The sequence below is a fragment of the Campylobacter sp. RM16192 genome (assembly GCF_004803855.2).
Classification (GTDB): domain Bacteria; phylum Campylobacterota; class Campylobacteria; order Campylobacterales; family Campylobacteraceae; genus Campylobacter_A.
The window spans coordinates 1,201,300-1,431,985 of the sequence record NZ_CP012552.1 but is presented as its reverse complement, the minus strand read 5'-3'; the positions used below and the strand labels follow the sequence as shown (position 1 = coordinate 1,431,985).

General features: G+C 36.1%; 244 protein-coding genes and 3 tRNA genes (2 of these 247 running past the window's edge). 163 read left to right on the top strand and 84 right to left on the bottom strand.

Features of this window, described 5'->3' with window-relative positions; all coding sequences use genetic code 11:
• The 5 genes from rpoC to CDOMC_RS07565 form a co-directional block, all read left to right on the top strand.
• Window positions 1-409: the final stretch of a DNA-directed RNA polymerase subunit beta' gene (gene rpoC, locus CDOMC_RS07585; protein ID WP_172129082.1), read on the top strand. The gene continues 4,100 nt to the left of window position 1, outside the view; the window shows 409 of its 4,509 coding nt (coding positions 4,101-4,509); its start codon lies off the left edge, out of view; the stop codon is at window positions 407-409.
• Between the two features lie 197 nt (window positions 410-606).
• The gene (rpsL, locus tag CDOMC_RS07580; RefSeq protein ID WP_169974390.1) at window positions 607-1,014 is read left to right on the top strand and encodes a 30S ribosomal protein S12; all 408 of its coding nucleotides are present in this window, start codon (window positions 607-609) and stop codon (window positions 1,012-1,014) included.
• Between the two features lie 75 nt (window positions 1,015-1,089).
• The gene (rpsG, locus tag CDOMC_RS07575) at window positions 1,090-1,560 is read left to right on the top strand and encodes a 30S ribosomal protein S7 (RefSeq protein ID WP_172129080.1); all 471 of its coding nucleotides are present in this window, start codon (window positions 1,090-1,092) and stop codon (window positions 1,558-1,560) included.
• A gap of 12 nt (window positions 1,561-1,572) precedes the next feature.
• On the top strand, window positions 1,573-3,651 hold the full coding sequence (gene fusA / locus CDOMC_RS07570) for an elongation factor G (RefSeq protein ID WP_172129078.1): 2,079 nt from the start codon (window positions 1,573-1,575) through the stop codon (window positions 3,649-3,651).
• A gap of 118 nt (window positions 3,652-3,769) precedes the next feature.
• Window positions 3,770-3,846: transfer RNA gene (locus tag CDOMC_RS07565), tRNA-Arg, on the top strand.
• Between the two features lie 6 nt (window positions 3,847-3,852).
• Here the strand turns inward: CDOMC_RS07565 and CDOMC_RS07560 are convergent.
• From CDOMC_RS07560 to CDOMC_RS07545, 4 genes are read right to left on the bottom strand one after another with little or no spacing between them, the layout of a single operon-like run.
• A complete protein-coding gene (locus tag CDOMC_RS07560; RefSeq protein WP_172129076.1) occupies window positions 3,853-4,209 on the bottom strand; it encodes a lipoprotein in 357 nt (118 codons plus the stop codon).
• 52 nt (window positions 4,210-4,261) lie between these two features.
• Window positions 4,262-5,179 (bottom strand): ABC transporter ATP-binding protein, encoded by a 918-nt coding sequence (locus CDOMC_RS07555; protein WP_336244380.1) that lies wholly within the window; start codon window positions 5,177-5,179, stop codon window positions 4,262-4,264.
• A gap of 5 nt (window positions 5,180-5,184) precedes the next feature.
• Window positions 5,185-6,732, bottom strand: a complete 1,548-nt coding sequence (locus tag CDOMC_RS07550; protein ID WP_172129072.1) for an ABC transporter permease — start codon at window positions 6,730-6,732, stop codon at window positions 5,185-5,187.
• On the bottom strand, window positions 6,733-7,734 hold the full coding sequence (locus CDOMC_RS07545) for a Fe(3+) ABC transporter substrate-binding protein (RefSeq protein ID WP_172129070.1): 1,002 nt from the start codon (window positions 7,732-7,734) through the stop codon (window positions 6,733-6,735).
• A gap of 177 nt (window positions 7,735-7,911) precedes the next feature.
• Between CDOMC_RS07545 and CDOMC_RS07540 the strand changes: the two genes are divergently transcribed.
• Window positions 7,912-8,289, top strand: a complete 378-nt coding sequence (locus tag CDOMC_RS07540) for a rhodanese-like domain-containing protein (protein WP_172129068.1) — start codon at window positions 7,912-7,914, stop codon at window positions 8,287-8,289.
• Between the two features lie 3 nt (window positions 8,290-8,292).
• On the opposite strand, the gene CDOMC_RS07535 is transcribed toward CDOMC_RS07540, so the two are convergent.
• Complete coding sequence (locus CDOMC_RS07535) at window positions 8,293-9,390, bottom strand: CinA family protein (RefSeq protein ID WP_172129066.1); 1,098 nt, start codon at window positions 9,388-9,390, stop codon at window positions 8,293-8,295.
• A gap of 130 nt (window positions 9,391-9,520) precedes the next feature.
• On the opposite strand from CDOMC_RS07535, the gene ileS reads away from it, so the two are divergent.
• The 12 genes from ileS (at window position 9,521) to dapE (ending at window position 25,004) form a co-directional block, all read left to right on the top strand.
• A complete protein-coding gene (gene ileS / locus CDOMC_RS07530; protein ID WP_172129064.1) occupies window positions 9,521-12,280 on the top strand; it encodes an isoleucine--tRNA ligase in 2,760 nt (919 codons plus the stop codon).
• Between the two features lie 96 nt (window positions 12,281-12,376).
• On the top strand, window positions 12,377-13,735 hold the full coding sequence (gene gatA / locus CDOMC_RS07525) for an Asp-tRNA(Asn)/Glu-tRNA(Gln) amidotransferase subunit GatA (protein ID WP_172129062.1): 1,359 nt from the start codon (window positions 12,377-12,379) through the stop codon (window positions 13,733-13,735).
• Between the two features lie 2 nt (window positions 13,736-13,737).
• Entirely contained in the window at window positions 13,738-15,186 is a 1,449-nt protein-coding gene (gene guaB, locus CDOMC_RS07520; protein ID WP_172129059.1) for an IMP dehydrogenase, read from the top strand.
• Window positions 15,186-16,289 (top strand): homoserine O-acetyltransferase MetX, encoded by a 1,104-nt coding sequence (gene metX / locus CDOMC_RS07515; protein ID WP_172129057.1) that lies wholly within the window; start codon window positions 15,186-15,188, stop codon window positions 16,287-16,289. Before guaB ends, metX begins: the two co-directional genes overlap by 1 nt.
• Window positions 16,286-16,492 (top strand): exodeoxyribonuclease VII small subunit, encoded by a 207-nt coding sequence (gene xseB, locus CDOMC_RS07510; protein ID WP_172129055.1) that lies wholly within the window; start codon window positions 16,286-16,288, stop codon window positions 16,490-16,492. The genes metX and xseB overlap by 4 nt, the downstream gene beginning before the upstream one ends.
• Window positions 16,485-17,285, top strand: coding sequence for a carbon-nitrogen hydrolase family protein (locus CDOMC_RS07505; RefSeq protein WP_170018609.1), 801 nt, complete (start codon window positions 16,485-16,487; stop codon window positions 17,283-17,285). Before xseB ends, CDOMC_RS07505 begins: the two co-directional genes overlap by 8 nt.
• A gap of 87 nt (window positions 17,286-17,372) precedes the next feature.
• Complete coding sequence (gene murC / locus CDOMC_RS07500) at window positions 17,373-18,680, top strand: UDP-N-acetylmuramate--L-alanine ligase (RefSeq protein ID WP_172129053.1); 1,308 nt, start codon at window positions 17,373-17,375, stop codon at window positions 18,678-18,680.
• Window positions 18,677-19,018, top strand: a complete 342-nt coding sequence (locus CDOMC_RS07495; RefSeq protein ID WP_172129052.1) for a hypothetical protein — start codon at window positions 18,677-18,679, stop codon at window positions 19,016-19,018. Before murC ends, CDOMC_RS07495 begins: the two co-directional genes overlap by 4 nt.
• A complete protein-coding gene (locus CDOMC_RS07490) occupies window positions 19,019-21,220 on the top strand; it encodes an endonuclease MutS2 (RefSeq protein WP_172129050.1) in 2,202 nt (733 codons plus the stop codon).
• 65 nt (window positions 21,221-21,285) lie between these two features.
• Window positions 21,286-21,876, top strand: a complete 591-nt coding sequence (locus tag CDOMC_RS07485; protein WP_172129048.1) for a LysE family translocator — start codon at window positions 21,286-21,288, stop codon at window positions 21,874-21,876.
• Window positions 21,877-22,123: 247 nt separating this feature from the next.
• Window positions 22,124-23,878, top strand: coding sequence for an EAL domain-containing protein (locus CDOMC_RS07480; RefSeq protein ID WP_236861302.1), 1,755 nt, complete (start codon window positions 22,124-22,126; stop codon window positions 23,876-23,878).
• 22 nt (window positions 23,879-23,900) lie between these two features.
• Window positions 23,901-25,004, top strand: a complete 1,104-nt coding sequence (gene dapE, locus CDOMC_RS07475; protein ID WP_172129044.1) for a succinyl-diaminopimelate desuccinylase — start codon at window positions 23,901-23,903, stop codon at window positions 25,002-25,004.
• Window positions 25,005-25,008: 4 nt separating this feature from the next.
• On the opposite strand, the gene hisG is transcribed toward dapE, so the two are convergent.
• From hisG to CDOMC_RS07450, 5 genes are read right to left on the bottom strand one after another with little or no spacing between them, the layout of a single operon-like run.
• On the bottom strand, window positions 25,009-25,623 hold the full coding sequence (gene hisG / locus CDOMC_RS07470) for an ATP phosphoribosyltransferase (RefSeq protein WP_172129042.1): 615 nt from the start codon (window positions 25,621-25,623) through the stop codon (window positions 25,009-25,011).
• On the bottom strand, window positions 25,620-26,243 hold the full coding sequence (locus CDOMC_RS07465) for a type III pantothenate kinase (RefSeq protein ID WP_172129040.1): 624 nt from the start codon (window positions 26,241-26,243) through the stop codon (window positions 25,620-25,622). The genes hisG and CDOMC_RS07465 overlap by 4 nt, the downstream gene beginning before the upstream one ends.
• Window positions 26,230-26,559 carry a hypothetical protein gene (locus CDOMC_RS07460; protein WP_172129038.1) on the bottom strand — a complete coding sequence of 110 codons (330 nt, stop codon included), beginning with the start codon at window positions 26,557-26,559 and terminating at the stop codon, window positions 26,230-26,232. The genes CDOMC_RS07465 and CDOMC_RS07460 overlap by 14 nt, the downstream gene beginning before the upstream one ends.
• 1 nt (window position 26,560) lies before the next feature.
• The gene (locus CDOMC_RS07455) at window positions 26,561-27,571 is read right to left on the bottom strand and encodes an LptM family lipoprotein (protein WP_172129036.1); all 1,011 of its coding nucleotides are present in this window, start codon (window positions 27,569-27,571) and stop codon (window positions 26,561-26,563) included.
• On the bottom strand, window positions 27,568-28,134 hold the full coding sequence (locus CDOMC_RS07450; RefSeq protein ID WP_172129034.1) for a hypothetical protein: 567 nt from the start codon (window positions 28,132-28,134) through the stop codon (window positions 27,568-27,570). Before CDOMC_RS07450 ends, CDOMC_RS07455 begins: the two co-directional genes overlap by 4 nt.
• A 122-nt stretch (window positions 28,135-28,256) precedes the next feature.
• Between CDOMC_RS07450 and gatC the strand changes: the two genes are divergently transcribed.
• From gatC to CDOMC_RS07405, 9 genes are read left to right on the top strand one after another with little or no spacing between them, the layout of a single operon-like run.
• Window positions 28,257-28,544, top strand: a complete 288-nt coding sequence (gatC, locus tag CDOMC_RS07445) for an Asp-tRNA(Asn)/Glu-tRNA(Gln) amidotransferase subunit GatC (protein ID WP_172129032.1) — start codon at window positions 28,257-28,259, stop codon at window positions 28,542-28,544.
• Between the two features lie 5 nt (window positions 28,545-28,549).
• Window positions 28,550-29,632, top strand: a complete 1,083-nt coding sequence (locus CDOMC_RS07440; RefSeq protein ID WP_172129030.1) for a type IV pilus twitching motility protein PilT — start codon at window positions 28,550-28,552, stop codon at window positions 29,630-29,632.
• 1 nt (window position 29,633) lies between these two features.
• Complete coding sequence (locus CDOMC_RS07435) at window positions 29,634-30,299, top strand: CvpA family protein (RefSeq protein WP_172129028.1); 666 nt, start codon at window positions 29,634-29,636, stop codon at window positions 30,297-30,299.
• A 5-nt stretch (window positions 30,300-30,304) separates the two neighbouring features.
• Entirely contained in the window at window positions 30,305-30,760 is a 456-nt protein-coding gene (locus CDOMC_RS07430) for a Fur family transcriptional regulator (protein WP_172129026.1), read from the top strand.
• A 20-nt stretch (window positions 30,761-30,780) separates the two neighbouring features.
• Window positions 30,781-32,283 carry a lysine--tRNA ligase gene (gene lysS / locus CDOMC_RS07425; protein ID WP_236861378.1) on the top strand — a complete coding sequence of 501 codons (1,503 nt, stop codon included), beginning with the start codon at window positions 30,781-30,783 and terminating at the stop codon, window positions 32,281-32,283.
• Between the two features lie 2 nt (window positions 32,284-32,285).
• Entirely contained in the window at window positions 32,286-33,530 is a 1,245-nt protein-coding gene (locus tag CDOMC_RS07420) for a serine hydroxymethyltransferase (RefSeq protein ID WP_172129022.1), read from the top strand.
• The gene (locus CDOMC_RS07415) at window positions 33,530-34,072 is read left to right on the top strand and encodes a DUF1882 domain-containing protein (protein ID WP_172129020.1); all 543 of its coding nucleotides are present in this window, start codon (window positions 33,530-33,532) and stop codon (window positions 34,070-34,072) included. The genes CDOMC_RS07420 and CDOMC_RS07415 overlap by 1 nt, the downstream gene beginning before the upstream one ends.
• Before the next feature lie 9 nt (window positions 34,073-34,081).
• Entirely contained in the window at window positions 34,082-34,969 is an 888-nt protein-coding gene (locus tag CDOMC_RS07410) for an SPOR domain-containing protein (protein ID WP_172129018.1), read from the top strand.
• On the top strand, window positions 34,969-35,754 hold the full coding sequence (locus CDOMC_RS07405; protein ID WP_172129016.1) for a shikimate dehydrogenase: 786 nt from the start codon (window positions 34,969-34,971) through the stop codon (window positions 35,752-35,754). The genes CDOMC_RS07410 and CDOMC_RS07405 overlap by 1 nt, the downstream gene beginning before the upstream one ends.
• 45 nt (window positions 35,755-35,799) lie before the next feature.
• Here the strand turns inward: CDOMC_RS07405 and pyk are convergent, their stop codons facing one another.
• Complete coding sequence (gene pyk / locus CDOMC_RS07400) at window positions 35,800-37,257, bottom strand: pyruvate kinase (RefSeq protein ID WP_169974325.1); 1,458 nt, start codon at window positions 37,255-37,257, stop codon at window positions 35,800-35,802.
• Between the two features lie 181 nt (window positions 37,258-37,438).
• Here pyk and CDOMC_RS07395 point away from each other — a divergent pair, with 181 nt between their 5' ends.
• Window positions 37,439-38,497, top strand: coding sequence for a TRAP transporter substrate-binding protein (locus tag CDOMC_RS07395; RefSeq protein ID WP_172129014.1), 1,059 nt, complete (start codon window positions 37,439-37,441; stop codon window positions 38,495-38,497).
• Window positions 38,498-38,523: 26 nt separating this feature from the next.
• Here the strand turns inward: CDOMC_RS07395 and recR are convergent, their stop codons facing one another.
• From recR to CDOMC_RS07380, 3 genes are read right to left on the bottom strand one after another with little or no spacing between them, the layout of a single operon-like run.
• Window positions 38,524-39,096 carry a recombination mediator RecR gene (recR, locus tag CDOMC_RS07390; protein WP_172129012.1) on the bottom strand — a complete coding sequence of 191 codons (573 nt, stop codon included), beginning with the start codon at window positions 39,094-39,096 and terminating at the stop codon, window positions 38,524-38,526.
• The gene (locus CDOMC_RS07385) at window positions 39,093-40,334 is read right to left on the bottom strand and encodes an ArsS family sensor histidine kinase (protein ID WP_172129680.1); all 1,242 of its coding nucleotides are present in this window, start codon (window positions 40,332-40,334) and stop codon (window positions 39,093-39,095) included. Before CDOMC_RS07385 ends, recR begins: the two co-directional genes overlap by 4 nt.
• Window positions 40,334-41,005, bottom strand: a complete 672-nt coding sequence (locus tag CDOMC_RS07380) for a response regulator transcription factor (protein ID WP_169974319.1) — start codon at window positions 41,003-41,005, stop codon at window positions 40,334-40,336. Before CDOMC_RS07380 ends, CDOMC_RS07385 begins: the two co-directional genes overlap by 1 nt.
• A gap of 165 nt (window positions 41,006-41,170) precedes the next feature.
• Between CDOMC_RS07380 and dnaJ the strand changes: the two genes are divergently transcribed.
• Window positions 41,171-42,316, top strand: a complete 1,146-nt coding sequence (dnaJ, locus tag CDOMC_RS07375; RefSeq protein WP_172129010.1) for a molecular chaperone DnaJ — start codon at window positions 41,171-41,173, stop codon at window positions 42,314-42,316.
• Between the two features lie 63 nt (window positions 42,317-42,379).
• On the opposite strand, the gene uvrC is transcribed toward dnaJ, so the two are convergent.
• Window positions 42,380-44,185 (bottom strand): excinuclease ABC subunit UvrC, encoded by a 1,806-nt coding sequence (gene uvrC / locus CDOMC_RS07370; RefSeq protein ID WP_172129007.1) that lies wholly within the window; start codon window positions 44,183-44,185, stop codon window positions 42,380-42,382.
• On the bottom strand, window positions 44,172-44,633 hold the full coding sequence (locus CDOMC_RS07365; RefSeq protein WP_172129005.1) for a hypothetical protein: 462 nt from the start codon (window positions 44,631-44,633) through the stop codon (window positions 44,172-44,174). Before CDOMC_RS07365 ends, uvrC begins: the two co-directional genes overlap by 14 nt.
• Window positions 44,634-44,854: 221 nt before the next feature.
• Here CDOMC_RS07365 and guaA point away from each other — a divergent pair, with 221 nt between their 5' ends.
• The 13 genes from guaA to CDOMC_RS07300 all read left to right on the top strand — a co-directional run bounded on the left by guaA (window position 44,855) and on the right by CDOMC_RS07300 (window position 59,109).
• Window positions 44,855-46,390: a glutamine-hydrolyzing GMP synthase gene (gene guaA / locus CDOMC_RS07360; protein ID WP_172129003.1), complete on the top strand. Its 1,536-nt coding sequence runs from the start codon at window positions 44,855-44,857 to the stop codon at window positions 46,388-46,390.
• A 131-nt stretch (window positions 46,391-46,521) separates the two neighbouring features.
• Entirely contained in the window at window positions 46,522-46,665 is a 144-nt protein-coding gene (locus CDOMC_RS07355) for a hypothetical protein (protein WP_172129001.1), read from the top strand.
• A 63-nt stretch (window positions 46,666-46,728) separates the two neighbouring features.
• The gene (locus tag CDOMC_RS07350) at window positions 46,729-48,216 is read left to right on the top strand and encodes an AIPR family protein (protein ID WP_218975670.1); all 1,488 of its coding nucleotides are present in this window, start codon (window positions 46,729-46,731) and stop codon (window positions 48,214-48,216) included.
• A gap of 746 nt (window positions 48,217-48,962) precedes the next feature.
• Entirely contained in the window at window positions 48,963-49,601 is a 639-nt protein-coding gene (locus CDOMC_RS07345) for a cupin domain-containing protein (RefSeq protein ID WP_172128998.1), read from the top strand.
• A gap of 56 nt (window positions 49,602-49,657) precedes the next feature.
• Window positions 49,658-50,035 (top strand): MmcQ/YjbR family DNA-binding protein, encoded by a 378-nt coding sequence (locus CDOMC_RS07340; protein WP_172128997.1) that lies wholly within the window; start codon window positions 49,658-49,660, stop codon window positions 50,033-50,035.
• Window positions 50,032-50,538: a DNA-deoxyinosine glycosylase gene (locus tag CDOMC_RS07335; RefSeq protein WP_172128996.1), complete on the top strand. Its 507-nt coding sequence runs from the start codon at window positions 50,032-50,034 to the stop codon at window positions 50,536-50,538. Before CDOMC_RS07340 ends, CDOMC_RS07335 begins: the two co-directional genes overlap by 4 nt.
• A 24-nt stretch (window positions 50,539-50,562) precedes the next feature.
• Window positions 50,563-51,207 (top strand): uroporphyrinogen-III synthase, encoded by a 645-nt coding sequence (locus tag CDOMC_RS07330; protein ID WP_172128995.1) that lies wholly within the window; start codon window positions 50,563-50,565, stop codon window positions 51,205-51,207.
• A gap of 234 nt (window positions 51,208-51,441) precedes the next feature.
• On the top strand, window positions 51,442-52,701 hold the full coding sequence (gene purD, locus CDOMC_RS07325; RefSeq protein WP_172128994.1) for a phosphoribosylamine--glycine ligase: 1,260 nt from the start codon (window positions 51,442-51,444) through the stop codon (window positions 52,699-52,701).
• Window positions 52,698-53,150, top strand: coding sequence for an RDD family protein (locus CDOMC_RS07320; protein WP_172128993.1), 453 nt, complete (start codon window positions 52,698-52,700; stop codon window positions 53,148-53,150). The genes purD and CDOMC_RS07320 overlap by 4 nt, the downstream gene beginning before the upstream one ends.
• Entirely contained in the window at window positions 53,140-55,323 is a 2,184-nt protein-coding gene (locus CDOMC_RS07315; RefSeq protein WP_172128992.1) for an LPS-assembly protein LptD, read from the top strand. Before CDOMC_RS07320 ends, CDOMC_RS07315 begins: the two co-directional genes overlap by 11 nt.
• 26 nt (window positions 55,324-55,349) lie before the next feature.
• Window positions 55,350-56,009, top strand: a complete 660-nt coding sequence (locus CDOMC_RS07310) for a phosphoribosyltransferase family protein (protein WP_172129679.1) — start codon at window positions 55,350-55,352, stop codon at window positions 56,007-56,009.
• A gap of 15 nt (window positions 56,010-56,024) precedes the next feature.
• Window positions 56,025-58,238 carry a polyribonucleotide nucleotidyltransferase gene (locus CDOMC_RS07305; protein WP_172128991.1) on the top strand — a complete coding sequence of 738 codons (2,214 nt, stop codon included), beginning with the start codon at window positions 56,025-56,027 and terminating at the stop codon, window positions 58,236-58,238.
• Window positions 58,239-58,257: 19 nt separating this feature from the next.
• A complete protein-coding gene (locus tag CDOMC_RS07300) occupies window positions 58,258-59,109 on the top strand; it encodes a universal stress protein (RefSeq protein ID WP_172128990.1) in 852 nt (283 codons plus the stop codon).
• A 75-nt stretch (window positions 59,110-59,184) separates the two neighbouring features.
• Here the strand turns inward: CDOMC_RS07300 and CDOMC_RS07295 are convergent.
• Both CDOMC_RS07295 and CDOMC_RS07290 read right to left on the bottom strand, forming a co-directional pair.
• Window positions 59,185-59,269, bottom strand: a tRNA-Leu gene (locus CDOMC_RS07295).
• A 48-nt stretch (window positions 59,270-59,317) separates the two neighbouring features.
• Window positions 59,318-59,620, bottom strand: a complete 303-nt coding sequence (locus tag CDOMC_RS07290) for a F0F1 ATP synthase subunit C (RefSeq protein WP_169974289.1) — start codon at window positions 59,618-59,620, stop codon at window positions 59,318-59,320.
• Window positions 59,621-59,875: 255 nt separating this feature from the next.
• Here CDOMC_RS07290 and CDOMC_RS07285 point away from each other — a divergent pair, with 255 nt between their 5' ends.
• From CDOMC_RS07285 to argH, 9 genes are all read left to right on the top strand, one after another.
• Entirely contained in the window at window positions 59,876-61,210 is a 1,335-nt protein-coding gene (locus tag CDOMC_RS07285; RefSeq protein WP_172128989.1) for a sodium-dependent transporter, read from the top strand.
• A gap of 1 nt (window position 61,211) precedes the next feature.
• Complete coding sequence (locus CDOMC_RS07280) at window positions 61,212-62,546, top strand: sodium-dependent transporter (protein WP_172128988.1); 1,335 nt, start codon at window positions 61,212-61,214, stop codon at window positions 62,544-62,546.
• A 31-nt stretch (window positions 62,547-62,577) separates the two neighbouring features.
• Window positions 62,578-63,072 carry a TRAP transporter small permease subunit gene (locus CDOMC_RS07275; RefSeq protein WP_172129678.1) on the top strand — a complete coding sequence of 165 codons (495 nt, stop codon included), beginning with the start codon at window positions 62,578-62,580 and terminating at the stop codon, window positions 63,070-63,072.
• A 1-nt stretch (window position 63,073) separates the two neighbouring features.
• On the top strand, window positions 63,074-64,396 hold the full coding sequence (locus CDOMC_RS07270; protein ID WP_172128987.1) for a TRAP transporter large permease: 1,323 nt from the start codon (window positions 63,074-63,076) through the stop codon (window positions 64,394-64,396).
• 93 nt (window positions 64,397-64,489) lie between these two features.
• Complete coding sequence (locus tag CDOMC_RS07265) at window positions 64,490-65,911, top strand: DUF4139 domain-containing protein (protein WP_172128986.1); 1,422 nt, start codon at window positions 64,490-64,492, stop codon at window positions 65,909-65,911.
• A 133-nt stretch (window positions 65,912-66,044) separates the two neighbouring features.
• Window positions 66,045-67,880: a biotin/lipoyl-containing protein gene (locus CDOMC_RS07260; RefSeq protein ID WP_172128985.1), complete on the top strand. Its 1,836-nt coding sequence runs from the start codon at window positions 66,045-66,047 to the stop codon at window positions 67,878-67,880.
• Between the two features lie 69 nt (window positions 67,881-67,949).
• Window positions 67,950-69,527: a phosphoenolpyruvate carboxykinase (ATP) gene (gene pckA / locus CDOMC_RS07255; protein ID WP_172128984.1), complete on the top strand. Its 1,578-nt coding sequence runs from the start codon at window positions 67,950-67,952 to the stop codon at window positions 69,525-69,527.
• Window positions 69,496-70,869 (top strand): CAP domain-containing protein, encoded by a 1,374-nt coding sequence (locus CDOMC_RS07250; RefSeq protein WP_172128983.1) that lies wholly within the window; start codon window positions 69,496-69,498, stop codon window positions 70,867-70,869. The genes pckA and CDOMC_RS07250 overlap by 32 nt, the downstream gene beginning before the upstream one ends.
• Before the next feature lie 3 nt (window positions 70,870-70,872).
• Window positions 70,873-72,261 carry an argininosuccinate lyase gene (argH, locus tag CDOMC_RS07245; protein WP_172128982.1) on the top strand — a complete coding sequence of 463 codons (1,389 nt, stop codon included), beginning with the start codon at window positions 70,873-70,875 and terminating at the stop codon, window positions 72,259-72,261.
• Between the two features lie 52 nt (window positions 72,262-72,313).
• On the opposite strand, the gene CDOMC_RS07240 is transcribed toward argH, so the two are convergent.
• Complete coding sequence (locus CDOMC_RS07240; protein ID WP_172128981.1) at window positions 72,314-72,667, bottom strand: histidine triad nucleotide-binding protein; 354 nt, start codon at window positions 72,665-72,667, stop codon at window positions 72,314-72,316.
• A gap of 132 nt (window positions 72,668-72,799) precedes the next feature.
• Between CDOMC_RS07240 and pheS the strand changes: the two genes are divergently transcribed.
• From pheS to efp, 9 genes are all read left to right on the top strand, one after another.
• Window positions 72,800-73,792 carry a phenylalanine--tRNA ligase subunit alpha gene (pheS, locus tag CDOMC_RS07235; protein ID WP_172128980.1) on the top strand — a complete coding sequence of 331 codons (993 nt, stop codon included), beginning with the start codon at window positions 72,800-72,802 and terminating at the stop codon, window positions 73,790-73,792.
• A complete protein-coding gene (gene pheT, locus CDOMC_RS07230) occupies window positions 73,789-76,122 on the top strand; it encodes a phenylalanine--tRNA ligase subunit beta (protein WP_172128979.1) in 2,334 nt (777 codons plus the stop codon). The genes pheS and pheT overlap by 4 nt, the downstream gene beginning before the upstream one ends.
• Complete coding sequence (gene aroA, locus CDOMC_RS07225) at window positions 76,119-77,393, top strand: 3-phosphoshikimate 1-carboxyvinyltransferase (protein WP_172128978.1); 1,275 nt, start codon at window positions 76,119-76,121, stop codon at window positions 77,391-77,393. The genes pheT and aroA overlap by 4 nt, the downstream gene beginning before the upstream one ends.
• Window positions 77,383-78,213 carry a 4-hydroxy-3-methylbut-2-enyl diphosphate reductase gene (locus CDOMC_RS07220; protein ID WP_172128977.1) on the top strand — a complete coding sequence of 277 codons (831 nt, stop codon included), beginning with the start codon at window positions 77,383-77,385 and terminating at the stop codon, window positions 78,211-78,213. The genes aroA and CDOMC_RS07220 overlap by 11 nt, the downstream gene beginning before the upstream one ends.
• A 182-nt stretch (window positions 78,214-78,395) precedes the next feature.
• Window positions 78,396-80,069, top strand: a complete 1,674-nt coding sequence (locus CDOMC_RS07215; protein WP_172128976.1) for a 30S ribosomal protein S1 — start codon at window positions 78,396-78,398, stop codon at window positions 80,067-80,069.
• Between the two features lie 14 nt (window positions 80,070-80,083).
• Window positions 80,084-80,569: a hypothetical protein gene (locus CDOMC_RS07210; RefSeq protein WP_172128975.1), complete on the top strand. Its 486-nt coding sequence runs from the start codon at window positions 80,084-80,086 to the stop codon at window positions 80,567-80,569.
• Entirely contained in the window at window positions 80,566-82,143 is a 1,578-nt protein-coding gene (gene serA, locus CDOMC_RS07205; protein ID WP_172128974.1) for a phosphoglycerate dehydrogenase, read from the top strand. Before CDOMC_RS07210 ends, serA begins: the two co-directional genes overlap by 4 nt.
• An 89-nt stretch (window positions 82,144-82,232) precedes the next feature.
• The gene (locus CDOMC_RS07200; protein ID WP_236861300.1) at window positions 82,233-82,433 is read left to right on the top strand and encodes a hypothetical protein; all 201 of its coding nucleotides are present in this window, start codon (window positions 82,233-82,235) and stop codon (window positions 82,431-82,433) included.
• A gap of 96 nt (window positions 82,434-82,529) precedes the next feature.
• Window positions 82,530-83,096 carry an elongation factor P gene (gene efp / locus CDOMC_RS07195; RefSeq protein ID WP_172128972.1) on the top strand — a complete coding sequence of 189 codons (567 nt, stop codon included), beginning with the start codon at window positions 82,530-82,532 and terminating at the stop codon, window positions 83,094-83,096.
• Between the two features lie 92 nt (window positions 83,097-83,188).
• Here efp and CDOMC_RS10265 read toward each other — a convergent pair whose 3' ends face one another.
• On the bottom strand, window positions 83,189-83,437 hold the full coding sequence (locus tag CDOMC_RS10265) for a SelT/SelW/SelH family (seleno)protein (protein WP_257793000.1): 249 nt from the start codon (window positions 83,435-83,437) through the stop codon (window positions 83,189-83,191).
• A gap of 90 nt (window positions 83,438-83,527) precedes the next feature.
• On the opposite strand from CDOMC_RS10265, the gene CDOMC_RS07185 reads away from it, so the two are divergent.
• The 5 genes from CDOMC_RS07185 to CDOMC_RS07165 all read left to right on the top strand — a co-directional run bounded on the left by CDOMC_RS07185 (window position 83,528) and on the right by CDOMC_RS07165 (window position 89,715).
• Window positions 83,528-84,076 carry a DJ-1 family glyoxalase III gene (locus CDOMC_RS07185; RefSeq protein ID WP_172128971.1) on the top strand — a complete coding sequence of 183 codons (549 nt, stop codon included), beginning with the start codon at window positions 83,528-83,530 and terminating at the stop codon, window positions 84,074-84,076.
• Between the two features lie 112 nt (window positions 84,077-84,188).
• Window positions 84,189-84,431, top strand: a complete 243-nt coding sequence (locus CDOMC_RS07180) for an RNA recognition motif domain-containing protein (RefSeq protein WP_170018558.1) — start codon at window positions 84,189-84,191, stop codon at window positions 84,429-84,431.
• Window positions 84,432-84,502: 71 nt separating this feature from the next.
• On the top strand, window positions 84,503-85,414 hold the full coding sequence (locus tag CDOMC_RS07175; RefSeq protein ID WP_172128970.1) for a glutamate--tRNA ligase family protein: 912 nt from the start codon (window positions 84,503-84,505) through the stop codon (window positions 85,412-85,414).
• A 42-nt stretch (window positions 85,415-85,456) separates the two neighbouring features.
• The gene (gene dnaE / locus CDOMC_RS07170; RefSeq protein WP_172128969.1) at window positions 85,457-89,074 is read left to right on the top strand and encodes a DNA polymerase III subunit alpha; all 3,618 of its coding nucleotides are present in this window, start codon (window positions 85,457-85,459) and stop codon (window positions 89,072-89,074) included.
• Between the two features lie 8 nt (window positions 89,075-89,082).
• The gene (locus CDOMC_RS07165; RefSeq protein WP_172128968.1) at window positions 89,083-89,715 is read left to right on the top strand and encodes an NAD(P)H-binding protein; all 633 of its coding nucleotides are present in this window, start codon (window positions 89,083-89,085) and stop codon (window positions 89,713-89,715) included.
• A 40-nt stretch (window positions 89,716-89,755) separates the two neighbouring features.
• Here CDOMC_RS07165 and CDOMC_RS07160 read toward each other — a convergent pair whose 3' ends face one another.
• From CDOMC_RS07160 to CDOMC_RS07150, 3 genes are read right to left on the bottom strand one after another with little or no spacing between them, the layout of a single operon-like run.
• Complete coding sequence (locus CDOMC_RS07160; RefSeq protein ID WP_172128967.1) at window positions 89,756-90,427, bottom strand: cysteine hydrolase family protein; 672 nt, start codon at window positions 90,425-90,427, stop codon at window positions 89,756-89,758.
• A 24-nt stretch (window positions 90,428-90,451) separates the two neighbouring features.
• Complete coding sequence (locus tag CDOMC_RS07155; protein WP_172128966.1) at window positions 90,452-91,450, bottom strand: sensor histidine kinase; 999 nt, start codon at window positions 91,448-91,450, stop codon at window positions 90,452-90,454.
• Entirely contained in the window at window positions 91,443-92,099 is a 657-nt protein-coding gene (locus CDOMC_RS07150; protein WP_236861299.1) for a DUF234 domain-containing protein, read from the bottom strand. The genes CDOMC_RS07155 and CDOMC_RS07150 overlap by 8 nt, the downstream gene beginning before the upstream one ends.
• Window positions 92,100-92,381: 282 nt before the next feature.
• Here CDOMC_RS07150 and CDOMC_RS07145 point away from each other — a divergent pair, with 282 nt between their 5' ends.
• Window positions 92,382-93,701 carry an aminotransferase class V-fold PLP-dependent enzyme gene (locus tag CDOMC_RS07145; protein WP_172128965.1) on the top strand — a complete coding sequence of 440 codons (1,320 nt, stop codon included), beginning with the start codon at window positions 92,382-92,384 and terminating at the stop codon, window positions 93,699-93,701.
• 5 nt (window positions 93,702-93,706) lie between these two features.
• Here the strand turns inward: CDOMC_RS07145 and thiE are convergent, their stop codons facing one another.
• The 5 genes from thiE to CDOMC_RS07120 are packed head-to-tail and all read right to left on the bottom strand — an operon-like array spanning window position 93,707 to window position 97,154.
• The gene (thiE, locus tag CDOMC_RS07140; RefSeq protein WP_172128964.1) at window positions 93,707-94,309 is read right to left on the bottom strand and encodes a thiamine phosphate synthase; all 603 of its coding nucleotides are present in this window, start codon (window positions 94,307-94,309) and stop codon (window positions 93,707-93,709) included.
• Window positions 94,310-94,338: 29 nt separating this feature from the next.
• Entirely contained in the window at window positions 94,339-94,968 is a 630-nt protein-coding gene (locus tag CDOMC_RS07135) for a hypothetical protein (protein ID WP_172128963.1), read from the bottom strand.
• Entirely contained in the window at window positions 94,968-95,684 is a 717-nt protein-coding gene (locus tag CDOMC_RS07130; RefSeq protein WP_172128962.1) for a basic amino acid ABC transporter substrate-binding protein, read from the bottom strand. The genes CDOMC_RS07135 and CDOMC_RS07130 overlap by 1 nt, the downstream gene beginning before the upstream one ends.
• 41 nt (window positions 95,685-95,725) lie before the next feature.
• Window positions 95,726-96,454: an amino acid ABC transporter ATP-binding protein gene (locus CDOMC_RS07125; protein ID WP_172128961.1), complete on the bottom strand. Its 729-nt coding sequence runs from the start codon at window positions 96,452-96,454 to the stop codon at window positions 95,726-95,728.
• A complete protein-coding gene (locus CDOMC_RS07120; protein ID WP_172128960.1) occupies window positions 96,447-97,154 on the bottom strand; it encodes an amino acid ABC transporter permease in 708 nt (235 codons plus the stop codon). Before CDOMC_RS07120 ends, CDOMC_RS07125 begins: the two co-directional genes overlap by 8 nt.
• Before the next feature lie 190 nt (window positions 97,155-97,344).
• On the opposite strand from CDOMC_RS07120, the gene putP reads away from it, so the two are divergent.
• Together putP and CDOMC_RS07110 are read left to right on the top strand one after the other, a co-directional pair.
• The gene (gene putP / locus CDOMC_RS07115) at window positions 97,345-98,835 is read left to right on the top strand and encodes a sodium/proline symporter PutP (RefSeq protein ID WP_172128959.1); all 1,491 of its coding nucleotides are present in this window, start codon (window positions 97,345-97,347) and stop codon (window positions 98,833-98,835) included.
• A 2-nt stretch (window positions 98,836-98,837) separates the two neighbouring features.
• Window positions 98,838-100,088, top strand: a complete 1,251-nt coding sequence (locus CDOMC_RS07110; RefSeq protein WP_236861298.1) for a DUF2130 domain-containing protein — start codon at window positions 98,838-98,840, stop codon at window positions 100,086-100,088.
• Window positions 100,089-100,097: 9 nt separating this feature from the next.
• Here the strand turns inward: CDOMC_RS07110 and CDOMC_RS07105 are convergent, their stop codons facing one another.
• A complete protein-coding gene (locus CDOMC_RS07105) occupies window positions 100,098-100,490 on the bottom strand; it encodes an SseB family protein (RefSeq protein WP_172128958.1) in 393 nt (130 codons plus the stop codon).
• 138 nt (window positions 100,491-100,628) lie between these two features.
• Between CDOMC_RS07105 and CDOMC_RS07100 the strand changes: the two genes are divergently transcribed.
• The 5 genes from CDOMC_RS07100 (at window position 100,629) to CDOMC_RS07080 (ending at window position 102,949) form a co-directional block, all read left to right on the top strand.
• Window positions 100,629-100,705, top strand: a tRNA-Ile gene (locus tag CDOMC_RS07100).
• Between the two features lie 219 nt (window positions 100,706-100,924).
• Window positions 100,925-101,362 (top strand): Arm DNA-binding domain-containing protein, encoded by a 438-nt coding sequence (locus CDOMC_RS07095; protein ID WP_172128957.1) that lies wholly within the window; start codon window positions 100,925-100,927, stop codon window positions 101,360-101,362.
• 108 nt (window positions 101,363-101,470) lie between these two features.
• Complete coding sequence (locus CDOMC_RS07090; protein ID WP_172128956.1) at window positions 101,471-101,617, top strand: hypothetical protein; 147 nt, start codon at window positions 101,471-101,473, stop codon at window positions 101,615-101,617.
• Between the two features lie 105 nt (window positions 101,618-101,722).
• On the top strand, window positions 101,723-102,682 hold the full coding sequence (locus CDOMC_RS07085; protein WP_172128955.1) for an esterase-like activity of phytase family protein: 960 nt from the start codon (window positions 101,723-101,725) through the stop codon (window positions 102,680-102,682).
• A 57-nt stretch (window positions 102,683-102,739) separates the two neighbouring features.
• Window positions 102,740-102,949, top strand: a complete 210-nt coding sequence (locus tag CDOMC_RS07080) for an alkylphosphonate utilization protein (protein ID WP_172128954.1) — start codon at window positions 102,740-102,742, stop codon at window positions 102,947-102,949.
• 25 nt (window positions 102,950-102,974) lie between these two features.
• Here CDOMC_RS07080 and CDOMC_RS07075 read toward each other — a convergent pair whose 3' ends face one another.
• Complete coding sequence (locus CDOMC_RS07075; protein WP_172128953.1) at window positions 102,975-104,081, bottom strand: FtsW/RodA/SpoVE family cell cycle protein; 1,107 nt, start codon at window positions 104,079-104,081, stop codon at window positions 102,975-102,977.
• 45 nt (window positions 104,082-104,126) lie between these two features.
• Between CDOMC_RS07075 and CDOMC_RS07070 the strand changes: the two genes are divergently transcribed.
• The 13 genes from CDOMC_RS07070 (at window position 104,127) to mnmC (ending at window position 119,001) form a co-directional block, all read left to right on the top strand.
• On the top strand, window positions 104,127-105,113 hold the full coding sequence (locus tag CDOMC_RS07070) for an RluA family pseudouridine synthase (RefSeq protein ID WP_236861297.1): 987 nt from the start codon (window positions 104,127-104,129) through the stop codon (window positions 105,111-105,113).
• Window positions 105,043-106,260: a fibronectin type III domain-containing protein gene (locus tag CDOMC_RS07065; protein WP_172128952.1), complete on the top strand. Its 1,218-nt coding sequence runs from the start codon at window positions 105,043-105,045 to the stop codon at window positions 106,258-106,260. The genes CDOMC_RS07070 and CDOMC_RS07065 overlap by 71 nt, the downstream gene beginning before the upstream one ends.
• The gene (gene trmB, locus CDOMC_RS07060) at window positions 106,260-107,441 is read left to right on the top strand and encodes a tRNA (guanosine(46)-N7)-methyltransferase TrmB (RefSeq protein WP_172128951.1); all 1,182 of its coding nucleotides are present in this window, start codon (window positions 106,260-106,262) and stop codon (window positions 107,439-107,441) included. The genes CDOMC_RS07065 and trmB overlap by 1 nt, the downstream gene beginning before the upstream one ends.
• The gene (locus tag CDOMC_RS07055) at window positions 107,425-108,096 is read left to right on the top strand and encodes a cell division ATP-binding protein FtsE (RefSeq protein ID WP_172128950.1); all 672 of its coding nucleotides are present in this window, start codon (window positions 107,425-107,427) and stop codon (window positions 108,094-108,096) included. Before trmB ends, CDOMC_RS07055 begins: the two co-directional genes overlap by 17 nt.
• Window positions 108,083-108,898 carry an FtsX-like permease family protein gene (locus CDOMC_RS07050; protein WP_172128949.1) on the top strand — a complete coding sequence of 272 codons (816 nt, stop codon included), beginning with the start codon at window positions 108,083-108,085 and terminating at the stop codon, window positions 108,896-108,898. Before CDOMC_RS07055 ends, CDOMC_RS07050 begins: the two co-directional genes overlap by 14 nt.
• Window positions 108,895-110,145, top strand: coding sequence for a murein hydrolase activator EnvC family protein (locus CDOMC_RS07045; protein WP_172128948.1), 1,251 nt, complete (start codon window positions 108,895-108,897; stop codon window positions 110,143-110,145). The genes CDOMC_RS07050 and CDOMC_RS07045 overlap by 4 nt, the downstream gene beginning before the upstream one ends.
• Window positions 110,146-110,216: 71 nt before the next feature.
• Entirely contained in the window at window positions 110,217-110,936 is a 720-nt protein-coding gene (gene pyrH / locus CDOMC_RS07040; RefSeq protein ID WP_172128947.1) for a UMP kinase, read from the top strand.
• A 19-nt stretch (window positions 110,937-110,955) separates the two neighbouring features.
• Entirely contained in the window at window positions 110,956-111,174 is a 219-nt protein-coding gene (locus CDOMC_RS07035) for a DNA-directed RNA polymerase subunit omega (protein WP_172128946.1), read from the top strand.
• On the top strand, window positions 111,158-113,341 hold the full coding sequence (locus CDOMC_RS07030; RefSeq protein ID WP_172128945.1) for a RelA/SpoT family protein: 2,184 nt from the start codon (window positions 111,158-111,160) through the stop codon (window positions 113,339-113,341). Before CDOMC_RS07035 ends, CDOMC_RS07030 begins: the two co-directional genes overlap by 17 nt.
• A gap of 16 nt (window positions 113,342-113,357) precedes the next feature.
• Complete coding sequence (tyrS, locus tag CDOMC_RS07025) at window positions 113,358-114,572, top strand: tyrosine--tRNA ligase (protein ID WP_172128944.1); 1,215 nt, start codon at window positions 113,358-113,360, stop codon at window positions 114,570-114,572.
• Entirely contained in the window at window positions 114,562-115,659 is a 1,098-nt protein-coding gene (locus CDOMC_RS07020; protein WP_172128943.1) for a nitronate monooxygenase, read from the top strand. Before tyrS ends, CDOMC_RS07020 begins: the two co-directional genes overlap by 11 nt.
• A gap of 127 nt (window positions 115,660-115,786) precedes the next feature.
• Complete coding sequence (locus tag CDOMC_RS07015; protein ID WP_236861295.1) at window positions 115,787-117,130, top strand: N-acetylmuramoyl-L-alanine amidase family protein; 1,344 nt, start codon at window positions 115,787-115,789, stop codon at window positions 117,128-117,130.
• A complete protein-coding gene (gene mnmC / locus CDOMC_RS07010) occupies window positions 117,127-119,001 on the top strand; it encodes a bifunctional tRNA (5-methylaminomethyl-2-thiouridine)(34)-methyltransferase MnmD/FAD-dependent 5-carboxymethylaminomethyl-2-thiouridine(34) oxidoreductase MnmC (RefSeq protein ID WP_172128941.1) in 1,875 nt (624 codons plus the stop codon). The genes CDOMC_RS07015 and mnmC overlap by 4 nt, the downstream gene beginning before the upstream one ends.
• A gap of 297 nt (window positions 119,002-119,298) precedes the next feature.
• Here mnmC and CDOMC_RS07005 read toward each other — a convergent pair whose 3' ends face one another.
• The 5 genes from CDOMC_RS07005 to aspS form a co-directional block, all read right to left on the bottom strand.
• On the bottom strand, window positions 119,299-119,502 hold the full coding sequence (locus CDOMC_RS07005) for a hypothetical protein (protein WP_172128940.1): 204 nt from the start codon (window positions 119,500-119,502) through the stop codon (window positions 119,299-119,301).
• Between the two features lie 38 nt (window positions 119,503-119,540).
• Window positions 119,541-120,059: an inorganic diphosphatase gene (ppa, locus tag CDOMC_RS07000; RefSeq protein ID WP_172128939.1), complete on the bottom strand. Its 519-nt coding sequence runs from the start codon at window positions 120,057-120,059 to the stop codon at window positions 119,541-119,543.
• 133 nt (window positions 120,060-120,192) lie between these two features.
• The gene (locus tag CDOMC_RS06995; RefSeq protein WP_172128938.1) at window positions 120,193-120,573 is read right to left on the bottom strand and encodes a YgiW/YdeI family stress tolerance OB fold protein; all 381 of its coding nucleotides are present in this window, start codon (window positions 120,571-120,573) and stop codon (window positions 120,193-120,195) included.
• A 218-nt stretch (window positions 120,574-120,791) separates the two neighbouring features.
• Window positions 120,792-121,361 carry an adenylate kinase gene (locus tag CDOMC_RS06990; RefSeq protein ID WP_172128937.1) on the bottom strand — a complete coding sequence of 190 codons (570 nt, stop codon included), beginning with the start codon at window positions 121,359-121,361 and terminating at the stop codon, window positions 120,792-120,794.
• Window positions 121,362-121,370: 9 nt separating this feature from the next.
• Window positions 121,371-123,122, bottom strand: coding sequence for an aspartate--tRNA ligase (aspS, locus tag CDOMC_RS06985; protein ID WP_172128936.1), 1,752 nt, complete (start codon window positions 123,120-123,122; stop codon window positions 121,371-121,373).
• 92 nt (window positions 123,123-123,214) lie between these two features.
• On the opposite strand from aspS, the gene CDOMC_RS06980 reads away from it, so the two are divergent.
• The 14 genes from CDOMC_RS06980 (at window position 123,215) to mrdA (ending at window position 135,116) form a co-directional block, all read left to right on the top strand.
• Window positions 123,215-124,090, top strand: a complete 876-nt coding sequence (locus CDOMC_RS06980) for an NAD(+) kinase (protein ID WP_172128935.1) — start codon at window positions 123,215-123,217, stop codon at window positions 124,088-124,090.
• Complete coding sequence (locus CDOMC_RS06975; protein WP_172128934.1) at window positions 124,083-125,606, top strand: AAA family ATPase; 1,524 nt, start codon at window positions 124,083-124,085, stop codon at window positions 125,604-125,606. The genes CDOMC_RS06980 and CDOMC_RS06975 overlap by 8 nt, the downstream gene beginning before the upstream one ends.
• 81 nt (window positions 125,607-125,687) lie before the next feature.
• The gene (locus tag CDOMC_RS06970; RefSeq protein ID WP_172128933.1) at window positions 125,688-126,944 is read left to right on the top strand and encodes a GGDEF domain-containing response regulator; all 1,257 of its coding nucleotides are present in this window, start codon (window positions 125,688-125,690) and stop codon (window positions 126,942-126,944) included.
• Window positions 126,941-127,729: a TatD family hydrolase gene (locus CDOMC_RS06965; protein ID WP_172128932.1), complete on the top strand. Its 789-nt coding sequence runs from the start codon at window positions 126,941-126,943 to the stop codon at window positions 127,727-127,729. Before CDOMC_RS06970 ends, CDOMC_RS06965 begins: the two co-directional genes overlap by 4 nt.
• A gap of 12 nt (window positions 127,730-127,741) precedes the next feature.
• The gene (locus CDOMC_RS06960) at window positions 127,742-128,965 is read left to right on the top strand and encodes a lytic transglycosylase domain-containing protein (protein ID WP_172128931.1); all 1,224 of its coding nucleotides are present in this window, start codon (window positions 127,742-127,744) and stop codon (window positions 128,963-128,965) included.
• Window positions 128,949-129,758 (top strand): septal ring lytic transglycosylase RlpA family protein, encoded by an 810-nt coding sequence (locus tag CDOMC_RS06955; protein ID WP_236861294.1) that lies wholly within the window; start codon window positions 128,949-128,951, stop codon window positions 129,756-129,758. Before CDOMC_RS06960 ends, CDOMC_RS06955 begins: the two co-directional genes overlap by 17 nt.
• A gap of 1 nt (window position 129,759) precedes the next feature.
• Window positions 129,760-130,329 carry an imidazoleglycerol-phosphate dehydratase HisB gene (gene hisB / locus CDOMC_RS06950; RefSeq protein ID WP_172128930.1) on the top strand — a complete coding sequence of 190 codons (570 nt, stop codon included), beginning with the start codon at window positions 129,760-129,762 and terminating at the stop codon, window positions 130,327-130,329.
• A complete protein-coding gene (locus CDOMC_RS06945; RefSeq protein ID WP_172128929.1) occupies window positions 130,326-130,814 on the top strand; it encodes a KdsC family phosphatase in 489 nt (162 codons plus the stop codon). Before hisB ends, CDOMC_RS06945 begins: the two co-directional genes overlap by 4 nt.
• Complete coding sequence (lptC, locus tag CDOMC_RS06940) at window positions 130,805-131,326, top strand: LPS export ABC transporter periplasmic protein LptC (protein ID WP_172128928.1); 522 nt, start codon at window positions 130,805-130,807, stop codon at window positions 131,324-131,326. Before CDOMC_RS06945 ends, lptC begins: the two co-directional genes overlap by 10 nt.
• A complete protein-coding gene (gene lptA / locus CDOMC_RS06935) occupies window positions 131,305-131,778 on the top strand; it encodes a lipopolysaccharide transport periplasmic protein LptA (protein WP_172128927.1) in 474 nt (157 codons plus the stop codon). Before lptC ends, lptA begins: the two co-directional genes overlap by 22 nt.
• Window positions 131,775-132,377: a ribosome biogenesis GTP-binding protein YihA/YsxC gene (gene yihA / locus CDOMC_RS06930; protein WP_172128926.1), complete on the top strand. Its 603-nt coding sequence runs from the start codon at window positions 131,775-131,777 to the stop codon at window positions 132,375-132,377. Before lptA ends, yihA begins: the two co-directional genes overlap by 4 nt.
• A gap of 47 nt (window positions 132,378-132,424) precedes the next feature.
• Window positions 132,425-132,841, top strand: a complete 417-nt coding sequence (locus CDOMC_RS06925; RefSeq protein WP_172129671.1) for an N-acetyltransferase — start codon at window positions 132,425-132,427, stop codon at window positions 132,839-132,841.
• A complete protein-coding gene (locus tag CDOMC_RS06920) occupies window positions 132,790-133,296 on the top strand; it encodes a hypothetical protein (RefSeq protein WP_236861293.1) in 507 nt (168 codons plus the stop codon). Before CDOMC_RS06925 ends, CDOMC_RS06920 begins: the two co-directional genes overlap by 52 nt.
• Complete coding sequence (gene mrdA, locus CDOMC_RS06915; RefSeq protein ID WP_172128925.1) at window positions 133,293-135,116, top strand: penicillin-binding protein 2; 1,824 nt, start codon at window positions 133,293-133,295, stop codon at window positions 135,114-135,116. Before CDOMC_RS06920 ends, mrdA begins: the two co-directional genes overlap by 4 nt.
• 2 nt (window positions 135,117-135,118) lie before the next feature.
• Here the strand turns inward: mrdA and ybeY are convergent, their stop codons facing one another.
• A complete protein-coding gene (gene ybeY, locus CDOMC_RS06910; protein WP_172128924.1) occupies window positions 135,119-135,529 on the bottom strand; it encodes an rRNA maturation RNase YbeY in 411 nt (136 codons plus the stop codon).
• Window positions 135,530-135,605: 76 nt separating this feature from the next.
• Here ybeY and queC point away from each other — a divergent pair, with 76 nt between their 5' ends.
• Window positions 135,606-136,274, top strand: coding sequence for a 7-cyano-7-deazaguanine synthase QueC (gene queC / locus CDOMC_RS06905; RefSeq protein WP_172128923.1), 669 nt, complete (start codon window positions 135,606-135,608; stop codon window positions 136,272-136,274).
• A gap of 37 nt (window positions 136,275-136,311) precedes the next feature.
• On the opposite strand, the gene CDOMC_RS06900 is transcribed toward queC, so the two are convergent.
• From CDOMC_RS06900 to mobB, 6 genes are all read right to left on the bottom strand, one after another.
• Window positions 136,312-136,968, bottom strand: a complete 657-nt coding sequence (locus CDOMC_RS06900) for a hypothetical protein (RefSeq protein ID WP_172128922.1) — start codon at window positions 136,966-136,968, stop codon at window positions 136,312-136,314.
• 134 nt (window positions 136,969-137,102) lie between these two features.
• Window positions 137,103-138,092: a ferrochelatase gene (locus tag CDOMC_RS06895; RefSeq protein ID WP_236861292.1), complete on the bottom strand. Its 990-nt coding sequence runs from the start codon at window positions 138,090-138,092 to the stop codon at window positions 137,103-137,105.
• Window positions 138,093-139,988, bottom strand: coding sequence for a methionine--tRNA ligase (gene metG, locus CDOMC_RS06890; protein ID WP_172128920.1), 1,896 nt, complete (start codon window positions 139,986-139,988; stop codon window positions 138,093-138,095).
• Window positions 139,989-140,000: 12 nt separating this feature from the next.
• Window positions 140,001-140,204: a hypothetical protein gene (locus CDOMC_RS06885; RefSeq protein WP_172128919.1), complete on the bottom strand. Its 204-nt coding sequence runs from the start codon at window positions 140,202-140,204 to the stop codon at window positions 140,001-140,003.
• Window positions 140,197-141,048: a class 1 fructose-bisphosphatase gene (locus CDOMC_RS06880; RefSeq protein ID WP_442861607.1), complete on the bottom strand. Its 852-nt coding sequence runs from the start codon at window positions 141,046-141,048 to the stop codon at window positions 140,197-140,199. The genes CDOMC_RS06885 and CDOMC_RS06880 overlap by 8 nt, the downstream gene beginning before the upstream one ends.
• Window positions 141,048-141,527 (bottom strand): molybdopterin-guanine dinucleotide biosynthesis protein B, encoded by a 480-nt coding sequence (gene mobB / locus CDOMC_RS06875; protein WP_172128917.1) that lies wholly within the window; start codon window positions 141,525-141,527, stop codon window positions 141,048-141,050. The genes CDOMC_RS06880 and mobB overlap by 1 nt, the downstream gene beginning before the upstream one ends.
• A 104-nt stretch (window positions 141,528-141,631) precedes the next feature.
• On the opposite strand from mobB, the gene CDOMC_RS06870 reads away from it, so the two are divergent.
• Window positions 141,632-142,117, top strand: a complete 486-nt coding sequence (locus tag CDOMC_RS06870; protein WP_172128916.1) for a hypothetical protein — start codon at window positions 141,632-141,634, stop codon at window positions 142,115-142,117.
• Here CDOMC_RS06870 and CDOMC_RS06865 read toward each other — a convergent pair.
• Genes CDOMC_RS06865 through gltX form a run of 3 tightly spaced genes read right to left on the bottom strand, consistent with a single transcriptional unit; the run spans window position 142,026 to window position 145,241 of the window.
• A complete protein-coding gene (locus CDOMC_RS06865) occupies window positions 142,026-143,666 on the bottom strand; it encodes a lytic transglycosylase domain-containing protein (RefSeq protein WP_172128915.1) in 1,641 nt (546 codons plus the stop codon). The two genes, CDOMC_RS06870 and CDOMC_RS06865, sit on opposite strands and share 92 nt — an antisense overlap.
• Complete coding sequence (locus tag CDOMC_RS06860) at window positions 143,650-143,943, bottom strand: YggT family protein (protein ID WP_172128914.1); 294 nt, start codon at window positions 143,941-143,943, stop codon at window positions 143,650-143,652. The genes CDOMC_RS06865 and CDOMC_RS06860 overlap by 17 nt, the downstream gene beginning before the upstream one ends.
• Window positions 143,940-145,241: a glutamate--tRNA ligase gene (gene gltX / locus CDOMC_RS06855; protein ID WP_172128913.1), complete on the bottom strand. Its 1,302-nt coding sequence runs from the start codon at window positions 145,239-145,241 to the stop codon at window positions 143,940-143,942. Before gltX ends, CDOMC_RS06860 begins: the two co-directional genes overlap by 4 nt.
• Before the next feature lie 114 nt (window positions 145,242-145,355).
• On the opposite strand from gltX, the gene mscL reads away from it, so the two are divergent.
• The 6 genes from mscL (at window position 145,356) to CDOMC_RS06825 (ending at window position 150,503) form a co-directional block, all read left to right on the top strand.
• Complete coding sequence (gene mscL, locus CDOMC_RS06850; protein WP_172128912.1) at window positions 145,356-145,754, top strand: large-conductance mechanosensitive channel protein MscL; 399 nt, start codon at window positions 145,356-145,358, stop codon at window positions 145,752-145,754.
• Between the two features lie 22 nt (window positions 145,755-145,776).
• Entirely contained in the window at window positions 145,777-146,421 is a 645-nt protein-coding gene (locus tag CDOMC_RS06845) for a Crp/Fnr family transcriptional regulator (protein WP_172128911.1), read from the top strand.
• A gap of 125 nt (window positions 146,422-146,546) precedes the next feature.
• Window positions 146,547-147,095: a cytochrome c3 family protein gene (locus CDOMC_RS06840; RefSeq protein WP_172128910.1), complete on the top strand. Its 549-nt coding sequence runs from the start codon at window positions 146,547-146,549 to the stop codon at window positions 147,093-147,095.
• Window positions 147,096-147,114: 19 nt separating this feature from the next.
• Window positions 147,115-148,461 carry a multiheme c-type cytochrome gene (locus CDOMC_RS06835; protein ID WP_172128909.1) on the top strand — a complete coding sequence of 449 codons (1,347 nt, stop codon included), beginning with the start codon at window positions 147,115-147,117 and terminating at the stop codon, window positions 148,459-148,461.
• 161 nt (window positions 148,462-148,622) lie between these two features.
• A complete protein-coding gene (locus CDOMC_RS06830) occupies window positions 148,623-149,696 on the top strand; it encodes a metallophosphoesterase (RefSeq protein ID WP_172128908.1) in 1,074 nt (357 codons plus the stop codon).
• On the top strand, window positions 149,697-150,503 hold the full coding sequence (locus CDOMC_RS06825; RefSeq protein ID WP_172128907.1) for a phosphatidylserine decarboxylase: 807 nt from the start codon (window positions 149,697-149,699) through the stop codon (window positions 150,501-150,503).
• Window positions 150,504-150,599: 96 nt separating this feature from the next.
• Here CDOMC_RS06825 and CDOMC_RS06820 read toward each other — a convergent pair whose 3' ends face one another.
• Together CDOMC_RS06820 and CDOMC_RS06815 are read right to left on the bottom strand one after the other, a co-directional pair.
• Window positions 150,600-150,941, bottom strand: coding sequence for a M15 family metallopeptidase (locus CDOMC_RS06820; RefSeq protein WP_172128906.1), 342 nt, complete (start codon window positions 150,939-150,941; stop codon window positions 150,600-150,602).
• A gap of 392 nt (window positions 150,942-151,333) precedes the next feature.
• Window positions 151,334-152,317 carry a transposase gene (locus CDOMC_RS06815; RefSeq protein WP_172128905.1) on the bottom strand — a complete coding sequence of 328 codons (984 nt, stop codon included), beginning with the start codon at window positions 152,315-152,317 and terminating at the stop codon, window positions 151,334-151,336.
• Window positions 152,318-152,560: 243 nt separating this feature from the next.
• Here CDOMC_RS06815 and CDOMC_RS06810 point away from each other — a divergent pair, with 243 nt between their 5' ends.
• Window positions 152,561-152,908, top strand: a complete 348-nt coding sequence (locus CDOMC_RS06810) for a hypothetical protein (RefSeq protein WP_172128904.1) — start codon at window positions 152,561-152,563, stop codon at window positions 152,906-152,908.
• 61 nt (window positions 152,909-152,969) lie between these two features.
• Here CDOMC_RS06810 and CDOMC_RS06805 read toward each other — a convergent pair whose 3' ends face one another.
• From CDOMC_RS06805 to folD, 10 genes are all read right to left on the bottom strand, one after another.
• Entirely contained in the window at window positions 152,970-153,707 is a 738-nt protein-coding gene (locus CDOMC_RS06805; RefSeq protein WP_172128903.1) for a DNA alkylation repair protein, read from the bottom strand.
• A 200-nt stretch (window positions 153,708-153,907) separates the two neighbouring features.
• On the bottom strand, window positions 153,908-155,011 hold the full coding sequence (gene ychF, locus CDOMC_RS06800) for a redox-regulated ATPase YchF (RefSeq protein WP_172128902.1): 1,104 nt from the start codon (window positions 155,009-155,011) through the stop codon (window positions 153,908-153,910).
• On the bottom strand, window positions 155,011-156,462 hold the full coding sequence (locus tag CDOMC_RS06795; RefSeq protein WP_172128901.1) for a leucyl aminopeptidase: 1,452 nt from the start codon (window positions 156,460-156,462) through the stop codon (window positions 155,011-155,013). Before CDOMC_RS06795 ends, ychF begins: the two co-directional genes overlap by 1 nt.
• Window positions 156,452-157,048 carry a DedA family protein gene (locus CDOMC_RS06790; RefSeq protein ID WP_172128900.1) on the bottom strand — a complete coding sequence of 199 codons (597 nt, stop codon included), beginning with the start codon at window positions 157,046-157,048 and terminating at the stop codon, window positions 156,452-156,454. The genes CDOMC_RS06795 and CDOMC_RS06790 overlap by 11 nt, the downstream gene beginning before the upstream one ends.
• Before the next feature lies 1 nt (window position 157,049).
• Entirely contained in the window at window positions 157,050-157,598 is a 549-nt protein-coding gene (gene apt, locus CDOMC_RS06785) for an adenine phosphoribosyltransferase (protein ID WP_172128899.1), read from the bottom strand.
• Window positions 157,599-157,614: 16 nt separating this feature from the next.
• Window positions 157,615-157,947, bottom strand: coding sequence for a hypothetical protein (locus CDOMC_RS06780; protein WP_172128898.1), 333 nt, complete (start codon window positions 157,945-157,947; stop codon window positions 157,615-157,617).
• A complete protein-coding gene (gene rpiB, locus CDOMC_RS06775) occupies window positions 157,944-158,396 on the bottom strand; it encodes a ribose 5-phosphate isomerase B (protein WP_172128897.1) in 453 nt (150 codons plus the stop codon). The genes CDOMC_RS06780 and rpiB overlap by 4 nt, the downstream gene beginning before the upstream one ends.
• A gap of 101 nt (window positions 158,397-158,497) precedes the next feature.
• Window positions 158,498-159,142, bottom strand: a complete 645-nt coding sequence (locus CDOMC_RS06770) for a site-2 protease family protein (RefSeq protein ID WP_172128896.1) — start codon at window positions 159,140-159,142, stop codon at window positions 158,498-158,500.
• A gap of 6 nt (window positions 159,143-159,148) precedes the next feature.
• Entirely contained in the window at window positions 159,149-160,015 is an 867-nt protein-coding gene (gene lepB, locus CDOMC_RS06765; protein ID WP_172128895.1) for a signal peptidase I, read from the bottom strand.
• 3 nt (window positions 160,016-160,018) lie between these two features.
• Window positions 160,019-160,867: a bifunctional methylenetetrahydrofolate dehydrogenase/methenyltetrahydrofolate cyclohydrolase FolD gene (gene folD / locus CDOMC_RS06760; protein WP_172128894.1), complete on the bottom strand. Its 849-nt coding sequence runs from the start codon at window positions 160,865-160,867 to the stop codon at window positions 160,019-160,021.
• A gap of 83 nt (window positions 160,868-160,950) precedes the next feature.
• On the opposite strand from folD, the gene CDOMC_RS06755 reads away from it, so the two are divergent.
• The 9 genes from CDOMC_RS06755 to CDOMC_RS06715 are packed head-to-tail and all read left to right on the top strand — an operon-like array spanning window position 160,951 to window position 168,014.
• Window positions 160,951-161,316, top strand: coding sequence for a c-type cytochrome (locus tag CDOMC_RS06755; protein ID WP_172128893.1), 366 nt, complete (start codon window positions 160,951-160,953; stop codon window positions 161,314-161,316).
• The gene (gene hemL, locus CDOMC_RS06750) at window positions 161,306-162,592 is read left to right on the top strand and encodes a glutamate-1-semialdehyde 2,1-aminomutase (RefSeq protein WP_172128892.1); all 1,287 of its coding nucleotides are present in this window, start codon (window positions 161,306-161,308) and stop codon (window positions 162,590-162,592) included. The genes CDOMC_RS06755 and hemL overlap by 11 nt, the downstream gene beginning before the upstream one ends.
• Window positions 162,585-162,872: an AtpZ/AtpI family protein gene (locus tag CDOMC_RS06745; protein WP_172128891.1), complete on the top strand. Its 288-nt coding sequence runs from the start codon at window positions 162,585-162,587 to the stop codon at window positions 162,870-162,872. The genes hemL and CDOMC_RS06745 overlap by 8 nt, the downstream gene beginning before the upstream one ends.
• The gene (locus CDOMC_RS06740; protein ID WP_172128890.1) at window positions 162,872-163,432 is read left to right on the top strand and encodes a hypothetical protein; all 561 of its coding nucleotides are present in this window, start codon (window positions 162,872-162,874) and stop codon (window positions 163,430-163,432) included. Before CDOMC_RS06745 ends, CDOMC_RS06740 begins: the two co-directional genes overlap by 1 nt.
• A 16-nt stretch (window positions 163,433-163,448) precedes the next feature.
• Entirely contained in the window at window positions 163,449-164,636 is a 1,188-nt protein-coding gene (locus CDOMC_RS06735; protein ID WP_172129670.1) for an MFS transporter, read from the top strand.
• A 16-nt stretch (window positions 164,637-164,652) separates the two neighbouring features.
• Complete coding sequence (locus CDOMC_RS06730) at window positions 164,653-166,314, top strand: flagellar hook-length control protein FliK (protein ID WP_172128889.1); 1,662 nt, start codon at window positions 164,653-164,655, stop codon at window positions 166,312-166,314.
• 22 nt (window positions 166,315-166,336) lie between these two features.
• Window positions 166,337-166,603: a FlhB-like flagellar biosynthesis protein gene (locus CDOMC_RS06725; RefSeq protein ID WP_172128888.1), complete on the top strand. Its 267-nt coding sequence runs from the start codon at window positions 166,337-166,339 to the stop codon at window positions 166,601-166,603.
• 12 nt (window positions 166,604-166,615) lie between these two features.
• On the top strand, window positions 166,616-167,182 hold the full coding sequence (locus CDOMC_RS06720; RefSeq protein WP_172128887.1) for a CheB methylesterase domain-containing protein: 567 nt from the start codon (window positions 166,616-166,618) through the stop codon (window positions 167,180-167,182).
• Window positions 167,172-168,014 (top strand): CheR family methyltransferase, encoded by an 843-nt coding sequence (locus CDOMC_RS06715; RefSeq protein WP_172128886.1) that lies wholly within the window; start codon window positions 167,172-167,174, stop codon window positions 168,012-168,014. Before CDOMC_RS06720 ends, CDOMC_RS06715 begins: the two co-directional genes overlap by 11 nt.
• On the opposite strand, the gene CDOMC_RS06710 is transcribed toward CDOMC_RS06715, so the two are convergent.
• From CDOMC_RS06710 to CDOMC_RS06695, 4 genes are all read right to left on the bottom strand, one after another.
• Window positions 168,011-169,213: an MFS transporter gene (locus tag CDOMC_RS06710; RefSeq protein WP_172128885.1), complete on the bottom strand. Its 1,203-nt coding sequence runs from the start codon at window positions 169,211-169,213 to the stop codon at window positions 168,011-168,013. The genes CDOMC_RS06715 and CDOMC_RS06710 overlap by 4 nt on opposite strands.
• 2 nt (window positions 169,214-169,215) lie before the next feature.
• Entirely contained in the window at window positions 169,216-169,398 is a 183-nt protein-coding gene (locus tag CDOMC_RS06705) for a hypothetical protein (protein ID WP_172128884.1), read from the bottom strand.
• Window positions 169,399-169,500: 102 nt separating this feature from the next.
• A complete protein-coding gene (locus CDOMC_RS06700; protein ID WP_172128883.1) occupies window positions 169,501-169,926 on the bottom strand; it encodes a desulfoferrodoxin family protein in 426 nt (141 codons plus the stop codon).
• Between the two features lie 86 nt (window positions 169,927-170,012).
• On the bottom strand, window positions 170,013-170,432 hold the full coding sequence (locus CDOMC_RS06695; RefSeq protein ID WP_172128882.1) for a copper resistance protein NlpE N-terminal domain-containing protein: 420 nt from the start codon (window positions 170,430-170,432) through the stop codon (window positions 170,013-170,015).
• A gap of 110 nt (window positions 170,433-170,542) precedes the next feature.
• On the opposite strand from CDOMC_RS06695, the gene CDOMC_RS06690 reads away from it, so the two are divergent.
• The 11 genes from CDOMC_RS06690 to CDOMC_RS06640 all read left to right on the top strand — a co-directional run bounded on the left by CDOMC_RS06690 (window position 170,543) and on the right by CDOMC_RS06640 (window position 178,944).
• Window positions 170,543-171,457, top strand: a complete 915-nt coding sequence (locus CDOMC_RS06690) for an SPFH domain-containing protein (protein ID WP_172128881.1) — start codon at window positions 170,543-170,545, stop codon at window positions 171,455-171,457.
• A 49-nt stretch (window positions 171,458-171,506) separates the two neighbouring features.
• Window positions 171,507-171,869 (top strand): NfeD family protein, encoded by a 363-nt coding sequence (locus tag CDOMC_RS06685; RefSeq protein ID WP_236861376.1) that lies wholly within the window; start codon window positions 171,507-171,509, stop codon window positions 171,867-171,869.
• A 266-nt stretch (window positions 171,870-172,135) separates the two neighbouring features.
• Window positions 172,136-172,324 (top strand): hypothetical protein, encoded by a 189-nt coding sequence (locus CDOMC_RS06680; protein WP_172128879.1) that lies wholly within the window; start codon window positions 172,136-172,138, stop codon window positions 172,322-172,324.
• Window positions 172,296-172,559: a hypothetical protein gene (locus CDOMC_RS06675; RefSeq protein WP_172128878.1), complete on the top strand. Its 264-nt coding sequence runs from the start codon at window positions 172,296-172,298 to the stop codon at window positions 172,557-172,559. The genes CDOMC_RS06680 and CDOMC_RS06675 overlap by 29 nt, the downstream gene beginning before the upstream one ends.
• Entirely contained in the window at window positions 172,556-172,771 is a 216-nt protein-coding gene (locus CDOMC_RS06670; protein ID WP_172128877.1) for a hypothetical protein, read from the top strand. Before CDOMC_RS06675 ends, CDOMC_RS06670 begins: the two co-directional genes overlap by 4 nt.
• Before the next feature lie 32 nt (window positions 172,772-172,803).
• Window positions 172,804-173,202, top strand: coding sequence for a hypothetical protein (locus CDOMC_RS06665; protein ID WP_172128876.1), 399 nt, complete (start codon window positions 172,804-172,806; stop codon window positions 173,200-173,202).
• A gap of 147 nt (window positions 173,203-173,349) precedes the next feature.
• Window positions 173,350-174,471, top strand: a complete 1,122-nt coding sequence (locus CDOMC_RS06660; protein WP_172128875.1) for a hypothetical protein — start codon at window positions 173,350-173,352, stop codon at window positions 174,469-174,471.
• 162 nt (window positions 174,472-174,633) lie between these two features.
• Entirely contained in the window at window positions 174,634-175,686 is a 1,053-nt protein-coding gene (locus CDOMC_RS06655; protein WP_172128874.1) for a dehypoxanthine futalosine cyclase, read from the top strand.
• Window positions 175,683-176,909 (top strand): M16 family metallopeptidase, encoded by a 1,227-nt coding sequence (locus CDOMC_RS06650; protein ID WP_172128873.1) that lies wholly within the window; start codon window positions 175,683-175,685, stop codon window positions 176,907-176,909. The genes CDOMC_RS06655 and CDOMC_RS06650 overlap by 4 nt, the downstream gene beginning before the upstream one ends.
• Window positions 176,899-178,713 (top strand): ATP-dependent DNA helicase RecG, encoded by a 1,815-nt coding sequence (recG, locus tag CDOMC_RS06645; RefSeq protein WP_172129669.1) that lies wholly within the window; start codon window positions 176,899-176,901, stop codon window positions 178,711-178,713. Before CDOMC_RS06650 ends, recG begins: the two co-directional genes overlap by 11 nt.
• A gap of 9 nt (window positions 178,714-178,722) precedes the next feature.
• Window positions 178,723-178,944 (top strand): 2-hydroxymuconate tautomerase family protein, encoded by a 222-nt coding sequence (locus tag CDOMC_RS06640; protein ID WP_172128872.1) that lies wholly within the window; start codon window positions 178,723-178,725, stop codon window positions 178,942-178,944.
• Window positions 178,945-178,980: 36 nt separating this feature from the next.
• Here CDOMC_RS06640 and hpf read toward each other — a convergent pair whose 3' ends face one another.
• From hpf to fliW, 6 genes are read right to left on the bottom strand one after another with little or no spacing between them, the layout of a single operon-like run.
• Complete coding sequence (gene hpf / locus CDOMC_RS06635; RefSeq protein ID WP_172128871.1) at window positions 178,981-179,508, bottom strand: ribosome hibernation-promoting factor, HPF/YfiA family; 528 nt, start codon at window positions 179,506-179,508, stop codon at window positions 178,981-178,983.
• A 43-nt stretch (window positions 179,509-179,551) separates the two neighbouring features.
• On the bottom strand, window positions 179,552-179,992 hold the full coding sequence (locus tag CDOMC_RS06630) for a hypothetical protein (RefSeq protein WP_172128870.1): 441 nt from the start codon (window positions 179,990-179,992) through the stop codon (window positions 179,552-179,554).
• The gene (locus CDOMC_RS06625; RefSeq protein WP_172128869.1) at window positions 179,992-180,912 is read right to left on the bottom strand and encodes a type II secretion system protein; all 921 of its coding nucleotides are present in this window, start codon (window positions 180,910-180,912) and stop codon (window positions 179,992-179,994) included. Before CDOMC_RS06625 ends, CDOMC_RS06630 begins: the two co-directional genes overlap by 1 nt.
• Window positions 180,912-181,496: a type IV pilus modification PilV family protein gene (locus tag CDOMC_RS06620; RefSeq protein WP_236861290.1), complete on the bottom strand. Its 585-nt coding sequence runs from the start codon at window positions 181,494-181,496 to the stop codon at window positions 180,912-180,914. Before CDOMC_RS06620 ends, CDOMC_RS06625 begins: the two co-directional genes overlap by 1 nt.
• Window positions 181,490-185,530, bottom strand: a complete 4,041-nt coding sequence (locus tag CDOMC_RS06615) for a hypothetical protein (protein WP_172128868.1) — start codon at window positions 185,528-185,530, stop codon at window positions 181,490-181,492. The genes CDOMC_RS06620 and CDOMC_RS06615 overlap by 7 nt, the downstream gene beginning before the upstream one ends.
• Window positions 185,531-185,560: 30 nt before the next feature.
• Window positions 185,561-185,944 (bottom strand): flagellar assembly protein FliW, encoded by a 384-nt coding sequence (fliW, locus tag CDOMC_RS06610; protein WP_172128867.1) that lies wholly within the window; start codon window positions 185,942-185,944, stop codon window positions 185,561-185,563.
• Window positions 185,945-186,101: 157 nt separating this feature from the next.
• Between fliW and CDOMC_RS06605 the strand changes: the two genes are divergently transcribed.
• Both CDOMC_RS06605 and lon read left to right on the top strand, forming a co-directional pair.
• Complete coding sequence (locus CDOMC_RS06605) at window positions 186,102-186,749, top strand: outer membrane protein assembly factor BamD (protein ID WP_172128866.1); 648 nt, start codon at window positions 186,102-186,104, stop codon at window positions 186,747-186,749.
• A gap of 9 nt (window positions 186,750-186,758) precedes the next feature.
• Window positions 186,759-189,173, top strand: a complete 2,415-nt coding sequence (gene lon, locus CDOMC_RS06600) for an endopeptidase La (protein WP_172128865.1) — start codon at window positions 186,759-186,761, stop codon at window positions 189,171-189,173.
• A gap of 101 nt (window positions 189,174-189,274) precedes the next feature.
• Here the strand turns inward: lon and rpsR are convergent, their stop codons facing one another.
• From rpsR to CDOMC_RS06570, 6 genes are all read right to left on the bottom strand, one after another.
• A complete protein-coding gene (gene rpsR, locus CDOMC_RS06595; protein ID WP_169942306.1) occupies window positions 189,275-189,535 on the bottom strand; it encodes a 30S ribosomal protein S18 in 261 nt (86 codons plus the stop codon).
• A 20-nt stretch (window positions 189,536-189,555) separates the two neighbouring features.
• A complete protein-coding gene (locus tag CDOMC_RS06590) occupies window positions 189,556-190,131 on the bottom strand; it encodes a single-stranded DNA-binding protein (protein WP_172128864.1) in 576 nt (191 codons plus the stop codon).
• A gap of 9 nt (window positions 190,132-190,140) precedes the next feature.
• A complete protein-coding gene (gene rpsF, locus CDOMC_RS06585; protein WP_172128863.1) occupies window positions 190,141-190,527 on the bottom strand; it encodes a 30S ribosomal protein S6 in 387 nt (128 codons plus the stop codon).
• Window positions 190,528-190,607: 80 nt separating this feature from the next.
• Window positions 190,608-191,594, bottom strand: a complete 987-nt coding sequence (holA, locus tag CDOMC_RS06580; RefSeq protein WP_172128862.1) for a DNA polymerase III subunit delta — start codon at window positions 191,592-191,594, stop codon at window positions 190,608-190,610.
• A complete protein-coding gene (locus tag CDOMC_RS06575) occupies window positions 191,587-193,509 on the bottom strand; it encodes an RNB domain-containing ribonuclease (RefSeq protein WP_172128861.1) in 1,923 nt (640 codons plus the stop codon). The genes holA and CDOMC_RS06575 overlap by 8 nt, the downstream gene beginning before the upstream one ends.
• Window positions 193,506-194,324, bottom strand: coding sequence for an HDOD domain-containing protein (locus tag CDOMC_RS06570; RefSeq protein WP_172128860.1), 819 nt, complete (start codon window positions 194,322-194,324; stop codon window positions 193,506-193,508). The genes CDOMC_RS06575 and CDOMC_RS06570 overlap by 4 nt, the downstream gene beginning before the upstream one ends.
• Before the next feature lie 148 nt (window positions 194,325-194,472).
• Between CDOMC_RS06570 and ilvC the strand changes: the two genes are divergently transcribed.
• Genes ilvC through ruvX form a run of 4 tightly spaced genes read left to right on the top strand, consistent with a single transcriptional unit; the run spans window position 194,473 to window position 197,813 of the window.
• Window positions 194,473-195,495 (top strand): ketol-acid reductoisomerase, encoded by a 1,023-nt coding sequence (gene ilvC / locus CDOMC_RS06565; protein ID WP_172128859.1) that lies wholly within the window; start codon window positions 194,473-194,475, stop codon window positions 195,493-195,495.
• A gap of 1 nt (window position 195,496) precedes the next feature.
• On the top strand, window positions 195,497-196,681 hold the full coding sequence (locus CDOMC_RS06560; RefSeq protein ID WP_236861289.1) for a divergent polysaccharide deacetylase family protein: 1,185 nt from the start codon (window positions 195,497-195,499) through the stop codon (window positions 196,679-196,681).
• A complete protein-coding gene (dprA, locus tag CDOMC_RS06555; protein WP_172128858.1) occupies window positions 196,678-197,442 on the top strand; it encodes a DNA-processing protein DprA in 765 nt (254 codons plus the stop codon). Before CDOMC_RS06560 ends, dprA begins: the two co-directional genes overlap by 4 nt.
• Complete coding sequence (ruvX, locus tag CDOMC_RS06550) at window positions 197,439-197,813, top strand: Holliday junction resolvase RuvX (RefSeq protein ID WP_172128857.1); 375 nt, start codon at window positions 197,439-197,441, stop codon at window positions 197,811-197,813. Before dprA ends, ruvX begins: the two co-directional genes overlap by 4 nt.
• Here the strand turns inward: ruvX and CDOMC_RS06545 are convergent, their stop codons facing one another.
• From CDOMC_RS06545 to hemW, 5 genes are all read right to left on the bottom strand, one after another.
• The gene (locus CDOMC_RS06545) at window positions 197,814-198,851 is read right to left on the bottom strand and encodes a hypothetical protein (protein WP_172128856.1); all 1,038 of its coding nucleotides are present in this window, start codon (window positions 198,849-198,851) and stop codon (window positions 197,814-197,816) included.
• A gap of 9 nt (window positions 198,852-198,860) precedes the next feature.
• Window positions 198,861-199,901, bottom strand: a complete 1,041-nt coding sequence (gene queA / locus CDOMC_RS06540) for a tRNA preQ1(34) S-adenosylmethionine ribosyltransferase-isomerase QueA (protein ID WP_442861606.1) — start codon at window positions 199,899-199,901, stop codon at window positions 198,861-198,863.
• Window positions 199,873-200,676, bottom strand: coding sequence for a twin-arginine translocase subunit TatC (tatC, locus tag CDOMC_RS06535; RefSeq protein ID WP_172128855.1), 804 nt, complete (start codon window positions 200,674-200,676; stop codon window positions 199,873-199,875). The genes queA and tatC overlap by 29 nt, the downstream gene beginning before the upstream one ends.
• Complete coding sequence (gene tatB, locus CDOMC_RS06530; protein WP_172128854.1) at window positions 200,676-201,089, bottom strand: Sec-independent protein translocase protein TatB; 414 nt, start codon at window positions 201,087-201,089, stop codon at window positions 200,676-200,678. The genes tatC and tatB overlap by 1 nt, the downstream gene beginning before the upstream one ends.
• A gap of 65 nt (window positions 201,090-201,154) precedes the next feature.
• Complete coding sequence (hemW, locus tag CDOMC_RS06525; protein ID WP_172128853.1) at window positions 201,155-202,207, bottom strand: radical SAM family heme chaperone HemW; 1,053 nt, start codon at window positions 202,205-202,207, stop codon at window positions 201,155-201,157.
• Window positions 202,208-202,419: 212 nt separating this feature from the next.
• Here hemW and CDOMC_RS06520 point away from each other — a divergent pair, with 212 nt between their 5' ends.
• The 13 genes from CDOMC_RS06520 to CDOMC_RS06460 all read left to right on the top strand — a co-directional run bounded on the left by CDOMC_RS06520 (window position 202,420) and on the right by CDOMC_RS06460 (window position 213,691).
• The gene (locus tag CDOMC_RS06520) at window positions 202,420-202,887 is read left to right on the top strand and encodes an RNA pyrophosphohydrolase (protein WP_172128852.1); all 468 of its coding nucleotides are present in this window, start codon (window positions 202,420-202,422) and stop codon (window positions 202,885-202,887) included.
• Window positions 202,888-204,087 carry an aspartate kinase gene (locus CDOMC_RS06515; protein WP_172128851.1) on the top strand — a complete coding sequence of 400 codons (1,200 nt, stop codon included), beginning with the start codon at window positions 202,888-202,890 and terminating at the stop codon, window positions 204,085-204,087.
• Window positions 204,084-204,626 (top strand): HobA family DNA replication regulator, encoded by a 543-nt coding sequence (locus CDOMC_RS06510; RefSeq protein WP_172128850.1) that lies wholly within the window; start codon window positions 204,084-204,086, stop codon window positions 204,624-204,626. Before CDOMC_RS06515 ends, CDOMC_RS06510 begins: the two co-directional genes overlap by 4 nt.
• 4 nt (window positions 204,627-204,630) lie before the next feature.
• Complete coding sequence (locus CDOMC_RS06505; protein ID WP_172128849.1) at window positions 204,631-205,251, top strand: DNA polymerase III subunit delta'; 621 nt, start codon at window positions 204,631-204,633, stop codon at window positions 205,249-205,251.
• Window positions 205,248-206,396: a dihydropteroate synthase gene (folP, locus tag CDOMC_RS06500; protein WP_172128848.1), complete on the top strand. Its 1,149-nt coding sequence runs from the start codon at window positions 205,248-205,250 to the stop codon at window positions 206,394-206,396. The genes CDOMC_RS06505 and folP overlap by 4 nt, the downstream gene beginning before the upstream one ends.
• Window positions 206,389-208,326: an NAD-dependent DNA ligase LigA gene (gene ligA, locus CDOMC_RS06495; protein ID WP_172128847.1), complete on the top strand. Its 1,938-nt coding sequence runs from the start codon at window positions 206,389-206,391 to the stop codon at window positions 208,324-208,326. Before folP ends, ligA begins: the two co-directional genes overlap by 8 nt.
• Before the next feature lie 30 nt (window positions 208,327-208,356).
• Window positions 208,357-209,082, top strand: a complete 726-nt coding sequence (gene tlyA / locus CDOMC_RS06490) for a 23S rRNA (cytidine-2'-O)-methyltransferase TlyA (protein ID WP_172128846.1) — start codon at window positions 208,357-208,359, stop codon at window positions 209,080-209,082.
• Complete coding sequence (locus CDOMC_RS06485) at window positions 209,048-209,932, top strand: bifunctional riboflavin kinase/FAD synthetase (protein WP_169942348.1); 885 nt, start codon at window positions 209,048-209,050, stop codon at window positions 209,930-209,932. The genes tlyA and CDOMC_RS06485 overlap by 35 nt, the downstream gene beginning before the upstream one ends.
• Window positions 209,929-210,633, top strand: coding sequence for a carboxy-S-adenosyl-L-methionine synthase CmoA (cmoA, locus tag CDOMC_RS06480; RefSeq protein WP_172128845.1), 705 nt, complete (start codon window positions 209,929-209,931; stop codon window positions 210,631-210,633). Before CDOMC_RS06485 ends, cmoA begins: the two co-directional genes overlap by 4 nt.
• Before the next feature lie 88 nt (window positions 210,634-210,721).
• Window positions 210,722-211,813 (top strand): transglutaminase domain-containing protein, encoded by a 1,092-nt coding sequence (locus tag CDOMC_RS06475; RefSeq protein WP_172128844.1) that lies wholly within the window; start codon window positions 210,722-210,724, stop codon window positions 211,811-211,813.
• Window positions 211,810-212,139: a mercuric transporter MerT family protein gene (locus tag CDOMC_RS06470; RefSeq protein WP_172128843.1), complete on the top strand. Its 330-nt coding sequence runs from the start codon at window positions 211,810-211,812 to the stop codon at window positions 212,137-212,139. The genes CDOMC_RS06475 and CDOMC_RS06470 overlap by 4 nt, the downstream gene beginning before the upstream one ends.
• The gene (locus tag CDOMC_RS06465; protein ID WP_172128842.1) at window positions 212,132-212,392 is read left to right on the top strand and encodes a heavy-metal-associated domain-containing protein; all 261 of its coding nucleotides are present in this window, start codon (window positions 212,132-212,134) and stop codon (window positions 212,390-212,392) included. The genes CDOMC_RS06470 and CDOMC_RS06465 overlap by 8 nt, the downstream gene beginning before the upstream one ends.
• 21 nt (window positions 212,393-212,413) lie before the next feature.
• Window positions 212,414-213,691 carry a M20/M25/M40 family metallo-hydrolase gene (locus CDOMC_RS06460; RefSeq protein WP_172128841.1) on the top strand — a complete coding sequence of 426 codons (1,278 nt, stop codon included), beginning with the start codon at window positions 212,414-212,416 and terminating at the stop codon, window positions 213,689-213,691.
• Window positions 213,692-213,762: 71 nt separating this feature from the next.
• Here the strand turns inward: CDOMC_RS06460 and nth are convergent, their stop codons facing one another.
• Window positions 213,763-214,395 carry an endonuclease III gene (nth, locus tag CDOMC_RS06455; protein ID WP_172128840.1) on the bottom strand — a complete coding sequence of 211 codons (633 nt, stop codon included), beginning with the start codon at window positions 214,393-214,395 and terminating at the stop codon, window positions 213,763-213,765.
• Window positions 214,396-214,501: 106 nt separating this feature from the next.
• Between nth and CDOMC_RS06450 the strand changes: the two genes are divergently transcribed.
• The 7 genes from CDOMC_RS06450 to CDOMC_RS06420 are packed head-to-tail and all read left to right on the top strand — an operon-like array spanning window position 214,502 to window position 221,729.
• Window positions 214,502-215,314 carry a peptidylprolyl isomerase gene (locus CDOMC_RS06450; RefSeq protein ID WP_172128839.1) on the top strand — a complete coding sequence of 271 codons (813 nt, stop codon included), beginning with the start codon at window positions 214,502-214,504 and terminating at the stop codon, window positions 215,312-215,314.
• A 17-nt stretch (window positions 215,315-215,331) separates the two neighbouring features.
• The gene (fbaA, locus tag CDOMC_RS06445) at window positions 215,332-216,396 is read left to right on the top strand and encodes a class II fructose-bisphosphate aldolase (RefSeq protein WP_172128838.1); all 1,065 of its coding nucleotides are present in this window, start codon (window positions 215,332-215,334) and stop codon (window positions 216,394-216,396) included.
• An 8-nt stretch (window positions 216,397-216,404) separates the two neighbouring features.
• A complete protein-coding gene (locus CDOMC_RS06440) occupies window positions 216,405-217,730 on the top strand; it encodes a MotA/TolQ/ExbB proton channel family protein (RefSeq protein WP_172128837.1) in 1,326 nt (441 codons plus the stop codon).
• A complete protein-coding gene (locus CDOMC_RS06435; protein WP_172128836.1) occupies window positions 217,714-218,781 on the top strand; it encodes an OmpA family protein in 1,068 nt (355 codons plus the stop codon). The genes CDOMC_RS06440 and CDOMC_RS06435 overlap by 17 nt, the downstream gene beginning before the upstream one ends.
• A 40-nt stretch (window positions 218,782-218,821) precedes the next feature.
• On the top strand, window positions 218,822-219,622 hold the full coding sequence (locus tag CDOMC_RS06430) for a 1-aminocyclopropane-1-carboxylate deaminase (protein ID WP_236861375.1): 801 nt from the start codon (window positions 218,822-218,824) through the stop codon (window positions 219,620-219,622).
• Window positions 219,619-220,926, top strand: a complete 1,308-nt coding sequence (hisD, locus tag CDOMC_RS06425; protein ID WP_172128835.1) for a histidinol dehydrogenase — start codon at window positions 219,619-219,621, stop codon at window positions 220,924-220,926. The genes CDOMC_RS06430 and hisD overlap by 4 nt, the downstream gene beginning before the upstream one ends.
• Window positions 220,927-220,976: 50 nt before the next feature.
• The gene (locus CDOMC_RS06420) at window positions 220,977-221,729 is read left to right on the top strand and encodes a flagellin (protein ID WP_172128834.1); all 753 of its coding nucleotides are present in this window, start codon (window positions 220,977-220,979) and stop codon (window positions 221,727-221,729) included.
• A 61-nt stretch (window positions 221,730-221,790) separates the two neighbouring features.
• On the opposite strand, the gene dnaK is transcribed toward CDOMC_RS06420, so the two are convergent.
• Genes dnaK through CDOMC_RS06405 form a run of 3 tightly spaced genes read right to left on the bottom strand, consistent with a single transcriptional unit; the run spans window position 221,791 to window position 225,024 of the window.
• A complete protein-coding gene (dnaK, locus tag CDOMC_RS06415) occupies window positions 221,791-223,677 on the bottom strand; it encodes a molecular chaperone DnaK (RefSeq protein WP_172128833.1) in 1,887 nt (628 codons plus the stop codon).
• 34 nt (window positions 223,678-223,711) lie between these two features.
• Window positions 223,712-224,236, bottom strand: a complete 525-nt coding sequence (gene grpE / locus CDOMC_RS06410) for a nucleotide exchange factor GrpE (protein WP_172128832.1) — start codon at window positions 224,234-224,236, stop codon at window positions 223,712-223,714.
• Complete coding sequence (locus CDOMC_RS06405) at window positions 224,233-225,024, bottom strand: HrcA family transcriptional regulator (protein WP_236861374.1); 792 nt, start codon at window positions 225,022-225,024, stop codon at window positions 224,233-224,235. Before CDOMC_RS06405 ends, grpE begins: the two co-directional genes overlap by 4 nt.
• A 283-nt stretch (window positions 225,025-225,307) precedes the next feature.
• Between CDOMC_RS06405 and CDOMC_RS06400 the strand changes: the two genes are divergently transcribed.
• Entirely contained in the window at window positions 225,308-225,562 is a 255-nt protein-coding gene (locus CDOMC_RS06400) for an XRE family transcriptional regulator (protein ID WP_169974929.1), read from the top strand.
• Window positions 225,555-225,749, top strand: a complete 195-nt coding sequence (locus CDOMC_RS06395; RefSeq protein WP_169974931.1) for a hypothetical protein — start codon at window positions 225,555-225,557, stop codon at window positions 225,747-225,749. The genes CDOMC_RS06400 and CDOMC_RS06395 overlap by 8 nt, the downstream gene beginning before the upstream one ends.
• Window positions 225,750-225,791: 42 nt before the next feature.
• Here the strand turns inward: CDOMC_RS06395 and rpsO are convergent, their stop codons facing one another.
• Window positions 225,792-226,064: a 30S ribosomal protein S15 gene (gene rpsO / locus CDOMC_RS06390; protein WP_170018426.1), complete on the bottom strand. Its 273-nt coding sequence runs from the start codon at window positions 226,062-226,064 to the stop codon at window positions 225,792-225,794.
• Window positions 226,065-226,208: 144 nt separating this feature from the next.
• Between rpsO and CDOMC_RS06385 the strand changes: the two genes are divergently transcribed.
• Window positions 226,209-226,613 carry an RrF2 family transcriptional regulator gene (locus CDOMC_RS06385; RefSeq protein ID WP_172128830.1) on the top strand — a complete coding sequence of 135 codons (405 nt, stop codon included), beginning with the start codon at window positions 226,209-226,211 and terminating at the stop codon, window positions 226,611-226,613.
• On the opposite strand, the gene CDOMC_RS10195 is transcribed toward CDOMC_RS06385, so the two are convergent.
• A complete protein-coding gene (locus tag CDOMC_RS10195; RefSeq protein ID WP_236861385.1) occupies window positions 226,603-226,800 on the bottom strand; it encodes a hypothetical protein in 198 nt (65 codons plus the stop codon). The two genes, CDOMC_RS06385 and CDOMC_RS10195, sit on opposite strands and share 11 nt — an antisense overlap.
• On the opposite strand from CDOMC_RS10195, the gene flhA reads away from it, so the two are divergent.
• The 5 genes in view from flhA to cmoB are tightly spaced (at most 28 nt apart) and all read left to right on the top strand, a layout consistent with a single transcriptional unit that may run on beyond the window.
• Window positions 226,706-228,775 carry a flagellar biosynthesis protein FlhA gene (gene flhA / locus CDOMC_RS06380; RefSeq protein WP_236861373.1) on the top strand — a complete coding sequence of 690 codons (2,070 nt, stop codon included), beginning with the start codon at window positions 226,706-226,708 and terminating at the stop codon, window positions 228,773-228,775. The two genes, CDOMC_RS10195 and flhA, sit on opposite strands and share 95 nt — an antisense overlap.
• A 9-nt stretch (window positions 228,776-228,784) precedes the next feature.
• The gene (locus tag CDOMC_RS06375; RefSeq protein ID WP_172128828.1) at window positions 228,785-229,816 is read left to right on the top strand and encodes a DHH family phosphoesterase; all 1,032 of its coding nucleotides are present in this window, start codon (window positions 228,785-228,787) and stop codon (window positions 229,814-229,816) included.
• Entirely contained in the window at window positions 229,816-230,043 is a 228-nt protein-coding gene (locus CDOMC_RS06370) for a hypothetical protein (RefSeq protein WP_172129664.1), read from the top strand. Before CDOMC_RS06375 ends, CDOMC_RS06370 begins: the two co-directional genes overlap by 1 nt.
• Window positions 230,044-230,071: 28 nt before the next feature.
• Window positions 230,072-230,242, top strand: a complete 171-nt coding sequence (locus tag CDOMC_RS06365; protein ID WP_172128827.1) for a hypothetical protein — start codon at window positions 230,072-230,074, stop codon at window positions 230,240-230,242.
• Window positions 230,243-230,686 carry the start of a tRNA 5-methoxyuridine(34)/uridine 5-oxyacetic acid(34) synthase CmoB gene (cmoB, locus tag CDOMC_RS06360; RefSeq protein WP_172128826.1) on the top strand. Its footprint extends 453 nt past the window's final position, so the window shows 444 of its 897 coding nt (coding positions 1-444); it begins with the start codon at window positions 230,243-230,245; its stop codon lies beyond the right edge, outside the window.

The following is a 230,686-nucleotide window of genomic DNA, read 5'->3' as shown; positions in this document are numbered from 1 at the left end:
AGTTTACCGCTCACAAGGTGTTGCGATAGCTGATAAGCACATTGAGATAATAGTTTCTCAGATGCTAAGACAGGTTAAGATAATAGATAGCGGAGATACTAATTTCATAGTCGGTGATATGATCTCTCGTATAAGATTTAAAGAGGAGAACGAGAGAATAATGCGTATGGGAGGCAATCCTGCTATAGCTGAGCCTATCTTGCTTGGTGTAACAAGAGCCGCAATAGGAAGCGATAGTGTGATCTCTGCAGCATCTTTCCAAGAGACTACAAAAGTCTTAACAGAAGCCAGTATAGCTGCCAAGATAGATCATCTTGAAGATCTAAAAGAAAACGTTATCTTGGGTCGTATGATACCTGTTGGAACAGGACTTTATCAAGATAGAAAGATAAAACTAAAACAAAATTAAATATTTTTTGCCCTGCTAAATTTCAGCAGGGCAATTTATAAAATTTTAATCAAAATTTAAAATTTATATCACTAAAACTCCTGCTTTAAGAGTTTAACAATCAGCCTACAAGTTAAAAATTTAGAAATTTACCTTAAATTAAGCTTTTTTTAAATAAAATTAAGTCTTTTTAATAAATTTAGTCGAAAGGAATTACTGTGCCAACCATAAATCAATTGGTCAGAAAAGAGCGCAAGAAAGTGATTGTAAAATCAAAATCTCCAGCGCTAAAAGAGTGTCCTCAAAGAAGAGGCGTTTGCACGAGAGTTTACACAACAACTCCGAAAAAACCAAACTCTGCTTTGAGAAAAGTTGCCAAGGTTAGATTAACCAGTGGCTTTGAAGTTATTAGCTATATCGGCGGTGAGGGTCACAACCTGCAAGAGCACAGCATCGTGCTAGTTCGCGGCGGTAGGGTTAAAGACTTACCTGGTGTTAAATATCACATAGTTCGTGGTGCGCTTGATACTGCTGGTGTTGCAAAAAGAACAGTTTCACGTTCTAAATATGGTGCTAAACGTCCTAAACCTGGTCAAGCAGCTGCTGCAGCGGGAAAAAAGAAATAAGAAATTAGGTTCGCAGACGCGCTTTTAATTTAGTTGCGTTTGAGTAAAATTTATAAAATTTGAAGGAATAATCAAATGAGAAGAAGAAAAGCCCCTGTAAGGGAAGTTTTACCTGATCCGATATATGGAAACAAAGTAATCACTAAATTTATTAATTCGCTTATGTACGATGGTAAAAAAAGCGTAGCAACCGAGATTATGTACGGTGCTATCAAAGCTATCGAAAAAAGAAATAGCGAAGTTAAAGGCATAGATGTTTTTAACGATGCTATTGAAAATGTAAAACCAATCATGGAAGTTAAATCACGCCGCGTTGGTGGTGCTACATATCAAGTTCCTGTTGAGGTTCGCCCAGTGCGCCAACAAGCTCTTGCTATCCGCTGGATAATCAGCTATGCAAGAAAGAGAAGCGAAAGAACTATGATAGACAAGCTTGCTAACGAGCTGCTTGATGCTGCAAATTCAAAAGGTGCATCTTTTAAGAAGAAAGAGGATACTTACAAAATGGCAGAGGCTAACAAAGCGTTTGCTCACTATCGCTGGTAATAAGGAATATTTATGTCAAATAGAAAAACCCCATTACATATGGTTAGAAACATCGGTATCGCGGCTCACATTGATGCTGGAAAGACTACAACCAGCGAAAGAATTCTGTTCTTTACAGGTATGAGTCATAAACTTGGTGAGGTTCACGATGGTGCTGCTACGATGGACTGGATGGAACAAGAAAAAGAGCGTGGTATTACAATTACCTCTGCTGCTACAACTTGTTTCTGGAAAGATCACCAAATTAACCTTATTGACACTCCGGGCCACGTTGACTTTACTATCGAAGTTGAGCGTTCCATGCGTGTTCTTGACGGTGCCGTTGCTGTATTTTGTTCGGTTGGTGGCGTTCAGCCTCAGTCTGAAACAGTTTGGAGACAAGCTAACAAATACGGCGTTCCAAGAATGGTTTATGTAAATAAAATGGACAGAGTTGGCGCAAATTTCTATAACGTAGAGAGCCAAATCAAAAACCGCCTAAAAGCAAACCCGGTGCCTATTCAAATTCCAATCGGTGCTGAAGATACATTTAAAGGCGTAGTTGATCTAGTAACTATGAAAGCTTTGGTTTGGGAAGATGATAGCAAGCCAACTACATTCGTAGAGAAAGAAATTCCAGCCGATTTACTAGAAAAAGCAGAAGAGTACCGTGCGAAAATGGTTGAGGCTGCAGCTGAAACCGATGATGCGCTTATGGAGAAATACCTTAGCGGTGAGGAGCTTAGCGTTGAGGAGATTAAACAAGGTATAAAAGCCGGTTGTCTTTCAATGTCAATTATCCCTATGGTTTGCGGAACATCATTTAAAAATAAAGGTGTTCAACCACTTCTTGATGCTGTCGTTGATTATCTTCCGGCTCCAGATGAGGTTGAGGCGATCAGAGGCGAGTATGAAGACGGCACAGAGGTAAAAGTTGAGTCAGCCGATGATGGCGAATTTGCCGGTCTTGCATTTAAGATCATGACAGACCCGTTTGTCGGTCAGCTAACTTTCGTTCGTGTTTATCGTGGTAGTCTAGAGAGCGGTAGCTATGCTTACAACTCAGCTAAAGGCAAAAAGGAAAGAATCGGTCGTCTTTTAAAGATGCATTCAAATAAAAGAGAAGAGATCACAGTTCTTCACGCCGGCGAGATCGGCGCTGTTGTAGGCTTGAAAGAGACTCTAACAGGTGATACATTGTCAAGCGAAAAAGATAAAGTAATCCTTGAGAGAATGGACTTCCCAGATCCAGTTATCTCTGTTGCGGTTGAGCCAAAAACTAAGGCAGATCAAGAGAAGATGGCACTTGCACTTCAAAAGCTAGCGCAAGAAGATCCAAGCTTTAGAGTTAGCACAGATGAAGAGAGTGGTCAAACTATCATCTCTGGTATGGGTGAGCTTCACCTTGAGATTATCGTTGATCGTATGCTTCGCGAATTTAAAGTTGATGCAGAGGTTGGACAACCTCAAGTTGCATACCGCGAAACTATCCGCAAAACAGTTGAGCAAGAGTACAAATATGCTAAGCAATCAGGTGGACGTGGTCAATACGGACACGTATTCTTGCGTCTTGAGCCACTTGAGCCAGGCACTGGATTTGAGTTTGTTAATGACATCAAAGGCGGTGTCGTACCTAAAGAGTATATTCCGGCTGTTGAAAAAGGTTGTAAAGAGGCGCTTCAAAACGGTGTTCTTGCAGGATATCCTGTGGAAGACGTTAAAGTTACGCTATTTGACGGTAGCTACCACGAAGTGGATAGCTCTGAAATGGCGTTTAAACTTGCTGCTTCAATGGGCTTTAAAGAGGGTGCTAGAAAAGCAGGTGCGGTTATACTTGAGCCTATGATGAAGGTTGAAGTTGAAACTCCTGAAGAGTATATGGGTGATGTTATTGGCGACCTTAACAAGCGCCGCGGACAAGTTAGCTCAATGGATGAAAGAAGTGGCAACAAGATCGTTACAGCATTCTGCCCACTTGCTATGATGTTTGGTTACTCAACAGACCTAAGAAGCCAAACTCAAGGTCGTGCTACATACTCTATGGAATTTGATCATTACGAAGAAGTTCCTAAGAACGTATCTGAAGAGATCATTAAAAAGAGAAATGGCTAAAATTTAGGGCGGGATTTCCTCGCCCTTTTTTAATTTTATAAACTGACAAATATACTTTTATATAGCCTATTTTGTCGATTTAAAATAACACATACTAAATAGCATTAATTTATATTTTGTCCTCATAGCTCAGCTGGATAGAGCGCAAAATTCCTAATTTTGAGGCCGTGAGTTCGAATCTCGCTGGGGACACCACCTCATTTATATCTTAAAAATCTCTTCCGATTTTTGGTTTTCTTTAGTACCGTTTTCTTCTAGCATGTTGTTTAAAATATCTTTAGTGTCTTTTCTTATCTCGTCTATGGTGCTCTCTACTTTATCCTTGATCTCTTCGGCACTTTTTATAGCCTTATCAGTAACTGCACCTATGATATCTTGAGTGCTTCCTTTTATTTCTGAGGTTTTATCAATGACATCTTTTGCAGCGTTAGAGCCTTTTTCTATTATTTTGTTGGCAGCATCTTTTGTGGAATCAACTATCTCTTTAGCTTGTTTGCCATCAGAGCATCCTGATAAAAGTAGAGTTAGCAGTATTGCAGATATTGAAATTTTATTCATAAAATAGCCTTTTGTTTTATTCTGTATATTTTATGAGAATTTAGTTAATATTTTAGTTGAGGTCAAAGCTAAATTTATCACTTATTTCAATATTTGAGCTTATGATGCTTTTAAATTTTACATTCTTAAATTCCAATTCAAGCTCATAAAATGCACCTAAAAATCGGTAACTTAATACATTTGCTTCAAATTTGTTGCCGCTTATAATTTGTTCTGGTCTAAACATATATCTCTTGTTTTTAAGCCACTGCTTAAATTCATCTGGAAGCACTTCTATATTGTATCCTGCCACAGAGTTCATCTCGCCTAAAAATTTTGCCACCTCGAAATTACTAGGATGAAAATAGAGTTCTTTAGGTGTGCCAATATCTAAAATAATACCATTTTTAATAAGCGCAATTTTATCACTTAGCATAAAAGCATCTTCTTTATCGTGAGTTACCATAATAGCACTTAGACCGTTTTGTTTGATCATCTGTTTTAATTCGGATCTTAAAGTATGGCGGAGATTGTGATCTAGGTTTGCAAACGGCTCATCAAGCAATAAAAGCTTCTCTTTGTTTGCCACCGCTCTTGCAAATGCCACGCGTTGAGCCTGTCCTCCTGAAATTTGATCACACATCTTATTTTTTAAATCTTTTATTTTAAATTTCTCAAGTAGACTTTTTATCTCTATATCGCGTTCATTTTTAGGCATTTTTGAAAGAGCGAATTCTATATTTTTATAGACATTTAAGTGTGGAAAAAGAGCATAGTTTTGAAACATCATAGCCACACCACAACCTTTTTTAAGCTCTATATCTCCGCTATCTTTTGTCTCAAGTCCAGCTATAATTCTCAAAAGAGTGCTTTTGCCACATCCACTTTCGCCCAAAATACTTAAAATTTCACCTTCTTTTAGCGTCAAATTTATATGTTTCAAAACTTCTATGTTATTAAATTTCTTGTTTAAATTTCTAATATTTAAAATTTCCATTATGCTTTTTTCCTAGATATTATTTCAAGCCAAATTACTGCCGCTAAAGATAGCAAAACTATCAGTAAAGATGGTAATGCCGCCGCATATAGTCTTTCATCTGTGGCATAGAAAAATGCTCTAATACTAAGAGTTTCAAAGCCAAGCGGACGCAGTATCAAGCTTAATGGCAGCTCTTTTACAATGTCTATAAAAACTACAATCAACGAAAGAAAGAAAAAGTGCCTTAACAGAGGAAGGTGCACTTTGAAAAAAAGCGTGAATTTGGATTTGTTAAGAAGCAAGCTCGCATCATCTATATTTTTTGGAATTTTTGCATAGCCGCTCTCTACAGCATATACTGAAGTCGCTAAAAATCTTACAATATAGCCAAAGATCAATACGACAAACGAGGCTGATAAAAATTGAGTGCCAAAATTTCTATCTATATATCCGAATACTATCATCACGCATAGGCCTATGCTTGCCCCTGGGAGTGCATAGCCAAGAGAGGTAGTTTTTAGCAAGAATGTATTTAGCTTATTGTTTTTGATAATTCTTGTTGAAAATACTAGAAAGAAGCTAATAAAAGTTATTAAAATTGCACTTATGATAGCCATTAGAAGCGAATTTCCAGCCATGGTTATAAATTCTAGCTTGAAATCTTGAATCGTCATTATGCTCCAATAAACAAGCCAGACAACAGGAAATAAAAATGCCAAACAAAAAATTACAAAGCACCATAAGAAAGCTAAAATTTTGCCTATATTTCCAAGTTCGCTTTTGGCTGTTGTTTTTGCGATATTGTGCGTATTGAAGCTATAACCTTTTGAGTTTTTATTGATATGCTCAAATATCATTATGACAAATACTAAAACCATTAGCATCGCAGCCAAAATAGATGCGGAGTATGAGTCTCCTAAGTCAAACCATAGTTTAAATATCCCTGCGCTAAATGTTGTCACTCCGTAATAAGCCACCGTGCCGTAATCGCTTAAGGTCTCCATTAAAACAAGCATTGCTCCGCCTATAATGGCCGGTCTAGAGAGCATCACTGCTACTTTAAAGATTTTAAACTGAGATAGTTTATAAATTTTACATACGTCAAAAAGTACTTTTGACTGAGTTTTAAAGGAAGTTTTTGCAAACATATAGATATATGGATAAAGTGATAGCGAGAGTACGAAAATGGCTCCGTAAATATTCATAAAATCAAGTCTAAAGCCGAAAATTTTATGAAAATAGCCTTGAAACTCCATTATTCCGACATAGCAAAAGCTAAATATATAAGCTGGTATGGCAAGCGGAAGCATTAGGGCATATTCAAAGAAATTTGCAAAAGGAAATCGGTAGTTGGCTACTATCCATGCCGAAATAACGGCTATTGTGGCACTTAGAGCCAAGACCCCGAAAGCTACTAAAAAAGTGCCTTGAATATACCTTAAAAATAGATATTTAAAAAAATGCTCTAAATTGGAGTAGTCTCCAAAAGCTATCTCGAAAAAAATGCTGATAATAGGGACTAGGATGATGAGGGCGACCGTAATCGCCCAAAATTTGATATTCACTTATTTCCAGCCAGCCATATCAAATATTTTTACGGCTTCGCTTATTTTTTCTACAGATTTATAAAGTGGAGTTGAGTCCTCTTTGAATTTTCCAAACGCTTTGATTGTATCGCTTGGCTCTACTGCTGTATTTACAGGGTATTCGTAGTTAATGCCCGCAAGTATCTTTTGAGCCTCAGGACTTACTATGAATTCCATAAATTTGATAGCATTCTCTTTATTTTTAGCAGCTTTTGTCAGTGCTATACCACTTATATTTACGTGTGTTCCGCGGTTGTCTTGATTAGGGAATATTACTCCTAAAATTTTAGCGACCTCTACATCTTCAGGCTTTGGAGAATTTAGCATAAGTCCGATGTAGTAAGTGTTCATTACTGCTACTTGACCCTCGCCTGCAAATATTGCTTTAGCTTGGTCTCTATCTCCACCTTTTGGATCGCGAGCCAGGTTGGCTAGAGTGCCTTTAGCCCATTTACTAGCAGCGTCCATGCCTTGACTCTCTATTATTGAAGCTAGAAGAGATGTATTGTATGCTGCTGTCGCGCTTCTTATTAGAAGTTTGCCTTTTAGCTCAGGCTTGGTTAGATCTTCGTAGTTTTTAATAATACTTGGATCAAAATTTCTCTTATCGTAAGCTATAATTCTAGCTCTTTTTGATATTGCAAACCAGCAACCCTCTGCATCTCTATATTGAACCGGAACGATTTTTTCTAGAGTTTGCGATTTTACGGATTGCAATACGCCTTTTTTCTTAGCTGTGTGGAAATTTCCTGCATCCGCAGTAATGAAAAGGTCTGCTATAGAGCTATCGCCCTCTACCTCAAGCTTTTTAATAAGCTCTCCACCTTTTGCTTGAGTTGCGTTTACTTTAATTCCAGTTTTTTCTTCAAATAACTTATAAAGTTGCGTGTCAGCGTCATAGTGGCGAGCAGAATATATGTTTATTTCAGCAGCAAGTGCAAAACTTGCTAGCAAACTTAAAGCTAGTATGCTTTTTTTCATGTCTATCCTTTTTAATGGTATTGAAACTCAAAATATTAGCATTTATTTCTTATAATAATATTAAGTATCAACAATATAGTTGTTGTAGGCTTAAATAATAACATTGATACTTATTAAAAATTTTTTAACCAAAAAGTGATAAAATTCTGCCATTTAAAATGATAAAAAGGCAAAAAATTGAAAAAATTTCTACTTCTATCAATGGCTGCATCAGCTGCTTTTTCTCAGTTTCAAAGTGTTAATGTAACCCCTCAAAACATTAATGATTATGAGCAGATTGTAGATATCAGAACAGAGCCAGAATGGAGAGCTACAGGCATAGTAAAAGGTGCTAAAACAATAACCTTTGATCCTTATAATACTACTAAATTTATACAAGAACTAAAGGAGAACTTTGATATCTCAAAGCCTATTGCTTTAATATGTAGAAGCGGCAACAGAAGTTTTCATGCGGCTAGAATGCTTGATTCCGGCGGTCTAAATATAATAAATTTACATGGCGGAATGGGAGCTTTGATTAGACAAGGCTATGAGCCTGTTCCTTTTAATAAATAAATTTTATTCAAAAAAGATTTCAGGGGCAATGCGCAATAGGCATGTATAGGCATGCAGTGCGCTTTGCTCTCTTATATAGTTTCTATCTCCATTTAAATTTAGCCTGTCGACTATGATCTTACCGTTTTTGCTTAAAGCTCCTACAAATACGGTTCCTACGGGTTTTTCCACGCTTCCACCATCAGGTCCTGCTATTCCGCTAACAGCTAATGCGAAATCAGCTCCGCTTGAACGAATAGCCCCGCTTAGCATCTCATTTACACATTGCTCGCTTACCGCTCCATAAGTTTCAAGAGTGTCTTTGCCAACTCCTAGCCATTCAGCTTTAATCTCGTTTGCATAAGTTATAAGCGAGCCGTCAAAAGCGGCTGAAACTCCTGCAAATTGACCAAATTTAGCTGCTATTAACCCTGCAGTGCAAGACTCAGCAAAGGTAATTTTTAGATTTTTTCTAATGAGTGTTTTTGCAATATGCTTAACTAAATTTTTACTAGCGATAAATTTTTGAGAAAATAGATTTTTAACACCGTTTATAAAGCTTTCTATCTGACCAAATTTATTAGCTTCCGCCCTTACGATAACTAAATTTTCTATGATTTGGGATAGATAAATTTGTACCTCATAAGTTTTAGCAATCGGTTCTAGTAAAATTTTAGTACTTTCGCTATCGATATCAAATAGGCTAAAATAAGTAAAATTTATATTTGGTTTTATGTGAATTTGTCCTATTTCTTTAGTTGGAACAGCTTTTATGAGATTTACTTGAGTCTCATTTAAATTTATTAAAAAGCTATCTTTGGTTATTGTTAGAGCCTTGCTTGGCGCAAGTGTATTGTGCTCTTTTAGTTCTATTAAATCCTCGCTTAATGTGGACAAAATTTTAGCTGTAGTTGCGTAATTTTCGTTTGAGGCAAATATACAAAGAGTATCAAATTTAGAGCATAGGTTTTCTATTATAAACGGCAACTCTTTATCGCTTTTATTTACGAAACTAAATTCCCCAAGCTCTTTAAAATGCGCTTTATAACAAGATAATATATAGTTTAGAAAAGTTGAGTTTATGTTTAAATCTTCTCCGATTATCAAAAGTGCATTTTTCATAAATTCTCCTTTCAATTTAGACCATTATATCACAAAAATATAGGCGAAATTTTAGCATATAAGCTCATTTTTCAGAAGCGTTTAATCGCCACTTTGATAAAATCTACCAACTTAAAAATAAGGTTAAAGTATGGATTACAAAGATACACTTCTGCTTCCGAATACGGAATTCCCTATGCGCGGTAACCTTCCGCAAAATGAGCCAGATAGGTTAAAAAGTTGGTATGGCGAGCGCGATATCTATTCAAAGATGAAAAATAAAAGAGAAAAAGCGAAAAAGAGCTTCAGCCTCCACGACGGACCCCCTTACGCTAACGGAAATTTGCACATCGGACACGCACTTAACAAAACCCTAAAAGACATCATCACTAAGACTCACTACTTCTTTGGCGAAGATATCCGCTATACTCCGGGCTGGGACTGCCACGGTTTGCCTATCGAGCAGCAAGTTGAGGTAAAACTCGGCGAGAAGAAAAAGGAGATGAGCACAACTCAGATCAGGGAGTTTTGTAGAGAGCATGCAAGAGAGTTTATAGGGATCCAAAAAGAGGGCTTTAAGCAGCTTGGTATAGTTGGCGACTGGGACGATCCTTATCTTACGATGAAATTTAAATTTGAGGCTGAAATTTATAAGACGCTCTGTAAGGTCGCTAAGCGCGGCCTTTTGATCGAGAGAAGCAAGCCTGTCTACTGGAGCTGGGCGGCAAAATCAGCCCTTGCAGAAGCTGAAGTCGAGTATGAAGACAAAGAGGACTATAGCATCTACGTAGCCTTTAAACTAGGCAATGAGGCGCTAAAAAAACTTGGAGTAAAAGAGGCAAGCGCAGTCATCTGGACTACGACTCCTTGGACTCTTCCTGCAAACCAAGCCATAAGCTTAAATCCAAATGAAAAATACGTAGTTACGGCTGAAAATTTGATATTTGCCAAAGAGATGATCGAAGAGCTCGTTAAAGAAGGGCTTACAAAAGGCGATATCGTTAAGGAATTCAAAGCAGGCGAACTTGAAAATCTCCACGCGATAAATCCTCTAAACGACCGCGAGTCTAAATTTATCCTAGGCGAGCACGTTACTATGGACGGCGGAACAGGACTTGTCCATACGGCTCCTGGACACGGCGAGGATGACTATCACATAAGCTTAAAATACGGCATGGAAGTTATCATGCCTGTGGACGAGGCAGGACTTTACGACTCTACACTTAGAGCTAAGAAGCTTTTCCGCGCAGACGTGGTAGATGAGCTGGTCGGCATGCATATATTTAAAGCTAACGAGAAAATTTTAGAAATTTTGGGCAAAAGCCTACTTAAAGTTAGCAAATTTACCCACTCTTATCCTTTCTGTTGGAGAACGCACAAGCCTGTTATATACCGCGCGACAAAGCAGTGGTTTATCGCTATGGATGAGCCAAAGATAGATGGAAAGACTCTAAGAGAAGTTGCGCTTGCCGAGATAGAAAAGGTTAAATTTTACCCTGCAAGCGGTGCAAGAAGGATAGGGCTGATGGTTGCAAATCGCCCTGACTGGTGTATCTCTCGCCAAAGAGATTGGGGTGTGCCAATCGCGTTTTTTAGAGATAGAGAGACGAAAGAGCCGATATTTGATAGTGAAATTTTGGATTTTGTAGCCAAAATTTTCGAAGAAAAGGGAGCTGATGCTTGGTGGGATATGGAAATTTCACAGCTTCTACCGCCAAACTCCAAATACGACGCTAAAAATTTAGAAAAGGTAACCGACATCCTTGATGTGTGGTTTGATAGCGGTAGCACTTGGTCCGCTGTTTTAAAGAGCGGAGATTACGACGCGGGAAGCTATCAGTCCGATATGTATTTAGAGGGTAGCGATCAGCACAGAGGTTGGTTTCAAAGCTCACTTCTTTTAAGCTGCGCAGCAGAAGGACAAGCGCCTTATAAAAGCGTCTTAACTCACGGCTTTACCGTCGATGAAAACGGTCAAAAGATGAGTAAGAGTAAAGGTAACGTCGTAGCTCCGCAAGATGTGATCAAAACTTACGGCGTTGAAATTTTGCGCCTTTGGGTTGCGCTAAGCGACTATTCAAGCGATCTAAAGATAAGCGATAACATATTAAAACAAGTTAGCGAGCAATACCGCAAGATAAGAAACACGATAAGATTTTTGCTTGCAAACGTAAATGACTTGGATGATCTGGAGACTTCAAATTTCAATATCCTTGATAAGTGGATACTAAGCCGTGCCAGACGTGCTTTTAGCGAGGTTGAGGCGGCTTTTAGAAATTATGACTTTTCAAAAGGCTTTAGCGTACTTATGAATTTCTTGAGTGCCGATCTTTCGGGCATCTATCTTGATATTTGTAAAGATAGGCTGTATTGTGACGAGATGGACGGCGATCGCAGAAGATCGGCTCAAAGCGCGATGGCTATCATCACAAGAGCGCTCTTGCCGCTTATCGCGCCGACGCTTACATATACTGTTGATGAAGTTATGGACTACGCGCCTGAAATCATCAAAAACGGAGCCAAGGACGCCTTTGATTTTGAGTTTGCGCCGATAGAGTTTGAATTTGAAGTGGATGATGAGCTTTTAGCTCAAAGTAGAGAAAAATTCTTTGAGCTTATAGACGTGCTTAAAAAAGATAAAAAGATAAAATCAACTCTTGAACTAGTGCTTCAAACCAGCTCAAATTCTATCCTGAGCGAAAACTTAGACGAGATAACCGATTGGTACATGGTAAGTGAGATCGAGAGCCTTGATGATAAGGATAGTTTGGCTGAATTTGAGATAGGACATGACAAATTTAAGCTTGTAATGTCAAGCAAATTTAAGTGCCCAAGATGTTGGAAATTTAGCGCTAGACATGACGGCGAAACCTGCCCAAGATGTGAAAGAGTGCTTAAAAATGCTCTCTGAGCCGATACATTTTAGCGTCATCGTAGCCACTATAGCAACGATACTTTGCGTAGTAGGCATCGGTATAGTTTTAGTAAATAAATTTAAGGAAAACAGATGATAACTTTAAAAGAGGCTTTAAAGCTCTCAAGCGAGGAGATAAAGTCGCTAAGAAGCGAGCTTGAGGCAAAAATCATAGCCGAGAAAAAACTCGGAGCTTATGTAGAACAGCTTGCAAATTTGCCTATCTCAAAACTTGGCGAAGGCGTGCCTATCGCGATAAAAGATAATATTCAGGTAGATGGCTGGAGTATCACTTCATGCTCTAAAATTTTAGAGGGTTACATAGCGCCTTATAACGCAACTGTTATAGAAAAGCTTTTAGAGGCGAATTTAGCACCATTTGGTAGAACAAATATGGACGAATTTGCGATGGGTAACACTACCGAGAGTTCAATTTATGGAAAAACTTTAAATCCTTTAAATAACGCCCACATCCCTGGCGGTAGTAGTGGCGGTTCGGCGGCGGCAGTTGGCGGCGGTATAGCCATAGCCGCACTTGGAAGTGATACAGGCGGTAGTATTCGTCAGCCTGCTGCATTTTGCGGATGTGTGGGCTTTAAGCCGACTTACGGACGCGTAAGTAGATATGGTCTTGGAGCTTACTCAAGCAGTTTGGATCAAATAGGACCTATAACTCAAAACGTCGAAGACGCCGCGATACTTTATGATATCATCGCAGGACATGATGAAAGAGATAGCACAAGCGTAAATAAGAAATTCGAAACTACTGCAGATAAGCTTAACGCCGATAGAAAACTAACAATATGTGTGATAGAAAACTACATAAACGAGGCTAGTGAAGAGACTAAAAGCGCACTTTTAAAAGCGGTTGGTGTATTAAAATCAAATGGACATAAGATAGTTTATAAAAATTTAGACACTTCAAAATATGATATAGCAACCTATTATATAATAGGAACTGCCGAAGCGAGTGCAAATTTAAGCCGTTTTGACGGAGTTAGATATGGACGCAGAGCAGAGGCTAAAAATTTAAAAGAGTTATATATCAACTCTCGCTCGGAAGGCTTTGGTGATGAGGTAAAAAGAAGAATTTTACTAGGAACCTTTGTGTTAAGTAGCGGATATTACGATGCTTATTATATAAAAGCGCAAAAAGCAAGAGCGTATACAAAAGCAAAATATGAGCAAATTTTAAGCGAATGCGATCTCATGTTAATGCCTGTAGCACCTACTACGGCCCCTAAATTCGGTGATATTACAGATCCGCTTCAATCATATTTAGCTGATATATATACTATAGGTGTCAATTTGGCTGGACTTCCTGCGATATCTGTTCCTGTGGCTAAGGATAAAAACGGCTTAAATGTCTCGGCTCACCTTGTGACTAAGGCATGGGATGAGCAGACTCTGCTTGATGGCGCATTTGGCTTGGAAAATTTAATAAAAGGATAAAGATGAAGATAGTTAAAAGAGCTCTCACCTTTGAGGACGTACTTTTAGTTCCGCAGTATTCTGAAATTTTACCCAAAGAAGTTAGTATAAAGAGTGTATTTTCTAAAAATATTACTCTAAATATCCCCATTGTATCGGCTGCTATGGATACGGTTACTGAACACAGGACAGCCATTATGATGGCTCGCTTAGGCGGTATAGGGGTAATACATAAAAATATGGATATAGCCTCTCAAGTTCACGAAGTAAGACGGGTGAAAAAGAGCGAAAGCGGAGTTATAATAGATCCTATATCTATCTCTCCAGATGCAACGGTTGGTGATGCGCTTGATATGATGGCAGACCTTCATATCTCAGGAGTTCCTGTTGTGGATAGTGAAAATAAACTGATTGGAATTTTAACAAACCGTGATTTGAGATTTGAAAACGATAGAAGAGTGCTTGTAAAAGATCGTATGACAAAGGCTCCTTTGATAACAGCTCCAAAGGGTTGCACTCTTGATGATGCTGAGAAAATTTTTAGTCAAAATAGAGTGGAAAAGCTTCCTATAGTTGATAAAGATGGACATCTTGAAGGGCTCATAACTATAAAAGATCTTAAAAAACGCAAAGAGTATCCAAACGCAAATAAAGATAGATATGGCAGACTTCGTGTTGCTGCTGCTATCGGTGTAGGGCAGCTTGACAGGGCTAAAGCTCTTGTGGAAGCTGGCGTAGATGTTATAGTTATGGACTCTGCGCATGGACACTCAAAAGGCATCATAGATACTTTAAAACAGGTAAAAGCAAATTTTAACGTAGACGTAGTTGTCGGAAATATAGCAAACCCAGCCGCAGTTAAAGACTTAGCAGAGGCAGGAGCAGACGGCATAAAAGTAGGAATCGGTCCGGGATCAATTTGTACTACAAGAATTATAGCAGGAGTAGGCGTACCGCAAATTTCAGCCATTGACGACTGCGCAAACGAGGCTAAAAAATATGGAATTCCTGTTATAGCAGATGGTGGAATTAAATATTCAGGAGATATCGCTAAGGCCCTTGCCGCAGGTGCTAGCTGCATTATGGCTGGAAGCTTGCTTGCAGGATGCGAGGAGAGCCCGGGGGAGGTTATAACCTTCCAAGGAAGACAATATAAAGTATATAGAGGTATGGGCTCTATCGGAGCTATGACAAAAGGAAGCTCTGATAGATATTTTCAGGAAGGCACCGCTCAAGATAAGCTTGTACCAGAGGGTATCGAAGGTCGTGTGCCTTATGTCGGCAGTATTAAAGAGGTTGTGCACCAATTACTTGGTGGCCTAAGAAGCGCTATGGGTTATTGTGGCTCAAAAGATATCGGAACTCTTCAAGAAAAGGCCGAATTTGTCGAGATAACAAGTGCTGGACTTAAAGAAAGTCACGTTCATGACGTAGTTATAACACAAGAAGCACCGAACTATAAAGTTAATTAGTGTTAAATTTAAAAACCAAAAGAGAGAAATTTGACGAGCCGCTCTATCTTGAGAGCGGTCGGATTCTCTCAAATTTTGAGCTTGTTTATGAAACTTACGGAAATTTAAATCAAGATAAAAGCAACGTTATTGTCATTTGCCATGCGCTTACCGGCTCGCACCATGCCGCAGGCAGGTATGAAAACGATACGAAATCAGGCTGGTGGGACGGATTTATAGGTGATGACAAAGCAGTTGATACGAATAAGTTTTTTGTCATCTGTGTAAATATCTTAGGCTCAAATTTTGGCTCCACAAATCCGCTTAGTATCGAAAAAAGCACAGGTAAACAGTATCGCTTAAGGTTTCCAGTCCTTACGATAAGCGATGTGGTAAAAGCTCAGATGAAGCTCTTTGAAAGGCTTGGTATAAAGCAGGCTCACGCGGTTATCGGCGGCAGTCTTGGCGGTATGCAGGCACTTTGCTTTGCGATAGAATTTCCAAATTTTGCAAAAAACGTAATCATCATGGCAAGCACCTATCAGACCAAGCCTTGGGCGATCGCTTTTAATAAAATCGCAATCGAAGGCATTTTGCGTGACAAGGAGTTTAAAGACGGCGAATACGATCCAAACGATATCGCCGAGAGCGGACTTGTCGGCATGGCACTTGGCAGGATGGTGGGGCACATTAGCTTTTTAAGTCCTGATTCGATGGACGTGAAATTTGGCAGAAACTATGTCGAGACAGACGGACTTTACGAGCTTACGGGGCGCTTTCAAGTAGATAGATATATGGAGTATAACGGGCATAATTTCCCAAAGCGCTTTGATCCGTTAAGCTATCTTTATATCGTTAAGATGATGAATATCTTTGACTGCACGAGGCATTATGATAGCCTTGGCGACGCGCTTTCTTGTATCAAAGCAAGGCTAACTCTCATATCATTTGGCGGTGATATACTCTTTCCGCCAAGTTGTATGAAAGATATGGCGGACGAGCTTGCCAAGCTTGAAAAAGCCTGCGAGTGCGAATATATCGAGATAAATAGTAGCTACGGGCATGATGCGTTTTTAGTTGAGATTGATAAATTTGAAGATCATGTAAAAAAGGTTTTAGGATGAGTGAAGAGATAAGACAGGATCAGTTTGAAGATAAGCTTATAAAGGCAAATGAGATTTTAGAGCGATTAAGTGATGAGAATATCAGTCTAGAGGAGAGTGTAAAGCTCCATAAAGAGGGCAAGAAACTTCTTGATGAAGCGGCTAAAATTTTACAAAACGCCAAGCTTGTCATAAACGAAGTAGGGGATGAAAAAGATGAGTAAAATTTGTGCATTGCAGCTTGCAACTCAACCTATGAGCGATTCTAGACTTGATTATTATTTTAAGATGTGTGCCGATGAGGATGCTCGTCTTATAGTGCTTGGAGAGTATGTTCTAAATAGCTTTTTTAAAGAACTTGAGACCATGCCTAAAAGCATTATAAAAGAGCAGAGTGAGAGGAAAAAAGAGTCGCTTTTAAATCTTGCCAGTAAATATGATTTGACTATAGTTGCGCCTTTCGTTTTAAGCAAAGGAAAGGAATTTATAAAAGTCGTTGCAAAATTTAATAATAGCGGAGTCAAATTTCATGAACAGCAAATTTTAATGCCGTATTCACACTGGAATGAGGCGAAATTCTTTAATAACGCTCAAGAGGACAAGATAAATTTTATGACCTTTATGCATGAAAAATTTAAAATCGGTGTGATGTTTGGTTACGAATCTCACTTTGACCCTGTCTGGGCATATATGATGAATAAAAAAGTAGATATCATAGTAATGCCGACCGCGAGCACTTTTTTTAGTGAAAATCGCTGGGAAGAGCTTTTAAAGACTAGAGCTTTTACGAATAATACATATATTTTACGGGTAAATCGCGTGGGAAATCATAAGGTAACCGCCGGTCAGTGGAATTTTTACGGAGATACGATGCTTATTGATCCTTTAGGTGAAGTTGAAGCCAGTCTTGGAAACGGCGAAGAGATGTTACTGGCAAAGGTTAGTAAGCAAAAGATTGGTAATGCCAGAAATTTGTGGGAATTTAGAAAGATACTTCACAAGAGAGGACTTGTTTAATTGTCTAATTTCTTATTTTAAATAGCTAAAAGTATCTAAGTCTCTTTTGGATATAATCGATATAAATTTTAAATTCAAGGTCAAATTTTGAAAAAAGTCCATTTTATAGGTATAGGCGGCATAGGAATTTCGGCAATCGCTAGGTTTTTAAATGAAAAAGGTTTTGAGATAAGCGGTAGCGATATCAAAGAGAGTCCAACTACCATAGAGCTACAAAACCAAGGCATTAAAGTCATCACTCCTCACTGCAAAGAGGCTATCAAAGATCAAGATTTCGTCATATATTCAGCAGCTATAAAGAGCGATAATATCGAACTTATCGAGGCTAAAAATAAAGGCATAAAGTGCTTATCTCGCAAAGAGGCACTGCCTATGGTTTTGGAGGGCAAGCGTGTATTTGCTGTGGCTGGAGCTCACGGCAAAAGTACTACTTCTGCGATGCTATCCGGTCTTCTTGAAGGCTCTGTAATCATAGGGGCGATCTCCAAGCAGTTTAACTCCAATATGAAATATGAAGCGCATGAAAATGTGATATTTGAAGCCGACGAGAGTGATTCTAGCTTTTTAAACTCAAACCCGTATCTTGCTGTCGTAACCAATGCGGAGCCCGAGCATATGGAACACTACGAGCATGATTTGGAGAAATTTCACGCCGCATATCGCGGATTTTTAGAGCGTGCTAAAGTTAGGGTGATAAATGCTGAAGATGAGTTTTTAAGCACCCTAAAGATAGAGGCGGTTAGACTAAATCCAAGCGTTGATATAACCGATATGAATATGGTTGTAAGAGATTTTGTCCCATATACCACCTTTAATCTAAAAAATTTGGGCAAATTTGAGGTGCTTGGAATGGGCGAATATATAGCAATTGACGCTAGTTTGGCAATTTTGGCTGCAATTAACGAGGTATCTTTAAGCTCAATTAGAGAAAATTTGCTAAATTTTAAAGGGATAAAAAAACGCTTTGACATACTTACCGCAAGTCGTAAATTTGTGCTTATAGATGATTATGGACATCATCCTACGGAGATTAAAGCTACTTTAAAATCCGCATTTGAATATGCTAAACTACTTGGAATTTCAAAAGTTACAGCCATATTTCAGCCACATAGATATACTAGACTTAGTGCGAATTTGGATGCGTTCAAAGAGAGTTTTAAAGGTGTAGACGAGCTTGTGATTTTACCTGTTTATGGGGCAGGTGAAACTCCTATAGATATCGATTTGAAGGATGAATTTAAAGAGTATAATCCGGTAATGACTAAAAAAGTCGAAAGAGAAGGCGATGCTATCGGATTTATAGATGAATTTGGAGTAAAAAATTTGCTTGATGACGGGCTTGTAATAGGCTTTGGAGCAGGAGATATCACATATCAGTTGAGAGGAAATTTATGAGAATTTTATTTATTTTAGCGGCTCTTTTACTGGTTGTTTTACTATTTAGCATAAAACATGAAAGCCTTAGTCTAAAAGCTAAGGCAATGCTTACGATAGTCATATCTATTGTTTGCGCAGCCGCTTGTTTTTATCAATTTGAGTTTGAAAATAGACAGGCTAAATCTCAAGAAATTTTAACACTTTTTAATCAGGGAAAAATTTTAAGGTGTGGAGATATTGAAGTAAGTAATTCAAAATTTAATTACGAATTTGGCACTTCCTCTTTTGTTGCAAAACGCGCAATCACAGAGCTTCGTAGCGTAAAAGTAGATATTAAAAATTGCGAGGCGAAGTAAGTGGATAGGCTTATTCAAACCCTTGATTTGACTGAATATATCGCTAAATTTAGCTCATTTTTAGCCCGCAAAAAGCCTCTTTTTATTCCCGGAGACACAAGACTTCACTATGAAAAGATTATTGAACTCTCTTTGATGGAGTTTAAGGAGCCAGAGGATACCGCAAATTTAGACGATGCACTAATGCACCTTAGTAAACAAGCAATACTTCATATAAGTGAAATTTACGAATTTGCCAAAATTATCAGATATTTTACCTATCTAAAAACTCTAAAATTTGAGAAAAAACTTGGAGAATGGCTTGCAAAGATAGAAATTCCGGAAGCGGTTTTGAAGGCTGCAAACTATTTTGATAAAAACGGTGAGTTAAAAGATGAGATAGATGAGAGATTAGTTGGCATAAGAGCCGCTTTTAACACAAAAAAAGCAGAAATTGATGCCGATATGAAAAGGCTTATATATTCTAAATCAATAACTCCTTATCTTGTCGATACACAGGTGCATTTTATAAATAATCAAGAGGCATTGCTAGTTAGAGGGGGCTTTAATCACGCCTTAAAAGGCACCGTTATAGGACGTAGCGCTAGCGGCTATTTTTACGTAATGCCAGCAAATATCGAAAAGCTAAAAAAAGAGCAGAGTGAGCTAATAGATAAAAAAGAGCAGATAGTTTACGAGTATGCAAAGCAAATTAGCGGAGTTTTTCATAAGAATCTACTCTTTTTAAAATTTATAAATACAGCCTTTGACCTTTTTGATGCCTATAGTGCTAGGGTTTTAACGGCTAGAAGCTTGGATTACGAGTTTGTTTTAAGTGATAACTCAGATAAGATAATTCTTAAAAATTTTGCCCATCCTGCGCTTAAAAACCCAAAGAGCGTAAATGTTGATTTTAGTAAAAAAGTTCTTTTAATAACTGGTGTAAATGCCGGCGGTAAATCTATGCTACTAAAATCAATAATAGCTGCTGCCTTTATGGCTAAGTATCTTTTGCCTATGAGAATAGATCCTCTTAACTCTCGCATAGGTGGATTTAAGGAGTTTGATACCATCATTGAAGATCCGCAAAACGTGAAGAACGATATCTCAACTTTTGCTGGCAGGATGATGCATTTTGCTAAACTTTTTACAAAGAAAAATTTGCTAATCGGTATTGATGAGATAGAGCTTGGAACGGATTTTGAAGAGGCTGCAAGCTTATACGGAGTGATGATAGAAAAGCTTATAGCTCAAGATATTAAGATGATAATTACGACCCACCACAAACGTTTAGCAATGATACTTGCCAAAAATAGTGAGGTTGAGCTTGTGGCGGCACTTTATGACGAGGCAAATTCTCGTCCGAAATTTGAGTTTTTAAAAGGAACTATTGGCAAATCATACGCCTTTGAAACAGCGGCTAGATACGGAATCTCTCAAAATTTGGTAAGCGAGGCTAAGAGGCTTTATGGAGAAGATAAAGAAAATTTAAATGAAATAATCTCAAAGACTCTAAATTTAGAGGTTGAGCTAAAACAAAGGCTTGAAAATACACTCAAAAAAGAACAAAAATTAGACAGCCTAATAGACAGCTTAAGAGATCAAAAAGAGCGTTTTGAAATTGAGCAGCAAGAGATTGTAAATAGGCTTGAAAGAGAGTATTTTAAGGCTATAAATGAGGCCAAAAGAGCTATAAATTTAGATGATACCAAAGAGAAACAGCGCGCTTTAAATAGAGCTAATGAGGCTAAAAAAACGATAGTAAAACCAGAAGTTGCCACTGCGCCTGAGTTGAATATAGGAGATCATGTAAAATATGGCAAAATAAAGGGAGTGGTGATAAATTTAAGCAAAAACGATGCGACAATACAAACCGATGCTGTAAGCTTAAGGGTGCCTATAAAGATGCTAAAAAAGAGCGGAAATCCGCCACCTGCACCAAAAAAATCAGGAGTAAATTTAAAAGTGCAAAAGCCAAGCAGTGCAAATGTAGTTCTTGATTTGCACGGAATGCGTGCTGATGAAGCCATAGATAAATTAGATAAATTTATAAGCGATAGCCTTGTCATGGGTTTTGATGAGATAAGCGTATTTCACGGAATAGGCACAGGTAAACTAGCTTATGCGGTCAAGAATTTTTTAAGAGAACATCCTAGTGTGAAGGAATTTTTTGATGCACCACCAAATCAAGGTGGTTTTGGAGCAAAGATTATTCGTCTTTAGTAATCTAAATATATAAATTTATACTACTTAATATGAAATTTTAAAGGGTTGGATTGACGGCGTTTTTGCAGGGTTTGTTATTTGGTTTTGGTGCAGCGGTTCCAATAGGTCCTATAAATATAATGATAATGACAGCTGCTCTAAAATCATTTTTGATGGCTTTTGCTATCGGACTTGGAGCCATGAGTGCTGATATATTTTATCTTGTACTCTTAGCCTTTGGTCTGCTCGAATACTTAAATGGCGATATTGCCTCAAAAACTATAGGGACTTTTGGTGTTTGCTATCTATTTTATATCTCGTATATGATAATTAAAAACTCCAATCAGCCTATAAAAGCAGACGAGCATATTGTGGTGGCAAGAGGAAATTTTCTTAAAAACTATTTTAAAGGTTTTTTGGCAACTCTTGCAAATCCTTATACCACAGGCTTTTGGCTTAGTGTAGCAAGTTACGTTAAAAGTTTTGAGAATGTATATGTAGTTGTAGCTGGGCTTGTTGTCGCTATTTTTTTATGGATATTATCAATGCCTTTTGTGGTATATAAAAGTGCTAAATTTATCTCTTATAATTTAGTAAGACGGATGAATCTTATATGCGCAATTATATTAGTAGGCTTTTCTTTAAATTTGTTTTATAAGTTGTTTTTGCATTGATGGCTATTAATAGCTTTTTTAGACAAAAGATGATACAATCCAAAGTAATTTGTGTTATAAAAAGGCATAAGAAATTCTAATGCAAACTTTCGATTTAAAGAAATCAACTAGACTATTTGTAATACTTCCTGTAACAATATTATTTATATGTTATATTGCTATTATTTCCTACATCTTTAGTATAAAATATAAAGGATCTATCAATCATCCTGTGGATATTTCTGTAAACCAAAAAGCAGAATCCTTTATGAATTTAGTTAATATGATATATAAGGATATTGCTAAAGAAGACATAACAAAATTTCAAGAGTATACAAAAGAGACTAAAGCAATACCAAGCTGGATTTTAAAGGGTTCTGAAACACAGAAAGAATTTATCGTTTTAGCTAGTTCTGAATATCCGGATTTAATCGGCAAACCTTTACCGCATGAAGTTTGCAATATGGATGCAAGAAGATACCAAGAGCTAATCAATAAAGATTATTATAAAAATGTTGAACTTATGCCTGATAATAAAATTTTAATTTGTTATTTTAAAAAGTATAAAGATATAATTATCGGCTATCGTATGCTTCATAATGCTAAAATTTTAGATTTTACAGACCCTTATTTCAAAGAGTGGGTAGTTGTAAATATGAAAACCACATTCATTTTGACAACTTTGATACTCATAGTAGCACTATTTCAATATTTTTTATTTTTTAGAAAGCTAAAAACAGGTCATGAAATAATGACAAATATTAATTCAGAGCTTACCACAACTAACTCTGAAATAGAATATAGGCTATATTTTGATCCGTTGACAGGCTTGCCAAATAAAGAGTCCTTGCAAAAAGATATAGAATTGATGAAAAATCCTAAAATAGTTATTATGGATATAGATAATTTTAGAAAGATGAATAATTATTTTGGTTATAACATATGCAATCAAGTTTTAATGTATTTGGCAGAACTTACTACAAGAATAGCTGAAAAAGAGGGCATGAAAGTATATAGAACCGGTGCTGATCAATTTACTTTTGTAGAGGATAAAAATTTCTTTATAGATAGATATGAAGAGCTTGCAACTAAATTATTAGACACCTTAAAGGGTCTTATTATAGATGTTGAAAGAGAGGATGAAGATAAGCAAGATCTAATAGAAGTGCATTGCACTGTAGGATTCTCTCTTGACGAGTCTGATACTTTTAAAAAAGCTATGCTAGCTTTAGAGTATGCAAAAAGTAATGGCAAGGATTATTTTTGTTACCTTAAAAGCATCGATGATACAACACAATATGTTGAGCAGATTAAGCGTTCAAATTTGATTAGAAATGCGATTATAAATGATAAAATTATACCTTTTTACCAGCCTATATTTAATGCGAAGAAGCAAGTTGTTAAATATGAAATGTTGGCTCGTATACAAAATAGTAGAGAGATAATTTCACCAAATGTTTTTTTGGATGTATCTAAGCGCATAAAAAGATATGTAGATATAGAAAAAGTTCTTTTAGAAAAGAGTTTTAAACTTATATCAGATAATCCTCATGCATTAATATCTGTCAATTTGTCTGGCAGAGATATGACAGATGGCGATATGAGCGTATTTATTATCGATAGGATTAATAGGTATAAGATTGCAGATCGTGTAGTATTCGAGATCTTGGAAGATGAAAATATTGAGAATTTAGAGAGGGTTATTAAATTTATAGATCGTGTTAAAAATATGGGGGTAAGAATAGCTATAGACGATTTTGGCTCTGGATATAGCAATTTTTCATACTTGCTAAGAATAAAGCCTGATTTTATTAAAATAGATGGCTCTATAATAAAAAATGTAGATATTGATGATGATTCGCGCTCTGTAGCTGGAGCCATAATAGCTTTTGCTAAAAAGCTTAATATAACAATAGTTGCCGAATTTGTTCATTCAAAGAGTGTTTTTGAAGCTTGCGTAGATCTTGGTGTAGATGAATTCCAAGGATTTTATCTGGGAGAGCCTTCAGATACATTGCTTTAAAATTTAAAATATTGGAAATGGTATGCAAGTCATAAATTTTCTTATTGAACTTCTTAAGTTTAAGTCTATAACACCTAAAGATGATGGAGCCTTAGATTTTATAAGCTCTTTTTGTAGTGAATTTAAGCCTGTTTTTGTAAATAAAAATGGAGTTAAAAATCTAATTTTAACTAAAAAATTTGGCGATGGTCCGCATTTGGCTTTTGCTGGACATGTTGATGTTGTGCCTCCTGGAAATGGTTGGGATAGTGATCCGTTTGAACCTGTTTTACAAGATGGCTTTATATATGCTAGGGGTGCCCAGGACATGAAAGGCGGTGTTGCGGCATTTGTTTGTGCCTGTAAAGACGCTAAAAATTTTGAAGGAACTTTATCTATTATCTTAACTAGCGATGAAGAGGGAGATGCTATTTACGGCACTAAAGAGGCGCTTAAATTTATGAAAGAAAATCACATGTTGCCAGATTTTGCTGTAGTTGCTGAGCCAACTTGTGATAAAACACTTGGCGATACGATTAAAGTCGGACGCAGAGGATCTATAAACGGAAAACTTATAATCAAAGGAGTTCAAGGGCACGCCGCATATCCTGCTAAGTGCATAAATCCAGTTCATCAACTAGCAAGTGTATTTTATAAATTTGCAGGACATGATATGGATAACGGAAGCGAATTTTTTGATCCTAGTAAAATCGTGATAACTGACATAAGGGGAGGCATAGAAGTTTGCAATGTCACTCCTAGCGAAGTAAAAGTGATGTTTAATGTCAGAAACTCTATTCAAACTAATGCAGAAAATTTAAAAGATTATATTAAAGAGCTGTTTGGTGAATTTAAATATGAGCTTGAAATCAATCAAAATGCAAAACCATTTTTAACTGATAAAGAGAGCAAAATAGTAAAATCTATACAAAATTCAGTTAGAAAAATTTGTGGAGTAACTCCTCAACTAAATACAAAAGGTGGCACAAGCGATGCTAGGTATTTGTCCGAATTTGGCGTGAAAGTAGTAGAATTTGGAGTAATAAACGATAGAATTCATGCCGTTAACGAGAGAGTTAGTGTGAGTGAGATCGAAAAGCTATATGAAGTTTTTGTTGATTTAATAGAAAATTTTAATTCTAAATAGGCAATTAAGCTTCAATTTCTCTTTTTATCTTGTCGTAAAGTGACAAGATCTCATCTTTTTTTATTATAAAGCTATTTTTGTTGGCTATTAAATGAGCCGACGAATGCATTATTGTTTCAGCTACTTTAAGTCCGTTTTGTTTCATTGTAGTGCCAGTTTCGACCACATCTACTATTGCATTGCTTAGCCTCACGATAGGAGCAAGCTCAATTGATCCATATAGTTTGATGATTTTTAAAGCTGTTGCCTTTGTTGCAAAGTAGTTTCTTGATATATTTGGCATTTTTGTGGCCACTTTAAGTTCTGGGACGCTATAGTCTAGATTGTCGTTTTCTTTTATGCCTACACATACGCGACACTTTCCTATTTTAAGATCAAGCAGTCTAAGTACATCTGGCTTATGCTCTTCTAATACGTCTAACCCAACTACTCCTATATCTGCAGCCCCATTTACTACATATACTGGTATATCTTGGTTTCTAACCATTAGAAATTTAAAATCTCCTTCGCTCATTACCAGCTTTCTATCTTCAAATAAAAAAGGAGTATTAAAAATTTTTCTAAAAATCATGAGAGTTTCTTCGGCTATTCTACCCTTTGGAAGAGCGATTGTTATCATAAAATTTCCTTTTCTTCTATTAGCTTTTGCATTCCTCTAAAGATTAGTAACCTATCATATATTCCATTTTTAAAAAACCTAGATAAGAACTCTCCATCTCCGCCTGTAAAATAAATTTTAGAGTTATTTGAGATATTTTCTATTAGTAATACTATAGGTTTAACTATGCCATAACTTATGGCATCGGCAGTTTTTTGAGGTAGCGCATCAAGCTGTATTTGTGAATTTAGAGCTATTTTTAAGCGAGGGGATATGTTTTCATAAGCCTTTAGGCTTTGAGAAATGCCAGGAACTATACACCCCCCAAGATGCATCTTGCTTGCCATAACGTCTATTGTTATGGCGCTTCCAGCATCTACTATTACTCCATCATCTATGCTGTAGCAATTGACTACTCTATCTATTCCAAGAGTTTTATATATTGTGTCTATTTCAAAAAATGGTTCTAAATTTACAAAATTTTTATCATTTTGAAGTTTTTGATTTATGCTATCGTTCACGCTTATATAGTATATTTTCTCATTGCGTTTAAAATTTTGGAATTTATCTATTCCTATTTTTGATATCTTTCCATCTTCAAATATAGTTGCATTTGTGTTTCCAATGTCACACAAAATCATAGCTAAATCCGTTTTCTTTCATTGAAATTTGTGTTTTAGAGCAAATTGATGAACTATAAAATATAGTTTTTTTCTTGAAATTTATCTGCAAATCAGCTTGTATTTTAGAGTAAATTTCAAGAATCTCCTCGAATTCTTTTTTTAAGAATCTGCTTTTAGCTTCTCTGATAAATACAATATTATAAAAATCTTTAATATCTATACCAATAGTACAAACAAGAGTTCTTTTTTTAGTAAATTTGCTAAGGTCAATCTCTTTTAAATTTTTTAATACTATCTTTTTGTCTTCAAAAAATTTATAAATTTCAGCTTTCATCTCATTTTAGCTTCAGATACTTATTGTCGTAGTAAAATTCCCTAAAGCCTATGAAGCTCTTGTCTTCAATCTCGTCGCTTAGTCTAAAAATTTGATGATTTTTGAGATCTAGATCCGCCTTTATCAGATAGCCTTTTTTCTCAATTACATATAGGTAATCATCTAAAGTGATAGCATTTGAAAAGATTGCAAATTTAAAATTTATAGAATTTAATTTCTGTAAATTTATATCTGTTAGTAAAATTTCTCCGTCTTTTTTTAAGATATATAACCTGTCTTTATGCGAAACTATATTTTTTATCTCACCGTTATAGTAAAGCGTTCTTTCTGGATTTATAGCCACTATCTTCTTTCCTGTCGCAGCTATCATTGTATCGTTAATAACTTCTAGAAATATTATATTGTTAAAGAATTCTTCACTACTTATGACAACGTCTTTTAAAATTCTGCCTTGGCTTTTATCAACTATCATGATTTTACCATCAAGGGTTGGGAATATTACTAAAGAGCTCATAAAATAAGGCGCTGCCACTCTTGAGTCTTGAGTGTATATGTCAGATGATTCAAATTCTAATAAATTTGTATTTTTTATTGTGTCTATAAGATATATTACGTTTGAGGCGGTTATTAGGGCTAGTTTATTGCCTTCAATTGCTGCAGAAACTATAGCTTCATTAAAACTTCTTTGGAATAGCACCTCTTTTGTTTTACTTGTAACCATCAAATTCCCATCAAGAGAAGAAGTGATAATTTTATCATCATAAGCGTTTAGCAGTATTGTGTCTTTTGAAAAGTTGATATCATCTGACAATACTCCATTTTTTGTGACAACCATACCATTTTGAAGTATAGCTCCATTGGTACTAGTTGTTAAAATATAAGAAGGTAGAGTATGGTCTAAATTTGCTTTTAAATCTACATTTTCAGGCTCAAAATATTGTCTTTTGGTTCCGCATCCTGTTAGTAAAAATAGTGCAGACATTATCGATACGATAGTATAAATTTTTCTCATTTGCTATTTCCTTGATAGTGTTCGAAATTTTTAACGACAGACTGAAGCTGTGAATTTAGAGGTATCTTTTTTAGCTCATTTTTAGCTTCGGCTATTTTGTTATCTCTTATTAACTCATATCCTTTGATTAGTGTTTTATATGAATTTAAAATTTGCCCACTAGGCTCATTAAGTTGCGCTTTAACAATATCTTTTAGAAGCTCGTCTATAGGTTCGTTAAGTAGAGACTTTAAAGTTGCAGTATCGTTATTTTCCATGGAATTTTTAAATTGATATAAGGCATATAAGGATATATCTTTTGATTTGAGATCTGCTTTTGCTTGAGTGTCGTTAGGATTTGTGATAAGTTTTGCGTATGCTTCGTTTGCAGCTTTAAAATTTTGATCTTTTATAAATTGATTAGTATAGTATCCGCCAACTGCTACTACTCCTAACACTAGACCAATAATTATGATTTTTTTGTATTTTTTTATGAATCTTTCACTTTTTATTATGTTTTCTAAAAACTTTTCTTCAGTATTAAGCTCTTCTTGTATAGATTTTATATCGTCTTTAATGGCCAATTTTTTTCCTTAAATTTGTTTATTAAAAGATTGTAATTGTAGCATAATAAATCTGAAATCTCGCGAAGTTAAAGCTAAAATGTGTTATAATGCATCAAATTTTGAAAATTTAAGAGGTCTTTATGAATATAGATGACAATTTGCTTACTAAGCTGGAAAAGCTTAGTTCTTTAAAAATCGGAGATGACAAAAGAGAAGAGATCAAGAATCAACTTAGTGAGATTTTGAATTTTGTTAATGTTTTAAATGAGCTTGATTTGAATGATTTAAAGGCTGTTGTAAGTTCTATAGAAGGCGGAACTCCGTTTAGAGAAGATATTAGCATAAAGTCTGAAGTGGTGGATGTTATTTTAAAGAATGCTCCTGCAAGAAATGAACACTTTTTTGCTGTTCCTAAGATTATAGAGTAGTAAATATGCAAAAGTATAGTGATAGTAACATAAGCCTAGAAGCACTCCTAAGAACAGTGATTCACAATAAGGCAAGCGATCTTCACCTTGTGTCAAGAGGAGAGCCTCAAGTAAGAATAGATGGAGCTTTACGTCCGCTTGAGTTAGGCGTGCTTAATAGTAATGATATACAAGATTTGTGTTATGCCCTTATTACTGATGCTCAAAAAAGTGAACTTGAAGAGAATAGAGAGCTTGATTATGCTATAGATCTTCCTAATATAGGTCGTTTTAGGGCAAATTATTATTATACAATGAATGGTGAATTGGCTGCTGCCTTTCGTATAATACCAACAGAAATGCCAACTCTTGATGGCATTGGAGCTCCTAGTATTTTTAAACAAATTATAAAGCGTGAAAAAGGAATGATACTTGTTACTGGTCCTACAGGAAGCGGTAAATCAACAACTTTGGCAGCTATATTAAATGAAATAAATGTAACCGAAAGAAAACATATCCTTACTATTGAAGATCCTGTTGAGTTCGTTCATAAAAATCAAAAATCATTATTTTCTCATAGAAATATAGGTACAGATACACATTCTTATACACAAGCTCTTAAATATGCCATGCGTGAAGATCCAGATATTATACTGGTTGGTGAGATAAGGGATAGCGAAACTATATCTACTGCTATTACAGCAGCAGAAACAGGACACCTTGTGTTTGCAACACTTCACACAAACTCTGCTATTCAGACTATTAACCGTATTATAGATAGTTTTGAGGGTGGTGAACAGCTTCAAGTTAGAAATATGCTTTCTGTTTCATTAGGTGCAGTGATTTCACAAAGTTTGATACCAAAAAATGGTGGAGGTCGTTTGGCTGTTCATGAAATTTTAATCAACAATCCAGCTGTTTCAAATTTAATTAGAGAAAATAAAATTCACCAAATTTACTCTCAAATGCAATTAAATCAGCAATCTACAGGTATGATGACACAGACTCAATCTTTAATGAAAGCTATTAAGAACAATCTTATCACAAAAGAGATGGCTATGAGATATTCAACTGCTCCACAAGAACTTGGAAATTTACTAGGGATATAAAATGGATTTTGTCACTGTTTTTGATATTAGTATATTAGCCGCGGTTTTAATATTAGGCATTAAAGGAATAATGAGTGGTCTCATAAGAGAGGTTTTTGGACTTATAGGTCTTATAGGTGGTATTGTTGTGGCTAGTAGATTTGCAAGTCATGCAGGTAAAATTATAAGTGATAATATATATAAGATAGAAAGTGATTCTATATTGTTTTTTGCAGGTTTTTTATCAATTTTGATTATTTTTTGGATGATTTGTGTAGGTATTGGAATGTTTTTGGCAAAACTTGCTGGATTAAGTGGTCTTGGATTTTTAGATAGAGTCGGTGGATTTTTAATGGGAAGTTTAAAAATTTTCCTTATTTTTTCTGTATTGGTAGTCACTATTTCAAACATCAATGCCTTAAATAACAAAATTGAGCCTTATTTTAAAGATAGCAAACTTTATCCTATTCTATTAAGTGCTGGAAAATGGATAATGAATATAGATGTAAATAGTGTAAAGAAGAGTATAGAAGAGAGAATTCAAACACCTACAGATAAAATGAAGAATAATATGATTCAAATTGAAGATAATACAACTATGAAAAATAACAATATTAAAGTTGAAGAAAACAGCACCGTTCAAAGCAGTGTTATCATAAAAGATTCAAACAACATAAGGAAGGAGTAGGAGCGATGATTGAAAATTTAGAATACGATGCTCTTCTTGAGAAATTTAAGAAAGTTTTGAAAGACAATGGGCTTAAATACACTCAACAAAGAGAAATTTTGCTAAAGACTCTTTATAATAATGATGAACATTTTACGCCTGAAAAGCTATATCTATTTATAAAAGATGCTCATCCTGAACTAAATATAGGAATAGCAACAGTATATAGAACTTTAAATTTATTAGAAGAATCAGAAATGGTAACATCTATAAGTTTTGGTTCTCAAGGTAAAAAATTTGAGCTTGCTACTAAGCCACATCATGATCATATGATATGCAGGCGCTGTGGTACTATCATAGAATTTGAAGACTCCATGATAGAAAAAAGACAATCTAATATCGCAAAAGAGTATGGGTTTAAATTAACAGGTCATATGATGCAACTTTATGGAATCTGTAAGGAATGTAATAAAAAAGTTTAAAAGCAAGGAATAGTAAAGTGATATTTGAAAACCAATTGGAAATTCAAAGGCTACAAACTGCCGATGAGCTAAGACAAATAGGAGTAAATCCATATCCTCACTTTTTAAGACGAGATATGGATATCTCAAAATTCAGATTAAAATTTTCTCATATAAAAGATACTGAAAGCAAGAATGCCGAAGGGCAATTTGTTAGTTTGGCTGGTCGTATAAAGCTAATACGTGACGCAGGTAAGGCTATATTCGCAAATATAGAAGATGAAGATGGAAATTTACAAATTTATTTTAGCAACAAAACGCTTGACGAAGAGTGGTTTAAAGTAGTTAAAAAGAAGATAGAAGTCGGCGATATAATATTTGTTAGAGGATATGCGTTTATAACTAGAACCGGCGAGTTTTCTATGCACGTAAGTGAGTTAAAGTTGGCATCTAAAGCCATCTGTCCTCTTCCTGAAAAGTATCACGGACTGGTTGACATAGAGACTAGATACCGCCAAAGATATCTTGATATGATTATGAATCCTGATGTTAGAAATGATTTTAAAAAACGTTCCATTATTATTAGCACTATCAGAAGATTTTTTGAAGAGAAGGGATTTTTAGAGGTTGAAACTCCTATGATGCACCCGATTCCTGGCGGTGCCAATGCAAAACCTTTCGTTACTTTTCATAACTCATTAGGTGTAGATAGATATCTTAGAATTGCACCTGAGCTTTATTTAAAACGTCTGATAGTTGGTGGATTTGAAGCTGTTTATGAAATGAATAGAAATTTTAGAAACGAAGGCATGGATCTTACGCATAATCCTGAATTTACAAGTATTGAATTTTACTGGGCTTATCATACATATCATGACCTGATGGGACTTACAGAAGAGCTTTTTGGTGTTCTTTTTGATAAGCTTGATATGGAAAAAATTGTAGAATACGATGGATTTAAAATCGATTTTTCTAAGCCTTTTACAAGGATAAATTATAAAAAAGCCATTATTGAAATAGGAAACATTTCTCCTGATATTGTAGAAGATAAGTATAAAATTTTAGCCAAATTAAGAGAAGATGGATTTGAGGCTAATGAAAAGCTTAGCCTAGGGCATCTTCAAGCAGAACTTTTTGATAATTACGTAGAAGAAAGACTTATAAACCCTACATTTGTAATAGATTTTCCTATAGAAATAAGTCCTCTATCAAGAAGAAGTGATAGTAATCCAAATGTAGCAGAGAGATTTGAGTTGTTTATAGCCGGGCGTGAAATAGCCAATGGATTTAATGAGCTAAACGATCCTGTGGATCAATATAATCGCTTTGCTGCTCAAATTGAAGCAAAAGATGCCGGAGACGATGAAGCTCATGAGATGGATGAAGACTATGTAAAAGCTCTTGGATATGCTATGCCTCCAACAGCAGGGCAGGGAATTGGTATAGATAGGCTTGTTATGCTTCTTACTAATAAAAAATCAATTAGGGATGTAGTGTTATTCCCTGCTATGAGACCACTTAAAACTGAAATCAAGGAGAATTAAAAATGAGTTTAAAAGATTTTGATAAAGCTATATTTGACCTAACTGAACTTGAGCTAAAAAGACAATGTGATCATCTTGAAATGATCGCTAGCGAGAATTTTACTTATCCTGAGGTAATGGAAGTAATGGGTTCAATTCTTACAAACAAATATGCAGAGGGCTATCCGGGCAAGCGCTACTACGGCGGTTGTGAATTTGTTGATCAGATCGAACAAATAGCAATAGATAGATGCAAGGAGCTGTTTGGTTGCGAATTTGCAAATGTTCAGCCTAATTCTGGCTCGCAGGCAAATCAAGGAGTATATGGCGCGCTTTTAAATCCAGGAGATAAAATTTTAGGCATGGATCTAAGTCATGGCGGACACTTGACTCATGGCTCTAAGGTAAGTAGCTCAGGAAAGATATATGAGAGCTTTTTTTATGGTGTTGAACTTGATGGACGTATAAATTATGATAGAGTGCTTGATATTGCAAAAATAGTAAAACCAAAATTGATAGTATGCGGCGCTAGCGCTTATACAAGAGAGATTGAGTTTAAGAAATTTAGAGACATAGCTGATGAAGTAGGCGCAATATTGTTTGCGGATGTGGCCCATATAGCAGGTCTTGTGGTTGCTGGCGAGCATCAAAATCCATTCCCGTATTGTGATGTCGTAAGTTCTACTACACATAAGACTCTTCGTGGTCCAAGAGGTGGAATTATTATGACAAATAATGAGGAGTATGCCAAGAAGATAAACTCTTCTATATTCCCAGGAATTCAAGGCGGACCATTAGTACATGTAATAGCGGGCAAAGCGGTTGGCTTCAAACATAATTTATCTCCTGAGTGGAAAGTATATGCAAAGCAGGTTAAGGCTAACGCTAAAAAATTAGCAGAAGTGCTGCTCTCTAGAGGGTATGATCTAGTAAGCGGAGGAACTGATAATCATCTTATTTTGATGAGTTTTTTAAATAAAGAATTTAGTGGAAAAGATGCCGATATAGCTCTTGGAAATGCTGGAATTACAGTAAATAAAAATACTGTTCCCGGAGAAATCAGAAGCCCTTTTGTGACAAGCGGTATACGCGTAGGAAGTCCTGCGTTGACGGCACGTGGCATGAAAGAAGATGAATTTGAAATCATTGCCAATAAAATTGCAGATGTATTGGATGATATTAATAATATTTCTGTTCAAGCTAAAATAAAAGCCGAACTAAAAGAGCTTGCAAGCAAATTTATAGTTTATGATAGAGCGACATTTTAATGCAAAGCATTGATATCTCTCTTATAAAGATGATCACTAACCATTACTATATTAAACGTGACAATATAGTAAGCAAGATTGATTATAAAGGTAGAGTGTTTTTTAATAAATTTGAAAGAGTTGATGAGCCTTTAAACTATAAAATTATGAAAGATCATGCTGAAGGCAAAATAATAGTAGCTCACTCTTTAATCAGCGCTTCTGATAAAGTTGAAAATATTGTATTTGATTACAATGGTAGAATGCCAGATAGATTTTGGCATAGAGCGCAGTTATTACTTAGAGAAGAAGGGTATATAAATTTTACAGCTTATGAGACTAAAACGCCTGGACACTTGCATCTATATGTTCATAAAGGACATACTACATTAAATGAGGGATATCAGCTAGCCAATAAGCTCTCTTTGCTACTTTCTCAGCGCTTGGTAAAAGAGTGGAGGGTATTTCCTACGCTTGATTTGCCAAGAGAGTTTAATATACTTACTTTGCCTTACAAGGTCTATCAAAAAGAGCGTGGAGCATCGTGGTCAAAGCATATGTAAGGAGTAAAAATGGAATATAATGAATTAAGAGATATTGTGCTTGAAAAAGAAGAGGACCAAAAAGGTAGAAGAACTAAAAAAATTCTTGTATTAGTTGCTGCGTTTACCATTTTATTTTTAGCTGTTTTAGTGGTTATGAAAATTTTAAATACTAATGACAGTGCAAATCAAATTGCTCAGCCAGACTCTAGACTTGTTTTGACGCCTGAACCTGATATAAGTAAACAAACCCATCCTCAGGTGGTCGCTAAAAATGAGTCGCAAAACATAGCACAACAAGATGTTCAATCAAATGCCCAGGCAAGTTCTGTGGTAGACAACTATAATAATGATAGCTTGTTTCAACAAGTGCCTATAATACCTGAAAACAAAGGGCAAGAGAGTTTTGAAGATATGGTAAAAACACTAAAGGAAAAAGAAGTAAAAAAACAAGAACAAGCTATGACTCAAAATAAATCAGCTACTCCTCCTGCTCTGGCAGAAAATGCAGCTGCTCCGAAAGTTCAAGAGAAGCCAAATGTAGAAACTAAGCAGATAGAGCCAAAGAAGAGTGAGCAAAAAGTAACAGTAGTAAAACCAAAAGAAGATAAAAAAACTTCCCAGCATCCTAAAGAGAGCATCAAAAAGGACGCCAAAGTCTCTAATGTAAAATCTCAATCTGTTGTGAGCGGAAGCTATGTACAAGTTTTTGCTTTGAAAAAATTTAATGAAAATGTATCTGATGTTAAAAAAATTAAAGCCAATGGATACACCTACAAGCTCTATGAAGCTGATGTTAAGGGTGAAAAAGTTACAAAGGTTTTAATAGGACCATTTAGTGGCTCACAGTTATCAACAGAGCTTGCCAATATAAGAAAAAATATCGCAAGCGGTGCGTTTATAGTCAATATTAAATAATGCAATTTTTTGCAGTTTTTGGAAATCCGATAAAGCACTCATTCTCTCCAAGGCTTCATAATTTAGCCTTGCAGAGAATGGGGCTTGATGGGTTTTATATCAGGGTTTTGCTTGAAGACGGCAACAACTTAGTTGCTAAATTTAAAAGTCTTAAATTAAGCGGAGCAAATATCACAATTCCACATAAAGAGATAGTTTTAAATCAATGTGATGTAGTGGACGAAAACGCTTTAAAGATAGGTTCTATTAATACAATTGTGCTTAAAAATGATCAAATTTATGGCTACAATACTGATGCTCCTGGATTTATGCGATCTATTGAAAAATTTGGTAGTATTAAAACCGCTCTTATTTTAGGTGCAGGAGGAACTGCAAAAGCAATAGCCTATGCGCTTAAAAATTCCGGAGCCAATGTTACTATCCTAAATAGAAGCAAATCAAGGCTTGAAAATTTCAGCGAATTTAAAAAATTTACCTGGGATACTTTTACTGGGGGCGAATTTCAACTGATTGTAAACACAACTTCGGCGGGATTAAATGATGATAGTTTGCCTGCACCAATTGAAATTTTAGAGCCTATATTTAAAAGAGCCAAATTTGCTTTTGATGTAATATACAATAAGCCTACCTCATTTTTAAATTTGGCTATTGCAAATGGAATTATTTGCAAAAACGGCTCTGATATGTTGCTTCATCAGGCTGTTTTGGCTCTAAATTTATTTTATTCCAACTCCCTTGATGAAAAAGTTATAGAAAATCACATGAGAGAGGCTTTTAGTCTTTAATTTATCCTCTCTTTGCCAACTTCACATTGGTAAAGAGAAATTTATTTAGCTATTATCGTCGGCTATATTTAGATAGTAGTCTATCTGGTCGCGCTTCAAGATACGTATCATATTTGTGCTACCCTCTATTCCGGCAGGGTATCCGGCAGTCATTATATAGGTTTTATCGTGATCTATATATCCTAGTTTGTGAGCTTTTTTTGTCGTATTTGCGATTATCATGTTTAGCATCTCAAGCTTAACCGTAAAGGCCGGCATTACCCCCCATGCAAGAGTGAGTGAGTGTGCAGTCTCTTCATCGTGAGTAATTGCTATAATATCAATGTTTGGTCTATATCTTGCCATTTTTATAGCCGATTTTCCAGATCCGGTTACGGATAATATCGCATCAACTTTTAATTGCGAAGCAAGGCGAGTGGTGCTTGAAGCCACCATATCTGTCTCGTCGAAGTAGCCAAATTGATCAAATTTATTAAAAGGATAAATTTGCTGAACCTGCACTATCGTATTTCTCATCGCCTCTACGACCGCGACAGGATTTTTGCCTATAGCGCTCTCTTCGCTTAACATCACAGCATCTGTTCCATCTAAGACAGCATTTGCTACGTCGCTTATCTCAGCTCTTGTTGCAGTTTCGTGTTCTGCCATACTTAGCATCATTTGTGTTGCCGTTATGACTGGCTTTGAGGCTTCATTCGCTTTTTTTATAATTAGCTTTTGAATTGTAGGAACTCTGTAATAAGGCACTTCTATGCCCAAGTCCCCTCGAGCTACCATTATACCGTCGCTTACTCTTATAATCTCATCAATGTTTTCAACAGCATCAAATTTCTCTATCTTGGCATAAATTTTAGCTTTTGAGCCGAATGATTTTAAAATTTCTCTCGCCTTTAAGATGTCATTGGCGTTTTGCACAAATGAGATTGCTACGAAATTTACTCCGTTTTTGGCTCCAAATTCCATATCTTTTAGGTCTTTTTCTGTGATTACATCAATATTGATCTTTGTATTTGGGAAATTTACTCCTTTGTTTGAGTTTAAAAAACCATCATTTTCAACAACCGCTTCAACCGCATCATTTCCGCTTTTTATAACTTTTGTGCGTATTGAGCCATCATATAAGTAGATGTATTCGCCTTCTTTTAGCATAGGCAGAATTTGAGGCTGATTTATGCTAAGTTTGTAGCGATTCGGTGAAATTTGCCCACCTATTATTTCGCCGGAGTGAACCTCTATAATATCTCCTGATTTAAGCTCAAAGGGTTTATCTAGCTTGCCTATTCTTATTTTTGGACCACAGATATCCTGAAAAATGCCTACCCTGTAGTTTAGCTTCTCTTCGACTCTTCTTATTTTTTCTATGTTTGCCTTATGATAATCGTGTGTGCCGTGGCTAAAATTTAGTCTAAAGGCATTTACGCCAGCCTTAACTAGATTTTCGATTATCTCTTCGCCTTCACTTGCAGGGCCTATAGTAGCTAAAATTTTTGTCTTTTTTATCATAATATTCCTTATTAAATTTCTCGTATTCTATCAAAAATTGGATACAAATAGGATACATTTCAAACTCAAATGTAGTATTTATATACATCTTATATCTTTGGTGTTTTTTAAATTTGTAATTTTAAAGCCACTTTAAATTTCTAAAAGTATAATGCAAAAAATTTAATTTCAAGGAGAGTGGATGAGAAAAATTTTGGCTATTTTAATGGCTATGTTGGTTTCTACATTTGCGTTTGCTAATGACGGCAAGAAGCACAAGCTAAAGCTTGCAAGCACATGGGAGGGCACAACACCTGTTTTAGGTGATGCCGTAAAGAATTTTAAAACATATGTTGAGGATATGTCAGGTGGCAAGATAGAGATTAGAATTGACTATCCGTCTAAACATAAGTCATCTTTTGGTATTCTTGATTTTGTAAAAAGCGGTCAATATGATCTTGGCTATACGGCATCTTATTACTATAAGGGAAAAGATCCTAAGACTATGTTTTTTACAGCTTTGCCTTTTGGTATGACTCCTGCAGAACTTCATGCTTGGTATGAATTTGGCGGCGGTAAAGAGCTTGAGGCAAAAGTTTACGATAAGCACAATATTAAAGTATTTAGTGCAGGCGACACTGGTACTCAAATGGGCGGTTGGTTTAAAAAAGAGATAAAAAGCGTAGATGACCTAAAAGGTCTTAAGGTCAGAATTCCCGGCTTTGGTGGCGAGGTAATGGCTAAAATCGGCTCTATTATCAATACTATTCCTACAGGCGAGTTATATATGGCTCTTGAGATGGGGACTATAGATGCTGTAGAGTGGGTAAGTCCTGCATTTGATATGGGTCTTGGATTTCACAAAGTGGCTAAATACTACTATACGGGCTGGCAAGAGCCAAGTGCGCAAACTCAATTTTTTGTAAATAAAAAAGTTTATGAGAAGCTTCCTGATGATCTAAAAGCTATTATAGAGACTGCTTCTAGCAGGGTCGCAAGCGAGCTTTATGCAAAAGCTTATTTTGATAATATTAACTTTTGGAGCAAGATGAAATCAGAATTTCCTGGAATAGAGATTAAATCCTTCCCGGATGATGTTATGGCTGCTCTTAAAAATGCCGCAAATGAAATTTTGGATCAAGAGGCTGCTAAAGATCCGTTATTTAAAGAGATTTTAGACTCTCAAAGATCGTTTTTAGCAAAAGCTAGAGAGTGGACTAAGATATCTGAATTTGCCTATATTCAAAAGGCTTCTAAATAATTAATTTTAGGCGATAAGCTTTAAGGTTATATTTTCGTTCTACTCTCAATAGCTTTCATAAGCGAGAGTAGATCGATATTTTCTAAACTTACTCCGGTAGGGACTCCTTGAGCGATCTTGCTAAATTTTACATCTAAATTTTTAAGTTGATCCTCTATGAAAATTATCAACGCATCGCTGTTTATATTTGGAGTTAATGCGAATATAATCTCTTCTGTGCCGTTTTTAATAATGCAGTTTTTTAAATCTTCTATGATTTTTGGGGTAAGCTCTTCAAGCACGAAGTAAAGCCCTGAATAGATTCCGTTTTGCTCAAGTATCAATATATCCTTTGGATTTTCTACCACTGCTAGTAACGCTCTATCTCTCGTTTCATCGCTACAAATATCACAAATTTCATCTTCGCTAAGTCCGCCGCAAATTTGACATTTCTTAGTAAACCTAACCGCGTCTTCTATACTTTGAGCCAGTTTAAGTCCTCCGAAGCTATCGCCTAAACAAACATGGTAGGCAAATCTTTGGGCTGATTTTTTGCCAACTCCTGGAAGCTTTTCAAAGGCTGCTATAAGCTCGTTAAATTTCTCAAGTCCTTTTCTCAAGCGGCTACCTTGGGTTTTGTATTGATGCAAAATATATGATATCCATCTTCATAAGAATAAGATAAGTTAAATTTGTGCATTTGACATATATGATCTATGATGTAAAGTCCAAGCCCCATTCCTGCGCTCTTGCTATTTTTTTCTCTTATAAAGGCTTGCATATAGTATTCTATAGGTTTCTCAAGAGGCTTGCCTAAATTTTTAATATAAATTTCATTTTTGGTGCAGATTACCTGGGCTTTTTTATCATCAGCATATTTTAGGGCGTTATCTACTAAATTTTTAACCGCCAAAGCAAATAGCTGAAAATCAACTCTCAAAAGCATATCATCATTAAAGTCACAAATAACCCTCTCTTCAAATTTATCAAGCATAAGCATATCTCTGACCTGCTCCATTATTATGGAAAAGAAGCACTCTTGATAGTTTAGGGCATAGCTTTTTGAGAGTAGTTGCTCTATCTTTGCAAATTCGTTTATTAGCATGTCAAGCTTTTCAAAGATAGTTATAAGACGATTTTTTTGAGTTTCGTTTTGAACCATTTCGGCAACAATTCTACCCTTTCCTATAGGGGTTTTTAGTTCGTGCATTATTGTTCGTAAAAATAATTGCCTAGATTTTATAAGCTCTCTTATCTTGGCTGCTGCATTATCAAATTCAATCGCCACACGAGAAATTTCATCATCAGACTGCGCAGTCTTTGCTGATATTTCGACCTCCATATTTCCGCTAGCAAATTTACGTATATCTTTACTGAGCTTTTTAAGTGGAGCAAGAGAGTTTATAACAGAGATATATAGTGATACAAGTAGTGTTACCGTAATAAAAAATCCTATCCAAAGCGGATCGTTTATGTTTTTTGCATCGTTGCTTTCAAGCAAAATTTGAAATGCCGGATTTTTTATCTGTAAAAATAGATTATCTCTGTAGTGAATTGACTGTATAAGCCCTAAAGGAGTTTGTTTAGCAAATACCGGATGTCCGTTATTTACTATCTCTGTGACTAAATTTTTATTATCTATGTAGGATAGTCCAAAATTTTTAAAATAGTGCGATAAATCGCTTGGCGGATTTGATTTTTCATATAGCGTAATAAGGTAATTTATTGCGCTTACTTGCTTGTCTTTGACCTTTTTATTATTAAGCTGTATGTTGCCAAATGTAAATAGCAACATACAAACAAGCGAAAACGCGATTACGAATACTACGGTGATTTTAGTGGTGATAGAGTATCTTATCATCCTATTAGCTTATAGCCTATACCGCGAACCGAGAATATGTGCCTTGGATTTTTTGAGTTATCCCCTATCTTGGTTCTCAGTCTTCCTATAATTACGTCTAAGCTCTTTGAATCCTTGTCTTTTAAGCTTTTGCAATTATAGACAAGTTGCTCTCTTGATACTGAGAAGCTATGTTGCTTGATAAGATAAGTTAAAATTTCATATTCGGCAGGAGTTAGTGTTAACGCCTCATTGTTGTAATAAATTTCATGTCTTTTTTCATCTATTCTAAAGGCTGAATCCACTACCTCTTCTACGTTTTCGTGAGATTTTTTATATCTTCTGATTAGACTCATTATTCTGGCGTGCATCTCTTTTGGATCGTAAGGCTTTGGAAGATAGTCGTCAGCCCCTATTTGAAGTCCTACGACTTTATCGCTTATATCGCTTCTGGCCGATGAAATAATAATAGGTATATCGTATTTTTCGCGAATTTCTTTGCATACCTCAAGTCCGTCTATGCCAGGTAGCGTAAGATCTAAAATTAGTAAATCATAGTTTTTGATGCCTGCGCTTAGTCCAAGGTAAGGATCTTCGTAGTTGGTGACTTTTATATTAAAATTATCTAAGTATTCTGATAGAATTTGAGCAAATTCTGGATCGTCTTCGATCATCAAAACGTTAATCATTATGAACCTTTCTGTGTTGATTTGGTGCTTATTATAACTAAAAATTGTTAAATTATATGACAAATAGCTTTTAGCGCCTAGTTTTGCTATTTGTAAATTAAAATTTAAATTTTAGCTTCAATAGGATAAAATCTATTTTTAAAATTAAAAAAACTAGGAGAATTTTTGGAGATTAATTATTATGAAATTCTAGAGATCAGTAGAACAAGCGACTCCGAAACAATAAAAAAAGCATTTAGAAAACTTGCGCTTAAATATCACCCGGATAGAAATCAGGGAGATAAAGAGGCCGAAGAGAAATTTAAGCTCGTAAATGAGGCCTATCAGGTATTAGGCGATGAGGAGAAGCGTAGAATTTATGATAGATACGGCAAGGCAGGACTTGAGGGTAGTGCCGGAGGATTTGGCGGAGGCTTTAGTGCCGATTTTGATCTAGGAGATATATTTAGCTCGTTTTTTGGCGGTGATTTTGGAGGCGATCGCAGGAGAAAAAGAAGCCTTGATAAGTATCCTCTTGATTTTGAAATCCCTGTAAATATAGAGTTTAACGAGGCTGTTTTTGGAGTAGAAAGGGAAGTAAAATTTAGTATTAAAAAACCTTGTCAAAGTTGCAAAGGCACAGGCTCAAAAGACGGTGCGTATAAGCCTTGTCCTCATTGTGGAGGAAAAGGGCGAATAAGCCAGCAAAGAGGCTTTATGAGCTTTGTTCAAGAGTGTCCATATTGTAGCGGGACCGGCGAAATCGTAAAAGATATTTGCGGTAAATGCGAAGGCAGAGGCTATGATGAGGAGAAGCAAAGCGTCACCATAAATATCCCAGCCGGCGTAGATAACGGCATGAGAATGAGAGTGGCAGGCAAAGGCAACCTTTCTGTAGATGGAAGCAGAGGCGATCTATATGTGAGTATATCGGTTGAGCCAGATGAACATTTTATCAGAAACGGAAATGACGTATACATAGAAATTCCTGTATTTTTCACTCAAGCGATTCTTGGAGAAACTATCAAAATACCTACGCTTAACGGATCAACAGATCTAAAGTTACCAATAGGCGCCAAAGATAAGCAGCAGTTCGTATTTGAAGGCGAGGGGATAAAAAGCGTAAATAGTAGAAAAGTAGGGCGATTGATAGCTCAAATTTCTATAAAGTCGCCTAGTAAGCTAACCGATGAGCAAATAGAGATGCTTAAAAAACTTCAAGAAAGCTTTGGTATAGAAAACGGCAAAAGCAGTGCCGATGAAAGCGTATTTGATAAGGTTATAAATTGGTTTAAGGGCGACAGTCTTCAGGATAAAAATAGCAAAAAATAAATTTATACAAATTTAGCCTTTGCGGTTTAATTTCCTCAAAGGCTAAAACCCTAATCTTTAATACTATTTTTTTATTAACTCTATTTTTTCCGCAACGCTTTTGTTTGTTATTTTAGTTATCTCATCAAAATTTGCATTTAGTATATTTTCAAAATTTCCATAAAATTTAACGAGCTTGGCTATGCTTCCTTGAGAAACTCCGGCTTGTATCAGCCTTGAGGCCTCCATATCCTCTCTTTTTTTAGTCTTTTGGTGAAACGTTATGGCAAATCTGTGTGCCTCATCGCGAAGTCTTTGAAAAAACTGCAATTTTTTATCATTTGTAGCAAGCAAAAATGAGCCTAAATTCGTATAAATTTTATCCTTTGCAGCCCCCTTGGCGCGGTGGGCTTTGGAGTCTATTTTCTCTTTTGAAATTGCTATGACATCTACGTTTGCTCCGCTACTTTTTAAAATTTCATTAGCCAGATCTAGTAAGGCTTGCCCTCCGTCTATTATCCAAAGATCGGGAGCGGAAATTTTATCAAACCTAAGAGCCCTTTCTATGAGCATCTCTCGCATCTGATCGTAGTCGTTTTTGCTTTGTAGATTGACGTGGCGGTATTTGTCTTTGATGAAATTTCCATGCTCAAACCTTATCATAGCGCTGACACAGGCTTTGCCAAACATATGCGAGTTATCAAAGGTTTCGACAGTATATGGAGTATGAGTAAGCGAAAAATACTCTTTTATCTCTTTTAAAAGCTCGTTATCATGGGTTTTTAGATAGTTTTGTATAGAAATTTCCGCATTTTTACCCGCCATATCGCAAATTCGTTTTTTTTCGCCTATTTTTGGTGTAGATATGCTAAATTTTTTACTATGCCTAGCGGTTAAAATTTCCTCTACCAAGCCCGAGTCTTCAAATTTATCAAGTGTGTAAATTTTAGAACTAATTACCGGCATATCGATAGGAAAGCTCTCTAGGATTATTTGCTTGTAGGCATCGTTTGTATCGTTATCAAGATTCATTTTTAAATTTGTAATATTTTGATTTACTCCGCTTATTTTGCCGTTTTGTATGCTAAATCTAACCGCACAGATCATATTTTGACAAGAATTTATAGCAAATACCTCAAAGTCCTCAAGCTTAGCCAGATCTACCTCTATTTTAGTATCCAGATCTTTTATGGCATTTATTTTATCTCTGATTTTTGCCGCCTGTTCGTAGTTTTCATTTTGGGCGTACTTGGTCATTAGATTTGTTAAATTTGCTATTAAAGAATTTGGATTTTGCAGTGCTGATATTGCAGCATTGACTACTTTTGCATATTCATTTGTAGAAATTTTGCTTATAAGCGGAGCCTCTGAATATCCTATTTGATATGGCAAGTATGAGCCTTTTGCTTTAAGTGCGGCTTTGCTTTGCACTAGTTTAAAACTCATTTGCAAGGCCTCTAAAAGCTCTCTTCCGCCTCTAAAATATGGCCCAAAATACTTAATATTTTTGCCTTTTACTATCTTTCTTGTGATATCAAACCTTGGAAATTCATCATCCAAATTTACGTAGATATAAGGGTAGGTCTTATCGTCTCTTAACAAGATATTATATTTTGGCTTAAGTTGCTTTATAAACGAGTTTTCAAGAATTAAAGCATCAGCTTCGCTTGGAGTTATTATATACTCAAGATGAGTGGTTTCGCTTATCATTTTATGTATTCTAGGACCTACTTTTGGCGATGGCGCAAGAGTCGGCGTGAAGCTAAAATAGCTTTTTACTCGGTTTTTTAAAATTTTTGCTTTACCAACATAAAGAAGCTTGCCAAATTTGTCAAAATATTGGTAGATCCCTGGATTGTTTGGAAGTGAGCGAATTTCATCTATTAGCATCTAAATTCGCTTTTATTTTCTCTCTTATAGCTTCAAATTTGGCATAGATTTGTGGATTTTTGGCCAAATTTATAAACTCTCCTTTGGATTTTTCAAAATTTACAATTTTAGGTAAAATTTTTGCTTCTTTTTTGAAGCGTAAATTTTTAGCTACGAAAAATTTTATATCCGAAATTTGAGCCAATTTACTATCTTTATTGACGCTGCAATAAATTTTTAATAAGCCTTTTATCATACTTATATTATTATCTCGTTTTAGCTCCTGAAGTCCTAGCGGATGAAGTAGGGCAAAAAATAAAATGTTATTTTTAACATAGCAAAAAGCTATTAGCCGTTGATGGTTTAAGCTAAGTAGTTTGGTGAATTCCAAGCACTCGCTACGGCTTTTAAGCTCTTTATACGAAGGATTATTTAGAATATGGCCTATAATAAATTTAGCATCTTTCATAAATGGATTTTAGCATCTTTTTTATTAATCTTTTTATTGAGCGGTTGCGGATATAAGGCTAATCCATTTTATGATACTGGCGAAAGTCAAGAAAGCGCAAGAAAGACAGATAGGATTAATCAATTTTAAGCATTTGCGCTTTAGCTATGTTTTGATTTTACGACAAAAGAGTTTATGTCGCCCATTTTTATGGTCGATTAAATAAAATTTTAGGATTTTTTATGACTACATCAGATATTATCGTTTTAGACTTCGGTTCTCAATACACTCAGCTGATAGCTCGCAGATTACGTGAGCAGGGTGTATATACGGAAATTTTGCCATTTAATGCCAAGCTTGAAGATATCAAGTCTAAAAAGCCAAAAGGCATCATTTTAAGTGGTGGACCTGCAAGCGTATATGCAAGCGATGCTTACTTTTGCGACGATGGTGTTTTTAAGCTAAAAGTGCCTATTCTTGGTATCTGCTATGGTATGCAGCTAATCGCTCATGTAAATAAGGCAGAGGTTGCATTAGCTAGCCAAAAGGAGTATGGCAAGGCTGAACTTAGCATAATTAAAGAGCATGGTTTATTCACAGGAACTCCTGAAAAACAGATAGTATGGATGAGTCATGCCGACTATGTTAAAAATATTCCAAATGGCTTTGAGGCACTTGCTATTAGCGAAAATTCGCCTTATTGCGTATTTGGAGACGATAAACGCAAAATTTATGCACTTCAATTTCATCCAGAGGTGCAACATAGCGAATTTGGCTCACAAATTTTAAAGAACTTCGCTAAATATATCTGCGGTTGTGAAAGCACTTGGAATATGGGAAGTTTTGCTAAAATACAAATCGCAAAGATAAAAGAGCAGGTAGGAAATAAAAAGGTTCTTTGTGCTGTAAGCGGTGGCGTGGATAGCTCTGTAACCGCAGCACTTTTAGCTAATGCGATACCTGAAAATGTAATACTTGTCTTTGTCGATAACGGACTTTTAAGAACTGGCGAAAGAGAGCAAGTAGAAGCCACTTTTAGGACAAGGCTTGGCGTAGAGCTCGTAAGTATCGATGCTAGCAAGACTTTCCTCGAGCGACTCGCAGGCGTCACCGATCCTGAGAGAAAACGCAAAATAATAGGCGAAACTTTCATAGAAATTTTTGAAAAAGAGGCCAAAAAACACGATAATGTAAAATTCTTAGCCCAAGGCACCCTGTATACTGATATTATTGAAAGTTCTGTCGTTGGTGCCGGCAAAACCATAAAGAGCCATCATAATGTAGGAGGCTTGCCTGACTGGATGAGCTTTGAGCTAATTGAGCCTTTAAAAGAAATTTTTAAAGATGAGGTGCGCCAACTTGGGCTTGAACTTGGTTTATCTCGTGATCTTGTCTTCCGTCATCCATTCCCTGGTCCTGGACTTGCCATACGTATAATGGGAGAGGTAAATACGCCTAGCCTTGAGCTTCTTCGCAAGGCTGATGTGATACTTCGCGATGAGCTTAAATCAACAGGTTGGTATAACAAGACTTGGCAAGCGTTCTGCGTACTCCTAAATGTAAATTCAGTCGGCGTAATGGGTGACAACCGCACTTATGAAAACGCAGTTTGTATCCGTGTTGTAGATGCGAGCGACGGTATGACGGCTAGCTTCTCAAGACTTCCTTATGATTTGCTTGAAAATATTTCTCGCCGTATCATAAATGAGGTTAATGGCATCAACCGCGTAGTTTACGATATAAGTTCTAAGCCGCCTGCAACGATTGAATGGGAGTAGGTATTCCGGAAACTATAGTTATATAATACAACTAGTAGTGAAGTAGGCAGAGTCTTGGGATATGGTTAGGGCAAATAAAAGGAAAGAGGAGCATAAAAACTATTTTATAATAATAAAAAATGGAGAATGCTGTGCAAGAAAAAAAACATGATGAAATTCAAAAAATGGTAAGAGAAGAAATGAAAGTATTAAGTGTTCCAGGAAGGTCTGAAAGCAAAGAACTGATTTTATGGGCTCTTATTTATATGTATGAAATTGATCGAAGTCTTGCTTAAACTTTGATTTGTGATGGAACACAAGATAAGGGGATAGATGCAATTTTCGTAGATGACCATGAAATGCGAATTTTAATATTTCAAGGAAAATATAAAAAGAACAATGATGTAACTTTTGGTGATAAAGACCTTCAAAGATTAGCGGGAGCAATGGCGTTTTTTAAAAATGAAGAAAATGTTCAAAACTTATTAAATAGTGATGCTAATAATGAAGTTAAAGCCTTAGTTAAAGATTTTAATATAATAGAAAAAGTGTCAGATTATAATGTTGAAATGCATTTTATAAGTAATTCGTTACCATCTAAAGAAGCAGCTGACTATAAAGAAAATTTTGACAATTTGTATTTTTGCGACTTGAATTTAATGAAAGATAGATACAAGTATATAAAGAAAGAACCACTAGTATCAGGTACTAAAACATTTACAGATTTAGACTTTTCGAAATCTATTCTTGAAGATATTGATAGCAACAAAGGAATCAGATCACTATTTATCGTTCTTCCAGCGTCACAATTAATTGAGCTAGATGGGCTAGGAGATCTAACATTGTTTAATAAAAATGTGCGATTAAACTTAGGAAATACCAGAGTCAACAGATCAATTAGAAAAACAATCAATAACACTGAAGAGAACCTGTATTTCCCAATTTTTCACAATGGTATATCTATAGTGTGTGAAAAAATGGCTTTAGATAGTGAAAAATCAACTTTAACTATAGAAAACTACTCTGTCGTAAATGGTGCTCAATCAATACTCACGTTTAAAGCCGAAGAAGAGAGCCTTAGTCCAATTATCAGAACGTTAGTTAAAATTTCAACTGTAGGTAATAATTCAACATTAACAGAATTGATTTCAACCTATAATAATAATCAAAATGCTATAAGTATGAAAGATTTGAGGTCAAGTGATTCTGTTCAATTAAGGTTAAAGAGGGAATTCGAAGAGATAAACGATGCATATGACTTAGATTATTCATATGTTAGCAAAGCTGGAGAAACCATATCTCATAATTCTATAGACAATGGGTTAGCTGCTCAATTAATTATATCTGGTTATAAATTCCAGCCGTATTTAACGCATTTAAAAGCATCTATGTTTGATCAACGGTATTCTGATGTATTTAATAGAAATATAAAAGCGTCGGATATTTTAAAATATTATGATATCTATACGATTATTAGTCAAGTCGGCGATGTAATTGGAAATGAGGGGGTTTCAAAATATGGCTTAGCCAGATTTACAGTTCTATCAATAATTTGTAGGTACATTAAGAGCTCTAAAAAGTTAATGGATATGTGGATTAAAACTGATCAGTACATAATGGACAGAGCGAAATGGAATAATCTATATGTTTATTTTATTAAATTAGTTTGGAAGTTAATAAAAGTTAAAATTGAAAAAGAAAATAAAGATGAAGTCTTTACCTATAAGAACTATTTTAAAAATGAAAATGATATAGATGAACTTATGAATGAAGTAATTACAAATATTGATATCCAACTTGATATTGCCGATATAGATATTGGAAAATTGATTTCACAATATTTTTAAGTTGAAGTTGTAGTCGTTTAAATATTTTAACAAACAATAATAAGGAATCATTTTTAGGATAATCAAACTGGAACTGGCATTGTAATGGATGAAAAACCAAAGACCACACTGATTTTCTCAGTTATTTCGAACCTGAACTGTTAAAATAGTTTAAAATTAAGCTTTTGAATCTATTGAACTTCTTTCAAGGAAGAGTGTGAGAATAGAAAATAAATACTTTCGACTTATGTGCATTCCTGTGAGGTGATACCTATTTAATGATAATATACTATACCTTACTATTCTACACTTGTTATACTAATTCTATGTTTTAGAGATAATGAGAGGCTAAGATAGAATTATAACTGATAATATATTGATGCTAAAATAGCTAAAAATATTGATAATAGATATAAAAAAGCTACAAAGAGAAACTTAACAAAATTAAACTCAAATGAATATTATCTGGTAATTATTGATTGAAATTCATAGGATTGAAGTACTTTTCAAGTATTTTGCTTAAAAAACACATATAAAAACGATGAAAATATGGAATATGTGCAAATAAGAACCTTGCAAATGCTTATTTTGTAATGGGTAACAAGCTTTATATGAAGAGTGGGAGTAATTATATACTTTGCTGGATTTTAAATTTTAAAATCCAGCTTCTTTGATAAAATGTAAATAAATATCAATTCATTGATCTAAATCTATAAAAATATTATTAAATCACACTATAATTGTCCGAAATTACCAAAGGGGTAAAAATGCCAAAAATATACAATATTAAAGATGAAATTTATTTCCAAAGCGGCGGCATAGTAAGCCAAAGGCTATTTTCAAGCAAAAATTTAGATATAGATTTGTTTGCTCTTGACAAGGATGAAGAACTTGACAAGGAGAAGAGGTTTGGCGATTCGCTGGCCTGGGTTTTAGAAGGAGAAATTTCACTTTTTTACGAAGATGAAAAATTTGATCTAAAGCAAAACGGCGGCTTTCTTATAGCCAAAGATTATTGGCGTAAATTTGAGACTAAAGAGAAAACTAAGATGATCTTAATAAATTTAAAGGAGAACGTGATGGTAAATCATTTGCCAAAGGCTGAAATTTTTAGTTTGGTTGATGCGATAGAGTATCAAGAGGGTAAGGTTGTGAGTAAAACTCTTGTAAAAAACGAGAACGGCACTATGACCCTAATGAGTTTTGATGGCGCACAAGGTCTTTCAACGCATGCCGCACCAGGAGACGCTCTGTTGGTTGCTCTTGACGGAGAGATGGAGCTTACTATAGCTGATGAAAAATTTGATATAAAATCAGGCGATAGTATCGTAATGCCAGGAAAGATACCGCATGCTTTAAAAATAAAAGATAAATTTAAGATGTTGTTAATAGTTACTAGAGATTAGTTTTACACGCTGCATATGGATTTTGGTATAATCCACTTAAAAAACGAGAGCGGTGGATGGGCGGTATAAATTTAAAAGATAAGATAGTGTCGTATATCGAGGACAAATTTAATATCGCCCCTGAATTTATATTCCAAAGAAGCCCTAAAATAGCCATTTTTAGACATCCGAAAAATAAAAAATGGTTTGCCGCTCTCCTGCCCGTAGATGCCAAAAAACTAAATGAGAAAATTGCTAAGAAATATAGCGCCGAATTGAATATATTAAACTTAAAATGCGATCCGTCTCTTGCCTATATTCTTTGTGATAATGAGCGCATAATGCCCGCTTATCATATGAATAAAAAGCACTGGATAAGTATAAATTTAGATAGCGAAATTTCGGCAGAGCAAATTTTTGATCTCATAGATCAAAGTTTCGAGCTAACAAGATGAATAGTTTGCTCACGCATCCATTTAAGCCGATTTTTGACAAAAACTCTAAAATTCTAATCTTAGGCTCATTTCCTTCGGTTGCTTCAAGAGAGCAGGGATTTTACTATGCCAATCCTCAAAATCGTTTTTGGAGAGTGCTTGCGGCAGTTTTAGATTGTCAGCTTCCAAAAAATACCGATGAGAAAATAGAATTGTTAATAAAGCATAAGATTGCAATTTATGACGCGGCTCTTGTTTGTGAAATAACTGGTTCAAGTGATGCCAAAATGACTAAGATAAGCCCGTCAAATTTAGAGCCTATATTTGAAGTTGCGAGCATTTCTCAAGTGTTTACAAATGGCAATAAGGCTTATGAAATTTCTAAAAAATTTCAAAATGAGCAGATTTTAAAAGCCACTAAAAAAGAGATCATAAAACTTCCTTCAACAAGTCCTGCAAATGCAAAATTTAGCCTTGAGAGGTTAATTTTAAGCTGGAGTGAGATAAGTAAATTTTTGATATAATCAAACAAAGTTAAAAGGTCTGCAATGCCTAGAATTTTCTTAGTTTCTAACACAAAGAGTAGCGATAAAGAGATAATAAATCTAAATCTTAGCGAAATTGAGTTTTTAAAATTTGATCTGAATTTAGCTGTTTTTGAGGTGCTTGTAGTCACTTCTAAAAATTCCATAAACGCTTTAAAATTTAACGATATAAATATTGAAAAAAATATTGTAGTTTACGCTATCGGAGAGCCTTGCGCGAAAGCCGCCAAAGAGGTTGGATTTGAGCAAATTTATATAGCCAAAAACTCTCACGGAAACGAATTTGCTTACGAGATTGCACCTTTAATACAAGGCAAAAAAGCCCTGTTTTTAAGAGCTAAAAAGACCGCCTCAAGAGTGGGTGAAATTTTAAGAGAAAATGGATGTGATATAACCCAGGTAATAGCTTATCAAAATGCGTGTAAAAGGGTAGGAGTAGAGCATAAACCAGAATCAAACTCCATCTTGATATTTACCGCTCCTTCAGCTGTAAATAATTTCATCTTAAATTTTGGCTGGGACGATAGCTATAAAGCCGTCAGTATAGGCAAAACCACAAGCGGTGAGCTCATGAAATTCACAAAGCCCATAACTAGCGAAATTCAAAGCGTGGATTACTGCATAGAGCTTGCTAAAACATTACTTTAAGCAAAATCACTATATAATTTAATTGCCTGAGTGATTTGGCAGTGTATTTTTTTGGGTCCAACACATTAGTATTGGCGAAGATGTGCGGTATCTGTGCGATGTGGCTTTGTCTGAACGCCCAAAAAGCGCGAGAAGTTGCAACCTAAAGGAAATCGCCTATTTGCAAGGTTGGCTTTAGTTTTAGGGCCACTTACTTACACACCGCTCACTTGGGTATTAAAATTTGGAGCTACTATGAATATCCTTATAATCGGAAATGGCGGACGAGAGTATGCAATAGGTCTTAAGCTAAAAAGCGAAAAAAACGTATCAAATTTATACTTTGCACCCGGAAACGGTGCTACTTCAAAACTCGGAAAAAACTTAAAATTTAAAGATTATCACGAACTGACAAAATTTGCTAAAGAAAATAATATTACTTTAACTATTGTAGGCCCGGAAGCTCCGCTTAGTGAAGGAGTGGTGGATATTTTTAAAGAGCATGGACTTTTGATATTTGGACCTAGCAAAAGTGCCGCTAGACTTGAAGGCTCAAAGGCCTTTATGAAGGACTTTTTAGCAAGAAACGGTATAAAAACCGCAAAATATCTAAATACCGATGATTTTGATAGGGCTAGTAAATTTATAGACTCTTTAAACGTTCCTATTGTAGTAAAAGCCGATGGACTATGCGCAGGAAAGGGTGTAATAATCGCCAAAACAAAAGAAGAAGCAAAGTCTAGCGCAAAAGAAATGCTCAGTGGAGAGAGTTTTGGAGATGCCGGTAAGCGGGTAGTAGTAGAGGAATTTTTAGATGGATTTGAATTAAGTTTCTTTGCTATCTGTGATGGTGAAAATTTCGTAAGCCTACCTGTGGCGCAAGATCATAAAAGACTTCTTGATAATGATGAAGGACCAAATACGGGTGGAATGGGAGCATATGCCCCAAGTCCGTTAGCGACGACTAAGCTAATAAAACAGGTAGAAGAAGAGGTTGTAAAGCCTACTTTAAGAGGAATGAAATCAGAAGGCAATCCTTTTTGCGGAGTGCTTTTTGTAGGGCTTATGGTAGTAAATGATGAGCCTTACGTGCTAGAATTTAACGTACGCTTTGGAGACCCAGAGTGTGAAGTATTGATGCCATTAATAGATGGAAATTTAAGTGAAATTTTACTAAATGCCGCAAAAGGTGAACTAAAAGAGGTAAAGCTAAAAGATGAATTTGCGGTTGGAGTTGTAATGGCTAGCAAAAACTACCCATATTCAAGTACACCAAAAGCCAATATAGAAGTTTTAAAAGTGCCTCAAAACTCTCATATCGCATATGCTGGAGTTAGTGAAGAAAATGGCGAAATTTATGCAGATGGAGGCAGGGTGCTAGTGTGTGTAGGTGTTGCTAAAAGCATAAAAGAGGCCAGAGATAGAGCTTATGAGCTTTGCGAAAATGTCAAATTTCAAGGCTCTCAATACCGAAAAGATATAGCTTGGCAGATGCTTGGCAAAGATAAAAAATGAGCCAAAATATCATAGATAAACTACAGCGTGAAAATATAACTTTAGCTCCGTTTAAAAAGCGTGCACTTGCTTACGCAATAGACGAGCTTTTGCTCTCGATGTTATTTTTGATTATATATTGGGATATGCTTGAAGTCGTAAAAAGCTACGAAGAGACTGTTATGATGACTTCAAATTTATTAGTTCAAATTTTTGCTCTTAAAGTCGTATATCAGGCATTTTTTACTTGGTATTATGGCGCCAGCATAGGTAAAATAGTGATGAAAATTGTATGTGTAGATACTGATTTGCTTGATAAGCCTAATTTTAAAATTTCTATCATTAGGGCGCTAATGAGAGTTGTGAGTGAAAATGTATTTTTTCTAGGATGTATCTGGGCGTTTTCTAATCCGCTTCTTCAAACTTGGCATGACAAATTTGCAAAAACAGTGGTGATTGATGTTTATTAGACTATTTTTTGTCTTAGTTGTTTCGTTTGTGAGCGTTTTTGCAAATATTCAGGACTTTGAACTGCTGGCAGATGACGTAAAACGCGAGGCAAATATAATAACAGCAAATAAAAATGTACTGGTTTATTCCAAAGAATATACAATGAGTGCGGATAGAGCTGTATATAATCAAGATAGTAGAGTTTTAGAGCTTTTTGGAAATGTAAATTTAATGCGCGGCAAAGAGGAAGTATCTCGTTGTAATTACGCAAAGATAGACCTAAATAGTAAAGATAGCAGCTACGAGGCTTTATTCCTCATGAATAAAGGCATGGAAGTATGGATGCAAAATGACGAAAGTAAGAGCAATTCTAAATACTATGAAACAAGAGGCTCTATCGTATCTAGCTGCAACGTACAAAATCCAGACTGGAAAATAAAATTTAGTAGTGGAAAATTAAATAAAGAGAGTAAATACCTGCATCTTTATAATCCAGTTTTATATATACATGATATCCCTATGTTTTACCTGCCTTACTTTGGATTTTCCACTGATACTAGGCGTAGAACGGGACTTTTATCTCCGGATTTGGGATATAATAAAAACGGTGGATTTTTTTACAGACAGCCAATATACATAGCCGAATATAACTCTTGGGATCTGCAGCTTGATCCTCAGATTAGGACTCTTAGAGGGTCTGGGCTTTATACGGTATTTAGATTTGCGGACTCCCCTTATTCGGGCGGCTCTATAGGATTTGGAACCTTTAGCGATAAAGATAGTTACAGACAAAAGCAGATATCTCAAAACTCTAATAGACTTCCTTTAAAAAACAAAACACATAAGGGCGTAGAAGTCAAATACGAACGCAGCAGGCTAGTAAAGCATCTTATAGATAGTGATTTACAAGAGGGATTGTGGCTGGATGCTACCAAGCTTAACGATATAGATTTTATCAATTTAAAAAGTAGAAGCGGGGATAATAGTGAGGAAAATTCGCTTGTAACTTCTAAGTTAAATTATTTTATAAGTAGCGATAAACATTATTTTGGTAGTTATGCCAGATATTATATCGATACTGCAAAAGTTGGTAATGTAAATGAGAATAAAGATACTTTGCAAGAGTATCCAAGTTTTCAATATCATAAATATACCGATAGTTTGTTGCTGCCAAATATTATTTATTCGGTAGATCTTTACTCTCGCAACTATACAAGAAAAATCGGTGTAGAGGCTACACAGCATGAATTTAGTTTGCCAGTGTCAGCTCATATTCTGTTTTTGCAAGATTATCTAACGTTTTCATATCATAACCATTTGTATGCAACTCAGATAAATTACTCAAATAAGATGTATAGACCTACTGGGGCCGAAGATAATAGCGCAAGCTACATAGAAAATTCTCATAAATTTTCACTTCACACCGATATTGCTAAGGCTTATGAAAGCTTTTATCATAGTCTAAATTTAGGAATAGACTATATAACTAGAGGCTATAATAATGGAGAGCTTCCGGATGACTATGAGACTATAGAGTATGATCAAAATACTTATGTTTACGATATGTCCGGTAATAAATATCAAAGCTTTATAAACTCTCCATATACTAAAGATGAGGTGGCTGCTAGGCTAACTCAGTATTTTTTCAATCAAGACGGCAGAAAGCTTTTAAGACACACTATCTCGCAAGGATACTATACTAAAGATAGTAGGTACTCTAATCTAAAAAATATCATAGGGTTTTACCCTATGACGAATTTATCATTTTATAACAAACTTGAGTATTCGCATAAGCATAAATATATTGAAAAGATTCAAACTGGAGCTAATCACGATAATAGATATTTTGGCTTAGGATTATGGCACACATACGAGAAAAAGAGTGAGCAAGAGGTGCAAAATTTTATAAGCGGGACAGGCTCTATAAATTTACAGTACAATTATAAGCTTCTTGGTAGACTTCAATATGATCTGCAAAGAGCATATACAAAAGATTGGAGGCTAGGTATTGCTCATAAGAGAAAGTGCTGGAATTACTCTATTCTTTATGAAGAAAAGATTGAGCCTACAAGCACAAGCGGCGGTTCAGCCTCTAAAAAATCAAAGGGTGTATATCTTATGGTCAATTTTTATCCTATGGGTGGTATTCACTATGACTTTTCACTTGGTGAAAGTTACGAAGAAGGCAGGTGAGTATCGTGGTCAATCTAGATGATCTTATGTTTGAAAATCAGCTTGATGCTGCAAAAAAGCTGCTTGAAATTTTACCTAAAAAAGAGCTTATTCAAAACGAATATCTACTAATCTGCTCCTCTATTGATTCTGTAATTTTGGTGGATGTTATTGCAAGAGAGTTAAAGCTAAGCTATGAGATGCTTTTTACAGAGAGGGTTTTTGCGCCAAACAATCCTGAATGCGAAATTGCCATGGTTAGCGAAGCTGATGATATAGTTCTTCATGATGAGCTCATAAAATCATTTAATATAAGCTATGATTTTATATATGGAGAGGCTCAGAGAAAATACGAAGAAAAAATTTTAAAAAATGTTTATAAATACAGAAAGGGAAATTTAATCAAGAATTTGAAAAATAGAAATATTTTACTTATTGATGAGGGTTGCGAGACAGGGTTTACAGCGCTTACCTGCCTTAAAACTCTTATTAAAGAGAGAGTAAAATCAGTCACTTATGCCACACCTTCTATAGCAGTAGATGTTGCGAATGTGCTTGCGCCGCTTGTAGATAATATTTTTGCAGTTCACAAAATAGTAAATTTTATAGATGTGGATTTTTATTACAAAAATAAGATCGAGCCAAAACCAGAGGTAATTCTCTCCATACTTGAGGAGAGTCCATTTTATATACCATTACAAAAATAAGGAGATGTTAAATAGATGCAATATTCAATAGAAGTAAATAATCAAGTTGAAATTTATGATATAAATAAAGTCGCGAAACAAGCCAGTGGAGCTGTTTTGCTAAGAGTTAAAAATACTGTCGTTTTAGCCACTGTTGCTCGTGAAGATTCGCAGGTAGAAGAGGACTTTTTACCTCTAACGGTTCAGTATATAGAAAAGACCTATGCTGCGGGCAAAATTCCTGGAGGATATGTTAAAAGAGAGACAAAACCTGGTGATTTTGAGACCCTAACGGCTCGTATTATAGATCGCTCTTTAAGACCTCTCTTTCCAAAGGGCTATGCGTATCCTACTCAAATTGTGGTAATGGTTCTATCTGCAGATCCGGAAGTGGATTTGCAAGTGGTCTCCTTAAATGCGGCCTCAGTGGCACTATATCTTAGCGATATTCCTGTAAGTCAACCGGTTTGCGGTGTAAGAGTGGGATATATAGATAATAAATTTGTTATAAATCCTAGTAATAGCGAACTAAAAACAAGCGCACTTGATCTTTATGTGGCCGGTGTTAAAGATGAGCTTTTGATGATAGAGATGAGAAGTATCGCTCAAGCAAAGAGTGAAGCGGTACCGATGATGGCGATTGATCCTATGATGGATCCAAATATCAATGACGGAATAATATTGCAGCAAGACATGAATGAATTTAGCGAAGATTTGATACTAGAGGCAATATCTGAAGCCGGCAAGGCCATACTTAGAGCGTCTAATGCATATGAAGAGGCGTTTTTGGCTCATAAAAAAGAGGACGCACAGCTTGAATTAAAACCGGAAATAGAGAATGAAAGCATTGCTATCTATCTTGATGAGTTTTATACAAAAGAGGTAAAATTTGCGATCAATCAAATGGCAAAAAGTGAAAGAGCTAGTGAGCTAGGAAAGATAGCTAAGCAAATTTTTGCTGATGATGTTGCTCAAAAAGAGGGCTGGAGCGAGGATGTGATAATGAACGTCCTTGGCAAATTTAAGAAAAAGATGGTTAGAGAGCAGATTATTAATGAAAAAACAAGGGCAGATGGCAGAGGGCTTAAGGATGTGCGCCCAATCTCTATAGAGACAAATATATTGCCAAATGCTCACGGAAGTTGTCTATTTACAAGAGGTCAGACTCAAGCCCTTGTAGTAGCGACTCTTGGCACTGATAGCGATGCGCAAATGTATGATATGCTAACAGAAAAGTCGGCTGTTATTGATAAATTTATGTTTAACTATAACTTCCCTGGATTTAGCGTCGGTGAAGCTAGTCCTCTAAAAGCACCTGGTAGACGCGAACTAGGGCACGGAAATTTAGCTAAACGTGCTTTATCTCCTAGTATAGATATCAACTCCCCTTATACTATTCGTTTGGTTTCTGAGATTTTAGAATCTAATGGCTCAAGCTCTATGGCCAGCGTTTGCGGTGGTTCATTAGCACTTCGCGCCGCAGGTGTAAATAGTGCAAAACTTGTTGCCGGCGTGGCTATGGGGCTTATATTTGAAGGTGATAAACATGCCGTTTTGACGGATATAATGGGTCTTGAAGATCACGATGGAGATATGGACTTTAAAGTTGCGGGTAGCAAGGATGGCATAACCGCGCTTCAGATGGATATAAAGCTTGGCGGAATTAGTCTGGAAGTGCTAAAAGAAGCTCTTGAGCAAGCCAAAGAGGGCAGACTTCATATCTTAAACTTAATGGAAAAAGCCGATAAGGAAATTGCTGTAAATGAAGAAATTTTACCTAAGCTTGAGTTATTTAGCGTAGATCCTGGCAAGATAGTTGATATTATCGGTCAGGCTGGAAAAACTATAAAAGAAATTATAGAGAAGTTTGAGGTATCAATAGATCTTGATAGAGAAAAAGGTGAGGTAAAAATCGCAGGAGCTCAAAAGACAAAGGTTGATGCGGCAAAAGATTATATCATCCAAATAGTCTCAAAAGATGTCTCTAAAAACGGCTTTGGTGGCGGAAAGAGAAGAGACGGCAGAGACAGAGATAAAGAGAAGTCAAAACCTACATTTAATATTGGCGATGAATTTGAAGGAGAGGTCAAAAAAGTAGTAGAATTTGGTGCCTTTGTAGGATTAAAAGATGGAGTTGACGGATTGCTTCATATTTCTAAAATTTCTACACCTTTAAAAGAAGGCGATGTGGTGAGAGTAAAAGTAAGTGAGCAAAAAGGGCATAAAATTTCCCTTGTTTTAGCTGAGTAAAATTTAAAAGGAGAGTATCGTGCAGTGTAAGAAGTTATTTTTCCCAATAGGTGCAGGAGATGATGTAAAAGAACGTATGTATGGTGCTTTGCTTATAGCCAAGCATTTTGATACTTATGTAGAAATTTTGGCTTCTCAGCTTGATCCAAGTGTTGTGTATAATATGAAAATGGCTCTTAGGGGCGGTGTTTTATATGAGGAGTTTTTAAAAGCTGCTCATAATGAGCTTAAGGTGGAACATAATCAAAATGAAGAGATCTTTAAAAAGCTTTGTGCAGAACTTGATATCGAAATAAGCGATAAGCCAACAGGCAGAGCAAGTGCAAATTTCATTACAAAAAGTGGAAAAAGAAGTATTTTGGTAGAGCAGGAGTCTAAATTTTGTGATATGGTCATAGCTGCTGTACCGCTTGATGGCAAGATAACCGGTACATTTGAAGCGGCAGTATTAAAAAGTGGAAAAACTGCTATTACAATACCAAGAAATTTAAAGAAATTTAGCACGGATAATATTTTAGTTAGCTGGAATGGCTCTATCCAAAATTCGCGTGCTCTCTCAAGCTCGATAGAGCTTTTAAAGAAAGCCAAGAGGGTTCATTGTATAACTTGCAGAACAAGCCTTAACGATGAGTCTGTAGAAGAAAGCTTGAAAAAGCTTGAAAAATATTTAGATATCCATGATATCAAGGCTACTTTTGAAATAGTGACTACTACGGCAGTGCCTGGAGAAGCTCTTTTAAAGAGCGCAAAAGATGGGAATTTCGATCTTATAGTGGCTGGAAGACATGGTGAAAACGGATTTTTAGAAATATTTTTGGGCGGTACATCTAGATATTTTCTTAAAAATACTACAATTCCTGTATTTATGTAGGAGTATAAAGGGGCAATTTGCTCCTTTATACTATAAATTTCTATTCTATATTTATCAATTTTAATAAGTTTTAAATGGTGCGATCAGCGAGATTTGAACTCGCACACCTACTGGCACTACCCCCTCAAGATAGCGTGTCTACCAATTCCACCATGATCGCAACAGAAGTAAAATTAGAGAAGAGTCAGCCCGTAATCGGGCTGAGTTATTATAACATTGGGTTTGCGTAAAGAAGGATCAAACAAATAACAAGAGCATAGATAACTTGTGCTTCGATCATCGCAAGAGCAACGAACATAGTTGTCATAAGTTTGCTTCCGATGCTAGGGTTTCTAGCTGTTCCTGTAATTGTTGCAGAAGCTGTATTTCCCATAGCTATAGCGCCACCAAAAGCTGCTATACCTAGAACTATAGCCGCAGCAAGAACTGTGTAAGATTTTAGCATTTCGCCACCATCTGCTGCAAATGCGAAAGAAGCAAATGCTGCCATTAGAAAAAGAAACTTTTTCATGAATTCTCCTTAGAAATTTAAAGTCATTTCGGATTTATCCCCTACTTTGAAACTTTTTGAACTCGTATTTTATATAAAATTAGCTTTGAATTACTTAAAAATTTAAAAAATAGGAAATATAATGAAAGTGTTACAAATTTACAAAATATTTTTATATTGTTTCGTTTTTTACTATTCTATTAATCAAATTTAAAAAATTAAAAGTTTTTTTATGATAATGTAAAATCCAAATTTTATGAATCTCAAGGTTAATCCGTGCAAGATAAATTCTCAAAAATAGGCTTTGTATTAGCGATGGCAGGATCTGCCGTAGGTCTTGGAAATGCTTGGAAATTTCCTACAATGGTTGGCAATAACGGCGGTTCAGCCTTTATAGTCCTTTATCTAGTTTTGACTTTTGGTATAGCCTTTGTCGCATTTTTAGCGGAACTTAGCATAGGAAAGCTTGGAGAAACAGATCCTGTGCACTCTTTTGAAAAACTTGCTCCTAAATATAAAAAACAGTGGTCTATGGCAGGATTTTTTATGATAGGAGGAGTGCTTATAGCTTCTTTTTATCTACTTGTCATAGGATGGATATTAAAATATATATTTTTGAGCTTTTCAAGTCTTCCATCTACTACCGATGAGGCTGGTGCGGCATTTGGAAATCTTATAACTAATGATTTTGTAAGCTCGGCCATGTGCTTTAGCATAGTATTTTTTATCGTATTTTATGTAGTCTCAAAAGGTATAAAAAGCGGCATAGAGAAGCTAAATGTATGGATGATGCCATCGCTTTTTATTTTGCTTTTAATCATGCTTGCCTACTCTCTTACTATGGGCGATGGATTTTTTAAGGCTGCTGAGTTTTTATTTGTGCCAGATTTTAGTAAAATCACTCCAGATATTGTTCTTCAGGCATTAGGACTTGCATTTTTCTCACTTTCTATGGGTGTTTGTACTGTGCCTACATATGCTGCTAGCTTGCCAGATGGAGCAAATTTGGTCAAATCAACCCTATCTATCATATTTATTAACATCTTAGTCGGTATCATGATGGGGCTTATAGTATTTACCTTTGTTTTTGCATATAGCGGTGATACTACTCAAGGAGGACCAGGGCTAATATTTGTCTCTCTTGCCACACTTTTTGCTAAACTTGGAGTTGTAGGCAATGTTCTTGCTGTAGCATTTTTTACATCGCTTCTTTTTGCTGGTATTACAAGTGCGGTTTCTATGATAGAACCTTTTACATTTTATCTTATAAATAAGCTTAAAATTTCTCGTAAAAGAGCCTTGGTATATATAGCCATCTTTGTATATAGCTTAGGAATTATTTGCATACTTTCATTTTATGAGCCGACATCATTTAAGCTGCTTGGAAAACCATTTTTTGATATATTAGATTATTTAACTTCAAATCTTATAATGCCAGTAGGTGCAATTACATTTAGTATATTTGTGGGTTTTGTGCTCAAAAAAGAGGGTATATACATATTATTTAGCGGTTTTATGAATAAAACCATGTTTGAGATATGGTATTTCTTGCTACGATTTGTAATACCTGTTGCTGTTTTGGCCATTATGATATATCAAATTCTAAAATAAAATGAGTGATAAATTTTCTAAAATAGGTTTTATCCTATCTATAGTAGGTGCTGCTATAGGGCTTGGTAATGCTTGGAAATTTCCGTATATGGTAGGAAGCAACGGAGGCTCCGCTTTTGTGCTTTTGTATCTTGTTTTTGCCGTTATAGTGGGGCTTAGCATATTTTTTGCAGAGATGGTTATGGGTAAAATTTCAAATTCGGATCCAGTAAATGCATTTAAAAATTTGGCTCCGTCAAATTCCAAATTTTGGGGATTTGCCGGAATAATGATGATAACTGGTGTATTTATAGCTTCGTTTTATACACTCATTATAGGTTGGGTTATGAGATATGCCGTTTTGTCTTTAGGTTCTTTGCCTTCTCAGATAAGTGACTCAGCTCAAAATTTTACTAAATTTATATCAAGCGATATTGTAGGTCAAATTTTATATTTTACTATAGCGCTTTTTGCATATTTTATAATCCTTGCAAAGGGTGTAAAAAGAGGGATAGAGCGTATAAATTTATGGTTGTTACCTGCCTTTTCTATTCTTTTAATATTGATGCTAATTTACTCAATGCAGATGAGCGGATTTGGCGAAGCTGCTAAATTTTTATTAGTACCTGATTTTTCAAAGATTACTGGTGAAGCCGTATTTATGGCGCTTGGACTTGCATTTTTTACAATGTGCGTGGGAATTGGCGCGATAATTACCTATTCAACCAGTCTTGATGATAAGACAAATTTGTTTACATCATCTCTATATGTAGTTATTCTAAACATCGTATTTAGCGTTGTTATAGGACTTATCGTATTTACATTTGTATTTGAGTTTAACGAGCAGCCAAGTCAAGGTGTTGGACTTGCTTTTATCTCGCTTCCTACGCTTTTTGCTAAACTTGGGGCTATAGGAAATTTACTAAGCTTTGCGTTTTTTACAGCCCTTGTTTTTGCGGGACTTACATCTGCTATCTCTATGGTGGAGCCTTTGATATTTTATATAACAAAAGAGTTTAAAATTTCTCGTTCTAAAGCCATTTTTATAGTGGGGGTGAGCGTATATATTTTAGGAGTTCTTTGTGCTTTATCAAATATAGAAAATTTTAAAGATCATCTAACTTTCTTTGGCAAAGGGTTTTTTGATATATTAGACTATATAAGCTCAAATATTATGCTGCCACTTGGAGGTATAGTTATAGCGATTTTTGTTGGATTTTTTATGAAAAAAGAGAGCTTGAGTGCGCTATTTGTACCATATATGGGAGCTGTGATTTTTGAAATTTGGTATTTTTTACTTAGATTTGTTGCGCCAAGTTGTGTTGTGGCGATTATGATTAAGCAGATTGTGGGGTAGGGTTGTGGAAGAAAAACTTTTAAAAGCGGAGATGTTTTTTAATAAATTAGCTAATATCATCGGGTATATTTGTATGTTTGTTATGCTATTAATGATAGTTGATGTGTTTTTTAATGTCGTTGCAAGATATTTTTTTAAATACGGAAATGTTGGACTTCAAGAGCTTGAGTGGCACTTTTTTGCGATTATTATCATGCTTGGCATGAGCTATGCTCTAAAAGAAGATGTGCATGTAAGAGTTGATGTTTTTTATGAGGGATTTAGTCCTAAAACAAAGGCCTTAATCAATATGCTAGGTGTTATATTTTTTATACTTCCTATTGCGCTTTTGGTTTCTTGGCTTTCGTTTGATTATGTATTAGAGGCTTATGAATCCGGTGAAGGAAGTAGCGATCCCGGTGGGCTTCCTTATAGATGGATTATTAAGGCGTTTATTCCTTTATCATTCTATCTTTTGATATTTTTTAGTATAGGATATTTTATAAAACATCTAAATTTATATATAGCAGCTAAGAAAAGAGGGTAAAATGACCGGTATAGTTATGTTTATAGCCGCTCTTTTGATGCTTGGTATAGGCTTTTCTGTCGCTTTTACATTTGGAGCTGTTGCGGTTCTTTTTGGTCTTATTGGTGGCATGGTTGAGAGCTTTGGAGATGGTGGCGGCTTTATTGGCGGACTTGAAGTTTTTAAAGAGATGTTTGCTTTTATGCCATATAGAATTTTCTCAATCATGGAGAATAAAATTCTCATCGCCGTTCCACTATTTGTGTTTATGGGTATTGTTTTACAAAAGACAAAGCTTGCTGAGCGTTTGCTTGAATCAATGGCGTTTTTGTTTGGTGAAATTCGCGGTGGTGTGGCTATAAGCACTGTTTTAGTAGGAGCTTTGCTTGCGGCTTCAACAGGAGTTGTTGGCGCAAGTGTCGTCGCAATGGGTGTTATGAGCCTTCCTGTAATGCTTAAATATAAATACAATAAATCTTTAGCCTGTGGAACCATATGCGCATCAGGAACTCTTGGGCAAATCATTCCTCCGTCTATAGTGCTTATAATTTTAGGCGATGTGTTTTCCGTGCCTGTGGGCGATCTATTTAAGGGTGCCGTAGCTCCAGGACTAACTCTTGTTGGTGTATATATAGTATATATTCTTGTTGTTTCTTATCTACATAAAGATTACGCTCCGTCTGTTGTCACAGAAAGCGAAATTCCAAAGAGCAAACAAATTTTTAATGCTCTCAAGGCTATCTTGCCTCCTCTTGTGCTTGTATTGCTTGTTTTGGGTTCTATATTTAACGGTATTGCCACACCTACTGAGAGCTCTGCATTTGGTTGCGTAGGAGCTCTAGTTTTATCCATATTTTATAAGACATTTTCATTTAAAATGCTAAAAGAAACCCTTGAAGAGACTGTAAAAACCACGGCCATAGTATTTACTATCCTTGTCGGCGCAACTGCTTTTTCAATGGTTTTTAGCTATACGGGAGGAGATGAGATAGTAGAAGAGGTAATGTCAAATTTACCCGGTGAAAAATGGGGTTTTATACTATTAACCATGATTGTAATTTTTGCTCTTGGATTTTTTATAGATTTCGTTGAGATATCATATATAGTTTTGCCTATTTTAGTGCCGATAGTTGCAAATTTGGGTATCAATCCTCTATATTTTGCCATTATTGTGGCTATGAATTTACAGACTTCGTTTTTGACTCCGCCTTTTGGTTTTAGCCTGTTTTATCTAAAGGGAGTGGCGCCATCGTCTATAAAAACTACAGATATTTATAGGGGGGTTATACCGTTTATAATTTTGCAGATTTTGGTTTTGGTGGCATTTGTGGTCATACTTTTATAAATTATGCAAAAGATTGTTTAGAAAGAGTTTTTAAATTCAAATATTAATCCTTTAAGAGTATAATTAACTCAAATTCTAAAACAGGGGGTTGGTATGAAAGAAATTGCTCTTACCTCAGCGCTTATGATTTGCGCAATGGCTGATGAAAGCTTGCTTGAAGTATATAAAAATCAAAGCTTCTTACATCAAAATTTTACAAATCAAAAAAGCTCTTTTAGTGTAAATTTACCGGAAAATATCAACGCAAACGATGTTGATATCTCTGCTTCGTGCGAGCTAAGAAGCATTATCTTAAAAGAGCCCGAACTCATTAAAAATAAGATTTACGAGCAGTATGAGGCAGATGTTAAAAAGCTTTCTTTGCTTAATAATAAGCTTGTTGCGCTTGATGAGAAATTTAAATTTATCACTATTACAAATCCTATCAAGGTGTCAAATGTCGAGAATGTAAAATCAGATAGCGATAAATTTTATGATGCGGTTTTGCAAAATTTAAACGAACAAACATCCCTAAAAGAGGAGATTAAAGAGCTAAATAAGAAGATAAATGCTTATAATCTAAAAAAAATTAAAAAGGCCGATCTTGACTTTGAGTGTGACCCAAAGTTTGTGAAAATTTCATATCCTGTAAAACTTAACATCAACACACAAAATAAAATTTTAGCAGATACTACAAAGTCAAAAATATATATAGAGCAAAATTTGGTGGTAAAAAATCCATTAAGTATCGATATGAATAATCTAACTATAGTACTTTATCCGTTTTATTACTCATCAAATTTGACTCCTCCTAGATTTAATCCTTGGTATGAGGGCAAACCAGAAACAGAAAAAGTCTCTTATAAGACGATGAAAGATGCGGGTGGAATGATGCCTCTTGAGTCAAGCGCTAAGCGCGCATACAATAGTGATGTAGATAGTCAAAATGTGCAAAATACCCTTGCTAATGTATGGAAAATTTCAAAAGTCAACTTAAAGTCGGACGAGGAGAGTGTATTTACTTACGACAAGCAGAATTTAGATGCAAAATTTGAGATCATTATAGATGGATATGCCGACTCAAATGCTTATATAAAGGCAAATTTCACTCCTTTAAAAAGCATAGAGTATGCTCTTACCACTTTTAAAATAGATGGGGTAAGTATAGGCAAGGCTTTAAATTTTAAAGCTGAACCAAATAGTGAGAGTCATGTCTACTTTGGTAAGAATGATCTAATAAATGTGAAAAAAGAGAAAAATACAAATTTTACTAAAGAGTCGTTTTTTGGAGCAAAGAGTAAAATTTTGGAAGGCTATAATTACGAGGTTAAAAATAATTCAAATTCCGCATGGAGCGTAACTTTGATAGATAGACTTCCTGTGCCTACGCACGAAAGTGTAAGCGTATCCACCAAAAACAATCCAAAAGAGAGTGAGATATCTAAAAAAGGCGAGATAAGCTGGAAATTTTACCTAAATCCAAGTGAGAGTAAGAATATAGAATTTTCATATGAGCTAACTAAGCCTAGCAAGTAATCGGTCGAAAGTTTATAAAGAGGGTATGATTATAATTTTTAATTAAAGCAAATAAAGATAGAATTATCGGCGATATATTTTTATATTGCCAGTCTATTTTAAGACCAAATTTATAAAGTGAAAAAGGTAGCCTATGCCAAAGAAGTTTATAGATATTATGGATACCACCTTTAGGGACGGATTTCAGTCCGTATTTGGTGCAAGAGTTCTTATGGATGACTTTTTGCCTGCGGTTAGCGCAGCGAAAGAAGCCGGTATCACACACTTTGAATTTGGCGGCGGAGCGCGCTTTCAGAGCCTTTATTTTTATCTGAATGAAGACGCTTTTACTATGATGGATAAATTTAGAGAAATCGTAGGACCTGAAGCAAACCTGCAAACTCTAAGCAGAGGTGTTAATACCGTAACTCTTGATACGGGAAGCCGCGAACTTGTCGATCTTCACGCTAAACTTTTTAAAAAGCACGGCACGACTACGATTAGAAATTTTGACGCGCTTAACGATGTGGAAAATTTAAAATACTCAGGCGAGAGGATAGTTCATCACGGACTTAAGCACGAAGTTGTAGTAACTATGATGGATCTGCCTCCAAGATGCGTGGGCGCTCACGATGTGGCGTTTTACGAGCGAATTTTACGAGAAATTTTAGACGCAGACATTCCTTATCATAGCGTTTGCTTTAAAGATGCAAGCGGCACAAGCAGCCCACAAAAAGTCTATGAAACTATCAAAATGGCTCGCAAACTACTTCCGGAAAAAACTCACATCAGACTTCACACTCACGAAACCGCAGGCGTTAGCGTGGCGTGCTATCTAGCCGCGCTTGAAGCGGGAGCCGACGGTATAGATCTAGCTGCAAGTCCTGTAAGTGGGGGCACAAGCCAGCCTGATATACTTACTATGCTGCACGCTTTAAAGTGTAAAGAATTTGACCTTGGCGGACTTGATGTGGAGAGAGTGCTAAAATACGAAAGAGTGCTAAAAGAGTGCCTAAAAGACTACTTCATCCCGCCAGAAGCGACCGAAGTAAGCCCGCTGATACCGTTTTCTCCTATGCCGGGCGGCGCACTAACTGCAAATACTCAAATGATGAGAGATAATAATATCTTAGATAAATTTCCTGATGTGATCGACGCTATGCGCGAAGTCGTAGAAAAGGGCGGTTATGGCACATCTGTAACTCCTGTGAGCCAGTTTTATTTTCAACAAGCTTTTAATAACGTACTCTTTGGCAAATGGAAGAAAATCGCCGACGGATACGGCAAAATGGTGCTTGGATACTTCGGCAAGACTCCATCAAAGCCTGATAAAGAGGTTGTAAAACTTGCAAGCGAGCAGCTGGGACTTAAGCCTACTAAAGAAAACGCCATAGACATAGCTGATCGTGACGAGACAAAGTCGGTAAAATTCACAAAAGAGCTTCTTGAAAAAGAGGGTATTGAGGTAAGCGAAGAAAACATATTTATCGCAGCAGCCTGTAAAGAAAAGGGAATTGCATTCTTAAAAGGCGAAGGCAAGGTAAATGTGCGTAAAATTTCGCAAACTGCCGGCGAGCAAATTTGCACCGCAAAAGAGAGCAGAGAGCCAATAAAGGAAAAATATAACGTCGTAGTAAACGGCAAGAAATTTGAGGTTGAAATTTACGATAGCGCAAGCGGAGCGGTTGAGATTAAGAGTGTAAAACCTGCAAGTGATGCTATGCTTTTGCCGCCTGAAATTTCACCTACGGGAAAAAAGTCTACAAACGAAAACGGCAGCGGCGAAGCGGTGTTAAGCACGCTACCTGGAAATGTCTTTAAAATTTTAGTTAAAGTCGGTGAAAAGGTGACAAAGGGTCAAAAGATGTTTATCCTAGAGGCCATGAAAATGGAGATAGAGGTAGTAGCTCCAAAGGACGGCGTAGTAAATTCAATCGAAGTGGAGGTTGGGCAAACGATAAAGAACGGACAAATTTTGGCAAGGATTTAGGTGGTTTTGGCTGATATTTTGCTAGAAATTTGAGCTAAAATCAACGATAAAATTTAAAAAGGAAAAACAATGGTAAATGAGATTGAAAAACTAGGCTTGAAGAATGTTAAAAACGTCTATTATAACCTAAGCTACGACGAGCTTTTCGAGCACGAGAAGAAAAATAACGAAGGCAAGGTAAGTAGCAACGGAACCTTTATGGTTGATACGGGAATTTTTACCGGAAGAAGCCCTAAAGATAAGTATTTCGTAAAGCAAGATCCAAGCGGCAAATACATCGCTTGGGGCAAAGTAAATAAACCGATATCAAAAGAGCTTTTTGACAAGCTTTTAAAAAAAGCCAAAGAGCAGCTAAGCGGTAAGGAAATTTACGTGCAAGACGCGTTTTGTGGTTCAAGCGATAAGAGTAAAAAATCAGTTAGATTTGTAACTGAGGTTGCTTGGCAAGCGCATTTCGTAAAAAATATGTTCATAAGACCAAACGAGGTCGAGCTAGCTAAATTTAAGCCTGATTTTGTAGTTTATAACGCTTGCAAATGCTCAAACGAAAACTACAAAGAAGACGGACTAAATTCAGAAGTTTTCGTTATCTTCAACGTAGAAGAAAACGTTGCCGTTATAGGCGGAACATGGTATGGCGGAGAGATGAAAAAAGGTATTTTTTCTATGATGAACTACTGGCTTCCGCTTGAAGGCAAGCTAAGTATGCACTGCTCTGCGAATGTAGGCAAAGAAGGCGATACGGCGCTTTTCTTCGGTCTTAGCGGAACGGGCAAAACCACTCTTTCAACAGATCCAAAAAGAAAGCTAATAGGCGATGATGAGCACGGCTGGGACGATGACGGCGTGTTTAACTTTGAAGGCGGATGCTATGCAAAATGTATAAACCTTGATCCTGAGAGCGAGCCTGAAATTTATGCAGCTATTAAGCGCAACGCACTACTTGAAAACGTCGTGGCGGATGCAAACGGAGTGGTTGATTATAAAGACGGAAGCAAGACTGAAAATACGCGCGTAAGCTATCCGATCGAGCATATTGAAAATCACGAGCCAAGCCTAAGTGCCGGACATCCGCAAAATATTATATTTTTAACGGCGGATGCGTTTGGCGTGCTTCCTCCTGTTGCAAAGCTTACAAAAGAGCAGGCGATGTATTATTTCTTAAGCGGATATACGGCTAAAGTTGCTGGAACCGAGCGCGGTATAACCGAGCCTGTAGCGACATTTTCCGCTTGCTTTGGAGAGCCTTTTATGCCGCTTCATCCAACCGTATATGCTAAGCTTTTAGGTGAAAAAATAGATAAGCACAACGTAAATGTATATCTTGTAAATACCGGCTGGAGCGGCGGCGCTTACGGGGTCGGCAAAAGAATGAGTATAAAAGCAACTCGCGCTTGCATAAACGCCATACTTGACGGAAGCATCAGGGAGTGTGAGTTTGAAAATTTTGAGAAATTTAATCTAGCTATTCCAAAGAGCCTAAGCGGGGTTGAAACCAAGCTTTTAAACCCTATAAATACATGGGCTGATTCAAGCGAGTATATCGCGATGAGAGATAAGCTAGCTAAGATGTTTGAAGAGAATTTTAAAAGATACGAAGATGTGAAAGAGGGCGTTGAATACGCAAAAGCAGGCCCTAAAGCTTAAATTTGGGCTGATTGCTTTCGGGTTTATTTTTCTTGCGGGGTGCGACTACAAAAGTAGCTACGATCCCGCAAGACTCAAAGAGGCAAGCCAGCCTCAAATTTCTTACATAATAGATAGCGATGCGCTTAGCTATTTAAATGATTATCGCAGAGGTTCGGGACTGTTTGCGCTTAAATTCAACGAAAATTTAAGTCTGGCTTCTAAAAATCATGCTGAATACAGCGTAGCTCACAATCATATGGGACATGATGAAAGCTCTGGTCTTGCTAAATTTACAGGCTCAACACCTAACGAAAGAGCCAAAACTGCAGGCTATAGCTCTATGCACGTGCTTGAAAATATAGCTTACAAGAGTGATTTTATAACTTCTATAGACGGGCTTTTTTCGGCGATTTATCATCGATTTGCATTTTTAAATTTAAGCGTAAATGAAGTAGGTTTTGATGCGGCAAGAGGCGATAAATTTAGCGCTTATGTCTTTTTGATGGGCAACTCAGGACTTAATAACTTTTGCAAAAGAGGCGTGAGTGATAACGGCTCAGGTAAATTTTACACAAACGCCTGCGCAAATAAAGACATAAAGGTTAAAGACAGTAGGCTTGAGGGGTTTTTAAAATCAACAAAGCAGCATGTAAAATTTCCCGATAAAGTGCCTGTGATGCCATATTTTAGCGGAGAAATTCCTGATCCATTTCCTGAGTGCAAGATCACTGCAAACCCTGTCAGCATAGAGTTTAACGAGAGTTTAAAAGATATAAAATTTGTAAATTTTGAGATTTATAAAGGCGAAGAAAAGCTTAGAAATTTAAAAATTTTAGATCAAAAAAGCGATATAAACCGCAAATTTTCATCTCATCAGTTTGCGGCGTTTTCAAGAGAGGTATTTAGCTTTAACACCGATTACACGGCAGTTTTTAGCTATACCGAGGAGGGTGAATCTAAGCAGATAAAATGGAATTTTAAGACCAAAACGCTTAAATATCCTTACTTTGAAGCAAGCGATGGCTATGTGCTAAGTGTAAAGCCAGATATGATATATGAAATTTTCTTTCGCCCAAAGGATTGTAATGATCTGCTTACGAGCTACTCTTATAACTCGTCTGCGCTTTTAAATTCCGAAGTTAAGCAAAGCGGAACAAACACTCTAAGCGTAAAGTTAAGTGGTATGGAAGGCGATATACTTACGATAAAGACGAGCGGTGGAGATAAGGTTAAAGTTAGGCTTAGCGCAAGTTCGCCAAAAGCGCAGAAAGAGCGTAGAGAGCATATGATAAAATCAGCTTTTATGATCTTTGGCGTGATGGTCGTGTTTATAATAATAGGTATAAAACAAAGGAGATAGATTATGAAAAAGATGTGGTCGGGAAGGTTTAGTGAGGCTAGTTCAAAGCTTCTTGAGGAGTTTAACGCCTCTATCGGCTTTGATAAGAACCTGTATCGCGAAGATATTGCAGGTAGTAAGGCTCATGCTAAAATGCTTGGAGCTTGCGGGATTTTAAAGCCTGATGAAGCCGAAGCTATAATCAAGGGGCTTGATATAGTTTTAGGCGAGATAGAATATAAAAAATTTGAGTTTAAAATTGAAGATGAAGATATCCATATGAGCGTGGAAAAGCGCCTAAGCGAGATCATCGGAAGCGAGCTTGGCGGTAGGCTTCATACGGCGCGCAGCAGAAACGATCAAGTCGCACTTGATTTTCGCCTTTATGTACAGCGCAGTTCGCTTGAAATCATGAATCAAATTTACTCTCTCATCTCTACTTTAAACTCTCTTGCAAGCAAGCATCTTGATACGCTAATGCCTGGTTTTACGCACCTTCAGCACGCTCAGCCGGTAAGCCTTGCTTATCATCTGCTTGCATATGCTTTTATGTTTAAGCGTGATCATGAGCGATTTTCAAGCTCATATGGGCGAAACAACCTCTGTCCGCTTGGCTCTGCCGCACTTGCAGGCACGCCTCATCCTATAGATAGAGAGCTTGTGGCACGCGAGCTTAAATTTAACGGTGTTACGCAAAATGCGATGGATAGTGTTAGCGACCGCGACTTCGCACTTGAAATTTTATTTAACATAAGCGTGCTTATGACGCATGCTTCAAGGCTTTGTGAGGAGCTGATACTTTGGAGTTCGCAAGAATTTGGGTTTGTTACGATTAGCGATACGTATTCGACTGGAAGCTCGATCATGCCTCAGAAGAAAAATCCCGATGTAGCCGAGCTTATCCGCGGAAAGACCGGGCGCGTAAATGGAAATTTGATAGCGCTTCTAACCACCATGAAAGGTCTGCCACTAGCTTATAATAAAGACATGCAAGAGGATAAGGAAGGTGTCTTTGATAGCGTTCACACCGCGCTTACTTCGGTTCATATCCTAAATGAGATGATGAAAGAGGCGAAATTTAACGAAAAAAATATGCTTGAAGCGACTAAAAAAGGGCATTTAAGCGCAACCGATCTGGCTGATTTTTTAGTGCGTGAAAAAAATGTGCCATTTAGAACCGCTCACTTTATCACTGGCAAAGCCGTGGCAAAGGCTGAAAATTTAGGCATTGATCTAAGCGAACTTAGCGCTAAGCAGCTAAAAGAAGTGGATGAAAATTTAGATGAAAATGCGGTTAAATTTTTGGATCTGCACGCTTCAAAAGAGGCTAGAACTTCGCTTGGTGGTACGTCAAATTTAAGCGTACAAAAGCAGATAAATTCGCTTAACGAGTGGCTTAAAGATTTAAGATAGAGTTTAAAACAAGTAGGCGAGCATGACAGTGTGGCTCGCCTTTAAAATATAATTAAAAAGTTGATTGCGGATCGGTAGCGGCGTCAGTCCAGTTAAGTTTTGCACCGCCAAGCATGTGAAAATGCAGGTGCATAACCTCTTGACCGCCGTTTTCACCGTTGTTTGTGATGAGGCGGTAACCGCTCTTATCAAGCCCCATTAGAGTTGCAACCTCTTGGATAAATTTTGTCATCTCGCCCATGAGCGTAGCGTCCATCTCTTGGAAATTTTTAAAGTGCTTTTTAGGGATGATTAGGATATGGATAGGCGCTTTTGGATTGATGTCGTTAAAAGCTAGAAATTTATCGTTTTCAAGAACCTTATTGCAAGGGATTTCGCCTGCTACTATCTTTTCAAAAATTGTCATGTTTTTCTCCTGTTTAAAATTTTGAAAATTATAACAAGACAAAGTTAAATTTTATAGAGTGCTAGGACTTTTTATAGATATTTTATTTAAAATTGACTACAATCAGAGCAAAATTTAATACAAGGTAAGAAATTGCAAGAGTATAGAGAAAATATAAGCAAGTGCGAGAATTTAGCCGATCTTGACAAAATTCGCGTAGATTTGCTGGGCAAAAAAGGCATCATAACTTCTGAATTCGCTAAACTGAAAAATATGGACGAAGATGAGAAGAAGGCTTTTGCTGCAAATTTAAATAAAATGCGTGATGAATTTGAAGCTCTTTTGGTAGCTAAAAAAACAGAGCTTGAAAGTGGCGAGATAAAAGCCAAAATGAAGGCTGAAGCCATTGACATTACGCTATTTAACGAGCCAAGTGGTACCGGCGCACTTCATCCTGTAATGGCTACAATGGATAAGATAATTGAGTATTTTATGATGCAAAATTTCTCGCTAGAGCGAGGCCCGCTTATAGAGGATGACTTTCATAACTTCGAAGCGCTAAATTTACCCAAGTATCATCCTGCCCGCGATATGCAAGATACGTTTTATTTTAAGGATTTTAGACTACTTCGCACGCACACAAGTCCTGTGCAGGTTAGAACTATGATGAGCACGAAGCCTCCTATTCGAATGATAGCACCAGGCGCAGTCTTTCGCCGCGATATGGACTTAACGCATACTCCTATGTTTCATCAAGTCGAAGGGCTTGTTGTAGAGGATGAAGGTGTAGTGAGTTTTGCAAATTTAAAGAGTATCTTAGAAAATTTCTTAAAACATATGTTTGGTGATGTTCAGGTACGCTTTCGTCCAAGCTTCTTTCCGTTTACAGAGCCATCGGCTGAAGTTGATATAAGCTGCATGTTTTGCAAAGGCTGTGGATGTAGAGTTTGCAAGCAGACGGGCTGGCTTGAAGTTCTTGGATGCGGTGTTGTGGATCCAAATGTATTTAAGGCGGTTGGCTACAAAAATGTAAGCGGATATGCTTTTGGGCTTGGAGTTGAGAGATTTGCTATGTTACTTCATCAAATTCCTGATTTGCGTTCACTTTTTGAGGGAGATTTAAGATTATTGGAGCAGTTTAAATGATAATTTCAAAAAAATGGTTAAATGAGTGGGTGGATATAGCAAATGTGGATAGCGAGAGGATTTTAAAGACTTTAAATTCTATCGGTCTTGAAGTTGATAGCTTTAATTCAGTAAGAATCCCTAAAAACATAGTGGTCGGATATGTAAAAAGCAAGGATAAGCATCCTGATGCCGATAAGTTAAGCGTGTGTCAGGTTGACGTAGGAAGCGAAACATTACAGATAGTTTGTGGAGCTAAAAATGTCGAAGCCGGACAATTTGTACCGGTGGCCCTAATTGGTGCCGTTATGCCAAGTGGACTTGAAATAAAAAAGACCAAACTTCGAGGAGTTGAGTCAAGTGGTATGATCTGCTCTTCTACAGAGCTAGGCTTAGTTAAGGTAAATGATGGAATTTTGCCTCTTGATGAGAGTATAGGCGAGCTAAAGCTTGGGCGAGAACTTTGTGAATACCCTTTGGTAAATGATGATATTATAGAGATTGATCTTACGCCAAATAGAGGTGATTGTCTTAGTGTTTATGGTCTAGCTAGAGATCTATCGGCTGCTCTTGATTTGCCATTAAGAGATGTAAGCAGGTATGAAGAGGCTGAAAATTTACTAGGAATTGGCAGAATTTTGACTCTTCGCACAGAAGAGAATATACAAAGTAGTTTTCAGTATAGGGCTTTTGAACTAAAAGAGAAATTTAGCGAAAATTTGCTTATGAAGATGCGTTTGGCAATCATTGAGTGTAGCAAGCAAAACTGCGTAGAAAGATTACTAGAATACGTTACTTACTCTATAGGAGTCATATTTAACGCATATGATTATGACAAGCTTAAAAAAGATGACGGGAGAGTTGTTTTTGATATAGATAAGGACGCACACTCTGCAAGCAAGATTATGGTAGGCGGCGAAAATTTAGGAGTAGCTGGAATTTATCAAAGTGATGTGGCTAAAATAGATGATAACAGTAAAATTATCGTTATAGAGGCAAGCTACACAAATCCTGAAATAATTGCTACTACGATATACGAAGATAAAAAAATGCCGCGCTGCGATTATGTTTATAGAACCTTAAGAGGGAGCGAACCTAACATAAATTTTGGAGCAGATTATCTCTTTAAAATGCTTGCAGGATCAAAGAGCGCTTTGATATATGCAGGCTCTCAACAGAGTATTTTGCAAAAAGAGCCACGAGTAGTTAGCTTTACTATGAGCGAAATGAATAGGATGATAGGGCAAGAGGTTTTGAAAAATGATGTCGTCAAAATCCTTAAAAAGCTTGGATTTGAGGTAAATTTCAATGTAGAAAAAGATAGTGCGAATGTCAAAGTTCCTCATTTTCGCCACGATATCATAAACGCTCAAGATGTATGCGAAGAGATCGTTAGAATCATAGGTATTGATAATATTGCTTCAAAACCTTTAAAATTTAGCGAACAAAATCGTATCAACGATACTTTTGTAGATTATAAAAATGCGTTAAATTTAAGACGCAAAGCGGCTAGTAGCGGCTTTTTTGAGTCTGTTCATTATGTATTTGATGATTTGAATGAGCTAAATGAGCTTGGCTTTAAACCTTGTAAAGTAGAGATCGCAAATCCTATAAATAATGAGCTTAACACTCTTCGTCCGACTCTTGTAAACCATCTTTTAAAATCTGCAGAAAGAAATATTAAAAATTCAAAAAAATCAGTCAAAATTTTTGAATTCGGAAGTGTTTTTGATGAGAATGGAAACCAAAGCGAGAGATTCGGGTTTGTAGCTACCGGACTTGTGAAGGAGCCAAGTTTACTAAATTCAGCCAAGCCTTCTGAAATAGGCTTTTTAAGCTTTGCCTCTGCAGTTAGGAATGCGATTGGAGAATTTGAACTAAAACCTAGTAAAGATATAAATTATCTAAGCGAATTTGAGCAGGCTGAAATTTATCGAAATGGTGTTAAAGTAGGCTATATAGGTAGAGCTAATGTAGTTGTTGAGAATAGATTTGATCTACCTAAAACCTATCTTTGCGAAGTTGATTTTGGTAAGCTTAAATTTAGTAGCGTTGCTGTAAAGGCCTACTCTAAATTCCCGGCAATAAGCAGAGATTTGAGCTTGATTGTACCTGATGATATGAAATTTGAAGTTATAAAAGAGTGTATTAATGCTCTTAAAATAGGATGCTTGAAGGAATTTTTACCTGTTGATATATATAGAGATAAAAATTTAGGTTCAAATTCTAGTTTGACTGTGAAATTTATTTTCCAAGATATAGAAAAAACTCTTGAAGATGAAGAGATAGCGCTGATAATGGATAAAATTTTAGACAGTTTAAAGAAAAATTTAAATATCGGAGTGAGATGAAAATTTTTGCTTTAAAAAATAGGATTGAAGCGAAATTAGAAGTTATAGCAGCGGATAAATCGATATCTCATAGATGTGCTATATTTTCGCTACTAAGCGACAAGCCGTCATCGATAAGAAACTATCTAAAGGCTGAAGATACATTAAATACTTTAAATATAGTTAAACTTTTAGGTGCCAAAGTATCAGAAGAAAACGGAATTATGACTATAATTCCACCTCAAAAATTGCAGGAGCCGCACTCTGTGCTTGAGTGTGGGAATTCTGGAACCGCAATGAGGCTTCTTATGGGATTTTTGGCCGCGACTGACGGATTTTTTGTACTAAGCGGAGATCAGTATCTAAATCGCCGTCCTATGGCAAGAGTAGGAAAGCCATTAATAAGCGTAGGAGCCAAGATAGATGGTGTGAATAATGGAGATATGGCTCCTCTTTGTATCCGAGGAGGCAAACTTGAGTATTTTAAATTTGAGAGTAAAATCGCTTCCGCTCAGGTTAAATCGGCGCTTATTTTAGCAGGACTTAAATCAAATGGATGTGTAATAAGTGAGCCTGAATTAAGCCGTGATCATACAGAAAGAATGCTAAGAGGTATGGGGGCGGAGCTTGTAAGAAATAATCTTGAAGTTAAAGTAACTCCTATGCAAGTGCCTCTTAAGCCTCTTGAAATTTTTGTGCCAAACGATCCAAGCTCTGCATTTTTCTTTGCGGTTGCGGCCGCAATCATCCCAAATTCACACTTGGTGCTTAAAAATATGCTTTTAAATAAAACACGCATAGAGGCCTACAGGGTGCTTGAAAAAATGGGTGCCGATATAAAATTTAAAGAGACTAGTAGCGAATACGAGAGCATAGGCGAAATCGAGATAAAATACGCTCCTCTTAAAGCCGTTGAAGTAAGCGAAAATATCTCTTGGCTGATTGATGAAGTGCCGGCTCTCGCCATAGCTTTTGCAAATGCAATCGGAGTAAGCGTAATAAGAAACGCAAAAGAGCTTAGAGTAAAAGAGAGCGACAGAATCGCCGTTATGGTTGAAGGGCTTAGGAAGTGCGGGCTTGAAGTAAGTGAATTTGAAGACGGTTTTAGCGTCAAAGGTGCGCAGGCAAATAGTGCGATCATAGATAGCCACGGCGATCATCGTATAGCTATGAGCTTTGCTATTTTGGGTCTTAAATGCGGAATGGTTATCGAAAAGAGCGAATTTATATCTACCTCTTTTCCGAAATTCGGCTCTATATTAAGAGAGCTTGGAGCTAGCGTTGAAGATTGAGCTTGCAAGTAGTTATGGATTTTGTTTTGGAGTAAAGCGTGCGATAAAAATCGCTGAAAATGCAAAAGATGCCGCTACTATAGGACCCCTTATTCATAATAATGAAGAGATTAATAGATTAAAGATAAATTTTAACGTTAAAACCTTAGAGGGAATAAGCGAGATAACCGAGGAAAAAAAGGCAATTATACGCACTCACGGCATTACTAAAAACGATCTGTCTAAACTAAAAAATAGCGATATTAAAATTATTGACGCGACATGTCCGTTTGTGACCAAACCACAGCAAATTTGCGAAAAAATGAGCAAAGAGGGGTATGATATAGTCATTTTTGGGGATGAAAATCATCCCGAGGTAAAAGGTGTAAAATCTTATGCAGAAGGAAAGGTTTATGTTGTTTTAGATGAGAGCGAGCTAGATAACATAAAGCTTTCTCAAAAGGTTGCTGTAGTGAGCCAGACTACGCGCAAGGTTGAGAAATTTATGCAAATAGTAAATTACTTAATGCTTAAAACAAAAGAGGTTAGAGTCTTTAATACTATTTGTAATGCCACTTTGGAAAATCAAGAGGCTGTTAAAGAGCTTGCCGAAAGAGCTGATGTGATGATAATCATAGGTGGTAAAAATTCATCCAATACAAAGCAGTTATACCTGATATCTAAAAATTTTTGTAGCGATAGCTATCTTATAGAAAATGAGAGTGAGCTCAATGAGGAGTGGTTTAAGGGCAAAAATCATTGCGGAGTAAGCGCAGGAGCTAGCACACCTGATTGGATCATACAAAATGTTGTAAAAAAGATAGAAGATTTTAAAAATTAACAGATATATTATATTAAATTAAATAATCTTAAAATTATAAAATTTAGTTTAAAATTACTCAGCAGTTATCTATCGTAGTCCCAAATTCTCGCAAGTTAATCTACAAATAAGTTATTTTTAAGTATAATCTAGCTAATTGTAACTAAAAATAGTGCAAGCAAAATATACTCAAAAGGATCACGATGGCTGCGGTGAACAAAAATGTTCAAATCAATAAAGCAAAGGATGAATTTATAGAAGAAGAAGACTTTGCGGCGATGTTGGAGGAGTCTTTTAAAAAGACTGAAGAGGATAGCGACGGTACTATCGTCGATATCAAAGGTGATGAGGTTTTCGTTAATGTAGGTAAAAAATCGGAAGGTATTTTAAATATATCCGAGATTAGTGATGAAAACGGAAATTTAAAATTTAATATCAATGATACTATCAAGGTTGTTATAACCGGATCTCGTGGTGGAAGACCAATAGTTTCTCATAAAAAAGCCTTAAGAAAAGAGAAGGTTAAGTCCTATATCGATTCTTACAATGAAGATAATCAAGATGTATTTGATGTTAAAATAATAGGTAAAAATAAAGGTGGTTTTGTTGCTCAAAATAGCTATGGAATCGAGTTTTTCTTACCAAAATCTCAAAGCGGATTTAAAGATTCAAATTCTGTGATGGGTAAAACTTATAAAGTTAAAGTTATCAAAGTTGATAAAGAGGAACAAAGTATAGTTGTTTCTAGAAAAAGACTACTAGATGAAGATCGCAAAAAGAAAAAAGAGGCTATCTCATCAATAATCTCGAATGAAGACGCTATCGAAGGAACTGTCAAGAAGATCACAACTTATGGAATGTTTGTAGATGTAGGCGGAGTAGATGGGCTTGTTCACTATAGTGAAATTAGCTATAAAGGGCCTGTAAATCCTGGTTCTCTTTATAAAGAGGGGGATAAGGTTTTAGTTAAGGTTATCAAATATGACAACGAGAAAAAGCATCTTTCGCTATCTATAAAAGCTGCTATGCCGGATCCTTGGGATGAGATTAAAGATAGTTTAGAAGTTGGTGATACTATAAAAGTAATAGTTAGCAATATTGAGCCTTATGGCGCTTTTGTAGATCTTGGAAATGATATAGAAGGATTTTTGCACATATCTGAAATTTCTTGGGATAAAAATATAAAAAATCCTAAAGATCATATAAGCGAAGGCGAAGAGCTTGATGTAGAGGTAATAGAGATAGACGCTAACGATCGTCGTTTAAGAGTTAGTCTTAAAAATCTGCTTCCAAAACCATTTGACGAGTTTAACTCTAAATTTAAAGAAGGTGACGTTGTAAAAGGAGCTGTTACTACAGTTACTAATTTTGGCGCTTTTATTAAAATTGGTGGTGTAGAAGGATTATTGCACAATGAAGATGCTTCTTGGGATAGAAACGATAAGTGCAAAGATATGTTTAAAATAGGCGACGAAGTTGAAGTAAAGATTATAAAGATAGATAATGGTGAACAAAAGATATCTTTAAGTCTAAAAGATTTAAAACAAAGCCCTGTTCAAGCCTATGCTAAAAAATACAATGTGGGCGATATAGTAACTGGTAAAATTCGCGATATTAAAGAGTTTGGTATATTTGTAGAGCTTGGTGACAACGTTGATGCCTTAATCCGCAAAGAGGATATGGGAAATGTAAAAGCCGAGGATCTAAATATCAATGATAATATCGAGGCCGCAATAGCTTTTATAGATGAGAAAAAGAACAGAATTCGCCTAAGTATAAGACGTTTAGCTAAACAAAAAGAGCGTGAAGTTTTAAATGAAATAAATAGTAACGATAAGGTTACATTAGGCGATATTATAAAAGAGCAGCTGTCTTAATTTATAGAAATTAAATGAAACGACATCTGCTTGCTTCTGTGATTGTTTGCTTGCTGGCGTTTGTATCTCTCTGCGGATTTTTTCTGTGGAGATATGCAAACGCAAATTTAGCCCAAGGAATACCACAAAAGCAAGATACTATAAAAGAAGTTGAGTCAAACGGAAGCAAAAATGGAGCTTCATGGGTTAATAAACTTGCAAATTTGACTCCCAAAGAGTATATTTTAGCTGCAAATGAGATATTCATAGAGTTTAAAAATAGCGAAAAAGATAATATTGATAAAATAGTTTATCAACTAATAATAGATAAAAATGATATATATTCTATGTTTTGCCTAAGCCAAACTCTTAAAAATATCTCTGTTGATTTTAGTGTAATAAAAGAAAATTCTAAAAATCTAATCTATATCAATACGCAAGATGTTAGTATATTAAACCGTGTTATACATGATCTTAAAACGTATGATATACACTCGCAAATTATGGAGGTTAAGCTGTGAAAACAATAATTGTATGTGATGCGATTCATCAGGTTGGTTTTGAAATTTTAAACCGCGAAGAAAATATAAAAGTAGTTGATGCTACTTCTGTGCCAAAAGATAAGCTTTTGGAAATTATAGGCGAAGCGGATGTTGCGATAACTAGGAGCTCTACAGAAGTAGACGAGAAGTTTTTAAATGCGGCTAAAAATTTAAAAGCCCTTGTTAGAGCAGGCGTAGGTGTGGATAACGTTGACATAGATGGATGCTCTAAGCGAGGAATTATCGCTATGAACGTGCCTACGGCAAATACAATTGCAGCTGTTGAATTAACTATGGCTCATATGTTGGCGGCTGCTAGAAGTTTTCCTTATGCTCATAATGCTTTAAAAGTAGATAGAATATGGAAGCGCGAAAAATGGTACGGAGTCGAGCTTTTTAATAAAACTTTAGGAGTTATAGGTTTTGGAAATATAGGTTCAAGGGTTGCCACTAGAGCCGCGGCATTTGGTATGCAAATAATAGCCTATGATCCATATATAGATCCATCTAAAGTAACGGATATGGGCGGAACCTATACTAGAAATTTTGATGATATTTTGGCTTGCGACTTTATAACAATTCATACACCAAAAACGCAAGAGACTACTAATATAATAGGCGAACATGAAATTTTAAAGATGAAAGATGGAGTTCGTTTGATAAACTGTGCACGTGGTGGGCTTTATAACGAAGAGGCTCTTGAAAAAGCCTTAAAAAGTGGCAAGGTAGCCTTTGCTGGCATTGATGTATTTTCAAAAGAGCCCGCGACAAACCATCCTCTGCTTGACCTTGATAATGTTAGTGTTACTCCTCATCTTGGCGCCAATACTCTTGAATCTCAAAGCAATATCGCTATCGCAGCAGCAGAACAAGCTATCAGTGCGGCTCGTGGTATAAGCTATCCAAATGCTCTAAATTTACCTATTAAGACAGAAGATTTACCTCCATTTGTGGAGCCATACATAGATCTTATATCTAAAATGTCGTTCTTGGTGGCACAAATGACTCAAGCACCTGTAAAAGCTATCAAAGTTGAAGCTGAAGGATATATAGGAAACTATATAAAATCTATGCTTACATTTGCCCTTGTGGGTGTTTTAAAAGAGAGCTTGGGAGACGGCATTAACTATGTAAATGCTAAATTTTTGGCGGATGAAAAAGGCATTTTAACAGATGCTGTTTGCGTGCCTGAAAGTGGATATAAAAATAAAATAACTGTAAAAGTTACTACAGATAGTGGTATAACATCAGTAAGCGGAACTGTATTTGATGAGTCAGATCAACGTATAGTTGGTATCAATGGATTTAAAACTGACTTTAAGCCAAAAGGTAAAATGATAATATTTAAAAACTCTGATGTTCCTGGTGTAATTGCAAAAATTAGTTCGATTTTAGCTGATGAAAAGATCAATATTGCAGACTTTAGACTTGGACGTGATCAGCATGGATTTGCACTTGCTGTTGTTCTTGTTGATGAGAAAATATCAAAAGAGACTCTTAGCAAGCTAAATAATCTTGATGTTTGCGTTTGGGCGAAATACGCATTACTATAAGCTTTAAGCCTCTTTAAGAGGCTTAAAATATATTTTGGAGCAATGAAATTTATATGAATTATTTAAGACTTTCTATCTTTTTTTTGACTTTGTTTTTTATTTTAGGATGCGAGAGTGAGGCGCAGAGACGAAGCACTAAGAGTTTTGAGAAAATTTTAAGTGAAAAGAAAAAATTTCAAAAGATAAAAGAAGATAATCCAAGCGTAAGCGAACAGCTTATGAGAGATATATATTCCCAATCAGATGGAAGTGAAAAGAAAAAAGGTACTTTTAAATTCGGTGAAAATTAAAGCTAATCTATATGCTTTGGGTCCTGCAATTTTTAAAATAATAAATCTATAATTGTAATTTTGATATAATCGGCGATTATTTAATAAGGAGAATATATGGCAACATATTCAATGGGTGATCTAAAAAAGGGTCTAAAAATAGAATTAGAAGGCATTCCTTACAAAGTGGTTGAATACCAACATGTAAAACCAGGCAAAGGAGCAGCTTTCGTAAGAGCTAAGATTAAGTCATTTATCGACGGCAAAGTACTAGAAAAGACATTTCATGCGGGTGATAAAGCCGATCAGCCAAATTTGGAAGAAAAACAGATGCAGTATCTTTACGATGACGGTGAGTATTGCCAATTCATGGACACGGTAACTTACGAGCAAGTAGCAATTGCTGATGATGATGTGGGTGATGTGAAAAAATGGATGATAGACGGTATGATGGTTGATATACTTTTTCACAACGGTAAAGCTATCGGCGTAGAAGTACCTCAAGTAGTTGAGCTAAAGATAGTAGAGACTCCACCAAACTTTAAAGGCGACACACAAGGTGGGAAAAAGCCTGCTACGCTTGAAAGCGGTGCAGTTGTTCAAATACCTTTTCATGTGCTTGAGGGTGAAGTTATCCGCGTAGATACCGTTAGAGGCGAGTATATCGAGAGGGCCAATAAATAGTTTTGAAACTAGTTTGAGGCTTAAATTTAAAGTTCAAATTTTATAAATATATTGATGAAGTCAAGGTCAAATTTGACCTTGACCATTAGAATTTAAGCGGATTTTAGGCTTTCTACTAAAAGCTCGATCTCTTCGTTATTTGGTAGAGCATTTACGCTAGTACCTATTAGATCTTTTTTGGAAAATACAACTTTTCCATCAACTTCAACTATGAAGTTTCCGCCACTTCCGACGACTTTGCTAACCCTAGCACCTTTTATTTCTGAAAGTATTTTTTCTTCTACACGAGAAGCTGTCGGTCTGTAATTTCAAGAATTACAATAGGTAATCTTTACTTCCATTTTTGTCCTTTCTTGTCAAGAAGTTTTGAATTCTAACACAAATTCAGTTAATCTAACATATAATTAAATAACAACTTGAAAGGAGCAGATATGAAAAAAGTCGCTGTAATGCTTGCAAACGGCTTTGAAGAGATTGAAGCGATAACCATTATCGATGTGCTAAAAAGAGCTGGAGCCCAGGCAAAATTTGTAGGGCTTGATGCAGATATCCTTACAGGAGTTCATGGTGTAAAAGTTCATGCCGACACTACGCTGCAAAATATTTGCGAAAGTGAGTTTGACATGATAGTGCTTCCAGGAGGCTTGCCTGGAGCGGAACACCTAGCAAACAGCGCTAAACTTCAAGCGCTTTTAAAAGAATTTGATAGTAAAGACAAATTTATAGGCGCTATTTGTGCGGCTCCTATGGCTTTAGCAAAAGCTGGCGTGATAAAAGAGAGCTACACTTGCTATCCAAGCTTTGAAGCTCAAGTTAAAGATAGCGGATACATAAGCTCGCAAAATGTCGTAAAAGACGGTAATATCATCACTTCTCGCGGTCCCGCTACGGCTATGGAATTTGCGCTTGAACTGGTTAAAAATCTTTGCGGCGAGAAAATTTACAAAGAGGTAAAAGAGGGGCTTTTGTTTAATAAATAAGCATATTTTTAAATAAATTATTAAAATTTGGCATTTTGCTAGCTTTTTAAAGTAAATTCAGGTATCATCATTTCACCGATTTTATCGGAATTTTTTAGAAGGAAACGTTACTGTGAATATTTATGTCGGTAACTTGTCATATCGTATGACTGAGGCAGAGCTTAAGGATACTTTTTCACCATTTGGTGAAGTAAAACGCGCAAGAATCGTTAAAGATCGAGAAACAAATCGCTCAAAAGGGTTTGGATTTGTTGAAATGGATGATGCCGAAGCAGTAAAGGCGATAGAAGCGTTAAATGACAAAGAGGTAGGTGGAAGGGCTTTAAGAGTAAATGAAGCTCGTCCAAAAGAGTAATCAATAGTTCAAGCCGTTATCTCTTGACGGCTTGAAAAATAATTTAATTTAGCATTAAATTCTGCCAATTTATGCAATACAAAATCATCTCTCGTATAGCTCCTACACCTAGCGGATTTCTCCATCCCGGAAATGTATATAATTTTCTTTTAATATATCTTTTTACTCGCACGCTTGATGGAATTTTATATCTTCGCATCGATGACTACGATCTTGTGCGGTATAGAAGCGAATATACCGAAAATATCTTTCGTGTGCTTGATATGCTTGATATAGACTTTGACGACGGAGCTAGCTGTGTAGCTGAATTTGAGTCAAAATTTAGCTCTAAATTTAGAGCTTCAAGCTATGAAAATGCGCTTAAGAGACTTGAAAATTTAGAAGTTTGCTATGCTTGCGAGTGCTCTCACTCGATGAAAGACTCATTTGAAAACGGCATCTATAAACAAATTTGCTTAAATAAAAATCTAAAATTTATTCCTGATAAAACATGTATCAGGCTTCACGTAAATAGTGATGAAGCTCTAGATGTGGGATGCGACTTAGCGAAATTTGGATTTGCAAATTTAAACCAAAGCAAAAGTATAAATTTGGCTAAAAGCATGGGCGATTTTATGATATATAAGAAAGACGGCAGCGCTGCTTATAACTTTGCAAGTCTCATTGATGATGAACGTCTTGGAGTAAATTTGCTCGTGCGCGGAGAGGATCTGCTTGAGTGCTCGGCAGCTCAAAAATATATGGCAAATTTGCTCGGACTAAATTTTAAAAATGCAAATTTTATCCATCATAGCCTGCTTAAAAGCGGTGATAAAAAGCTATCAAAAACTTCAAATGCACCTGCTGTGAATTTAAAAGACGGTGCAAAAATTTACTATAAATTTCTAGCTAAAAAACTCGGCTTAAATGAGGCAAAATGCGACACTTTATCAAATTTGCTCGAAGCCTTTAAAGAAAATATAAGCCATATAAAAGCGCTCTAAAAGCTACTCTTTTGTAAAATCAGACCTAATAAAGGAATGATTATGAGCGATTTTACACACTTACATCTGCATACCGAATACTCCTTGCTTGACGGAGCCAACAAGATAAAAGAACTTGCCAAAACGCTTAAAAAACAAGGCGTAAGCTCGGTGGCCATAACCGATCACGGAAATATGTTTGGCGCGATTGATTTTTACAAGACGATGAAGGGCGAGGGCATAAAGCCGATAATCGGCATAGAAGCTTATATCCATAACAGCGAAGATGTAGGCGACAAAAGCTCAAAGCAGCGCTTTCACCTATGTCTTTTTGCCAAAAACGAGACCGGGTATAAAAATTTGATGTATCTAAGCTCGATGAGCTATATCGAGGGCTTTTACTACTATCCACGTATCAATAAAAAACTGCTAAGAGAGCATAGCGAGGGCGTGATATGCAGCTCTGCTTGCCTTCAAGGCGAGGTGAACTGGCACCTAAACGAAAGCGAGCGAAATTTGCGCTACGGAGCGGGCGGGTATGAAAAGGCGCTTGAAGTGGCGCGCGAGTATAAGGAAATTTTCGGTGAGGACTTTTATCTTGAGATCATGCGCCACGGTATCGGCGATCAGCGCAGGATTGATGATCAAATTTTGCGTATAGCAAAAGAGCTTGACATAAAGATAATCGCTACTAACGACACGCACTATACGTTTCAGCAAAGAGCCGACGCACATGAGGTTTTCATGTGTATCGCGATGAACAAACTTCTTGATGATCCAAACCGCTTGCGCCATAGCGTGCATGAATTTTACGTTAAAACTCCGGCTCAGATGAGCGAGCTTTTTGCAGATATCCCAGAAGCCATAGCAAATACGCAAGAGATTGCCGATAAATGCAATCTTGAGATAAAGCTTGGCGACGCTACACCGCCAAATTTTAAATTTACCCTTGAATGCGCAGCCGAGCGAGGACTAAGTCTGCCGGAGCCAGAAAATCGCTACAGCTTTGCAAATGACTCGGTATTTTTTGAGCATGAGTGCAGAAAAGGGCTTGCCGAGCGGCTTAAATTTGTGCCTGAAGAAAAGCACGAAGAGTATAAAAAGCGCCTTGAAATCGAGATAGATATCATAAATAAGATGAATTTCCCTGGCTACATGATGATCGTTTGGGATTTTATCAGAGAAGCTAAAAAGCGCGGTGTGCCGGTAGGGCCAGGACGTGGTTCTGCGGCAGGAAGCTTGGTGGCGTATAGTCTTAGGATAACCGATATCGATCCTATACCGTACAACTTGCTTTTTGAGAGATTTTTGAACCCTGAGCGTGTAAGTATGCCTGATATCGACGTGGATTTTTGTCAGGATAGAAGAGGTGAGATAATTGATTATGTTATCGAAAAATACGGCAAATTTAACGTCGCTCAGGTTATAACGTTTGGTAAGTTGCTTGCTAAAGGCGTTATCCGTGATGTCGCGCGGGTTTGTAACATGCCTTATGCCGAGGCTGATGCTATGGCTAAGCTCATACCTGACGAGCTTGGTATCACGCTTGAGAGTGCATTTGAAAAAGAGCCTAAGATAAAAGAGCTCATCGATAAAAACGCAAACGCGGCTAGAATTTGGAAATTTGCACTTGATCTGGAGGGTCTAAACCGCAACGCAGGCATGCACGCGGCGGGAGTTGTTATCTCAAATGAAGAGCTTTGGAATAAAGCCCCGCTATTTCGCCAGCCAAATAGCGCAGAAGATCACTTCGTAACGCAATACAGTCTAAAGTATCTTGAGGACGTGGATCTTATCAAATTTGACTTCCTTGGGCTTAAGACGCTAACTGTTATTAATAACGCGATAAAACTTATCAAAAATCGCTTTGACAAGGATATCATCTGGGAGCAGATTAACATAAACGATCCGAAAGTTTATAAGACGATTCAAAGCGGACAGGCGATAGGGCTGTTTCAGGTGGAAAGTGACGGCATGAGAAAGCTTGGATTTAGCCTAAGGCCCGATTGCTTTGAGGATATCGTAGCGATGCTTGCACTTTATCGTCCTGGACCGATGGAGAGCGGTATGCTTGATGACTTTGTCAAGCGTAAACATGGCGAAGCTGAAATTTCATACGCATTTAAGGAGCTTCAGCCTATTTTAGAGCCAACTTACGGCGTTATCGTCTATCAAGAGCAGGTTATGCAGATCGTTCAAACCATAGGCGGCTTTAGCCTCGGAGGTGCGGATCTGGTGCGCCGCGCGATGGGTAAAAAGATAAAAGAAGAGATGGATAGACTTAAGGGTCAATTTGTAGAGGGTGCCATCGCTAAGGGACTAAACGGAACTAAGGCTGATGAGCTCTTTGATCTTATCGTAAAATTTGCAGGATATGGCTTTAACAAATCCCACTCCGCAGCTTATGCGTTTATCACGTTTCAAACTGCATATCTAAAGACTTATTATCCGGCTGAATTTATGGCGGCTCTTTTAACAAGCGAAGAGGATAACGCCGATAAGATCGCAAAATATATCGATGAAACCAAGCGCATGGGTATAGCCATACTTCCTCCTTGCATAAACAGATCAATGAAGGAATTTAGCGTTGTTAGCGAAAACGGAAGCGACGTTATCATCTACGGACTTGGCGCGATAAAGGGCGTTGGCGGTGCTGCGATAGAAAACATCATAGAAGAGCGGGCAAACGGCAAATTTGAAGGGCTTGATGATTTTGTTTCGCGCATAGATAGCTTTAGGGTAAACAGAAGAGTTGTCGAAAGCCTTACAAAATCAGGCGCTTTTGATACCTTTGGCTTTACTAGAAAGATGCTTTTTAACAACCTTGATAACATCATGGAAGCTTGCAAGAGTGCCGCTCAGATCAAGAAAAATAGCGCAGAAAGCCTCTTTGGCGAGGATGAGAGTATGAGTAGTGTGAAGGTAAATTTGCTTATGGATAGCAGCGAATTTGAGCTTAAAGATCGCTTAGCTTATGAGCGAGATAGCGTTGGAATTTATCTTTCTGGTCATCCTTTGCAGGATTTTAAAGCGCAGATTGATGAGATAAGCTATACTCTAAGCTCGGAATTTGAAAGTGTGGGCGAGAGTGCGGAGCTACTTGTGGTGGGCAAGATCAAGGATATCAGCACAAGGATAGCTAAAAATAGCGGTAAGAAAATCGGCACTTTAAACGTGCTTGATTTTCACGGCAATATCGAAATAACGCTTTTTGACCGCGAGCTAGCTGAGCTTGAAGAGCTTGGAAACGCTGTTTATGAAAAGCCTTATGCCTTTAAGATAAATTTCTCGCGCGACGGGCAGTTTAACCGAATAAGACTTATCGAGATGGTTAGCCTTGAAGATGCTAAGGATATGAATTTCAAAGCGCGAAGCTTTAAAAAGCGAAATTTTAACGGTAATGGCAGCTCTCAAAATGGTTCAAGTGGCAGCTCAAGCTCCAGCGAAAAACTAAGAAATTTAACTCCGCTTGAAGTAAGCTTGGATATAGCAGAGCTTAGTAAGGATATGGTGACAAACATCTACCGCCTAGCGATGGCTGAGCATAAGGCAAGTGCCGAGAGTAATACCAAAAAACTTATCGTTCGCATATCAAATCCGCAGCAAAATCAAATTTTAGTCTATGATACGCAAATTTCGGTTAGAGACGGGTTTGAAGAGCGAATCGGTAGCATAAGATAAGAGCGTAAATGAAAACAGCCTTAGTCGTAGGCGCTGCCGGAGCGGTCGGAAGCGAGCTTGTAAGGCAGCTTTGCGAGCATGAGAATTATGCCAAAGTGATTGTGCTTGCTCGCAAGCAGCTTAAATTTAGCCACGAAAAGCTGGAAGTTAAAATAGTAAATTTTGATGAAATTTCAAATTTGCCAAGCCTTTTTGTGGATGAAGTTTTTTGTGCGCTTGGCACGACTATAAAGCAAGCCGGTTCGAAAGAGCAGTTTAAAAAAGTTGATTTTCATTACACGATTAAAATCGCTACTTGGGCTAAAAACGGTGACGCAAAGCGTTTTGTGCTTATGTCTTCAAACGGCGCTGATGAAAATTCAAAATTCTTTTATCTGCAAGTTAAAGGTGAAGTGGAAAATAGGATAAAAGAGCTTGGGTTTTATAGCTTTCATGTAGCTCGTTTGCCACTCATTGACGCTAAGCGAGATGAGTTTAGGCTTGGCGAGAGGTTTGCCGTTTGGCTATTTAAATTTATCCCAAAGAGTATTTTAAAAGCGCATCATCCAATGACTCCAGCTAGCATCGCAAAAGCTGTGATAAAAGCCACTCAAAGCGATGAATCCGGAATGCAAATTTATCATCCAAGAGAGATTAAGTAGTCAAATTTAGCTCAAAAAAAGCAAATTTGACTACGATGTTTTAGTTAAGAGATTTAACCACCTTTATATTTGCCGCGATTTGCATGTGACGCAAAAATACCAGATGATAAAAGTCCCCGTTATGCCACGGCGCGTCGTAGGTTTGCACCAAATCGCTTACTACGATAACTTCGCGCTTTATGTTTTTTTCGTTTGCGCTTAGCTTGATGTGAAGGGCGAGGTTGTAAACGCAAAGATCGGTGCAGTCGCCAAAGATGACGAAGGTATCAACGTGCCTATTTTGCTCTAAAAAGCGGTTAAATCCGTCGCAATACGCCGAACTTATCGAGTTTTTGTAAAAAATTTTAATCTCATCAAAAAAGTCTAAATTTTTAAGCTCATCTATCGTCTCAGCTTCGTTTGTGCCTGCTACGGCGTGCGGTGGAAAGGCGTCAAATTCACTTGCTTTTTCGCCGTGGTTATCTTGGATCAGGATGAAATTTTTAAAGCCAAACTCATCGTGAGCTCTTTTAAAAGTATCTGCCAAATTTTTAGCTATGGCGCCCACTCTTGGACTAGATAACGCGCCCTCACAGCAAAAGCCGTTTATCATATCTACGCTTACGAAGGCGATATTTTTGCCACCGTTTTTAAAAAGCTCGCTCATCTTAAGTGGCTTTAGCTCTTCGTGCCAAATTTCTAATTCGTCTAAAATTTTTCTATCGAGTTTCATTTTTGCCTTTCAAATTTTATAAATTTACTCGCTTTTTGCCTTATAAATAGGCAAATTTATGCAAAAACGCTTCGGATTTAGCATGATTTCGATACTTCCTTTGTGTGCGTTTATGATCTGCAAGCACAGGTGCAACCCAAGCCCGTTTCCTTTGAGCTTGCTCGTCTTAAACGGCTCAAAGACGATTTGCGCATTTGCTATATCTACTCCGCTATCAAATATGACGAAGCGATGTTCCTCGGCTGTTTTTTCATATTCAAGCCTTATTTCCCCGCTTTCATCATCGCTTTGCTCGATAGCGTCAATCGCGTTAAAAAGCATATTTTGAAAGACTATCGCAAGCAAGTCTTTATCGCCGTTATAGTAGGCGTTTGGAAAATTTAAGTTGAAATTTATCTCTTTTGAGTAGGCGTAGTAGGCGATAGCCTCTTCGCACTCGCTTTTTAGTTCGCTAAAGTTAAACACGCTAGGATTTATGCTAAGCCCTTTTGTAAAGAGCAAGGTTGCCTTGATGATACGCTCTACTCGCCAGATGGCCCTTTGAATTTCGCTTACTACGGGCTTTGTTTTTTCATCGGCTCGCTTTAAAAGCGTTGAAGTTAGAAGTGAGATAGAGCCTATGGGATTTCTTATCTCGTGAGCCAAATGAGCTGCTACTTGCCCCATGGAGGCTAGACGCTCGGTGCGCTTTTCTTTGGTGATGTCGGTTGCCGAGATGATTTTTTTGCCGTTTTTTTGAGTTGTTTTTATGAGGTAAATTTGTCCGTGTAGCTCCATCTCTTCGCTGTTTTCATCGATTAAATTTAAAAGTTTAGGAATTTTAAGCGCTTCTGAGTTTTGCAAGAAAATTTCGCCCTTTTCGTCTATGACCCAGATGGCGGTGGGCAAAATTTCCACGATCTCTTTTATGAAATTTTGCAAATTTGAGTATGAATTCGTGAGGTTTTTATACTCTTGCTCGATTAAATAAGTCTGCTCTATCAGGCTTTTTAACCCATATTGTATGCTTGTTTTTTCATCCATTTATCAGCTCCTCAAAATCTTTCATATCAAAAAGCATTACTCGCTCGTCTTTTAATCTCTCAAGCTCTTTGCTAAAGCCGCTCTTTGAAAAAAGCGCAAATTTATACGGTTCAAGTTGCAGCCTGCTACACTTTTTAGCAAGCAAATTTAGCACATTTTTGCATATCTTATGCTCTTTAAATTTCGCCTCTCCGACTATGATCTGCTCGTTAATTTTTAAAAACAGATCGATCTCAACCTCTCTTGTCCACAGGCTGCTTACTCTATCAAATTCTACGTCAAATTTGTGCGCCAAAAGCTCCCTGCAAACAAGCTCAAATCCAAAGCTTGCATAATCATCGAAATTCGCCCTTATATCTCGCATAACGTTATCAAATTTAGCCTCTTCAAGCAGGCTTAAATTCGGCTCTATAAATCTAAACCAAAATCTAGTGAAATTATCGCTAAAACGTATTTTATCCTCTACCTGATGTCTTCTTAAATGCTTTTTTAAAAGCTGTCCTTTTGGCGCTTTTATAGGTTTTTCAAGGCTCTTTTCAACACTTATGAGCTCTCTTTCAAAAAGCTCTTTATAAACTCGTTTGGCGACTTGTTGAGAGAAAATTTTATGGATATTAAACCGCTTTCTATCGCTTTTTGCAAGGCGCATTAGTGCAAGGCTAAGTTCGTTTTTAAGCGGAGTGTTAAAGCTAAATTTTGGTTTTAAATTTTGAAATTCTCTTACTATACAAACCTCAATCGCCTCAAAAATATCGTAAAAATTTGCACTTATATCATGAGCGTCAAAAACGCAATGGAAATTTATAAGCTCATGTATATCGAGGTGTTTGAAGCGTTTATAAGAGGATTTTAACGTATGGATTTGTTCTCCTTTTTAACCCATTTTAGCACACTTTTGGTTATAATCACTTTTAAAAACTAAGGCGATAGTGTGCTGAATTTGGATGAAGTTAGAAAAAATATCATTTTAAAAGACGGAATTTATTATTTTGATTATACCGCTTCGGGGCTTGCTTATGAGCCTATCGAAAAAGAAGTTTTAAAATTTCTAAAAACTTACGCCAATACACATTCTGACAGCTCCTCAAACGCCATTTTAACCCAGCGCAGATACGAAAACGCAAGAAGCGAGCTTAAAAATTTACTCGCTCTTAACGATGAGTTTTATCTCATCGGTTGCGGAAGCGGAGCAAGTGCTGCCATCAAGAAATTTCAAGAGATCATGGGTATATATATACCGCCAAAAACACGCGAGAGATACCATATAAAGGCACTTTCAAACCTGCCATTAGTTATCGTTGGACCGTATGAACACCACTCAAATGAAGTTAGTTTTCGCGAAGGGATGTGCGATGTGGTGCGAATAGGGCTTGATGAGAGCGGAGGAGTTGATTTTAAGATGCTTGAGCGCGTGCTTGAGATGAATAAAAACCGCGAGATAATCGCCTCTTTTAGCGCCGCTTCAAACGTGACGGGTGTGATTAGCGATTATAAGAGAGTTTATGAGCTAGTTAAGGCTAGGGGCGGAGTGTTTGCGCTTGATGCCTCAAGTCTTAGCGCTTATGCAAATGTTGATAGCAACTACTTTGACGCGCTATTTTTGGCGCCGCACAAGCTGCTTGGCGGAATTGGAAGTTGTGGGCTTTTAGCGATTAAAAAAACACTTGCAGATAGCAGCGAGCCTACCTTTGCAGCCGGAGGAACGGTAGCTTACGTAAGCAGGACTAGCCATCAGTTTGTAAAAAACTTTGAGCAGTTAGAAGAGGGCGGCACTCCGGGCATAATTCAGATGATAAGAGCAAATTTAGCCTACAAGCTTAGAAATGAGATCGGCTTTGAGCACATTAAAGAGCGTGAAGATGAGCTTGGCGAGCTTTTTGAAAATGAGCTTGAGAATATCGATGACGTGATATGCTACTGGCCTAAAAATTTGACTCGAGTTCCGATATTTGCGTTTAATGTCCGCGGAGTTTCGCCTTATGACTTTGCAGCTACGCTTAGCAACGACTTTGGTATCCAAACTCGCGCGGGGTGCGCTTGTGCCGGGCCTTACGGGCATGATCTGCTTGGACTTAAGGATAATGTTGTCTTTGATAAAAAGCCGGGCTGGGTTAGGGTAAGTCTTCACTACACGCATACAAAAGATGATGTACTCTATCTTGTTGAAGCGATTAAAAAAAGTATCGATAAGCATAAAAACGCTTGGGGCGAGGAGCTTGCGCTTCACTCGATATTTGCAGGTAAAATTTGATAAATTTACAAAAATCTGCTTAAGTTTTTGTAGTTTTCGCTTATGCTCTCAGGTCTATAAAGAGCTGAGATAACAGCGATAAGATCAACTTCCAGAGATAAAATTTGATCTATGTTTTGAGCGTTTATGCCGCCGATTGCACAGATGGGTATATCTAAAATTTCTTTGGCTTGCATTATAGTTTCAAAAGAGCACCTTATCGCGGCAGGCTTTGTAGGGCTTGAAAAAACGCTACCAAACGCTACGTAGCTTGCTCCTGCGTCTTGCGCCTTAATGGCTAAATTTATGTCATTATAGCAGCTTGCACCGATAAACGCATCTTTGCCTAGAATTTCTCGCACAGCTTTTATATCGCCGTCATCTTTACCGATATGAACGCATTTTGCTCCGATTTTTTTAGCAAAAGTCACATCGTCATTTACTATAAATTTTGCTCCAAAATCATCGCAAAGCGTTAGCAGCTCGCGTGCTAAATTCTCGTTTTTGTAAGCTTTTTTGCTTCTATACTGAAAATATTTTATCCCGCACTCTAAAATTTCACGAGCCTGCTCTAAGATAGTCTCGTCCGGAGTTAAAATATCATCGCTGATAGCGTAAATTTTAGACAAATATTACTTCCTTGTTTGATTTTCATATATCATTCGCCAAAATCCCTTCCAAAATCCTCTCCAAATTGCTTACGAAACTCTATTATGATCTTTGGCTTTTCTTCTTCTAATGTTTTTGTGGAGTTTATTTCTTTTGGCTTTTCTTGTTCTTTTGTTTCAGACTTTTTACCGCTTAGGCACTCAAAAATTTTAGGAAATTTCTTCTCGATTTCACTCTTTTTTTTATCAAACTTTATCTTTTTATACTCTTTTGTTTTTGGTATTGCAAGTGAATATTTTACGAGAGTCTTATTTAAAATTTTACTCTCATTGCTTACTTTACAGAGCCATCTATCTCCCAAGCTTTTATTGGATGATATATAGAAATTTTGTCCTGGTTTAATAAATTTATAGATTTGATCTTTGTAGAAGATATTAAATTCTTCAATTAGCTTTTTATCTTTTGTGCATTTTTCAACATCATAAAACTCGATTCCATAGAGCTTACAAGGGGCTGTTTTGAGAATATTTATTTTAAAAATAAAAGTATCGTCAATCTTCTCCGTAAATAGAGCAACTACTCTTTCTTTGGCCAGAACTTGAATTTGAAGTATAAAGAATATAGATACAAAGGTTGCGCAACCTTTAAAACTCTGTTTAAAAATTGCGCATAAATTCATTATTTAAGATCGTATTTTTCTAAAAGCTTGTCGTAAGTACCGTCTTTTTTAATATCTTCTAGAGCGACATTTATCTTCTCTATAAACTCTTTATGTTTATCTTTATCAAATGCCATAGAAAAGCCTTCGCTTCCATCTGACTCTTTGTGAAATTCCATTAGATCAGGATTTTGCTTTAGATATCCGTATCCAATAGAACTATCAAGTATTACGGCATCCATTTTTTCAGCTTTTAGACCAAGGATTAGTGGCACTGTTTCTTCTGCAGGTACTACTTTTACCCCATCTATTTCTTTTGCTGCAATCTCTTGTACTGTTCCTAATTGAACGCCTATTTTCTTGCCTTTAAGGCTTTTTTTATCTGTTATCTTATTGTTGCTTTTTTTCTTCAGATATATATTTTCTGTAGAATAGTAAGATTTTGTAAAATCAATAGATTTTCTTCTCTCGTCAGTAGCACTCATGGCACTTGCAACACCATCTATCTTGCCTGCTTTTAGAGCTGGAATGATTCCATTAAAGCTCATATTTACGAATTTATATTCAAATCCTACTCTTTTTGATAATTCTTGAACTAAATCTATATCAAAACCAGTAATTTTATTTTGATCATTTATAAATTCAAATGGCGGATAGTTAGCAGCTGTACCTATTTTAAGTTCTGTGGCTCCAAGCCAAACAAAACACGCTAAAAACAAAGCAAACAATTTTTTCATGCATACTCCTTTTAAAATTTTTTAATTATAATACAATAAATTTAATGATTTAGAACTTTACTTAAAAATTCTTTTAAACGTTGATTTTGAGGATTTTCAAATACGTTCTTAGGCTGATCATCCACAGTGATTTTACCACCATCCATGAAAAATATTCTATTGGCAACATTTCTTGCAAATCCCATCTCGTGGGTAACTACAAGCATTGTTATACCCTTTGAGGCTACATCTCTCATTATATCAAGCACCTCGCCTATCATTTCAGGGTCAAGTGCAGATGTGGGCTCATCAAAAAGTATAACCTCTGGATTCATAGCTAAAGCTCTAGCTATAGCTATACGCTGCTTTTGACCACCTGAGAGCTTATGAGGAAATGCATCTTTTTTATCACTTAATCCTACGCTCTTAAGCAGCTCAAGTGCTTTTTTTTCAGCATCCGCTTCACTCATTAGACCTGTTTTTATAGGCGCTAAAGTCAAATTTTCTAAAACGTTTTTGTTTGCAAATAGATTAAAGTGCTGAAAAACCATACTAACTTTTTGGCGAATTTTATTAATATCTGCTTTTTTGCTTAGTATATCTTCACCGTTTATCTTGATGTGCCCGCTTGTTGGTTCTTCAAGACGGTTTATGCAGCGTAAAAATGTACTTTTACCTCCGCCACTAGGACCTATTATGGCTATTACTTCGCCTTGTTTGATATCTACATTTATATCTTTTAAAACTTGCAGATCGCCGTAATTTTTATTTAAATTTCTAATCTCAATCATTTCTATTTAGTCTCTCTTCAAGTTTTTTGGCTAGGAATGAAAGTGTTTTAATGCTTACGTAATAAACCACTCCGGTAAAAATTATTGGCCTTGGGTTATAAAATACGGCTTGCAGACTTTTACTCTGCATTGTAATATCAACTACGCTAATAAATCCAACTACCGATGTCTCTTTAAAAAGTGAGATAAATTCATTCGCAAGAGCCGGCAGGATATTTTTAGTCGCCTGAGGGAAAACTACTTCTCTCATTGATATGCCATAGTTTAGCCCCATTGCGCGAGCCGCTTCCATTTGGCCTTTATCTACGCTATTTACTCCGCCTCTTACTATTTCTGCTACATATGCGGAGCTGTTTAGTCCAAGAGCTATTATGGCTACGTAAAAGTTATCGCTCCAAGTAGCGAAAATCACTACAGAAAAGATTAAAAGCTGTAATAGTATAGGCGTTCCACGCAATATATCTATATATTCATCGATTATAAAATTTAAAATTTTGATATTTAAAAATTTTAGAAACGCTAGAGTAAAACCGAGTGCTATTCCTATTAAAATTCCGCCTAATGCAAGACCTAGGGTTACACCGTAGCTTTTAAGGTAGGCCATACGTTGAATTTCGTTCATTTCGGTAGGGTAGAAGTAGTATGTGCCAAATCCTACTATAAAAATAAAGAATAAAAATTTAAAAAATCTCTCGTTCAATTTTTTACCTTTTTAAAGTGAAACATAAAACGTAGAATATACAAAAAAAATAATATTTTTTTGCTTAAGTTGGATTACTTTTTCGAAGAGAGGCTACTTAAATTTTTAAATAAATACTCTATATTTTTTAAATTTTAATAAATTAAATGCTACTATACTATTTTTAAATTTTATTACAAGGGCTTTATTTATGGAGTTTAGCGCTTATATTGCGATTGCTATATATTTTGGATTTTTGCTTGTAGTTGGTAGATATGCTTATGACAAAAATGCCAGCATGAACGAATATTTGCTGGATAATCGCCGCTTGGGTCCCGTTGTGACCGCTCTTAGTGCAGGAGCTAGTGACATGAGCGGTTGGATGCTGCTAGGGCTTCCTGGAGCGCTTTATGCTACAGGGCTTGCCAATGCGTGGATAGCTATAGGGCTTACTATTGGAGCTTATTGTAATTATCGCTTTTTAGCAAAAAGACTTCGTGTATATACCGAGGTTGCTAGTGATAGTATCACTATTCCTGACTTTTTAGAAAACCGCTTTAAAGACAACACAAAGATACTTAGAATAGTTTCCGGAATGATTATTCTTGTATTCTTTACATTATATGTTAGCAGCGGCATAATCGCTGGCGGAAAGAGCTTTGAGAGTTTTTTCGGGCTTGATTTTAAGATAGGTGCTATATTTACACTTTTTATAGTTGTTTTTTATACTTTTTTTGGAGGATTTAAGGCTGTTTGCATAACAGACGCGTTCCAGGGCACGCTAATGTTTTTGGTTTTGGTTTTGGTGCCTACTGTCGCATTTTTTAATCTGAATTTGCCGGATGGCACTAGTTTATGGAGCGAGATTAGCAAGTATAGTAAAAATCATCTTGATATATTTTATAATCAGAATTTTTTAAGCGTTTTGGGTCTTATGGCTTGGGGGCTTGGATATTTTGGTCAGCCTCATATCATAGTGCGCTTTATGGCGATAAGAAGTTCAGACGAACTTGCACAAGCTCGTAGAATCGGTATAGGCTGGATGGCTTTGGGTCTAATAGGAGCTATGATGAGTGGACTTATAGGTTTTGTATACTATAGTCAATTAGGAGCTCCACTAAAAGATCCTGAGACCGTATTTTTAAAGCTTGGAGAGACGCTTTTTCACCCATTTATAGTAGGAGTTATTATCTCTGCCGTACTTTCTGCGATCATGAGTACTATTTCAAGCCAGCTGCTAGTAAGCGCAAGCTCTGTAACAAAGGATTTTGTGTTCGCATTTTATAAAAAAGAGTTGGATGAAAAAGTTCAGGTAGCCTTTGGTAGATATGCCGTAGTTGCTGTAGCTCTTACTGCAACATTTATTGCATTTTTTTCAGACGATAGCGTTTTAAGCGTAGTTGGAAATGCTTGGGCTGGATTTGGTGCCAGCTTTGGTCCTGTTATATTATTTAGTCTTTACTGGAAGAGAATGAGCGCGCTAGCCGCACTTGCGGGCATGATAGTAGGTGGAGCTACCGTAATAATATGGATAATGCTTGGATTAAGCTCTGAAATTTATGAAATTTTACCAGGATTTATCGCGTCAAGTATAGCTATAGTAATTATTAGCTTATGGGGTGATGCGATAGATAAGATGACTAATGAGCCAAATAGTAAAATCGTGCAAGATGAATTTGAAAAGATGAAAACAAGGCTTTAGCTTTGAAAAATAGCATAAAATGCGCCAATTGCGGTCATGAAATCGATGTAAATTTAGCTCTCAAAAGAGAGTTTGAACTTGAATTTAACCAAAAAATGGCTCTGCAGCAACGTGAATTTGAAAAAGAGCTTGAAGTAAAGCGAAGTGAGTATAAAACGCATTTTGAAGCTTTAAAACAAAAGGAAAAAGAGTTTGAAAAGAACTTGCAAGATGCTTTAAATTTAAAAAAAACAGAGCTTGAAAATGAACTAAAAAGCAAATTTGAAAGTGAAAATTTAACCCTTATAAACTCTCTTAAAGTCGAGCTTGAGGCAAAATCTAGACAAGTTAGCGAGCTAAATTTAAAAACTGTCGAGATAGAAAAACTAAAACGAGAAAAAGATGAGCTAGAATCTAGTATAAAAGCCAAGGCTGAGCTTGAGTTTAGCGCTAAACTATCGCAGGAAAAAGAGAAAATTCAAAAGCTAATCGAATCTCAAAATGAGCTTAAATTTCGTCAAAAAGATGAGCAGATGGAAGCTTTAAAAAAGCAGCTAAATGAGGCTCAGCGCAAGATAGAGCAGGGCAGTCAACAGCTTCAAGGCGAAGTGCAAGAGCTTATGATAGAAGAGTGGCTTAGGCTTAAATTCCCACTTGACGTGATAGAAGAGGTTAAAAAGGGTGCAAACGGCGCTGACTGCATGCAGATAGTAAATACCAGAGAGGTGCAAAACTGCGGTAAAATTTATTATGAAAGTAAGCGAACCAAGAACTTTTCAAATGAGTGGATAGAGAAATTTAAAGCCGATATGCGCTCAAGCGGTGCTGATGTGGGAATTTTAGTAAGTGAAGCTAGACCAAAAGATATGGAGCGACTGGGGCTGGTTGATGGTGTGTGGGTGTGTTCGTATGAGGAGTTTAAGGCGCTTAGCTTTGTGCTTAGAAATGGTTTGGTTGAGCTAAAATTTGCTAAAAATTTGAGTCAAAATCAAGGTAGCAAAATCGAGCTTTTATACAGCTATCTAACTAGCAATGAGTTTAAAATGCGAATTGAAGCCATTGTAGAGGGTTTTACTTCAATGCAAGATGATCTCATAAAAGAGCAAAATGCGATGAAGCGAATTTGGAAGAGTCGCGAAAAACAGATAGAAAAAGTTCGCGATAATGCCATAGAGATGTTTGGATCTATTAAAGGGATTGCTGGAAATGCTATCGGCGAGATAAAGAGGCTTGAGCTTGGATTTGATGATGGCGATGAAATGCAGAGTGAGTGAAATTTGAGATCAAATTTCACAAATTTGCTTAATTGTTTCGCAATTTAATATTAGATTATACGAGAAAGCGTCTATAACGATACCTGCATATTTTTCTTTTGAGGCTTCTAGCATAGCAAGATAGTTTTTAAGCTGTAAATTTAACACTTCTTGTTCGCTATCACTTCTCCATTTCATCATTTCTTCTTTGCTTGTAAAAGCTGGAAAATAGCTGAGAGTACTTTCTTCATCTTCAAGCAGAATAAATTTGATATTTGAACCTTCTTCCTCATAGACAGCTTTTCCGTCAGGCTTTGCTAAGGCTTGATTTATAATAACAGGCGCTATAAATTCTGCCTTCTTGAGTTCTTTTATAAGCTCATTTTCGTTTTTATTACTTGGATTATCTAAAAATTGTTTCATTGATTTAACTAAAACTTCGGACACTTTTACCTCTATTTTTAAAATTTTGAGAAATTATACATTTTTTAAAATTTTAAATCAAAATTTAGCGATAAATAAGTTTTGAGGTGATATAATCACAACTTCAATTTAGCTAATGGGTTCATAGCTCAGTTGGTTAGAGCATCCGGCTCATAACCGGATGGTCCCAGGTTCGAGTCCTGGTGAACCCACCATTACATACTTTTTAAGTAATATTTAAGCTTCAAATCACATCAAATCACTTCACAAAAACACCTTAAATACGAACTTTAATCGCTTAAACTCACTTCTTTAAGTATCAATTTACTTCAAATAAATTATAATCGGATTATGCTTTTATGTGTATGTGATATGTGTAAGTGAGCTACATACACATAAAACTTGACAAAACAACGATTACAAGGGGCTTTGTTATGGGTGGTAGAGTAAAGCCGATGAGTGATAAGGAATTAAAGGGCTTGAAATGCGAAAATGGCAAGAAGCTTAAACGTGTAAGTGTAGGCGGTGCGGATAACCTATACATCTATGTTTATCCATCAGAGCCAGGCATTAAACCCACTAAAGTATTTTATTTTAGATGTGGCGATACACAAAAGAAAATAGGCGAGTATCCATTCATTACCCTAGCGGAAGCAAGGGCGCAAGCGGTTTTAATGAAGCGTGATACACATACATATACACAATCACATACACATATAACTTTTGAAAAAGCTACAGAAATATACTTAGAACACAAGCGAAAGATATTATCGGAAAATACTATTAAAAAAGAATTGTCAAGACTGAAATACTTAACTTATCTCAACAAAAAGAATATTAGAGATATAACGGCGACATCTCACGACCTTTAAAGGCGATAAATGACAGCAAAGGCATAGGTGACAACCTCATCAGGACTAAAAACCTTGCCAGCCAAATACTAGATTATATGATAGAGCTTGATTACTTAGAGGTAAAATGTGGCTAAGTCAATATCTAACTCTCTGTTTGTAAAAAAGCCTGTTAAACATCATCCTGCTTTAATCGATAAAGACAGAATAAGAGATTTTATCAAGGCACTAAACGAAACGGAAGAAGGAACAGACTTTAACGTTTGTTACTCGTAATAAAGTAGCTAAGATTTTAAATATTGATGATGACACATTCATATCTAGGCAAACTTTTGGATATTGGGTAAAAGTAATTGATGATAAAAAATACATAATAGCTTGGTGGATGATGTAGGAGTTAATATTGATTGTAAAAGTTCAAAGAAAATTTTAGGTGAAGAAGTTTGCAGTAAGGGCAAAATTTTCCCATTTCCAAATTTTTCTCCTACTATTTACAAAATAAAAATACTTAATGATGGATATGAAATTCTTGAAAAAATTCCGCTAAAAACTTCAAGTGGCAAGCCTTTAACTGGGATTTCAAATCCAGATACGGAGGCTGCTTTTACGCTTAATGGCTCAAATATAAAAGATGATGTAAACGGACTTGATATCGAAGCTATAGTTGTTACGAAAGATAGGGAGTTTTATTTAGCTGACGAGTATGGACCAAGTATAGTGCATGTTTCAAGTGATGGAAGAGTTAAGGAGAGATGGGTTCTAAAAGGTGTGGCGGCAAGTTTAAGCAGAGCAGACACTAAAATAGTTGAAAATTTGCCTGCCAAATTAAGACAAAGAGAGTTAAATAGGGGTTTTGAATCTCTTGCCATAAGCCCAGATGAGAACACTTTATATACTGTGCTTCAAAGTCCTTATATAGGAGATGAAAACTCAAGAGAAGTAGTCTTTTTGGCTATTAATATAAAAAATAAAAAAGTAGTTGGCGAATATATCTACAAAACCGATGAATGGAGCAATTTTAAAAAAGATACTAAAAAGAAGTCAAGAAAGCAAAATGATGTAAAGATAAGCGAGATGGTAAGTCTACCAAATGGCGATATAGTAGTGCTTGAGCGAATAAGTAAGAGTACTAAATTTTATAAAGTTGATATCAAAAATGCAAAAAATGGTGAAGTTTTATCAAAAGAGCTTGTTTTTGATACAGATAACTTTGATAAATTTCCAAGCAAGATCGAGTCTTTGATTATCATTTCTTCAGATGAGTGGTATCTGATAAACGATAATGATTTTGGTATAGAGGGCGACAAGACCAAAATTATAAGAGTAAATTTTAAGCCTTAGGCTTGCAACTTGTAAAATTTACCTGCTATAATGGCTCAAATTTTACAAGAAGAAAGTATGCCAAAAGATGCAAACGGAACAGAACTAAATGCAGGAGATAACGTAACTCTCATCAAAGATCTTAAGGTAAAAGGCGCAGGCGCAACTCTTAAACGCGGAACAATGGCGAAAAACATTAAGCTAACTGGAAATGACAAGGAAGTTGAGTGCAGGATTGATAAAATGGGCGTTATTGTACTTAAGACCGAGTTTTTAAAGAAAGCATAAATTTAAGCCATGAACTTGGCTTAAATCAAAATTTGATCTTTACGAAGCGGTATGTAGGATCAAATCTAAAAGTAAGTAAATTTTGTAAAATTCCAAATAGGCTCAAAAAGGTCACAAAGCTACTTCCGCCGTAGCTGTAAAACGGAAGCGGAATACCTACAACCGGAGCAAATCCAATAGTCATCATAATATTTACGCTTACATAGATAAATATCAAAATTCCAATTCCTGTTGTAACCACTTGCGTGAAATAATCATCTTTAAGACCGTAGTTTAGGCTAAGTAGATGAGTGATTAAAAATCCGTAAAACATCATCAGCGTAAATGCCCCCAAAAAACCAAATCTTTCAATGGTATATGAAAAGATAAAATCACTGGTTGCAATTGGCAAAAATTTAAAGTGCGTTTGAGTGGCTTCATCTTTTGATTTGCCCGTGAGACCACCGCTTCCTATGGCGACTATGCTTTGGCGAACGTGATAGCTTGATTCTTCACTTAAAAAATCATTGATTCTTTTTTTCTGATAGTCGTGCAAATTTTCATATATTAAAGGAGCCAATATGACTATACCGGCGGCTATGCTAAGCCATATTTTTTTATTTACTCCTATGATGAATAAAATTGCATATCCCATAATTATAAGGATCAAAGCAGTCCCAAGATCAGGCTCTTTCATAATCAAAAATGCAGGTAGGATTATGTATATACTAAGTCTTAAAAAATCCTTGAGCCCATAACCGTTAATTCCCGGAGGGCGATGCTTTACTAGGTATGCCATCATAAGTAAAAATGATGGCTTCATTATCTCTGATGGCTGAATAGTAAAATGCACAAAAGGGATTTCAAGCCAGCGTTTTGCTCCTAATTTTGTTACTCCAAATAGATCAACACTTATTAAAAGCGCTATACATAGCCAGTAAAATGCCGGTATTAGCCATTCAAGCCTTCTTATTGGAAGCAGGAAAAAAAATGTAAACGCGAGCAGTCCTATGCTGAAATATATAAGCTGTTTATTTGATAGAATAGAATTTGCTTCTGAAACTAAAATATATGATAAAATTATAATAGGTAGTATCAAGATTGGTTGAACAAAGTCAAAATGAGTTAGAATTCGCCTATCAAGTCTTATCAAAATTTCGCCTTTTTTAGCGGAATTATAACACCAAAAAGGAAACGGTTGAATCAAATATCTGTAAAAGAGAGCAAGGATATAGGTAAAAGAGTAGATCTGTTTTTGTCTGAAGAGCTTAAAATCTCAAGAAATCAAATTTTAAATTTAATCAAAAATGGCTGTGTAAGTCTAAATTCAAAGCCCATATTAAAGGGCTCGGCTAAGCTTAGTCTAGATGACGTTATAGATGTAAAAATTTTAGAATCAAATGATGAAAATTTAAATTTTAGTGCGGAATTTGAAGTGTCTATTTTGTATGAAGATGATGATTTGATAGTACTTAATAAGCCGCCAAATTTAGTTGTTCATCCAGCTCCGAGCGTTAAAGAGGCTACGCTTGTAGACTGGCTTGGAAAGAAAGGCTTTTTGCTATCTACTTTCAGCGGAGAGAGTAGGGCTGGTATCGTGCATAGGCTTGATAAGGGCACTAGCGGAGCGATAGTAGTTGCCAAAAACAACCACTCTCACGCAGCGCTTTCAGCTCAGTTAAGCGATAAGACAATGGGTAGAATTTATCTTGCGATTACCGATTTGCCGCTTAAAGAGGAGTGTGTGATAGAGCGAAAGATAGGCAGAAGCCCGAATAATCGTTTAAAAAAAGCAATTACAAGTGACGGAAGAAGCGCTAAAAGTGCTTTTGTAAATTTGATTCAAGAGAGCGGAATAAATTTAATAGCAGCTAAGCTTTTTACCGGCAGAACTCATCAGATTAGAGTTCATCTAGCCAGCATAAACCGCCATATTTTAGGCGATACTTTATATGGGTTTAAGAGCGAAAACGATAAAATAAAAAGAGTTATGCTTCACGCCTACGGGCTTTACTTCACTCATCCAAATACAGGCAAAAGGATGAGATTCGTAGCTCCGCTTTGGGATGACTTTAATGAAATTTTATTTAATAAATTTAATAAGGAGATAGTTGATGAAAAGATCGATTTTGAAAGGCTTGATGCTATCTTTGGCCGTTGTGATCACTGGATGTGTTTCACCTAGTACGCCTACGCAAACTAATCCAAATTTGCCTACTGTTACCAGCTTAAAAACTATTAGCGATATGACGGAAATAGGCTTTGAATGGACTCCTGCTACCACAACGGATGTAGCTGGATATTATCTTTATAGATCAAATCCTAATGAAAATAGAGGCAAAATGATGATGGTGGCCGATATAAAAGATCGCTTTGCAAGCCATCATGTGGATTCAAATTTAGCTCCTGAGACTACATATTCATATGAGATGAGAACATATAACTCAAATAAGCAAATTTCAAATCCTGGCGTAATTATAAATGCAAGCACTAGACCTCTTATAGAGTCGGTGCCTTTTTTAAGAGCTCTTACTAATTTGCCGGAGCGTGTGAAGTTAATATGGCGTCCGCATCCTGATTTAAGAGTCGTATCTTATATAGTGGAAAAAGCCGATATCGGTAAAGATAATTGGAGACAGATAGCGGAAATCAAAGGAAGGCTACATGCCGAATATATAGACGATAGCGTAAAATCAGGCAGGGGGTATAAATATAGAGTTTTTGTAAAAACTAGCACAGGAGTTGTATCTAAACCAAGCGAGATAGTTGATTCTACTACAAAACCGCTTCCAAATAAAGTTGTAAATATACAAGCTACTACAAATGCTCCAAAAAAGATTATTATCACATGGGATAGCGTGGCGAGCGAAGACTTTGGATACTACAAAATTTATAGCACTTCAAATAAATTTTTGCCATATACATATCTTGCTAAAACCAAAACAAATAGCTACGAGGATTTAATTAACGAAAATGGCGCTACAAGGCTATATAAGATTACTATTGTAGACAAAGACGGACTTGAGTCTAAAAAGCCCGATGAAGCCGTTACAGGATCAACTCTGGCGGCCATAGACGCTCCTATAATATCATCCATAGTAGCTGATAGTTCGGCTGTAAAAGTTCAGTGGAGCGGACCAAAGGAGGCTAGAAGCTATACTGTAATCAGGGAAGGCGGAGAAGGAGAGAGAAGATTTACAAATATAACCAATAATGAATTTATAGATACTGATGTCAATTATAGTCTAAAATATACATATAAAGTTATAGCTATAGACGAGTATGGCATAAGTTCTGATGAATCCCATAAAGCTATGGTAATTATAGAATAATGCCAAATTTTATAACTAAAAATTTAAAATCTTTAGCCTACCCGATTATTCAGGATGAGGTGGTTTTTGCATGGGAAGCAAGAGGCAGAAACTCTACTATTATCTATACTCAAAGTGGAATTGAAGAGTTTTTTGTGACTTTGAAAGAGCATAAAAATGGCTTTTTAGTAAAAGGCGATAAGATAACAAGGCCTGCCCAAATAGGTCTATTACAAAAGGCTTTGGTAAAATTTAAAGAGCTAAATTGCGAAGAAATTGTAAGTGAGGCAATAGCTGTAAAGAAAACTCATTTAACGCAAAAAACCTCTTATATCTCAGACACTAAAGAGCTTTTGCAAATTTTAAAAGAGTCAAGATTATCTAAAATTTTTATAGAGATAGGCTTTGGTTCAGGCAGGCACCTGCTCTGGCAAGCAGAAAAAAACCCCGATGCTTTGGTCATAGGAATAGAGGTCTATAAGCCATCTATCGAGCAGGTCGCAAAGCTTGCAAAGAGTAAAAAATTAAACAATGTAGTGCTTATTAATAGCGATGCTAGGTTGCTTTTGTCCTTGATCGATTCAAATTTCATAGATAAAATTTTTCTTCACTTTCCTGTGCCTTGGGATGACGCACCTCATAGGCGAGTAGTGTCTGAAAAATTTACAAAAGAGTGCGAAAGAACTCTTAAAATAGGCGGTAGATTCGAGCTTAGAAGTGATAGTAGAAATTATACGGAGTACACTATATCTCAGCTTTTAAATTTGCATAGCTCAAAACTTATTGTGGATAAAAATAAATATCTTAATGTTTCAAGTAAATATGAGGATAGGTGGAAGAAACAGCTAAAAGATATCTATGATGTAACTTTTGAGTGCGAAATAAAAAGCGAGCCCTTAAAAACACTTAGCGAGATGAAATTTGATAGCAATTATGATGTTAAAGCCATATCAAAAAACTTTAAAAATATAACTATAAAAAAAGATGACTGCTTCTTGCATATTGAGGAGAAATTTGAGAAAAGTGAAGATGAAATTTTGCTTCGCATATCTTTTGGCGCATTTTCTCAGCCAGAGCAGTGCTATATCCTAATCACCCCTCAAAAGTGCGAATACTTTATAAAAAAGCCGCTTTTAACGAGAGAAAATTTAAATGCGCATTTCGCATTAAAGGAGTATTTGGCTAATGCAAAAGATTATTAGTTCTCATGGTCTTTCTCTCGGGTATAATCAAAATGAACTTATAGTCCAAAATGTGGATTTAGATATAAGCGCTAGTGATTTTGTGATAATAACAGGAAAAAGCGGTAGTGGTAAATCAACTATCGTTAAATCGCTTTACGGTGAGATTAAGCCATATTCCGGCTCTCTTGAAGTTTGTCTTGCTAATATGAACAATATAAGCCAAAAAAAACTTAGTGAAGTTAGGCAAAAAATTGGGATCATATTTCAAAATTACCGCCTGATAAATGAGTGGAGTGTCGAGAGGAACGTGATGCTGCCGCTTATGATAAAAGGGCTTGCACATAATGTATGTAAAAATCAAGCTCATAAGCTGCTAAAGCATGTAAATTTACTGCATAAAGCTCATAAATTTCCTCTTGAGTTAAGCGGTGGAGAGCAGCAACGAGTAGCGATGGCAAGGGCTTTGGCACATAATCCAAATTTGCTTTTATGCGATGAGCCTACTGGAAATTTAGATGATTATTCAAGTGATGTTATATGGTCGCTTTTACGCTCTGCAAGAGAGTTTTTAGGCACCTGCGTGGTAGTTGTAACTCATAAAATCCCGTCTACTTTAAGAGTGCATTATCGCCACTTCGTGATAGAAAACGGAGGCGTGCATGAGATCTCTTAAAAATCATTTCGGAGTTATCTTTCCTCTTATTGCTCTTCTTTTTTGTATCCAGTTTATAACTCTTGTGGGTAATGTCATAAAAGATTATGAAAAACTTATGAGTGAGGATTATAACATCATAGTAGTTAGCTCAAAAGATCTGAATAGCTCTAATATAAAGCCTTTGGTAAGTGATTTTGAATCCATCGAGAGATTAGGTACAAAATCGGTTTTAGATAGACTTTCTAAAGATATTTCAGCCAAAAATTTAAATATTTTACAGAACTCTTTGCCTAAATTTTACTCCATTAAACTGCAAATTTTTCCAAGTGTTGAATATATGGAGGAGATTAAAGCAAAGCTTTTGAAAGTAAATGGCGTTAGTAGAGTGGAGACATTTTCAAAGACTCATAATAAGATTTATAAAATTTTAAATCTAATTAAAAAAATATCTGAAATTTTTTCTATTTTAATTGTTATTTTAGGACTTATGCTAGTGCTAAAACAGATGAGAATTTGGCTATACGAGCATAAGGAACGAATAGACATCATGACTCTTTTTGGCGCATCTTTTTGGCTAAAATCAGGAGTGCTATATAAGATGGCTGTAGTTGATTCTATTATTGCTACTATTATTGTTACCGTATTTTACTATTTGCTGCCTGATTTTAGTGTTGTAAGTTTTATGATGGATGAGGTTGGTTTAAAAATTCCTAACGTGGACATAATATATGAAGGAGGTAGGCTACTTGCCATATCTTTGGCGCTTAGCATAATAGCAGTTTCTTTGGTTATGAGAGAGGCTAAAAAGAACAGCATATGAAAATTTTACTATTTTTATTATTTTTTTTAGGAGCATCATTTTGTGCTAGTACTGATGATAAAATTAAGGTACAGACGTCATCTTTGCAACTTTCAAACCAAATAGCAAGTAAGCTAAATAAAAAATTAGATGACCTAGCCAAAGACATCAAGTATGGAGAGTCTGAACTAGAGAAGATAGATTCTAAAATGAAGGAGTTATTAGCTCAAATTGCAGAGCTTGAAAACAGTGCAAGCAGCGCAAATAGCGAACTTAAAAAGCTAAATGAGCAAAATAGCGAACTCTTACAAAATCAAAGACTTATAGAACAAAATATGATACGTATAATATCAGATCACTTTGCATTTGATCTTATCGCACCAAAAGAGTATGAGGATAGCAATGAGAGCATAATTGCAACTGAAATTTTGGCTAATTTAAATAGTGTGATAAAAGATGATTTTAAAAATTTAGTTAAGGATTATGAAAAGACCACAAATTCAATCAAAGATCAAAATGATAAGATACAAAATATACAGGCTGATTTAAAAACATATAAACAAAAGCGAACAGAGCTTGCGTTGCTTCAAAGTGAACAGTCTAAGACCGTGGCTAATTTAAAGCAAGATAGGCAGAGCTATTCTAAAAAATTATCTATGATTCAAGAGCAGCAAAAAGAGATAAGAAAGACTCTAGAGGAGCTTAAAATAGTCGCAAGACAAGAGGTTGAAGAGGCAAAGAGGTTAGCAGAGCAAAAAGAGGCTGAAAAATCCAAAAAGGATAAAAAACATAAAAAAGACAAAGATACTAAAGAAGAAAAAACTAACGGTTCTGTTAAACAGGTAGGTTCAAGCTATCAGGCAAGTTTAGTAAAAAAATATAGTGGAGAAAAGACAATAGCTCCTCTTGATAGTTTTACCGTTAAGCAAAAATTTGGAAATTATATTGATCCTATATATGATATTAAAATTTTTAATGAGTCTGTTGTATTAAGCTCTAAAATCCCGGACGCAAAGGTAAAAAGCGTGCTAAATGGCAAGGTTGTATTTGCAAAGGATACGGCTATGCTAGATAAGGTTGTAATCATAGAAAATGCAAACGGGATTCATACTATATACGCGCATCTTAGTCAGATAGCGCCTACTGTAAAAGTTGGCACAAAGGTCCAAAAAGGTTATGTGATAGGGCGGGTATCACAAGATCTAACATTTGAAGTAACTCAAAAAAATTACCACATAGATCCTCTTGAAATGATAACTCTTAAATAGATATTTGAGATAAAAGATTAGCAGAATTTAAACACTTTTTTGCTAAAATGCTTAAATTTTAAGGAGAATTTATGGAGCGTAAAAAGCGAATTTTAGTCAAATTTTCAGGCGAAGCATTAGCAGGAGATAGCGGGTTTGGTATAGATAATTTAGTTTTAAAATTTATAGCCAAACAGATAAAAGAGCTTGTAGAAAATAGTGTCGAAGTAGGCATAGTAATAGGCGGAGGCAATATTATAAGAGGCGTTAGCGCCGCAAGAGACGGAATTATAAAAAGAACAAGCGGTGATCATATGGGCATGCTTGCTACTGTTATAAACTCAATTGCGATGAGAGAAGCGCTAGAAAAAGCTGGCCTTAGCGTGCGCGTGCAAAGTGCCATAAAGATGGAAGCTATCTGTGAAACATTTATCGTAGGACGAGCACAAAGACATCTTGAAAAGGGTCGCGTGGTCATATTTGCAGCAGGAACTGGAAATCCGTTTTTTACAACAGATACCGCCGCCACTCTTAGAGCTATCGAAATAGATGCTGATATGATTATTAAGGCCACAAAAGTTGACGGGGTATATGATAAAGATCCTAAGAAATTTGATGATGCTAAGCTTTTAAAAGAGCTAAACTACGAACTTGCGATGAGTGATAATATTAAGGTTATGGACGATACCGCCATAGCACTCGCTAAAGATAACTCTCTACCGATTTTGGTTTGCAATATGTTTAAGGATGGAAATTTATTAAGTATTATAAAAGGCGATGAAAACGCACTTTGTTCGGTAGTAAAAAATTAAATACAATCAAGGAGAAATAATGAGAATAGAAGAGGTAGCAGCAAAAGCATTAAAAACAGTTGGAGACGATAGGTATAAGCTATCTTTGGTAGTTGCAAAACGTGCCGAGGCTTTGGCTGCCGGGGCTAAAAGTCTGCTTGATATCGATACAAGCAAGATGAAATTTGCAGATATTGCACTTTGCGAAATCGCTGAAGGAAAGATCAGTCTAGAGGCTATCGTTGAAGCAACAAAATAACGGAATTTTTTTAGAACAACTAATTGACGATATAGTTGTTTGCAAGGATGTATCCAGTGCTAGAGAGATTTTAGTCTCTCTTTGTAATATTACGCCAAACATAGAAAAGGCTATTTCTTGTTGCATAACTTTCCATGCCGGGCAGTTTAGAAAAAGTGGAGAGCCTTACGCGATACATCCTATACTGGTATCTTCTATCGTAGCTCATATGGGTGGTGATGAGAGTATGATAATATCTGCTCTATTGCATGACGTAGTAGAAGATACGGATTGCTCTACTGAAACTGTTAGAGAAGAGTTTGGCGAAGAGGTGGCTAAGCTTGTAGAGGGGCTTACTAAAATTGTAGCTATAAGAGAGGATAAGTTAGCAAGCTCTGAGTCAAATGAGCGATTGGCAGCCTCTGCAATGACATTTAGAAAGATGCTTTTAGTCTCTATTGAAGATGTGCGAGTGCTTGTAGTAAAGCTTTGTGATAGACTTCATAATATGCTAACTCTTGAAGCCTTAAGACCTGAAAAGCAAAAGCGAATCGCCGAAGAAACACTTATGGTTTATGCGCCTATTGCTCACAGATTGGGAATCTCTTCTATAAAAAATATACTTGAGGACATGAGCTTTAAGTATGCGCTTCCTGAAGAGTATAAAAAAATAGACAAATATGTAGATGAGCATAAACAAGAGCTTCAGCTAAAGCTAAATTCATTTATAGAAAAGATCAGTCAAATTCTGCTTCAAAACGGCTTTAATGAAAGTAGCTTCGATATACAAAAGCGTGTTAAACATCACTATTCGATCTACCTTAAGATGCAAAGAAAAGGAATATCCATAGAGGAGGTTTTAGACCTTCTTGCGGCTAGAATTTTAGTTAGAGAGCCTCAGGATTGTTATTTGGCACTCGGGCTTTTACATATAAATTTTAACCCTCTTATATCAAGATTTAAGGACTATATCGCACTTCCTAAACAAAATGGATATCAGACTATACATACTACGATTTTTGATAACAAAAGCATATTTGAAGTTCAAATTCGCACCTTTGATATGCATAAAACAGCAGAATACGGAGTTGCAGCCCATTGGAAGTATAAAAGCGGAGGATTTTTAAACCCTAAGCTTGATTGGCTAAGCGATATCGGTATGCAAAATGAGGGTGAAAATAATCCTGAAGAGCTTTATGAATATGCAAAAGATAGTTTGTATGTGGAAGATATTGCTGTATATTCGCCAAAGGGGGATATATTTACACTCCCTAGAGGTGCTACAGCGCTCGATTATGCCTATGAGATTCACACCGAGATAGGACTGCATGCTAAAGAGGCTTACGTAAACCGTATTAGAGTTTCGCTTCTAACCGAGCTAAAAAATGGAGATATAGTAAATATCGTAACTGGAGATGAGCCTAAATATCGTTGTTCTTGGCTTAATAGTGTAAAAACCGGCAAAGCAAAGGCTACTATAAGGTCTCTTTGCAAGCAAAAAATCAAAGATATAAATAATATCGTAGCACTTGAAATTTTAAGCGGAATTTTTGGCGTATCAACTAATAGAATACTTGTCTGGCTTGAGAGCGAAAAGATGACAAAAAGGGTATTTAGGGCAGCTTACGACTCTGTATATCTTCAAGATGTAGTAAATGCGCTTAAGAAATATATCAAAAAAGATCGTCCGTTTGCTCTTGCTCTAACCGATAAATATCTTGTTAGAAAGCAGAAATTTGATCATATAGTTATCTATTCAAACCATAAAATAAGCAGTGTAGAGTTTGATTACTGTTGCAATCCAAAAAGAGGCGATGATATCATGGGCTTTAGAACCGATCATCACGTAACCGTTCATCATAAGCTTTGTGAGCGCGCTATGAAGCTAATTGAGGAAAAAAATGAGATGATTTTTGTCAAATGGACTAGAAACGCCCCTCATAGATATAAGATCATCTTAAGTCTTGAAAATCGCCGTGGTTCTTTGGCGGAGTTTTTGACATATATAGCTAGATTGCAAGTGGATCTAGTTACTATAACGCTTTCTGAAGCAAACGATATTGCTGCGGATGTATTTAATCTAACTATAGAGCTTAATGAAAATTTGGATGTGAATGAAATTAAAGATAGACTAAGAGATCGTTATAAGATAATGGAATTTGTATCTCTTGATGATGCGTATAATTAAAATTTAAGGAGAAGAAGTGGCTGATATTGCAAAAATTATAGACGAGATAAAAAAGGGTGTTGCAGAGATAATTGGCGAAGAGCAGGTTATAGAGCTTGTAAAAAGATATTATGAAAAAGGCGAAAATTTTTATGTAAAAGCAGGCTTTGATCCTACTGCGCCAGACCTTCACTTGGGTCACTCCGTAGTGCTTACTAAAATGGCATTTCTTCAAAAGCATGGAGCTGTAGTGCAGTTTTTAATAGGAGATTTTACTGGTCAAATAGGCGATCCAAGCGGTAAATCAGCTACTAGAAAAAAGCTTGACAAAGAGACTGTGGCTAAAAATGCTAAAACTTATGAAGAGCAGGTTTTTAAAATTTTAGATCCTAAGAAAACCGTCATAATGTTTAACTCAAAGTGGTGTAACGAGCTTGGAGCGGCAGGTATTGTTGAATTAACAAGTACTTTTCCTGTAGCTAGAATGCTTGAGCGTGATGATTTTGAGAAGAGATTTAAGGCTGGTAGCTCCATATCAATAAGTGAGTTTTTATATCCTCTTTTGCAAGGCTATGATAGTGTGGCGATGAAATGCGATATAGAGATGGGAGGAACCGATCAGAAATTTAACCTTTTAATGGGCAGAACCCTGCAAAGAATTTATAATGTCGGAAAAGAGCAAGCCGTTATAATGATGCCACTTCTCGAGGGGCTTGACGGCGTAAATAAGATGAGTAAAAGCTTGGGTAATTATATAGGAGTAACGGATAATGCAAATGATATGTTTGGTAAAATTTTAAGCATTAGCGATGATCTTATGTGGAGATACTATGAGCTTTTGAGTGATAAAAGTGTGGATGAGATAAAGAGTCTAAAAGATGATGTTGATAGTGGCAAAGCACATCCAAAGGCTGTAAAAGAGGCTCTTGCATTAGAAATAACGGCACGCTATCATGGCGAATCGGTTGCCAACGAGGCTAAGGCTGAATTTGACCGAGTTCATACTCAAAATCAAATTCCGGCAGAGCTTGAAGAATTTAATCTTAAGGCTCCAGTTTGGATAGTCGAGGCTTTGGTTCATTGTAAATTAAGCTCTACAAATTCTCAAGCAAGACGAGATATAAGTGCAAATGCGGTTAGTATAGATCAAAAGAAAATTTCCGATGAACAGTTAAAACTTGGCGTTGGAGAGTATATTTTACAAGTAGGCAAGAGAAAATTCGCAAAACTAAAGGTAGTAGATGGAGTTTAAATCGATAAAAATTGGAAAATATGAGATAAAGTACCCGATAATTCAAGGCGGAATGGGGCTTGGTATAAGTTGGGACAAGCTGGCTGGCAACGTAAGCTTGGAAGGAGGACTAGGAGTAATAAGCTCCGTTGGTACCGGATATTATGAAAATAGAGCACATATAACCAAAGAGCTAAATTCAAAACCGCTTGGAAGTGAAAATTTCTATTCACGTGAGGGTCTTAAGGCTGTCATTGATAATGCTAGAAAAATTTGCGGAGATCTGCCTCTTGGAGTAAATATACTATATGCCAGCAACGATTACGCTAGAACCGTAAAAGATGCCTGCGAACACGGTATAAATATAATAATAAGTGGAGCCGGACTTCCTACAAACCTACCTGAATTTACGCAAAATTTCAAAGACGTAGCGCTAGTGCCGATAGTCTCTTCTGCTAAAGCTTTAAAGATAATATGTAAACGTTGGACAATGAGATATAACCGTCTCCCTGATGCTGTGATTTTAGAAGGACCTCTTAGCGGAGGACATCAAGGCTTTACATATGAGCAATGCCTAGATCCAGAGTATCAACTTGAAAATTTAATAAAACCCGTTAAAGATGAGATAAAAGAGTGGGGAGATTTTCCGCTTTTTGCAGCTGGCGGCATCTGGGATAAAGATGATATAAAGAGAGTTTGTGAACTAGGCGCTGACGGAGTGCAGATGGGAACGAGATTTATAGGCACTCACGAGTGCGATGCCAGCAAGGATTTTAAGGATGTGATATTGAATGCGAAAAAAGAGGATATCGAGCTTATTAAAAGTCCTGTCGGATATCCTGCACGCGGAGTAAGGACTAATTTACTAGACTTAGTGGATAAAAAGGCTGGCCCAAAGATAAGTTGTATAAGTAACTGCGTAAGCCCTTGTCAACGCGGAAAAGAGGCTAAAGAGGTCGGTTATTGTATAGCCGATAGGTTATTTGACGCATTTTCAGGAGTTAAAGAGACCGGGCTATTTTTTACTGGTGCAAATGGGTATAAGCTAAACGAGATAATTAGTGTAAAAGAGCTTTTTAAAAAACTGATACATGGCGAAAATAGTTAGGATTATTTTATTTTTTTTATTAATTGCGACGTCAGGGGTTTGCTCCGCTTTTGATGCTAGGATCAAGAATTTTGACGATAAATTTATAAAGGCAAACAAAACTGCTAGACTTGAACTCCATCAGGACATGAAGGGATTATATATAAAATCCGTCATAGATAATGATGATAAAATTAGAGTTGAGATATTAAAAAGACTGATTCAAAGCTCAAAAGCATTGGGATTAGGCTCTAATCCATATGAAAGAGAGCTGGAGTCATTAGTACAAGTTGCACAAAAAGATAGTAAAAGCAATAAAAAGCTACAAAAAGAGTCAAAAGGATCAAAGCAGCCATTAATAACAGCCAAAGAAAATTACTCAAATAAATCAATTCAAATTCTAAAAGTTATCGAACATCCAAATAGCTTGGAGATAAAATTTAGTAGTCCTATTTTGGAAAGCGATGTAAAACATTTTAAACTGAATTCAAAAAATCATTTTAGAAATGTGTATGACTTAAACAGGGCATGGATAAGTAAGCCTCAAACTTTGAAAAATATAATATCTGATGATCTCAAAGTAAGTCAATTCGATAAAAACACTATCAGGGTCGTATTTTCCCATAAAAAAGAGCAAAAAATAAATTTCAAAATAAATCAAAATTCTATATTTTTCGCGCTTGATAAAGTAGAATTTGAAAATTTAGCATCAAATTCAAAAAATCAGCAAAAAACTGAACTTAAAGACAAGCATGATAAAAAGCAAAATAATGATTTATCTAAAAAGGCTACTAAAACCAAGATTAAAAGAGCAGGCAGGATCATAGTCCTTGATGCTGGGCATGGAGGCGATGATCCAGGAGCAATCAATGGCAAATTAAAAGAGAAAAATATCGTCTTAAGCATATCTCTTAAGACAGGAGACGAGCTTAAAAAGCGCGGGTATAAGGTGTATTATACCCGCACGAAAGATAAATTTATAAACCTCAGAAGTAGAACCAAGCTTGCTAACGACAAACTTGCCGATCTTTTTATATCTATACACGCAAATGCCGCTCCAAATAAGCAAAAAGGCGAAGTTATGCAAGGTATCGAGACATTTTTCCTCTCGCCTGCAAGAAGCGAGCGTAGCAAAAACGTAGCCGCGCTTGAAAACAAATCGGACATAGACGAGATGAATTTTTTCTCTAAACAGACCTTTTTAAATTTCTTAAACAGAGAAAAGATCATAGCCTCAAACAAGCTTGCCATCGATATCCAAAGAGAGGTTCTTGCCAGAACCAAAAAGATAAATTCAAAGGTCGTTGACGGTGGAGTAAGAGAGGCTCCGTTTTGGGTTCTAGTGGGTGCGCTTATGCCCGCTGTTTTGCTTGAGGTTGGGTATATCTCGCATCCTGATGAGGGCAAACTCATAGGCAAATCAAATTACCAAGATGCGATCGCTAAAGGTATCGCTGACGGCGTTGATGTCTATTTTGCAAATCAGCAATGAAAACCGCTCAAATTTCCTTTAAAGACGGAGTTGCTTATAGCGAGGATTTTGGAGATATATACTTTAGTGCCGATAATCCTGCCGGCGAGAGCGAGTATGTGTTTGCAAGTGCAATTGATGAAATTTGGGAGAGGCAAGATCGGTTTATCATCGCTGAAGCCGGCTTTGGAGCGGGGCTAAATTTTTTAACAACACTAAACAAATTTAAAGACTCAAGCAAATTTTTGCATTATGTTAGCATCGAGGCAAATCCTATTAGCAAGGAAGATCTTGTTAGAATTTATCAAAATTTAGGTGTCTTTAAAGAGCTTTCAAATGAGCTTATAAAAAGCTACCCGCCGCTTATACAAGGATTTCACCGACTAAATTTTAAAAATTCACGTATCACGCTTGATCTTTGCTTTGGCAAGATCGATCAAATTTTGCCCGAGCTTGATTTTAGAGCTGATATCTGGTTTATGGACGGATTTGCACCTAGCAAGAATTCCGATATGTGGAGCGATGAGGTCTTTAAAGAGGTTGCAAATTTAAGCAAAGCTGGAGCTATTTTACGAACCTACTCTAGCACTAAAGCGGTGCAAAATGCACTTGCTAAAAATGGCTTTAAAGTAAGCTTGCAAAAAGGCTTTGGCAAAAAGCGCGAGATGATAAGCGCTACTCTTGAAACTGCGAGTCATAACGTTAAAAATCCATGGTTTAATAGATTTGATATCCAAAGTAGCGACAAAACTCCAAAGAGCGCACTTATCATAGGTGGCGGAGTGGCGGGATGTGTGAGCGCCTATAGGCTGGCTGAGCTTGGCTTAAAAGTTACTGTAGCTGAAAAATGCGAAGATATCGCCACAAACGGCTCTGGTAATCACTGCGGAATTTTGATGCCTCTTATTACAAAGCCTGAAGTGGAGCTTGGCAGAATGCACATGAATGCGTTTTTGCAAGCGGTTAGGTTTTATAAAAAGACTATGCGCAAGGAAGAGTGCGAATTTAACGGTTGCATAGACTATGCGCACGATGAAAAGCTTTTAGCAAGGCTAGAAGAGTGGCTTAAATTTGACGATGAAAACGGAGTTTTTGATATAAATTTAAATAGCGCTCCTTATCCTAGTGCCTTTATAAAAGAAGGTGCCAAGGCTAGACCGCGAAAGATGTGCAAGACGGCAAGTAAGTGCGCTGATATCTTGCTTGGATATGAGTTTGAGAGCTATGAGGTTTTGCCTGATGGTAAAATTTCGGCGAAATTTAAAAACGGAAAAGCCATCATTAGCGATATGCTGATCCTAGCTCTTGGCAGCGATAGTATGGAGTTTTTCTCAAATTTTGACATGCAACTTAGCTCGGTTCGCGGGCAGGTCACGCACATAAAAGAGTCCGTAAAGACAAATTTGGCTTTTAGCGCTAAAGGCTATGTCTGCCCTGAGGTTGATGGCGTGCAAGTTGTCGGTGCAACTTATGATAGAAATTTAAAACTTGATGAGTCTAGAAGCAGTGACGATGAGAAAAATTTAGCCGATATAGGTGAGTTTTTGCAGGGTAAGAAGCCTAAAATTTTAGGCTCAAAAGTTGGTTATAGAAGCTATAGTGGCGATAGATTTCCGATCATCGGAAGGCTTTATGATGAGGAATTTTATAAGGATAGCTACAAAGCTCTTCTTTGGACGAAAAATAAAAGCGAAAATTTAAACGCCAGATATATCCCAAACGTCTATATAAATACGGCTCACGGCTCGCGCGGACTATGCACGGCTGTGCTTGGGGCTGAGCTTATCTGTGATCTTGTGTTTGATCGACCGTTATGCATAGAAAAGAGCCTTTTTGACGCGCTTCATTCTGCTAGATTTTTGATACGAAAGCTTAAAAAGGGCATTAAGTAGCTTTTTGAAATTTAAATGCAAATCAATTAGCGCTTTTTATCTTTATCAGCGCTTATAAAATAACTCGTTATAATAAATCCATGAAAAAGCTATTTATCCTTGCTCTTATAATTATGTTTTTTACCGCTTTTATCTCTATGTTTAGACCATCGATTCAAACTGAGCCGAGTGGCGTAGCAGGTGCGGCACGAGTGATATTTTGGCTATCGATTCTATATATAATTTATCTAAGTGATCCTGATAATATAAAAGGCATGATAAATTTCTTTAGCAAAAACGATCTCGCGTTTGGATTGCTTATTTTGACGGATATTTATCTTGTTTGTAAGATTTGGATTGCTCTTTAAATTTGCCAAATCTGTTAGAATTTGAGTCCTCAAATTTCTTTGAAAATCCGCCATATTTTTGCGTTTTGCCTCCGTGCATATCTATGACGCCTCTTTCTTGAGAAGCGCCAAGTAATAAGGCGCAAGCGGTTAGTATAAGTAGTAGTTGTTTCAAATTTTACCTTTGAAAGCCCCAAATTTAGGGGGCTTATATTATTTATAGCTTTTTATGGCTTTATCTAAAATTTCTTTTGCCGTATCGGCACACTTAAACTCTTTTACTTTCACCCATTTGTTTGGCTCAAGCATTTTGTAGGTCTCAAAGAAATTTCTTATCTTATTTAGTGTGGCTTCTGGAAGATCTTTGTAGCTTTTTATAGCGTCATATCTTGGATCTATCTTGCTAACCGGCACTGCAAGAAGTTTTTCGTCCATGCCTGCTTCATCTTCCATCACAAGAACTCCGATCAGACGGCAAGGGATGACGCTGCCCGCTTGCAAAGGATACTCGTTAAGCACCAAGATATCGGCAGGATCGCCATCTTCTGCTAAGGTATTTGGCACGAAACCGTAGTTTGCAGGGTAAAACATCGCCGAATAAAGCACGCGATCGACGAAAACCGCGCCGCTGTCTTTGCAAATTTCATATTTTATGTTTGAGCCGTAAGGGATCTCGATAACGGCATTGATCTTATCAGGGTTTGAGCCTGCTTTGATTTTTGATATATCCATGTTTGCTCCTTGTTTTATGTGAGTGTGATTATACTTATTTGCGGCTTTTATTTAAGTTAAATTTGAGTTGTGACACGGCTACCGCTTGATAGCCGTGCGAGTGAATATGAGATGAGCTAAAAGTAAGTTAAAATTATTTGATTATCTCGACAGATTTTACGTCGATAGTTGTTTTCATGAGGTCTTTATCAACTTTTCCTGTAATTCTTATAGGCGTGTTTTCATCTACGGTTACGCCCTTCCAGACATGGTTATCTATCTCGATTTCGATTGTCTCACCGCTTCTGCCGACAAATTCATAATCATCTGATCTGATTTGAGATTTGATCTTGCCTTCAAGAATGACCGGCGCTCCGTCTCTCATATTAAGAGCTTCTTTGATAGTGACTAGCGTCGCACTTCCTTTGCCTGTGAAGCCGCCTTGGTTTTGTGCGGCGTTATTTGTGCCTGTAAATCCTCCGCTTGCCAAAAGCGAGCCTGCTAGAAGAGCTGATAGTGTAAGTTTTTTAAGCATTTTATATCCTTTAAATTTTGATTTTATTTTTTAAGCTCCGCTAAATAGAGCAGCCTGATAACTTAGTTTTATAACTTACTATGAAGTTTGTTATAAACTGAAGCGAATTGTAATGCGAATTTGTTAATTAAAAGTTAAGGGGTAATACTGCTTAAAAAAGAGGAAATTTGCCACATTTTGCGCTATTTGCAAAGCGTGGCAAATCAAATTTGTGTAGGTTACAGAAGCGAATTTATCAAATTTCTCATATCTGTTACGATCTCATCGATCGTTCTTTCGCCGTTTATCTCGTGAAGCAAATTTTTGCCTGAGTAAAATTCGCGGATCGCGCCGATTGGCTCAAGATATACTTTCATTCTATTGTTAAATACTTCGTTGTTATCATCAGCGCCTCTTGCACGTCCAAGCACACGCTCTCTAGCCACATCTTCGCTAACGTCCACTTCGATAACGCCTTTTAGCAAGATCTCGTTTTGGGCGGATAAAACTTTATCAAGTTCAGTCATCTGCTCAACGCTTCTAGGGTATCCGTCAAGCACGACGTTTGGCGTTTTTGAGCTTTTTATGGCGCTTATTATCGCATTTACAACCACTTCAAGAGGGACTAAATTTCCTTTTGATATGTAGCTGTCTATGAGTTTGCCCAGCTCGCTTCCGCTTGCAACTTCTGCGCGAAGTAGATCGCCTGTAGAGTAGTGAGTAAAGCTATCATCGCCTTTTGCGATCAAATTTGCGTCTGTTGTTTTGCCGCTTCCCGGTGCTCCGATTATCAAAAATAGTTTTTTCATCAAATTTCCTTAATTAGTTTTTTCTCTTAGGCGCAGTCCTAGCTCGCGAAGTTGTTCTGAATTTGCCTCGCTAGGCGCTTTTGTCATAGGGCATTGTGCGCGCTGTGTTTTAGGGAATGCGATCACATCGCGAATGCTGGTTGATTTGGTTGCCAGCATCACAAGGCGGTCAAATCCGATCGCGATACCTCCGTGCGGCGGCGCTCCAAAGCTAAGCGCGTCAAGCAGGAAGCCAAATTTCTCTCTTTGCTCCGCTTCATCTATGCCAAGAAGTTTAAAGACTTTTTGCTGAACGTCGTTTTTGTGGATTCTCACGCTTCCTCCGCCTAGCTCAAAGCCGTTTAGCACAACGTCGTGAGCTATGGATAGGATATCTTCCAAGTCCTCTTCGTCTATATTTTTAGGGCATGTGAATGGGTGGTGCATCGCAGAGTAGCTTCCGTCGTCGTTTTGCTCAAACATAGGGAAGTCTAGCACCCATAAAAACTCCATTCTGTCTTGATCGATGATACCCATTTGCTCGGCTAGGAAAATTCTAAATCTTCCCATATAATCAAGCACTATCTTTTTCTTTCCTGCGCCGAAAAATACTACGTCGCCAAGCTTTAGCTCGCATCTATCAACTATCTCTTGCAGGTCTTTTTCTTCAAAGAATTTGCAAAGCGGACCTTTTAATCCGTCCTCTTTCATCTGGAAGTATCCTAGTCCTTGAGCTCCGAATTTGCGCACGAATTCTTCAAACCTATTCATCTCGCGCTTGCTAAATATATTATCTCCGTTTGGCACTTTAAGCGCTTTTATGCGGTTTTTCTTAGGATCTTTTGCAATATTTGCAAAAATTTCATTTGACGAGCGAGCAAATATGTCAATCACATCAACCATAGCTAGATCGTAGCGAAGATCAGGCTTATCTGAGCCGTATTTCTCGGTAGCCTCTTTATAACTCATACGTCTAAATGGAGTTTTTATATCATATCCGCAAGCTGCAAATGTATCTTTTAGCACCTCTTCAGCCATATTTAGGATATCTTCTTGCTCGACAAAGCTCATCTCGATATCAATCTGCGTAAATTCAGGTTGGCGATCAGCGCGCAAATCCTCATCTCTAAAGCATTTTGCTATCTGGAAGTATTTATCAAAGCCAGAGCACATTAAAAGCTGCTTAAACAGCTGCGGGCTTTGCGGAAGTGCATAAAATTGCCCAGGATATACACGGCTTGGTACTAGATAGTCTCTTGCACCCTCAGGTGTAGCGCGAGTTAAAATCGGAGTTTCAAACTCTATAAAGCCAAGGCGATCGAGCGAATTTCTAGCGGCGATCGCAGCCTTTGAGCGCATTTTAAAGATATTTTGCAAGCGCTCGTTTCTGAGGTCTAAAAAGCGGTATTTAAGCCTGATGTCCTCATTTACCGAGTTGTCGTTGATCATAAACGGAAGCGGTTCGCTCGGGTTTTCTACCGTCACTTCGCTTACTACCACTTCGATTTCGCCTGTCTTTAGCCTAGGGTTTACAAGCCCTTCGCCACGCGCTCTTATCTTGCCTTTGATTCTTAAAACATACTCATCACGCACTTTTGAGGCGACTTCATGAGCGCTTACGCTATCAGCAGGGTCGCAAACCAGCTGGATTAGCCCAGTCCTATCTCTTAAGTCGATGAAGATAACTCCGCCGTGATCTCTATAAGTATTTACCCAGCCGCAAAGATCGACTTCTTTGCCGATGTCCGCCGCACTAAGCTCTGCACAATAATGGCTTCGCATTAGATACTCCTTAAATTCGTTTTGAAAGCTTGATTATACTCAAATTTTGCTTTTGCCGAGCTTTTAAACCAAAATATGCTACAATCAAAACTATGAAAAAAGAGATAAATTTAAATTTTGCTGATGTGAAAAATGTCGGAGTTGTTGCTAAGATAAATGGCGATTTGCCTAAAAATTTAAAGACTATCAAGAAAATTTTAGCCAAATACAAAGTGCAAATTTTGCTTGAGAAAAGCTGTGCTAAAGAGGTTGGCGAGCAGGGTTTTGAGCTTATAAATTTGGCTAAGAATTGTGACTTTTTGATATCTTTAGGGGGAGACGGTACTATCATCTCGGCCTGCAGGCAGAGTGCTGAAATTTCGCCGTTTGTGCTTGGAATTCACGCCGGTAGGCTTGGATTTTTAACCGATATCACAATGGATGAGTGCGAAGGGTTTTTTAAGGACTTTTTCGCAGGAAAATTTGAGATAGAGACACCATATATGCTTGATGTTTTTATGCATAAAAAAAGTGGTGAAGTGGCTAAAAAGATCGCGTTTAACGAAGCTGCGATACTAAGTTCAAAATCAGGCTCCATGACTCACATCGAAGCGCTTTTAAACGGAAAAGATTTTAACTCATACTTTGGAGACGGCGTGCTCATCTGCACTCCGATAGGATCTACCGCTTACAACATGAGCGCAAACGGACCTATAATCTATCCGCTAAGCGATGTTTTTGCCGTGACTCCTATATGCTCTCATTCGCTTACTCAGCGTCCTGTCGTACTTCCAAGAGGGTTTGAGATGAAATTTAAGACTAAAAGCGATGCGATTTTGGTTATCGACGGGCAAGATCGCTTCAACATGTCAAATTTAGATAGCATAAGCGTGACATTAAGCGAAAAATCGGCAAAATTTATCCGCCATATCGGTAGAGATTACTTTCAAATTTTAAAAGAAAAACTTCACTGGGGTTATAATGATTGAGAGGCTTTTGATAAAGGAATATCTAAATTTTGATAGCGTGGAGCTTAAATTTAAGGAAGGGCTTAGCGTATTTACAGGCGTAAGCGGTGCGGGCAAGTCGGTTTTGATGAGTGCGATAATGGCTGTTTTTGGGCTTAAGGATAGCGACGCAAAGCTGATTGAAGCGGATGTGGAGTATAAATTTAGCGCTGAAGAATATGGTATAGAAAGCGAGCAGATAAATACATTTAAGCTGTTTAGAGATAAGGCGACAAGGTATTTTATAAACTCTCAAGCTATCTCAAAGAAAAATCTCGCCTCAATCGCAAAAGAGCATATAAAATATCTGTCCGCCAAAGAGATAAACGAGTTTGAAAACGAGAGATTTTTAAATTTACTTGATATCGCCGAAAGTAAAAAAAACGGAGAATTTTTAAAATTTAAGCAGGAATTTGAGGCAAAATTTAAGGAATTTGATCAAATTTCAAAAGAGTTGCAAAATATAATAGAGGATGAAAGAAGGATTGAGGAGCTTAAGGAATTTGCAAGCTTTGAGATATCAAAAATAGAGTCGGTTAGCCCAAAAGTAGGCGAATTTGAAGAGCTTATGGAGATAAAAAAACGCCTTAGTAAAAAAGATAAGATAAATGAAGCTTGGAGTAGGGCCGAAGCCGTATTTCACGCTGAAAGAGCCGTCATAGATGCGCTAAATATCAGCGATATAGATGCTAGCTTTTTTGAGGAGTGCATGAACGAGCTTAGAGTAGCGCGCGACAATCTAAATATGGACGAGCTTGAAGATATCGATATAGAGGGTGTGCTAGATAGGATAGAGGCGCTAAATTCGCTCATCAGAAGATACGGCAGCATAGAAGAGGCGCTTGAGCTACTTCAAAAACGAAAAGTAGAGCTTAATAAATACCAAAACATAAGCTTTGAAAAAAGCTTGCTTGAAGATAAATTTAACGCTTTAAAAAGCGAGATTAACGATATGTCAAGCAAGCTTACAAAGGCAAGGAGTGAAAATTTAAAAGAGCTTGAAGAGCTTATAAATTCATATCTTAAAGAGCTTTATATGAGTAAAATCACTCTTAAGATAAGCCAAAAGCCGCTTGATAAATTCGGTGTTGATGAGATAACTTTAAGCTTAAACGAGACTAATTTAAAAAATTTAAGCTCGGGCGAACTGAATCGCTTACGACTTGCCTTTATAGCAAGTGAAACGCAAATTTCAGGAAGCGGAGAAGGGGTCATAATCCTTGATGAGATAGATGCGAATTTAAGCGGAAAAGAGGCGATGAGTATCGCAAATGTGCTTTTAAATTTGGCGAAATTCTATCAGATTTTTGCCATATCGCACCAGCCTCAACTTAGCTCAAAAGCAAATTCTCACTTTTTGGTTGAAAAACTTGAAGAAAAATCGATCGTGAGAGAGCTTGAAAACAGCGAACGAATATCTGAGCTTGCTAGAATGATAAGCGGTGAAAAGATAACAAATGAGGCTTTAAATTTTGCTAGGCAACTTTTGGAGAGTTAAAAATTTTATATTTTAACAAGAAAAAAAATGGTAGCATTGAAGAAAATTATAAATTTAATGTGTAATGGATAACTTATATTTATGAAAAAAAGTAGAATTTTAATAGTTGAAGACAATAAGTCATTGGCAAAACTTATTGCAAAAAAGATGGAAGGTAACGTCGAAATGGATATAGACGTAGCCCATAGTATGGCTGAAGCGGAAGTTTTTTTAGCTAAACCAAGTGAATATTTTATAGCCCTGCTTGATCTAAATTTGCCTGACGCTCCAAATGGAGAGATTGTAGATTATGTTATTTCAAAAGGTATTGCGGCGATAGTGCTAACAGGAAGTCTTGATCCTAAGACTAGAGAAATATTTATACATAAAGATATAGTAGATTATGTTTACAAGAGCAACATGGATGATATAAACTATATATTTCAAATGATAAATAGGCTTATTAAAAATAAGCAGTATAAGGTTATGATCATTGAAGATTCGATGCCTTTTAGAAATAATATTAAAAAAATTCTAACAAGTCTTCAGTTTCAGGTATTTACAGCCGCTCATGGCGAGGAGGCTATGAGCTATTTTGCCGATCACCCCGATATAAAGCTTGTTATAACTGATTATAGAATGCCTATTAAGGATGGCCTTGGAGTTTTAAAAGAGCTTAGAAAAGAAAACGACAAGAATAATCTTGGAATAATAGTTATTACATCTCCAAAAGAGGAGGTTAACGCCTCTATATTTCTTAAAAATGGAGCAAATGATTTTATCGCAAAGCCTTTTGAAAAAGAGGAATTTATATGCAGGATACATAATACCATAGAGGCTATAGAAAATATTAATAGAATTGCAAATTTTGCGAATCATGATTTTTTGACAGGTGTTTATAATAGAAGGTATTTTTATGCCAATATGGAGGAGTATTTAAGTAAGCATGAGGAATTCTTTGAACCTTACGCGATAGCTATGCTTGACATAGATCATTTTAAGAGTATTAATGATACATATGGTCATGATGGTGGAGATAAAGTACTGCAATTTTTGGCAAAAAAATTAGTCGATGAGACAAAAGGAAATGATATTGTAGCTAGATTTGGAGGGGAGGAATTTTGTATAGTTCTTAAAAATATCTCCAAAGAAGAGGCTATTAAATTTTTTGTAAATTTAAGATCTAATATTGCGTCTCAATCCATAACTCTAAAAAAAGAGAGTTTTAAATTTACCGTTTCTATCGGTGTTGCATTTGGAAGAAGCGATTATTCTTTAGATGAAATTTTAGAATTTGCAGATGATGCACTATATGAAGCTAAGGAGAATGGTAGAAATAGGGTAGAGGTAGCTGGATGATAATAGATACTCATTGTCATCTTGATGATAATAGATACGATGAAGATCTTGATACGGTTATGCAAAATACCTATAGTGGCGGCATTGGTGGGGTTTTGATACCTGGTGCTGATATTAAAGATTTACCAAAAGCTGCTAGAATAGCCAATGCTTATAAAAATGTTTTTTTCGCAGTCGGAGTTCATCCGTATCATATAGATGATTTTGATGAGAATGAGTTGCGTAAATTTGCTAATGATGACAAATGCATAGCTGTAGGTGAATGCGGACTTGATTATTTTAGGCTGCCAAAAGATGAGAGTGAGAAATTAGCCGAGAAAGAGTCTCAGAAGAGAGTTTTTAAGGCTCAGCTTGATTTAGCTGTAGAGCTTAATCTGCCTGTAATTTTGCATATTAGAGACTCTAATGAGGATTGTTATAATATATTAAAAGAGTATGCAAGTAGGCTAAAAGGAGCGGTTTTGCATTGTTATAACGCATCGCCATTACTTTTAGAGCTTAGTAAATTTGGAAATTTTTATTTTGGAATCGGTGGAGTTTTAACATTTAAAAATGCTAAAAATTTAGTAGAAATTTTACCAAAAATTCCGCTAGATAGATTGCTTATAGAGACAGATGCTCCTTATCTTACGCCTGAACCGTATAGAGGTAGGAGAAATGAGCCTTTTTATACGCAATTTGTAGCACAAAGAATGAGTGAAATTTTAGATTTAGAAAAAGAGGAGATAATTAGAATAACCACTCAAAATGCTAAAATGCTTTTTGGAAATTTTAATACCGAATAAATAAGGAGAAAAATGAGAATTTTAAAAATAGTTTTTTTGTGTATAGCCTGTACTATATTTTTATCTGCTTCAACTTCAAATAAAAATATTAAAGATGTGGCAGAAACACAAAAAAAAGTATTGAAAGAATTTGACATAGACTATAAATTTTTAACAAGTCCTTATTATAAGGCAGTAAAAAATAATATTAAAGAGAGCAAGAAAAAGGAATTTGCAAGAACTATAGAAAATGGTTATAGGCATATTCCGGTTTTGCAAAAAATTATCAAAGATTCAGGTATCCCGGAGTCATTTTTATATCTTGCGATGATAGAATCAGGGTTTTCTAATAGTGTAGTATCAAGAGTAAAAGCTGTGGGTATTTGGCAATTTATGGCTCCTACGGCTAAACTTTATGGTCTTAGAGTAGATGAGTATGCTGATGAGCGTAAAGATCCAATAGCTGCTACTATCGCTGCTACAAAATATCTTCAAAATTTAAAAGATGAATTTGGAAAATGGTATCTGGCTATGATGGCTTATAACTGCGGAGGAACTAGGCTAAAATCTGCTATAAAAAAGGCTGGAAGTGATAATTTGCATATACTCCTTGATAACAAAAAAGGCTATTTGCCAAAGGAGACTAGAGATTTTATAGTAAAAATTTTAACTGTCGCAAATATAGCGGCTGATAATAGTTTCAAAAACTCAAGCGATTCTAATTTGATAAGTGATGCTAAAGTTGTTGAGCTTGCAAAGATTGATGTTCCTGGAGGAACTACCTTGATGGAGGTTGGAGACAGTATAGGAGTTAGCTTAAAAAGAATGAAAGAGTATAACTCTCATCTTAAATTCGTATATACTCCACCTACGGATAAGCAATACTATCTATACATTCCTAAAAATAAGGAAAATATGTTTAATGATAATTTTGAGGCCTCCCAAAATCGTAAATTTGAAATTTATACAATAAAAAAAGATGATACTCTCTTGGCTATTGCTCAAAAAACAGGAGTTAGTCATAAGATAATCAAAGAGTATAATAATCTAACATCCGATAAGCTAAAGCCAAATGAGAACATAGTGATCCCTACGGAGCAAAACATCAACTATCTTGCCGAATATATAGTAAAGAGCGGAGATAGCCTAAATGAAATTTCTGAGAAATTTGATGTCGCACTTAAGGATTTAAAGGATGCAAACAGTCTAATTAGCTCAAATTCATCTATCGGAGCAAAGCTTGCTACTGCAAAATAGTATCAAATTCGGCCTTTTGGCTATTTTTGTATCTATTTTTTTTACAGGATGCTCTTGGATAGGTATAAATTTTGGCCCTACGGGACCTACAAATGTAAAGATAAACAATTCAAAAGGTGTGCATAAAGCTACTATGCGTCCTTATACAGTAAATGGAAAGACATATTATCCTACAGTGGTAAATGTAGGGGATAAGGCAAGCGGAATAGCTAGCTGGTATGGACCAAATTTTCATGGCAAAAAGACCTCAAATGGCGAAATTTATAATATGTATAATATGACTGCTGCGCATAAAACCTTACCCATGAATACAATGGTAAGAGTTACAAATTTAAAGAACGGCAAAAGTATTATAGTCAGGATTAATGATCGCGGTCCTTTTGTGGCAGGCAGGGTTATAGATCTGTCAAAAGTAGGAGCTCAAAAGATAGATATGATAGCTTCTGGTACAGCACCTGTAAGTTTAGAGGTTATTGGATTCAACGGTAATGTAAACAGTAAGGTTGCTAATATACCAAGCTCTCAAAAGCTTAAAATAACAAGCAGAGTCCAGCAAGATACTTTTGTGGGCGGTGTATTTATGGTACAAATTGGTGCTTTTAAAAATTTAAGTGGTGCAAATGCTTATAAAAGAACTCACTCTGTAAAAAACTATAGTACTCAAATTAGAGAGTATATGGTTAATGGAAAATCTGTTTACAGGGTGTTTTTAGTAGGCTTTAGGAGTGAAAATGAGGCTAGAGATTTTATAGAGGCGGGGCATATAGATGGTGCGTTTATAGCAAGGGAATAGTATGCAAAAATATAGAAAAACAAAAGAGACGGATATTAGTTTAAATTTAGAAATTTACGGAAGTGGAAAGTGTGATATAAGCACAGGAATAGGTTTTTTTGACCATATGCTTGAGGCTTTTGGCAAGCATGCGTTGTTTGATCTAACTATTAAAGCAAGCGGTGATCTGCATGTTGATTTTCATCACACTGTAGAGGATGTCGGCATTGTTCTTGGCTTGGCACTTAAAGAGATGATATATCCAGTAAATAACGTAGAAAGATTTGGAGAGGCTACTGTAGTCATGGATGAGGCAGCTGTAAGCTGTGCTCTTGATCTTTCAAATAGGGCTTATTTGGTGTATGATAGTATAGATTCTGGCAAAGTGGGATCTTTTGACATAGAGCTTGTTAATGAATTTTTTCAAGCTCTTGCATTTAATGCCGGTATTACTTTACATCTTACAAAGATTAGAGGTAGAAATTCTCATCATATAGCAGAGGCTACTTTTAAATCTTGCGCGGTTGCTTTAAGAAGAGCTCTTGCTAAAAATTCAAGAGTTGGAGTCCCAAGCACTAAGGGCGTACTGTGATAGAGATAATTTTTTTAGACGTTGATGGATGCATGACCGATGGCAAGATAGTATATGGTCCAGATGGAGAAGAGCTTAAATTTTTTGATGTTAAAGATGGATATGCTATAGAGAGCTGGTTAAAGCTTGGTAAAAAAGTCGCAATCATAACTGGTAGAAAGTCGGCAATTGTAGAAAAAAGAGCCGAAAATTTAAAGATAGATCATGTATATCAGTGTGTAAGTGATAAATTTGCCGTTGCTGAGGAAATTTTAAAATTTGAAGGGCTTAAGTTTGAAAATGCAGCCGCAATAGGTGATGACTATAATGATTATAAACTACTTAAGGCTGTTGGTTGGAGCTTTAAACCAAAGGATGCAATTAAAGAGCTTGAAGTAAAGACAAAGCTGAAATACAAAGGTGGCCATGGGGCTATTAGGCAGATGATAGAGATTTTAATAGATCATGAAAATTTAAAAGAAGAGTGGTCTAAGCGTTGGTTATAAGGATTTTTTACTTCGTCATAGCTATTTTTAGCGTGGCGATGGTATATATGACACTTCAAGATCCTTACTATAGTGAGATTCTAAAACCAGACAATAGTATCGCTACTATTGGGATGAATGATGTTGTGGATTACGAAATCAATTCTACTATTGTAAGTGCTAAATATAAGGCTGACGAGTGGAATAGATATAAAAATATGGATGAATTTTTAAATTTTAAGGCTGATGTTTTAAGAGATGATACTCATCATAGTATTATTTCTGATAAAGCTTTTTATAAAGATGATACTATTAAGCTTAAAGGAAATGTTAGATATTTAAATAGTGAAAATTTGAAATTTGTTTCAGAGGAAGCAGATTATAATACTAAAACAAAAATTGCCAGTTCGAGCATGCCTTTTACTATGACTAAAAATGAGGATAAGATAGTTGGCGATAGTATTATTTATGATGCAAATTTAAAAAGAACTTACGCAAAGGGAATTCAAGCATGGGTGCAGGAAAAAAGATAATTTTGGCCTTTATTTTTAGTATTTTACCTTTGGTCGCTCAAAATGTGGAAGTAACTGCGGATGATTTTTTTGCAGATGAGAACAAATTTATAAGTGAATTGAGCGGTAATGTTAGTGTCAAAAAAGGTAAAGATATATTAACCGCCGATAAAGTTGTGATATATTTTGATAAAAATCGCAATCCTATCAAATATGTTGCCACGGGAAATGCTAAATTTAATGTTTTTATTAAAGATAAGAATTACAACGGAAGCGGACATGAGCTTGTATACGAACCAAAATCAAATTTATATACTATAAACGGAAGTGGATTTTTGCATGAAGTTGATAGCGATAAGAGAGTTTATGGTGAAAAGATAAGTGTAAATCAAAATAGCGGCACATATAGTGTAAATAGTGGCAATAAAAAGCCTGTAAAATTTGTATTTCAAGTAGAGGATAATAAAAAGTGATAAGGCCAATAAATACCAGATTTCTTTTATCTGCCCCAAATATCTCGCTTGCTCCTCCTGTTAGCGGTAGCGAAGTCGCATTTTTAGGACGTTCCAATGTAGGTAAAAGTAGCCTTATAAACGCTCTTGTAAATCAAAACAATCTGGCTAAAAGCTCATCAACTCCCGGCAAAACAAGGCTTATCAATTTTTTTGAAGTTGAATATATAAATGATGAGGATAGAGTAAATTTGATATTTGTGGATCTACCGGGTTTTGGATATGCAAAGGTATCAAAAACTATGCATGATGATTGGAGACGAAATTTAGATGAGTATTTGAAACAAAGATCAAATATAAGGCTTTTTGTTCATCTTATAGATAGTAGGCAACATAATATGCTTATAGACAGAGAGGTAGATGATTATCTGCAAAGTTTTTTAAGAGCCGATCAGAAAATTTTAAATATCCTAACAAAGGCTGATAAGCTAAATCAAAGTGAGAAAAGCGCGGCTTTAAAAGCATATCCAAATGCGCATCTGGTCTCAACCTTAAAAAAAATAGGGATTGATAAAGCAAATGAGCTTATAGTAAAAAATGCATTAGGTATAAATCAGTAGTGAAAAATTTAAATTTTAGAAATCCAAAGCCAAAAGATATAAAAGCTATGCAAGATCTTGTTAAAGATGAGGTTGCAAGCGGAGTAATACTACCAAGAAGTGATGATGAGATCGCTATGAATATTCGCTCGTATATCGTGGTTTGCGATGAAAATGAGATAGTGGGCTTTTGCGCTTTACATATACACACTGCAAACTTGGCTGAAGTAAGAAGTCTTGTAATATCTAAAAATTTAAGAGGCAGTGGAATAGGTAGCGAGCTAGTAAGAAAAATACTGGATGAAGCTAAATTTTATAATATTGAAAAGGTTTTTACGCTTACTTATAGAAAGAGTTTTTTTGAAAAATTGGGCTTTGTAGAGATTCCTAAATCAGAACTTCCTGCGCAAAAAATTTGGGCTGATTGTATTAAATGCAAACACTTTCCGGTATGCGACGAAATAGCACTGATATACAGTTTTTAAAATCCTTCTTTTGGGTTGTTTTCTTATTTTTATACCAGGCTTCTACCACGGTATTTGTTTGGATACCGCCTTTGCTGGGGCTATTTTTTTCATACATGATTATCCTTACTATAGAAAAACAAAAAAAACTTCTAAAATATGATATAAGGTGGTATTTTTCTATAGCTTATATTATTTTTATTGAGCAAGTTCATGGATTTGCACTATTTTCAGCCATTTTAGCCTTTATAGTTTTTTACTATTTTATTTGCGATTGGCTTGTGGTAACCTTTAAGTCGAGAGCTGTTTTATTGATTTTTTTTGTATTAAATGGGTATTTGGGAGCGTATCTTATAAGCTCTTTGCTTTTTTATATAAAAAATCTACCCATTTTAAATTTTGGATATGAATACTTTGTTTATATTGTTTTAGAGTCTGCTTTAGCTATTCTTCTGTTTAGGGAGCGCGTCAAATGAGAATGCGCATAGTCTTTGCAATTATATTTAGTGTTTGGGTAATTTTACTCGTTAGAATCTATCATTTAAGCATTAAGTCTAACGAATTTTATGAGGAGATTGCCGAGCAAAATATAGTAAAAAAGCAGTTTATTCCTCCAGCAAGAGGCCTTATTCTAGATGTCAAAGGTCGCCCTTTGGCGGTTAATAAGCTTGGCTTTTCAGTATCTATTAGGCCTCATCTTAGTAAAAAAAATACTTTAGATCAAGAGCTTGAAAACCTGCAAAATATGTTTCAAGATTTAAATGTTATAAAATTAAAAAAAGATTACATTAAAGCCGATTCGCCTTATAATCAAGATTTTATAGAAATTATTGATTTTATAGATTATGATAGGATGATTCCTAAGATTGCCGCACTCTCTTTGCGTGAAAATTTAGAAGTTAAACCGGCTTCCAAGCGTCATTATCCATATTCTAACCTTGCTTCTCATATAATAGGTTATGTCGGCAGAGCTAATCAGCAAGATTATACCAATGATCCTGTGACTAAGATTACAAACTATACAGGCAGAAGCGGGATAGAACGCTATTATAACTCTATTTTGCAAGGACATGAAGGTGTTAGAAAGATAAAGGTAAATGCTCTTAATGAGGAGATAGAAGAAATTTTTAAAGAAGAGCCAAAGAGTAGCGATATAAAGCTAAGTATAGATTTGGAATTTCAAAAATATATAGAAGAAATTTTTGGAAAAAATGCAGGAGCTATTATTGTAATGGATGTCACGGACGGCTCTATCATAGCTGCCGGGAGTTTTCCTGAGTATGATTTAAATCCTTTTGTGACCGGGATTTCACAAGCTAGATGGAATGAGCTTATAAGCAGCATAGATCATCCGTTTACAAATAAACTTGTAAACGGGCTATACCCTCCAGGATCTGTTGTGAAGATGGCCGTGGCTTTGGCGTTTTTGGATTCTGGTAAGATAGATAGGGGTACTGATTATTTTTGTAGTGGCTCTTTTGAGCTTGGAGGGCGGAATTTCAGGTGCTGGAATATATATGGACACGGCAAAATGGATATGAATTCTGCTATCAGAGAGAGTTGCGATGATTATTTTTACAAGGGTAGCTTGAAAATAGGTATAGATGCTATAGCTCCAGTGCTTGAACGCTTTGGCATGGGCCAAAAGACAGGCGTAGATCTGCCTAATGAATTTGTAGGTATTGTTCCAAGTCGTGAATGGAAGATGCATAAATACTCTCAGCCTTGGTATCAGGGTGAGACTCTAAACACCTCTATAGGGCAGGGAAATTTTCTAGTAACTCCTATGCAGATTGCCAGGCATACAGCCATGCTTGCTACAGGTAAAAATGTAATACCTCATTTTTTACATAGCATAGGTGAAGAAGATGCTAAATTTGAGGCTAGTGATATATTCACTCCTTTTGAAAAAAAACAACTTCCGCATATTAGAAGGGCTATGTATGAAGTTGCAAATCATCAAAAGGGAACTGCTTTTAAATATTTTACAGATGCAAATTTAACGATAGCCGCTAAAACAGGCACGGCCCAAGTGGTTGGTATTTCTCAAGCTGAAAAAAAGCGTATAAAAGAGGAGGATATGAAGTATCTTCAGCGCTCTCATGCATGGATTACAACCTATGCTCCATATGAAAAACCAAAATATGTAGTTACTATCATAATAGAGCATGGAGGTCACGGCGGGCTTACTGCCGGTCCTATGGCGGTAAGAGTCTATAATAAGCTTATAGAGCTAGGATATATCGACAAAAAATATGCCAAGAGCGAGCAAGTTATTAAAAAAGATAAAAAATAGCCTTAAATTTCATCCATGGTACGCACTATAAGGCTTTTTGGAAGGTTAAATTTATTAATTATCTCTTCTTCTTTTTTTCTCATTTCTCCGCTATCTTTTTCGTGATCAAATCCTAAAACATGAAGTAGTCCATGTATAAATAAAAGGGCTATTTCATCATCTTTGGAGTGATTAAATTCTTTTGATTTTTCCTCTGCTAAATCTAAATTTATAACGATACAGCCAAGAGGAACGTGCATAATGAACTCAAACGGAAAGCTTAAAACATCAGTTGTTTTGTTTATTTTGCGTTGTTTTAGGTTTATCTCTTGCATTTGTTTGCTATCTACAAAGCTTAACTCCACATCACCAGCAGTGAGATATTGGCAAATTTGATCTAAAATTTCTGGATATTGCTCATCGCAGATTATCATTTTTATGCTCTTTCATATAAAATTTTGTATAATTTTATCTAATTTTTATTGTTTTTAAATTCTAAAAGAGGTAAGTATGGCAAAAAAGGCTGTTTGTATAATGAGTGGAGGGATGGATAGCACTCTATGCGCCACTATGGCAAAAAATCAAGGCTATGAGATAATAGCGCTTCATTTTGATTATAACCAGCGCACTATGAATCGTGAAAAAAGAGCCTTTGAAGAAATTTGTGACAGGCTTGGGATAGGAAAAAGACTGAATTTAGATGTCGGTTTTATAGCCGATATTGGTGGAAATTCTTTAACTGATACTAGCCTAAAAGTACCAAAAGCCGGGCTTAGTGATGAAATTCCAAATACCTATGTGCCTTTTCGCAACGGGATTTTTATCTCTATTGCTGCTGCACTTGCTGAAAAAGATGGGGCGGAGGCAATATTTATAGGAGTAGTTGAGGAGGATAGCAGCGGTTATCCTGACTGCTCGGCCAAATTTATAGAGAGGATAAATTTGGCGATAAATGAAGGCACCTCGCCAAATTTCAACGTCAAAATCATAACCCCTCTTGTAAATTTAAGCAAGGTTAATATCGTGGCTAAATCCATTGAAATGAACTCTCCTATCGAGCTTACATGGAGTTGCTATGAAAGTGAGGATATGGCTTGCGGAGAGTGCGATAGCTGCAGGTTAAGACTAGACGGGTTTAAAAGAGCCGGAGTAAAGGATCCGATCCCGTATAAAAAATAGACCTCGCCTGTTTTTGATCAAGAGGCGAGGAGCAAGATTATTTAAATTCTTGAGCAATTTTATCTGTAAGTTGTTTTTCGTAAATTCGTAAAGCGTCATTTGTCACTTTTTGATAGTCTCTATCTAAAACCATCTGAAATTTTTCCATGTGATCCACATCTGTAGTAATGTTTTTGCTGCCTGTAGAAACGTCGCTTTTTATATGTGTATTTACAGCAACCGACCAAAATCCTGGACGGAAAAAAGACCAAAATTTAAGTACATCTATTTTTAATATTATTGTGTTTTGATTTATTTGTTTTTCATCGTTTAAAACATAAAATCCATTGTTTGCAAATGCTCTAGCAACACTCGTTTTGACTAAATTTGTAACTGTTTGATCGCCATCAAGCACTATATTTTCCATAGCTTTGCCATAGCTGTTTCTTTTTCTAGCTATGTACTTATCTTTTTCTTTTGCACTCAGACTTTCTACTTGCCTATTGTGAACAGATGGAATTGAAGCATTTTTGGGAGCATCTTCAAATTCTCTTTTGTCGTTAACTGAAGCTATAAATACAACTCCTTTTGCTGAATTTATATTTTGGTAATTCTGAAATTCAGGGTTTTGCAGTGTAAATTTGCCTTTTGAAGCAGGGCAACCAGCTAAAAATAAAGCCATGAAAAACATAAAAACTATATGTATAAACCGCATATTTTCTCCTTTTTTGAAATATTATTTAATATCTAGTAAAAATAGAAATTTTATTTAAATTTGCTTAATATTTACTTATAATATATAGATTTATATAAATAATTTTTTATGATATATTTAAAAAATTTTGAGTTTTAAAAGTCGAATAGACTTTTTTCGGCTTCGCCCTTGTTTAACATTGTTTCGAGTTCTTGCTTTTGACACTTTACAATAGCATATCTAAAATCTTTGAGTTGTTTTAGCTCGGCTATATCGTTAAAAATAAAGGTTGAATTTATCTTTGTCCTATAATTTTTAGGTATACAAATTTCTACTGAGTCTTTGAAGTTTTTTCTTAAAAAATTTGCTTCCATCTCAAATAGCTCGTCGTCGCTTTCTACTATAAAAGCTCTAAAACTAGCCCCAAATGGAGTTATCTTAAAATTTCTATCTACAAAAATAGGCTCAAAATGCTCAATCCATCTTAAATCGCCTATTTTAAAGGCTATTTGATTTTTATTAAGATGATGAATAAGCCCCGATAAAAACCCCTTAAATACTTTTGGTATGGCTAAATTTTGATAATACACATCGTCACAAATAATCGATGTAAAAAATATTGAGCCTTTATTAATTGCTTTTGCTTGTGTGTCTGTCCATACAGTATCGTAAAATGGTGCAATCTTTGATAGAATTTTGATATCGTCACTAAAAAATATATCGTTTTTATCGGCATTTATGATTTTTAAAAATAGCTCTTTAGTGTCTATAGGCAAGATATTTGCATGTTTTGGTAGGCTCGTTCGTTTTAAAATGGCCTTTTGCACACAGTTTATAGAGTAAAATTTAAGATTTTTATAGCTGCTTTCAAAGCGCATTAGACGCATTAAAGCCACGCTTAGGCTGTCTACTTTTAAAAACGCAATCTCTTTATCAATAACCTCAAAATCATCCTCTATAATGACTGCATAGGCCCCATTTAATATGGCTTCTTTAATCTCATCCTCGTTTGCATTTATGCCTATATAGGCATAGCCTTGTCTGATATTTTTAGCTTCGAATGAGAAATTTAAAACGCTTGAAACACTTGGCTTGTTTAAAACCTCTGCATTTATTAGTCGTCTTAAATTCTCAATATTCATCATTTAGCCGACGATCGCTCCGTTTTTAACGCTTGAGATAGGACTTAACAGCGCTAGCGAGCCGTCTTCTGCCGTAAGTATCATGCCTTGAGAGATATTGCCAAATATCTTAGCCTCTTTTAAATTTGCCAGCACGCAAACCTGCTTGCCGACAAGCTCTTTTGGATCGTAAAATTTAGCAATTCCCGATACGATCTGTCTTGGCTCGCTTTCGCCAAGATCTATCTTAAATTTAAGTAGTTTGTCGCTGCCTTCGATATTTGAAGCCTCTAAGATAGTGCCAACTTTGATAACACACCTTTTAAACTCATCTATCTTTATCTTTGTCGTTTCGTCTTTGCTAGGTTCGGCTACGCTTGGCGCAGGAGTGCTCATAAGCTCTTTTTCTATCTTTGGAAAGAGCGGCGCCGTAGGCTCGCAAACAAAGTCTAAAACCTCGTTTTCAAGTATTATCTTTTGATAATTTTGGGTTGAAATTTCAAATTTCATCGCTCTGGCTATCTTTTCACAAGTCTTTGGCATTGCAGGACTTAGCAAAATAGCCACGCGAGCAAGCAAATTTGCACAAAGGTTTACAAGAGCGTTTGCTTCATCGTTTTTGCCTTCTTTTATCAAATTCCAAGGCTCAAATTTTGCAATGCTTGCGTTTGCGATATTTAGCACTCGCCAAAGCTCTTCTAGGTAGCGATTTGTGGCAAAAATTTCTAAATTCTCACAAGCTGCTTTTATATGAGCGGTTGATTCGTCTAAGATTTCTTTATGGTATTTTTTTACGTCTTTGCTTGAAATTTCGTAGTTTGAATATTTACCGCTCATTCCGATTATGCGGTTTAGCAAGTTTCCAAGATCGTTACTGAGCTCTGAGTTTATGCGCTCGATAAGTGCTTTTTGCGAGAAATCCCCGTCTTGACCAAACGGAACTTCACGCAGCATAAAGTATCTGAAATTTTCAAGTCCATAAGCGTCTGCAACCTCTTTTGGCACGACTACGTTACCCTTGCTCTTGCTCATCTTTTCGCCGTTTCTGGTCCACCAACCGTGTGCCGCGATATGCTTAGGAAGCGGCAGTTCAAGGCTCATCAAAAACGCTGGCCAGTAAATCGCATGAAAGCGCAAGATATCCTTGCCGACTAAGTGCACCGCATTTTCCCAAAAGCCCATTTTCTCGCCGTCTCTAGTGTAGCCAAGTGCGGAGAGATAGTTCATCAGAGCATCAAGCCAGACATACATCACGTGCTTTGGCTCGTTTAAATTTGCAGGTAGTTTTACGCCCCAGTCAAAGCTGGTGCGAGTTATGGATAGGTCTTTAAGCCCGCCTTTTACGAAGCTTACGACCTCGTTTTTTTTACCTTTTGGAAGTATGCACTGCTCGTTTTGCTCGTACCATTTAAGCAGGGCGTCTTCGTATTTTGATAGTTTAAAAAAGTAGCTTTCCTCTTTGACTAAGTTTGTCGGTCGCCCACAGTCAGGACAGCACTCGTTATCTAAAAGTTGAGTTTGGGTAAAAAACGTCTCGCAGCTAACGCAGTAAAAACCCTCGTATTCGCCTTTGTAGATGTCGCCTTTTTCAAGCATTTTGTTAAAAGCGTTTTGGACGGTTAGTTTGTGGCTCTCATCGGTTGTGCGGATAAAGTGATCGTAACTTATCTCAAATTCATCCCAAAGCTCTTTAAATTTTGCGCTTATCTCGTCTGCGTATGCTTTTGGGCTTTTGCCTTTTTTTTGCGCCGCTTGCTCTATCTTTTGTCCGTGCTCGTCAGTTCCTGTTAAAAAAAACGTCTCTTCGCCATTAAGTCTTGCAAATCTAGCCATCGTATCCGCGATGATCGTAGTATAGGCGTGTCCGATGTGCGGGACATCATTTACATAATAAATAGGTGTTGTTATATAAGCTTTCATAATCTTCCTTAATTAAAAATCAAATCCGCCCGTATCGCCCTTGGACATCGAGTTATAGACGGCATCAACGTAGTTTTTGCGAGTATCACACTCAAATAAATTTTCGCATTCAAAGCAGCTTTTTAGACCTTTTTGCTCTTGGCATGATCTTAAAATTTCAAGCTTTGCGTCAAGCTCAAGTTCAAATTTGTCCTTTTGCTTAAGCTCTTCAGCCATTTTTGCTTCCGTAAAATTCGTGCAGTGTCTTTATCTCGTCTTTTGAGCCAAAGAAGCACGGGGTGGTTTGGTGGATTTTTTCTATCTTTACTTCAAAAAGGCTTTTTGAGTAACCGTCGCTCGTAGCTCCACCTGCGCGCTCGTAGATAAATGCAAAAGGTAGCACCTCAAAGAGCACTCTAAGCTTGCCGTTTGGTGCATCCGTGGTAGCCGGATAGCTAAAAAGTCCGCCGCCTTTTAGTAAAATTTGGTGCAAGTCGCTTACCATCGCACCTGAATATCTCAAGCGATACCCCCGCTCAAAAAGCTCTCTTATAAATTTAGCGTGCGTGTCGCTCCAGCCTTTTTGCGTGGCACCTGTGGCGTTTAGCTTACCTTTTTCTTTTAGCTGCAAATCTTTGATAAATTGAAATTTGCCCTCTTTGTTAAGTCTATAAAACTTTGGCTTTTCCGTGCAGATAACCAGCTCAAGTCTAGGACCGTAAACGCTATACGCTGAAGCTACTAAATTTTCAGGTCTTAGTTCGTTTTCATATATGCCAAATATCGAGCCTATGGCAAAATTTACATCAACCAAGCTTGAGCCGTCAAGCGGATCGTAGGCTACGATAAATTTTGCATTTTCATTAAGCGAGAGCATCTCATCTTTTTCTTCACTAACCAGAGCTTTTATGCAATCTAAATTTGCAAATTCGCGCGTGATGATCTCATCGCTTAGCACATCAAGCTTAAGTTGAGTGTCTCCTGTTGCATTTGCGTGATCAGTGTAGCCAAGATCTGCAAATTTTATCTCATTGCTGATTTTAACGGCGATTTGTTCAATCGTTTCAAAAATTCTTTCCATCATAAAGCCTTTGCGTTTTGTAAAATCCACTCACAGATGCTATTTATATCATCTAAATTAAAATTTGGTTTGTCTATTTTGTATTCTGGTTTGTAAGTAGCGATTGCATTTGAAAAGCTAAGATAATCTTCGTTTATCTCATCTTTGAAAACGCTTAGTCTAGGAAGCGGCAGAGTTTTTAGACCTTCAACTAATAATATATCAAATTCTCCAATCATATCGACTATATCATCTAAGCTTTTTTGTGCTTTGCTAAAATATGTTGTTCTGGTAGGGCTTGCCACTACGACATCTGCTCCGATTTCACTAAATTTAAAGCTGTCTTTGCCATCTACATCAAATTTAGCCTTATCGCCTGGATCATGTTTGATGATCACAACTTTAAATCCATCGTCTATAAATTTTTTTCCTACTTTTAAAATAAGCGTTGTTTTTCCGCTATTTGACGGACCTGAAAACGCCATAGCTAATCTTTTCATGCTCTCTCTAATCTTAAATTTCGCTAGATTATAGCAAATTTAGGCTTTTTTAAAGCAAAATTATTCAAATTCAAGATAAAATACTTCAAATTTAAAGGGGTGATATGGGCAAATTTTTTATATATTTGAGTGTGGTTTTTTTATTTTTAGGGTGTGCAAATAAAGCTATTGTTCACGATCCTCTAAAAAATGAACTGTTGGCATATACTAGTAAATTTGAGATAGTTGAAAAAAACGATAAATTTTTGGCTCTTGGAACCTATTTAAATCCTATTCATAGTGATATTATTACAAAAGATAAAGATGAGAGATTTATAATCGCGATTCATCCGAAGGAAAGTAAAATAAGTCTGTCAAGCTTTAGCGTAAATGGATCTAAAGATGAAGTAAGAGCTAGGATTTTAGCTAAAGATGATCCGCTTTTAAAATTAGTAACTTTTAATATGCCTTGGGGTGAATATATAGAGGTTGTATCGCCACAAAAAATTAGCGATACACTTAAGGTCGAGTTCGAAATTTATCCGTCAAAGAAGGCTCTTTTAGAATTTCGAAAAGTTTCAAAATCGATGTATTGGAGTTCAACAAATTAGAGTATATGATATAGTTTGCTAGAACTTTTTTACCGTAAATTCTACTCTCTGTATATGGAATTAGATCTATAGATAAAAAAGGCTCAAATTCACCATCGTTGAACAAATCCCCTCTTTGTAATACTCTTTTAGTAAAGCCTATTCCTCCATTATAAGCATAGGCTATAAATAAAGGATGGTGCAGAAATTTTTCTAAGTAATTTAAGTGGTGATCGGCAAATCTTAAAGCAACTCTCGGATCAAACATATCATCTTGATCAAAGCCTTCTATCATAAGTTCCTTTTTTGCGATATGATTTGCCAAAAATGGCATAAACTGCATCATCCCAAGCGCATAAGATGTAGAGATGACGGCAGGGATAAATCTACTCTCCTGCTTGCCTATCGCATAAATAAGCGTCTTTCTACTTGCGTTTATATCATCAAGCTCCTCTAAAAACGGCATAACGAAATAGTGATCTTTATATCCGCTTGCCTTTTCCATGAAGTAAGCGTGCTGTCCTAGAGTCTCTTTGGTATTGAAAAGTTCTGCAAATTCGGCCGCCTTGGTGGCATTTATCTCTTTTATAATTGCAAAAGTTTTTTGCCATAGAAATGGATCTTTGATATCGTAATCTCTAACTTTTTCTTTTGTAGGCGCTGGCGAAAATACTTTTGGAAGCGGCTTGCCTGTCTTTTCATTTGCATAGAGCGTATAAATGTTGATATCTGAACTACTATTTAGCACTTCAAGAAGAGCTTTTTCTTTGATGATAAGATATTGCCAAAAAATAGCCGCATCTTTTGCTCCTTGGTTTTTAAAGCTATTTTCCGCTCTTTTAAAAAACTTAAAAGCACTCTCTTTTGAACCTAATAAAATAGCGTTAATGCCAAGAATATAAGCTATCTGATCGCTTATCAAATCATCTTTTATATTTAAAAAATTTGCTCTAAATTTAGGAAGCTCTTTATCTATAATTACTCTATTTATAATTTTTTGAAAAGATTGTTCTTTGGCCAGCAGATTGATAAATTCGGTGCTAAATTTTTGATTAAACCTAAGCTCTTTATGCTTTTTGTCACTTGCCTCAAATAGCTCTATAAAGTGGCGCGCGTCTTTAAATTTATCAAATTTCAAGGCCGGATTTTTAGAATTTAGAGTCTTTAAATTTCTAGCCACTGTTTTATTTATATCATCAAATTTTTTAGCCAGTTTCTCTCTGTCTTTTTTTGCTATTTTGAGCATAAAAGGTATTTTTAAAAGCGCTTTTTGACATGTTAAATTGGCATCTACTATGTTTTTTGCATTTATCTTTGCGCAGTTTGTTGGTCTTAGCTCCGGTTTTATTATAGTATTTAGCGCTTTTATCATAGTTGGCGAGCGACGAAATATATCCTTATTTAGCTCCTCAACCTGATTAATTGTATAATTTCCTTCCGTTATTAGCCTATATATATAATAATCTTTTGCCAGTCCTTTTTCTTGATCTTTTATCTCATTAAAACTTTTTACTCCTCCAAATAATAAAGTAGTATAAATAATTAAAGTTATGTTAAATCGAATGAGCATATTGCAGTATTAAGCTTATGAAAAATCTATCAAAAAATTGAAGTGCTAAAAGTACGAAAATCGGCGCTAAGTCTATTCCTCCAAATACTGTAGGGACAAATTTTCTAATCCAGGCATAAATCGGCTCCGTAAGGCGATATAAAAGCTGAACAACAGGATTATACGGATCTGGTCTCACCCAGCTAATAATAGCTGATATGATGATAATCCAGACGTAAATTTGAATCACCATATGCAAAATATCGGCAATAGCGGATAAAAAAGTAGATAGTATCATTGTAAAATTTCCTTTAATTTTTCTTTTATTAGAGGGAATAGCTCGCTAAGCTCAGGTCCGTGCTGTTCGTTTGTAAGCAAAATTCTAAGCGGCATAAAAAAGCTTTTGCCTTTTAAATTTGTAGCGCTCATTAGAGCTTTTTTAAACTCGTCAAAGCTTTCAAAACTATCCAAATTCATCGAATTTATAGCGGTTTTTATCGTCTCGCATTCGTTTTTAAACTCATCAGGGATATTTTTTGTTGCAAATATCGCTTCGATTTTTTGCTTAATCTCATTTAGCAAGCTTGCTTCTTGGGTGTAAAATTTGATTAGACCAGTTAAATTTTCATCCATACCGCTAAGCTCTGCAAGGCGCTTGTTGCTAGCTAGTTTGATGTGCTCTCTGTTTATGTATTCTAGCTGTTTGATGTCAAATTTTGCCGGACTTGCCGAGACTTTAGAGATATCAAACCACTCGCTAGCTTCTTGTATGGTAAAAATTTCAACAGGAGCTTTATAGCCAAGAGAGATGATGTAGTTAGCTATAGCTTCAGGCATAAACCCTTGTGCAAAGAGCCATTTTACGCTACTTTCATTTTCGCGTTTGCTCATCTTTTTGCCCTCTATATTTAAGATGATAGGTAGATGTGCGTAGCGAATTTTTTCGGTGTAGCCAAGACCTTCTCTGATGAGTTCTTGCTTAGGAGTGTTGCTTACGTGATCTTCACCGCGTATAACAAAGGTAACTCCCTCAAGCATATCATCTGTCGCGCAGGCAAAGTTGTAAGTAGGAGTTTTGTCCGCGCGCATGATCACAAAGCTATCGACATTTTCAGGTTCAAAGCTTACTTCGCCTTTGATAGCGTCTGTAAATTTCATCGTTTCTTTTGGCTTTTTCATGCGGATTACAAACGGCTTTTCACACGCCAAAACCTCTTCATCGCTCATCTTTTCGCAAGTGCCGTCGTAGCGATACGCGACACCCTTTGCTTTAGCCTCTTCTTTTTTGGCTTCTAGCTTGCTTTCGGTGCAAAAGCAGGCAAATGCGTGTTTGTCTATCATTAGCTTTGAAGCAAGCTGACGGTGGAATTTTAAATTTTTACTTTGATAGTAAAGCTGATCCCATTTGATGCCAAATTTGGTTAAAATTTCTAAAATTTCTTGATCTTTTCCCGGTATATTTCTTTCTTTATCGGTATCTTCTATACGTATTATAAAGCCGCTTTTATCCTGTAAAGAACATAGGTAGTTTAGGATGGCTACGCGCAAATTTCCAAGATGCATATCTCCTGTAGGAGATGGCGCAAAACGATACATTTTGATATTCCTTTATTAATTTTTAAAGGGTGATTATATCATCTTGTATTTAAATCGCTTGTTAAGAAAAATCTTATATAATATTATTTATTACATTCAAACAAGAGGTGAAACATGAGTTTCGTTAAGGAATTTAAAGAATTTGCTATGCGTGGAAACGTCATAGATATGGCTGTGGGTGTCGTTATAGGAGGCGCTTTTGGCAAAATCGTAAGCTCTCTTGTGGGTGATGTGATTATGCCTATCGTAGGTGTTTTAACTGGAGGAGTAAATTTTACAGATCTTAAATTTACTCTCAAAGACGCAGTAGGAGATGTGCCTGCCGTTACTGTTAATTACGGCTCTTTTATACAGACAATGGTTGATTTTATGATCATTGCTTTTTGTATATTTTGTTTTATTAAGGCTATAAATACTCTTAAAAAACCAAAAGTCGAAGCTCCTAAAGAGCCTGCCAAGCCAAGTGAAGATATCGTTCTTCTAACAGAGATTAGAGATCTTCTTAAAAAGTAAATTTCGTATATTTTGTTAAAAAATGAGTGTTTTAGGACAAATTCCATTTTTTAAAGAACTGAGAGAGAATGAACTAGAGCAACTAGAAAAAATCAGCATAATCAAAAAATACAAAAAAGGCGAATTTTTGTTTATGGAAGGAGAGGATTCCAAGTGGCTTCATCTCCTTCTAAAAGGCTCATTAAAACTTTATAAAACTACACCAAAAGGCAAAGAACTTTTCATGCATCAGCTTAATGCTATGAATTTCGTAGCCGAGCTTGCGAATTTTGAAAATATTAAATTTCCAGCTACCGCACTATTTATAAATTCGGGAGAGGTTTTAAAGATAGATTATGAGAAATTTTATAATGATTTTCTATCAAATCCTAAAATTTCAGTAGCTATCATAAAATCTTTATCTCAAAAGCTAAAAATTGCTAGTGAGGTTTTGCACCATGAGCTTATTTTAAGCTCGGAAGCAAAAGTTGCAAAATTTTTAATGGATCATCAAGATCTTTTTAATACTTTCAAGCATGTAAAAATAGCTTCAATATTAAATATAACTCCAGAAACTTTTTCGCGCATACTTGCCAAATTTAAGACACAAGAGCTTATCGATCTAGATCAAAACAACAAAATCATCACTATTTCAGAAGAAAAGCTTAAAGATTTTTTTGATAACTGATATTTAATTTCAAATTAAGATTAATTGATAAACGTCAAGAATTTACACTTGCGCTTTCGTTATAATAACTTAAATATTTTATTAATAACATTTAAATAAAATAAAATATTACACGAAGGATCCGCATGAAAAGAAAGTTTTTTGTTTGGTCGGTTGTGCTTGGTATATTTATAGGACTTATATCATCGATCGGAATTGCTGATCTGATCCATTATACTGGAAGTGATAAATTTTGTACTATGTGCCATACTATGGAGCCCATGGTAAAATCTTATCACAATGACGTACATGGTGGCAATAACAAGCTTGGAGTAAAAGCGCAGTGCTCTACCTGTCACCTTTCTCATGATAATACTTTAATGTACCTGTGGACAAAGACAAAGGTATCTCTAAACGACGGTTATAAGACTTTATTTGCCGATGTAAGCAAGATTGATTGGCATGCGAAGCGTAAAAACGCTCACAAATTTACGTATGATAGCGGCTGCATGACCTGTCACTCAAATTTAAAAGAGGCAAATAATCAAGTTGATAAAGCTTGGCTTGCCCATAGGGATTATTTCGCAGGACACATTAAAAAAACCTGTGTCGAGTGTCACAATAATGTAGGGCATAAAAATTTGGGCATAGAGATTACAAAACATTGGGAGAATATAAATGCAAACAATAAATAAAACCTATAAAGGAGGAATAATGTTGAAAAAAGTTATTGCATTAATAGCCTGTCTTTTTTCGTTCGCATTTGCTGAGAGCATTTCGGATGCAAATCTTGTGAAAAACTTAAAAGTTGATCGCAATTTGACTCCGCTTGCTAAAAGCTGCGTTGAGTGCCACGCAAAAGAGACACCGGGTATTGTGGCGGATTGGAAAAATAGTCGTCATGCACATGTTGGAGTAAGTTGTACGGATTGCCACTCGCACCCTGCTGATAGTCCTATGGCAATGAAACAAGCACATCCAAAGGATAGTAACAATCACGTGTCTGCTTTAGTAAGCCCAAAAACTTGTGAAAAGTGCCATGCTAACGAAGTTAAAGAGTTTAACGAGAGTGGTCACGCAAGAGGCGGTATCCAAGTGTATGCTAAAAAAGGTATGCTTGATTTGATGTATCATTTTGAAGGTAGAGGTCATCCTGATCTACAAATTTCTCCTGATTCAACAGGTTGTATGCAATGCCACGGCTCTGTGATTAAAATGGATGCTGATAATCGTCCTACAAAAGAGACTTGGCCAAACTACGGTATAGGCAACCTATATCCAGATGGTGGAATCGGCGGATGTAAAGCATGCCATAGCGGACACAAATTTGCTGTAAGTGAAGCTAGAAAACCGGCTGCTTGTGCATCTTGTCACCTTGGACCTGACCATCCGGATATCGAAATTTATAACAACTCAATGCACGGACATATCTTTAACTCAGAAGGCAGTACATGGAATTTTGACAGTGCTCCTGACACATGGGCGGTTCCTGACTATAGAGCCCCAACTTGTGCGACTTGCCATATGAGCGGAGTAGGTGAGCTACAAACTACACACAACGTTTCAAGACGCTTAAAATGGAACCTTTGGGCGCCACATAGCAACCTAAGAACAGGTGGAAACGATACTGCGGTAAGCGAGTATCAAAAAACAGGCAAACTAAACGTAGGTACACCTCTTGCAGGTCACGTTGATGGTCCTGATGCGGCTAGAAAAGAGATGATGATGGTTTGTAGAGAGTGCCACTCTTCGCTTCATAGTGAAAACTTCTTTGCGATGGCGGATAAGCACGTAATGCTTTACAACGATTATCACAAAGACGCAAAAGCGATGCTAGATGATCTTAAGTCTAAAAAGCTTCTTAAAGAAGATCCATGGGCGGATGAGTTCCAAAGAATTTACTACCACCTATGGCACCATGAAGGTCGCCGTATGAGACAAGGTGCGATGATGAACGGACCTGACTATGCTCACTGGCATGGAGTTTTTGAGCTTAAAGATGATATTAGAAAGCTTAAAGATATCTATGACAAGAGATTAAAAAGCGGAACTATCGAGTAATATTTTTTAAAACATAGGGTGAGAGCTTTCTCACCCTATATCTTTTTTAAATTTTATCTTTATTATTTTCTATCAAAACAGTTGATTTGGCTAAGTTGTTTAATAATTTTTGCTAAATTTATAATATGTTTTATATAGTTTCTTCACTAATTATCATTTTAATGAATTTTGTCGGTTACAGAGGGTTGTTTGCTAAAACAGAGGGGCGAAGTCTGCATAAATTTTTACTCGCAGTCTTTTTTGCTACTCTTGCCGTGGGTGGCGTGTTATTAGCTTTTTCGCTCAGGTTTAACTTCTTAAATGCTCAGTTTAGGCTAGCGTTTTCGCTCATGCTTGCGCTTAGCTTTATACTATTTTCCTTTGTGCTGGTTTCAAATTTAATCATCGTCTTTTTTAGACCCGTCACAAAGCGCGTATTTAGCGAAAGCAGGCGTAAATTTTTAAGATTTTATCTTGATGTTACTATCCTAATCCTTGCTTTTAGCTACTTTTTTAAAGGCATGTATAACGCCTCGCACGTTCCACAGGTTAAGCCTCAAGAGGTAAGGCTAAAAGGACTTAAAAAGCCTCTTAGGATAGCGATGATAACGGATGTGCATTTGGGCGATTTTTTAGGCGTTCCTTTTGCTAAAGCTTTGGTTGAGTGTATAAATTCGCTTGATGCAGACGCGGTTGTGATAGTGGGCGATATAGCCGATCTTCATCCAAAAAAGCTTGGCGAGTATATAGCCCCTTTTGCTGAGTTTAAGTCGCGATATGGAACATTTTATGTGCCGGGAAATCACGAGTATTATCACGGTATCGAAGGAACTCTTAATGAGATATCAAATATAGGCATTAAAATTTTAGGCAACGAAAGCGTGCAAGTAGGCGGTATAAATTTAGCTGGAGTTTATGATCTTATTGGTTATAGATATAAATTTTACGAGCCTGATTTAGAGGCTGCACTTAAAAGCACGGATAAAAATTTGCCGACTGTTTTACTGGCTCATCAGCCTAAATTCATTAGATATATGCATAAAGACGTTGATTTAGTGCTTTGCGGGCACACTCACGGCGGACAAATTTTCCCATTCTCGCTTCTTGTAAAGCTTGATCAGAAGTATTTAGCGGGACTTTATCAAGTAAATGATAAAATGCAGGTGTATGTAAGCAGAGGTGCGGGATTTTGGGGGCCTCCGGTGAGAGTTCTTGCGCCTAGCGAAATTTCATTTTTAACACTTCAGGGAGAGTAGATGAGGCGTAAAGTTTCTCAAATTTTTGGAAAAATAGCTGCTTTTAAATTTCCTAAGCCTATTCAAAATTTTATCAATTCAAATTACGTAAAGTATTTTAAAATAGACATGAGCGAATTTAAAACTCCTGGTGAGTACGATAGTTTGACTGCGCTTTTTACTAGGGAATTAATGATTCCTCGCAAATTTGATGAAGCTAGTAATATTTTTATAAGTCCAAGCGACGGCGTTTGCCTGGAATGCGGTACCAGCAATTTGAGAAAAGCTCTTAGTATAAAAGGACATGAGTATTCTATAACCGAGCTTCTAGGCTCTGCTTTAGGTGAAGAGGGCGCCAGGCAAGAGGAATTTGGCTATGCTAATATCTACCTAAGCCCTAGAGATTATCATCGCTATCACGCTCCTTGCGATATTGAAATTTTAAGTGCTCTTTATATTCCTGGTGATTTATACAGTGTAAGCGTGAAAGCTCTTGAGAAAGTTGAAAATCTATACGCGCTCAATGAAAGAGTTGTTTTAAAGTGTAGAATTTCAAACAAAAAGATAGTTTGGCTTGTATTTGTCGGAGCTTTAAACGTTGGAAAGATGAAATTTATTTTTGACGATAGAATTCAAACTAATGCGATGGCCTCATTTGTCCAAAGCTATGAGTATGAAAATTTAAGTGTCAGAAAAGGTGAACTTTTGGGTTATTTTGAGCTAGGCTCCACGATTGTGATAGTTGGCGAAAAAGATAGCTTAGAGCTTAATCTTTTTAATTCTAAAGTTTTAAAATTCGGCGATAGTGTCGGAATGATAAAAGCTTAAAAGATTTTAAGATGGATGTCAAGCCCCATTTTGATAATAAAAAATTATGAGATAGTAAAGTTGCGATTTTATCGTAATTTTGCTTAGATTATTTTTTTATTCTAATCTGCGTTCAAAATGTGGAGTGCCTATAAAGTTTTTGAAATTACCACCCCATTTATTATTTTTTGATAATTGCTCCCAATAGTCGCCAATAAATTGAAGTTCGCTTTTAGACTGAATCCAAGAGCCATTAAAGAATATATGTAAATCTATAGCACATCTTTTTAAATGTAATGAATCAAGAGTTTTTGTTTTACCAGATTTTATATATATTTCTTGTTGCTCTTTTGTCCGTTCAGCTTCACCGATTCTTACATCATAGCCGTTATTATGTATAAAATTAAGTAGATGTGTTAAGTCTTTACTAAATAATTCTTGATTTTGTCCTAAAGTCATTTCTTAGACCTTGAAAAATAACGAGTATAAAAATTATAGATTTTATCTATCTTACTGTTTATACTCTCTATCTCTTTTGTATTATACTCTTGATAATTTTAAAAGATTCTTCCAAGAGTTCAAAACGTTTATTAAAGCTATTGAGTCTTTGAGAAATTATCCAATTTATAGCATTTGTAGCAGTAGCGATAATTTGTCCATAGCCTATACGCTCTTCAACACTTGTAATTTAAACATCTTATTGAACCTCACTTTTTAAAGATTTTAATAAATATCTGTTTTGAATTAAACGTGATAAATTACCTCTATCAACTCCGCTATCTCTTAATATATCCTCTCTTGATATTCGACTATTGCGAACTGAAAGAAGCTTATAAACGCTATATAAAATCTTAACTTGCTCCAAGCTTATTAAAACTTTTGCCATTAATAAAACTCTCATCAAAAGGAAATAAAGATTTTAAATACCTGACTATTGCACACATCACGGCAACAATAGCAACTTTTTTATTTTTACCCTTACTTATTAGATTTTCATATCTTTGTTTAAATTTAGCATTGTAACGGATAGCAGACATAGCAACAAGAAAAAGAATGCGCCTAGTCTTAGGATTACCTTTTTTATTTATACATTGAGATTTTTTAACACTGCTTCCACTCTCATAAATACGAGGGCTTAAACCTACAAAAGATATAAATTGTTTTGCGGTTTTATCTCTATTAAAATGTAGATTCGGAAATAAAGATATTGCCAAATCTACACCGAAGCCATTATTAGCTTTTATAATTTCATCGCAATTCGGAACAAAAGATTTTAATATCTCATAAGCCATTAATTTAAGTTTCTTTTGTAATTGCGTTAATTGATTAGTTAGAGTTGTGATAATCTCGTCAAGTTGATTATCGCTCACAAGTTTTTGAGATTTTTTAAAGTTTTTTAGTTGTGTTTGGATTTTAATGAGAAGAGATATAGCAGAATTATAGCTATTTATTAAATTATACTCTTTATTATAAGTTGTAGGATTTAATTCAGAAGAAAATATCCTACAATAAAGAGACAAGCCGTAAGAATCTGCTATATCTGTTTTTTTAGAGTTTAAATGTTTTAAGAAATAACTTGTTTTTTCAGGATTTAAAAGAGAATATTTAATACCCAAGTCGTTTAAGACTCTTTGTAATGTAATGTGATAGTTATTTGTATATTCTAAAACTACCGTAACATTATCAGAAGTAAAAGATTTAAAATAAGCTTCAATAACGTTATAATCGTTAGGAAGTGAAATAAATTTAGGTTTTTTAGATTCGTCCGAAGTTAAAAAACAAAAATCAACCTTATCCTTAGAAATGTCAGCACCTACAAAAAAATCTTTTTTCATAATCGACCCTTTAAAAGAAATTAGGTATAATCTTTTCTTGTATTCAGTGTTAATACACTAAGATTTTTAATCAGACTTTATACCTATAAAGCCCCTAAAATCTTTAACGCAGTGTTTAACACTTAGAACACAATCAGTGGCTTTATAATTGTATAAAAAAACAAATTAAAAGCCGACCATAAAAAAATATGGACTTTATACAATAGCTTTTAATTTATAAGTGAAATCATACAAGGAGGCAAGATGGGAACTCAGCTGGTCGAGCAAGCAGAATTAAAGGAGATGATTGAATTTAAAGAGCGTATAGAAAATAATACAGTAGTGGAGTTTTGGGAAAACTCCGAGGATTTTGAGCGTTTAGCCAATACTACCGTTAAGACTATGCGTTATGTCAATGAAGAGCAGCTTAGAGAATTTGCTCAGGGTCTAAATCAGATGAATGAAAAGATCTTAAATCTTACATTCGAAGGTGTAAAAAAGCACTACGAGAAGCAATCCGAAGGTGCTAGTAAAAAACAAAAAATCAACATCACCTGTGCGTTTGTGATAGGTCTTGTAGTCGGGGCGGTGTTAGTTAAGTTATTTTTCTAAATAAATTTGACGCTGGAGTGATCGGCTATTAAGTTATTAAGCCCAAACTCTGGCGTTTATACTAAATTTTAATTTTTCTTGTGGCGTGTTTTACTATCCACTGCGTGTTTTGATTTTTAGATTTTGCCCATTTACTAAGAAGCTCTTTGGCTGCGTCAAAATTTAGCTTTAGATAGTCATTCATGTGATTTGCCACTGATCTTTGCACGAATTTTACATTATCCTCTTTTAAAAGCTCTAAAATTTCAAAAACAGGCTTTGGATCATCTATGAAATTTTCAAGCTTACTCGCCCAAGGAAGCTTCGGACGTAAGCCCTCAGACGCAAGACGCCTTATGTGAAAGTTGCTAGACTTTGCCCAGTTTTGCATAACTTCTAGCATTTCGTTTGGATATTTTCTTATAAATACTCTTATCGCGTATTCGCCTGTGTTTCGTTTAGTGATCTCAGAGATTGCGTTTATAGAGGTTTCAAAGTCATTAACTCCATAAATTTCAACAAATTTGCCAATCGGCAGCACCCAATAGTAGTTTTTAAACATGCCTGTTTCGCTTGGATTTTCTTCGCCTAATATGCTTGTTAAAATTTCTATTTGGCCTTTGTAGTATAAATTTAGTGCAGAGTTAAGCTCTCTTGCGTGAAGCTCTATCCTGCCTGAATACGCTAGCTCATCAACTTTGCTAGATATATTTTTTATATATTTTTGCTCGTCAAATTTGGGATAAACGGCTTTGATCTTACCTGATAAAAGCTCTGCTAAATTCACGCCAAAATATTGTGCCAAGCTATAATCGCTCATTTTTATCTCTTAAATTACAAATAGTTAAAAATACTCTGTTTAAACATCATAATGGGTAGTATAACGTTCTTTTAAGATTAAATTTCAGTAACAACTTTATTTGTAGCTATGAAATATTAAAATCATAAATGCTCACTAAGGCATATATAAAATAGCCTTGTTTTGTAGCATCTATGACTTATTTTGTTGCTTTGCTTAAATTAAACATTAAACCTAAAGTGCATCACATCGCCATCTTGCACGATGTACTCTTTGCCTTCAAGCCTCATCTTGCCGGCTTCCTTTGCACCTGTTTCGCCGTTGCAAGCGATGTAATCATCATAGCTGATTACCTCTGCCCTTATAAACCCTCGCTCAAAGTCGTTATGGATCACACTTGCAGCTTTTGGAGCTTTCCAGCCTTTTGTGATCGTCCATGCGCGCACTTCAACGACTCCTGCGGTGAAGTAGCTTATCAAATTTAGCTTGGCAAAGGCGGTTCTGATGATCTTTTCAAGACCGCTTTCGTTTGCACCAAGCGAGCTTAAAAACTCATGCGCCTCCTCGTCACTTAGACCTACAAGCTCCTCTTCTATCTTGGCGCACAGTTTTATCACTTCATGACCTGAACGAGCGGCAAATTCGCGAAGTTTTTTTACATATTCATTATCCTCGCAAATGCCATCTTCATCGACATTTGCTCCATATATCACCTCTTTAGCGCTTAGTAGTCTTAGCTCTTTATTTAGGCTCATAAACGCCTCGTCATCACGCTCATCAAAGCTGTTTGCGCTCTTGCCTTCGTTTAAGTGAGCTAAAAGCTTAGTTGCTATCTCAAGCGCTTCTTTTGCGCCTTTTTGATTTGCTTTTGCCTCTTTGTTAAGGCGTTCGATTTTTTTGTTTAGCTGCTCGATATCGGCTAGGATTAGCTCGGTTTCGATGATCTCTACATCTCTTACAGGATCAACGCCACCTTCTACGTGAGTGATATTTTCATCTTCAAAGCAGCGCACTATGTGAAGTATGACCTCGGTCTCACGGATGTTTGAAAGGAATTTGTTACCAAGACCTTCTCCTGAGCTTGCACCCTTAACAAGCCCTGCGATATCGACAAAATCGATAGTAGAATACTGAATTTTATTAGGATTTACGATTTTAGCTAGTTCGTTTAATCTCTTATCAGGCACAGGCACCACAGCCTTATTTGGCTCGATCGTACAAAACGGATAGTTTGCACTCTCTGCATTTTGCGCCTTTGTAAGAGCGTTAAAAGTGGTTGATTTGCCGACGTTTGGAAGACCTACTATACCTACTCCAAGACCCATTACAGCTCCTTTGCAAGCGCGTTAAGATAGTATAAATTCATCCTTACCCCGGCTCCCGTTGCGCCTGATTGGTTATATCCCCAAGCCTTTTCGGTGTATGCAGGACCTGCGATATCTTCGTGGATCCATTTATCTTTAAACTCTTCTTTTATAAATTTATCCAGGAAAATTCCGGCCGTGATAGCTCCGCCATATCTGCTTGAAGCTATGTTGCTAACGTCTGCAATTTGGCTTTTAACAAGCTCTCTTAAGTGCCTGTTAAACTCTAAAACAGTGGCAAATTCGCCGCTTTTTGCACTTTTTGCTTTAAGCTCGCTTTTTAGCTCTTCGTTATTTCCCATTAGTCCTATTGTGTACTCGCCAAGACCTACTACGCAAGCTCCCGTAAGAGTTGCCATGTCTATTAAGATATCAGGCTTTAGCTCTTGCGCCCAGCTTAAGCAGTCAGCCAGCACTAAGCGGCCCTCTGCGTCGGTATTTCTAACCTCTATCGTAACTCCTGAGCGAGAGATAAGTACGTCATCAGGCTTATAGGCGTTGCCTCCTATCATATTTTCGGTCACGCCGCAAACCGCATGAATTTCAAATGGTAGCTCAAGCTCGCTAGCACCCTTTATGATGCCAAGTGCAGCCGCAGCTCCGCTTTTATCGGCTTTCATCGTAAGCATATAATCAGCCGGCTTCAAGCTAAGTCCGCCGCTATCGTAAGTTAGACCTTTGCCTACAAATACGATCTTCTTTTTAGGCGATTTTGGTTTATACACTAGATGTATCAAACGAGGCGGATAAACAGAAGCACGATTTACCGCTAAAAACGCGTTCATGTTCTCTTTTTTTAGGAATTTTTCATCGTAAATTTTGCATGTTACGTTTTTTAAATTTTTAGCCAAAATTTGTGCATCTTCAGCCATTTTTAGCGGAGTGTAAATTTCAGGAATTTCATTTACGATATCTTTTGTGAAATTTGCTGCGCTTGCCATTATCTTGCCGTGTTTTATGCCAAGTTCTGCCTTTACAGTATCGACCTTTTTGCCTTCAAACTCTTCTGTGCTAAAGATGATCTCATTTAGCGTATAGTTCTCTTTTTTCTCTTTGTATTTGTTAAACTCATAAGCTCCAAGCGCAAAGCCCTCAACCAAGCTTTGAAAGCTCATTTTAGTGCATTCTGCTAAGTAGCTAGCAAGCTTAATCTTTTTAACATTTAACCTTTTTACGCAGTTATAAGCCTTTGCCGCTGCCAGTCTAAGCTCGTCAAATTCAAGCTTTGTTACAGGGATATAAAGCCTTGCGTTTTCTATGAGAAGCAGCGGGCTATCGGCTTTGTAGTTGCTAAATTTAAAGCTTTTTTCATCTTTTATAAATTTGTGTTTTAAATTTTTATCCACGACAAAGATCAGTTCTAAATCGGCTTTTATCTTGTCAAGTGGTTTATTTAATATACTAAATTGCATTACGTCTATTTTTCCTTTCGTTTAATATCTTATTTTCTATTCTTTTAAATCCATACAAAAGCGTTCCAAGGAAGGTCGCTGCGATAGGTATTGCGATATACCAATGATCTTTTGCTTTATCTAAAATATCTAGTATATGTTCTCCTAAGAAATATGCAGGCAGTATTGTTATCCCTGCCCAGCACCATGCACTCATTAAATTTATAAAAGCGAATTTTTTAGCGTCGTATCGCGTAAGTCCTATACTCATAGGTATCACGGTTCTAAGTCCGTACATATAGCGCTGAATAAAGATAATTGGCCATCCGTTTTTCTTAAGAAGAATATGCGCTATCGCAAATTTTCTTCTTTGGGAGCGCAGTTTTTTGGATATGAAGTTTTTGTTATATCTGCCTATATAAAAATATACTTGATCTCCGGCAAATCCTCCAAGTCCTGCGATAAATATAGCAAGTCCAAGATCCATTTGCCCAGTATGAGACATGATACCTCCCATTATAAGAGCCATTTCACCTTCCATCATACACCATATAAAAAGTATGATGTATCCGTATCTTGTAAGAAGATCTATAAAAAAAGCTTCCATATCAGATCTCCAAAATACTATAAATTTTTGTAAGAGGTCTTAAAGCCTCACTTCCTTTTAGCTCCTTTAAATCTATAAGAAAACAGGCTTCAACGCATATCGCATTGGCTTGAGTTATAAGCTCTACAGAGGCTTTTGCTGTTCCGCCCGTAGCTATAAGATCGTCTATTAGTATAACCTTGGCACCCTCTTTATGCTTAAAGGCGTCTATATGCATCTGAACCTCGTCTACTCCGTATTCAAGGGAGTATTTTTGAGAAATAGTGATATATGGTAGTTTTTTTGGCTTTCTAATTGGCACAAAGGGTATTCTAAGTCTAGCGGCAAGTGCTGCTGCAAATATAAATCCGCGTGATTCTATACCTGCAATAAAGTCAATGTCAAAATCCTTATATCTCTCAACTAGATGATCCATTAAAAAGTTAAAAGCTTCAGCATTGTTTAAAAGCGTTGTTATATCGCGAAAAACAATTCCAGGCTTTGGAAAATCTTTAATACATCGTATTGAATCTAATAAAAATTCTTTATCTTTTTGACTTAACTCTTTCATGATTTTTCCTTGAAATTTATAATAATGCTTCGATTTTGCCCTCTAGCTCACGAATTCTCTTTCTTAGCTTATCGTTTTCTAGGCGGTATTGAGAGTTTCTTGTACGAAGGGCGTTTGCGTCATTCTTTACCTTACCGAGCTCTTCGGTTAGGATGTCGATATTACCTAAGCTCCTTTGCAACTGAACTTGAAGCTTTCTGATAACAACTTCGGTATCTTGGAGATTATCTTTCATAAAATCTTTTGTAGATCTTTCTTTTTTAAGTAGAGTTTTGAAGTAAAATACCATCACAACCAAATATATGCAAATGCAGATTAAAAATGTAAGTATGAGCCAATCAGCTATCATAGTTGTGCCCTGCAGCAGCCTAGTTTATCAACTCTTCTTAGATGCCTTCCTCCTGCAAATTCGGTTGAGAAGAATTTTTTTATCATCTCTTTTGCATCCTCTGGCTTTGTGGTTCTTGCACCAAAAGCGATTATATTTGCATCGTTATGTTCTCTTGCCATGGAGGCTGTGTATATATCGTGACATAGCGCACACCTAATGTGTTTGTGTCTATTAGCGGCGATTGATATTCCAATACCCGTTCCGCAAATTAAGATTCCATATTCGTTTTGGTTTTTTAAATTTTCAGCCATTAAATTTGCAAAATCGGGATAATCTACGCTTGCTTCGGAGCTGTTTGTACCAAGGTCTATAGCTGTTAAATTTAAAGTTTGTAGAAATTTTTTAATCTCATCTTTTAGTTCAAATCCTGCGTGATCGCTTGCTATAAAAATTTTCTCGATATTCATTAAGTAGTCCATAAGTTTATTAAATTCAACAATTATATCAAAACTACTATTAAAGAAAAATTTTCTAAATTTTGCAACTAAAATTTGCGCTTTTTATTTAATTAAAGCGCAAATTTGACCATTTCAAGCATATATCTTATAGGATAAAAAACATAGTCTTTAAGCGGTGAGGCTATGATGAGAATAAGTATTATCATTCCGTAACGTTGAAGACTAGAAAATAAACTCGCGATTTTATGAAGATTTATGGATCTTAGTGTGTATTCTACAGCTTGAGAGCCATCAAGCGGAGGAATGGGATATAGATTAAATAGTCCTAGTATTAAATTTACGAGCATGAGCATAATTAAAAATTTTTGTAAATCTGCTTGAAAAATCCCGGTTTTTATCATAAAAAACGATATGGTTACAAGAATAAAGTTATATATAATTCCTGCAAGAGATACCAATATCATTGCCTTATATCCACCGTTTCTAATAACAGTATATCCGTTTATCGGGACAGGCTTAGCCCATCCTATTACAAATCCTGCGGTAAGATATAGCAGTCCTGGAACTATGATGGTTCCGAAAGGATCAATGTGTTTAATAGGATTTATGCTAAGGCGACCGAGATTTTTGGCTGTATTGTCTTTAAATTTATAAGCGACCCATCCATGAGCTATCTCGTGTCCTACGATAGCTATGGTAAGTGCTATGACAAGAGTAATTATATCTAGGATATCGATATTTTCAAATCCGCTCAAATTTTATCACTCTATCTTAGTGCCGTCATCATGCCCTTCTTCCATGGCATTTTGAGCATATATAGGATCGTTTTGGATGCTTTCTATTGATTTGCCGATTCTATTCCATCTTATCTTGTACTCGTTATCCCAGCTAAAGTAGACAAACCAAGGCTTTCCTACGATATCTTTGTATGCAACGCTTCCCCAAAAGCGGCTATCGTTCGAGTGATCTCTATTGTCTCCTACCATGAAATACTCATCATCTGGAACCTTGAAGTAAAATGCATTAAACGGCAGGTCTTTTATCTTGTCAAGCTCATTGACTATAACTGGTTGCATGGCAAATTTACCTGCATTTAAGTAGTATAGTGCCTGTTCAAATAAATTTACCTTTTCATCATAGTAAATTCCTGGAAATTTATAAGGCTCTTTTACAAAGAGTTTTCCCGCTATCGTTATTAAGCTCTCTTTTGGATAATTTTCTTTGATAAATTCCTCTCCCTCTTTAGGGTGTAAAAATAGGGCTTTTTCTGTAAATATTACCTCATCTCCTCCGGTTGCAAAATTTCTCTTTACATAGTGAATTTTCTCATCGTGAGGATATCTAAAAACAACTATATCACCTCGCTTTGGTCCATCTCCGTTTATAAGATGTCCGTTTCCTCTAAAATCTGGTAAAACTTTAAGTTCTATCCATGGAATTCTGGGAGTAGGGATTCCGTAGCTAAATTTTTTAACAAAGAGATGATCGCCTATTAGGAGTGAATTTTTCATAGAACCTGACGGAATTACAAAAGCTTGAGCTATAAAAAATATGACAAGCAGGACAATTACAACGGTGCCTGTCCAGCTGTTTGAGAAGTCTAAAAATTTATTAAATGCTTTTTTCAAAATTTACGCCTTTGCTCTATTTTTGGCTGATTTTATCGTATTTGCAAGTAGCATCGCAATTGTCATAGGACCAACTCCTCCAGGAACTGGTGTGATATAAGAGCATTTTGGCGCTACAGAGTCAAAATCAACATCCCCTACAAGTCTTCCGTCTTCAAGTCTGTTTATGCCAACATCTATGACTATCGCGCCATCTTTTACCATATCGGCTGTTAGAAAAAATGGCTTTCCTATCGCAGCTACGATGATATCGGAGTTTAGGCAAATTTCTTTTAAATTTTTAGTCTTGCTATGAGTTACGGTTACTGTAGCATCGGCATTTAGCATTAAATTTGCCATTGGTTTTCCAACAATGTTGCTTCTACCGATTACACAAACATTTTTGCCTTTTACGTCTATTTTATACTCTTTTAAAATTTCCATTATGCCAAGCGGAGTACAAGGCACAAATCCATCAAGTCCGCTTGCTAATTTGCCGACATTTATCGCATGAAATCCATCTACGTCCTTGCTAGCTTTTATAGCCTCTAAAATGCGAGATGTGTTGATGTGTTTTGGAAGTGGGAGTTGAACTAAAATACCGTCCACGCTATCGTCTAAATTTAGCAAGTCAATTAGGGCTAAAAGCTCGTTTTCGCTAGTATTTTCAGGAAGTCTATGCATGATAGATCTAATTTCGCATGCGTGGCAAGCTTTCTCTTTGGAGGCTACGTAAGTTTGACTAGCCTTATCCTCTCCTACCAAAATCACAGCCAGCGCAGGCTCTATTCCAGAATTTTTAAGATTTAAGGCTTCATTTTTAACTCTCTCTTTTGTCTTTGCGCTAACCGCTTTTCCGTCTAGTAAAATCATAAATTTGTCCTTTATGCTGTTTTAATCACAAAGAGTGTATCATAACTAATTTTATATTAAATTTACGAAAAACGAAAGAATTTATGAGAAAATTGGCCCTTTTTTCTTTGCTTTTTGGCTATCTTTTTGCAAGTGATTTTATAACCAAAACAGAATATGCTAAGATGCTTTATTCAAACCCTAGAGGAATAGGATGCGATAAGTGTCACGGTAAAAAGGGCGAGGGAGCTTTAATAGCCAAATTCAGACGCTTTGATAAAAAATTAAATAAAGTAGTAGATGATGAGCTTAGAGCCCCAAGAATAAATGATCTAGACTTTTGGACATTCCAAAAGGCCGTAGTAAGCCCTAAAGGAATGATGCCGACATACTTTTTAACCGATGAAGAGATGGTTTTGCTCTACGAATATGTAATAAATTTTAATAAGGATAAAAAAGATGAGAAATAGTGAAGCTTTTGTTGAGGCTAAAAAATATATTCCTGGAGGCGTAAATTCGCCTGTTCGTGCATTTGGAAGCGTTGGTTCCGAACCATTTATAGTATCAAAAGGTGAAGGTGCTTATCTAATCGATATTGAGGGCAATAGATATCTTGACTTCATTCAAAGCTGGGGTCCGCTCATCTTTGGTCATTGCGATAAAGATATAGAAAATGCCGTTATTGAGACTGCTAAAAAAGGTCTTAGTTTTGGAGCTCCGACCGAGCTTGAGACAAAGCTGGCTAAGTTAATCTGCGATGAGTTTGAAAACGTAGAAAAAATTCGCTTTGTAAGTTCTGGAACGGAAGCTACAATGAGTGCTATAAGAGTAGCTAGAGGATATTCTAAAAAAGATGGACTTATAAAATTTGAGGGCTGTTATCACGGTCACAGTGATGCGCTTTTAGTTAAGGCTGGAAGTGGCGCTACTACTTACGGTAACGCTTCAAGCTCTGGAGTGCCTGAAGATGTCGTAAAAAACACATATTTAGCCAAATATAATGACCTAGCAAGTGTTGAAGCTATATTTAAAAGCGGTGCACAAATAGGTGCTGTAATAATCGAGCCAATAGCCGGAAATATGGGACTCGTGCCTGCTTGCAATGAGTTTTTAAAAGGACTTAGAGCACTTTGTGATGAGTATAAGGCGGTGCTCATTTTTGATGAGGTAATGAGCGGTTTTAGAGCGAGCAAAAAAGGCTCTTTTGAATTTAATCATATTTTAGCCGATATGGTGACTTTCGGTAAGGTTATAGGCGGAGGAATGAGTGCGGCGGCGTTTGGTGGAAGGGCTAAGATAATGGACTGCTTAAGCCCTGACGGAAGCGTTTATCAAGCTGGCACGCTAAGTGGAAATCCGGTAGCTATGGCTGCTGGTATAGCCTCTGTTAGTAAGATATATAATGACTCTACCATATACAAAAAGCTTGAAAATTTAGCCAATATGCTTATGACAGGATTTAAAAAAGCTGCCGATGATAACGGGTTTAAAATGCAAATTTGCGTTCGCGGTTCTATGTTTGGATTCTTTTTTAATGAATCTGAGGTAAAAAACTATGACGATGCGCTAAAGAGCGATACCGCCCTTTATGCTAAATTTCATAAAAAGATGCTTGAAAAAGGAGTTTATTTAGCTCCTAGTCAGTTTGAAACAGGCTTTATATGCACTGTAATGAGCGAAGAAAATATAAAATTCGCTGTAAAAGCCGCAGAGGAATCTTTGTGCGAGATAAAAAACAATGGCTAAACTAAATTTTGGCGAGATCGTAAAAGGTGCAGAGCAGCTAAGCCTTGGCATATCTATGGTAGTTGCAGTTGCCATAGGAACAGGACTTGGATTTTGGGTCATGAAGCAGACAGGCTGGACTTGGACATTGTTTGTTGGTATAGCTTTTGGTATCGCAGCAGCCATTTTAAATGTCAAAAAGGCTTATAACAGAGTTAAAAAGAGTATGGACGAGCTTAAAGACGAGACAAAATTTAAGCCTGCGCCATATGATGAGGATGATGAAGAGGAAGACAAATAGTGTCTGTAGCTAGAAGGCTTTTAGCTATTTACAGTATTTTTGAAATTTTGCTTTTAATAAGCTCTTTTTTTATGGGCAAAAGCTGGTTTTATAGTACTCAAGTAGCATTTTTTGGCTCTCTTTTAATCTTGTTTGCGACATTTAAATCGTATCAAAGACGTGTTCTTTCAAGAGTTGAAAACGAGAAATTTATCTTAGACGATGACTATTATGATGAAGATGATGGTAGCGAATGGGGTGAAAATTTTACTGAATACACAGACGATGGTAAAAAAATCGTTAAAAAAGATGGCAAGACGGAGGATCTTGTTAAACAAGAGCTTGATCCTAAGGAAATTTTAAAAAGAGAAAAAGAAGCTATGAAAAAGATGCCTAAATTTGCAAATTTACATACCGCTCTTGTGCCTTTTAGGCTTATTGCTTATGCTGTTTTGGCTCTTGGATTTTTAGCTTTAAATAGACAGGGGAATTTAAATATCATAGCATTTTTAATAGCTCTTGGAATTATGCCCATAGGAGCTTTAGTTTATGGAGTAATGAGTCGTGCAGACAAGCAGTAAAAGAATGATCAAGGCGATGATCCCGCTATTTTTCGGGATAGCGCTTCTTTTTGTAGGAAATGGACTTGTAGTAAGCTCGGCTGGAATTGAGCTTAAAAAAATGGGGGCTGGCGAGCTTGAAACAGGACTTGTAATATCTGTGTTTTTTGTAGGCGCCATGCTTAGCACTATAATATCGCACAAGATAGTATCAAAAGTAGGGCATATTAGAAGTTTTGCCATATTTTCATCGATATTTGGCGTCTGTGCTATGTTTCATGATTTAAGCCAGAATTTATATTTATGGGCGCTTCTTAGAGGCGGTCTTGGATTTTGTTATTACTCTATTTTGATGATAGCTGAAAGTTGGCTGAATACTAGAGCTAAGGATCAGATAAGATCGCGTGTTTTAGCCTTTTACGAAGTTGTTTTTTACTCTTGTTTTGGACTTGGAATTTTAATCTTAGGATTTAATCTAACCAGCTCTCAAATATTTTTAATCAGCGCAGCTTTTATTCTTTTATCAAGCATTCCGCTTAATTTAAACCGCATCAAAGAGCCGCCAATACCAGAAAAAAGAAGCGTTAGCATACCAAGTATATTTAGCTTAGTGCCACTAGCTCTTATTACAAGCATAGTTGCCGGAGTTTTGGTAAACGGCTTTTTTTCTATGGCCAGCATATATATACTTCTTCAAGGATATGATGCTAAAGAGGTTTCGTTTTTTATGACTATCGCGATGGTGGGTGGATTTATAGGCCATTGTGTCATAGGTTCGCTTTCTGATCGTTTTGGTAGAAGACCTGTGATAATCGGCTGCTCTGTTATATCTTTAGTTGCGGCGATTATATTTATATTGTTTGATGCTGGCATAAAATTACAATACATATTATCGTTTTTCTTAGGGTCCGGAGTTTTTTGCCTATACGCTTTGGCTCTTGCAAGGGCAAACGATATGCTCGAATATAAATCAAAATCCATAGAGATAGGACGGGCTATACTATTTAGCTACTCTCTAGGCTCATTATTTTCTCCTATAATAATGGGTGCTACTATGTATTTTTTTGGTCCTCAAGGTTTTATTTGGGTCTATGTGGTGCTTTTAATATCTTTGATCATTTTTGCACTTACTCAAAAAACTATTCCAATTGAGAGTAGAAAGAGCTTTGAACATAGCCCTGGAACTATAGCCAATGTAACTGTAAGCACGAAACACAAGCGATAAATAGTGATTATATAGTATGGAAATTTTAAGAAATTTAACTTCGGCTAAGATAGGGCTAGACCCAAATCAATTAAAAGGCTCCGAGACCAAAGAGGGTAAAACTCTATTTAAAAATCAGCCTCAAAATTTACCTACTCAAATAGATTCAGAAGTTTCTTCTGGCGATATAGGCGATATCAATAAGCTTGTAAATAGGCTTTTAGACGAGCTTAAGACAAGTTCTAGCAGTGTAAAGATGGCTGAAATCGCAAATCAAGCTAAAGATTTGCAGGTTTCGCCAAATTTAGTAAAAGATCTGAAATCTTTAATAAAATTAGCAGATCAAAATCCTGACCTAAAGCCATTTGTTGATAAATTAAAGAGCTTTTTAAAACCTGTTGCAGAGCTTAAAGCGAGCGCATTAAATGAGCAGATCAAAAATTCCGGAATAATGCTTGAGGCCAATTTAAAAGACGTTATAGTAAATAAAAATATCCTTCCGGCTTCAATAAATAAACTTTTTGAAGATATTAAAAACCTATCTAATTCCAAGCTTTTAAATCAAATTTTAACTCTAGCCAAAGATGATAGCTTAAGCACTAACGAGAGCTTTGAAAGGCTAAGTGCAATTTTAAAAAACGCAAAGATTCAAAACAAAGAAATTTTAAATAACTCATCTATAAAGTCGCTCTTAGAAAACAGTGCCAAGCTTGAAAATATCGTTAAATTTCTAGATAAGCAGGCCAATGCAATGAGCGAAAAAGGACTTGTTTTGAGTGAAAAAGCAGTAAATAATGAGATTAGTAAAATAAATGAATTAATGGCAAATTTAAAGGCTAAAATGCCTGAAATTTCAACAGAAAAACTAAGTCAAAATAGAACTTATAGCTCAAATTTAAAAGAGCTTTCAAGTCTTATAAATGAAGTTGAAAAAGCTATAGAAAATACGGCTAACCAACCAAATACGGTAAATTTATTTGCCGAGCAAATTTTAAATAAAGGCCTTGGCGTAGAAAATTTAAGCTTGCAAGATAGATTAAAAGCTGTTGCAAATAAGCTAAATCAGGCGCTAAATTTAGCTGATAAAATAGGATTTGAAGCAAAGACAAATATGGATGAGATAAATAGACTTTCAAAGCAGCAAAATTTGGCTCAAAAAGATATTAAAAACATTCAGCCGATCACAGAAGAGAGCATAAAAGCACTTCAAAACGATGTTAAAAGCGTGCTTTTAAATATACAGACAAAGAGCGTTTCCGACCCAAATTCTCAAATAAATCAGCTTAGCTCAAAACTGATAGCTCAAATAGAGATGCATCAGCTCGTATCAAGTATGGCAGGGGGCATTGAGACCTATCTTCCTTATGTTTGGGATGATGTTGACGGAGCTAAAATCGCCTTTAAACGCGGTAAAAAGCAAAAGCACTATGCGCAGATAGATTTAAATTTCCAAAAACTAGGCGGTATAAATATAGTGCTGGGACTAAGTGAAAATAGATATATAGATATATCTATAGCGACCCAAAAAGAGGAGTTTAAGCAGCTGATCTTAAGCGGTGCAAAAGAGCTAAAAAAGGTCATAAATGATCAAGGTTTAATACTTTCTAATTTTAGTTTAAAAACAATGCCAAAGCTCTCGTTAAATACGCTTTATAATGATTTTGATAGACTTAATATGGGATTTGACAGGATAATATGAGTTGTGATTTAAGGATTTTGTTTTGGCGAAAGTAAAGACTAAAAAAGCAGTAGCTTTAGGATATAATCGTTCAAAAGATAATGCACCCAAAGTTTTAGCCAGCGGATCTGGCGAAGTGGCCAAAAATATAATAAATTTAGCAAAATATCATGATATTCCTATAAAAGAGGATGCGGATTTAGTAGAATTATTAAGCAAGGTAGATGTCAATCATGAGATTCCTCCTAATCTCTATAAAGCAGTCGCCGAAGTTTTCGGTTTCCTTTATAGAATGACAAATAAAAAATAGATTGGATAAAATTTGAAAAGAAAATTAGTATTAGTAGGAGCTTCTACCGGAGGGCCTGGGCACTTAAAGAAGTTGTTTAAAAATTTAAAAATACACAATACGAGCATTGTTATAGCCCAGCATATGAGCTTGATGTTTATACCAAGTTTTGCAGATCAATTTGCCAAAGAGTGTTGCGCGGATGTTGCAAGGCTGGAAGGCAAAACAGATCTTAAAGATGCTATATATATATGCGAAAAGAACTCCGAAATAACTACATGCAGACCACTTAGCGCAAAAGTATGCGATCCAATGAAAGAGACCACATACAATCCAAATGTGGATATTTTATTTCATTCTGCCGTTGAGGCGTGCAAATTTTGTGATGTGATGGCGATACTGCTTACTGGCATCGGAGATGATGGGGCAAGAGGCTTAAATGAGCTTTATAAAGCAGGTGCAAACTGCATAGCAGAAAGTAAAGAGAGCGCGATAGTCTATGGTATGCCAAAGCGTGCAAAAGAGATAAATCCAAATCTTAAATCTATGCCTATTCTTCAAATAAGAGCTGAGCTTGAAAGGTTTATAAATGTTTTTTGACAAATTTAAAAAAGATAATACTATATCAAGCACAAAAGAGCCAGAGTTGCCTCCCCTGCCTAGCGATAGCTTAGGGCTTGATAAGTTAATAGAAAATATTAAGAGTATTTGTGGTGTGGATCTTGAATCAAAAAAAGATATTGTAAGGCAACGTTTAGCAAATTTTTGCCAAGCTAACAATATTGCTACATTTGAAAATTTAAGCCTAAAGATTAGTGTCAATAGAACCCTCAGACAAGAGATATTAAACCTTATCACAATAAATGAGACATATTTTTTTAGAGAGCTTGCGCAACTTCAAGCAGCGATATATCATGCTAAAAATTTAGGTAGATTGCGTATACTTTGCGCTCCTTGTTCTAGTGGGGAAGAGGTATATTCTCTTGGGATTTTAGCTCATTCAAATTTGCTTAATACATCTCAAATTTCAATTACAGGTATAGATATAAACTCTGAGGCTATAGATAAGTGTTTTGAAGGGTTGTATTCTGAGCGCTCATTGCATCGTTTAAACGATACTCAAAAGAAGCTTTATTTTGACAAAGTGGATGATAAATTTAAGATAAAAAAAGATCTTTTGCCAAGATGTGAATTTGGTGTGGTAAATATCTTTGATGATTCTATTTTTAGGCTTGGCAAATTTGATATTATCTTTTCTAGAAATATGATTATATATTTTAACGAAGAGTATAAGCTAAAGACTGTCGAGAGATTTCATAAAATTTTAAATGACGGTGGAAGGCTTTATATGGGACACGCAGATTTGGTGCCTTATACTAATATTTATAAGAAGCTAACGTCGCCAAATGTAACCTATTACGCAAAGGTTTAGTCAAGGGTATCTTGATATTTTTTATAAACCACACTCCAGTAAATGGCGCCCAGGAAAAACATACATCCCATGATGATGGTAATGCCCCAAAGGCTAAGCCCAAGTCTAAATAGTAGCCCGATGCCTGCTGATGTAAGTGCGCCTATGCCAAGGTATATCATGTCGTTATAGGCTATGATGCGTCCGTAGTATTTATCGTCGCACTTTTGCTGAAGCAGGGTGAAAGTGTAGCTCCAAAGGCTTGAAGTAAAAAACCCTGCAGCCATCGTTCCTAAAAAGCCCAGATAGAAGTTAAACTGTAAAATTCCCCATACGCAAACCCCTATGCCGTGTCCGATGTAGATATAAACCAGGGTTTTTGTATTTATAAATTTGCTAAGAACTATAGGACCGATTAGAAGTGCTATGGATCTGCATGCGTTGATAAATCCTATCACAAGCGAGGCTGAAAGCAGCTCTTTATACTGATAATCGGCTAGAAGTGCCACGAGTGCGTCGTAAGAGGTAACTCCTACAATGCTGTGCAAGATAATAAGATGCATGACAAGAGGATTTTGCTTCATGTAGCTAAGCCCCTCTTTAAGCATGTTTAAAGCACTTTTGCCAGTATTTTTTGCTATATTTTTGATATCTATCTTTAAAAGCATAAATAAAGTAAGTATATATAACGCGCAGTCAAGTAAAAAGGCACTCTTAATGCCAAAAAAATGTATATAAATTCCCGCAAGACCCATGCCTGAGGTGTAAGAGATAGAAAATATCAAGGCGTGAATTTCGTTAGCCAGCTTTAGATCGCTTTTGCTTAAAATTTTAGGAAACATACTCATCTCAACCTGAAAGTACGTCCCGCCGGCTGCCGAGCGCACAAAAATGATGATAAAAAGCAACCAAAGCAAATCAAGTGAGTTTATAAATATGAGGATAAAAACAGTCACAGCTTCAACGATGATAAGCGCTACGAGCATAGGTTTTGGGTTAAATTTATCAACGATAACGCCGCTAAACGGAGCTAGCACGACTCCTGGCAAAAAAGCCATAGCGGCTGCTAAAGTGATCGCCCAAACAGGTGCGTCAAGCTCTATAAGAAGTGTAAAAACTCCGGTGTGTGAGAACCAAACACCAAAGTAGCATATTAGCTGTATAAGAGATAGACGCGCGAAAACATGCTCTCTCTTTAAGAGCGATATAAATTTCTGCAAGCTTATTTATCCCAGCTTACTATGATCTTAGAAACCGGGCCATCAATGCTTAGAGTATCGATACTATGCTGCTTTTTGCCTATCAAATTTGAGCCGTCAAACTCAAATTTCGCCCCTGGCATCTTAATGTTCTTGAAAAATGTGGTTATAGAAATTGGCAACAAAGCATTCGTATAAAATTTCATATAAAAGTATCCTCAAAACTACTGTTTTTATGAATTATACAATTTTTTATTAGCAAATTTGATTAAGGAGTTTTCTAAAGAGTGCTGAAAGCACTCTTTTTACTATAAAGTTATAGTGTGTGTGAAGTTGCCGTGTAGATTACAGCGCGCAGTTGATCTTAGAGTTTTTACGCCTTTTAGATTTACTCTTGCGGCTAGATATCCGCGTGAAGTTTCAGGCTCTAAGCTTACTTTTGATACTAGTTTATCATCGGCAAATAGATCTACTTCATATATCCAGTGTTTAGCTTCGCTTGGGTGGATTATGTTTTTTTGTCCTACTGTGACCTCTACTAAGGTCCAGCCTTTAGCATCTACGTCTTTTACCATGATTTCAGGCAAGTGTTTAGCCTCAAATTCTGTTAAATTCATAGGATCTTTTGGCATCATATCCTTTTTGTTTGTGATAAGCTTCTCGTCGTAAGCACAGGCTGATGAAACTGCTACACCAGCAACTACTAAAGCCTTTAGGGCATCTCTTCTCTTCATTTACATCTCCTTTAACATAAAATGCAAGCGGATTATAACAATATATTTATAAGATTAAACTTATATTTTAGTGATATTTTTATATATTAGTTTAAGGATTTATAAATCAAGTTTTTAGTGAAATAGTCTTTTATGAAGCTATCTTTGTTTTCAAGCTTTTTTAGATTTCTGCCGTCAAATCTATATCTGCTTTTTTCTTTGTATTGATTTATTAGTGTAACTTCGTCGTTTTTTACGCTATATGAGCCATTTTCTATCGTTCTTTGAGCGCTTTGTTTTTGAACTATGGTCTCTATCTTAAATGTCCCATCTTTGTTAAGTTCTAGTGTGCTTATGGCGCTTTTGCAATCCTGACATGCTATGATTGCTCTGTAAACGCCTGATATATTAGAAACGGCAATACAGGTAGATGAAGAATTTTTGCTACACTCTGAAGTTTTTAAATCGTTAGAAGAACAACCTGTGAATACCCACACACTAACTATAAAAAATACTATCTTTTTCATCGTCTATCCTTTTAATTTTGTGATTATAACTAATTTAAGCTATAAGATAAGCTACAAAATTTTAAATTCATATGTGTTATAATTGTTTAAAATATATAAAAGGAGCCAAAATGTATAGCGAGCCATTTATTGTTTTTGTGGTAATTATAGCTGTTTTAGTTTTTTTGTTTTTAAAGGCTGGAATTAAAATAGTATCGCAATCAGATATTATGATAATTGAGCGTTTGGGTAAATTTCATAAAGTTTTAGACGGTGGATTTCATCTGATAATTCCTTTTATAGATAGAATTAGAGCCGAAATAACAGTTAGAGAACAGCTTGTGGATATTTTAAAACAGCAAGTTATTACAAAGGATAACGTAAATATCTCTGTTGATGGCATAGTGTTTCTAAAAGTAACCGATGGCAGAATGGCTCTTTATAACGTGGATAGTTACAAAAAGGCTATTGCAAATTTAGCTATGACGACTCTGCGTGGCGAAATAGGCGCAATGAATCTTGATGATACTTTAAGCTCTAGAGATAGATTAAATGCTGCGCTTCAAACAGCACTTGGTGATGCGGCTAGTAACTGGGGAGTAAAGATCATGCGTGTTGAAATCTCTGAAATTTCAGTTCCTGCCGGAATTGAAGCTGCTATGAATATGCAGATGAAAGCCGAGCGCGAAAAGCGCGCCATAGAGCTTAAGGCTCAAGCTGAAAAAGAGGCTTTAATAAGGAATGCAGAAGCCTTAAAGCAAGAAAAAGTATTACAGGCTGAAGCGATAGAGAGGATGGCGGATGCGAAAAAATACGAGCAAATAGCTATCGCGCAAGGTCAAAAAGACGCTATGGATATGATAAATGAGAGCATGGAAAAAAATGCCAATGCTGCAGAGTTTTTGCTAGCCAGAGACCGAGTAAGTGCTTTTAGTGAGCTTGCAAAAAATAGTAGCAAAGATAAAATTTTAGTGCCTTATGAGGCAACAGAGCTAATCGGAGCTATTAGTGTTTTAAAGAATTTTATAAGCGCTAAGAAAAGTTGAAATTTAGGAAAATAAAATGATATCTCCATTTTTTGTTCTAGCTTTAGGAGTGTTTTTGATAGTGGCCGAATTACTTATAGGATCATTTTTTATAATGTTTTTTGGCTTAGGATTTTTGATAGTTGGAATTTTTGGATTTTTTATTGAGATGCTTTGGTATCATCAAATTTTACTTGTAGCTATTATTTCTATTATTCTACTTTTTACTCTTAAAAAACCTATAGAAGAGAAATTTTATAATTCTAAAAATGAAGTTAAAGATGATTTTTTAAACGAAAGCGGAATAGGAGAAGTAAAAGAGGGTAAGGTTTACTTCAAAGGAACACTTTGGAATTACGACGGTGAGCTAAAAGAAGGAGATAAAGTTCAGGTAATTGGTACTAAAGTAAATAAGGTTATATTGAAAAATTGATGAAATTTACTACTAGTAATTATTGTTGTATCAGTTTCTTATACTGATATTTTAAATTCGATTTTAAGTTGCTATTTGATCATAAAAATGTTTTTTAATAGTTAAGTTAATATTTTTTATTTTAAAGCAGATTATTTTTTTGCTTAAATATATTATTTTATCTCATAAATTATATAAATTAAAATAATTATATTGTACTTTAGCACAATAGAAATCTTTACTTAAAATAATGTATAATATAATAAATATTAAAAAAGGATGATCTTATGGCAACTATCACTGGTGTAGTAAAGCAAATTTCAGGAACTGTTTTAGCGGTAGACGCTAATGGAAATCAAAGAGTACTTAAAATTGGAGACGAGGTATTTTTGGGAGAAAATATAAAAACTCAAGGAGAGTCAAGTAGTGTAGCTATAGCTCTTAATAATGGCAAAAGAATTTACAGTTTTAGGTAACGACGAAATATCGTTAAACCAAGCTTTTATAAATTCAGGATCACAAGATAATGTAGTTGCCGATGTAAATTCATTACGACAAGTAATCTTGCAAGGTGAAAACCTAGAAAAATTAGAGGAAACAGCAGCTGGTGATGGGGCAATCGACCAAGTAGGAACTTTTAGTCAAACATCATTTACAAAAAGCGGTAGCATATCTAATGTTCTTGCTAATTACGGTGATTTGATGATTTGACATTTAATACCAGAGATTTTAGAGAAGTATCGGGTTCTGATTTTTCAGATACTACTTCAACTTCAGCTCCTATTGTAACATTTATTGCGGATGTTAATAATGATGGTTTTTTGAATAAAAATGAAAATGATTCAGATAAAAACAAGGATCAAACATCAGTAAAAATAACAGTTCCTTCTGACGCTGAAGTAGGAGATACTTTAAATATGTAATCGTTCAGGATAAAGATGGAAAAAATGTTCCTGTGGATGGTGATGGCAATATAAAGATAGATGGTATAAGAATGGTTGATGGCGAATCATCTACTCTTAAAGCTGAAGTTGCAGGCAAGGGCTCTGATGAAGGTTCTGTAACGCTAACACCTATCACAAAAGAGCTAACCGTCTCATTTGACGAGGATAACGCAAGTAGAAACAAAATCTTAAGTAGAGATGAGAGTATGACTGATGATAAGGCCTTGCACAAAACCGTGGCTAGAGTAACGATACCTAAAGATGTTGTTGAAGGCGATAAAATAGTAGTTAATATCACAGAGCCTCAACCTGACGGTTCATCCGCCACAAGAACTGAAGAATTCATTATCGATAAAAATGCCACAGTAACTGATAATACAATAGCAATTCCCGGTGTGGTAGTCCAATAAGGTAAAACAACATCAGTAGAGGCTAAAATTAAAGATCATGCAGAAAAAGTTATAGTCGACCCTAAAAAAGCTGATATTGGGCTAGAAAGCATCAAAGGCAAAGAGCTAGAAGTCGTATTTGATGAGGATACTAGCAATGACGGCATTATGAGTAGAGATGAGGTTATGAAAGATAGCAGTTTTAGATCTACCACAGTTAGCATCAATCTGCCAAGCAACGTAGTGACAGGAGATAAGATAAGATTAACTATCTCTGAGCCTGGTAAAACTGATGTTCCAAAAGAGCTTACTATAAATAAAGATGATAATGGAAATATAGCTCTTAGTGGTAATGATGCTGCAAGTTTGGATTTTATAATTGAAGGCAATAGCATTAAGCTTCAAAAAGTAGCTATGCTTGATACTGATAAACCAAAAGAAATTTTTACGTCCGTAAAAGCAGAACTTACAGATAGCGATGGCAAACACGGCTCAAGTAGTGCAGATCAAGCCGCATTGCTAAAAATGCAAGACATTAAGGCTATGGAATACACAGAAGGTAGCATAAATAAAGATGGTGCCATTGAGATAGATCGTGCTCAAAATAAAGCAGACAAAGACATAAGCTCTACAAAGATATTTATGCGTCTACCTGATGATGCGGTTGTGGGTGATAAGATGGTTATAAGTTATACCGATCCTGATGATAATACAAAAAATATTACACAAGAGTTTCTGATAAGTGAGCAGGATATGAGCCTTGGAAAGATTGAAGCAACCATCCTTACAAAACCTAGTTCAGATATAACGGTTGCTTCAAAAACTATTTCTGAAGATGACATTGAGAGTTCAACTGTAACTTTTAAACTAAAAATAACAGATGATAAAGTAAGCGATACTATAGATTATGATGCTAAAAAAGATGGTATTTATGGTGGCTTAGGAAATGATACTTTAGTATTTAATGCAGATATTGATCTAAGTAAAGTTAATAGTTTAAATAAGAAAATAGATAGTTTTGAGATGATAAGATTAGGTAAAGATGGTGTAGCAGGAGCCGTAAAATTAACTATAACAGCTCAAGATGTGCTCGATGTAACTGATAAATCTGATACTATTCTAAAAATTATAGGTGATGGCAATGATAAGGTTGAGGGTAAGGGTGAGTGGGCTCTATCCGCTGATCAAACAAAGACCCATGCAGGATTTAAACTTTATGATAGCGTAAATCAAATAGATGGAAAAACTGTTCAAATTATGATAGATACAGATATAAAAACAGATTTTTAATCTGTTTTACCCCAAAGGAGAACTTTTACTCCTTTGGGGTATTTAATCTTAATACTAATACTTTTTATTAAATTTTACTATTAAAAACTCTTGAATTTTATCTTTTATCATATTTAAAACGATTTTTGGATACACTTTTGCAAATTTAAACAAAGGAAAATTTTGGCAAGACTTAGTGTAGATGAGGCTATAAATTTGATAGAAAATGCTGAGCTTAACGAGCTTGGAGCTATGGCGCTAGCCAAAAAAAGAGAACTTCATCATGACAAAATCACAACATTTATCGTCGATAGAAACATAAACTATACAAACGTATGCTGGGTTGATTGCAAATTTTGCGCATTTTATCGCCATGCAAAAGAAGAAGATGCCTATGTGCTGAGCTTTGAAGAGATAGGGCAAAAGATCGAAGAGCTGATCGCTATCGGCGGCACGCAAATTCTTTTTCAAGGCGGCGTGCACCCTAAGCTCAAGATTGATTGGTACGAAAATTTAGTCGAGTGGATCAGCAAGACCTATCCACAGATAACCATCCACGGTTTTTCAGCAATTGAGATTGATTACATCGCAAGAGTTTCTAAAATTTCAACTCGCGAAGTTCTAGCCCGCTTAAAGCACAAAGGACTTTACTCGATCCCAGGAGCGGGTGCCGAGGTGCTAAGCGACAGAGTTAGAGACATCATAGCGCCTAAAAAATGCGACACCGCAACTTGGCTAAGAATCCACAAAGAGGCTCACGAGCTTGGCGTAAAATCAACGGCAACGATGATGTTTGGCACGGTTGAGACGACTCGCGAGATAGTTGAGCACTGGAAGCACATTAGGGATTTACAAGACTTTACCGGCGGCTTTAGAGCTTTTATATTGTGGAGCTTTCAAGGGCTAAATACCAAGCTAATCGCCGAGCAACCTCAAATCGAAAAACAATCCTCAAATCGATATTTAAGACTACTTGCGGTTTCAAGGCTATTTTTGGATAATTTTAAAAATATTCAAAGCAGCTGGGTTACGCAAGGAAGCTACATCGGACAGCTTGCACTGCTCTTTGGCGCAAACGATCTAGGCTCAACCATGATGGAAGAAAACGTCGTAAAGGCCGCAGGCGCAGCATACAGAATGAATCAAGACGAGATGATAAATTTAATCCGCGATGTAGGCGAAAAGCCTGCAAAACGCAATACAAACTACGACATATTGGAGAAATTCTACGAATGAAAGCTGTAAATTTAAAAGTTAAAAACACTCAAATTCCCGTTATCTTTGAAAGTTCAAAGGCTTTGCCTGTAGTTTATCTTAAGCTTATTTTTAAAGTTGCCGGAAGCTGTGAAGATTCTAAAAAGAGCGGTCTTGCAAATTTAATAGCTAAAATTTTAAATGAAGGCACCATCAGCGAAGGGGCGAGCGGATTTGCTAAAGAGCTTGAAATGAGAGCGATAAATATGTATGCAAGTGCCGGATTTGAGACCATAAATATAGAACTAAATTGCTTGAAAGAGTATTTTGGCTTTGCTACTAAAAAACTTCAAGAGCTATTAAGCGAGCCAAATTTGACTGATGAAATTTTAAATAAGCTGAAAAAACTTACTCTTGGTGAAATTTTAAGTAATGAAAACGACTATGACTATGTCGCAAAATCCGCTTTAAATGAGCTTTTATATCCAAAAACAGCTTTGGCAAATCAAATAACAGGAACCAAAGAAAGTATAGAAAAAATCAATCTTGAAGATATTAAAAATTTTTTAAAAACTCATCTTGATTTAGCTAATTTATTTGTAGTTTTTGGCGGAGATGTGGCTATAGACGAGCTAAATTTAGATCATATCTTGACAAATTTAGATAGTGGCAAGAAAAGAATACAAGATAAATTAAAAACAAGTGAAAAAATGAGCGAAAAGTTTATCATTAAGCCGAGCGAACAGGCATACGTGTATTTTGGCGCTCCTTTTGAAGTGGATATAGAGGATAGGTTTAAGGCTAGAGTGGCTACATTTATTTTGGGAGAGGGTGGATTTGGCTCTAGGCTAATGGAGGAGATTCGTGTTAAGCGAGGACTTGCGTATTCGGCTTATGCTAGGGCGGGGTTTGCTCCTAGTTATTCTCAAATAGCAGGCTATTTGCAGACAAAGAACGAAAATAAAGACAATGCTATAGCGGTAGTCAAAAGCGAATTTGAAAGATTTGTTAAAAAAGGTGTGAATTCTCATGAGCTGACTCAGGCTAAGAAATTTTTACTAGGTTCTGAGCCGCTTAGGCAAGAGACATTGCTTAATAGATTAAATATCGCCCAAAACGAATTTTATAATGGATTGAGACTTGGACATTTCAAGGAAGAGCTTGATAAAATTTCAAAACTAAAACTTAGCGAATTAAATGAATTTATTACTGCGCATACCGAGATAACAAAGCTAAGTTTTGCCGTGCTTTATAATGAAATTTGAAGCAAAAGACAAAGAAGACTTAAATAAAATAGGGATTTTTACCCTGCTTGATCTGGCTCTAAAAATCCCAAAAAACTACGACGATACCACGCTTGCAAATAGTCCCAGGGATGGTAATGTGAGCGTAGAAGTTGAGATAAAAAATTCATATAGACAAAATGGGATTTTGCATATTTTAAGCTGGTGTGAAAGCTGGTCTCAAAATATCAAAATAGTGATTTTTAATGCTAAGTCATGGCACTTTGGGGCTTTTAAAATTCATAAGAAAATATATATTAATGGCAAGTGTTCTTATGCATTTGGCGGATGGGAGATAACAAATCCAAAAATAATCACAAAAATCAACGAAATAATACCAAAATATAAACTAAGTTTACGCGATGATAGATTTTGTTTTTTAACTAAAAAATATATCAAATTTGAAAATTTGATTTCTGAAGGGCTAAGCCAAAACGAAGCCGAATTTTTGACTAAAATTCATAAAAATGACGAAAATAGCGTGACCATTTTAGATGAATTAAACAAAGAAAGTTATGGGGTTGAGATTTTAAAATTTGTAGAAATTTATAACTATTTAAAAAAGTTAAGCTCCAAAAAGATAAATTTTAAGGCAAGTGATATAGAAATTTTTGATATTTTGCCATGGATAAATTCATTGCCATTTAAGCCAACGAGCGATCAGCTGAGCGCAATAGAGGATATAAGAGGAGATTTTAGCTCAAATTTAGCAAAGAGACGCGTAGTGATGGGCGATGTGGGAAGCGGCAAAACTCTTGTAATTTTGGCTGCCGCACTTATGGTATATCCAAAAACCTCTATAATTATGGCTCCTACTTCTATTTTAGCTGAGCAAATTTACGATGAGGCTGTTAGGCTTTTGCCAAAATTTATGAGTATAAAATTGATAAAAAGTGGAGAAAAAAAACACGAATTTGACGGAGCAAATTTGATAATAGGTACGCATGTATTGCTTTATCGCGATTTGCCAAGCGCGCCACTTGTTATGATAGACGAGCAACACCGCTTCGGTTCAAACCAAAGAGAAAAGATAAATCAGCTAGCTAGAGATGGCGAAAAATACGCTCATATTATTCAATTTTCTGCGACTCCAATACCAAGAACTCTTAGTATGATTCAAAGTTCATTTGTAGAATTTAGTTTTTTAAAACAGATGCCTTTTAAGAAAAATATTCATTCACAAATTTTACAAAGCAGTGATTTTGAAATGCTTATAAAACATATTAAAAAAGAGATTTCCAATCAAAAACAGGTCATAATAGTCTATCCTCTTGTAGAGAGTAGCGAGAATTCGAATTATCAGAGTTTAAGCGAGGCTCAGGCATTTTGGTTAAGGAATTTTAAAAATGTCTTTATAACTCATGGAAAAGACAGGGAAAAAGAGCAAATTTTACGTGAATTTAGAACTGGTGGAGATATCCTGCTTTCTACTACGGTTGTTGAAGTTGGTATATCTTTGCCAAGGCTTACTACTATTGTGATAGTAGGAGCTGAGAGACTAGGTCTTGCTACTCTTCATCAATTGCGCGGACGAGTAGGCAGACAAGGAGGAGAGGGCTTTTGCTTTCTCTTTACCAAGCTTAAAAATCCTCCTGAAAGACTAAAGGAGTTTTGTACTACTCTTGACGGATTTAAAATTGCTGAAATAGATCTTAAAAACCGTCAAAGCGGAGATATTTTAGGTGGAGCTTTTCAACATGGAGCTACTTTTGAATACTATGATTTTGAAGAGCATATCACACAAAGTGCTAAAACACGTCTATCTTTGCAAATAAAAACGATTTAAAGGATACAGATGCCATTTGTAAATATTAGGGTGACTAAAGAAAATAATGAGCCTACGACAGAGCAAAAGCAAAGGCTGATTGCCGGTGTAACTCAGCTAGTGGCTGAAATTTTAGGCAGGAATAAAGCCTCAATTGTAGTGATAATAGATGAGGTTGATACAGATAACTACGGACTTGGCGGTGAAACAATCACAAATTTAAGAGTTAAAAGCAGTATGAATCAAGAGTAAGTTAAGAAAGAAGAGCGGATCCCTCCGCTCTAAATTTTAATAAAGTCCGAATTTGCCGTCTGTGCGTTTATATATAACACGCATTCTTGCATCTATATCGTTAAATACGTAAAATTGCATTTCGCTGTTTTTTAACTTTTCTAAAGCATCTTCTATCTCAAGCGGTTTGTAAAGCTCTAGTTCCATAGGTATAATTTCATCGACACCTTCTATTGGCTCATCTGCAATTCTGGCTCTTATCTCTTTGCCTTCATCTTTGTTTTTGACTGTTGTTATCTTATCGTGCTCTCTTCTTAGAACCTTTGAAGCGCGATCTACGGCCAAATCAACTGCTGCGTATAAATCTTTATCTTTTTGGCGTATTACTATAGTATCTTTTCTTGCTAAATTTATCGCAAATTCGACCGAAAAGCCCTTTTTTCCGTTTTTTTCATCTGCCGAGATGACACAACGTCCTGAAATGATGTCGAGATTATATTTTCCAAGAGCGTCAAATGCGTTCTCTACATAACCTTTTATAGAGTCTGTTAGTTCAAATTGTTTACCTACAATGCTTGTGTTCATTATATGGCTCCTTTATTAGAAATGTGCCATATTATAACACATATTAAAGCTTTTGGATAGTGCGCCTATGGAATCTAACAGGAGTGTTTGTGATATTTTGATTTGCTGTTACTGTAACATCAAGTATTACTGTACCTTTGGATGCATCTGTAGATATAGCTGTACCGCAGCCATTAATATCGCCAAAAATTTTTACAACATCAACTTTGATTTCAAATAATTTATCGCTAGTATCACTAGGAAATTTCGTAATTAAAAAATCTACGCCAGGACAGTTTGTGGCACTTAATTTGTTTTTGTCAAATAATATTTTTTCTATAGCCATCTCTGCTGCACCTTGAGCTAAAAGCTCAGCTTGCTCTCTTAAAAATATATCGGTAGTATGTTTTGCTGTTGAAGTTGATAAGCTAAGTGCAAACGCTCCAAGAGTGGCTACTAAAACCATAAAAAATATCGCCATAACTATTGTAAATCCGCTTCTCATTAGTATATCGCCTTTGTCTTGCACACGGTTGTCTCCTCTTCTCCATCTCTAAGTGACCTTCCCGCATCTCTTATACATAGTTTAAGCACTATCATATTGCCTATTTCTTTAAAATTAAATCTAGTAACATTTGTTGCTATTATAGCACTATTTGAATTTTTACCATTGTATTGGTTGTCCGCTCCTAATAGCCATGGACGATAGTTGTAGTGTAATATTAAATCAGAATCACCGTCGGCAGAAGGTTTTCCTGGGGCGATAGCATAAGCAGTATGTAGCAAATAATAGTACTCTGATATTTCGGTTTCTTTGTATTTAGGAATAGTTAAATTTGTAGTGCTACCTGTTGTGGTATTTACTGTGCCTATAGAGTTTGCATTTACTTTATCATAGCCAAAAGATGTGTTAATAACATTAGATCCTGTACCTCTGAAATATATTCCTACTTTGCCGTTACTAAGTGTTGCTTGTTTGTTTGTAAGGTCTGATATTGTGTCATTTGCATTATCCAGCTTACTATATGGTGTTTCTATTTTTCCTCCCCCTCCACCTGTTGTAGTTGGTGGAATTGTATTTGTATGTTCGGTATCTACAAAACCACTCCATCCACTGTCTTGAAAGCTTTCATAACTATAGGCAATCCATTCCAATATAATATAATCTTGATTAAGCCCTGCATCAGATGTTGAGATGAAATTTCCGTCCGATTTTCTGCCTATAGTCGATCCTTTGATTCTAAACATAAGTCTTTTAGCAATTTGCTCTAAAGCTATTTCTGTTTGGGCCTCCAGAGTGTTTATTGCTCTGCTTTGTAAATATCCTCTGTATATATTTAGTATTATGTCTGTGCTTAGAACGGAGATAATGCCTGTAATAACCAAAACTACTATCAGTTCAATAAGTGTAAAAGCTTTTTTCATTACCATGATTTTTTCAGTATTTTAGGACTATCGCCTATGTTTGCAGAATAGGCTGTAAGTATTATATTGGTATTTGGATTGGTTTGCGCAACTATTGTATTTATTTTTATAATTTTGATGTTATCATTTGTCATAGTGCCTACTTCAGATTTTAATGATGCTTTTACTATGTTGTCCCTACTGTAACTTTTTGTTGCAAATTCTACATAGGCTTCTTTTTTGTCAAAAAAATCTATGTTTTTTTCTGATGACAAACAAGCTTCATTCTTGCTAATATTAGAAAAATTTCTTCTATCATTCTCACCAATTAAATTTTTTGTGTAAAAATTATTTGCTGGATCTCCATTAAAAATAGGAGTAGGCTTACCCATAAGAGATGGATCATTTACACAACCCCACGGTGTTTTAAGTATAAGAGCCATATGCGTTTTAGTATCCATTACGCTTTGTTGAATTATAGCCGATGTGTTATTTTTGGCATTTTGCATTATTATTGTGGGAATAGATAAAAAAACTATTCCCATTACTACAATAGAAATTACAAGCTCAAGTAAAGAAAATCCTCGTCTCATATTATTTACCATTCCAGCCTTCTATTTGTTTCGCTAGGCAGTGTTTTTCCTCCTACAATAGATCCAACACCTTCTGTGTTTTTACCTTTTTTATTTAAAGATTGTCCTCCCCATGCCTCGCTATCTGTAAAATTCACTATAAAATCATTTGTTTTTGCATTGTTGTCAATCTCATTGAACAATAACCAAGAAGAAGCTTCCATTTTTATAGTATCTGAACCAGGTTCAGAGCTTGATAGATTGATTACCTCTACTCCTTTTGTTATTGGAGATATTATTGACAATTGTGTATACTTAGAATTTGGCGTATAGCTTTTGACTTGACCTAGATTAGCATTATCGTGTTTTTCATTGATAAACCAATTTATTTGATCCGGAAATGATTTGGCATTTTTTGCTATTGCATATTTGTCTTTATCACAAAGATTGCAGTATATACCAAAATATACATTATGTTTAAACCCTTTTTTAGGACCCTTGCCTTCAGTGGCATGCACTCTTCCATAGTAAAAGTTAGCATTTGTTTCATTTTTTAGATCTGGTTTAATATAGGCTGCCCCTTTTACTGAATCCGAATCACTTATATTATTAAATGTAAAAATTTTACTATTTACGGCAAAAGGGTTTCTCGTAGTTTTAATATTTTTGTCAAAATTAAACCTTATTGCTCCACTAGCAACCGCTTCAGCATCACTAAATGCAGTATTTTTTATTTGGTATTCTCCAATTTTGTTAGTGCTTTTGTCAATTTTGTTTATTTTACTGCTATCATCGTTATCAAAAAATAAAATGTCTTGTTTTATATCATTAACATTTTTAATGATAGTACCATCATTAGATTGCTTGTAGTCAGGTATTAGACTGTCTATGTCTATTGTAAAATTTACATTTTTGGCATAGCAACTTTGTGTGTATAGTTTCGCTATACTTTTTTTATCGTCATCTATTCTTGCTTGCGCATGAAAAAATAATTTAGCATACATTTCCGCATCTTTAGATGTATAAGTCATATTGTTCTGAAAATTTGAAACAGCGACATTGTCTATCAATATATCATTAGGTAAAAAATGAAAATCAAATGTTGATTTGGTATTGCAACCTATTTTTCCATCAGCATTTGGTTCTGTAGAATCACTATTTGCTATACAATCATTTGATGAATGATCTACTGCTGTAAATGCTGAGTCTTGCAATGTGAGTTTTGCAGGACCTATGTCTGGATACGAGAAATTTATTGCGCCGGATTTATAAAATTTTGCTTTACCCATACTAAAATTAGCATTGATTTCATGTCCTACTATTTCTGCAAAAACACTAGGATTTATATTTTTCTTGCATAATTCACTTGGATTTGATACAAATTGAACAATGTCTTTTGCAGAGCTATTTTTTGGAGATTTTGTTTCCAATACTCTATTGTATTCTGTGGCTATATTATTTTCTTTAAATACGGCTACAACTCCTATGTCTTTATAGTTTCTGCCTCCTATCAAATTCATTAAATAAGAATCAGTTAAAAATTTATTTGATGCAAAATCGTACATTCTAAATTTTTGAGGCCTTACAGCAAATCTATCCGATAGACAATCTGATATAATCTTGCCGCCAGGAGCTGTAGCTGTATTTTGTGGGTTTGTTGTAGGCTGCTCAGTCGAATCTTTATATGACAATCTAAATGTCAGAAATGGATAAGCATTATTGATTATTAGCTTATTTTTTGGTATTTCTATAACTCCAATATCTTTGTTGAATGTTAATCCCTTTATTTTTGGTATTACAGACTCACCATCACAATTTTCTACCACTTCAACATCTACTTTTAATTCTTCTAATGGACCTTTTGGAGTTTCACCATTTTTCAATTTTTGATCCATGTAAGCAATTTTAACGCTAAATGGCTCTCCTGCTAGCTGTGTATAAAGTTGCTCAGAGTCACCCTTTTTTTTGAAGTTTTGATTTACGGCTTTTAATTCTGCCATATTAAAAATAGTTACAAACTGATCTGTTTGTTTGCATTTATCTATAATTATTCCGTTTGTGTAGTTAAGATTAAGATCTTTGTTTTTAAAGGATGCTTTATAAGTATTTTCTTTAAATTCTTCATTTACTTTTATGTCATATCTAATAAAAGCATTGTCGTTACTATAAAGATGCCCACCACTATCTTCACTAGCTCCTTGTCCTAAATTTACTCCAATGCCGTTTGCAATTTTTTTTTGAAGATTATTTGCATTGTCTTTATTTAGTGTTCCAAGTATAAAATTAGATTTTGAGCTATATGGATGGACATACGTACTATCATTTACATAGCTTCCAGTTTCAGGATTAATATTTGCAATTATAGATAGATAATCTACATCTTCATTTGTTTTATTTTTTATGGTAAGTTCTACTCTTAATATATCATCCTTTCTTAATACAGTTTTAGAGTCTTTATTTTTGCTGACTTCTTGGAAAGGGGTATTTTTGTCGTTCTTTCTTTGGTAAAACAACTTCTCTTCGTAGCATACATTCGGGACATATAAGTCTGTAGAGAATGCCACAAGAGGAATTGTTGCTGCGTCTCCTGTTCTGGTGGAAACGCCGTTGCCATTATCTATGGTTATTACGTTAGCCGTAAATTTGGCATAAACTTCAGTTTGTTTATTTGATAAAAGTGAAGAGATATCGTATGTGTCTAAATCCGTTCCGCTGTTAAACACCTTGCTTGGATTCATATGTTTGCCAAATCTTGAAATAGTACTATTGAATTGAGATCCTTTAGGGTTTATTGGGTTTGAACCTAAATTATATACAGATTTATCATCATTATATTCATCATTTTTATTTTTCTTAAGCTGAATATTCTCTGCCAATATCTCTTTCGCTCCCCCAAATGACAAAATGGTTAATGCAGAATCGAATTTACCATACTTTGGGGTATAAAAATCTTCGAAGTAAATTTCAATACTTGCTGGCGCTTGCAAAGGAGATAAAGATCTCATTCCATCATATATGGTTATTCTTTTTGGTTTTACATTATGATTTTCTTCTTTCCCAAAATCATAGACTATAACAAGAGTCCAGCCTCCTTGGTTAGCAGATTTTTTGGCAGACCACGTTCCATCATTAGGATTGCTTGTATAACGTGGTGTAAAACCCCATATATATTCTACCGGTTTTCCGCTATGTATTTTTATATCTCCGGCACTAAAAGTTCTTTTTGCTACTGTGGTTCCTAGTGATTTTTTTACTATATCTGTCACATCATAACTTGCTTGGTATGCAAATTTAAAACCCAAGTAGGTGAATGAAGAAATCCATCTTGTATCTTGATGTGAAGCTACTAAAGTTGCATAATCCATACCACCATTCTTGTTAGGGTATCCAAATCTTATCTTATGAAACCCTCTTATTCCTTCAAAATACTTGCCTATAATTTGATTAATATTTTTTGGACCTGGTCTTTCTCCTTCTGGCCATTTTTCTGATATGATTCCACCCCAGTATAGTCTAGCAAATATGACTTTGTCGCCTGTGATTTTATTGTCTATACTCTCTCCTTCTTGATTTACTCTATCTGAAAAATCAAAGACGGCTTTTGAAGAATTTATTGAATATGAGCTATCTTCTTTTTCATATACTGTCGTTGTAATACCTGTTTTTTCCAAATGAATCTTTGAGTCAGATAGTATTGGTTCATAATTATAATATCTTCCTTGCTCATCATTACCTACTGGTTTAATTACTGAAGCGCCTATCACCTCTATATCTCCATATATTACCTTTCTTTCCGGCTTAGCTCCAGCGTATGTATTGTCATCTATGACTCTTTTTTTAAGATTTATATCTTCATTGTTCACCACAAATCCATATCCAGGTCCAACAGATACAATACCACCACTTTCGTTTTTTACTATCTCCCCTTGATCGTCAATTTCTGGCAAACTTGAAAAATAAAACCTGGTAATTGAATGATTAAAGCCATCAATGTCATTTCTTTCTTCAGAAATCAAGCTACTTGCTAATATAAGTATTGCAAACAATAAAAATTTTATTTTTTTCATTTAGTGTCCTTTTATGACTAAATTAGAATTTTACTTTTGTATAAAATCTGAAATTTTCTCGGCTTGTTTATAGTCTGGATAACTATATACATCTAAAACCACCTGAGATAATGTCATATTGGTCATATTACATATAATAGGAGCGATAAAATTTACGGTAGATGTCTCTATCGGAGTGCTTACAACCATGATGTTATATACTCTTAATTTACTGTCATCATTTATATCCATGAGTTCTTGGTAGTATGTAGGTATATCGAATTCATAATTTCTTAAAGCGTAAGGATTAATCATGGTAAAAGATGTATTATCGTCTTTACTTTGAAGTTTCACAAAAAATTTATCAAGCTCTATAAGTTCCATAGTTTTTATATGTTCAAATCCTAAAATTGGGCTTTTTACTTCAAATACCATAAGCATCTCCTATAATTTTTTAAAATTCTTTACCATAATTATATCAAAATTTTCAATACATTAATAATTAAACATAAAAAATATATAAATTTATTGAAAAATAACTGAATCAATAGTAAAATATACGGTTTTTATGAAATTGTAAAAAAGGAATAACATGAGATCGTTTATTAAAATTTTGAGTTTTTGTATATTAATTATTTTTGCAAGTGGTTGTGCTGAAAAATACAGCGAACTTTATAACTTAACACCTGACGAGTGGTATACTCAAATAATAGCAGACATTAATGATAGAGACTTGGAAAGCGCCGATAAACATTATACATCTATGTCAAGCGAACACGTAGCAAGCCCGATGCTTGAGCAAATTTTGCTAATATTGTCACAAGCTCATGCAAACGAAGAAGAATATCTGTTAGCTAATTTTTATCTCGATGAGTATATCAAAAGATACGGCGATAATGGTCCTAGAACCGAATTTGCTCAATACCTTAAGATTAAGGCAAATTTTGACTCGTTTTCACAACCAAACCGTAATCAAAAGTTAATGCAAGATAGTGTAGCAGAGATCGAAAAATTTCTTTATATCTATCCAAATACCAAGTATAGACCTTTAATAGAAACTATGCTTACTAAATTTCAGCTTTCTATTTTTTACCTTGATGAGCAGATCGCTGATTTATATGAACGAACAGGCAGAATTGAATCGGCTACAATTTATAAACAAAAGGTAGAAGAGTCGCCTTTAATGGATGCGAATTTGATACCGCCACAACTTCCTTGGTATAGAAAAATATTTGAGTAGGAGAAAAAATTGCAAATAAACGAATCAAAGGCTTTTCCGACAGAACTTCCTGTAATAGTAGAGGATGAGCTATTTTTATATCCTTTTATGATAACTCCACTGTTTTTAAGTGATGATGAAAATTTATCCGCTCTGAATTTAGCCATAGAAAATCAAAGTCAAATTTTAGTAGCTTCAGTAAAGCCACAAAATGAAGGAATGAGGGATTTTGAAGGCATTTATGATGCGGGCGTTATAGGAACTATTATGCGCAAGGTTCCTCTTCCTGACGGGAGAGTAAAAATTTTATTTCAAGGATCAAGCAAGGGTCGTATAATAAATAAAATAAGTGTTAAGCCTTTAAGGGCTGTTGTGGAGGTTATCCATGAAAAGCACCCTACAGCCGTTAAAAGTGATGCTTTGGTGACCGTTCTTAGGGAAAAAGTTAGAGATCTAGCTGCCCTTAGCCATTTTTTCCCGCCAGATTTGTTAAAGACTATAGAAGAAAGTGTTGAGGTAAATAGAGTTTGTGACCTTGTGCTAAGTTCGCTTAGATTAAAAAAGCAGATCGCTTATGAGTTTTTTATAGAGGAAAATTTAGAACAAAAACTTTTAAAGCTTATTGACTATATTATTGAGGAAATTGAAGCCAATAAACTTCAACGCGAGATAAAGAACAAAGTTCATTCTCGCATTGATAAAGTTAATAAGGAGTATTTTTTAAAAGAACAGTTAAAGCAGATTCAGCAAGAGCTTGGTGCTGACACTACGCGTGAAGATGAGATAGAAGAGTATCGCAAAAAGCTTGAGAAAAAGAAAAAATTCATGGCTGATGATGCTTATAAAGAAATCAAAAAGCAGATTGATAAACTAAGTCGCATGCATCCAGATTCTGCTGATGCCAATACCATTCAGAGCTATCTTGACTGGGTTATTGAGGTGCCTTTTGAAAATATTGCAAACAAAAAGCTAAACGTAGCCGAGGTTAGCAGACATCTAAATACCGATCACTATGGCCTAGCTAGACCAAAAGAGAGAATTGAGGAGTATTTTGCTTTGCGTGAGCTTTTGGAGCTTAGGGGTGTGGCTGATAAAGTAAATAATGGCGCTATTTTGTGCTTTGCGGGACCTCCTGGAGTTGGTAAAACTAGTCTTGCAAACTCTATTGCCAAGGCGCTTAAAAGAGAGCTTGTGCGCGTGGCACTTGGCGGACTTGAAGACGTAAATGAGCTTAGAGGTCATAGAAGAACCTATATAGGAGCAATGCCGGGGCGTATAGTGCAGGGTTTAATTGAAGCTAAGCAGATGAATCCTGTCGTAGTGCTTGATGAGATAGATAAGGTCGGCAGAAGTTTTCGTGGTGATCCTACGGCTGTTTTACTTGAAATTTTAGATCCGGAACAAAACAATAAATTTAGAGATTACTATCTAAATTTTAATATAGATCTAAGTAAGGTAGTATTTGTGGCTACTGCAAACGATGTTGGCTCTATCCCACCTGCACTACGCGACAGGATGGAGTTTATCCAGCTTAGTTCATATACTCCGCAAGAGAAATTTGAGATAGCCATGAAATATTTGATACCTCAAGAACTTAAAAAACACGGTTTAAGATCAAGCGAGGTGAGCTTGGGCAAAGATGTCTTAAATTTAATTATATCTGATTACACAAGAGAGAGCGGAGTAAGAAATTTACGCAGACGTATAGCGGATATATTTAGAAAAGTTGCAAAAAAACTTTTAAGTGATATGAGTATTAAAAAAGTGAATATTACTACTAAAAATTTGAGTGAGTTTTTAGAGAAAAAAGTATACGAGATAGAGCCTGCGGATAAGATAGATCAAGTAGGGCAGGTTAATGGTCTTGCTTGGACAAGTGTGGGCGGAGATGTTCTAAAAATAGAGGCTATTCGCATTCAAGGCAAAGGCTCTATGCAGATAACCGGGTCTTTGGGCGATGTGATGAAAGAGAGTGCATACATAGCATTTAGTCTCGTTAAGGTATTGATAGACAATAAGAAGATAAAAGTGCCTACTAAAATCATACCCGTTTTTGCAGATGATAAAAAGAAAGTTGAGCCAAGCGATGTGTATCGTAGGTTTGATCTGCATATACATGTGCCAGAAGGTGCGACTCCCAAAGATGGTCCAAGTGCTGGAATCACGATGGTAACCGCAATAGCTTCGATACTTACCGATACAAAGGTTAGGGCTGATGTGGCTATGACAGGAGAGATAACTTTAAGTGGTAGAGTTTTACCTATAGGCGGGCTCAAAGAAAAACTGATAGCGGCTCATAAGGCCGGCATAAAAACTGCTTTAATACCGCGCAAAAACTATGAGCGTGACCTAAATGAAATACCTGTAGATGTAAAAAGGGATGTTAAAATTATAGCGGTTGATACGATAGAGGATGTACTTAAAAATGCTCTCGTATTAAAATAATAATTTGGCTTTTATGAGAGGGAAATCTCTTGTAAAAGCTCTATAAGTTTAAAAGTTTTTTATGAATTTTATGGTTTAAAGCCCAATTAAGGGCTTTAAGATTATAGTCCTTCGAAAGGATTTGTTACTACGTTATCGCGATCTACAATATAAGGGATAAACGCCGCATGTCTAGCTCTTTTGATAGCTTGCTCAACCATCTCTTGGTGTTTTTTGCAGTTACCTGTAAGACGTCTCGGCATTATTTTAAAACGCTCTGAAAGAGAGTATTTTAAAAGTGTTGTGTCTTTGTAGTCTATAAAATCAACTTTTGCTTCGCAATATTTGCAATATTTTCTTGAATATTTTCTTTTCTCTGCCATCTTTAAATCCTAATCCTTAATTAAAATGGTATTGTCTCGTCGCTGTCGTACTTGTCAGCGTCTACATCTATATCTTGAATTCTATCGTTGTAATCATCTTGTCTAGGCTGTCTGTTATAGTTTTGCTGACTTGGTGTTTTTGCGCCATTGTTTGCATAACTATTTGTATTTTGACCATAGCTTTGGTTGCTATAGTTTTGATTACCGTAGCCACCGCTTTGGCTGTATCCGCCTTGTTGATTACTGTTTTGATTAAATCCACCTTGTTGTTGCCCTGAACCGCCTAGCATCTCCATATTTTCAACGCTTACGCTGTGTTTGCTTCTGTTTTGTCCGTTATTGTCCGTCCACTGATCAAACTTTAAGCGACCCTCAACTAGAAGTTTTGAGCCTTTTGAAAGATATTGGTTTGCTATTTCAGCCTGTTTGCCAAAAAATGTAATATCGATGAAGCAGGTTTCTTCACGTTTTTCGCCATTTGCGGTAAATTTTCTAGTAACGGCTATAGAGCTGTTTCCTATCGCCGCGCCGGCTGTTGTGTATCTAAGCTCGATATCTCTTGTAAGATTTCCTACTAAAACGACTTTATTAAACATTTTTCGTCCTTATGCTTCCTGTGACGGAGTCTCTTCAGCTTTTGGTTTTGGTTCTTTTTTGCTTTGCTTGATACCTTTGCTTAGTCTTTCCCAAGCCGCAACTTCTTTTTTGTTCTCAAATTTCACTGTTAAGAATTTGATGATGTCTTCATTGATTCTTATGATACGCTCAACTTCTGCAATCGCAACTGTAGGAGCTGTAAAATAAGCTACAAAAAATACACCACGCTCATGTTTTTTAACCGTATAAGCAAGCTTTCTTGTGCCAAGCGACAACAAAGATGCAATCTCTGCACCATTTTTTGTAAGGATTTCTTTTATGAAATCAACTTTTGCGCCTACTTCTTCTTCAGTCAAGGTAGGCTTAAATACGAATAAAAGTTCGTAATGCTTCATTAATTCTCCTTGTGGGTATTAAGCTCGCATGCGAGCAAGGATGTCTATAAAGACAAGGACTGATTTTATCTTTTTTTTACTTAATATTTGCTGTTTTTATGGATTAAATTTTGCATAGAGATAAGTGAGGATAATAAAAAATGTGTTTTGTCAAGCTTTGCATTGGTCTTTATCTCAAATTCCATTAAATTTAAGGCCATAAAAATTTCTTTATATGTTTTTAAATTTATGCTCAAGCATTGCTTTTTAAGCTCGTTTGCGATGTTTGGAGGTGGTGTGTAGCCAAGAGTTTCTTTGATGTCAAATTTACCCTCTATCTTGATAAAGCTGTGGAGTTTAAAAAGTCTAAAAAAGGCTCTGTAAAGCGAGTTTATAAATAAAATTTCACTAAAATTTCCATCATCCGCGCAAGAGAAAAAATCCTGCCTGATATCTTTTAGATTTATAAATTTGTCGAAAAAATCGTCAAAGCTTATACTTGAAAGAGAAAATACCAAATTTCTAACTATATTTTCATTGATCGGCTCATTTAGGCTTGCAAGCTTATTTAGCTCGCTTGCAGCTAAGTATAAATTTTCGTTGTGGATCCTGTAAAGTTCAAAAAGAGCGTTTTTAGTTATGTTTAAATTTATCTTTCCTGCTTGCCTGCTTAGCAAAGTTACCGCTTCATCGGGAGAATTTGGCTTAAAAAATCTAGCAAAATTCACGCCGAAAGCCTTTTGTGTATCAAAGGTCACCTTTGCGTCCGCTTCGTAAAATTCATAAATAAAAGCACCACCATTTTTGCAAGCCTCAATTAGCATTTTTAGCTCTTTTGACGGGATTTTTTTATCGCTTTTTATATGAAGCAGCGGCTCGTCGCCAAATAGCGAAGGTTCGCAAAGATGTGATTTGGCAAGGCTAAAATCATACTCATCGTAGTAGAGGCTGAGCAAATTTAGCCCTTCAAATTTAGCCAAAATTTCTTTGGCAAAGAGCTCTATTTGATACTCATCCGCTCCAAAAAGCAAAAAGGTATTTGGAAATTTCGGGCTTTGCAGTATCCCCTCAAGATCTCTTCTATACATCGATTTTTTTGACTACTTTTGCGAAAATTTCACCGCTTGCTATATCTGCATCAGTTATCTCTATGATAAGTTTTTGAAGCAGCTCAGCCGAGTATGAGTTTAGGTATATCCTAGCGCCCTTTATCTCATCATCAAGCTTTGCAACGAGCATGTTTTGATTTTCGCTTACGTAAGCTTTAAATCTCTGTCCAATGCGCTCTTTTGCCCATCTGGCAAATTTTCTATCCATGAAGTCATACGCTACTTTATCCGCTTCGCGCTCAAGTTCGCTTAAACTAGCACAAGTGCTTTCGATGTTTAAAAGTAGGTAGTTAAAGAGCTTTTTATCGTTTTTCATCTTGGCTTTTAGCAGTCTATGAAGCGTTAAATCAGAGTAGCGGCGAATCGGGCTTGTAAAGTGAGTATAACGGTCAAATCCAAGTCCGAAGTGTCCTAAATTCTGAGCTGAATACTCAGCCTTCTTTTGAGCTTTTATGATGAGTTTATCTATCTCTTCTCGGTTACCCATGGCGTCTGCTTGAGCTTGAATTTTACGTATCAAATTCGCAAGATCGCTTTCATATACGAAGTCAAATCCAAGCGAAGCTAAGTCCTGAAGCAAATTTTCGATCTTTCTGATGTCTGGTGTGCCATGATTTCTAAAAACTCCTCTGCCGTCTATCAGCTTTGCCGCGGCTTTGTTGGCTAGTAGCATACAGTCTTCAACAAGTCTGTGTGAGTTTGAGTCGCTCTCAAATCTGGTTGCAAGCAGCTTGCCCTCATCATCAAGGCTCATCCTAAGCTCTTCTGTTCTAAAGTCAAATGCGTTTTTAAGCCTTTTGGCGCGCAAATTTGAGGTAAGCTCAAAAAGTGGCTTTATCCAAAAGATCTCGCTAGCTCTTTTGTCTTCTAAAATTTCATCGATCTCATCGTAGTTAAATCGCTTTTTGGAAGTGATGATAGCTTCAAAGAGCTCTTCGCCAACGACATCTAAATTTTTATTAAGTTTAATTTTAAAGCAAAAGGCAAGTCTTGCCACATCGGGCTTTAGCGAGCAGATGTTTTCGCTAAGACTTCGCGGCAACATCGGTATAGCGATGTGAGGAAAATATATCGAAAACCCTCTTGTTTTAGCCTCTTTATCGATCGCTCCGTAACTGCTTACATATTCGCTTACATCAGCGATTGCGACGTAAATTTCTAAATTTTTCTCATCAAAATATATCGCGTCGTCAAAGTCTTTTGCATCTATCGGATCAATCGTACAAAATTCAAGCTCACGCAGATCAGCTCTGTTTGGATACATGCTGGCATCAACGCTATCTCCCCAAGCCTTGGCTTCAAATTCGCTCGCTTCGCTAAATTTATCGTTTTTGTTATAGATCGCAAGTGAAATTTTCTCATCTGAAAAAGGATCGTTGATGTTGCCTATGACTTCGGTTATCTCGTTGTTTAAGTTGTTGATTTTTAGCAGTGTGCCTATAGGCAGTGCTTTTAGTGATTTTTGAGTGGCTTTTAGCGCTATGCTAAGCCCTGTTTTTAAATTTACTCCTAGGATCGCCCGTCCAAAGTGCTTGGTGTAAACTACGCTTGTTTCGTTTGCTGGTTTAAGCGTGAGAACTACCTTTGCACTTTGGCGTTTTTTATTAAGCGGAAGCAGTTTGGCTAAGATAATATCTCTGTAGTGAGAGTTGTTTAAATTTTTGTTTTCTATGAGGATATCTTGCTTAAATCGCTTGTCAAACGGCATTAAAAATCCTGTACCGTTTGAGCTTATATCAAGCTTGCCGCATACAAAGCCGTTGTTTAGGTAAAATTTGTTGTTATGAGAGGTGATAGCGCCTAAATTTAAGAGATTTCTAAGCGTCTCTTTGTGGTCGCTTGAAATCTCCTTTTCGCTTAATCCATCAAGTAGTCTGATTAAAAATTCTTTCACAAATTAGCTTTTACTTTAGCCACGGCTTCTAGGAATTTATCGTGAGCAAAGCCGTATTCGTCAAGGAATGGAAGTGTGTTTTGGATGCTTTCATCATCAAGCTGATGGAAGATATTTACCGCATTTTTTATGATTCTTAAGGCAACTGAGTATTGTTTGATGTGCTCAGGAGCATCTTCAGGCGAATTTGAGAAGAAAATAGAGTCTACTAACTCTGATTCTAGGTTCCACTGCTCAAAAATTTTAGCTGTTACAACCTCATTTGATATGTCAAGTATTTCATTTTCAAGCTCGGCAAGATCAAAAGGGCTTGATATGTCTTTTAGCTTATGTTTAAATTCGCTAGCTCTGTTTGTTTCGATAAGTTCGTGAGACAGAACTATTTTGCCGACTTCAAGCATAAATGAAGCAGGTGACAAAATAGCCAAAAATCCAGGATTGATTTTACTATACCAGTTATACATTAAAGCATTTTGCATGATTGATATGTTTAAGAAATCTTGGCTTGTTATGTCATATGGATCAAGATCGATCTTAAAACTCTTTTTAACTGCACTTGACAATGCAAAACCCCTAATTGTAGCCATTCCAAATAGAGAAACTGCTCTAGATACAGTTGTTATCTCTCTACTAAAGCCATAAAGCGGAGAGTTTGCAGAGCGCAGTATATTTGCCGTTAGCATAGGGTCTTTTTCTATGACCTGAGAAAGCTCTCCCAAGGAGCCGTTTTCGTCAGAACAGATAGCTTGAATTTTTATAACAGTATCATCAAGCGGCGGAAGTGTTTTAATGTGTTTGTATATTGATTGATTCATAATTTCACGCTTTAAATTTAGATTAATTTTTCGGCATTTTACACTAAATGGCTTGTTAAAAAACTTAAATTATAAATTTCAGCTTGTTTCAGTGACATTTGAGTTGCTTGGTTGTATAATTTTCAAAATCTTATCTCAAGGGGAAAATATGGCAGTAAATATTTATTATGACAAAGATTGCGATTTAAGTCTTATTAGAAGCAAGACAGTCGCTATTATCGGCTTTGGCTCTCAAGGACACGCTCACGCTGAAAATTTAAGAGATAGCGGAGTAAAAGTCGTCATCGGTCTTGCAAAAGGCGGAAAAAGTTGGGCAAAAGCAGAAGCTAAGGGCTTTGAGGTAAAAAGCGTGAGCGAAGCTTCAAAGATGGCAGATATGATTATGATCCTAACCCCTGATGAGATGCAGGCTGAAATTTTTTATAACGAGATCAAGCCAAATTTAAGCGAGGGAAATGCTATAGCTTTCGGGCATGGATTTAACGTGCATTTTGGACAGATCAAAGCTCCTAAGGGGATAGATGTGATAATGATAGCTCCAAAAGCTCCTGGTCACACCGTAAGAAGCGAATTTGTAAAAGGCGGCGGCATCCCTGATCTAATAGCAGTTGAGCAAAATTCCTCAGGTCAAGCAAAAGAGCTTGCGCTTAGCTACGCAAGTGCAATAGGTGGCGGAAGAACAGGCATTATTGAAACTACTTTTAAAGATGAAACTGAAACAGATCTATTTGGCGAGCAAGCAGTGCTTTGCGGTGGGCTTTGTGCCTTGGTAAATGCAGGTTTTGAAACGCTGGTCGAGGCAGGATATGAGCCTGAGATGGCTTATTTTGAGTGCTTACACGAGCTAAAACTTATAGTTGATCTGATGTATCAGGGCGGAATGGCCGATATGCGCTACTCTATCTCAAATACAGCTGAATATGGCGACTATGTAAGCGGAACAAGAGTCGTAAATGAAGATAGCAAGAAGGCTATGAAGGAAATTTTAAAAGAGATTCAAAACGGTAAATTTGCAAAAGACTTTATCCTTGAGCGCAAAGCAGGATATGTAAGGATGAATGCCGAAAGAGGAATCGCCGAAAGAAGCCTACTAAATCAAACCGGCAAAAAGCTAAGAGCTATGATGCCTTGGATAAGCGCAGGTAAAATCGTAGATCAAAGTAAAAATTAATTTGGGTCCAAGAACAAAGAGAAAAACTACCAAAAGGCGTGTAAGGCATAGTTCTGAAAAGCACTCCTTTTGGAGTTATTTTATAATACTTCTTATAGCTTTATGTGTAGGTGTTTTTACATATTTTCTACTTAACTATCTATACGGTAAAAGTGATAATAATATACAAACTATAAACAAGATAGAAAAATACCTAGACAGGCAAAAACAAGAGATAAAAAAAGATTCTATTGTAAAATCTGAGCAAAAACCACAAGAAAAGATAAAAAATAAAGAGCCCAACTTAGAACAAAAGACGACAATAAAGGATCTAAATTTAACCGACAATGAAAGCCTTGCCATAAAAAATATGATAAAAAGCATGGAAGATAACGATACGAATTTATATGTAAATTCAATAAAATCAAAAGAGCATAATGTAACCAAGCACACAAATAAAATACATATAGAAATTGTAGAAAAAAATATAACTAAAAAAAGGAATAAAAAAGATACCGATAAAAATCAAAAATTTGCATTAGATAACAAGAAAGCGTCTATTAATAAACCAAAATTAGTAATTATAATTGATGATATTGCTTATAAGCACCAAGTAGACGCTGTAAAAGCTATAAATTTAAAGCTTACCCCGTCTATTTTCCCTCCTACAAAACATCATCCAGACACACCAAAGCTTGCAAAAAGGTTTAAGTTTTATATGATTCATTTACCGATGCAGGCTCATGGATTTAAAAAAGAGGAGATTAATACCCTGCACATAAATGATAGTTATGATAAAATTTTAAAGAGATTGCGTGATATAAAAAGAGATTTTCCAGAGCTAAAATACATAAACAATCACACAGGAAGCAAATTTACTAGCAATTTTGACGCTATGGATAGGCTTATGAAGGCTATCAAAAATGAAAATTTGATCTTTATAGATAGCAAAACGATAGCCAACACCAAGGTTGCAGCTGCAGCCAAAAAGCACTCAATGCCTTATATCTCAAGAGATGTCTTTTTAGATCATGAGGATAACAAAGCAGCTATAACAAAGCAACTAAAATACGCCGTTGCAATTGCTAAAAAGCATAGCAGAGCCATAGCCATTGGTCACCCTTATAAAAACACGATGGAAGTTTTAAGAAACAGCTTTGAAATCTTAAAAGATGTAGAAGTGGTATATCTAAAGGATATCTTGTGAATGTTTTAAGCGAGCTTCCGCCTCCGTTAAATAGGCTTAAAAAACCGCCTAAAAAGCTTTACTATAGAGGAAATTTAGAGCTTTTAAAGCTTCCGATGATATCCATAGTTGGTTCAAGAAAGGCAAGCGTATATACTAAAAATTGCGTATTAAATTTGGCTAAAACCCTCTCAAATGCAGGAGTTTGTGTGGTAAGTGGTGCTGCTCTTGGGGTGGATATCAAGGCTCATGAAGGCGCTTTCCCAAACACTATAGCCGTCTTTGGAAACGGACTTGACATCGTGTATCCAAGGGCAAATTTAAAAGCCATAGAGCAAATTTATATCTCTTCGCTTGCAATAAGCGAGTACGAGCCGGGCACTGTTGCCGCTGCGCATAGATTTTTAGAGCGAAACCGCATAGTCGTGGCACTTAGCGAGGCTTTGGTAGTAGCTCAAGCCGATCTAAGAAGCGGCTCTATGCAGAGTGCAAGGATGGCGCAGGAGCTTGGAGTAAAAATTTATGTCCTTCCTCAAAGACTAAATGAAAGCAACGGCACAAATGAGCTTTTGGCTTGCGGTAAGGCTGAACTTATAAATGATTTTGATAAATTTGCCGCTAAATTTGGGAGTCCTTCATCCGAAATAAAAGATGAAATTTTAGAATTTTGCAAAGCTGGAGCAAATTTGGACGAGGCTTTAGCAAAATTCGGAGATAAAATTTATGAGTATGAACTCTTTGGAAAGCTTGTCATATCAGGGCTTAGAGTGAGTTTAGTATGAGTGTAGTTGCTATCGATGTAGGCTTAAAGCGCATAGGCGTAGCACTTGGCGTTGGCAGCGTAGTGATGCCTCAAAAGCCAGTTTTAAGAAAAAATCGCAACCAAGCCGCTCGCGACGTGAGTGCTGTTTTATTAGAGCTAAACGCAAAGACTTTGGTTGTAGGGGTCCCGCTTGGCGGAAGCAGCGAAGATGAGATGAGAAGGCGCATAAGTCATTTTGTATCGCTTCTAAATTTTAGCGGTGAGATAGTCTATGTCGATGAGGCGATGAGTAGCTTTGAGGCAAGTGAAATTTATACCGACTCAAAAAGAGACGGCAAGCTTGATAGTATAGCTGCGATGATTATATTAAAAAGATATCTTAATATTTAGCTATGTCTTTAATGCTCTATTGCTATAGTATTTGTATGCGTTGTTAATAATACACATTAAAATATTAGGAGTGTATGGCTGTGACATATATTGTACATAAATATTAGGATTTATTTCAAATTCATCATGATTATTTTTTATTATAACTAGACATATTTTTTTATTTATTAATGCGTTTTCTATTTCTGTTATATTAATATCTTTGATAATATCTGCTTGGACAAATACTATATCTGGCTTAAAAATATTGTCTTCTATGTGTCTTTTAATGATTTCCAAATTAGAAGTTGGTTTCACATCAATTCCAATAAATTCAAGCTCATTTTTTAAAATATCAAAAGCATATTTATTTTTTTCTGCTATTAAAACAGTAAAATTTTTTGGATCTTCTACTTTTAATTCTTTTAGTATATTATTTTTACTTGTTGAAAGTTCAAAAGATATATTAGCAGATACTTTTATATATCCTTTTGATTCATATTGGAAGGATACCGCAGAATCATTTTTATTTGCTATTTCTTCGGCTAAACGAAAAAACTTTCGACTTATTGGAGTCATAGTTGTATGTATCATATTTTTATTTATAGTATCTGTATAAAAACTATTATCCGCCCATACGGAGATTGTGAAATTAATATGTTTTTTGCTGTAATTACTTAATAAAAATTTTATGATAATTGTTGAATTTGATAAATTCAAGAGCATTATTTGAGTTAAAGCGTCTGTCAATTTAACTAAATCGGAAAAATCTGCGTTAAATGTTTTTGGATAGTTCATGTTGTAATCAAGCAATACTGTATTATTGTTTTTTTTAGAATCTTCGTTTAGCGAATTCATTAAAAAAAACATACTGTCGAATATGTCTGTTTGTGCTATTTTTTTTCTTGTATTTGTATGTAAGAACTCAGGACTTTTTCTAAGTAGCCTAACTCTTTTATTAGTAAATTTTTCATTTAATTTTTTAGAATGCACATAATATGCTACGAGTAACATCAAATATAAAAAAAGAATTATAAAAAGTATTAAGCTAAATTCCATTGCTTATCCCTAAATAATTAGCATTCCGTCACCATAAGAGTAGAATTTGTACTCTTTTTGAATTGCCGTTTTATAAATCTCCATTGTCTTATCAAGACCTATAAAGCTTGTTACTAGCATTATAAGCGTTGACTTTGGAAGATGAAAATTTGTAAGAAGATAGTTTTGGCGAATAGGTCTATTGTGTAAATTCAGAAATAACTTACACTCGCCACTTGATATCTTGCTTCTTGCAAATTCCTCTACACATCTTGTTACTGTTGTTCCAATACCTAAAATCTGCTTGTTTGAGTTGATAAGATCTTGCGTTTGACTTGGAATTTCATAAAATTCACCATGCATCAAATGATCTTTTATATTTTCAGACTCTACACCTTTAAATGTTCCTGCTCCAACATGAAGCGTAAGAAAATTTATATCATGATCTTTTTTAAGTGTTTTTATCATCTTATCATTGAAGTGAAGGCTTGCGGTAGGCGCTGCGACTGCGCCTTGGTGCCTAGCAAATATGCTTTGATACCAGCTCTCATCGTTTCTATTGTCAGCCCTTTTGATGTATGGAGGGAGTGGCACATGTCCTATCTCTTCAAGCACGCTAAAAAGCTTAGCTGTGTCTAAAGTTTGATTATTTTGAGTAAATTCAACTACTCTTGTGCCATCTTCATAAATTTCACAAACTTTCGCAACCAAATCTTTATCAAATTTTATTAAAGTTCCTATTTTTACTTTGCCTTTTATATAGACGCTAAATTTATTATCGTTAAGAGGAGTATTTAGCAGTATCTCGCTTGATCCTCCGCTGTTTTTTTTGCCTAAAATTCTGGCTTTTACTACTTTTGTATCGTTGAAAATAATGGAACAATCCGGTAAAATTTCGTGTAGATTTTTAAATTTCAGATGGTGTATTTTGTCCTTGCCCCGTTCATATACAAGCAGTCTTGCCTCCTCTTTTGGCAATGTTGGAGTGGAGGCTATCAAATTTGGTGGAAGATAGTAGTCGTAGCTTGATAGCAGATCTATATCAGTCGCCATTGTAGTATATTTCGTCATCGTCATCGTCGCTGTCTTGCTGCTTTTTAGGTTCTTCTTTTGACTCTTCTTGAACTTCCTCTTCTTTTGGAGCCGGATTTATCTGTTTGGCTATAAAAATAGACAATCCGTAAAGCCCTATTAGAGGGATTGCCATTAAAAATTGGCTTATGATATCAGGAGGAGTCATAATGGCAGAAAATATAAATATAATTACCACCGCATATCTAAACGAATTTTTAAGTGTTGCGTCGGTTATTAGTCCTAATTTAGCTAAGAAAAAAGTGATAACAGGAAGCTCAAAGGCTATACCAAAAGCTATTAAAAGCTTAGTAAAAAAGCCTACATATTGCCCTATGCTAGGAAGTGCAGTAAATAATTCTCCGCCAAAATTTATAAGAAATACAAAGCCGATAGGAATTACCACATAGTAACAAAACGCAGCGCCAACTAAAAACATAAATGTAGCTGCTAATACAAAAGGAATTACATATTTTTTTTCATTGTCATAAAGTCCTGGTGCTACAAATAGCCAAAATTGCCAGAATATTACAGGAAGTGAAAACATAAATCCGGCAAAAAACGCTACCTTCATAGCTGTAAAAAATGGCTCTTGAACCTGAGTAAAGATGATATTGCTTCCGGCCGGAAGAGCATTTTTAAGAGGGGCGGTCATGATAGCTAGGATTGGATTCCAGAAGCTAAAGCACACAATAAACATTACAAATACAACAGAAACGCTTATAAAAAGCCTCTTTCTAAGCTCTACTAGATGCGGTTTTAACTCTTCAAACATTATGCCTCTTTCTTCTCTTCGTTGTTTTTATCACCCAAAACTGCATCTTTTACTATATTTTGTGGATTTTTTATATTGTCAATACTGCTTTTTATGTCTGATATATTCTTGTTAAGTCCGCCGGTTATATCATTTACGTCCTTTTTTAGCTCATCAAGCTCTTCAAAAGTAAGCTTCTTGCGAACACTTTCAGTAGTTTTTGTGATATTTTCTTTATACTTTTTCGCATCTTCTTTTAGCTCTGCAATCTTAATCTCCTGATCAAAATTAGCCTTTGCATCATTGACTGTTTTTTTAATAGTTTTAAAAAATCTAGCTATCTCAACCATTGCACTAGGAAGCTTATCTGGACCTAGAAACAACACTCCTATGATTGCTATGATAATTATTTCGGGCAAACTCATACCAAACATTTAATATCCTAAATTTACATTTTAAATCAAATATTCTATCAGCTTTTTGCTCAATTTTCTATAAATTAGCTAACTATAAAGAGAGAAATTTCATCTGCTAGTAAAAAATTTGTTACAAAATATCGCCCATCTTTAAAATTAAGCTTTTTATTTTTGTGTAAAATCTCGGCTCTAGCAACTTGCTCTTTTGATAATCTTGAAGCCTCAATTCCGACTATACTTCTAGCACCTAAAAATATATGCTCTAAATTTCGCTCTTTCAAGCTTAGATTTTCTATATTTTTTTCATGCGGATTTTTTATATAGGCGTTTAAATTGTCACTATTTCTAAATCTAAATTCATTCATAAAACCTACTGCATAAGCTCCTATGGCAAGATAATTTTGTCCTTGCCAATATCCAAGATTATGTCTGCAAATTTGACCAAAATTTGATATCTCATACTGTTTTAAGCCTATTTTTTCTATCTGGTTTATAAGAAATTTAGCTAATATCGGACTATCTTTTTTATAGCTTATCTTGCCTTGAAATGGAGTCTTTTCTTCAAGTGTTAAAGAGTAAGCCGATAGATGAGATATCTCTAAATTTTTTATATTTTCGATTTCTATTTCAAGCCGTTTTTTGGTATCAAATTTTGTGCCATATATTAAATCTACGTTTATGTTTTTAAATCCTGCCTTTTTTGCATTTTTTACCGCTTCATATACATCAAATGAGCTATGAGTTCTACCAAGAAATTTAAGCTTATCTGCAAAAAAGCTTTGGGCTCCGAAACTAATGCGGTTTACCCCAAAGCCCATCATCTTTTTTAGCCAAACTAAATTTGCCGAATTTGGATTTGCTTCGGACGTTATTTCGGCATCCGAAGCAAAAAATGGATAAATTTCAAAAAATAAATTCTCATATAAATTTGCATCAATCACGCTTGGAGTACCACCTCCTACAAAAACGCTTGTTATACTATTTTTCTTAACATCAAATTTACAAATTTGAGCTTTCAGGTCATCTATCAAAGCTTCAAAATAGCTTTTGGCTAAATTTTCTTTGCCTACAAGCGATCCAAAGGCGCAGTATGGACATTTACTTTCGCAAAAAGGAATATGTATATATAGGAGCATTTTTGCCTTACGTTTAAAATTGAGTTAATTATAATACAAAAGTTTGTATTTCACATAGTTTTATATTTTAGTGGCATCTTTTTTGAATTAAATAAAAACGTGTGAAAATGTAAATTTAAGCTATTCTTTATTCTTTGACAAGCTCGATTTAAAGCTTGATATAAACTCTTTTAAGTTAAAATCTATCAAATTTTACATTTAGGTTTTAATCTATGCAAAAAAGCTACAGATCAAACGTTGCCGCCGTTGTTTTGGCTGCCACATACCCTTTTGATTGTAGGGTTTTTATAGCTCAAAGATGTGATTTGCAAGGTGTTTGGCAGTTTCCGCAAGGTGGGATTGATGAAGGAGAAAAGCCAAAAGAGGCGCTTTTAAGAGAGCTTAAGGAAGAGATAGGCACCGATGAGGTTGAGATTTTATGCGAGTATCCTGACTGGCTTAGTTATGATTTTCCACCAAATGTCTTAAAAGCTAAAAAATATCCCTATGACGGTCAAACTCAAAAATATTTTCTAGTAAGATTAAAGGCCGGAGCTAGGATAGACATTAAGACTAAAACCCCTGAATTTGATGAGTATAAATTTGTCCCTACAGATGAGGCGTTAAATGACATTAATCATTTTAAAAAACCGATTTACACTAAAGTTATGGGATACTTTAAAGAGAAAGGATTTATCTAAATGCTAATCATTCAAAAATACGGCGGAACAAGCGTAGGAACGCTTGATAGAATAGAAAATGTTGCCAAAAGAGTGATTGAGAATAAAAAAGCGGGCAACGATTTAGTGGTAGTTGTTTCAGCTATGAGTGGAGTTACAAATCAGCTTATAGAGTATGCCGATTATTTTACTAAAAATGCCGATACTATAGCTATGGATATGCTTTTAAGCTCAGGCGAACGCGTTACCTGCGCACTTCTTACTATAGCTCTTAATAATATGGGTTATAAGGCTGTAGCACTGACCGGAAGGCAGGCTGGAATCATAACGGATAGTGTTCACACAAGAGCAAGAATAGAAATGATAGATACAAAGCGCATGAGAAGCGAGCTTGATGATGGCAAGATAGTAGTTGTAGCAGGCTTTCAAGGTATAGATCAGGATGGAAATGTCACTACTTTAGGACGCGGCGGAAGTGATCTAAGCGCTGTTGCTATTGCAGGAGCTTTGAATGCTGATTTGTGTGAAATTTATACAGATGTGGACGGAGTTTATACAACAGATCCTAGAATAGAAAGCAGAGCTAAAAAGCTTGATAAGATAAGCTATGATGAGATGCTTGAGCTTGCAAGTTTGGGGGCAAAAGTATTGCAAAATCGCTCTGTTGAGCTGGCTAAAAAATTAAATGTAAATTTAGTCACAAGAAGTAGTTTTAATCATAATGAAGGAACATTGATAACAAAGGAAGAGAATATGGAAGCAGTTTTAGTAAGCGGAATAGCACTTGATAGAAACCAAGCGAGAGTAACATTAAGAGGAGTAGTGGACAAGCCTGGAATCGCAGCTGAGATCTTTTCGGCCTTGGCAGAAAAAAACATAAATGTTGATATGATAATTCAAAACGTAGGGCAAGATGGCACTACAAATTTAGGATTTACCGTTCCTCAAAATGAACTTTCTGTAGCAAAAGAGTGTATGGATAAATTAGCCGCTGCAAAACATGTAGAATATAGCGAAGATATAGTAAAAGTATCAGTTGTAGGTGTTGGTATGAAGAGTCATAGCGGTGTAGCATCTTTGGCGTTTAAAACTCTTGCAAAAGAGGGCATAAATATACAGATGATATCTACGAGTGAGATTAAAATTTCAGTCATAGTTGATCAAAAATACGGAGAACTTGCGGTTCGAGCACTACACCAGGCATATAAGCTAGATCAATGAGCGATTTTATAAAGTGGACATTAGAGGCAATTAGAGATGAAGGCTCGCTAATGAGCTGGATGGAAGAAAGGCGCACAGAGTGGACGCCTTTGCTTGCATCAAAGCTAAAATTTTTACTCGAGGGGCGCGCTTTTATCCTGATAACCGATAGCGAAAGGTTTTGGTTTGAGAAATATTTTTTAAAAAATATAAATAAACCCACAAATTCGCGTCCTATCTTGCCATTTTTCTCGCTTAGAGCTCTCTATCCATCTTTTGATTCAATATCTTCAAAAGAAGAAATTTCTCTTCTGCAAGATATGCTAAGCCTTGCTTTTCCAAACGGCTATGTCTTCTTTTACGTCGGAAAAAGCAATGACAAAAGCGCACAGATAGCCAAAGGTAAGGACGATAGCTACATGTGGCTGTTTGACGAGCAGGCGCAAAACAGCTTTTACCTAAGCTCAAGCGACGAGCTTTTGGATATCAAGCTTTTATCACTCTATAAACTCTTTGATAAGAGCGTAGATGCGGCGCTCTTTGCTAAAGTGATGCTTTAATTTCATGCATAGCAAGATCGTTATCACAAGTGATTTTGAAGCTTTAAAGGATAAACTTCTAATGCTTCACGATCCAAATTTTTTAAGATTTTTTATAACTGAAGATTTCTTGCTTGAAAATGCAAAAGAGGTCGTAGCTGAAGCCTATATCGCTGAAAATAGCGAAAAAATACTTGTTGTTATGGCTAAAAATTTTCGCATAGAAGCGCAAAATTCACTCCTTAAGATCATAGAAGAGCCTCCTAGAAATATCAAATTTATAATCGCTTGCGAATCTAAAAACATGTTACTTCAAACGATTCGCTCGCGTCTAATCACCGAAAATAGGCTTATAAAAAAAAAGCGCATAAGAAGCGGGTTAAATTTCACTCGTCTTGAGTTAAAAGAAATTTATCGCTTCATAGATGAACAAATCGAGCTTGAAAGAGCCGACAAGCTCGGTAAAAACGAGCTAAAGGAGCTAATTTCCTCAATTGCCCTAGAGGCTAGCGAAGCGGGAGTTAAATTCAGCCAAGATGAGTTAAGCTATTTTTACAAAGCCGTTAAGCTTGCGGAGTTAAATACAAAATCACATGCGCTTTTAACGCCGATTTTGCTGATGATATATGAAAAGGGCCGAAAGTGAAAATTTTTAAGATAAATCAAGAGACAAATTTTGATGAAATTTGCAAATTTATAAGCCCAAGCAAAGAAGGTCAGGCGATAATGAAAAAAAAGGCGAATCTAAATTTTTTCCTTTTAAAAGATATCCGATCGCCTGCTGCAAACATACTAAAACAAGACGCGCTTAGCATAGGAGCCGAGCTTGTAACGCATAAAAATACGATTTTAAACGGCGAGAACTCAACTGCGCTTTTAATCGCAACAGATGCGCAGATAAAAGAGCTTGCAAAAAAAGAGGCTGTGCAGGATTTTGGACTTAAAAATTTGGCTAAATTTTTAAAATCAAACTTTAAAAAGCCAGTTAGAGCCCAAATAATGGGAGTTGTAAATATAAATGAAGATAGCTTTAACGCCCAAAGCAGAGTAGATACAAAAAGCGGCATAAAAAAGATAGAAGAGATGATAGAAGATGGTGCTGAGTATATCGATGTAGGCGCGGTTAGCTCGCGTCCGGGCAGTAAATACGTAGGCGCTAAAGTCGAGTTTGAGCGACTTAAAGATATCGTAGCTGAAATTTACCGCCTAAATTTGCACGAAAAAGCGAAATTTAGCCTTGATAGCTTTGATGAATACTGCCTTGAATACGCGCTAAATCATGGCTTTAAGATGATAAATGATATCACGGCAGATACAAATTTAGCTAGGCTTGCCGCTAAGTACGGCGTGCAGTACTGCCTCATGCATATGCAAAACAGTCCTGAAAATATGCAAGACAGTCCGCATTATGATGATCTGCTCGGCGAGATAGATAGCTTTTTTGCGGATAAAATCGCTAAAGTGCGCGAGCTGGGATGCGAAGATATCGTGCTTGATGTTGGTGTCGGCTTTGGAAAAACGCCGCAAGATAATTTACTTTTGATAAAGCATTTGGAGCATTTTTTGCACTTTGGCTTGCCTCTTTTGGTAGGTGCAAGCAGAAAGTCCGTCATAAATTTTTATAGTCCAAGCGATGTTAGCAAGCGACTTCCGGGAAGTTTGTATCTGCATCAAAAAGCCTTTGAAAACGGCGCAAGCATAATCAGAACACACGATGTGAGCGAACATGTGCAGATGTTTAAGATAGATGAAGCAATGAGAAATTTAAGCCTTTGGAGCCAAAATGGATAAAAAAGAGTATCTAAAAAGCGTTGATCTGCTAAATTTGTGGGCGAAGGCGTATTACAAAGATGACGCTCCGATCGCGACTGATGAGGAGTATGACGAGCTTTATCACAGAGTGCTTGAGTTTGAGCGTGCAAATCCTAGTGAAATTTCGATGTTTTCACCGACCAAGCGAGTCGGCGGCGAGGTAAGCGAGGGCTTTATAAAGGCTGATCACATCGAGCGCATGTGGAGCATGGAGGATATATTTGACGAGGCTGAGCTGGTAGCTTGGCTAAATCGTGGCGATAAGCTCGGGCAAAAATTTGCCATACAGCCTAAATTTGACGGAGCCAGCCTTAATCTTCTTTACGAAAATGGCGAGCTAAAACGCGCCATAACTCGCGGTAACGGAATAACTGGCGAAGATGTAACGACAAATGCCAGAGTGATTCAAAATATCCCTATGAAGATAACCTATGGTGGCAAGATCGAAATTCGCGGTGAGGTTGTCATATCAAAGAGTGATTTTGACGATATAAATTTAGCACGCATGCAAAGAGGCGAAACCCAGCTTGCAAACCCTAGAAACGCAGCCTCAGGTAGTCTAAGGCAGCTTGATAGCAAGATAACTGCAAGCAGACGGCTTCAGTTTCGTCCGTGGGGGTATGGGGCTCAAAATTTAGGGCTTAAAAACTACTCTGAGATCATGGAGTTTATCTATTCGCTTGGCTTTGAGCGCGAGGAGTTTTTTAAAATTTGCCTTAATCTTGAAGAGATAAAAACCGCTTACAGTGAGCTTCTAAATTTGCGTGAAAATAAGCCATTTATGATGGATGGAATGGTCGTAAGAGTTGATAATGTAGCGTTTTCAAACGAGCTTGGATACACAGAAAAATTCCCGAAATTTATGGTTGCTTATAAATTTCCTGCGATTGAAAAGACGACAAGGCTTGTTGATGTGGCGCTTCAGGTTGGAAGAAGCGGTGTCGTAACTCCCGTAGGCGTGCTTGATGAGGTAAATATCGACGGCGTTAAAGTTAAATCAGCCACTCTTCATAACTTCGATGAGATTAAGCGCCTTGGCGTTATGAAGGGCGATTTTATAAGCATAATCCGCTCAGGTGACGTGATACCAAAGATAACGGGAGTCTTTAAAGAGCGCAGAAGCGGCTCTGAAACGCCGATAGAGCGTCCGCATAACTGTCCGGTTTGCGGTACTATGCTGCTTGATGAAGGTGTTTTTATAAAGTGTCAAAACTTAGAGTGCAAAGCACGCGTCATAAACTCACTCATTCACTACGCTTCAAAGCGCTGTCTAAATATCGACGGGCTTGGCGAAGCTATCGTAAATCAGCTTTTTGAGGCGGGATTCATAAATAAAATAGCCGATATATACAGGCTTGGTGCAAATGAACTATCAAGTCTTGAGGGCTTTAAGGATAAGAAAATTTCAAATTTGCTAAATGCTATTAATATCGCGCGCACTCCAAATCTGCATAGCTTCATAACCGGGCTTGGTATCGAGCATATCGGAGAGGTCGCGGCTAAGAAGATAGCAAGGCAGTTTGGCGACAAGTGGCTAGAGCTTAGCTATGAGGAGCTTATGAGCATTGACGGCTTTGGTGACGCGATGGCTGAGAGCTATGTGGAGTTTATGCAGGTAAATAGGGAAAATTTAGCCGAGCTTTTATACTTTGTAACTCCGAAATTTGAGAAATTTGAAGTTAAGCAAAGCGATATAAGCGGTAAAACATTTGTGATAACAGGCACGCTTAGTAAGGGCAGAGATGAATTTAAGGCTATTTTGGAAGCTCACGGTGCTAAGGTTTCAGGCTCGGTTTCCAAAAAGACAGATTTTGTTTTAGCAGGAAGCGAGGCAGGAAGTAAGCTTGATAAGGCGCGCGAACTTGGCGTTAGAGTGATAAGCGAAGAAGAGCTTATGGAGATGCTTTGAGGTGAAATTTGACCGGTTTTAGGAGTTGTGATGAGGTTTGATCTGTTTGCAGCACAAAAGCTAAATATCAGCAGAAACAAGGCTAGCGAGCTTATAAAATCGGGCAAAATTTTACTAAACGGTGAAGTTGAGACAAAGCCAAATAAAGAAGCTAGCGAAGATGACGAGATAAATTTGCTTGAAGAGGTTTACGTCGGACGAGGTGCACTTAAGCTAAAGAGCTTTTTAGAGCATTACAAGCTTGATTTAAAGGGCAAAACGGCTCTTGATATCGGTAGCAGTACAGGCGGATTCGTACAAATTTTGCTTAAAGAGGGCGCAAGTAGAGTAACCGCGCTTGACGTGGGCAATAGCCAGCTTGATGAGAGCTTAAAAAACGATAGCAGAGTTGAGGTGAAAGAAGATACCGACATAAGAGAGTTTGCCCGCGAGGCAAAATTTGAAGATGAAAATATGAAATTTGACGTAGTAACCTGCGATGTGAGCTTCATCTCGGTAGTGCAAATTTTGCCTGACATTTTAAAAGTCGCCAAAAAGGATATAATAATACTCTTTAAGCCCCAGTTTGAGGTGGGGCGTGAAGCTAAGCGCAATAAAAAAGGAGTCGTAACCGATGCCAAGGCTTTATCGCGAGCAAGAGCGAAATTTGAGCTTGCGGCTGCAAATTTGGGCTTGGTATTACGGGAGTGTCGGCAGTGCGAAGTAAGAGGAAAGGAAGGAAATGCCGAATTTTTCTACGCTTTTAACAAAGGATAATATCACCGCCGTTGCTATCGGGCATTTCGACGGAGTGCATCGCGGGCACAGGGAGCTTTTAAATCGCTTAGGCGAATTTGGAGGGCTTGTCGTCATAGATAAAAACAAGGCAAACATCACTCCAAAGCTTAAGCGCGCCGAATACTCGAGATATCCGTGTTTTTTGTATGATTTTAACGCTATAAAAGGGCTTAGTGGAGATGAATTTATAGCTCTTTTGAAAAGAGATTTTAAAAATTTAAAAAAGATAGTCGTGGGGTTTGATTTTAGATTTGGTCGAAACAGGGCGTGGGATAAGTATGATTTGAGGCGAATTTTTGACGGTGAGGTTGATATCGTAGAGGAAGTTTGCTTTGAGGGTATGGGCGTGCATAGCTCTGCGATTCGAGAGTTTATAAAGCAGGGGCAAATTTACGAGGCAAATCTCTTAATAGGGCGCGAATACTCAATCGAAGGCGATGTAATCAAAGGTCAAGGAATAGGGCAAAAAGAGCTTGTGCCGACTCTAAATTTGGACGTGAAAAACTATCTTTTGCCTATCGAGGGCGTTTATGCGACGCGCACAAGAATCGGCTATAAGACTTACGGTTCGGTAACTTTTATCGGAAATCGCTTAAGCACGGACGGCAAATTTAGCGTAGAAACTCACGTCATAAACGAAAATATATCAAACGCAAGCCACGTGGCGGTATGCTTTATAAAGCGACTTCGCGGAAATATGAAATTTGCCGATTTAAGCAGTTTAAAAGCGCAGATTAAATTCGATATAAGCGAGGCTTCTAAATTCGTAGGAACCTGTGATCTGTATATAGACGACAAGATGATAAGAGGGGGCGTGGCGCAAAGATGAGAGATGAAATTTTTAAAGAGCCGATAAAAAAGCAGTTTGAATTTGACGCTGCGGTCGCTAGCGTGTTTGACGATATGATAAACCGCTCGGTTCCGCACTATGATATAGCCCAAAGTCTCATTGTCGAATTTCTTGTAAAAACATTAAAAAAAGAAGCTTTTGTGCTTGATCTTGGCTGCTCTACGGCTTCTACTTTGCTAAGGCTTTATGAGGCGAGAAGTGATCTGAATTTGCGCGGTATAGATAACGCAGCCGCCATGCTTGAAAATGCAAACGCCAAGATAAGAGCTTATGGCGCAAATATAACTCTTGAGCTCGCCGATATCTTGGAGTGCGATTTAGGTGTGCAAGATGCGGTGCTTATGAACTATACTTTGCAGTTTATCCGCCCTATAAAAAGACAGGAATTCGTAGGCAAAATTTATGAGAGCCTAAATGAAAACGGAATTTTCGTCTTTAGCGAAAAGATGATATTTGAAGATAAGACATTAAGTAAAAATATCATCGAAATTTACGAAAACTACAAGCTAAATCAAGGATATTCTAAATTTGAAATCGCTCAAAAGCGAGAAGCTCTTGAAAACGTGCTGATACCATACACTGAATCCGAAAACAGAGAGCTTGCTTTAAATGCGGGATTTAAGAGTGTGGAGTGCTTGTTTAGGTGGGCAAATTTCGCCACATTTATAGCGTTTAAGTAGTATAAAATTTTCAAACGAATTTTAGTAATTAGCAAGTAAAATACCTCTTAAGAGTTGCGGTGCAACTATATTTATACAAGGCATTTTCATGCAAAGACGTGATTTTTTCAAATTTAGTGCGGTTGTCGGTGCGGCTAGTTTTGCGCCTAATGTTGTTTTAGCTAATAGTGAGGCGATTAAGACGCCTAACAAAAATAGAGTTTTTGACGTTAGCCTTAAGCATAGTCTAAAAGAGCAAGGAAAGTTTAGTAGGCTTTGGGTTCCGCTTCTTGTCGGTAACGAATATCAGCAGCTTGTAAGCAACTATGATGTATCGACAAACGCAAAAGAACACTATATCTCAGATCTTGTGATACCTACGCTTTATGCGGGATTTGGCGAAGATGAAAAAGATGCGAATTTAGAGCTTAAATTTCGTGTCCGGACACAGGAGAGAAACACTGATTTTAGCAAGGTAAATTTCAACGAAAACGAAAAACTTAGTCCTGAAGTTGAGTTTTTCTTAAAACCTACCAAACAAATCCCAAATACGGGCGTAGTAAAGCAAAAAGCCGAAGAGATCGTAAAGGGAATTAACGGCGATCTTGAAAAAGCAAGAGCGATATACACTTGGGTTGCAAACACCATGCAGCGGGATAACAGCGTCATAGGATGCGGTCTAGGAGATGTAAAAGCGATACTTGAAAGCGGAAAGCTCGTGGGCAAATGCACCGATATAAACTCTGTTTTCGTAGGGCTTTGCAGAGCAGTTGGCATACCTGCTAGAGAGCTCTTTGGCATAAGAGTTGGTCAAAGCAGATTTTCAAACGAGATGGGTAAAGCCGATGCAAACGGACTTGCTAAAATTTCAGGCGGTCAGCATTGTAGAGCGGAATTTTATCTTAAGGGATACGGCTGGATACCCGTAGATCCTGCCGATGTTACTAAAGTGCGTCTAGGCGAAAAGCTAAGCAATAGCGATGAGAAGCTAAGCAAAATTCGCGAATATCTCTTTGGTAACTGGGAGATGTGCTGGGTAGGATTTAACTACGGGCGCGACTTCATCTTAAAGCCAGAGCCCGAGCAGATTCCGCTAAACAACTTCGGCTATCCGTATGCGGAAACTGACGGAAATACGGCAAATTATTATTCGCCAAAAGAATTTAGCTACGACTATACCGCACAAGAGTTAAAAGCTTGAGAAGTGTATTTTTAGCCATCGCTTCGATAATAAGTGCCTTTGCGGCTACACTTTGTTGCTTGCCGGCACTGGTTTTTCTCATATTTGGTGCCACTTTTAGCCTTTTAGGCAGTGAAGCGATAGAGAGCTTAACTGCTCTTAGACCTTATTTTACTGCACTTGCGCTTATATGTTTTGTGGCAAGTGGATTTTATATGTTTAAGAAACAAAAATCTTGCGATATTAAAAATAGAAGCAAAAAATGGGTCTTAATCTATATTCTTTTAGCTGTTTTTGTGATTATTTTGCTATCATATCCTGAAGTTTTGGGGGCTTTTTATGCGTAAATTTATTGCTCTTATTATTATGGCAACTCTTGCTATGGCAAATCAAAATTTTGTGATTTTGGTTGAAGGTATGCATTGTCCGCTTTGTACTGCAATGGTTAGAAAGGCCTTGCTTCAAGTGGATGGAGTAAAGAGTGCTAAAGCCAATCTAAGAGATAAAAAAGCTACTGTAGAAACTGATGATAAGGTTAGCGAACAGCAGCTTCTTGACGCTGTTGCAACAACTGGATATACAGGCAAGATATTAAAATAGATTATTTTATAAGGAGAAAATATGCAAAAGAGTGATGTTTTAACCATTTTTGAGAAAATTTGCGAGATCCCGCGTTGTAGCCATAAAACCGAGCAGATGCGTGAATTTTTAGTTAGCTTTGCTAAGGATAAAGGCTTTAGCGTAGATGTTGATGAGCTTGGTAATATACATTGCAAGAAGGGAGAGCCTAAAATTTGCCTTCAAAGCCACTATGATATGGTCTGCATGGGAGATGCTCCAAATATAAAACTTTACTATGAAAACGGCATTATGAGGGCTGTAAATTCATCTTTAGGCGCTGATAACGGTATAGGCATAGCTATGATGATGAGCTCTATGAAGGAATTTAATAACTTAGAGTGTCTTTTTACCAACGATGAAGAAGTCGGACTAATAGGCGCAAATGGCTTCAAAGGCAAGATTGTAGCGCCAAATTTGTTAAATTTAGATAGCGAAGAAGATGATCGTGTTACTCTTGGATGTGCTGGCGGCATCAATGTAAGCGCAAAAATAAGCGATGAAAAAGTTAAAAAAAGTGGCAAAATTTATGAAGTAAGTGTCACAGGACTTCCTGGCGGACATTCTGGAAATGAAATTCACAAAAATATCCCAAGCTCAATTAAAGTAATCGGTAAATTTTTAGGAGAGAATGGTTGTGAGCTAATCAGCCTTGATTTTGGCGAAAGAAGCAACTCTATCCCATCAGCTGCAAAATGTACAGTAATAAGCGCAAATGAGTTAAAAGACGATGGAATAGTTAAAGTCAAAAAAGTAGGTGAAGGAGAGGCTGAGGTTTTAGTAAAAAGTTGCAAAATTTTGGCTCTTATAAACTCATTTGCTCAAGGCGTAAGAAGCTATAATGTAGAGCTTAATATGGTAAATAACAGTATAAATATGTCTACCGTAAAACAAAAAGAAGGGGTTATCGAATTTGACTTCTTTGGCCGTGCAATGAGCAAAGAAGGATTGAAGAAGCTTGGCTTTGAGACCAAGACTTTATGCGACGCACTAGGCTTTGATACTGTTGTTAAAGATCGCTCTGCGAACTGGAATCCATCAATAAGTGACTTTAGTAATTTAGTGCTTGACGAGCTTAAAAAATTAAAGCCAGATGCTAAATTTAGCGCTGTTCACGCTGGTCTTGAGTGTGGAATTTTAGTAAGCAAGCAACCAGGACTTGAGGCTTGCTCTATAGGTCCAAACATCCATTCTCCACATTCAGTAAATGAGCGTTGCGAGGTTGAATCCGTGGAAATGATGGAAAAGGTCGTTAGAAATATAGTTGCACGTATGCAGTAGATTTTGCATATTGATTAATAATTTTAAGTGCAAATCAGTCACAGTATGGCTTGATTTGCACTCTTTAAATTTTAGATTCTCTTATCTTTGCTTTTGCAAAGCTCACTCATAAAGCACTCCTCGCACTTTGGTTTAACCGCTTTGCAGGTGTATCTGCCAAATAAGACCATAGCTTGATGAAGTATATTCAGATCTGTTTTAAATGCTTTGGTTAGATCTATCTCTACGCCTTCTGGGGTCTTTGCATTGCTTAAATTTAGTCTATGAGATACTCTAAATACATGCGTATCTACAGCCATTAAATTTTCACCGTTATGCTCTATTAGCACGACGTGTGCGGTTTTTTGTCCAACTCCCGCAAGGCTTACCAGGTCTTTTTCATTTAGCGGAATCTCACCTCCGAAATTTTCCATCACGCTTTTTGCCATTTTGATCAAATTTTCAGCCTTATTATTAAAAAAACTACAGCTTTGTATGAGCATCTTTATGCTAGCTAAATTTGCATTTGCCATTGATTTTATATCAGGATATGCTTTAAAAAGCTCAGGCGTTATCAGATTGACTCTTTTATCAGTACATTGTGCAGACAACATTACACATACTAATAGTTCGTATAGATTTCTAAACTGAAGTTCGCTTCTTGCATTTTCAAAATTTGCTAAAAATTGATTTTTTATATTTTGTATGTCTTTTTTCGTTCTCAAGGATATAACTCAGCCTTTTTAGTTTAAAATTTCAATGAATTATAACCTATTCTTAACAACTTTCTTGGTATAATCGAGCGTAAATTTTTTTAAAAGGATTCGCATGATGAATAAGGTTTTGTTTGGAGCTTTGAGTTTAGCGGCTGCTATGAGCCTAAATGCAGCTGTTTATGCAACTGTTGATGGTATGAATATAGAAGATAAAGATGTGCAACTTACACTTGGTGCTATGCCTGGAGTAACCCTTGAGCAACTTCCTAAAGATACTCAAAAGAAGGTAATAGACGAGACTATAGCTAGAAAACTTCTTATTAAAGAGGCTAAAAAAAGTGGTATAGAGAAAGACAGCGAATATAAAAATGCTATAGAGACTTTAAAAGACAATGTAGCGCTAGATGTTTGGATGAGAAAAATTTTTAACGATATTAAAGTAAGCGAAAAAGATGTGAAGGATTTTTATGATAAAAATAAAGATCAATTTGCAGAGCCTGCGCAAGCTAAAGCTAAACATATTTTAGTATCTGCTGAAAAAGATGCGGTTGATATAATAAATCAGCTAAAAAGCCTAAAAGGAGACGCTTTAGTTAAAAAATTTGAAGAGATAGCTAAAGCTAAATCGATTGATCCTGGTTCTGGTGCAAATGGCGGAGAACTTGGATGGTTTGGACAATCTCAAATGGTAAAACCATTTGCTGATGCTGCTTTTGCACTTAAGAAAGGTGAAATCACAACAAAACCTGTTCAAACACAGTTTGGTTATCACGTAATATTTAAAGAGGACTCTAAAAATGCAGGAACAGCTACTCTTAATGAGGTTAAAGGCCACATCGAGGGTAATTTAAAAATGGAAAAATTTAGAGACGAGATGAAAAAACGTGGCGATGATCTTCGCGCTAAAGCAAAAGTTGAATATAAATAATTAAAAAGAGGTGCAAAATGGGTGTTTTAGATATCGTAAAGCCAGGAGTTTTGGTAGGAGATGATGTTAGTAAACTTTATGAACATGCTAAAAGCGAAGGGTTTGCGATCCCTGCGGTAAATGTTGTAGGAAGTAATTCGGTAAATGCAGTATTAGAAGCCGCAAAGACAGCTAAATCACCTGTTATTATTCAGTTTTCAAACGGTGGAGCCGGATTTTATGCTGGTAAGGCCTGTGAAAATGCAGCCGTTCTTGGAGCGGTTGCAGGAGCGCAACATGTGCATTTATTGGCTAAACATTACGGTATACCTGTAATCATTCATACTGATCATGCCGCAAAAAAATTGCTCCCATGGATAGATGAGCTTATTAAATTTAGCCGTGAATATAAGAAATTTCACGGCAAACCACTTTTTAGCTCTCACATGCTTGATCTTAGCGAAGAGAGTTTAGAAGAAAATATCTCAATTTCTGAAAAATACTTAAAAGAGCTTAGCGAACTAGGAATTAGTCTAGAAATCGAGCTTGGAGTAACCGGCGGAGAAGAGGATGGTGTAGATAATACGGGTGTAGATAATGCTCTTTTATACACACAACCTGAAGATGTGGCTCTTGCTTACGAAAGACTTGGCAAGATAAGCGATAAATTTAGCATTGCGGCCAGCTTTGGTAATGTTCACGGAGTTTATAAACCTGGAAATGTAGTGTTAAGACCTGAAATTTTAAAAAATTCTCAGGAATTTGTGAGTAAAAAATTTAACACAACTTGCAAGAAGCCTGTAAATTTTGTATTCCATGGCGGAAGCGGAAGTGAGTTAAAAGATATTAAAGATGCCGTTAGCTACGGTGTAATTAAGATGAACATAGATACCGATACTCAGTGGGCGTTTTGGGACGGAGTGAGGGAATATGAACTAAAAAATAGAGCCTATTTGCAAGGCCAAATAGGAAATCCTGAAGGTGATGATAAACCTAATAAAAAATATTATGATCCTAGAAAATGGCTAAGAGGCGGAGAAGAGTCTATGGTAAAACGCCTACTTACAGCATTTGAGGATTTAAACTGCTTGAATAGAAATTAAGGTTGTATATGGGTTTAAAAAACGATACCTTAGCCGAACTTGCTCTGCCTGAAGCGCAGAATAGAAAGTCGGCTCTGGTATATTTAAAAATAGTATTTTTGCCGATTGCTATATATGTTATTGTTCTTCTTGGTTATTTTAAAGTTATAGATTTTAAAGTGGGTCTTCATACTGTCATAATGATGGGTATAATACTTTTTATCGCTTTGATTTTTGCTAAAAACAGCGCCGAGCTTGCCTATTGTCACTTTGAGCAAAGTGGAGCTGATTTTAAGAGAAATTTAAAAGAGTATATTATCAAACATCTCTTGGTGATCGGAAAAGATACGAAGTCAAACGCTAGTTTCGATGATTTTGTAGAGTATTATACTAGAAATTTAAGAAATGAAAATTTTGCTTCAGTGGGTGCTGGCATCTTTCCTATGTTTGGAATTTTGGGAACATTTATAAGTATAGCTTTATCTATGCCTGAGTTTAACTCATCAAATACTATTGGGCTTGAAAAAGAGATTTCAATGCTTTTAAGTGGCGTTGCTACCGCATTTTATGTCTCAATTTACGGAATATTCTTAGCTCTTTGGTGGATTTTTTTTGAAAAATACGGAATGAGTCGTTTTGAAATTTTGGTTAGGCGACAAAAGAATTCTACAAGCTCGTTTTTTTGGACCAAAGAGGAGATTGATAGGAGATTTTTACAAGAAAATTTAAGCCATTTTGAAAAGATAGGTGTGATATTTGAGCATGTAAGCAATCAAGAATTTTTTGCAGAACTTAATAAGACTATAGATAATAAATTTAAAGTATTTAGCGATATTGTAAAAACAGAGGGAGACGCCGTAAAACTAAGTAGCGAACATATAAAACAGACTATGACTACCCTTTTAAAATCATCAAAAGATCAAAGAGATCTGGTTAAAATTCATGCTGAAATTTTAAATGTTATCAACAAATTTAATATAAATATCAAAGATATGCAGATAAAATTTTCAGAGCAGTATAATAAGCTTTATGATGTAGGAAATGAGCGTATTTTAAAGCTTGAAAAAAGCGTGATAGATCTGGAAAATAATATTAAAAATTTTAACACCTCACTTAATACTTTTAGCGATCAGATATTAGAAAAACAAAAACAAGCTATGGATGGATTTAAGACTAGCCTAATAGAAGGAATGAGTGCTTTTAAAGAGGCTTTTAACGAAGAAAATATAGCCTATGATGACAATATAGATCTTATTAACGAGCTAAAACAGGATATTGACGAGCTTGATAAAGAAGCAAGTGAGATCTTGCAAACAATAGAAAAAGCAAGCATGTTAAATGAAGATAAGAAATAGCGAACAAAACGGAGATCAGACCTTTTGGGTATCTTATGCCGATTTAATGGCTGGGCTTATGTTTGTCTTTATGCTCATAATCGGTGCGGTTGTCGTTAAATATGTCTTAACTCAAAGCGATCTAGTAAAACTTCAGTCAAATTTAAAAGAGCAAGAGAGAAATATAACAATATCTCAAAACGAACTTAAAAAACAAGAGAAGACAATACAAGAGATTTTCATAAATTTAAATGCCGCAAAGAGTGAAAATAGAGAACTTGTAGATATAAATCAGATAGTAAAAGAGCAGCTAGAAGCCACAAAGGCTCAAAAAGATAAACTTGAAAGTATAACCTCTTCCTATGAAAATAGGCTTGATGATGCAAATAAGACTATTTTAGATTTAAGTCTTGAACTTTCTAAAGCTTTGCAAATTCTAAATCAAAAAGAGATACAGATAAATGAGTTGTTGTCAAATTTAAAACTAGAAAATTCCAGATATTCTGCCTTGGAGTCTGATTATAACGATACTAAAAACAAGATAAAAAATATTAGCTTGCTTCGCTCAAATGTAATATCAAATTTAAAAGATAAGCTTGGAAGTAAGGTAAATATAGATCCGACATCCGGTGTAGTCGCACTTCCTGATTCTATACTTTTTGATACCGGCTCATACAAACTAAAAGAGAGTTCTAAAGAACATTTAAAAGAGATATTGCAGAACTATTTTGAAGCTATTTTAAATAGTGAAGAGATATTAAAACATATAGATAAAATCGTTATAGAGGGACATACAAATTCTATAGGCAGCTATTTATATAACCTTGATCTATCTCAAAAAAGAGCTTATGAGGTGCTTCAGTTTATCTATTCTTGGAATAAAGATAAGAGGCTTGAAGGGTATCTAATGGCAAGCGGACGTAGCTTTAGCGATCTTGTTATTAAAGATGGCGTGGAAGATGCTGAAGCTTCAAAAAGAATTGAGATTAAAATTTCATTTTCGGACAAAGAGGCTATGCAAGAGATAGAGAAGTTTTTGGAGCAACAAAATAGAAAATATTCACAAAATTAGCTTTAAGGGACTTAATTTTTATCTGCTTCGCGATGATCTGATAGGCGGAGAATTTAATGGAAATAAGGCTAGAAAGCTTGAATATTTTTTAAAAGCCGACTTAAGAGGCATCAAGAGAGTCGTGAGCTATGGTTCTAGCCAATCAAATGCGATGTATAGCATAAGTTTATTTGCTAAAATAAAGGAGCTTGAGTTTTATTATGTAGTTTCAAGCTTAAACTCAAATTTAGCCGATAATCCGATTGGCAATTTTAAATTTGCACTTGAAAACGGAATGCAAATTTTTATAGATAAAGATAGAGAGCAAAAAGCAAGAGAGCTAGCAAGCGAGGAAGATTCATTGCTTATAAACGAAGGAGTATGGCAAAAAGAGGCCGAAATGGGCTTTATCTCTCAAGCCAAAGAGATTGAGTCTTTGGCCAATAAACACTCTAAAACCTTTGATATTTTTTTGCCATCTGGCACCGGAACTAGTGCAGCATTTTTAGCTAAACATACTAAATTTGATGTATTTACTTGTCCTTGTGTAGGAGACGCAAAATACCTAAAAAGCGAGATTTTGGCTCTAGATCCTAATTCAAAGGTTCAAATTTTAAATCCTCCTAAAAAATATCACTATGGGGATTTAAAATTTGAGCTTTATGAAATTTGGCAAGAAATTTTAAAAGAAACAGGCATAGAATTTGATCTAATCTATGATCCTGTAGGGCTTTTAACACTTTTTGCAAATTTGGATAGATTTAAAAATGAAATTTTATATATCCATCAAGGTGGAATTTTAGGTAATATTAGTCAAAAAATAAGATACGAAAGAAAGATAAAAATGAGGGAGATGAGATGAAATTTTTACTTACAACAGATACTGATTTTAGAGAGAAATTTGATAGGCTGGTAAATAGGTCTGATATGGATATGAGTCATGTTATGCCGGTGGTTTCCGGAATTTTAAATGATGTTAAAAAAGAAGGGGATAGGGAGCTTTTTGAGCAGATTTCTAAATTTGATCGCTGGAATCCTGACGAGAGTAACTTTAAAATAAATCCGATAGATATGCAAAACGCTTATGATGATATTGACGATTCGCTAAGAGTGGCGCTAAACTTAGCCTATGATCGCATTAAGGCTTATCATGAAAAAAGCATACCTAAGACTTGGACCAAAAGAGATAGTGTCGATGTGCTTCTTGGTGCAAAATACACCCCTATTGATAGAGCCGGACTTTATATACCTGGCGGCAAAGCAGCATATCCTAGCTCGCTTCTTATGAACGCAATTCCTGCTATAGTAGCCGGCGTAAAAGAGATAGTTGTTTGTACTCCTGCAGTTGAAGGAAAAGTAAACAAGCTACTTTTAGCAGCTATGCACGTATGCGGTATAAAAGAGGCTTTTAAGGTAGGCGGAGCAAGCGCGATCGCCGCGATGGCATACGGCACAAAGAGCATAAAAAAAGTAGACGTGATAACAGGGCCGGGAAATATCTACGTCGCAACGGCTAAAAAGCTTGTTTACGGAGAGGTAAATATCGACATGATAGCAGGGCCAAGCGAGATAGGCGTAATAGCAGATGAGAGCGCAAATGCTCGCCATATAGCTATAGACATGCTCTCTCAGGCCGAGCATGATGAGCTTGCCAGTGCATTTTTAATCACTCCAAATCAAGCTTTTGCAACCAAGGTTCAAGAGCATATAAATGAGGAATTAAAGAGTCTTGAAAGGCGCGAAATAGCTGGGGCAAGTATAAAAAATAAAAGTGCAATAATAGTAGCAAAAGATATGAACGAGTGTGTGTCTCTTATGAATGAGCTTGCGGTAGAGCACTTGGAAATTGCTACAAATAATGCTCTTGAGATTATGAATGATATTAAGCATGCAGGGGCTATATTTTTAGGGCACTTTACTCCTGAAGCTATGGGGGATTATCTGGCTGGACCAAACCATACTCTTCCTACAGGCGGAAGTGCTAGATTTTACTCTCCTCTTGGGGTTGAAAATTTTATGAAAAAAACTTCTATTATCTCTGTTGGAACTAAAGGTATAAGCGAATTAGGGCTTGCCTGCATGAGGCTTGCGGAAGCAGAAGGACTGACAGCTCATAAGCGCTCTGTGGAAGTAAGGTATAATGAGATAAAAGGTTCTTGTTTATAAGAAATTTATAAGATAATTTGTATAATGTGCAAAATTTAAAGGAATTTGATATGAAACTAGCAGGATACAGTGCAAATTTAAACAATCACTATCTCGAACAGGCTAAAAATAGTAGCGATAAAGCGTTAAAGAATATAGCTGCCGAGCGCGCTATAAGTGGTATTGATAGTGCTAATCTAATAATAGCCGATAATTTAAAAGCTCAAAGCTCTGTGCTAGAGCAGGGTATTACAAATGCAAATGACGCTATAGCGATGCTTCAAATCGCGGATAGCACTCTTGCAAATATCACAAAGAGCGCCGATAGGATAAACGAGCTATCCGTGTCTTTTAATAATGCCGCTTTAAATAGCGACCAAAGAAGAATGATAAGAAGTGAGGCTACAGCTTTAGTAAAATCTATGGACGATAGTCTTTCTCAAGCAAGCTTTAACGGCAAGAATATCTTTGGCGGTGAAATGAACTTCTTAACCGGAAACGGCATGCAAGGGCTAAATTTATCATCCATTAACTCATCTGATATTGATGTGGCTAATCAAGATAGTATACATAAATTTATATCCAATGTAAATTCACTACGCGCGGAGATTGGATCGACTCAAAATGCAATGATTTCGGGAATAAATTCTAGTTTGACTAAAAACGTAGCGCTTAAATCAAGTGAAAATAATATGCTAAATAATGATATGGCTAAAAATATAACTGATCTAAATAGCAATAATTTAAAACTAAATGCGTCCATTATGGCTCAAGCGCATAACAACGTAAATTTACAAAATCAAGTCACTAGACTGCTTGGATAAATTTAATATTTTTAATTTATTGATTTATGAGAAAAAAGGGGCTCAATTAGCCCCTCGTAGTTTATTCGACTTCGGCGTCTATTACGTCGTCATCTTTCTTTTTATTTTTAGAAGCTGCATCAGCATTTGCATTAGCGTTATCATCTTTTTTATACATAGCCTCTGCTAGCTTATGACTTGCTTCGCTTAGAGCTTTTACTTTTGCATCCATCTGTTCTTTTGAAGCACTCTCATCTTTTAAAGTCTCTTTTAGCTCGTTTAGAGCTTTTTCGATATTAGCCTTATCGTCGGCAGGTATCTTGTCTCCTAGCTCACTTAGGCTCTTCTCTGTTTGATGAGCCAAGCTGTCTGCTTGATTTCTAGCTTCTACTGCCTCTTTGCGCTTTTTGTCATCCTCTTTGTGAAGCTCAGCATCTTTTACCATCTTATTTATCTCGTCATCGCTTAGTCCGCTTGAGCCAGAGATAGTGATATTTTGAGCCTTGCCTGTAGCCTTATCTTTTGCGGAAACAGTTAAAATTCCGTTCGCGTCTATATCAAACTCAACCTCTATTTGTGGTACTCCGCGAGGTGCAGGCGGGATACCTTCTAGGTTAAATTGGCCTAGGGATTTATTATCTCTAGCGAAGTCTCTTTCACCTTGCAATACATGTATGGTAACCGCGCTTTGATTATCTTCCGCAGTTGAGAATACTTGATTTTTCTTAACAGGTATTGTTGTGCCTTTTTCTATTATCTTAGTCATTACGCCACCAAGAGTTTCGATACCAAGGCTAAGCGGAGTAACATCAAGAAGCAATACGTCTTTTACGTCACCTTTTATAACCGCACCTTGTATTGCAGCACCGATAGCAACGACTTCGTCAGGATTTACGCTCTTGTTTAGCTCTTTTCCGAAAGCCTTTTTTACCTCTTCTTGGACAAGTGGCACACGAGTAGATCCACCCACCATTACTATCTCTTTTACTTCAGATTTGTCTAGCCCTGCCTCTTTTACAACCTCGTTTATCTTAGATATGGTCTCTCCTACCAAATCTTCTATCATAGACTCAAATTTTGCACGAGTTAGCTTTTTAACAAGGTGTTTTGGACCGCTTGCATCAGCTGTAATAAATGGTAAATTTATCTCTGTCTCTTGAGCAGAGCTTAGCTCTTTTTTAGCATTTTCTGCAGCCTCTTTTAGTCTTTGAAGCGCCATAACGTCTTTTTTAAGGTCTATTCCTTGCTCGTTTTTAAATTCATTTGCGAGCCAGTCTATCAAGCGGTTATCAAAGTCATCACCACCTAAAAACGCGTTACCACCTGTTGAAAGAACCTCTACTACGTTATCTCCAGTTTCAAGAACGGTTACGTCAAAAGTACCACCACCAAGGTCATATACTACTATCTTTTCTGCTTCTTTTTTATCAAGACCGTAAGCAAGTGCAGCCGCTGTCGGCTCGTTTATGATACGTAGCACGTTTAAACCGGCTATGGTTCCAGCCTCTTTGGTAGCCTTTCTTTGGCTATCGTTAAAGTACGCAGGCACTGTAATAACCGCATCTATAACCTTTTCGCCAAGGTAAGCTTCGGCATCCTCTTTTAATTTCATCAAAACTTTAGCCGAAATTTCTTGAGGAGTATATACCTTGCCGGCTATTTCAATAGCGCAAGCGCCATTTCTATCAACTACATGATAAGGAAGCCTTGTTTTAGCTTCTTTAGCCGCCTCTTCATTACTCATTAAACCCATTATTCTTTTTATAGAATAAATTGTTTTCTCAGGGTTTGTAACCGCTTGGCGCTTAGCACTATCACCTACTAAAACTTCACCTTTATCTGTAAAAGCCACAACCGAAGGAGTTGTGTTTTTACCCTCTTTGTTTTGTATTACCTTACTCTCTCCGCGCTCATAAACACTCACACAAGAGTTTGTTGTACCAAGGTCGATTCCTATAACTTTTCCCATTTTCTATCCTTTGTTTAAATTTTATTTCTTAAATTTATTTAGCTATTGTAACCATAGCAGGGCGTAATACTCTGCCATTTATCATATAGCCTTTTTGTATAACTTGCACTATCGCACCACTATCATGCCCATCGCTTTCTACTTGAAGCATTGCATTATGTACATTCGGATTAAATTCGCAATCTGTGCTAATTGCGGTTATCCCGTTTTTCTCGAAAGATTTTCTAAACTGATCTATTGTTATATTTATTCCATCTTTTATCTTTTGCGCAAATTCATCTCCTTCCGGATCAAAATTTACAGCCATCTCCAACGCATCAATTACAGGCAAGAGATCTCTGGCAAATTTCTCATTAGCGTAATTTGCTAGGTCTATTTTCTCTTTTTCAAAGCGTTTTTTTATATTTTCAAAATCTGCATTGGCCCTGTAATACTTATCTGTTAGCTCATCAATCTGTTTTTGTAGTTCAAGATTTTTTAAGCTATCGCCGCCGAAGCTAATACTCTCGTCGCTTCCTTCGGCAGGTATTAGATCTTCCGCTTTTATCTCTTCATTCATGCTACATCCTTTATTTGGTTAAAAAATTTCTCATAATCGGCATAAACACTGCCCGCGCATATCATCTTAGCTTCTTTATCAAGATAATTAACTTTGCATTTTATACCCATAAAACTTTCTTCAAAAAGTGGAGAAAATGTCAAATTTGAAGCCATCAGATGTTCAAAGCTAGGATCTAACATCATCCTAAATCTCTCGTCTTTAAACATATTAAAAGCTACACCCTCATTCTCCTGAAAGTAAATTTTAGTTCTCTTCAACTCCTTTATCTTATTTCTAAACTCATTTAAACCAACTTGCATAGAGATCTGCTCAAGCTTGTTTAGACTTGCTCCAATCAGATTGTTTAAAAATTTTTCAACTCTTGGATCAAATTTTAAGACAATCTCATCATGGCTAAAATTTAAAATCAAAAATTTGTCGTTTACTCTCAAAATTTCTTCTAAATTTTGCTCTCTATCGCCGTAAATCATGCAATAAATTTCCATGCTGTCAACAAGCATCTTCAAAAATCTATCATTGTGTATAGAAATTTCATCTTCGAAATTTAAGTGACTTTGCCAGTAGGCATTCATTGTCGATGTCGTAGGAATTCTGCCACCACTTATGTGAAATTGTGTTATTGCACCTTCGTCAGATAGCTTTTTAAAATATACTCTGATCGTAGAAGCAGGAATTGACACCGACATACGAGAACCAAGCTCACTAGAACCTATCGGAGAGTTATCGCTCAAATAGGCTTGAATGATAGATTCAAGTATTAAATCTCTTTTGCTTATTTTCATTATATTAGCACTCTTTTATTTTAATTGCTAAGTGCATTATACAACATTGAGTGTATAAATGTCAAGTGATAAAATTAAAGAAAATTACTTAGATAATCTTAGTCTAATAGACTAAGCTATATTTTTGTGATTTTAATACAAATTTTACATAAATATATACGTAATTACGTATAAAATAATTTATTAAAAGTATAAATACTGCTATTTAAATTATATTTTATCTATATTAATACTATTTAAACAATATTTTATGTATATTTAATAATAAATATCGTATAATTATTAAATGGTAGAGATAAGCGATATTTTTAATTTATTGCATAATGCTGTTGAATCAAAAAATATGGGCAAGAAGATTTCTCAAGCTCAGATGGCTAAAAATCTTGGAATATCCATGAGAACATATCAAGATTGGAGACTTGGAGTATCTAAACCTCAAGCTGCTATTGCAGTATGTCAACTTTTATGTGAGCTTGATGATGAAGATTTGCTATATACGATAAAAAAGATAAAAAAACTTATAGGAAGAACTGATGGATAGATTAACACAAAAAGAGCGAGCAGCGCTTGAAGATGTTTTTACAGCTATTTATGCAGATAGAGAGTCTAAAATTAGTAGTTTTTATAGAGTTTTTTATAAAAAGATAATCCTAAATACTAAAAATTTTACTTCTAAGATAAATTATAAAGTTTTTAAATTTAAAAATATAAGTTTAAAAAGAAAGTAGTTTTAGGAAAAAATAAAGAGCCCTATTTAAAAGGGCTCGTGATTACTTATCTCTTAGATTTAGCTCAGCTATTAGTTTTGAGTATGCTGTATAATCTTTTTCTTTAAGATATTTTAAAAGACGTTTTCTGCGACCTACTAATTTAAGTAAGCCAAGGCGTGAGGAGAAGTCTTTTTTGTAAATTTTTAAGTGCTCTGTAAGCTCTGCAACTCTTGCAGTAAGAAGAGCTATTTGAACCTCAGGTGAACCTGTATCGTTCTCTTTTCTAGCGAATTTCGCAACAATTTCTGCTTTTTTAGCCGAATCCAAAGCCATTATGACCTCCTGATTGGTGAAATTAAAAACCCGATTATATCATAAAATTTAAAAATTTAATCAAAATTACTCAAATTTTAATTTTAATCAAATTTGCAGATAAAATTTTATAAAATATCAAGAAAACTGCATAAGGAGAACTTTTTGCTTTTTACAAAAGCCAGTGAATACGCTATGCTATCACTTATATATATATCACAAAAGAGCTCTCCCGTGGATGTCGATACGATGTCGAGTGAGCTTGGAATTTCAAAGAGCTTTTTAGCAAAAATTTTACAAAGTCTTGCAAGAGAAGGTATTTTGATCTCGTTTAAGGGCGCAAACGGAGGATTTTTATTGGCTGATGTGCCTGAAAATATCAGTATAAAAAAGATTATTGAGAGTGCCGAAAAGAGAAAGACGGCAGTGTTTGAATGCTCTATATCTCATGATGATTGCCCTACTAATAAGGGCGCTATATGTCAAATTTGGTCTACTTTTAATGCCTTACAGATTCAGCTTGACGATTTTTTAGATACTATAAAACTATCAGATATTATTAAGAAGTAGTATTGGCTAAACAAAAGCGTAATATTTTAACACTGGTGGCACCTTTTTTAGAGCCTATTATCAGATTAAGAGGCTTGGCTATAGTAGCGGTTATAGTTGCTATACTTGCTATTATAATAGTACCTTTGCCACCGGCTATTCTTGACTTTTTTCTTGCGCTTTCAATATCAATTTCAGTACTAATCATATTAATTTCGGTTTATATACCAAAGCCTACAGATTTGAGCACTTTTCCTACGCTAATACTTATAATAACTCTTTTTAGATTGTCTCTTAATATAGCTACTACTCGTATGATTTTAAGTGAGGGACACAATGGTCCGGATGCAGTAAGTGAGATAATATCGAGCTTTGGACAGTTTGTTGTAGGCGGAAACTATGTAATCGGAGTAATTGTATTTTGCATCTTGGTTATTATAAATTTTATGGTTGTAACTAAGGGATCAACCCGTGTTTCAGAGGTTCAAGCCCGCTTTACTCTTGATGCGATGCCTGGTAAGCAAATGGCGATAGATGCCGATTTAAACGCAGGATTGATTGATGAAAAAACTGCACGAGAGCGCCGTGAAGCCATTATAGCGGAAGCAAATTTTTACGGTGCGATGGACGGTTCGTCTAAATTTATAAAAGGCGACGCGGTAGCTGGTATTATTATTACTATTATAAATATAGTCGGCGGATTTTTGATAGGCTCATTTCAGCATGGACTTGATATGACTAGTGCAGCTCAGATGTATACGATTTTAACCATAGGAGATGGGTTGGTTAGTCAAATCCCAGGCCTTATTACCTCTACTGCAACCGCTATAATCATTACAAGAGCGAGCAAGGATGAGGAGAATTTCGCAGAAGGTGTGCTAACTCAGCTTCTAAGCGAGTATAAAACCCTTTTGATAGTAGGATTTATATTGTTTGTTTTTGCTTTAGTGCCTGGACTTCCTACTCTTTCTCTCGGATTTATGGGTCTTTTGTTCTTAGGAATTGGCTATATAATGAAAGAGACAAAAGAGGGTAAGCTTTTTGTAACCGAGGCTAAAAAAGCCGAAGAGCAAGCTCAAAATGAAGCAAAGGTTCAAGCGCAAAAAGTCCCTAAAAAAAGTGATGAAGAGATAGCTAGAGAAGAAGAGGCTAAGATAAATGATATCTTGAAGCTTGAAATTTTGGAGCTTGATCTTGGGTATGGATTATTAAAACTAGCAGATAATGATCTGATAGAGAGAATTAGAGCGATGAGAAGAAATATCGCTACCCAGCTTGGATTTTTGATGCCAAAGATTAGAATTCGCGATAATCTACAGCTTCCGCCAAATGAGTATAGATTTAAGCTAAAGGGTGTTGTTATAGGGCAGGGTGAAATTTATGCAGATAAATTTCTTGCCATGGACAGTGGGCTTGTAAGCGATAGTATACAAGGAATCGCCACCAAAGAGCCTGCGTTTGGTCTTGATGCCTTGTGGATAGATTCAAATGTAAAAGAAGATGCAATACTAAGTGGGTATACCATAGTTGATCCTGCAAGCGTGATTTCAACCCATATGAGCGAGCTTATAAAGCAAAATGCAGCTGAGCTTTTAACTCGTCAAGAGGTTCAAAATCTACTTGATAAGCTTAAAAAAGATTATCCTATAATAGTTGAAGATACCTTAAGGATCGCGCCGATAGGACTCGTTCAAAAGGTTTTAAGAACGCTTTTAAAAGACAGCATCCCTATCAAGGATATGCTAAGTATCCTAGAAGCGCTTAGCGATATTGCCGAAGTTAGTAAAAATATGGATATGATAATAGAGCATGTTCGTGCAAGCCTTTCACGCGTTATTACATCTTTATATGTTGATGAAAATGGACAGCTGAGATTTTATATCCTTGAGACGGCTGCCCAGCAAAAGCTTCTTGACGCCGTGCAGTATAAAGATGGCGTATATCATCTGATGATAAATGTGGCTCAAACTTCTGCTATAGTGCAGGCTCTTCGTGAAGCAAGAACTAAGCGTCCTATATCGGAATATGGGGCTATGGTGCTTTGTGTAGAGCCTAGTCTTAGAAAATTTATAGCTGATATATGCACAAATTTTGGTATCGATATCGTGGTATTAAGCTTTGCTGAAGTATCCGCAAACACGCCTTTTGAAACTGTCGGTACTATTGAAATTGAAAATTTATAAAGGAATAATATGCAAATTTACCACTTGTCGCACACGGATTTAGATGGATATGGTGCGCAAACAATAACAAATCACTATTTTAAAGATATAAAATTTTATAACTCAAATTACGGCAAAGAGATAGATGAAAAATTTAACGAAATTTTATCAAATTTGGGCGATGAAAAGTCCTTAATATTAATAACGGATCTAAATTTAACCCTTGCTCAATGTGAAGAGTTTGAAAAGTCTTTAGAAAGTAAAAACGCCAAACTTATTCTGCTTGATCATCACCAAAGCGGAGCCGAATGCGCTAGCAAATTTGACTGGTATTTTCTGGATAGCTCAAGATGTGCCACTAAGATAACTCATGATTTTTTCTCTGCTATTTATGGAGTAGATGAGAGACTTAAAAAATTTAGCGATGTAGTAAATGCCGTTGATATTTGGCTAAAAGATGATGAAAATTTTGAGATGGGTAAGGTTTGCCTAGGTCTTATAGCAAACGCGAAAGAGATTAATAAGGTGATGTTTGAAGAGCAAAGCACTCAATATATGTTTTATCTGATTCAAAGAGCACGGGAGTTTTTTAATCATAAAAACGACTATATCGGGCTTGATGAGGCTGTTTTTAAATTTAAAAAAGATTTTTTTAGAAATCAAAAAGATAATACATTAAGTAACCTTATCTCTGATTATGTTGTAGATTTGCTCACTAAAAATAGAGATAGATTTGAGATAAAATATAATGAGTTTAAGGGGATTTTGACTTATAATATCGGAAATACATCCGTCATCGGAAATGATTTTTTAGTAGCAAACGATGATATTGATTTTTTTATAGATGTTACCAGTAAAAAAACGCTTAGCTTTCGTGCCAATGGCAGAGTTGATGTAAGTCAGATGGCTAAGAATTTAGTTGGCGGTGGCGGGCATGTAAATGCTAGTGGAGGTATGTTCGCTGGCTTTAAAGATAGTTTTAGTTATGACAATATTAAGGCTCAGATAGTAGATCTGATAACTAAAAAAACTTTAGAAAAAGAACAAAAGGAGATAAGATGATGAGAGAGGAAGATTTAAGCATAGAAGAGCTAAGTTACGAGCTTTCTGTGATGCTTGAAGGCATGCTTTATTACGCGGGAGTTAAAAAGGATAAGCTTCAAGATGCAGCGGAAACTTACATAGATAGCATAGAAGAGGCTCTTGATGGAAGCGATGCGGAGGGTGTTGATGAAGTAATAGAAGTAATAGAATATATGAAGAAAAAACACTCTAAATTTTTTAAATAACGTCTGAAAATATGATAAAATCAGGACTATGAAACAAATTTTACTTTTGATAATAATGATGTTTTTATTTGGTGGATGTCTTTTTGTCAATGAGCGTGGAATATCTACTAATTATTATAATGACTGCAAAGAGTATTATGATGCTACCGGCACTTACCGTAAAGATTGTCCGAAAAATATAATTGACTGGTCTAAATAAATGGTAGATTTACAAAGCGTTAGAGTTGCCAAATTTAAGGAGCTTGAAGGCAAAATTTATGCACCGCTTTTAAAAGAAATTTCAGATATTGCGCCTTGTGAAAGCATTGTAAAATTTACAGATACTGTTGAAATAGATACGAATTTAAACCGTGAAGAACAAGAAAAAACTCTGCAAACAGCCTTAAATTTACGCTCTTGGCGCAAAGGGCCTTTTAGAATAGACGAGACATTTATCGATGCAGAGTGGAGAAGCTTTATTAAGTTTAATATATTAAAACCGCATCTTAATTTAGAGGGTAAAGTTGTTGGCGATATAGGCTGTAATAATGGGTATTATCTATTTAAAATGTTGCCTTTCGGAGCTAAAAAGCTAGTGGGCTTTGATCCTGGTATCATGACATTTTTGCAGTTTAAATTTATTAATCACTTTGTGCGTTCTAAT

Bases quoted from the DNA above. Each gene is read 5' to 3' on its own strand.
- trmB (WP_172128951.1), top strand. From the start codon at position 106,260: ATGCCAAATTTTATAACTAAAAATTTAAAATCTTTAGCCTACCCGATT.
- rpsG (WP_172129080.1), top strand. From the start codon at position 1,090: ATGAGAAGAAGAAAAGCCCCTGTAAGGGAAGTTTTACCTGATCCGATA.
- fusA (WP_172129078.1), top strand. From the start codon at position 1,573: ATGTCAAATAGAAAAACCCCATTACATATGGTTAGAAACATCGGTATC.
- pyk (WP_169974325.1), bottom strand. From the start codon at position 37,257: ATGATAAAAAAGACAAAAATTTTAGCTACTATAGGCCCTGCAAGTGAA.
- CDOMC_RS06605 (WP_172128866.1), top strand. From the start codon at position 186,102: ATGAGATCGTTTATTAAAATTTTGAGTTTTTGTATATTAATTATTTTT.
- fbaA (WP_172128838.1), top strand. From the start codon at position 215,332: ATGGGTGTTTTAGATATCGTAAAGCCAGGAGTTTTGGTAGGAGATGAT.
- ligA (WP_172128847.1), top strand. From the start codon at position 206,389: ATGGATAAAAAAGAGTATCTAAAAAGCGTTGATCTGCTAAATTTGTGG.
- CDOMC_RS07465 (WP_172129040.1), bottom strand. From the start codon at position 26,243: ATGATTTTGTGTGACATTGGAAACACAAATGCAACTATATTTGAAGAT.
- CDOMC_RS07240 (WP_172128981.1), bottom strand. From the start codon at position 72,667: ATGACAATTTTTGAAAAGATAGTAGCAGGCGAAATCCCTTGCAATAAG.
- CDOMC_RS07330 (WP_172128995.1), top strand. From the start codon at position 50,563: ATGCCTAGAATTTTCTTAGTTTCTAACACAAAGAGTAGCGATAAAGAG.
- CDOMC_RS07185 (WP_172128971.1), top strand. From the start codon at position 83,528: ATGAAAAAAGTCGCTGTAATGCTTGCAAACGGCTTTGAAGAGATTGAA.
- CDOMC_RS07305 (WP_172128991.1), top strand. From the start codon at position 56,025: ATGCAATATTCAATAGAAGTAAATAATCAAGTTGAAATTTATGATATA.
- tlyA (WP_172128846.1), top strand. From the start codon at position 208,357: ATGAGGTTTGATCTGTTTGCAGCACAAAAGCTAAATATCAGCAGAAAC.
- CDOMC_RS07455 (WP_172129036.1), bottom strand. From the start codon at position 27,571: ATGAGAAAAATTTATACTATCGTATCGATAATGTCTGCACTATTTTTA.
- CDOMC_RS06650 (WP_172128873.1), top strand. From the start codon at position 175,683: ATGAAAGCTGTAAATTTAAAAGTTAAAAACACTCAAATTCCCGTTATC.
- CDOMC_RS07050 (WP_172128949.1), top strand. From the start codon at position 108,083: ATGAGATCTCTTAAAAATCATTTCGGAGTTATCTTTCCTCTTATTGCT.
- CDOMC_RS06510 (WP_172128850.1), top strand. From the start codon at position 204,084: ATGAGCGATTTTATAAAGTGGACATTAGAGGCAATTAGAGATGAAGGC.
- CDOMC_RS07280 (WP_172128988.1), top strand. From the start codon at position 61,212: ATGAGTGATAAATTTTCTAAAATAGGTTTTATCCTATCTATAGTAGGT.
- CDOMC_RS06515 (WP_172128851.1), top strand. From the start codon at position 202,888: ATGCTAATCATTCAAAAATACGGCGGAACAAGCGTAGGAACGCTTGAT.
- CDOMC_RS07405 (WP_172129016.1), top strand. From the start codon at position 34,969: ATGCAATTTTTTGCAGTTTTTGGAAATCCGATAAAGCACTCATTCTCT.
- hemW (WP_172128853.1), bottom strand. From the start codon at position 202,207: ATGCTCCTATATATACATATTCCTTTTTGCGAAAGTAAATGTCCATAC.
- CDOMC_RS06620 (WP_236861290.1), bottom strand. From the start codon at position 181,496: ATGGTAAATAATATGAGACGAGGATTTTCTTTACTTGAGCTTGTAATT.
- CDOMC_RS06365 (WP_172128827.1), top strand. From the start codon at position 230,072: ATGAAACAAATTTTACTTTTGATAATAATGATGTTTTTATTTGGTGGA.
- CDOMC_RS06805 (WP_172128903.1), bottom strand. From the start codon at position 153,707: ATGAGCGATTATAGCTTGGCACAATATTTTGGCGTGAATTTAGCAGAG.
- rpiB (WP_172128897.1), bottom strand. From the start codon at position 158,396: ATGAATATCGAGAAAATTTTTATAGCAAGCGATCACGCAGGATTTGAA.
- CDOMC_RS06700 (WP_172128883.1), bottom strand. From the start codon at position 169,926: ATGAAGAGAAGAGATGCCCTAAAGGCTTTAGTAGTTGCTGGTGTAGCA.
- CDOMC_RS07495 (WP_172129052.1), top strand. From the start codon at position 18,677: ATGAGAATTTTATTTATTTTAGCGGCTCTTTTACTGGTTGTTTTACTA.
- CDOMC_RS07545 (WP_172129070.1), bottom strand. From the start codon at position 7,734: ATGAAAAAAAGCATACTAGCTTTAAGTTTGCTAGCAAGTTTTGCACTT.
- mnmC (WP_172128941.1), top strand. From the start codon at position 117,127: ATGAAAACCGCTCAAATTTCCTTTAAAGACGGAGTTGCTTATAGCGAG.
- CDOMC_RS07095 (WP_172128957.1), top strand. From the start codon at position 100,925: ATGGGTGGTAGAGTAAAGCCGATGAGTGATAAGGAATTAAAGGGCTTG.
- CDOMC_RS06675 (WP_172128878.1), top strand. From the start codon at position 172,296: ATGGCAAAAGAATTTACAGTTTTAGGTAACGACGAAATATCGTTAAAC.
- CDOMC_RS06420 (WP_172128834.1), top strand. From the start codon at position 220,977: ATGAAACTAGCAGGATACAGTGCAAATTTAAACAATCACTATCTCGAA.
- CDOMC_RS06755 (WP_172128893.1), top strand. From the start codon at position 160,951: ATGAGAAAATTGGCCCTTTTTTCTTTGCTTTTTGGCTATCTTTTTGCA.
- queC (WP_172128923.1), top strand. From the start codon at position 135,606: ATGGCAAAAAAGGCTGTTTGTATAATGAGTGGAGGGATGGATAGCACT.
- CDOMC_RS06625 (WP_172128869.1), bottom strand. From the start codon at position 180,912: ATGAAAAAAGCTTTTACACTTATTGAACTGATAGTAGTTTTGGTTATT.
- hisG (WP_172129042.1), bottom strand. From the start codon at position 25,623: ATGATAACAATCGCTCTTCCAAAGGGTAGAATAGCCGAAGAAACTCTC.
- tatB (WP_172128854.1), bottom strand. From the start codon at position 201,089: ATGTTTGGTATGAGTTTGCCCGAAATAATTATCATAGCAATCATAGGA.
- CDOMC_RS07335 (WP_172128996.1), top strand. From the start codon at position 50,032: ATGAATAGTTTGCTCACGCATCCATTTAAGCCGATTTTTGACAAAAAC.
- lptA (WP_172128927.1), top strand. From the start codon at position 131,305: ATGGGTGCAGGAAAAAAGATAATTTTGGCCTTTATTTTTAGTATTTTA.
- CDOMC_RS06590 (WP_172128864.1), bottom strand. From the start codon at position 190,131: ATGTTTAATAAAGTCGTTTTAGTAGGAAATCTTACAAGAGATATCGAG.
- CDOMC_RS06835 (WP_172128909.1), top strand. From the start codon at position 147,115: ATGTTGAAAAAAGTTATTGCATTAATAGCCTGTCTTTTTTCGTTCGCA.
- gltX (WP_172128913.1), bottom strand. From the start codon at position 145,241: ATGTATCGTTTTGCGCCATCTCCTACAGGAGATATGCATCTTGGAAAT.
- CDOMC_RS07440 (WP_172129030.1), top strand. From the start codon at position 28,550: ATGCAAAAGTATAGTGATAGTAACATAAGCCTAGAAGCACTCCTAAGA.
- CDOMC_RS06810 (WP_172128904.1), top strand. From the start codon at position 152,561: ATGGGAACTCAGCTGGTCGAGCAAGCAGAATTAAAGGAGATGATTGAA.
- hisD (WP_172128835.1), top strand. From the start codon at position 219,619: ATGAAATTTTTACTTACAACAGATACTGATTTTAGAGAGAAATTTGAT.
- CDOMC_RS06520 (WP_172128852.1), top strand. From the start codon at position 202,420: ATGCAAAAAAGCTACAGATCAAACGTTGCCGCCGTTGTTTTGGCTGCC.
- CDOMC_RS06570 (WP_172128860.1), bottom strand. From the start codon at position 194,324: ATGAATCAATCAATATACAAACACATTAAAACACTTCCGCCGCTTGAT.
- CDOMC_RS07290 (WP_169974289.1), bottom strand. From the start codon at position 59,620: ATGAAAAAGTTTCTTTTTCTAATGGCAGCATTTGCTTCTTTCGCATTT.
- rpsO (WP_170018426.1), bottom strand. From the start codon at position 226,064: ATGGCTTTGGATTCGGCTAAAAAAGCAGAAATTGTTGCGAAATTCGCT.
- CDOMC_RS07260 (WP_172128985.1), top strand. From the start codon at position 66,045: ATGCCAAAGAAGTTTATAGATATTATGGATACCACCTTTAGGGACGGA.
- ybeY (WP_172128924.1), bottom strand. From the start codon at position 135,529: ATGATAATCTGCGATGAGCAATATCCAGAAATTTTAGATCAAATTTGC.
- CDOMC_RS06975 (WP_172128934.1), top strand. From the start codon at position 124,083: ATGATTGAGAGGCTTTTGATAAAGGAATATCTAAATTTTGATAGCGTG.
- CDOMC_RS06690 (WP_172128881.1), top strand. From the start codon at position 170,543: ATGTATAGCGAGCCATTTATTGTTTTTGTGGTAATTATAGCTGTTTTA.
- CDOMC_RS07310 (WP_172129679.1), top strand. From the start codon at position 55,350: ATGTTTGAAAATCAGCTTGATGCTGCAAAAAAGCTGCTTGAAATTTTA.
- apt (WP_172128899.1), bottom strand. From the start codon at position 157,598: ATGAAAGAGTTAAGTCAAAAAGATAAAGAATTTTTATTAGATTCAATA.
- CDOMC_RS07380 (WP_169974319.1), bottom strand. From the start codon at position 41,005: ATGATTAACGTTTTGATGATCGAAGACGATCCAGAATTTGCTCAAATT.
- CDOMC_RS06695 (WP_172128882.1), bottom strand. From the start codon at position 170,432: ATGAAAAAGATAGTATTTTTTATAGTTAGTGTGTGGGTATTCACAGGT.
- ileS (WP_172129064.1), top strand. From the start codon at position 9,521: ATGGATTACAAAGATACACTTCTGCTTCCGAATACGGAATTCCCTATG.
- CDOMC_RS06375 (WP_172128828.1), top strand. From the start codon at position 228,785: ATGCAAATTTACCACTTGTCGCACACGGATTTAGATGGATATGGTGCG.
- CDOMC_RS07125 (WP_172128961.1), bottom strand. From the start codon at position 96,454: ATGATTGAGATTAGAAATTTAAATAAAAATTACGGCGATCTGCAAGTT.
- CDOMC_RS07130 (WP_172128962.1), bottom strand. From the start codon at position 95,684: ATGAAAAAATTGTTTGCTTTGTTTTTAGCGTGTTTTGTTTGGCTTGGA.
- CDOMC_RS06435 (WP_172128836.1), top strand. From the start codon at position 217,714: ATGAAGATAAGAAATAGCGAACAAAACGGAGATCAGACCTTTTGGGTA.
- dnaE (WP_172128969.1), top strand. From the start codon at position 85,457: ATGAGCGATTTTACACACTTACATCTGCATACCGAATACTCCTTGCTT.
- CDOMC_RS07065 (WP_172128952.1), top strand. From the start codon at position 105,043: ATGAAAAGATCGATTTTGAAAGGCTTGATGCTATCTTTGGCCGTTGTG.
- CDOMC_RS06880 (WP_442861607.1), bottom strand. From the start codon at position 141,048: ATGGAAAGAATTTTTGAAACGATTGAACAAATCGCCGTTAAAATCAGC.
- CDOMC_RS07210 (WP_172128975.1), top strand. From the start codon at position 80,084: ATGAAACGACATCTGCTTGCTTCTGTGATTGTTTGCTTGCTGGCGTTT.
- CDOMC_RS07035 (WP_172128946.1), top strand. From the start codon at position 110,956: ATGAGAATAGAAGAGGTAGCAGCAAAAGCATTAAAAACAGTTGGAGAC.
- CDOMC_RS06790 (WP_172128900.1), bottom strand. From the start codon at position 157,048: ATGGAAGCTTTTTTTATAGATCTTCTTACAAGATACGGATACATCATA.
- CDOMC_RS06900 (WP_172128922.1), bottom strand. From the start codon at position 136,968: ATGCGGTTTATACATATAGTTTTTATGTTTTTCATGGCTTTATTTTTA.
- ruvX (WP_172128857.1), top strand. From the start codon at position 197,439: ATGAGTGTAGTTGCTATCGATGTAGGCTTAAAGCGCATAGGCGTAGCA.
- rpsF (WP_172128863.1), bottom strand. From the start codon at position 190,527: ATGAAGCATTACGAACTTTTATTCGTATTTAAGCCTACCTTGACTGAA.
- CDOMC_RS06705 (WP_172128884.1), bottom strand. From the start codon at position 169,398: ATGAAATTTTATACGAATGCTTTGTTGCCAATTTCTATAACCACATTT.
- gatC (WP_172129032.1), top strand. From the start codon at position 28,257: ATGAATATAGATGACAATTTGCTTACTAAGCTGGAAAAGCTTAGTTCT.
- CDOMC_RS07160 (WP_172128967.1), bottom strand. From the start codon at position 90,427: ATGAAACTCGATAGAAAAATTTTAGACGAATTAGAAATTTGGCACGAA.
- CDOMC_RS10195 (WP_236861385.1), bottom strand. From the start codon at position 226,800: ATGATTAGTACTGAAATTGATATTGAAAGCGCAAGAAAAAAGTCAAGA.
- CDOMC_RS06475 (WP_172128844.1), top strand. From the start codon at position 210,722: ATGCAAAGACGTGATTTTTTCAAATTTAGTGCGGTTGTCGGTGCGGCT.
- CDOMC_RS07215 (WP_172128976.1), top strand. From the start codon at position 78,396: ATGGCTGCGGTGAACAAAAATGTTCAAATCAATAAAGCAAAGGATGAA.
- CDOMC_RS07535 (WP_172129066.1), bottom strand. From the start codon at position 9,390: ATGAAAAATGCACTTTTGATAATCGGAGAAGATTTAAACATAAACTCA.
- CDOMC_RS07420 (WP_172129022.1), top strand. From the start codon at position 32,286: ATGAGTTTAAAAGATTTTGATAAAGCTATATTTGACCTAACTGAACTT.
- queA (WP_442861606.1), bottom strand. From the start codon at position 199,901: ATGACGAAATATACTACAATGGCGACTGATATAGATCTGCTATCAAGC.
- gatA (WP_172129062.1), top strand. From the start codon at position 12,377: ATGATAACTTTAAAAGAGGCTTTAAAGCTCTCAAGCGAGGAGATAAAG.
- CDOMC_RS06960 (WP_172128931.1), top strand. From the start codon at position 127,742: ATGAGAATTTTAAAAATAGTTTTTTTGTGTATAGCCTGTACTATATTT.
- purD (WP_172128994.1), top strand. From the start codon at position 51,442: ATGAATATCCTTATAATCGGAAATGGCGGACGAGAGTATGCAATAGGT.
- mobB (WP_172128917.1), bottom strand. From the start codon at position 141,527: ATGAAAAGATTAGCTATGGCGTTTTCAGGTCCGTCAAATAGCGGAAAA.
- CDOMC_RS07345 (WP_172128998.1), top strand. From the start codon at position 48,963: ATGCCAAAAATATACAATATTAAAGATGAAATTTATTTCCAAAGCGGC.
- xseB (WP_172129055.1), top strand. From the start codon at position 16,286: ATGAGTGAAGAGATAAGACAGGATCAGTTTGAAGATAAGCTTATAAAG.
- CDOMC_RS07340 (WP_172128997.1), top strand. From the start codon at position 49,658: ATGGGCGGTATAAATTTAAAAGATAAGATAGTGTCGTATATCGAGGAC.
- CDOMC_RS06745 (WP_172128891.1), top strand. From the start codon at position 162,585: ATGGCTAAACTAAATTTTGGCGAGATCGTAAAAGGTGCAGAGCAGCTA.
- CDOMC_RS07150 (WP_236861299.1), bottom strand. From the start codon at position 92,099: ATGCGCCTTGCAAAAAGCGATAGAAAGCGGTTTAATATCCATAAAATT.
- CDOMC_RS06505 (WP_172128849.1), top strand. From the start codon at position 204,631: ATGCATAGCAAGATCGTTATCACAAGTGATTTTGAAGCTTTAAAGGAT.
- CDOMC_RS06485 (WP_169942348.1), top strand. From the start codon at position 209,048: ATGCCGAATTTTTCTACGCTTTTAACAAAGGATAATATCACCGCCGTT.
- hemL (WP_172128892.1), top strand. From the start codon at position 161,306: ATGAGAAATAGTGAAGCTTTTGTTGAGGCTAAAAAATATATTCCTGGA.
- CDOMC_RS07560 (WP_172129076.1), bottom strand. From the start codon at position 4,209: ATGAATAAAATTTCAATATCTGCAATACTGCTAACTCTACTTTTATCA.
- CDOMC_RS07270 (WP_172128987.1), top strand. From the start codon at position 63,074: ATGACCGGTATAGTTATGTTTATAGCCGCTCTTTTGATGCTTGGTATA.
- CDOMC_RS06825 (WP_172128907.1), top strand. From the start codon at position 149,697: ATGAGGCGTAAAGTTTCTCAAATTTTTGGAAAAATAGCTGCTTTTAAA.
- mscL (WP_172128912.1), top strand. From the start codon at position 145,356: ATGAGTTTCGTTAAGGAATTTAAAGAATTTGCTATGCGTGGAAACGTC.
- guaA (WP_172129003.1), top strand. From the start codon at position 44,855: ATGACTACATCAGATATTATCGTTTTAGACTTCGGTTCTCAATACACT.
- cmoA (WP_172128845.1), top strand. From the start codon at position 209,929: ATGAGAGATGAAATTTTTAAAGAGCCGATAAAAAAGCAGTTTGAATTT.
- CDOMC_RS06450 (WP_172128839.1), top strand. From the start codon at position 214,502: ATGAATAAGGTTTTGTTTGGAGCTTTGAGTTTAGCGGCTGCTATGAGC.
- CDOMC_RS07135 (WP_172128963.1), bottom strand. From the start codon at position 94,968: ATGAATTTATGCGCAATTTTTAAACAGAGTTTTAAAGGTTGCGCAACC.
- CDOMC_RS06920 (WP_236861293.1), top strand. From the start codon at position 132,790: ATGCAAACACTTTCCGGTATGCGACGAAATAGCACTGATATACAGTTT.
- CDOMC_RS06440 (WP_172128837.1), top strand. From the start codon at position 216,405: ATGGGTTTAAAAAACGATACCTTAGCCGAACTTGCTCTGCCTGAAGCG.
- CDOMC_RS06715 (WP_172128886.1), top strand. From the start codon at position 167,172: ATGTTTTTTGACAAATTTAAAAAAGATAATACTATATCAAGCACAAAA.
- CDOMC_RS06990 (WP_172128937.1), bottom strand. From the start codon at position 121,361: ATGAAAAAACTATTTTTGATAATCGGAGCACCGGGAAGCGGCAAAACA.
- CDOMC_RS06545 (WP_172128856.1), bottom strand. From the start codon at position 198,851: ATGGAATTTAGCTTAATACTTTTTATAATTCTTTTTTTATATTTGATG.
- CDOMC_RS06730 (WP_172128889.1), top strand. From the start codon at position 164,653: ATGGAAATTTTAAGAAATTTAACTTCGGCTAAGATAGGGCTAGACCCA.
- CDOMC_RS07505 (WP_170018609.1), top strand. From the start codon at position 16,485: ATGAGTAAAATTTGTGCATTGCAGCTTGCAACTCAACCTATGAGCGAT.
- CDOMC_RS07055 (WP_172128950.1), top strand. From the start codon at position 107,425: ATGCAAAAGATTATTAGTTCTCATGGTCTTTCTCTCGGGTATAATCAA.
- pheT (WP_172128979.1), top strand. From the start codon at position 73,789: ATGATAATTTCAAAAAAATGGTTAAATGAGTGGGTGGATATAGCAAAT.
- CDOMC_RS06660 (WP_172128875.1), top strand. From the start codon at position 173,350: ATGAGTAGAGATGAGGTTATGAAAGATAGCAGTTTTAGATCTACCACA.
- CDOMC_RS07365 (WP_172129005.1), bottom strand. From the start codon at position 44,633: ATGAAAGATGCTAAATTTATTATAGGCCATATTCTAAATAATCCTTCG.
- CDOMC_RS06840 (WP_172128910.1), top strand. From the start codon at position 146,547: ATGAAAAGAAAGTTTTTTGTTTGGTCGGTTGTGCTTGGTATATTTATA.
- CDOMC_RS06395 (WP_169974931.1), top strand. From the start codon at position 225,555: ATGGATAGATTAACACAAAAAGAGCGAGCAGCGCTTGAAGATGTTTTT.
- hisB (WP_172128930.1), top strand. From the start codon at position 129,760: ATGCAAAAATATAGAAAAACAAAAGAGACGGATATTAGTTTAAATTTA.
- CDOMC_RS06640 (WP_172128872.1), top strand. From the start codon at position 178,723: ATGCCATTTGTAAATATTAGGGTGACTAAAGAAAATAATGAGCCTACG.
- CDOMC_RS07265 (WP_172128986.1), top strand. From the start codon at position 64,490: ATGAAAGAAATTGCTCTTACCTCAGCGCTTATGATTTGCGCAATGGCT.
- CDOMC_RS06965 (WP_172128932.1), top strand. From the start codon at position 126,941: ATGATAATAGATACTCATTGTCATCTTGATGATAATAGATACGATGAA.
- CDOMC_RS06995 (WP_172128938.1), bottom strand. From the start codon at position 120,573: ATGCTTAAAAAACTTACACTATCAGCTCTTCTAGCAGGCTCGCTTTTG.
- CDOMC_RS06680 (WP_172128879.1), top strand. From the start codon at position 172,136: ATGGCAACTATCACTGGTGTAGTAAAGCAAATTTCAGGAACTGTTTTA.
- recG (WP_172129669.1), top strand. From the start codon at position 176,899: ATGAAATTTGAAGCAAAAGACAAAGAAGACTTAAATAAAATAGGGATT.
- efp (WP_172128972.1), top strand. From the start codon at position 82,530: ATGGCAACATATTCAATGGGTGATCTAAAAAAGGGTCTAAAAATAGAA.
- CDOMC_RS07045 (WP_172128948.1), top strand. From the start codon at position 108,895: ATGAAAATTTTACTATTTTTATTATTTTTTTTAGGAGCATCATTTTGT.
- mrdA (WP_172128925.1), top strand. From the start codon at position 133,293: ATGAGAATGCGCATAGTCTTTGCAATTATATTTAGTGTTTGGGTAATT.
- rpsR (WP_169942306.1), bottom strand. From the start codon at position 189,535: ATGGCAGAGAAAAGAAAATATTCAAGAAAATATTGCAAATATTGCGAA.
- CDOMC_RS06735 (WP_172129670.1), top strand. From the start codon at position 163,449: ATGATCCCGCTATTTTTCGGGATAGCGCTTCTTTTTGTAGGAAATGGA.
- CDOMC_RS06795 (WP_172128901.1), bottom strand. From the start codon at position 156,462: ATGCAATTTAGTATATTAAATAAACCACTTGACAAGATAAAAGCCGAT.
- CDOMC_RS07080 (WP_172128954.1), top strand. From the start codon at position 102,740: ATGCCAAAAGATGCAAACGGAACAGAACTAAATGCAGGAGATAACGTA.
- CDOMC_RS07105 (WP_172128958.1), bottom strand. From the start codon at position 100,490: ATGAAACAATTTTTAGATAATCCAAGTAATAAAAACGAAAATGAGCTT.
- CDOMC_RS06460 (WP_172128841.1), top strand. From the start codon at position 212,414: ATGCAAAAGAGTGATGTTTTAACCATTTTTGAGAAAATTTGCGAGATC.
- CDOMC_RS07020 (WP_172128943.1), top strand. From the start codon at position 114,562: ATGGAGTTTAAATCGATAAAAATTGGAAAATATGAGATAAAGTACCCG.
- pckA (WP_172128984.1), top strand. From the start codon at position 67,950: ATGGTAAATGAGATTGAAAAACTAGGCTTGAAGAATGTTAAAAACGTC.
- grpE (WP_172128832.1), bottom strand. From the start codon at position 224,236: ATGAATGAAGAGATAAAAGCGGAAGATCTAATACCTGCCGAAGGAAGC.
- CDOMC_RS07435 (WP_172129028.1), top strand. From the start codon at position 29,634: ATGGATTTTGTCACTGTTTTTGATATTAGTATATTAGCCGCGGTTTTA.
- CDOMC_RS07015 (WP_236861295.1), top strand. From the start codon at position 115,787: ATGAAGGGATTATATATAAAATCCGTCATAGATAATGATGATAAAATT.
- CDOMC_RS06980 (WP_172128935.1), top strand. From the start codon at position 123,215: ATGAAAAAAGAGATAAATTTAAATTTTGCTGATGTGAAAAATGTCGGA.
- CDOMC_RS06615 (WP_172128868.1), bottom strand. From the start codon at position 185,530: ATGAAAAAAATAAAATTTTTATTGTTTGCAATACTTATATTAGCAAGT.
- CDOMC_RS07460 (WP_172129038.1), bottom strand. From the start codon at position 26,559: ATGAAAGCTGAAATTTATAAATTTTTTGAAGACAAAAAGATAGTATTA.
- ychF (WP_172128902.1), bottom strand. From the start codon at position 155,011: ATGGGTCTTGGAGTAGGTATAGTAGGTCTTCCAAACGTCGGCAAATCA.
- ppa (WP_172128939.1), bottom strand. From the start codon at position 120,059: ATGGATATATCAAAAATCAAAGCAGGCTCAAACCCTGATAAGATCAAT.
- dnaK (WP_172128833.1), bottom strand. From the start codon at position 223,677: ATGGGAAAAGTTATAGGAATCGACCTTGGTACAACAAACTCTTGTGTG.
- guaB (WP_172129059.1), top strand. From the start codon at position 13,738: ATGAAGATAGTTAAAAGAGCTCTCACCTTTGAGGACGTACTTTTAGTT.
- CDOMC_RS07175 (WP_172128970.1), top strand. From the start codon at position 84,503: ATGCAATACAAAATCATCTCTCGTATAGCTCCTACACCTAGCGGATTT.
- metG (WP_172128920.1), bottom strand. From the start codon at position 139,988: ATGAAAGCTTATATAACAACACCTATTTATTATGTAAATGATGTCCCG.
- CDOMC_RS07155 (WP_172128966.1), bottom strand. From the start codon at position 91,450: ATGGATGAAAAAACAAGCATACAATATGGGTTAAAAAGCCTGATAGAG.
- CDOMC_RS07410 (WP_172129018.1), top strand. From the start codon at position 34,082: ATGGAATATAATGAATTAAGAGATATTGTGCTTGAAAAAGAAGAGGAC.
- aspS (WP_172128936.1), bottom strand. From the start codon at position 123,122: ATGCGAAGCCATTATTGTGCAGAGCTTAGTGCGGCGGACATCGGCAAA.
- CDOMC_RS06630 (WP_172128870.1), bottom strand. From the start codon at position 179,992: ATGAGAAGCGGATTTACAATAGTTATGGCGATATTTTTTATGGTTTTA.
- CDOMC_RS06815 (WP_172128905.1), bottom strand. From the start codon at position 152,317: ATGAAAAAAGATTTTTTTGTAGGTGCTGACATTTCTAAGGATAAGGTT.
- CDOMC_RS06885 (WP_172128919.1), bottom strand. From the start codon at position 140,204: ATGGCTGAAGAGCTTAAGCAAAAGGACAAATTTGAACTTGAGCTTGAC.
- CDOMC_RS06370 (WP_172129664.1), top strand. From the start codon at position 229,816: ATGAGAGAGGAAGATTTAAGCATAGAAGAGCTAAGTTACGAGCTTTCT.
- CDOMC_RS06820 (WP_172128906.1), bottom strand. From the start codon at position 150,941: ATGACTTTAGGACAAAATCAAGAATTATTTAGTAAAGACTTAACACAT.
- CDOMC_RS06865 (WP_172128915.1), bottom strand. From the start codon at position 143,666: ATGCTCATTCGATTTAACATAACTTTAATTATTTATACTACTTTATTA.
- CDOMC_RS06465 (WP_172128842.1), top strand. From the start codon at position 212,132: ATGCGTAAATTTATTGCTCTTATTATTATGGCAACTCTTGCTATGGCA.
- dapE (WP_172129044.1), top strand. From the start codon at position 23,901: ATGCAAGTCATAAATTTTCTTATTGAACTTCTTAAGTTTAAGTCTATA.
- CDOMC_RS07430 (WP_172129026.1), top strand. From the start codon at position 30,305: ATGATTGAAAATTTAGAATACGATGCTCTTCTTGAGAAATTTAAGAAA.
- ilvC (WP_172128859.1), top strand. From the start codon at position 194,473: ATGGCAGTAAATATTTATTATGACAAAGATTGCGATTTAAGTCTTATT.
- CDOMC_RS06895 (WP_236861292.1), bottom strand. From the start codon at position 138,092: ATGATGAATATTGAGAATTTAAGACGACTAATAAATGCAGAGGTTTTA.
- CDOMC_RS06925 (WP_172129671.1), top strand. From the start codon at position 132,425: ATGCAAGATCTTGTTAAAGATGAGGTTGCAAGCGGAGTAATACTACCA.
- uvrC (WP_172129007.1), bottom strand. From the start codon at position 44,185: ATGCTAATAGATGAAATTCGCTCACTTCCAAACAATCCAGGGATCTAC.
- CDOMC_RS07415 (WP_172129020.1), top strand. From the start codon at position 33,530: ATGCAAAGCATTGATATCTCTCTTATAAAGATGATCACTAACCATTAC.
- CDOMC_RS06860 (WP_172128914.1), bottom strand. From the start codon at position 143,943: ATGATACTATCTACTTTTTTATCCGCTATTGCCGATATTTTGCATATG.
- tatC (WP_172128855.1), bottom strand. From the start codon at position 200,676: ATGTTTGAAGAGTTAAAACCGCATCTAGTAGAGCTTAGAAAGAGGCTT.
- CDOMC_RS07315 (WP_172128992.1), top strand. From the start codon at position 53,140: ATGTTTATTAGACTATTTTTTGTCTTAGTTGTTTCGTTTGTGAGCGTT.
- CDOMC_RS07165 (WP_172128968.1), top strand. From the start codon at position 89,083: ATGAAAACAGCCTTAGTCGTAGGCGCTGCCGGAGCGGTCGGAAGCGAG.
- CDOMC_RS07320 (WP_172128993.1), top strand. From the start codon at position 52,698: ATGAGCCAAAATATCATAGATAAACTACAGCGTGAAAATATAACTTTA.
- folD (WP_172128894.1), bottom strand. From the start codon at position 160,867: ATGATTTTACTAGACGGAAAAGCGGTTAGCGCAAAGACAAAAGAGAGA.
- CDOMC_RS06400 (WP_169974929.1), top strand. From the start codon at position 225,308: ATGGTAGAGATAAGCGATATTTTTAATTTATTGCATAATGCTGTTGAA.
- CDOMC_RS07350 (WP_218975670.1), top strand. From the start codon at position 46,729: ATGCGAATTTTAATATTTCAAGGAAAATATAAAAAGAACAATGATGTA.
- CDOMC_RS06845 (WP_172128911.1), top strand. From the start codon at position 145,777: ATGAGTGTTTTAGGACAAATTCCATTTTTTAAAGAACTGAGAGAGAAT.
- fliW (WP_172128867.1), bottom strand. From the start codon at position 185,944: ATGGTATTTGAAGTAAAAAGCCCAATTTTAGGATTTGAACATATAAAA.
- CDOMC_RS07480 (WP_236861302.1), top strand. From the start codon at position 22,124: ATGAATTTAGTTAATATGATATATAAGGATATTGCTAAAGAAGACATA.
- CDOMC_RS06780 (WP_172128898.1), bottom strand. From the start codon at position 157,947: ATGATAGCTGATTGGCTCATACTTACATTTTTAATCTGCATTTGCATA.
- CDOMC_RS07275 (WP_172129678.1), top strand. From the start codon at position 62,578: ATGTTTTTTAATAAATTAGCTAATATCATCGGGTATATTTGTATGTTT.
- putP (WP_172128959.1), top strand. From the start codon at position 97,345: ATGGAGTTTAGCGCTTATATTGCGATTGCTATATATTTTGGATTTTTG.
- pyrH (WP_172128947.1), top strand. From the start codon at position 110,217: ATGGAGCGTAAAAAGCGAATTTTAGTCAAATTTTCAGGCGAAGCATTA.
- CDOMC_RS06870 (WP_172128916.1), top strand. From the start codon at position 141,632: ATGGGCAAATTTTTTATATATTTGAGTGTGGTTTTTTTATTTTTAGGG.
- CDOMC_RS06970 (WP_172128933.1), top strand. From the start codon at position 125,688: ATGAAAAAAAGTAGAATTTTAATAGTTGAAGACAATAAGTCATTGGCA.
- holA (WP_172128862.1), bottom strand. From the start codon at position 191,594: ATGTATAGAAGAGATCTTGAGGGGATACTGCAAAGCCCGAAATTTCCA.
- hpf (WP_172128871.1), bottom strand. From the start codon at position 179,508: ATGAACACAAGCATTGTAGGTAAACAATTTGAACTAACAGACTCTATA.
- CDOMC_RS07395 (WP_172129014.1), top strand. From the start codon at position 37,439: ATGAGAAAAATTTTGGCTATTTTAATGGCTATGTTGGTTTCTACATTT.
- CDOMC_RS06830 (WP_172128908.1), top strand. From the start codon at position 148,623: ATGAATTTTGTCGGTTACAGAGGGTTGTTTGCTAAAACAGAGGGGCGA.
- argH (WP_172128982.1), top strand. From the start codon at position 70,873: ATGAAAAAGATGTGGTCGGGAAGGTTTAGTGAGGCTAGTTCAAAGCTT.
- aroA (WP_172128978.1), top strand. From the start codon at position 76,119: ATGAAAATTTTTGCTTTAAAAAATAGGATTGAAGCGAAATTAGAAGTT.